The following is a 227326-nucleotide window of genomic DNA, read 5'->3' on the forward strand; positions in this document are numbered from 1 at the left end:
CCCCCCCCCCCCCCCCCCGCTTCTATACAGCTACACCTGCAGGCAATCACTCAGCCTTGAGGGTAACCCGAGCAAACGCCTTCTTGCCCGCCTGGCACACGTGGGTCGCGCCGAGCACAAACATGAAGTCACGGTCGATCACCTCACCATCCACCTTGACCGCGCCAGCGCCGAGCAGATCCCGCGCCTGCGCCGAATTCTTCACCAGGCCAGCCCGGTTCAGCACGGCGGCGATCGGCAGATTTTCAGCAGCGACCACTTCGATCTCCGGCAGGTCTTCTGGCAGCTCGCCTTCCTTCATGCGGTTACCCGCAGCACGGTGCGCATTGGCCGCGGCCTCTTCACCATGGAAACGCGCCACGATTTCCTCGGCCAGCTTGATCTTGATGTCACGCGGGTTGGCACCGTTCTCGACATCCGCCCGGAACTGATCGATCTCTTCCATCGAGCGGAAGCTCAGCAACTCGAAGTAACGCCACATCAAGGTATCGGGAATCGACACAAGCTTGCTGTACATCACCCCAGGGGCTTCCTGGATGCCGACATAATTGCCCAGCGACTTGGACATCTTCTTCACGCCATCCAGTCCTTCAAGCAACGGCATGGTGACGATGTTCTGCGCCTCCTGGCCATAGGCGCGCTGCAGCTCGCGCCCCATCAGCAGGTTGAACTTCTGGTCGGTGCCACCCAGCTCGACATCGGCTTTCAAGGCGACGGAGTCGTAACCCTGCACCAGCGGATAGAGAAACTCATGGATCGCGATTGGCTGGTTGGTGGTGTAGCGCTTGTCGAAGTCATCGCGCTCGAGCATGCGCGCCACGGTGTACTGCGAGGCCAGGCGAATAAAGTCGGCAGGCGTGAGCGTGTCCATCCAGGTGGAGTTGAACGCCACCTCGGTCTTCGCCGGGTCGAGAATCTTGAAGACCTGCTGCTTGTAGGTCTCGGCGTTGTCCAGCACCTGCTCGCGGGTCAGTGGCGGGCGGGTAGCGCTCTTGCCGCTGGGGTCGCCGATCATGCCGGTGAAGTCGCCGATCAGGAAGATGACCTGGTGGCCCAACTCCTGGAACTGACGCAGCTTGTTGATCAGCACCGTGTGCCCCAGGTGCAGGTCGGGCGCGGTTGGGTCGAAGCCCGCCTTGATGCGCAGCGGCTGGCCGCGCTTGAGCTTCTCCACCAGTTCCGACTCGACCAATACCTCTTCCGCACCGCGCTTGATAAGCGCCAGCTGCTCTTCAACCGACTTCATAGACAGACCCGCAACGCTAGGATTCAAGGGGAGCCAACCATACAAGATCGGCCATCAAATACAAGTTTCGCAACGGATTGTGACCCGAACGGCGCACCGCAACGTCTACGCGCCCTTGCGTGAGAATGGATTTGGTTATATTTTATACAGTTATTTCATCTTCATCATGTCATTCATCTTTTCCATTTCACCTTTTTCAAAGTCACCTTACCTATGACCAACGAAACGCCTAAAGCGCCCCCGCTTTATCCGAAAAGCCATCTGTTGGCCGCCAGCGGTATCGCCGCCCTTCTCAGTCTGGCTTTGCTGGTATTCCCGTCCAGCGAAGTGGAAGCCAAGAAAACCACCCTCAGCCTGGAGCTGGAAAGCCCGGCCGAACAGCTCAAGGACGAGGCCAGCGGCGCCCCGCTGGTCCAGGCCGAACAAAACAGCGACTCGCCCTTCGCCCAGATCGAAGGCGCGACGCCCGAAACCGCCAAGGCAGAACCCGCGCCTGCCCCTGTAGCCAAACAAGAGGACAAGGCCCCTGGCCACCGCGAGGTGGTCGTCAGCCGCGGTGATACGCTCTCGACCTTGTTCAACAAGGTTGGCCTGCCTGCCAACGTCGTTCACGACGTGCTGGCCAGCAACAAGCAGGCCAAGCAGTTCAGCCAGCTCAAGCATGGCCAGGTGCTGCAATTCGAGCTGGACAAGGACGGCCAACTGGCAAGCCTGCACAGCAAGGTCAGCAACCTCGAGACCATCCGCCTGAACCGCACCGACAAGGGCTTCGCCTTCGAGCGCGAGGTCAGCAAGCCGGTGGTGCGCACCGCCTACGCCCACGGCGTGATCAAGAGCTCGTTGTCCGCCTCCGCCCAGCGCGCCGGCCTGTCCCACAGCATGACCATGGACATGGCGCGCATCCTCGGCTACGACATTGATTTCGCTCAGGACATCCGCCCGGGCGACGAATTCGACGTGGTCTATGAGCAGAAGATGATGGACGGCAAGGTGGTCGGCACCGGCAACATCCTCTCCGCCCGCTTCACCAACCGCGGCAAGACCTACACCGCCGTGCGCTACACCAACAAGCAGGGCAACACCAACTACTACACCGCCGACGGCAACAGCCTGCGCAAGGCGTTCATCCGCACCCCGGTGGATTTCGCCCGCATCAGCTCGCGGTTCTCCGCCGGCCGCAAGCACCCGATCCTCAACAAGATCCGCGCGCACAAGGGCGTGGACTACGCCGCGCCACGCGGTACGCCGATCAAGGCTGCAGGCGACGGTCGCATCGAGCTCGCGGGCCGCCGTGGCGGCTACGGCAACACCGTGATCATCGCCCACGGCAACTCGTACAAGACGCTCTATGGCCACATGCAGGGCTTCGCCAAGGGCGTCAAGACCGGCTCCAGCGTCAAGCAGGGGCAGATCATCGGGTACATCGGCACCACCGGCCTGTCGACCGGCCCGCACCTGCACTACGAGTTCCAGGTCAATGGCGTGCACGTCGACCCACTGAGCCAGAAGGTGCCGATGGCCGACCCGATCGCCAAGGCCGAGCGCCAGCGCTTCAACCAGCAGAGCCAGCCCCTGATTGCCCGCATGGATCAGGAAAAGGCCACTCTGCTCGCAGCCAACAAGCGCTGAGCCCATGGCGCTCTACCTGGGGGTGATGTCCGGCACCAGCCTCGATGGCCTGGACATCGCCCTGATCGAGCAAGACGAGCAGCTGCGGCTGCTCGCCACCCACTACATCCCCATGCCCGTCGACCTGCGCCAGGACCTGCTCGGCCTCTGCGCCAGCGGCCCCGACGAGATCGCCCGTGCCGCCCTGGCAGAGAACCGCTGGGCCACACTGGCCGCCCAGGGCATCAACCACCTGCTGGACGCCCAAGGCCTGGGCCCCGAGGCCATTCGCGCCATCGGCAGCCACGGCCAGACTGTTCGCCATGAGCCGGCCCGCGGCTTTACCGTGCAGATCGGCAACCCCGCCCTGCTGGCCGAACTCACCGGCATCTGCGTGGTGGGCGACTTCCGCCGCCGCGACGTGGCGGCAGGCGGCCAGGGCGCTCCCCTGGTACCGGCATTTCACGAGGCCTTATTCGGGCATCTCGGCCAGTGCCTGGCGATCCTCAACGTAGGCGGTTTCAGCAACCTCAGCCTGATCGAGCGGGACCAACCGGTACATGGCTTCGACTGCGGGCCGGGCAATGTGTTGCTGGATGCCTGGATCGAGCGCAAGCAAGGCCAGGCTTTTGATGCCAATGGCGCCTGGGCGGCCAGCGGCTGCGTGCAGCACGGCCTGTTGAACGCGCTGCTGAGCGATCCATTCTTCGCCGGCAGCGGCCCGAAGAGCACCGGACGCGAGGTGTTCAACCTGCCATGGCTGGATGCCCACCTGGCCCGGCTACCCGCTTATCGCGACGAAGACGTCCAAGCCACGCTGCTGGAGCTGACGGCCCACACCATCATCGACTCGCTACGCCAGGCTCAGTCAGGGACTGAAGCCCTGCTGGTCTGCGGTGGTGGCGCCCGCAACGGCGTCCTCATGGCTCGCCTGGCCGCCCTGCTGCCTGGGGCGAAGGTTGCCAGCACCGCCGCGCATGGCGTGGACCCCGACTGGGTGGAGGCCATGGCCTTCGCGTGGCTGGCCCATTGCTGCCTGGAAGGCATTCCCGCCAATCGGCCCAGTGTGACCGCCGCCAGAGGCCTGCGTATCCTCGGCGCGATCTACCCCGCCTGAATGCAAAACGCCGCGCGAATGCGCGGCGTTTTTTTGCCCGACCTGATCAGATCGAGAACGACGAACCGCAACCGCAGGTGGTGGTGGCGTTCGGGTTCTTGATCACGAAGCGCGAGCCTTCCAGCCCCTCCTGGTAATCCACCTCGGCGCCGGCCAGGTACTGGTAGCTCATCGGGTCGACGACCAGTGCAACGCCTTCGCGCTCGACGATGGTGTCGTCATCGGCCACGTCCTCATCGAAGGTGAAGCCGTACTGGAAGCCCGAGCAACCGCCGCCGGTCACGAACACACGTAGCTTCAGCCGGTCGTTGCCCTCTTCGCTGACCAAGGTCTTCACCTTGTGCGCAGCCCCGGGGGTGAACTCCAAAGCCGTGGGGGTGAAGGATTCGACGCTCATGTTGATTCTCCCGGCGCAGTGCCGCCATAAAACTCGATGGGGCGTATTATCCGCTTGTCCGAGAAAATCGGTCAAGAATTGTGCGGCTTTAGTCGGCCCCACGAAAAAGGCCCGCACGCGGCGGGCCTTGGCGACGTACGCTGGCTTACGGCAGCAGGCCCGCGTGGGACAGGCCCATGCGTTCATCCAGGCCGAACAGGATGTTGAGGTTCTGCACCGCCTGGCCCGACGCGCCCTTGACCAGGTTGTCGATCACCGACAGCACCACCACCAGGTCACCGCCCTGCGGCCGGTGCACGGCGATGCGGCAGACGTTGGCACCGCGCACGCTGCGGGTTTCCGGGTGGCTGCCGGCGGGCATCACGTCGACGAACGGTTCATTGGCATAGCGCTTCTCGAACAGCGCCTGCAGGTCGACAGACGTGTCGGCGACCGTCGCATAGAGCGTGGCATGGATGCCGCGGATCATCGGCGTCAGGTGCGGCACAAAGGTCAGGCCGATGTCCTTGCCGGCTGCCTGGCGCAGGCCCTGGCTGATCTCCGGCAGATGACGGTGGCCCTTGACCGCATAGGCCTTCATGCTTTCACCAGCCTCGCAGAACAGCGAGCCCACAGCGGCACCACGCCCGGCACCGCTGACGCCCGACTTGCAGTCGGCGATCAGGCGCGACGGATCGGCCAGGCCAGCCTCCAGAAGGGGCAGGAAGCCAAGCTGGGTGGCGGTCGGATAGCAACCCGGCACCGCGATCAGCTGCGCCTGGCGGATCTTCTCGCGATTCACCTCAGGTAAACCGTAGACCGCGTCCTTGAGCAACTCTGGGGCGCCGTGAGGCTGGCCGTACCACTTGCCCCACTCGACAGCGTCCTGCAGACGGAAGTCGGCGGACAGGTCGATGACCTTGGTCCCGGCGGCCAGCAGCTCGCCGGCCAAGGCGTGGGCGACACCATGGGGCGTGGCGAAGAACACCACATCGCAGGCCGCCAGGGTCTTGCTGTCCGGAACGCTGAACGCCAGGCCATCGTAGTGGCCGCGCAGGTTCGGATACATGTCGGCAACCGCCACGCCCGCCTCGGAGCGCGAAGTGATGACCGCCACTTCGGCCTGTGGATGCTGCGCCAGCAGACGCAGCAGTTCGACACCGGTGTAACCCGTGCCGCCGACGATACCGACCTTGATCATGACGCTTGCCCCTTATCAACGAGACCACTGGAAAGCGCACGATAATAGGGGGCCAAGGCGCCTGTAACAACTCTTGGGATGACCCTTCGGCCCCTTGGCCTCTACTATCTGACGACCGTGAAAACCTGAAGGAACTCCCCATGCTCTATCTATGGATCAAGGCGCTGCATATCGTCAGCGTGGTCTGCTGGTTCGCCGGCCTGTTCTACCTGCCACGGCTGTTCGTCTATCACGCCCAGAGCCAGGACAGCATCAGCCTCGAGCGCTTCGTGACCATGGAGCGCAAGCTGTACCGGGGCATCATGAACCCGGCGATGATCGCCACCTATGTGTTCGGCGGCTGGATGCTGTACCTGAACCCCGGCTGGCTGAGCCAGGGCTGGCTGCACGCCAAGCTCACCCTGGTCGCGCTGCTCACCGTCTACCATCACATGTGCGGCGCCCAGCGCAAACGCTTCGCCGCCGGCACCAACACCCGCAGCCACGTGTACTACCGCTGGTTCAACGAAGCACCGGTGCTGATGCTGCTGGGCGTCGTAATTCTCGTGGTGGTCAAACCGTTCTGACGATATCCACCCGCCTACAGGAGTTTCGCCATGTCCCTGCCCGCCTCGCTCGCAAAACACCTGCGCCTGCCTCTGGTCGCGGCGCCGATGTTCCTGATTTCCAACCCCCGGCTTGTGCTGGCCTGCTGCGCCAGTGGCGTGGTGGGCAGCTTCCCGGCGCTGAACCAGCGTGACAGTGCAGGGTTCAAGGCCTGGCTGGAGGAGATCGAAGCAGGGCTGGCCGAACTGCAGGCACCTGCTCCCTATGCGGTCAATCTCATCGTGCACCCGAGCAACCCGCGTCTGCAGGCCGACCTCGCACTGTGCGTCGAGCACCGGGTCCCCATCGTCATCACCAGCCTTGGCGCAGTGAAGGAGGTGGTCGACGCGGTGCACGGCTATGGCGGCCTGGTGTTCCATGACGTGACCACCCGCCGCCACGCCGAGAAGGCCGCAGAGGCAGGTGTCGACGGGCTGATCGCCGTGGCGGCCGGGGCCGGAGGCCATGCCGGCACCTGGAGTCCGTTCGCCCTGGTTGCGGAGATCCGCCAGTTCTTCGACAAGACCCTGCTGCTGGCGGGCTGCCTCAACCATGGCCACGAACTGCTGGCCGCGCAATTGCTGGGGGTGGACCTCGGCTACATGGGCACACGCTTCATCGCCACCCGCGAGAGCCAGGCCCAGGACGCCTACAAACAGATGATCCTGGGCGCAGGTGCGGCCGATATCGTGCATACCCCGGCAGTGTCCGGCATCCCCGCCAGCTTCCTGCGCCAGAGCCTCGAGCAGGCCGGGTACGACCTGGCCGCGCTCAAGAGCAACCACGAGGCCGGTAAGCTCAAGCCGCTGGACGAGGAAGCCAAGGCCTGGAAGACCGTATGGTCGGCCGGCCAGGGTGTCGGCGAAATCCATGACCTGCCCACTGCCGGTGACCTGATCGAGCGCTTGCAGGACGAATACCGAGCGGCCCTCGAACGCAGCCAGCAGCTGCGCAGCAACGCCTTGTAGCAAAACGGCCACGCTGTACACTAGGCGCCCCTTTCGCCCCAGGAGCCTTGCATGACCCGTTACGCCATGATCACTGGTGCTTCCAGCGGCCTGGGCCTGGCCCTGGCGGAGGCTCTGGCGCGGCGCGGGCGCAACCTGATCCTGGTGGCACGCCAGCGCGAAACGCTGGAGCCGGTGGCCATCGAACTCACCCAACGCTTTGGCGTGGAAGTGCTGTTCCGTGCCTGCGACCTCAGCCAACCCTTGCGCCTGTCGGGCTTCGTGCTTGAGCTGGAGGAAGGCGAGCGGCGTATCGACCTTCTGGTCAACTGCGCGGGGCAGCGCACCTACGGGCCATTCCTGGCGCATGAATGGGCCGATGAGCAGGACCTGCTCGAGGTCAACATCCTCGCGCTCAGTCGCCTGTGCCATGCCATCGGCAACCTGATGGCGATCCAAGGTGGCGGGCAGATCCTCAATGTCGCGGGACTTGCCGGCGTCGCCCCCGGGCCGTGGATGGCCGCCTATGCGGCAAGCAAGGCCTATGTGCTGAGTTTTTCCGAGGCGTTGCGCGAAGAGCTGAAACGCACCGGGATCAAGGTGTCGGTGCTGTGCCCCGGACCGGTGCGCTCAGCCAGACGTCGCATTCCCCGGCTGGAAGGCAACACCCGCTGCCTGAGCCCCGAGGAAATCGCCCTGTATGCGGTGCGCGCCCTGGACAAGAACCGCGCTCTGATCCTGCCTGGTCGGCGCAACCGCTGGCTGGCCTTCGCCCCACGCCTGCTGCCGCGCTGGCTGGCGCGCAAGCTGGCCGGCGTTATCCATCGGCGCTACTGCCCGGTCGGCATGGAATAGCCACTGGGCGAGCAGCGTCGGGCTCAGTACACTCAGCCCCGACACTCACCATGGAGCACGTGCTGTGGACGATCTATTCCTCAAAATCATCAACCGGGAAATCCCGGCGGATATCATCTATGAAGATGACCAGATCCTGGCCTTCAAGGACATTGCCCCAGCGGCACCTGTGCATTTTCTGGTCATTCCGAAAAAACACATCCGCACCCTCAACGACCTGACCGAAGAGGACAAGGCCCTGGCCGGCCATATCCTGTTCACCGCCCAGCGTCTGGCCGTCGAGCAGGGCTGCGAGGAAGGCTTCCGCGTCGTCATGAACTGCAACCCGAAAGGCGGCCAGACTGTCTACCACATCCACATGCACGTGCTTGGCCAGCGCCAGATGCACTGGCCACCGGGCTGATCCAAGGCAAGCCCGCCCAAGGGTATTGAGGTAGACTGTCGGGCATCACTTCAGCGGAGGTGCCCGATGGCTACCGAACGTCACTACTCGCCGCTCGACCGCTTGTTGCTGCAGGCCGATACCGCCATGCGCACCTTGCTGCCCTTCAGCGGCCAACCCGCCCGCCCCTCGCCGGCCATCGTCCAGCCGGACGCCGAGCTCGATGAGCAGCAGTCCCGCCATATCGCCGGCCTGATGCGCATCAACCACACCGGCGAAGTCTGCGCCCAGGCGCTGTACCAGGGCCAGGCCCTGACCGCCAAGCTGCCCCAGGTGCGCAAGGCCATGGAGCATGCGGCCGAAGAAGAAATCGACCACCTGGCCTGGTGCGAGCAGCGTATTCGCCAGCTCAACAGCCACCCCAGCGTGCTCAACCCAGTGTTCTACGGCCTGTCGTTCGGCATCGGCGCCCTCGCCGGGCTGGTCAGCGACAAGGTCAGCCTGGGCTTCGTCGCCGCTACCGAGCATCAGGTGTGCAAGCACCTGGACGAACACCTGGAGCAGATCCCCGAGAACGACGGCAAGTCCCGCGCCATCCTCGAACAGATGCGCGTCGACGAGGAACACCATGCCGAGTCCGCGCTGGAAGCCGGCGGCTACCGCTTCCCGGCGCCCGTGCGCTTTGGCATGAGCCTGTTGGCCAAGGTCATGACCAAGAGCACCTACCGTATCTGAGGTTTCCCCGCATGGACCGCTTCGACGCCAGGGACCTGGCTCGCGCCGTGACTGCCGGCATCCTGCAGCCCGGCCAAGACCAGGCCCTGCTGGCGTTCCTGCGCCAGCAACCGCCCAGCCGTGCCAGCTTCCAGCTGGCCCACGTCGCCTTCTACCTGGGCGCGCTGCTGATCATGGGCGCCATGGGCTGGATGCTCACCGAGGCCTGGATGCGCATCGGCGACAGCGCGCTGCTGGCTTTCGCCTTGCTGTATATCGTCGGTATCACCCTGTTCGCCCTCTCCCTGCAGCGTCGCGCCCAACCTATTGCCGCCGGCGTGCTGGCCGCCGTGGCCGTGAGCATCGTGCCGCTGGCGGTGTTCGCCATCGAGCGGTTGGTCGGCTGGTGGCCGCTGAACGACATCAGAGGTGGTTACGACTGGTACTTCACCCATGTACAGGGTGGCTGGGTGGTGATGGAGCTGGCGACGGTACTCGCCGGCCTGCTGATGCTGCGCCTGATTCCCTTCCCGTTCATTGTCATGCCGATTGCCGTGGCGCTGTGGTTCATGTCCATGGACCTCAGCGAATGGTTCCACGGTGAGGTATTCACCTGGGAACAACGGCGCACGGTATCGCTGTGGTTCGGCCTTGGCCTGCTGCTGGTGTTCCTCGTGGTCGACGGGCGCACCAAGCGCGACTATGCATTCTGGGGTTATCTCGCCGGGCTGGCGGCATTCTGGGGCGGGTTGACGCTGATGGACAGCAGCAGTGAATGGGGCAAATTCCTCTACTGCCTGGTCAACCTGGGACTGATGGGCCTGGCGGTGTTGCTGCGCCGACCGGTATTCATGGTCTTCGGCGCGATGGGCGTGGCGGTCTACCTCGGGCATCTTTCCCACGAGGTGTTCGCCGATTCGCTGTTGTTCCCGGTGGTACTCAGCTTGATCGGCCTGGGTGTGATCGCCCTGGGCGTGCTCTACCAGAAACGCCGCGAGGCAATGAGCGAGCAGCTTCGAGCAAGATTACCCGCCGGTCTGTTGCAGTGGCTGCCAGCGCTGCGTCGTTGATCATGCGCTTGGCAATGACCCGATTGCTGCAGAGCCTGGCGCTGCCCCTGGTCGCCTACCTGTTCGTCTGCCTGATGCTCGCCAGCGTCGGGCAAGATCCTTTCAGCCTGGAACTGCCAACGCTCACCGACCCCGGAAGCAACAGCACCGTCGAACTGTTGCTGGGTACATTACCCGGGCAATTGCTGTTCCTGCTGCTCGGTGGCTTTGTTGTCAGCCGCCGGTTGCTGGTCGGCATGTTCGTACTGGCCGGCATCATCACGGCGTGGCTGCAGTGCGCGCTGTTTGCCGAGCACTTCGGCACCACCTGGAGCAACCTTGAAATCCTCATGTTGCTCGGCGTGAATACGCCGTGGCTGTTGCTCGCGCTGGTCCCCGGGGTGATGTTGCTGCTGGGCGCCGAACGCCTGCGCCAGCAAAGCGCCTGACGGTCAGGCGCCAGGGGCTTTCAACCGAGCTCGACGATTTCGTAACCGTGGGTGATCTCCACACCGGCACGCTCGAGCATGATCGACGCCGAGCAGTACTTCTCGGCCGACAGTTCCACTGCGCGCTTGACCTGCGCCTCTTTCAGCCCTCGCCCTTTGACCACGAAGTTCATGTGGATCTTGGTAAACACCTTGGGGTCTTCACCAGCGCGCTCGGCTTCGAGGAAGGCTTCACAGCTTTCCACGGCCTGGCGGGATTTCTTGAGAATGCTGACCACGTCGAAGCTGCTGCAGCCACCCAGGCCAAGCAGGAGCATTTCCATCGGACGCACGCCCAGGTTGCGGCCTCCGGCTTCGGGCGGGCCGTCCATGACCACGACGTGGCCACTCCCCGACTCGCCAAGGAACATCGCTTCACCGGCCCACTGGATGCGTGCCTTCATCTATCCGGACTCCCGATCTCGTAAAAGGGTGTCAGCTTAGACCTTGCGAGGCTGTCGGAAAAGCTCAAGCCGTGGCGCTTTTGTGCCGATTCAAGTTGAAGTGTCTGATAAGCTGGCGCCAAATGACTGGCGCGTGCTGCCAGGCAGCCTCTATAAAAAGCCAATGCGTCGCATCGAACAGGATTTCGTGATGGTCTCCTCAGCCCTGCCACCCAAGATCAAGAACATCGACAAGCTGCTGGCCCACTGCCAACGCCGCCGCTACGCCGCCAAGAGCAACATCATCTGCGCCGGTGACCGGGCCGAGACCTTGTCGTTCATCATCAAGGGTTCGGTGACCATCCTGATCGAGGACGACGACGGCCACGAGATGATCATCGCCTACCTCAACAGCGGTGACTTTTTCGGCGAGCTGGGGCTGTTCGAGCCAGCCGGCCAGGAGCATCAGCGCAGCGCCTGGGTCCGCGCCAAGACCGAGTGCGAAGTGGCCGAGATCGGTTACGACAAGTTCCGGGAGGTGGCGCGCCTGGAGCCGGACATCCTCTATGCCCTGGGCAGCCAAATGGCCCAGCGTCTGCGCAACACCACGCGCAAGGTCGGCGACCTGGCGTTCTTCGACGTCACCGGCCGCGTCGCCCGCTGCCTGCTCGACCTGTGCAAGCAGCCTGATGCCATGACCCACCCCGATGGCATGCAGATCAAGATCACCCGCCAGGAGATCGGTCGTATCGTCGGTTGTTCACGGGAGATGGTCGGCCGCGTCCTCAAGGACCTCGAGGAACGCAGCCTGGTGCAGGTCAAGGGCAAGACCATGGTGGTCTACGGCACCCGCTAGTCCGTCGGCAGCGCCGCGAGCACCTGCGCATAGGCCTGGTTCAGACGCTCGAACCAAGGCGCTGCGGGCGTCACTTCATGCAGGGCGATATGGCTGTCGGCCCGGCAGCGCTGCGCCAGGTCACAGCACTCATTGAAGCGGTTGACCGCCGCGACCATCGATTCGCGTTCGTTGTCCAGCAACAGCGCGCCATGCACCAACACCACAGGACGCTTGCCGCCCAGGCCCTGGCGCCAACGCTGGGCCGTGCCGACCAGCTTGCGGCCATTGAGGTTTACGTTGTAGCGGCCATCACAAAAGGCGCCGTCGATCTCGCCCACCGAGGCTACACCGCCCCATTCGCGCAGGACATCGCACAGCGGCAGGCACAGGCGCTCGTAGGCACTCTCGATACGGCCATGGTCGCCTTCGCTGCGCGGTGCTACGTAGACCAGCGCCACGTTCACGGTTGCATGGGATTGCGGCACAGGCTCGCCACCGGTTTCACGCAGCAGCACCGGCCAACCGGCAATCGCAAGTTCCGCGCAGGCGGCCTCGAAGTTGTCCAGGCGGCTCATGCGTCGGGGCATAACCAGGGCATGGTCGGTCGGGCGCCAGAACAGCACGCCGGATTCGCGCTCGCCGCGGCAGACGGCGGCCAGCAGGTCCTGTTCGGCATGCAGGCCTTGTTCAACGGTGAGGGCCAGGGGTTGATCGGTCATTAATCCACCTTTGCTGAAAGTTATACCGGCCTCGAATACGAAAAAGCCGGCAAAAAATTGCCGGCTTCCCGTTCGATCAGTCCAGTGGCTGAACAGTCTTCTTCACTTACTCGGGGAAGAACAGCCGCTGCAGCTCCGGCCCTGGCTGCTCTGCGCGCATGAACGCCTCGCCGACCAGGAAGGAGTACACCTCGTTGATTTCCATCAGCTCGACATCGGCCCGGTTGAGGATGCCGCTCTCGGTGATGGCCAGGCGATCGCGAGGGATGCGCGGCAGCAGGTCGAGGGTGGTCTCCAGGCTAACCTCGAAGGTATGCAGGTTGCGATTGTTGACCCCGACCAGCGGTGTATCGAGGGTCTTCAGCGCACGCTCCAGTTCATCGCCGTCATGCACTTCGACCAGCACGTCGAGGCCGACGTCCTTGGCCGTGGCCGCCAGCTCCGCCATTTTCACGTCGTCTAGCGCCGACACGATCAACAGCACGCAGTCGGCACCCAAGGCGCGGGCCTCGACGATCTGATAAGGATCGACCATGAAGTCCTTGCGGATCACCGGCAGCGAAACGGCGGCACGCGCCTGCTGCAGGTAGATGTCAGCGCCCTGGAAGTAGTCCACGTCGGTCAGCACCGACAGGCAGGTTGCGCCACCCCTCTCATAGCTAACGGCAATTTCCGCCGGCACGAAGTGTTCGCGGATCACGCCCTTGCTCGGCGAAGCCTTCTTGATTTCGGCGATGACCGCCGGCTGCTTGCGCCTGGCCTGCTCGATCAGGGCATTGGCAAAGCCACGCGGGGCATCGGCCGCCTTGGCCAGGCGCTCGAGCTCACCCAGGCTGACCCGCGCGCTGCGCTCGGCCACTTCCTGGAACTTGCGGGCGATGATCCTTTCCAGCACCGTCGGTACACTCATGCTTCGTTCTCCACCTTGAATACCGCGGTAAAGGCGCCCAGCTCCTGGAGTTTTTCCCAGGCCAAGCCGGTGTGCAGGACATCGTGAGCCAGCTCGACACCCTGGGCCAGGGTCATCGCGTGATCAGCGGCATACAGCGCCGCGCCAGCGTTGAGCACGATCATCTCGGCGGCCTTCTGGCCGTTCTCGGTCTTGCGCCGGCCCAGGGCATCGCGGATCAGTTCCAGCGAGGCCTGCGGGCCCTCGACCGCCAGGCCATGGAGGCTCTGGCTCTTCATGCCGAGGTCTTCCGGCTCAACCCAATACTCGGTGATCTGGTCGTTCTTCAGCTCAGCGACAAAGGTTGGCGCAGCCAGGCTGAACTCGTCCAGGCCATCCTTGGAGTGCACCACCAGCACATGCTTGCTGCCCATGCGCTGCAGCACTTCGGCCAATGGGCGACACAGGGCCTGGGTGAACACGCCGACCACCTGGTGCTTCACACCGGCCGGATTCGTAAGCGGGCCGAGCATGTTGAACAAGGTACGCAGCCCCAGCTCGCGCCGCGGGCCGGCGGCGTGCTTCATCGCGGTATGGTGGGTCTGGGCGAACATGAAGCCGATGCCGAGGCTGTCGATGCAGCGGGCCACCTGCACCGGAGTCAGGTTCAGGTAGATGCCGGCAGCTTCCAGCAGGTCGGCGCTGCCGCTCTTGCCGGAGACGGCGCGGTTGCCGTGCTTGGCCACCGTGCAGCCCGCAGCCGCCAGCACGAAGGCCGAGGCGGTGGACACGTTGAAGATGTTGGCGCCGTCGCCGCCGGTGCCGACGATGTCGACCACGCCGTCGAGGGTCTTGAGCTCGACCTTGTCGGCCAGCTCACGCATCACCGACACCGCGCCGACGATCTCGTCGATGCTCTCGCTCTTCATGCGCATGCCCATGAGGAAGGCGCCGATCTGCGCCTCGCTGCACTGGCCGGTCATGATCTGGCGCATGACGTCGCGCATTTCCTCGGTGGACAGGTCCAGGTGGCCGACAATGCGGCTCAAAGCGGTCTTGATTTCCATGATCGGTCCTTAACGGCGTCCGCCGGTCTGCTTGAGGAAGTTGGCGAACAGCTCGTGTCCCTGCTCGGTGAGGATGGATTCCGGATGGAACTGTACCCCCTCCACGTTCAGGGTTTTATGACGCAGGCCCATGATCTCGTCGACAGAGCCGTCTTCATGAGCGGTCCAGGCGGTCACTTCCAGGCAGTCGGGCAACGTGTCGCGCTTGACCACCAGCGAGTGGTAGCGGGTCACGGTGAGCGGATTGTTCAGGCCAGCGAACACCCCCAGGTCGCGGTGGAACACCGGGCTGGTCTTGCCGTGCATCACCTGGCGGGCACGCACCACGTCACCGCCATAGGCCTGGCCGATGGACTGGTGGCCCAGGCACACGCCGAGGATTGGCAGCTTGCCGGCAAAATGCAGGATGGCCTCGATGGACACACCGGCCTCGCTCGGCGTGCAGGGGCCCGGGGAGACGACGATGCGCTCGGGATTCAGGGCTTCGATCTGGGCGATGGTCATTTCGTCATTGCGAATGACCTTGACCTCGGCACCGAGCTCGCCGAGGTACTGCACGACGTTGTAGGTGAAGGAGTCGTAGTTGTCGATCATCAGTAACATCTGGAACGAACCTCTTGAATACTGACTTTTGATTCGAGCCTTCCCTGCTGCCATGGGCGCGGGAAAATTCCGCGGTGAGCGGCGGTTAAAGCGAAGGGAAGGCAAACAGGAGCGGGCCGGGCATGCCGGCAAGAGATAAAGTCAGGCGCGCCAACGCCAACGGGCGACGGCCTTGATAACGCGCATCAAGAGTTTGCTGACGATCAACACGGGGTAGGTCTCGTTCATACGTCAGGGCACAGTAGCCTACCGGGGCGACGGGCGCAATACGCCCGTAAACACTGGGAAACCAATGCGATGGTGGGCGAAGACCGGCGATTTGCTAAGGTCATGCGGCTTGCTTCGATAAAAACAACGAAAAGGATATTCATGCATGCGCAAGACTCCCTTCCTGTTCTCCGCCCTCGGCATCCTCGCCCTGGCTTGCAGCCAGGCGATGGCCGGCCCCTCCCCTTATTCATCGCTCATCGTCTTTGGCGACAGCCTCAGTGATGCCGGGCAGTTTCCCGACCTGACCGGCGGCACGCCAGGCATGCGTTTCACCAACCGCGATGCCGATGGCAACTACGCGCCCGTCTCGCCGATGATCTTGGGGGGCAGACTGGGCTTTTCGGGAACTGCCCTGGGACCATCGACATCACTCAGCAACCAGCTGCAAGGCACGCCCGACGGCAACAACTGGGCCGTGGGCGGCTATACCACCCAGCAGATCCTCGACTCGATCACCGACACTTCGAAAGCCGTCATCCCGCCCGGGCGCCCTGGCGCGGGGGTGGTCCTGCGCGAGCGTGACGGTTACCTGGCCAACGGCCTGCGCGCCGACCCCAATGCCCTGTACTACCTGACCGGTGGCGGCAACGACTTCCTCCAGGGCCTGGTCAACAGCCCCGCGACCGCAGCCGCAGCAGGTGCCCGCCTGGCGGCCAGCGCCCAGGCGCTGCAACAGGGCGGAGCGCGCTACATCATGGTCTGGCTGCTGCCAGACCTGGGACAGACACCGAACTTCAGCGGCACGCCCCAGCAAGGGCCGCTGTCGCAACTGTCCAGCGTGTTCAACCAGTCGCTGGTCAGCCAGCTCGGGCAGATCGACGCCGAGATCATCCCACTCAACATCCCCACCCTGCTGCAGGAGGCCCTCACCAGCCCCGCCCAGTTCGGCCTGGCCGCCGACCAGAACCTGGTCGGCACCTGCTACAGCGGCGACGGCTGCGTGGGCAACCCGGTCTACGGGCTGAACGGCACTACCCCGGACCCGACCCGGCTGCTGTTCAACGACTCGGTGCACCCGACCATCGCCGGCCAGCAGTTGATCGCCGACTATGCCTATTCGATCCTGGCCGCGCCGTGGGAGCTTACCCTGCTCCCGGAAATCGCCCACGCCAGTATCCGCGCCCACCAGGATGAACTGCGCAACCAGTGGCAGACACCCTGGCAGGCCGTCGGTCAATGGCAGGCCTTCGTCGCCACCGGCGGCCAGGACCTGGACTTCGGCAGCCAGCGCAGCGCCGCCAGTGGTGACGGGCGCGGCTACAACCTGACCCTCGGCGGCAGCTACCGGCTCGACGACGCCTGGCGCGTGGGGCTGGCGGCCGGCGTGTACCGGCAAAAGCTCGAGGCGGGCCAGGATGACTCGGATTACAAGCTCGACAGCTACCTTGCCAGCGCCTTCGCTCAGTTCCGCCAGGATCGCTGGTGGGCTGATGCGGCATTGACCGCCGGTCACCTGGATTACCGCGACCTCAAGCGCACCTTCGCCCTGGGTGTGAACGACCGCAGCGAGAAAGGCGACACCGATGGCGAGGCCTGGGCCGTCACCGGCCGGGTGGGCTACAACCTGGCACCCGATAGCAGCCACTGGCAACTGGCGCCGTTCATCAGTGCCGACTATGCGCGGGTCAAGGTCGATGGCTACGACGAGAAGAGCGGCCGCTCCACGGCGCTCGGTTTCGACGATCAGGAACGTACATCACGCCGGCTCGGAGCCGGCCTGCTGGGTAGCGTGCAACTGCTGCCGACGACAAAGCTGTTTGCCGAGGTGGCCCGCGAGCATGAGTTCGAGGATGACCAGCAGGACCTGCGCATGCACCTGACCAGCCTGCCGGCGAACGACTTCACCCTCACCGGCTATACACCGGACAGCAACCTGACGCGGGCTAGCCTGGGGGTGAGCCATGAACTGGTGCCGGGGGTGAACCTGCGGGGGAACTACAACTGGCGCAAGAGTGATGAGTTGCGCCAGCAGGGCGTGAGCGTGGCATTGAGCCTGGACTTCTGATTTGTCGGGGCCGCGTTGCGGCCCCGATCAACCTACTTGGAGCAGGTCTGCTCGGCCAGCGCCACCGCACGGAACATCGCCCGGCGCTTGTTGATGGTCTCTTCCCATTCCAGCGCCGGCACCGAGTCGGCGACAATGCCGCCGCCGGCCTGCACATGCAGTTCGCCGTCCTTGATCACCGCGGTGCGGATGGCGATGGCGGTATCCATGTTGCCGTTCCAGGCAAAATAACCCACCGCGCCACCGTAGACACCGCGCTTGACCGGCTCGAGCTCGTCGATGATTTCCATCGCGCGAATCTTCGGCGCACCCGACAGGGTGCCGGCCGGCAGGATCGCCCGCAGTGCGTCCATGGCGGTCAGGCCTTCACGCAGTTGGCCGGTGACATTGGACACGATGTGCATGACGTTCGAATAACGCTCGATCACCATCTTCTCGGTCAGGCGAACACTGCCGGTGGCGGACACGCGGCCCACGTCGTTGCGGCCCAGGTCGATAAGCATCAGGTGCTCGGCGATTTCCTTGTCATCCGACAGCAGGTCGTCTTCCAGGGCCCGGTCGGCTTCTTCGGTGGCGCCACGCGGGCGGGTACCGGCGATCGGGCGCACGGTCACCAGGTTGTCTTCGACCCGCACCAGCACTTCCGGCGAGCTGCCCACCACATGGAAGTCGCCGAAATTGAAGAAGTACATGTACGGCGTCGGGTTGAAGCAACGCAGCGCCCGGTAAAGGTCGATGGGCGCGGCCTTGAAGTCGATGGACATGCGCTGGGATGGCACCACCTGCATGCAGTCGCCGGCCAGGATGTATTCCTTGATCCGGCCCACCGCGTTTTCGTAGTCGTCGCGGGTGTAGCTGGAGCGGAACTCGGGTTCGGCTGCCTGTGGCCCGCTCAAGTCCAGGCCGCGGCGTGGGGTGATCGGCTGGCGGAGGGTGTCCAGCAAACCTTGCAGGCGGGCCTGGCCCTGCTCGAACGCTTGTTCTTCGGCGGGATCGACCAGCACGATCGCATGCATCTTGCCGGCCAGGTTGTCGAACACCACCACCGCATCGGAGACCATCAGCAGGATATCCGGCACGCCCAGCGGATCGGGGTTGGGGCTGGCGCCCAGGCGTTTTTCCACATAACGCACGCAGTCGTAGCCGAAGTAACCAACCAGGCCACCATTGAAACGCGGCAAGCCTGGGATGTCAGCGACCTTGTAACGGTCCTTGAACGCCTCGACGAAAGCCAGCGGGTCTTCGACGTCGTGGCTTTCCACCTCGACGCCATCCTGCAGGATGCTCACATGGTAGCCATGCACACGCATGACGGTGCGCGACGGCAGGCCGATCATCGAGTAGCGGCCCCATTTCTCGCCACCTTGCACGGACTCGAGCAGGTAGGAGTTGGGCTGGTCAGCCAGTTTCAGGTAGATCGACAGCGGCGTGTCGAAGTCAGCCAGGGTTTCGCAGGCCAGGGGGATGCGGTTGTAGCCGGCAGCAGCCAGGCGCAGGAATTCTTCGCGGGTCATGTGTAGCCTCGGGGCAAGCAGCAATGGGGTCGGGCAAACGGACGTACCGGCAGGCGCCGGCGGGCGGGAGTCAGGCGCGCCAGCGCCAGCGGGCCAGGGCCTTGATGACTTTCATCCAGAATTTGCCAGTAACCACCACGTCGTTGTCTCTGCTTTGCGGGGCTTGAAGGTCCGCCAACGTTATCCCAGTGTCGGTGACTAAGCAACCGGGCAGCAGCAGGCGCAGGTCGCTGAGCACCAGGCTGGGCGACTCCTCGTCGATGGGGCGGCCATGGTTGTAGCCATAGCTCAGGCCGACGCACTGCACCCCCGCGGCCTTGGCGGCAAGCACATCGCTGCGCGAATCGCCAACGAACAGCGCCTGCTCGGCGCTGACGCCGGCCATTTTCATGACGAACAGCAGTGCTGCCGGATCGGGTTTCTTCTGTGGCAGGGTGTCGCCGCCGATGATCCAGCGGAAGTAGCGCCCGATCTTCATCTGGTCGAGCAAAGGGGCAACGAAACGCTCGGGCTTGTTGGTGATCAGCGCCATTTCCACACCCTGCTTGCGCAACCAGCGCAGGGTGTCGCGCACGCCGGGGTAGACCACGGTGAGTTCATGGTTGTCGGCATAGGCCTCCATGAACAGCGCCAGCGCTTGCTCGGCCAGCGCATCGTCCACCGCGGCGTGATCAATACCGCCGGCCAGGGCCCGGCGCACCAGCACCTGGGCGCCGTTACCCACCCAGTGGCGCACGGCCTCCAGGCCTGCAGGCGGTCGCCCGAGTTTGAGCAGCGTGCGGTCGACGGCTGCGGCCAGGTCGGGTACCGAATCGATCAGGGTGCCATCCAGATCGAACATCACCAGCCTGGGCAGTGTCCCCGGGAACAGCTGCTCGAAGCCGCTCATGCGCGTGCCAGCGCCATTTCGGCACGCATCTTGTCGATGACTTCCTTGTAGTCCGGGGCATTGAAGATTGCCGAGCCGGCGACGAAGGTGTCAGCGCCGGCGGCGGTGATCTCGCGGATGTTGTTGACGTTCACGCCACCGTCGATCTCCAGGCGGATGTCACGACCGCTGGCGTCGATCAGGGCACGGGCTTCGCGCAGCTTGTCGAGGGTGCCGGGGATGAACTTCTGGCCGCCGAAACCTGGGTTGACGCTCATCAGCAGGACCATGTCGATCTTGTCCATCACGTACTTCAGCGCATCCAGGCTGGTAGCCGGGTTGAACACCAGGCCGGCCTTGCAGCCGCCGTCCTTGATCAGTTGCAGGGAACGGTCGATGTGCTGCGTGGCTTCCGGGTGGAAGGTGATGTAGGTGGCGCCGGCCTCGATGAAGTCGCCGATGATGCGGTCGACCGGGCTGACCATCAGGTGCACGTCGATGGGTGCGGTCACGCCGTACTTGCGCAGGGCGCTGCAGACCATCGGGCCGATGGTCAGGTTGGGCACGTAGTGGTTGTCCATGACATCGAAGTGGACGATGTCGGCCCCGGCGGCCAGGACCTTGTCGACGTCCTCGCCCAGGCGGGCGAAGTCGGCGGACAGAATGGAGGGGGCAATAGCGTAGGGCTGCATGGCGCACCTGTTGGGCAGAATCACGGTGGCGCGCATTGTAACTCAGGGAAGCGGATCGGGGCTGATTGGTATCAACGCCGGCGCAGCAGACGGTCGAACGGATGGCGTGGGAGCGGGCTTGCCCCCACGTCACCCGCGTCGAAGATTCAACCTGGCTGCTGGGTCCTCAGTTTCTCACTGCGCCCACGCAACCACTCCAGGGTCAGCAGCAGGATCACCGAGAAGGCGATCAACAAGGTCGCCGCCGCGGCGATGGTCGGGCTCAGGTTTTCGCGGATGCCACTGAACATCTGCCGTGGCAGGGTCGCCTGCTCGGGCCCGGCAAGGAACAGGGTCACCACCACCTCATCGAACGACGTGGCGAAGGCGAACAGCGCGCCGGAGATCACCCCAGGGGCGATCAACGGCAAGGTCACCCGACGGAAGGCCAGCAGAGGCGAGGCCCCAAGGCTCGCCGCCGCGCGCACCAGGTTGTAGTTGAACCCCTGCAGCGTGGCCGACACGGTGATGATCACGAACGGCACACCCAGCACCGCATGCACCAGGATCAGCGAGGTGAAGCTGTTACCCATGCCCAACGGCGCGAAGAACAGGTAGCTGGCCACGCCGATGATCACCACGGGCACCACCATCGGCGAGATTACCAGCGCCATCACCAGCGACTTGCCGGGGAAGTCGCCACGGGTCAGGCCGATGGCCGCAAGGGTGCCGAACACCATGGCCAGCAGCGTGGCTGCCGGGGCAACGATGATGCTGTTCTTCAGGGCGCGCATCCATTCGGCGGAGGCGAAGAAGTCCTGGTACCAGTGCAACGAAAAGCCTTGCAGCGGATAGACCAGGAAGCTCCCGCTGTTGAACGAAAGCGGGATGATCACCAGCACCGGCAACACCAGGAACAGCAGGATCAGGCCGCACAGGATGCGCAGGCTGTAGAACCACACCCGCTCCACGGGCGACATGTAAGGGCTCAGCATGACAAGGCTCCTCAGCTCAGGCGCAGGCGGCTGGCGCCGACCAGCCAGCTATAGATCAGGTACAGCAGCACGGTGGCCAGCAGCAGCAATCCGCCCAGGGCGGTGGCCATGCCCCAGTTGATGCTGGTGTTGGTGTAGAAGGCGACGAAGTAGCTGACCATCTGGTCGTTCGGGCTGCCCAGCAGCGCCGGGGTGATGTAGTAGCCGATGGCGAGGATGAACACCAGCAGGCAGCCAGCGCCGACACCGGCGTAGGTCTGCGGGAAGTACACCCGCCAGAAACTGGCGAACGGATGGCAGCCGAGGGAGATCGCCGCGCGCATGTAGCTGGGCGAGATACCTTTCATCACGCTGTACAGCGGCAGGATCATGAACGGCAACAGGATGTGCACCATGGAGATGTACACGCCGGTACGGTTGAACACCAGCTCCAGCGGCTGATCGATGATGCCCATGGCGATCAGCGCACTGTTGATCAGCCCGCCTGACTGCAACAGCACGATCCAGGCCGCCACCCGCACCAGGATGGAGGTCCAGAACGGCAGCAGCACCAGGATCATCAGCAAGTTGCTCTGCCGGGTCGGCAGGTTGGCCAGCAGGTACGCCAGGGGATAGGCCAGCAACAGGCAGATCACGGTGATCACCACACCCATCCACAGGGTGCGAGCGAAGATGTCCAGGTAGATGGCCTGGTCGGGGGTGGCCTTGGCCAATTCACCCAGGTCGTCGATACGGTGGTCCAGCGCGGCCAGCAGGTAGAACGGCGTGACACTGCTGGTATTGCGACGGATCGCCTGCCAGTAGGCAGGATCGCCCCAACGCTCGTCGAGCGTCTGCAAGGCTTCTTTATAGGAGGCAGGCTCGGCCTTGAACGGCAGCGCCCGCGCGGTCTTGGCCAACAGGCTGCGATAGCCGGCCAACTCCATGTTCAGGCGTTTGGAAAGGTCGCCCAGGGTCTGATTCTTGCGAGACTCGGCCAGGTCCTGACTCAGGGCCTTGTAGACCTCCTCGCCCGGCAGGCTCTTGCCATCCCACTGCGCTACCGCCTCGACGGTGCGCGGCAGGCCGGCGACCACCTCGGGGTTGCCGACGCTCTTGTACAACAGCGCCGCGATCGGCACCAGGAACACCAGCAGGAGAAACAGCGCCAGCGGCGCGATCAACGCCTGGGCCTTCCAGCGGTTGACCCGCTCGGCATGCTTGAGGCGCTGCTTGAGGCTTTTACCCGCGCCTTCGTTGAGGGGCACTGCAATGGCCATGGCGAACTCCGCGATACAGGCTGAAATTGGGGCTGCTGCGCAGCCCATCGCCGGGAAGCCGGCTCCCACAAGTACTGCACAGGTTTTATGGGAGCCGGCTTGCCGGCGATGAAGGCTCCAGATGGTTTACTTCTTCGCCGCCCAGGCGTTGAAGCGTTGCTCCAGCTGTTCGCTGTTGTCGGCCCAGAAGGCCACGTCGATCTGCACCTGGTTGGCGATGTTCTCAGGGGTGGTCGGCATGTCCTTCTTCACCTCGGCCGACAGCAGCTCCACCGCCTTGCTGTTGGCCGGGCCATAGGCGATGTTCTCGGAGTAGGTCTTCTGCTGCTCGGGCTGGACGGTGTAGGCGATGAATTTCTTCGCCTCTTCCACATCCTTGGCACCTTTCGGGATGGCCCAGGCATCGAAGTCGTAGATGCCGCCGTTCCACACCACCTTGAGGTTGCTTTCCTTCTGCACCGCGGCGATACGACCGTTGTAGGCCGAGCTCATGACCACGTCACCCGAGGCCAGGTACTGCGGCGGCTGGGCGCCGGCTTCCCACCACTGGATGCTCGGCTTGAGTTCGTCGAGCTTCTTGAAGGCGCGGTCCTGGCCTTCCTTGGTGGCAAGCACCTTGTACACCTCTTTGGGCGCGACGCCGTCAGCCATCAGGGCGAATTCAAGGGTGTACTTAGCGCCCTTGCGCAGGCCGCGCTTGCCCGGGAATTTCTTGGTATCCCAGAAATCGGCCCAGCTGGCAGGCGCGCTCTTGAGTTTGTCGGCGTTGTAGGCCAGCACCGTGGACCAGACGAAGAAGCCCACGCCGCACGGCTGAATGGCGCCAGGCACGAAGTCGCCTTCATTACCGAACAGTGCGGGATCAAGCTCTTCGAACATGCCTTCATCGCAACCCCGGGCCAACTCCGGCGACTCTACCTCGACCAGGTTCCAGCTGACGCTCTTGGTGTCGACCATGGCTTTGACCTTGGCCATCTCGCCGTTGTACTCACCGGCGACGATCTTGCCCTTGCCCGCCTTTTCCCATGGCTCGTAGAACGCCTTGGTCTGGGCCGCCTTGTTGGCGCCGCCGAAGGAAATCACGGTCAGGTCGGCCGCCATGGCCTGGCCGGCGGCGAACAGGCCAAGGGCCAGGGCGGTCAGTTTCAACTGCTTGCGCATTATTATTCTCTCCACAGTTCAGGGTTGGTGAAGCAAACCATCAATGGGCGTCGGCAATCGGATCGAGCGCGCGGGCGTGCTCCACCTCCCAGCCCAGCGGTACCACGTCGCCCACAGCCAGGGCCGGGTCGAGCTCGGCGATCGGCTGCTTGACGAAGAAATCGGCCTTGCCACAGACCTCCAGGCGCACCCGCACGTGGTCGCCGAGGTAGATGAACTCGGCGACACGACCGGAGAAGCGGTTGACGCAGTTCTCGCTGTGGCCGTTCAGGCGTACCCGCTCGGGGCGGATCGACAGCGTCACCGGGTCACCGGCCTGGCCAACGTTGACCGCCAGCGCATCGACCCGCTCGCCACGGGCCAGTTGCACCTGGCAACGGCTGCCGTCACTGGCCAGCAGGGTGCCGTTGATGCGGTTGTTCTCACCGATGAAGTTGGCGACGAAGGTGTTGCAAGGCTCTTCGTAGAGGGTGCGCGGGTCGGCAATCTGCTGGATCTCGCCCTGGTGGAACACCGCCACCCGGTCGGACATGGTCAGCGCCTCGCCCTGGTCGTGGGTCACGTAGACCACGGTCACGCCCAGGCGCTGGTGGATATGCTTGATCTCCATCTGCATGTGTTCACGCAACTGTTTGTCGAGGGCGCCGAGCGGCTCGTCCATCAGCACCAGCTGTGGCTCGAACACCAGGGCCCGGGCCAGTGCCACGCGCTGCTGCTGGCCACCGGAAAGCTGGCCGGGATAGCGCTTGGCGAAGGCATCCAGCTGGACCATGCCGAGCACGCGCTTGACCCGCTCGCTGACGTCGGTCTTGCTGAGGTTGCGCACGGTCAGCGGGAAAGCCAGGTTCTCGGCCACGGTCATGTGCGGGAACAGTGCGTAATTCTGGAACACCATGCCGATATCGCGCTTGTGCGGCGGCACATTGTTGATCGAGCGCCCGGCCAGCTGGATCTCACCGGCGGTGGGGGTCTCGAAACCTGCCAGCATCATCAGGCTGGTGGTCTTGCCCGAACCGGAAGGGCCGAGCAGGGTCAGGAACTCGCCCTTGCGGATGTCCAGGTTGAGGTCCTTGACGATCAGCGATTCGCCGTCGTAGCTCTTCTGCACACCTCGGAAGCTGACCAGCGTCTCGTTCGAATTCGCCTCGCTCATGCCCTGCACCTTCTTGTTGGAATGACTGCGTAGGCAAAAGCGTAGAAGACGCGCAAAGCCCCGGAAATCGGGGGCGCTGAGAGAATGCCATCATCCGGATGGAAGACTTGTTGTAGGGATCGCCCTACAAGGATGGCGTTTTCAGGTAACTCGAGCTTTGCAGGAGCGGCTTTAGCCGCGAGCACCCGCGAAGCGGGTGTCGGAGACAGCGGCGCTTGCATCGCGGCTAAAGCCGCTCCTACGGTGAGATCGCGTAAAAGCCATTGTCGTAACCAGAACACTCACACCAACTTGTGCTCCATGGCGTATTTCACCAGCTCCGCCAGCGAGTTGACCTTGAGCTTCTGCATCAGCCGCGCCTTGTGGGTGCTGATGGTCTTGCTCGACAGCGCCAGCTGCAGGGCGATGTCGTTGACGTTGGCGCCCTGGGCCAGGCGCTCGAACACCGAGAATTCGCGCTCCGACAGCAGCGTGTGCAGCGGCCGGGTTTCGGTCAGGCCCACTTCGAACACCATGCGGTCGGCCAGGGCCGGGTCGATGTAGCGCCCTCCCCCCGCCACCCGGCGGATGGCCGTGAGCAACAGCGCCGGGTCGCTGTCCTTGGTCGCATAGCCCGCCGCACCGGCCTTGAGCGCCCGCGCCGCCATCTGCGCCTCGTCATGCATCGACAGCATCAGGATCGCTGGCGGATTGTTCAGCGCGCGGATCCGCGGGATCGCCTCCAGGCCATTCACCCCAGGCATGGAGATATCCAGCAGCACCACCTCGCAGGGCGTGTGGCGCAGGGTCTCCAGCAACTGCTCGCCATTGCCCGCCTCGCCTGCCACCTGCATGTCCTTGGCCAGGCCGATCAATTGCTTGATGCCTTCCCGGACGATGGTGTGGTCTTCCGCCACCAGCACTCGAATCACGATTGTTTCTCCTGCGTCAAAGGAATCGCCACGCTCAGGCTGGTGCCCTCGCCCGGCTCGCTGTCTAGGCTCATGCTGCCACCGTGCATCAGCACCCGCTCACGCACACCCACCAGGCCGAACGAAGTCGGCCGTGCCGCCTCCATGGCAAACCCCACGCCGTCGTCTATCACGGTCATGCGCAACTGCCCGGCCTCGTGAACCAGCTCGATCTGCACCGTGTGCGCCTGGGCATGGCGCATGACGTTGGTCAGCGCCTCCTGCAAGATACGGAACAGGCCGATGGCCTTGGCATCGCTCAAGGGGGGCAGATTGTCCGGTACCTGCACCAGGCAGGGGATCTGTGTGCGCGCCTCGAAACGCCGCGCCTGCCACTCGATGGCCGAGGCGATGCCAGCGTCGAGGATCGGCGGGCGCAGGGCTGTTGCCACGTCGCGTACCAGCTGGAACAACTGGGCGATCAGGCGCTTCATGCTGGCCAGGCGCTCGTTGAGGGCGGGGTCCAGCTCGGCGAACGCCAGCTCGCACATCGACACTTCAAGCTTGAGCACCGTGAGCATCTGCCCCAGTTCGTCGTGCACTTCGCGGGCAATCCGCGCCTTCTCCTCTTCGCGCACGCTTTCCAGGTGCGCCGACAACTCGCGCAATTGCTCCTGGGACCCGGCCAACGCCAGCTCGGCCTGCTTGCCCTGGGTGATGTCCCAGACCACGCCGTCCCACACCATGCGCCCATCGGCCAGGCGGCGGGTGGTCGCCTTGATGTCGGCCCAGCGCTGCTCGCCCTGGCGGGTGAGGATACGCCCCTGCCAGGACCAGTCCTGATCGCTGGCCAAGGCCAGGTCCTGGACCCGATGGTAGTCGGCGCGATCCTCCGGGTGGACCAGGTTGCGCAGCCCCATCTGCGGGTGCTGGATCGCCGCCGGGGTGTAGCCGACCAGCGCCTCGCTGCCTTCGCTGATGTAGGGAAATTCCGGGTCGCCTTCGGCCGGATCGCGCTCCAGGCGAAACACCAGCCCCGGCACGTTGCCAGCGATCCCCTTGAGCCGCGCCTCGCTTTCGCGCAGCGCGGCCAGGTCGCGCCGGCGCTCGGTGACGTCGGCGAGGAACACCACCAGGTACTCGGCATCGCGAAAACGCAGGAACGACAGCGACAACTCGACCGGGAACAGGCTGCCGTCGGCGCGCCGACACTGGCTTTCGAATTGCTGCTCGCCGCCATCCCCGGTACGGGCACGCTTCCACAGTTCCAGCCAGCGATCCATCTTCAGGTTCGGCTCGATAACGACCAGCGGCAGCTCCAGCAGCGCCCCCTCGGCAAAGCCCAGCATGCGCTCGGCGGCATGGTTGGCGTAGCGCACATGACTGTCCCAGTTGACCCAGAGGATGCCCACCGTGCTCTGGTCGATGGAAAACTGACTCAGGCGCAAAGCCTCCTCACGCACCTGGCGCTCGACCAGGCTCTCCCGGGCCGCCAGCAACCCGCGCTCCAGGCTGCGCTGCTGACGACGCTGCCAGGCCAGGGTGGCCAAGGCGCACAGCAGCAACAGGCCGAACAGCAAGGCCAGGTTCTGCCAGAACCCGGCGGATTCGGAGAACCGTGGATACCTTGGCTGCAACCAGCGCTGGTGCATCTGTTCCAGGGTCTTGGCCGGCAGGGCCTGCAAGGCACGTTCGAGAATATCGGCCAGCACTGGCCAATCGCGCCGTGAGCCGACCCGCAGCAACTGCGGCAGACCGATATCACCCACCACCGCGAGGTCGGCAAACTCGCCTTCGCGCGACAGCCGGCTAAGCTGCGCCTCGTCCAGCACGGCGAAGCTGGCCTGCCCAGCCAACACCAACTGCAGGGCCTCGCGCTCGTCGGGTACACCCTGCAGGTTCAGATTGCCGTAGTTGCCGCGCAGGTAATCCGCCAAGGTACCGGGCATGCGTACCGCCACGCGGTCATTGGCGTTCAGTTTTTCCAGCTCCACGGCTACCACGCCGCTGCGCATCCCTACCACCAATTGCGGCACACGCATGTAAGGGTCACTGAACAGCCACAGCCGCAGGCTGGTCGGCGTTTGCATAAGGCCTGGGGCGAAATCGATCTCGCCCGCCTGCAAGGCATGCTCAAGGGCGGCCTGGTCGGCAAAGCCGCGCCAGGTCAAATCCAGGCCCAACGCCTGGGACAAGGCGCCGACCAGTTCGACGTTGGCCCCGTAGAACTGCTGCAGGCGCCGGTCGAACTGGGCATAGGGCGCCTGCAGTACCAGGCCGACGCGCAAGCCGCTGTGTTCGTCCAACCATTGCTGCTGGGCTGGATCCAGCATCACGGCAGGCGGCGCCTGCGGCTTGGCCAGGGCGATCAAGGGTAGACACAACCAGCCGATAACCCACAGGCAACGCACTCGCTTCATCTCTACGCTCGTCTTGGCAATGACGGCCACCTGGCGTGGCCGTCGCGGGCAAATACCATTAGGCTGCCGGTATGATTCTGGCCTTGGATTGATCGATGTTCACACTTTATCGCACGACGCTGGCAATGTTCTGCCTGGCTTCGGCCCTGCCGTTCGCGGCTCAGGCCGACGACGCCGAGAAACCCGAAGCGCCCGCCGAGGCGGCCGCGTCCGCTCCCGCTCCGCGCCCACCGCTGCTCGAGCGCAGCCAGGACGATGCCATGGCCCTCGAGCGCCAGGTACCCAAGGCCGAACAACAGACCTTGCAGGCCAATGGTGAAAACTTCCTGGCGCTTTGGAAGCCTGCCAACGACAGCGATCCACAAGGCGCGGTGATCATTGTCCCGGGCGCGGGCGAAAGTGCCGACTGGCCCACCACCGTCGGCCCGCTGCGTCGAGGTTTCCCCGATGTCGGCTGGAGCACCCTGAGCCTGAGCATGCCCGACCTGCTGGCCGAGCGCCCACAGGCGCGGGTCGAGGCCAAGCCTGCGGCCGAACCGAAAAAGCAGGAAGGCGAGTCGGCTCCGGCCAAGGACACGCCCGCCGATGCCAACGCCAACGTTGCCCAGGCGACCGCGCCGGAGGCGGACACCGCAGAGAGCACCGATGCGGTCGAAGCCGACGAACACACCAGCGAGGAGGACGCCGAGCGTATCTTTGCCCGCCTCGACGCCGCCGTGGCCTACGCCCAGCAGCAGAAAGCGCGCAGCATCGTGCTACTGGGCAACGGCAGTGGCGCGTATTGGGCCGCGCGGTACCTCAGCGAGAAACAGCCGCCTCAGGTGCAGAAACTGGTGATGGTCGCCGCGCAGACACCCGCGCGGGTTGAACATGACCTGCTGAGCCTGACCCCGACGCTGAAGGTACCCACCGCCGACCTCTACTATGTCACCCGCACAGCGGATCGGCAGTCGGCCCAGCAGCGCCTGCAGGCCAGCAAGCGGCAGAAGGACAGCCAGTACCGCCAGGTGTCGCTGATGGCCATACCTGGCAACAAAGCGGCGGAACAGGAGCAACTGTTGCGCCGGGTGCGCGGCTGGTTGACGCAGAAGGAAGAGTAACAACAGCCGCTCCTGCCACCTCGGCAGGAGCGGGCTTGCCCGCCGGTGTACTTACAGCCCCCGCCGCTTGCGGATCATGGCATAGGCCTGATGCAACTCACGGGTAAGCTCGGTCGCCTCGCGCACCTTCGCTTCGCTGGCGCCACTGCCCACCAGCTTGTCCGGATGGTGCCGGCTGAGCAGGCGCCGATAGGCCTGTTTGACCTTGTCGGCCTCGGTGTCCGGCTCTACCCCCAGCAATCTCAGCGCCGCCGCATAGGTCATGACGCCGCCTTCGATCGAAGAACGTCGCGGCTCATAATCTAGCGACAAGGCCTGCACCTGGTTGCGACTGAGCCCCAACTGCTGCCCCCAGCCGAGCAACAGGTCACGCTCCTGGCGCCCGGCCTTGCCGTCGGCCCAGACCATGCGCCAACAGGCACGCAAGGTGCCTTCGGCGCCGTGGGGCTGCATCTTTATGCGGCGCAGGTAGTGCCCCAGGCGCTCCTTGCCCGCCTTGCCCCGGTTGAACGCGGCTATCGCACGCATCCGCGCAGGCTCCGCCAGGTCCAGGCGGGTCATTTCCTGGCGCGCCTGCTGGATATGCCCTTCGCCTACCCGGCCATCGCTCTTGGCCAGCCGCCCGAGCAGGACGAACAGCAACTCTTCGTCACGTAGTGCCGGACGCCCGCCCAGGCGCTCGCGCACGTCCTCCCAACCCTGCAGCCGCAGGCGCCGATCCATGGCCTGTCCCAGCAGCGCCCCCAGCAACGCACCGGGGATGCTGGCCACGGCGAAACCAGCACCGGCACCAATCACTGTGCTCGGCCACCACATATCAGGCACGCTCCCCGATCAGGCGCTCTACATCGGCCAGACGCTCGAGGGTGCCGACATCGATCCAGTGCCCGCCATAGTGCTCGCCGCTCACCCGCCCTTCGGCCATGGCGCTGCGCAACAGGGGAGCCAATTTGAATGCACCGGGCTGGCAACCTGCGAACAGCGCCGGGTCCAGCACCGAGATACCACTGAAAGTCAGCGTTCCCGGGGCGTCATCGCCATCGCTCACCTGCCCGTCCGCCAGGCGGAAGTCGCCACGGCCGTGGTGGCCGGGGTTGTCCACCAGCACCAGATGCGCCAGGCCGTGCAACGGCGCATTCAGGCCGGCGAAGTCGTAGTCGGTCCAGACATCGCCGTTGACCAGGATGAACGGCGCATCACCCAGCAGCGACAGCGCCTTGAAGATCCCACCACCGGTCTCCAGCGGCTCGCCCTCCGGCGAATAGCTGATCACCAGGCCGAAGCGGCTGCCATCGCCCAGGTGATCCTCGATCTGCTGGCCAAGCCACGCATGGTTGATGACCACCTCGCGAATACCGGCACTGGCCAGCGCCTCGAGGTGGTACTCGATCAACGGCTTGCCGGCGGCTCGCACCAGCGGCTTGGGCGTGTGCAGGGTCAGCGGGCGCATGCGCTCGCCCTTGCCTGCCGCCAGGATCATCGCCTTCATGAACGCGCCCCGGCATGCAGTTCGGCAATCAGCTGGCCCAGCTCGGCCAACTCAGGCCGGCGGCTGATCACTTCATCTATATAAGCAAAGAACCGCGGCACGTCGGCCAGGTAGCGTGGCTTGCCGTCGCGGTGGCAGATGCGCGCGAAGATACCGATCACCTTGAGGTGGCGTTGCACCCCCATCAGGTCGCTGGCTCGCTGGAAGGCATCGAAGTCCGCCTGTACCGGAATCCCGGCGGCCTGCGCCTTGTGCCAGTAATCACGCAGCCAGCCCTCGACGCGGGCCTGGGGCCAGCTGAGGAAGGCGTCCTTGAACAGGCAGGTGATGTCGTAGGTGACCGGGCCGTAGACCGCGTCCTGGAAATCCAGCACGCCTGGATTGGGCGCGCTGTGCATCAGGTTGCGCGGCATGTAGTCGCGGTGCACCAGCACCTTGGGCTGGGCCAGGGCACTGTCGATCAGCAGCTGGCTGAGCCGCTGCCAGGTGGCCTGCTGCGCGTCGCTGAAGCTCAGGCCAAGCGCGCGGCCCACGTACCACTCGGGGAACAGCTCGACCTCACGGCGCAGCAGGGCGACATCGTAGCTGGGCAGTGGTGCGTCCATCGGCAAGCGCTGGAACGCCAGCAGCGCATCGATGGCGTCGGCGAACAGGGCATCGGCATTGCCCTGATCAATGATGTCCAGGTATGTCTGCCGGCCCAGATCCCCCAGCAGCAGGAAACCGCGCTCCAGGTCCTGGGCATGGATGACCGGCACGTTCACGCCCGCCGTGGCCAGCAGATGGTCGATGTCGACGAACGGGCGGCAGTTCTCCTGGGGCGGCGGCGCATCCATGATCACGAAGCTGTGCCCGGCGCCCTCCCAGCGGAAGTAGCGGCGGAAACTCGCATCGCTGCTGGCGGCGGTCAGGCTGCCGGCGGGCACTTCGCCCCAGGCATTGGTACGGAAGAGGTTCTCCAGCTGCCCGGCAAGCCAGGCGGTCAGTTGTTGCAGGCGTACATCGTGATCGGGCATTACAAGGGTTCTCCGACGGCCCTAGCCGTCAAGCGGGTCATGCTTTATTATCCAGCATCTTTTTCAGACCATCGAGAGGCGTGCGGCCCCCACACGCGGGCAGATGGCACGCAGGAAGCCCGGACTAATAAGATGGCATTGAAATCCCCCGCGTTTCGTAGAAAGTTTCCGTTGCTCGTGACTGGCGGTTTGCTGGCCCTGCAACCCCTGGCCACGTCGTACGTGGTGGCGGCCGAGCAGTTCGACTGCCAAGTGTCCGCTTCCGGTGGCTGGGACTGCAAGCCCAAGACCGCTGCCAACTTGCCTCCGCGCCCGGTACACCCGGGCGCTGCCGCGGCCAGCACGGGTGCCGAGGCACCTGGCGAAGTCGCCGCGACCGAGGCCGACAAGCCGATGCTGGTCACCGAGGCCAAGGGCCGCGGCCTGAAGTCGCGCAGCGAAGACTACAGCCATCTGGACTGGGTCCCGCGCGAGAAGCTCACTGCCGCGCAACTGGCCGAGACCGGCCCGTACTGCGGCGGCGCCTACATCGAGCCGACCCGCCCGGGCATGAACGACTCCACGCCCAAGGACGAGTCGCCGACCTACATCAACGCCAAGGTCTCCAAGTACCAGCAGGAGCAGCAGATTGCCACCCTCGCCGGTGACGTGGTCATGCGCCAGGGCAGCATGCAGGCCGAGGCCGACGAGGCCAACCTGTACCAGGCCGAAAACCGCGGCGAGCTCAAGGGCAACGTCAAGATCCGCGACAACGGCTCGCTGGTGGTTGGCGACGAGGCGCAGATCCAGCTCGATACCGGCGAGGCCCGGGTCGACAACGCCGAATACGTGATGCACAAGTCGCACATCCGCGGCAACGCGCTGTACGCCAAACGTGCGGAAAACGCCATCATCCGCCTCAAGGACGGTACCTATACCACCTGTGAGCCGGGCAGCAACGCATGGCAGCTCAAGGGCAACAACATCACCCTGAACCCGGCCACCGGTTTCGGCACCGCGACCAACGTGACGCTGCGGGTCAAGGATTTCCCGGTGTTCTACACACCGTACATCTATTTCCCGATCGACGACCGTCGCCAGTCCGGCTTCCTGCCGCCATCGTTCAGTTCCAGCAGCGATACCGGCTTCATGCTGGTCACGCCGTACTACTTCAACCTGGCGCCTAACTACGATGCCACGTTGTACCCGCGCTACATGGCCAAGCGCGGCATGTTGATGGAAGGCGAGTTCCGCTACCTGACCAAGTCCAGCGAAGGGCAGTTCGGCGGTGGATTCCTGAACGATCAGGACGACGACCGCGAGAAGCAGACGGACTACAAGAAAGACCGCTGGATGGTCAACTGGCAGCACAAGGGCGGTCTGGACGAGCGCCTGATGGCCGAAGTGGACTACACCGATATCAGTGATCCGTTCTACTTCCAGGATCTGGAGACCGATCAGATTGGTGTGCAGAGCCGTGATTACATCAACCAGCGTGGCACGCTCACTTATCGTGGCGATAACTACACTGCTGGCTTGAATCTGCACGCCTATGAATTGGCAACGATTTCGCAGATCACCCCGTATGACCGTCTACCGCAGCTGACCCTCAACGGCATGCTGCCCTTCCATCCGGGCGGCGTGGACGTCGGTTACGAAGCCGAAGCGGTACGCTTTGATCGGGATCTGAAGAATGATCTAGTGTTCGACAAGGACGGTAACCCTGATGAAACTGCCGGTGTCGAACTTGACCCCATTACCGGCGCTGTCCTCGGAGGACGCCGCCTGGATCAGAACGTCTTCGGCGTAGCCCGCTCCAACGGCAATCGCCTTAACGTCGCGCCATCGATCAGCCTGCCGCTCGAAGCCAGCTATGGCTACATTACGCCCAAGCTGAAGTACGTCTACACGCACTACGACCTCGACCTCGACAGCAAGGGTAAGAAAGACCTCGCCGACAATCCGGGCATGGTTGGCGTATACGGCGACTTCAAGAGCAATCAGAACCGCGATATCCCGGTGTTCAGCGTCGACAGTGGCCTGTACTTCGATCGCAATACCCAGCTGTTCGGGACGAACTACCGCCAGACCCTCGAGCCACGGCTGTTCTACCTCTACGTACCGTACAAGGATCAAACCGACATCCCGCTGTTTGACTCCGGCGAGAGCACCTTCAACTACTCGTCGCTGTTCCGCGACAACCGTTTCAGCGGCATCGACCGCATCGGCGACGAGAACAAGCTGTCGCTGGGCGTGACCAACCGCTGGATCGAAGAGAACGGGTTCCAGCGCCAGCGTTTCAGCATCGGCCAGGCGCTGTACTTCAAAGATCGCAAGGTCCAGCTTCCAGGCATCGACTACCGCACCCGAGTGGACAGCAAATCGGATGTCTCGCCGTATGCGCTCGAATACGAATACGCCTTCAACCGCGACTGGCGCTTCAATTCGGACTACAACTGGGACCCGGACACCCACAGCCCTCGCTCGGGCAGTGCGATGTTCCACTACCAGCCCGAGGACAACCCGAACAAGGTGGTTAACCTCGGTTACCGCTATCGCAACGACCTGATCACTTACGACTCGCAGACCGGCAACTGGAAGGTCGGTGGTGGTGACTACGGTACGCCAGGCACGCCGGGCTATATCAAGGACTACTACAAGATCCAGCAGCACGACTTCTCGGTCATCTGGCCGATCGTGCCGCAATGGAGCGTCATTGCACGCTGGCAGCATGACTACAACCGCAATCGCACGCTGGAAGCGATGGGCGGCTTCGAGTACGACAACTGCTGCTGGAAACTGCGCCTGATCAACCGTTACTGGATGGACTACGACGACTTCAGCCAGGCCATCCCGAACAACGAGAAGGGCGACCACGGCATCTTCCTGCAGATCGTGCTCAAAGGGCTCGGTGGTGTAGTCGGCAACAAGGTCGAATCGTTCCTGGACCAAGGCATTCAAGGTTACCGTACCCGTGAAGAGCAAGCTTATTGATCGTCTGCGCCCACTGATGCTGGGCGCCGCAATGCTGAGTGGCGCGGTGCATGCCGCGGTACAACCCATCGACCGCATCGTGGCCACCGTCGACAACGACGTGGTCATGCAGAGCCAGCTGGACCAGCGCGTTCGCGAAGTGCAGCAGACCATCGCCAAGCGTGGCGGCGGCGTACCACCCACCAGCGCGTTGGAACAGCAAGTGCTGGAACGCCTGATCGTCGAGAACCTGCAACTTCAGATCGGCGAGCGCTCAGGCATCCGCATCACCGACGAAGAGCTGAACCAGGCCGTCGGCACCATTGCCCAGCGCAATGGCATGTCGCTGGAGCAGTTCCGCGCCGCCCTGGCCCATGACGGCCTGTCGTACGACGATGCCCGCGAGCAGATCAAGCGCGAGATGGTCATCAGCCGTGTGCGTCAGCGCCGCGTTGCCGAGCGCATTCAGGTCTCCGAGCAGGAAGTGAAGAACTTCCTCAACTCGGACCTGGGCAAGATGCAGATGTCCGAAGAGTACCGCCTGGCCAACATCCTCATTCCGACCCCGGAAGGTGCCAACTCGGAGGCCATCCAGGCCGCCGCGCGCCAGGTAGGCGATGTCTACCAGCAGCTCAAGCAAGGCGCGGACTTCGGCCAGATGGCCATCGCTCGCTCGCGCAGTGAAAACGCCCTGGAAGGCGGTGAGATGGGCTGGCGCCAGGCAGGCCAGCTACCACCAGACTTCGCCAAGATGCTCAGCAGCATGGCGGTCGGCGACATCACCCAGCCGATCCGCATTCCCAACGGCTTCATCATCCTCAAGCTGGAAGAGAAGCGCGGCGGGAGCCAGAGCGTGCTGCGCGACGAAGTGCACGTACGCCACATCCTGATCAAACCGAGCGAGATCCGCAGCGAAGCCGCCACCGAGCAACTGGCCGAGCGCCTGTACGACCGGATCCAGAACGGTGAAAACTTCGCCGAGCTGGCGAAGAGCTTCTCGGAAGACCCGGGTTCGGCGCTCAACGGCGGCGATCTCAACTGGGTCGACCCGAACAGCCTGGTACCTGAGTTCCGTGAGCAGATGGCCAACGCCGAGCAAGGCGTGGTGACCAAGCCCTTCAAAACCCAGTACGGCTGGCATGTGCTGGAAGTGCTGGGCCGCCGCGCCACCGACAGCACCGAACAGGCTCGCGAGCAGCAGGCCATGAACGTCCTGCGCAACCGCAAGTACGACGAAGAGCTGCAGAACTGGCTGCGCCAGATCCGCGACGAAGCCTACGTTGAAATCAAGCTGCCTGGCGCCGACCAGGTCGCCCAGTGAAACCCCTGCGCTTCGCCGTCACCCCCGGCGAGCCAGCCGGCATCGGTCCCGACCTGTGCCTGCTGCTCGCCGCCGAGGTCCAGCCCCACCCCCTGATCGCCATCACCAGCCGTGACCTGCTCGCCGAGCGGGCCACGCAGCTGGGCCTGGACGTCAAGCTGATCACGGTTGAGCCGAGCGCCTGGCCAGAGCAACCCGCTCCCGCCGGCAGCCTGTATGTCTGGGATACCGCCCTGGCCCACCCGGTGACAGCCGGGCAGCTGGACAAGGCCAACGCCGCATTCGTCCTGGAAACCCTGACCCGTGCCGGGCAAGGCTGCCTGGACGGACACTTCGCCGGGATGATCACCGCGCCGGTGCACAAGGGCGTGATCAACGAAAGCGGTATCGCCTTCTCCGGGCATACCGAATTCCTCGCTGACCTCACCCACACCACACAAGTGGTAATGATGCTGGCCACCCATGGGCTGCGCGTGGCACTGGTGACCACTCACCTGCCCCTGCGGGACATCGCCGAGGCCATCACCGGCGACCGCCTGGAGCGCGTCACCCGCATCCTGCATGCGGACATGCGCGACAAGTTCGGCATTGCCAACCCTCGCATCCTGGTCTGCGGGCTCAACCCGCATGCCGGAGAAGGCGGCCACCTGGGCCGTGAAGAAATCGACATCATCGAGCCGGCGCTGCAGCGCCTGCGTGCCGAAGGCATGGACCTGCGCGGTCCGCTGCCGGCCGATACCCTGTTTACCCCCAAATATCTGGAGCACTGCGACGCGGTGCTGGCGATGTACCACGACCAAGGCCTTCCCGTGCTCAAGTACAAGGGCTTCGGCGCCGCGGTCAATGTGACGCTGGGCCTGCCGATCATCCGCACCTCGGTCGACCACGGCACCGCCCTGGACCTGGCCGGCACCGGTCGAGTCGACACCGGCAGCCTGCGCGTCGCCCTGCAAACCGCCTACCAGATGGCCGAGAACCGACCATGACCGAGCACTACCAACACCGGGCGCGCAAGCGCTTCGGCCAGAACTTCCTGCATGACGCCGGAATCATCGACCGCATCCTGCGGGCGATCAACGCCAAGGCCGGCGAACACCTGCTGGAAATCGGCCCGGGCCAGGGCGCCCTGACCGAGGGCCTGCTGGGCAGTGGCGCTCAGCTGGACGTGGTCGAGCTGGACAAGGACCTGGTGCCGATCCTGCAACACAAGTTCGCCGGGCGCGGTAATTTCCGCCTGCACCAGGGTGATGCCCTGAAGTTCGACTTCAATCAGCTGGGCGTGCCGGAGCGCAGCCTCAAGGTGGTGGGCAACCTGCCCTACAACATCTCCACGCCGCTGATCTTCCACCTCCTGGCCCATGCCAACCTGATCCGCGACATGCATTTCATGCTGCAGAAGGAAGTGGTCGAACGCATGGCCGCGGGCCCTGGCGGCGGCGACTGGGGCCGCCTGTCGATCATGGTGCAGTACCACTGCCGCGTGGAGCACCTGTTCAACGTCGGCCCGGGCGCCTTCAACCCGCCACCAAAGGTGGACTCGGCGATCGTGCGGCTGGTGCCCCACGAGACCCTGCCGCATCCGGCTAAAAATCCAAAGCTGCTGGAACACGTGGTACGCGAAGCCTTCAACCAGCGTCGCAAGACCCTGCGCAACACCCTCAAGGGCCTGCTCGACAGCCAGGCCATCGAGGCCGCTGGCGTGGATGGCAGCCTGCGCCCCGAGCAGCTCGACCTGGCCGCCTTCGTGCGCCTGGCCGACAAGCTGGCCGAACAGCAGGCCTGACCAGGCCTGCGCAGGACAAGCCCGTCCCACCGTGGGAATGGGCTTGCTTGCGCTCAGGCATGACTGGCCTCCACCCCCGCCAATGGCCTAGACTGCATTATTGCGTCAGTTCGCCCAAGGCCCTTGCATGTCCGACCCCCGCTACCAGATCGACGTCAGCGTCGTGACCCGCTACCTCAAAGAACAATCCGATCCCGAAAGCAGCCGTTTCGCCTTCGCCTACACCATCACCGTGCAGAACAACGGTACGGTCAAGGCCAAGCTGATGTCCCGCCACTGGCTGATCACCAACGGTGACGGCGAAGTCGAGGAAGTGCGCGGCGCCGGCGTGATCGGCCAGCAGCCGCTGATCGAGCCCGGCCAGAGCCACACCTACAGCAGCGGCGCCGTGATCAGCACCCGCGTCGGCACCATGCAGGGCAGCTATCAGATGTTCGCCGAAGACGGCAAACGCTTCGATGCCCAGATCGCCCCGTTTCGCCTGGCCGTGCCCGGGGCGCTGCACTGATGGCCACCTATGCCGTCGGGGACCTGCAAGGCTGTCTGCAACCACTCAAGTGCCTGCTCGAACGCGTACGCTTCGACCCGGCCGTCGATCGCCTGTGGCTGGTGGGCGACCTGGTCAACCGTGGCCCAGAGTCCCTCGAGACCTTGCGTTATCTCTACTCGATCCGCCATGCGCTGGTCTGCGTGCTGGGCAACCATGACCTGCACCTGCTGGCCGCCTGGCACAATGTCGAGCGCCTGAAGAAAAGCGACACCCTGCGCGAAGTCATCGAAGCCCCGGACGCCGACCAGCTGTTCGACTGGCTCCGCCAGCAGAAACTGCTGCACTACGACGAAGCCCGCGGCATCGCCATGGCCCATGCCGGCATCCCACCGCAGTGGACCCTGGGCAAGGCGTTGGAGCTGGCCGCGGAGGTCGAGGAAGTGCTGCGCGACGACAGTCGCCTGAAACTGTATCTGGACGGCATGTACGGCAATGAGCCGAACAAGTGGAGCAAGGATCTGGCCGGCGTCGAACGCCTGCGAGTGATCACCAACTACTTCACCCGCATGCGCTTCTGCACCGCCGCCGGCAAGCTCGACCTCAAGACCAAGGAAGGCGCCGACAGCGCGCCCAAAGGCTATAAACCATGGTTCGCTCACCCGGACCGCCGCTCGCGCCATGTGAAGATCATCTTCGGTCACTGGGCCGCCCTCGAAGGCCGGGTCGACGCCCCCGGTGTGATTGCCCTGGATACCGGCTGTGTCTGGGGGGGCGCGATGACCCTGTACAATGTCGACAGCGGCGAATTCCACCGCTGCGACTGCACCCGCGAAGGCACCCCTCGCCCGCCGGCATCACCCAACGATCAGCCATGAAGGAACCGCACCCATGAGCGAATTCAAGCGTATCTCCCCAGAACAAGCCCTCGCCCTGCGTGCCGAAGGTGCGATCGTTGTCGATATCCGCGACCCACAGGCGTTCGCCGCCGGCCATATCGCCGGCGCCACTCATCTGGATAATCACTCGGTAGCCGACTTCATCCGCAGCGCCGACCTGGACGCGCCTACACTGGTAGTCTGCTACCACGGCAATTCCAGCCAGAGTGCCGCCGCCTACCTGGTCGGCCAGGGCTTCTCCAACGTCTACAGCATCGATGGTGGCTTCGAACTGTGGCGTAACACCTACCCGGCGGAAACCGCCCAGGGCAGCGCCGAATAATTTTTTCATTTTTCCTGCAGCCCGCGCTTGGCGCGGGCTAGCGCCCGACCTGACGAACGGTCGTAGGCGTCTTCTCCGCTCCCCGCCCTTGACCTCTCGTATAACCAACTATCCTTAAGCCCAGGCCATCCAAAAAAGGGGAGAGCCGGTACACCGGCGTGCGGGTCATCGGTAGCGTTACAGGGTGTTCTGGGGGGTATACAGCAACCGGCAAAACCGGTTGCATGCCAGCATCGGCTGACTGATCCGGCGTCGTCTCCACGTATCGAGCGAGGTGACGTCATGAGCATTTTTAGCCACTTCCAACAACGTTTCGAGTCCACCCGCCAGGAAGAACTTTCGCTGCAGGAGTACCTCGAGCTGTGCAAAGAGGATCGCAGCGCCTATGCCTCGGCGGCCGAGCGGCTGTTGCTGGCCATCGGTGAACCAGAGCTGATCGACACCTCAAGCAACTCCCGGCTATCGCGGATCTTCTCCAACAAGGTGATCCGCCGCTATCCGGCCTTTGCCGATTTCCATGGCATGGAAGAGTGCATCGACCAGATCGTCTCCTACTTCCGCCACGCCGCCCAGGGCCTGGAAGAGAAGAAGCAGATCCTCTACCTGCTGGGTCCGGTGGGCGGCGGCAAGTCGTCGCTGGCCGAAAAGCTCAAGCAGCTGATGGAAAAGGTGCCGTTCTACGCCATCAAGGGCTCGCCGGTCTTCGAATCGCCACTCGGGCTGTTCAACGCCACCGAGGACGGTGCGATCCTCGAGGAAGAATTCGGCATTTCGCGCCGCTATCTCAATACCATCATGTCGCCCTGGGCCACCAAGCGCCTGCAGGAGTTCGGCGGCGACATCAGCAAGTTCCGGGTGGTCAAGCTCTATCCGTCGATCCTCAACCAGATCGCCATCGCCAAGACCGAGCCGGGTGACGAGAACAACCAGGATATCTCGGCCCTGGTGGGCAAGGTGGATATTCGCAAGCTCGAGGAGTTTCCGCAGAACGACGCCGATGCCTACAGCTACTCGGGCGCGCTGTGCCGGGCCAACCAGGGCCTGATGGAATTCGTCGAGATGTTCAAGGCGCCGATCAAGGTTCTGCACCCGCTGCTCACCGCTACCCAGGAAGGCAACTACAACAGTACCGAAGGCCTGGGGGCGATCCCCTACACCGGTATCCTGTTGGCCCACTCCAACGAATCGGAATGGCACACCTTCCGCAACAACAAGAACAACGAAGCGTTCATCGACCGTATCTACATCGTCAAGGTGCCGTACTGCCTGCGCGTCAGCGACGAGATCAAGATCTACGACAAGCTGCTGATCAACAGCTCGCTGGCCAAGGCCCATTGCGCCCCCGACACACTGAAGATGCTCGCCCAGTTCACCGTGCTTTCACGCCTGAAAGAGCCGGAGAACTCCAACATCTACTCGAAGATGCGCGTCTACGACGGCGAGAACCTCAAGGACACCGACCCGAAGGCCAAGTCGATCCAGGAGTACCGCGACTCCGCGGGCGTCGACGAGGGCATGAACGGCCTGTCGACCCGCTTCGCCTTCAAGATCCTCTCCAAGGTATTCAACTTCGATCCGCATGAGATTGCCGCCAACCCGGTGCACCTGCTGTACGTGCTGGAACAGCAGATCGAGCAGGAGCAGTTCCCTGCCGAAGTACGCGAGCGCTACCTGCGCTACCTCAAGGAGTACCTGGCGCCGCGCTACATCGAGTTCATCGGCAAGGAAATCCAGACCGCTTACCTGGAGTCCTACAGCGAATACGGCCAGAACATCTTCGACCGTTACGTGCTGTATGCCGACTTCTGGATCCAGGACCAGGAATACCGCGACCCGGAGACTGGCGAGATCCTCAACCGCATCGCCCTCAACGAGGAGCTGGAGAAGATCGAGAAGCCGGCCGGCATCAGCAATCCGAAGGACTTCCGCAACGAGATCGTCAACTTCGTGCTGCGCGCCCGCGCCAACAACAATGGCAAGAACCCCAGCTGGCTCAGCTACGAGAAGCTGCGGGTGGTGATCGAGAAGAAAATGTTCTCCAACACCGAAGACCTGCTGCCGGTCATCAGCTTCAACGCCAAGGCCAGCAAGGAAGACCAGCAGAAGCACAACGATTTCGTCACCCGGATGGTGGAGCGTGGCTACACCGACAAACAGGTACGCCTGCTGTCGGAATGGTACCTGCGGGTCAGGAAATCGCAGTAAAAGCGGCACGCCCCGGGCGCTTGGCGGTGTGCCCCGGCACACCGCCGGCCCGTGGCGGCAGCGACTGCTTTTACTTGCAGCTCGTAGCTTGAAGCTTGCAGCTGTACCCAGCTACCGGAGGGCCCATGAGCTACGTTATCGACCGACGCCTGAACGGCAAGAACAAGAGCACGGTCAACCGCCAGCGCTTCTTGCGGCGTTACCGTGAGCACATCAAGAAAGCCGTCGAAGAGGCCGTGAGCCGCCGCTCCATCATGGACATGGAACACGGCGAGCAGATCAGTATCCCGGGGCGTGACATCGACGAACCGGTGCTGCACCACGGCCGCGGCGGCAAGCAGACCATCGTTCACCCAGGTAACAAGGAGTTCACCGCCGGCGAACACATCGCCCGGCCACAAGGTGGCGGCGGTGGCGGCGGGCGCGGCAAGGCCGGCAACTCCGGCGAGGGCATGGACGATTTCGTGTTCCAGATCACCCAGGAAGAATTCCTCGAATTCATGTTCGAAGACCTGGAGCTGCCCAACCTGGTCAAACGCCACCTTACCGGTGCCGATACCTTCAAGACCGTGCGCGCCGGTATTGCCAACGAGGGCAACCCTTCGCGCATCAACATCGTGCGCACCCTGCGCTCGGCCCACGCCCGTCGCATCGCCCTGACCGGCAGCAGCCGCGCGCTGCTGCGCGAGGCGCAAAAGGAGCTGGACCGACTCAAGGTCGAAGAGCCCGACAACTTCACCGACATCCAGGATACCGAGGCCGAGATCGAGCGCCTCAAGGCGCGCATCAATCGCCTGCCCTTCCTCGACACCTTCGACCTCAAGTACAACCTGCTGATCAAGCAGCCCAACCCCAGCTCCAAGGCGGTGATGTTCTGCCTGATGGATGTCTCCGGCTCCATGACACAGGCTACCAAGGACATCGCCAAGCGCTTCTTCATCCTGCTGTACCTGTTCCTCAAGCGTAACTACGACCGCATCGAGGTGGTGTTCATCCGCCACCACACCAGCGCCCGCGAAGTGGACGAGGAAGAATTCTTCTACTCCCGCGAGACCGGCGGCACCATCGTCTCCAGCGCGCTCAAGCTGATGCAGGAAGTCATGGCCGATCGCTACCCGGCCAGCGACTGGAACATCTACGCCGCCCAGGCCTCGGACGGTGACAACTGGAACGACGATTCGCCGATCTGCCGCGACATCCTCGCCAACCAGATCATGCCGCATGTGCAGTACTACACTTACGTCGAGATCACCCCACGCGAACATCAGGCGCTGTGGTACGAGTACGAGCGCATCGGCGAAGCATTTCCCGACACCTTCGCCCAGCAGCAGTTGGTATCGGCCGGCGATATCTACCCGGTCTTCCGTGAACTCTTCCAGCGCAGGTTAGCCACATGACCGCCAGAGAGCAGAGACGCCAACCCATTTCCACCGGCTCCGAATGGACGTTCGAGCTGATCCAGACCTACGACCGCGAGATCAGTCGCCTGGCCGCCCGCTATGCCCTGGATACCTACCCCAACCAGATCGAAGTCATCACCGCCGAACAGATGATGGACGCCTACGCCTCGGTCGGCATGCCGCTGGGCTATCACCACTGGTCCTACGGCAAACAGTTCCTCAGCACCGAGAAGTCCTACAGTCGGGGCCAGATGGGCCTGGCGTACGAGATCGTGATCAACTCCGATCCGTGCATCGCCTACCTGATGGAAGAAAACACCATGTGCATGCAGGCACTGGTGATCGCCCACGCCTGCTATGGCCACAACAGTTTCTTCAAGGGCAACTACCTGTTCCGCACCTGGACCGACGCCAGCTCGATCATCGACTACCTGGTGTTCGCCAAGCAGTACATTGCCCAGTGCGAGGAGCGTCACGGCATCGACGCCGTCGAGGACCTGATCGACTCCTGCCATGCGCTGATGAACTACGGGGTGGATCGCTACAAACGCCCCTACCCCATCTCCGCCGAAGAGGAACGGCGCCGGCAGAAGGAGCGTGAAGAGCACCTGCAACGGCAGATCAACGACCTCTGGCGGACCATTCCCAAGGGCGCCGAGAAGGGTGGCGACAGGGACGATGCGCGCTTCCCGGCCGAACCCCAGGAGAACATTCTCTACTTCATCGAGAAGCACGCCCCGCTGCTCGAGCCCTGGCAGCGCGAGGTGGTGCGCATCGTGCGCAAGATCGCCCAGTACTTCTATCCACAACGCCAGACCCAGGTGATGAACGAAGGTTGGGCGACCTTCTGGCACTATACGCTGATGAACGACCTCTACGACGAGGGCCTGATCACCGAGGGCTTCATGATGGAGTTCCTCCAGTCGCATACCAGCGTGGTGTTCCAGCCAGGCTTCGACAGCCCCTACTACAGCGGCATCAACCCGTATGCCCTGGGCTTTGCGATGTACACCGACATTCGTCGCATGTGCGAATACCCCACCGAGGAAGATCGCCGCTGGTTCCCGGACATCGCCGGCAGTGACTGGCTTTCGACCATCAAGTTCGCCATGAGCAGCTTCAAGGACGAAAGCTTCATCCTGCAGTACCTGTCGCCCAAGGTGATGCGCGACCTCAAGCTGTTCAGCATCCTCGATGATGACCAGCGTGATGACCTGCTGGTCCCGGCGATCCACGACGAGGCCGGCTACCGCACCATCCGCGAGCAACTGGCCGCCCAGTACAACCTGGGCAACCGTGAACCCAACGTACAGATCTGGAGCATCGATCGCCGCGGCGACCGCTCGCTCACCCTGCGCCACCAGCAGCACAACCGCAAACCCCTGGGTGATTCCACCGAAGAGGTGCTCAAGCACCTGCACCGCCTGTGGGGCTTCGATATCCACCTGGAGACCGTTCAGGGCGACCAGGTGATGAAGACCCACCACATGCCGCCACGCGGCGAGCACAGCGAGGCCGGCGACTACGGGCGCATGGACCTGGCCGTGGTGCACCACCTCTAGCCGCAGCCCACCTCCATTGCTGCCGACAAGGTATCCTGTCGCCAGTAATGGAGGTTCCACATGCAGATCTACAAGGTTGGCGGCGCCGTGCGCGACCGCCTGCTCGGCCGTCCGGTCAGCGACATCGACTGGCTGGTGGTCGGCGCCACGGTCGAACAGATGCAGGCCGAGGGCTTTCGCCCGGTCGGTGCCGATTTTCCGGTATTCCTTCACCCCAGGACGGGCGAGGAATATGCCCTGGCCCGTACCGAACGCAAGAGCGGGCGCGGGTATGGCGGTTTCACCTTCCACGCGAGCCCCGAAGTGACCCTCGAGGAGGATCTGGTTCGTCGCGACCTGACCATCAATGCCATGGCCGAGGACGAGCACGGCAACTTGCACGATCCCTACCATGGCAAGGCAGATCTCGAGCAGCGCCTCCTGCGCCATGTTTCCCCGGCATTCGCCGAAGATCCTCTGAGAGTGCTGCGCGTTGCCCGCTTTGCCGCGCGCTATGCGCCGCTGGGCTTTCGTGTCGCCGATGAGACGTTGCAGCTGATGCGCCAGATCGCCGAATCGGGCGAACTGCAGGCGTTGACCGCCGAGCGCAGCTGGAAGGAGATCGAGCGTGCATTGATGGAAAGCGAACCGCAGGTGTTCATTGAGGTGCTGCGCAACTGCGGCGGGTTGAGCGAGCTGATGCCCGAGCTTGAGGGCGCCAGTACACTGGCAGCGCTGCACCAGGCGGCAAGGCACCAGCAGCCACTGGCGGTGCGCTGGGCGTGCCTGCTACGCGGGCTGCCGCCTGCCGCGCTCAAGGCGCTGAACCAGCGCTTCAAGGCCCCGCGTGAATGCCAGGAACTGGCAATGCTGGTGGGGGAGTTTGCCGAGCGCGCAGACCAGGCTGCGCAGCTGGAGCCTGCAAGCCTGCTGGAAATGCTGCAGAAGTTCGACGTGTACCGACGGCCGCAGCGCTTCGAGGACTTCATCGCCGCCTGCGAGATGGCGGCGCTGGGTTCAGGTTATCCACAAGGCGAGTACTTGCGCGGGGCCGCTGAAGCGGCGCGTGCCGTGGATGTGAAGCCGTTGCTGGAAGCCGGACTTGCCGGCCAGGGCCTGGGCGAAGCGCTTAAAGGTGAGCGGCTGAAGGCGCTCGAAGCCTATAAGGCAGCTTGATCTGCCCGGCCTCTTCGCAGGCAGATCCGCGAAGAGGCCGGCGCTGGCTTAAGCGGGGGTCAACTGCAACCCGCGCCATTCGAACGGTACCGGCGCCAGTACCTGCTCGATGCGCGCTTCGCGCCACAACTGCCCCATGGACTTGCCCTCGCCCGGGTGCACCAGCTCCGCAGCCAGCAGCGACAGCGGCCAAAGCACGAAGGCGTTCTTCAGGATCTCCGCGCGCGGCAGCACCAGGCCATCGAAGGTCCCGCACAGGTCATCGAACATCAGTACGTCGATATCCAGCGGCAGCCCCTTGCGGTCCGGCGCGTAGCGGCCATTGTCGGCCTCGATGAACTTGAGCCGGCGATCGAGCTCCAGCAGCGGCAGTTCGGTGCGCCCACGCACCGCCAGGTTGTAGAACGGGCCACTCTTGATCCCCACGGCCTGGCTCTCGAACACCGCGGAACACTGCATGTCTTTGAGGATGCCGGCGAGGGCATCGAGCCCGGCGCACAAATGCCGCTCACGCTCGATGTTGCTGCCCAGCCCAAGGTATACCGTGCTCAGAGACATCCGCGCTCGATCTCCACGCCAACACCACCACGGGCCGCCGGTACCGCGCCCGGCTTGGTGAGTTTCAGGCGCACCCAGGGAATGTTGAATTCCGCCATCAACACCGCGACCAAGCGCTCGGCGAAGGTCTCGACCAGCTCGAAACGGGCCTGTTCGGCGAACGCCTGGATACGTGCCGAGACACTGGCATAGTCCAGTGCCAGCGACAGGTCGTCACCAGCCGCCGCCGGGCGGTTGTCCCAGGCGAAGCTCAGGTCCAGGCGCAGGCACTGGCGAATATCCCGCTCCCAGTCATAGGCGCCGATCACGGTATCGACTTCCAGGCCTTCGATGAACACTCTGTCCAAGCACTTCTCTCCACAGCACGACAAGGGCGACGGGCGCCGTTAGAATCAGGGCGTCCTCGCCCGGAATAGTTAGCATGTTTTGGTCACTGGCGCTGCTTGCCTACCTGCTCGGCTCTCTGTCCTTCGCCATTGTCCTGAGCCGCCTCAGTGGCAGCCCCGACCCGCGCTCCAGCGGTTCCGGCAATGCCGGCGCCACCAACATGCTACGCCTGGCGGGCCGCAAACTGGCGATCCTGACGCTGCTCGGCGACCTGTGCAAGGGCATGTTGCCCGTGCTGCTGGCACGCCTGGCCGGGCTCGACCAGCAAGAGCAGGCCTGGGTAGGCATCTGCGCGGTGCTCGGTCACCTGTTCCCGGTGTACTTCCGCTTCAAGGGCGGCAAAGGCGTGGCTACCGCCGCCGGCATGCTCATGGCCCTGTACTTTCCAGCCGCCCTGTTGGCCATCGGCGCCTGGCTGCTGACCTTCTACCTGACCCGCACCAGCTCGCTCGCGGCGTTGATCGCCACACCGCTGACGCTGCCCTTGCTGGCCTGGCGCGAGCCTGAAGCGCTGCTGCCGATGACCGTGCTGACGGTGCTGATCGTGTGGCGCCACCGCCGCAACCTGCGTGACCTGTTCGCCGGGCGCGAACGCCACTTCTGATGCGCTCGCACAAGCCCGGCTCACCTCATACTGCCGGCAACTGCTCCATCGGCCAGCGCGCCTGCACGCTGATCGCCAGGTCCTGTTGCTGCCCGGCCAACAGACGCTGGCAACCGGCATAGGCAATCATCGCACCGTTGTCGGTGCAGAAGCGTGGGCGGGCGTAGTAGACATTGCCCTTGATGCTGGCCAGCATCTCTTCCAATGAAACACGCAAGGCTTTGTTGGCGCTCACGCCGCCGGCGATGACCAGGCGCTTGAGGCCGGTCTGCTTGAGGGCGCGCTTGCACTTGATGGTCAGAGTCTCCACCACCGCCTGCTGGAACGCCAGCGACACGTCGCAACGGGTTTGCTCGTTGTCGTCCCCGGCATCGCGGCATTGCTGCCAGGTATTCAGGGCAAAGGTCTTCAGGCCACTGAAGCTGAACTGCAGGCCGGGGCGGTCGCACATCGGCCGCGGGAACACGAAGCGCCCAGGCGTGCCTTGTTCGGCCAGGCGGGCGATCTCGGGGCCACCCGGATAATTGAGGCCGATCAGCTTGGCGGTCTTGTCGAACGCCTCGCCAGCCGCGTCGTCCAGGCTCTCGCCCAGCAGTTCGTACTGGCCGATACCATCGACCCGAACCAGTTGGGTATGGCCACCTGAAACCAACAAAGCGACGAACGGAAACTGCGGCGGCTGCTCTTCGAGCATCGGCGCCAGCAGATGGCCCTCCATATGGTGCACGCCAATCGCCGGAATATCCCAGGCGAACGCCAGTGCCTGGGCGCAAGAGGCGCCCACCAACAGCGCGCCGACCAGGCCCGGGCCTGCGGTGTAGGCGATGGCGTCGATCTCGGTAGCGACGCAGTCGGCCTCCTGCAGCACCTGGCGAATCAGGGGCAGCATGCGTTTGACGTGATCGCGCGAGGCAAGCTCGGGCACCACGCCGCCATAGACGCGGTGCAGGTCGATCTGGCTGAACAGCGCGTCGGCCAGCAGGCCGCGCTCACTGTCGTATAATGCGACGCCAGTTTCGTCGCAGGATGTTTCCAATCCCAGTACTAGCATGGGTCCGTGCCTTGTGGAGGCTGAATTCGAAGGCGCGCATGATAGTCCCCGTGCCCGATGCCGACCAGCGGTTTTCGATCAGAGGCTTTGCATTCCGGCCAGCTAAGGGTTAACATCCGCAACCCTTGAAAACCGACGTTCTCCAGCACACCTTATGTTTTGCCAGGAGCACGTCTACCCCGGTAATGAATTAAGGTAGCCCTGGATGCCAGCCGTCAAAGTTAAAGAGAACGAACCCTTCGACGTAGCTCTGCGTCGTTTCAAGCGCTCCTGCGAAAAAGCCGGTGTACTGGCTGAAGTTCGTAGCCGCGAGTTTTACGAGAAGCCGACCGCCGAGCGTAAGCGCAAAGCCGCTGCCGCTGTTAAGCGTCACGCGAAGAAAGTTCAGCGCGAACAGCGCCGCGCCGTTCGTCTGTACTAAGTACAGCCGTTCTACGCAAAGCTTCTGCCATGCCCGGCCTCGTGCCGGGCTTATGGTAGCGGTTGCTTGAAACCCTTGGCCATGCGCCTGGGGCGCCCCGGCAAAAGCCATGGGCAACCTGCCTCAACGCGTCAGAACTGGCCTTTGGCCAGGCGTGCACGTCTTTTCTGACGAGCCCTCACCGGCTACCGACGAGCACACACCTCTTCCTGCGACACCCCACGCCAAACCCGCGCACAAGCGTTTAGACTTGCCAGTTGCCAGATGACGAGGCTGCCATGGCCGGGCTGATTCCCCAGAGCTTTATCGATGACCTTCTCAACCGCACCGACATCGTCGATGTGGTGAGTTCGCGCATCCAGCTGAAAAAAACCGGCAAGAATCTTTCCGCCTGCTGCCCGTTCCACAAGGAAAAGAGCCCCTCCTTTACCGTCAGCCCCGACAAGCAGTTCTACTACTGCTTCGGTTGCGGTGCCGGGGGTAACGCCCTCGGCTTTGTCATGGACCACGACAACCTGGACTTCCCCCAGGCAGTCGAGGAGCTGGCCCGCGCGGCCGGCATGGAAGTCCCTCGCGAGGAAGGCCGCCGCGGGCAGAAGCCACGCCAGCCGACCGACTCGCCGCTGTACCCCTTGCTGGAGGCGGCCAGCGAGTTCTATCGCCAGGCCCTGCGCAGCCACGCCACCCGCAAGGCGGCGGTGGAGTATCTCAAGGGGCGCGGTTTGTCCGGCGAGATCGCCCGCGACTTTAGCCTGGGCTTCGCGCCGCCGGGCTGGGACAACCTGCTCAAGCACCTGGGAGCTGACTCGCTGCAACAGAAGGTGATGATCGACGCCGGCCTGCTGATCGAGAACGCCGAAAGCGGCAAGCGCTATGACCGCTTCCGCGACCGGGTGATGTTCCCGATCCGCGACAGCCGCGGCCGGGTCATAGCCTTCGGCGGCCGGGTGCTGGGCGACGACAAGCCCAAGTACCTGAACTCCCCGGAAACCCCGGTGTTCCACAAGGGCCAGGAGCTGTACGGGCTGTACGAGGCACGCAAGCACAACCGCAACCTTGACGAGATCATCGTCGTCGAAGGCTACATGGACGTGATCGCCCTCGCCCAGCAAGGCTTGCGCAACGCGGTGGCCACCCTTGGCACATCCACCAGCGAGGAACACCTCAAGCGCCTGTTCCGCGTGGTACCCAGCGTGCTGTTCTGCTTCGACGGCGACCAGGCCGGCCGCAAGGCCGCCTGGCGCGCCCTGGAGGCGACCTTGTCGAGCCTGCAGGACGGTCGCCGTGCACGCTTCCTGTTCCTGCCCGAAGGCGAAGACCCGGACAGCCTGGTGCGCGCCGAAGGCACCGATGCCTTCCAGGCCCGCATCAACCAGCACGCCCAGCCACTGGCCGACTATTTCTTCGAGCAGTTGAGCAACGAGGCCGACCCGCGCTCGCTGGAAGGCAAGGCGCACATGGTGACGCTGGCCGCACCGCTGATCGAAAAGGTCCCGGGCGCCAATCTGCGCCAACTGATGCGCAACCGCCTGAAAGACATCACCGGCCTCGACCCGCAGCAGATGGAGCAACTGGCCCAGAGCGCGCCAGCACCCAGCGCGCCGGATTACGACCCCGGCTACGACTACGACGCGATGGCAAGCTACGTGCCTGACCATGGCGACATGCACTACCAGCCCGACTATGCCGCACCACATCAGGAGCAACGCCCCTGGACGCCGAACAAAGGTGGCGGCAAAAAGCAGTGGGACGGCAAGCCCTGGGACAAGAAAGGTGGCAAGCCGTGGCAGCGCGATGGCCAGCGCGGCGAGGCGCCACCACGGGTACCCGCGCCAGTGGAGCCACCGACGCTCTCGGCCCTGCGCACCTTGCTGCATCACCCGCTGCTGGCCGGCAAGGTCGAGGACGCCAGCCACTTCGCCGACGAAGAGCAACTCTACAGCCAGCTGCTGGTGGCCCTGATCGAGGCCGCACAGAAGAATCCTAAGCTAAGCTCAATGCAGCTGATTGCACGCTGGCACGGGACCGAACAGGGTCGCCTGCTGCGCGCCCTGGCGGAAAAGGAATGGTTGATCGATGCCGACAACCTTGAACAACAGTTTTTCGACACTATAACTAGCTTGTCCGCTCGCCAGCGCGAGCGCAGCCTGGAACATCTGCTCAGGAAAGCGCGTCTAAGTGAGTTGAGCGCAGAGGAAAAATCTCAGCTGCTCGTCCTGTTAAGCAGGAATGTTCCCGCACAAACCCCGACCTCATCTGGCGCGTGAGGTCCATGCTCGGGTATAATCCTCGGCTTGTTTTTTGCCCGCCAAGACCTTCAGTGGATAGGGTGTTATGTCCGGAAAAGCGCAACAGCAATCTCGTATCAAAGAGTTGATCACCCGCGGTCGTGAGCAGGGCTACCTGACTTACGCGGAGGTCAACGACCACCTGCCAGAGGATATTTCAGATCCGGAGCAGGTGGAAGACATCATCCGCATGATCAACGACATGGGGATCAACGTATTCGAGAGTGCTCCGGATGCGGATGCCCTGTTGTTGGCGGAAGCCGACACTGATGAGGCCGCAGCCGAAGAGGCCGCCGCCGCATTGGCGGCTGTCGAGACCGATATTGGCCGCACGACCGACCCGGTGCGCATGTACATGCGCGAAATGGGTACCGTCGAGCTGCTGACCCGCGAAGGCGAGATCGAAATCGCCAAGCGTATCGAGGAAGGCATCCGTGAAGTCATGGGCGCCATCGCTCACTTCCCGGGTACTGTCGACTACATCCTCGGCGAATACGACCGTGTCACCTCCGAAGGTGGCCGTCTGTCCGACGTTCTCAGCGGTTACATCGACCCTGACGACAACATCGCCGCACCGACCGAAGAAGTACCGATCCCAGGTGCCAAGGCCGCTGCCGCGAAGGAAGAAAGCGACGACGACGAAGAAGAGAACGCCGACGGCGACGACGAGGAGGAGGCCGAAAGCGGTCCGGATCCGGTCGTTGCCGCCCAGCGTTTCGGTGCGGTCAAGGATCAGCTGGTCGATACCCTCAAAGTGCTGAAGAAGCACGGTCGAGGCCATAAAGACAGCATCGGCGCCATGCAGGCGCTGGCCGACCTGTTCATGCCGATCAAGCTGGTACCGAAACAGTTCGACGTTCTGGTCGAACGCGTACGCGGCGCCCTGGATCGCCTGCGCCAGCAAGAACGCGCCATCATGCAACTGTGCGTGCGTGACGCGCGCATGCCGCGTGCCGACTTCCTGCGCCTGTTCCCGAGCAACGAGACCGACCAGACCTGGTCCGGTGACCTGGCCAAGCGCAACACCAAATGGGCCGCCGCCCTGGGTGAGAAAAACGCCGCCATCGTCGCCTGCCAGCAGAAACTGATCGACCTCGAGACCGAGACCGGCCTGACCGTCGCCGAGATCAAGGACGTCAACCGCCGCATGTCCATCGGCGAGGCCAAGGCTCGTCGCGCCAAGAAGGAAATGGTCGAGGCGAACCTGCGTCTGGTGATTTCGATCGCCAAGAAGTACACCAACCGCGGCCTGCAATTCCTCGACCTGATCCAGGAAGGCAACATCGGCCTGATGAAGGCGGTAGACAAGTTCGAATACCGTCGCGGCTACAAGTTCTCGACCTACGCCACCTGGTGGATCCGCCAGGCGATCACCCGCTCGATCGCCGACCAGGCGCGCACCATCCGTATCCCGGTGCACATGATCGAGACGATCAACAAGCTCAACCGTATTTCCCGCCAGATGCTGCAGGAAATGGGCCGCGAACCGACCCCGGAAGAGCTGGGCGAACGCATGGAAATGCCTGAGGACAAGATCCGCAAGGTACTGAAGATCGCCAAAGAGCCGATCTCCATGGAAACCCCGATCGGTGACGACGAAGATTCGCACCTGGGCGACTTCATCGAGGACTCCACCATGCAGTCCCCGATCGACGTGGCCACGGTCGAAAGCCTCAAGGAAGCAACCCGTGACGTGCTCTCGGGCCTGACCGCACGCGAAGCCAAGGTGCTGCGCATGCGTTTCGGCATCGACATGAACACCGACCACACCCTCGAAGAAGTCGGCAAGCAGTTCGATGTGACCCGCGAGCGGATCCGTCAGATCGAAGCCAAGGCGCTGCGCAAGCTGCGCCACCCGACGCGAAGCGAGCATCTGCGCTCCTTCCTCGACGAGTAAAGACGAACCCCGGCCCAGGCCGGGGTTTTTCTTATGTGACGGAAGGTCGTTACCACTGTCTACCCAGCGGGCGGAATGCCCGTCTACACTCGAATCAGACCCCCTGTTCGAGAGGCCGCTATGCCCATGATGCCGGCCTTCCTGTTGCTGCTCCTGCTCACCTGGAACACAACGGCCGGCGCCCTGACCCTGACCGACGAGGAACAAGCCTGGCTCAGCGCCCACCCGCAGCTGCGCCTGGGCGTCGATGCTTCATGGCCGCCGTTCGAATTCCGCGACCAGGAAGGTCGCTACCAGGGATTGGCCGCCGATTATATCGCCCTGATCCAGGAACGCCTGGGGATCACCCTCAAGCCGATCGAGCCCAGCAGCTGGACCGAAGTCCTGGCACAGGCACGCAGCAACCGGCTCGATCTGCTGCCCGGTATCATGTCCACACCGGAGCGGCAGGGCTACCTGGCCTTCACCCGCCCTTACCTGGACTTCCCGATCGTCATCCTCGCCCACTCCGGCGGCGCGCAACCGCGCAACCTCAAGGACCTTTACAGCCTGAAGATCGCCGTGGTGGAGAACTACGCCCCCCATGAGCTGCTGCGCACCCACCACCCGGACCTCAACCTGGTGGCCATGCCCAATGTCAGTTCCACCTTGCAGGCCTTGGCTACCGACGAGGTGGACGCCGTGGTCGGCGACCTCGCTTCGAGCATCTGGAGCCTGCGCCAGCTCAAGCTCGACGGCTTGTATGTAAGCGGTGAAACGCCGTACCGCTACCAGTTGGCCATGGCCGTGCCGCGGGAACAGAAGATGCTCGTCGGCATCCTCGACAAGGTCATGGCCGACATGAGCAGCAGCGAAGTCAGCCACATTCAGCAGCGCTGGGTGGGCAACGTCGTCGACCAGCGGACTTTCTGGCACGACGTGCTGCTCTACGGCCTGCCAGCCGTGATGGTGCTGATGGCCATCCTGGCGGTGGTGATCCGCATCAACCGCCGGCTGAGTTCGGAGATTTCCCGGCGCATCGCCCTGGAACAGGAACTGCGCAGCAGCGAGTATCATTACCGCGGCCTGGTCGAGAGCCTGTCAGCAGTGGCCTGGGAGGCCGATGCCAACGACTTCAGCTACAGCTATGTGTCGCCGCACGCCGAGGACCTGCTCGGCTACCCGACGGGAGAATGGCTCAAACCGGGCTTCTGGCGCAGCATCCTGCACCCGGAAGATGCCCTGTGGGCGCAGGCCTACTGCGACAGCGAAACAGCCGCCGGGCGCGACCACAGCCTCGACTACCGGGTGATCCGCGCCGACGGCCATACCCTATGGGTGCGCAACATCGTCAGCATGATCGAACATGGCCACAAGTCGCTGATGCGCGGATTGATGATCGACATCAGCGAAACCAAGCACACCGAAGATGCCCTGCGCCTGTCGGAGCAGAAGTTCGCCTCGGTGTTCCAGCAGTGCCCGGACATCCTGATCATCGCCCGGCACAGCGACGGCTGCCTGCTGGAGGTCAACGAAGCCTTCGAGGAACTGATCGGCCTGAGCCCGGCGCAAGTGATCGGCCGCACCGCCACCGAGCTCGGCCTGTGGGGCGTGGCCGGTACCGGCCCGGCCCTGCTCGAGCGCCTGCATCGCGGCGGCATCCGCAACCTGGAGATGACCTTTCGTCGTAACAACGGCGAGTTGTTCACCGGTCTGACTTCGGCCGAGACTTTCGACCTCGACGGCATGCCGGCACTGGTTGTGGCGATCCGCGATATCAGCCAGCTGAAGGAAACCCAGCAGCAACTGCAGACCTCCGAGGAGAAGTTCGCCAAGGCCTTCCACGCCTCACCCGATGGCCTGTTGCTGTCACGCCAGAGCGACGGCCTGCTGCTGGAGGTCAACGAAGGCTTCTGCCGCCTCACCGGCTACGACATCAGCCCAACGGTCGACCAGACCTCGCTGGACCTGGGTATCTGGGTCGACCTCAACGAGCGCCAACGCCTGGTCGATCAACTGCAGCGTGACGGTTTCGTGCGCGATTTCAGCTGCCATATCCGCCGCAGTGACGGACAGATCCGCCTCTGTGAACTGTCCGCCCGGCCACTGCCGATCGGCGGCGTCGACTGTATGCTGACTATCGCCCGCGATATCACCGAACGCCACCTGATGCAGGAAAAGCTGCAACTGGCCGCCACGGTGTTCGAGAACACCGCCGAGGGCGTGCTGATAACCGACACCGACCAGCGCATCAGCGCGGTCAACCGCGCGTTCAGCGAAATCACCGGCTACAGCGAGATCGAAGCCCTCGGCCAGACTCCGCGACTGCTCGCCTCCGGCCAGCACGACAGCGCCTTCTACGTCGCCATGTGGCACCAGTTGACCGCGGAAGGCCACTGGCAGGGCGAGATCTACAACAAACGCAAGAACGGCGAACTCTACCCCGGCTGGCTGACCATCAGCGCCGTGCGCAACCACGAACGCGAGATCACCCACTTCGTCGCCGTTTTCGCCGACATTTCCAGTATCAAGCACGCCCAGGCCAAGCTCGACTACCAAGCCCATCACGACCCGTTGACCGGCCTGCCCAATCGCGCCCTGTTCGAAAGCCGCCTGCAGGCCGCGCTAAGCTGCGCCCAGGTATCCAACCGCCAGGGCGCGGTGCTGTTCCTCGACCTCGACCGCTTCAAGCACATCAACGACAGCCTCGGCCACCCGGTGGGCGACCTGTTGCTCAAGGGCATCGCCCAGCGCCTCAAGGAGCAGGTGCGTGATGTCGACACCGTGGCCCGCCTGGGCGGCGACGAGTTCATCATCCTTTTGCCCGGATTGCACAAGCCCAGCGATGCCAGCGCCATCGCCAACAAGCTGCTGGCCGGCTTCCACGCACCGTTCCAGGCCGGCGAGCACGAGTTCTTCACCAGCGCCAGCATCGGTATCAGCCTTTACCCACAAGACGGCACCGATGTCGCCAACCTGATCCGCAACGCCGACGCCGCCATGTACCGCTCCAAGGCCAAGGGCCGCAATCGCGTCGAGGCCTACACCCGCGAACTGACCACCCAGGCCAGCGAGCGCATCGCCCTGGAACATGAACTGCGCCGCGCCATCGAGCGCAATGAACTGAGCCTGTGCTACCAGCCCAAGTTCAGCCTCAAGACCCAGAGCCTGGTGGGCGCCGAGGCACTGATTCGCTGGACCCACCCAACCTTCGGCGACGTGCCGCCCGAGCAGTTCATTCACCTGGCCGAGGAGAACGGCACCATTCTCCAACTTGGCGACTGGGTACTGGAGCAGGCCTGCCGGCAGATGCACAGCTGGAACAAGACCTACCACGCCTTCGGCCCGCTCTCGATCAACCTCGCCGGCGCCCAGCTGCGCCAACCCAACCTGGCCCGGCGCATCGAGCAACTGTTGCGCAACTACCAGCTCAAGGCGGGCGACCTGCAGCTGGAGATCACCGAAAACTTCATCATGAGCCAGGCCGAGGAGGCGCTGAGCGTACTGCACCAACTCAAACAACTGGGCGTACAGCTGGCCATCGACGACTTCGGCACCGGCTACTCCTCGCTCAGCTACCTCAAACGCCTGCCGCTGGACATCCTCAAGATCGACCAGTCGTTCATTCGCGGCCTGCCCGACGACCCCCACGACGCCGCCATCGCCCGCGCGATCATCGCCCTGGGCCGCAGCATGCAACTGACGATCATTGCCGAAGGCGTGGAGAACCAGGCGCAGCAGCGCTTCCTCGCCGCCGAAGGCTGCGAGCAGATCCAGGGCTACATCGTCAGCCTGCCCCTGCCGCCGGACGAATTCGCGGCGACCTTTCTTCGCATAGCACAAACAGATCTTTCGGATGGCACGCTATCGAAACCCTCGTTATAATCCAGCGCTCCTGCTGAGGGCCTATAGCTCAGTTGGTTAGAGCAGAGGACTCATAATCCTTTGGTCCACGGTTCGAGTCCGTGTGGGCCCACCAGACAAAAAAGCCGCGCATTTGCGCGGCTTTTTACGTACTGCCTCTGAGAGGTGTCAGGCTCGTTTTCTGGGTGGACTTGAAGATGGATCAGCCCCTTTACCCAACTGCTTAATTTTTAACTTGATGGGATTACAGGCTGGCACTGATCCAGCACTGTCCCTTTCAACCTCCAGCCTTTCCCATCCCTTCATGGCAAGTGCGACTGTGCGCGGCACAGGCTTTGCGCCACTACGGTAATAGGCCAGCATCCGCCTGCTCAACCCCAGCTCCTGCGCTGCGCTGTCAAGTGTGAGGCCGTGCTTCGCCATCCAATCGAGGATAACTTCGTGGGAGCATTCGCCAGCTTGCTCCAGAGCGCGCGCGCGCAAATTATCCGACGCCAGTTCAAGGTTATCGTCATCCATCCAGGTAACACTGTCTCTCCACTCTCCGAGTGCCGCAGTGGCAAAAACCTTCGGATCGCTCAGTGCTTGCAAAGTCGGATGCCGAGCGATGATCTCATCGAGATTGACCACCAACTGTTCGCCATCCGCATAACTCAGCAACAAGCTGCTGGGAGCTGCAACGACAACATCGGTCAGCAAAAAATGCTTACTGGTCATGGATTCAACTCCTTCCACTTGGCAAGCAGTTGGACTTTGTTGGCTGATGCCCAGCCAAGCACCTCACTCAAGGCACGTCTGGAAACACGCGCACCGCCTAATCCAGTCAGCGGTACCAGTTCCTCGATGGCGATCACCGCCTGACGGCCGTCACTGAAGCGCACGTGAAAATGAGGGGGCGGATGGTCAGCTGCGTACATGCATATCGAACAATCGGACAGTCTTTGGATGGTAGGCATTGTCGAGTATAGAGTGCAATGGTTGCACCGAACAGTACCACTGCGCCGCACGCTGCTCACCCCAAGAAATGTAAGCGGTGCTTTCTCGAAAAAGGCAGATCTTCCGCAGGCAAGGCAGCGGCAAAGTGCCTTTAGCACACCCGTTCTATTTCGCCATCACGGCCGCGTTTCTAGAATCCTTCCATCGCTTCGGCACCGGGTCGGAGCCCAGTGATCGAGGGAACGTCACATGAACATCCAAGGAACGCTTGGGGCCCTGCTCGTTGTACCGATGCTGGCCACGCTCGCAGGTTGCGTGGCACCCGGCTCCTACAACCAGGGCCAGCAGCCCAGTCAGATGGCCGGCGGCAACGCACCCTGCACGCCCAGTACGACCGACAACCTGATCTCCACCGGCCGCAGCCTGCTCAGCATCGCCAACTCCGTGCTCGAAACCAGGAACAGCATGAATGGCACCTCGGCCACTTATGACCAGCGCATGCAGCTTGCGGAGAACGCGCAGAAGGTCAACAAAGGCAACCAGATGCTCGACAACGTGGAGAGCATGACTGCTGGCCTGAAGTCACCTTGCGCCACGGCGCAGACCAGCGCGTCACGTTGATCAAATCCGATCAGGGCTGCGCAGCAGCCCCGGTCGTAAACGTCTTTCGGCCATTCAAGCCGACGCCAGCACCTTGCAGCCACGCCGCGAAATCTCGATCCTCGCGTAACTTGCCTCACCGAGCCCGCTGATCCGGTCAAGACAGGCGGCAGGGTCGTGCAGCGGCAGCTCCAGCAACTGCCGGGTATCGCGCTCCCACCAGCGCGATGCGAGCAGACGCTCGATCATCTCTTCCGGGTATCGATAACGCACGACCTTGGCTGGAAAGCCCGCCACCACGGCATAGGGCGGCACGTCCCGAGTCACCAGGGCGCGAGTGGCGACAATCGCGCCCGTGCCCACTTCGACGCCCTCCATGATCATCGCGCCTTCGCCGATCCACACGTCATGGCCAATGCGTGCCGGCGTGCTCGATGGCTCGTATTGCCACTGGGTGCCGGTGAACTGGAAAGGGTGGGAACTCAGCCAGTCGGTGGGATGAGCGTATTTTTCCTGGCCGATGACCACCGCGCTGCCGATGGAGCAGTAGCGCCCGATCGATTCGACCACCTGCAGCGAGCCGCCGCTGCGGATATAGGTGTGAGCCCCGATCGAGACATCCAGGGTGGCGGCGCTGACCGCCACATCGCCGATGCGCACCTCGGTCTCGAGCGCCAGCCTGGCGCGCTTGCCGAACTTGGAAATGCCCGTGCTCACCTTGCAACCGTGTTGGCGAATCCATCGCCGCCAGTACCAGTCCTTGAACTTCATGGGTCAATCACTCCTGCCATGGTCCAGGCTGCCGAGCGGCAGCGGCCCGCTATCGTACCGCCTTGCCAACGTAATGCCAGCCCTGGGCGCCTTGCGCGAATCGGTCGCGCTTGCATAGGCTAGCAGCTCGACAAAAGAGACCTACCATGCCGGCCACCTCCTCCATCACCCTCGACGCCATCGATCGCCAGTTGATCTCCCTGTTGCAGATCAACGCCCGCGAAAGCGTCGCCACGCTCGCCCGCCAACTGGGGATCGCCCGTACCACGGTGAACTCGCGCCTCGAACGCCTGGAACGCAACAAGGTGATCACCGGCTATGGCGTGCGCCTGGGGCAGCGCCTGATCGGCGGCGGCCTGCAGGCGTACGTGGGGATCAAGGCGCAGCCGCGCTCGGGCAAGGACATCGTTCGCCACCTGAGCGCCATGGGGCAGGTCCAGCAGTTGTGCGCGGTCAGTGGCGAATTCGACTATGTCGCCTGGCTGCTCAGCGACTCACCGGAGCAGCTGGACCAGTTGCTCGACCTGATCGGCAGCCTCGACGGGGTGGAAAAGACCACCACGTCGATCATCCTCAGCAGCAAGGTGGACCGCGGGCAGCCAGGCTGACTGCGGCAACGGCCCCTCAGGCCTCCATCGCGTCGAGCAGCCCTTCCAGCAGCGCCCGTACCGTTTCCGCCGAATGCAGGATCGACCAGATCATCGCCCGCCCCGCCTCGGGGGCATGGTGCTGGGCGAGGGATGCATCTCGCCTCAGGACTTGGAAACCCGCCAAGTGAAACAACTTGAAAGTAATGCTCTATACGTAAATCACGTATAGAAGTGGCATTATGGTGCACCTGAAAAGCAGGAGCCACCAATGCCACGCAACATCTTCACTGAACTCACCGAAGGTTTCGACGCCCTTGCCGATGAGCGCGCCGGCAAACTGACCCTGCGTTCGCACAAGGTAGCCTTCGAGGAACTGGCCCCACTGGCCCCCAATGAACTGACCGAACTGCGCCAGCGCCTGAACATGTCCCGGGCGGTGTTTGCCGCGTACCTGCGCACCAACGCCCGCACCCTGGAGAGCTGGGAGCAAGGCCGTTCCAAGCCCAACGCCCAGGCCGTGGCACTGATCCGGCTGGTGCAGAAGTACCCTGAAACCGTCGAGCACCTGGCATCATTGAGCTGATTCGTCATTTTTTAATAAATATCAATCATCAAGACGAAAAAAATTACATAACGACGTCAATTTTCACCTTAATAACGAACACCCCACTTCATAAAATGGCCACCCGGCATTCTCTATAATCAGGCTCCGCCCCCTGCGCAGCCCCTGGCAAGGTCATTACATGAACAAGAAAAACCGCCACCCCGCCGACGGCAAGAAACCCATCACCATCTTCGGCCCGGACTTTCCCTTCGCCTTCGACGACTGGCTGGAGCACCCGGCCGGCCTGGGCAGCATTCCCGAGGCGCGCCATGGCGAAGAAGTGGCGATCGTCGGTGGCGGTATTGCTGGGCTGGTGGCGGCCTACGAGTTGATGAAGCTGGGCCTCAAGCCCGTGGTGTACGAAGCTTCCAAACTGGGTGGCAGGCTGCGTTCGCAGGTGTTCAACGGCACCGACGGCATCGTCGCCGAACTGGGCGGCATGCGTTTCCCGGTGTCGTCCACCGCCTTCTACCACTACGTCGACAAGCTGGGCCTGGAGACCAAGCCCTTCCCCAACCCGCTGACGCCGGCCTCAGGGAGTACGGTGATCGACCTGGAAGGCCAAACCTACTACGCCGAGAAGTACGCCGACCTGCCGCAGCTGTTCCACGAAGTGGCCGACGCCTGGGCCGACGCCCTGGAGAGCGGCGCGCAGTTCGCCGACATTCAGCAGGCCATTCGCGACCGCGACGTACCGCGCCTGAAAGACCTGTGGAACAAGCTGGTGCCGCTGTGGGACGACCGCACTTTCTATGACTTCGTCGCCACCTCGCGCTCGTTCGCCAAGCTGAGCTTCCAGCACCGCGAGGTGTTCGGCCAGGTGGGCTTCGGCACCGGCGGCTGGGACTCGGACTTCCCCAACTCGATGCTGGAAATCTTCCGCGTGGTGATGACCAACTGCGACGACCACCAGCATCTGGTGGTCGGCGGCGTCGAGCAGGTGCCACAAGGCATCTGGCGCCATGTACCGGAGCGCTGCGCCCACTGGCCGGCGGGCACCAGCCTCAGTACGCTGCATGGCGGCGCGCCGCGCACCGGGGTCAAGCGCATCGCCCGCGCCAGCGATGGGCGCCTGGCGGTCACCGACAACTACGGTGACGTGCGCCACTACGCTGCTGTGCTCACCACCTGCCAGAGCTGGCTGCTGACCACCCAGATCGACTGCGAAGAGTCGCTGTTCTCGCAGAAAATGTGGATGGCCCTGGACCGCACCCGCTACATGCAGTCGTCGAAGACCTTCGTCATGGTCGATCGCCCGTTCTGGAAGGACAAGGACCCGCAGACCGGTCGCGACCTGATGAGCATGACCCTCACCGACCGCCTGACCCGCGGCACCTACCTGTTCGACAACGGCGACGACAAGCCGGGGGTGATCTGCCTGTCCTACGCCTGGATGAGCGACGCCCTGAAGATGCTGCCGCATCCGACCGAAAAGCGCGTGCAACTGGCTCTCGACGCGCTGAAGAAGATCTACCCCAAGACCGATATCGCCGGGCATATCATCGGCGATCCGATCACCATCTCGTGGGAGGCCGACCCGCACTTCCTCGGTGCCTTCAAGGGCGCGCTGCCGGGCCACTACCGCTACAACCAGCGCATGTACGCGCACTTCATGCAGGCCGACATGCCCGCCGAGCAGCGCGGCATCTTCATCGCCGGTGACGACGTATCGTGGACCCCGGCCTGGGTGGAAGGCGCGGTGCAGACGTCGCTCAATGCCGTGTGGGGTATTATCAACCACTTCGGTGGCCAGACCCACCCGGACAACCCCGGCCCGGGCGATGTGTTCCACGAGATCGGTCCGATCGCCCTGGCCGACTGAGCGAAGGAGTAGCGCCATGCGCATCGCCCTGTACCAGGGCACGCCAAAGCCATTGGACGTGCCCGGCAACCTCGAGCGCCTGCAGCACCAGGCCCAGCTTGCCGCTGCCCGCGGCGCGCAGTTGCTGGTGTGCCCGGAGATGTTCCTCAGCGGCTACAACATCGGCCTGGACCAGGTGGAACGCCTGGCCGAGGCCGAGGACGGCCCCTCGGCGATGAGCGTCGTCGAGATTGCCCAGGCGCACCGCATCGCCATCGTCTATGGCTACCCCGAGCGGGCCGAGGACGGGGCGATCTACAACAGCGTGCAACTGATCGACGCCCATGGCCGCAGCCTGTGCAACTACCGCAAGACCCACCTGTTCGGTGAGCTGGACCGCTCGATGTTCAGCCCGGGCGGCGATCACTTCCCGGTCGTCGAGCTGGAGGGCTGGAAGGTCGGCATGCTGATCTGCTACGACATCGAGTTCCCGGAGAACGCCCGGCGCCTGGCGCTGAAAGGCGCCGAGCTGATCCTGGTGCCGACGGCAAACATGGCGCCCTACGACTTCGTCTGCCAGGTGACCGTGCGCTCGCGGGCGCAGGAGAACCAGTGCTACCTGGTATACGCCAACTACCGCGGCAGAGAGGGCGAGATCCAGTATTGCGGGCAGAGCAGCATCATCGGGCCGGACGGCGATGTACTGGCGATGGCCGACCACGAGGAAGGACTGTTGCTGGCCGATCTGCAACGCGAGCGGGTATTGAAAGGGCGGGAAGCGTTTCCCTACTTGGCGGACCTGCGTCGGGACCTGAATTGACAGCCGCAGGGCCAGAACAGACAACCTCGGCATTGCGCGCTAGCATGGCGTCATGTCCGACACCATTCGCCACCTCACCCTCGCCAACGGCCTGCACCTGACCCTGCGCCACGCGCCACGCCTCAAGCGCGCGGCCGCAGCGCTGCGGGTGCATGCCGGCAGCCACGACGCAGCAGCGCGCTGGCGGGGCCTGGCGCACTTTCTCGAACACCTGTTCTTCCTCGGTAATACGCGTTTTCCGTTGGACGACGGCCTGATGCGCTACGTCCAAAGCCTGGGTGGCCAGGTCAACGCCAGCACCCGCGAGCGCACCACCGACTTCTTCTTCGAAGTGCCGCCCGCGGCGCTGGCCGGCGGGCTGGAGCGCCTGTGCCAGATGCTCGCCGAGCCGGACTTTGCCATCGAGAGCCAGCGCCGCGAACGCGAGGTGATCCATGCCGAGTTCATCGCCTGGTCGCGCAACCCCGAAGCCCAACGCCAGTTCACCCTGTTGCAATCGGTGTCGGCGCGCCATCCGCTGAGCGCTTTCCATGCCGGCAACCGCTATAGCTTGCCGCTGGAAAGCCCCGCCTTCCAACAAGGGCTGAGGCAGTTCCATCAACGCCACTACCAGGGCGGGCAGCTCACCCTGAGCCTGGTCGGCCCGCAACCGCTGGATGAGCTGGCACAACTGGGCAGACGATACGGCGAGCTGTTCACCCAGGGCGCCGGCACCGTCCGGGACCGACCGCCCGCCTTGCTCGAAGCGCCTTTGCGCCAGCCAACCGCATGGGGTGCCCGTCATGACTGGCTGTTCGCCCATGACAGCGTGCCGGAAGGCGCGGAACAGGCGCTTGAATTGTTACTGGCCCAGCTCACCGACAGCCGGCCTGGTGGTTGGCTGGATGCCTTGCGCAAGCGCGGCTGGCTGCAGGACTGCAAGGCGCAACAACTTTACGCCCATGCCGGGCAGCTGCTCTGGCATGTTCAGTTGCAGCTGGCGGACGAAGCCTGCCTGGCCGAGGCCTGGGCGCTGCTGCATGGCTGGCTGGGTTTTCTACGGCAGCAGGATCCTGGGCAGCTGAACCTGCGCTTCACGCAACTGCAGCAACGCCGGGAACAAGCTGGTAGCGCGCTCGAACTGGCCCAGCGCGACAGCGCCGGGCGGCCGTTCAGCGGCCTGTCGGCCCAAGGCCTGGCCGCCTTCGATGCACTGCTGGCCGACCTGCCATCCACGGCGGCAGGAGACTGGCAGCTCCCTCCCGAAGAAGTACTGCTGGCAGACGCACTGCCAATGATCGGCAGCGTATTGCCAGCCGCGCTCGGTATCGGCGACTGCCTGCCGCCAGCACGCCAGTTCGCGGCGCTGGATCTGCGCTGGCAGATTTTGTCACCTCTGCGCCAACGCCTGTGGCCCGTTCTCGAGCACAGCCTTCGACCGTTGCGCGAGCGTGCCACGCAGGCGGCATTGCAACTGGGCTTCGAGGCCTGCGGCGAGTACTGGCAGTTGCGCCTGGCGGGGCATCCCCTGGCCGTGATCAACGCCACGCAGGAGGCGCTTGCGTTGCTGCGTTCGCCCGCCAGGGAGCATTGGCACGCGCCAGCGGCAGCCGAAGCACCCTTGATACCGATCCGCACCCTGCTCAAGGCACTGCCAGACACCTTGCTGATGGGCGCAATACAACCACTGCAGGCCTGCACGCCGGACCAGCCGCAGCTCGATTCACTCTGGCGACAGGCCCGGTGGCAAGGATTGGCGCAAGGATTCGACGCGGCGCAACAGGGGGCGCTGGGAACGGTACTGCAAAGCCTCATGGGCCAACCTGCCGAGCCTTCAGCGCCACGTCCGATCCACGAGCGCCACTGGCGGCAGATCCCGACTACGGGCAGCGAGCACGCACTGTTGCTGTTCTGCCCATTGCCTGCGCGCCTGCACCCTGCCGGCCGCCTGCTCGCCCAGCTGTTGCAGGGCCCGGTCTATCAACGCCTGCGCGTCGAGCTACAACTGGGTTATGCGGTGTTCAGCGCCTTTCGTCAGATCGAAGGCTACGGCGGGCTCCTGTTCGGCGTGCAATCGCCGCACGCCAGCCACGCAGAGATCCTTGGCCACCTGCTGAATCTGCTGCGCCAAGGCGCCACGCTGAACGACGCTGCCCGTACCCAGCTCGCCGATCAATTCGACGAAACCGCGATGAGCAATGCCGATGTCGCGCAATGGGCCTGGCAGGCACATATGGCGACACACAATCCGGACCTGCCCCGCATGCGCCGGTCTATTCTAAATGTCGAGCAAGTTCAGTTGGACGAACTGCTGCAGCAACTCATCGACGCCAGTCACGGTTGGCTGTGCCTGGCCAATGCCGCCGCGCCGGACGCCAAATGGCGGTGACGTCAGCGGTGATTGTTACCGCTGGTGCAAGGGCGCATTTCGAATAATTAACCTTTCGGTACAATTTTTTCTTGTAAGATAGCGCAATCTCGGCCAATGGAACCTCTCGTCCCTGGGAGAACCCAATAATGAACCGACCACCTCAAACCCCATCCGGAAGGAGCAAACCCATGTGGACCAAACCTGCATACACTGACCTGCGTATCGGCTTCGAAGTGACCATGTACTTCGCCAACCGCTAAGCGGCAGTGCGTTACGACGCCTCGGCCCGCCGGGGCGTTGTCGTTTTTTGGATCAGCGTTTACGAGGGCGCGCATGTACATCCAGATTCTCGGTTCCGCCGCCGGTGGCGGCTTCCCCCAGTGGAACTGCAACTGCGTCAACTGCAAGGGCTACCGCGACGGCACCCTGCGCGCCACGGCACGTACCCAGTCGTCCATCGCCCTGTCCGACGACGGCGAGCACTGGATCCTGTGCAACGCCTCGCCGGACATCCGCGCCCAGCTCCAGGCCTTCGCGCCGATGCAGCCGGCCCGGGCCCTGCGTGACACCGGTATCGATGCAATTGTCCTGCTCGACAGCCAGATCGATCACACCACCGGCCTGCTCAGCCTGCGCGAAGGCTGCCCGCACCAGGTGTGGTGCACCGACATGGTCCACCAGGACCTGAGCACCGGCTTCCCGCTGTTCAACATGCTCAGCCACTGGAACGGCGGGCTGGTGTGGAACCGCATCGAGCTTGATGGCAGCTTTGTCATCGATGCCTGTCCGAACCTGCGCTTCACTCCCTTCCCGCTGCGCAGCGCCGCGCCGCCCTACTCGCCGCACCGTTTCGACCCGCACCCCGGCGACAACCTCGGGCTGCTGGTGGAGGACACCCGCACCGGCGGCAAGTTGTTCTACGCGCCGGGCCTGGGCCAGGTCGACGCCAAGCTGCTGGAGATGATGCATGGCGCCGACTGCCTGCTGGTCGACGGCACCCTGTGGGAGGATGATGAAATGCAGCGCCGCGGCGTCGGTACCCGCACCGGCCGCGAGATGGGTCACCTGGCGCAGAATGGCGCGGGCGGCATGCTCGAGGTGCTGGACGGCTTCCCACGTCAGCGCAAGGTGCTTATCCACATCAACAACACCAACCCGATCCTCGACGAAGACTCGCCGGAACGCGCCGAAGTACAGCGCCGGGGCGTGGAAGTCGCCTTTGATGGCATGAGTATCGAGCTGTAAGGAGGCCCTGTGAGCGACGCAACGCCGATGTCCCCTGCCGAGTTCGAGCAGGCCCTGCGCGCCAAGGGCGCCTACTACCACATCCATCACCCCTACCACGTGGCGATGTATGAAGGCCGCGCCAGCCGCGAGCAGATCCAGGGCTGGGTGGCCAACCGCTTCTACTACCAGGTGAACATCCCGATGAAGGATGCGGCGATCCTGGCCAACTGCCCGGACCGCGAAGTGCGCCGCGAGTGGATCCAGCGCCTGCTCGACCACGATGGCGCGCCCGGCGAGGATGGCGGTATCGAAGCCTGGCTGCGCCTGGGCCAGGCCGTGGGCCTGGACCCCGAGCAACTGCGCAGCCAGGAGCTGGTGCTGCCCGGCGTGCGCTTTGCCGTGGACGCCTACGTCAATTTCGCCCGCCGCGCCAGCTGGCAGGAGGCCGCCAGCAGCTCGCTGACCGAGCTGTTCGCCCCGCAGATCCACCAGTCGCGCCTGGACAGCTGGCCGCAGCACTACCCCTGGATCGACCCGGCCGGCTACGAATACTTCCGCACCCGCCTCGGCCAGGCCCGGCGTGACGTGGAGCATGGCCTGGCGATCACCCTGCAGCACTACACCACCCGCGAAGGGCAGGAGCGCATGCTGGAGATCCTGCAATTCAAGCTGGATATCCTGTGGAGCATGCTCGACGCCATGAGCATGGCCTATGAACTGAACCGCCCGCCGTACCACAGCGTCACCGCAGAGCGGGTCTGGCACAAGGGGATCGCCCTATGAGTTTCGACCGTCAACAGGTGCCCGCCTGGCGCCCCGGCTATCGTTTCCAGTACGAGCCCGCGCAAAAGGGCCATGTGCTGCTGTACCCCGAAGGGATGATCAAGCTCAACGACAGCGCCGGCCTGATCGGCGGGCTGATCGATGGCCAGCGCAGCGTCGCCGCGATCATCGGCGAGCTGCAACAGCAATTCCCCGATGTGCCCGAAGTCGCCGACGACATCGAGCAATTCATGGAGGTGGCCCGTGCCGAACACTGGATCACCCTCGCCTGAGGTGCCGGTCGGCCTGCCCTTGTGGCTGCTGGCCGAGCTCACCTACCGCTGCCCTTTGCAGTGCCCGTACTGCTCCAACCCACTGGATTTCGCCGAGCAAGGCAAGGAGCTGAGCACCGAGCAGTGGTTCAAGGTAATGGCCGAAGCCCGCGAGATGGGCGCCGCGCAGATTGGTTTTTCCGGCGGCGAGCCGCTGGTGCGCCAGGACCTTGCCGAACTGATCGCTGAAGCTCGGCGCCTGGGCTACTACACCAACCTGATCACCTCCGGCATCGGCCTGACCGAACAGAAGATCGCCGCCTTCAAACAGGCCGGGCTGGACCATATCCAGATCAGCTTCCAGGCCAGCGACGAGCAGGTAAACAACCTCCTGGCCGGCTCGAAAAAGGCCTTCGCGCAGAAGCTGGAGATGGCCCGGGCGGTGAAGGCCCACGGCTACCCGATGGTGCTCAACTTCGTCACCCATCGGCACAACATCGACCGGATCGACCGCATCATCGAGCTGTGCATCGCCCTTGAGGCCGACTTCGTGGAGCTGGCCACCTGCCAGTTCTACGGCTGGGCGCACCTCAACCGACTTGGCCTGCTGCCGACCCGCGCCCAGCTGGAACGGGCCGAGCGCATCACCAATGAGTACCGCGACAAGCTCAAGGCCGAAGGCAGCCCGTGCAAGCTGATCTTCGTCACCCCCGACTACTACGAAGAGCGCCCCAAGGCCTGCATGAATGGCTGGGGCAGCCTGTTCCTGACCATCACCCCGGACGGCACCGCCCTGCCCTGCCATGGCGCGCGCCAGCTGCCGGTGCAGTTCCCCAATGTGCGCGACCATGACCTGCGCCACATCTGGTACGACTCGTTCGGCTTCAACCGCTTCCGAGGCTATGACTGGATGCCCGAGCCGTGCCGCTCGTGCGACGAAAAGGAAAAGGACTTCGGCGGCTGCCGCTGCCAGGCCTTCATGCTCACTGGCGATGCCAGCAAGGCCGACCCGGTGTGCGCCAAGTCACCGGACCACGGCATCATCCTCAAGGCCCGCGAGGAAGCCGAGCACGCCACGTTGGAGATTGAACAGATGACCTTCCGCAACGAGCGCAACTCCCATGTCATTGCCCGCGGCTGAGTTCAGCGCCACCCAGGCGGTGGCCGCCGGGACCGATTTCGCCGAGCTGAAGGTCGGCGAACAGGGTGTGTTCTGGAACGAGTTCCGGCCCGCCGATGGCGCCTGCCGCATCTGGCATTGGCTCGACCACCAGGCTCGCTGCCTGACTCCGGACGGCTACAGTGTGCGCAGCCGGGTCTATGAATACGGCGGCGGCAGCTTTTGCCTCGGTGGCGACGGGCTGGTGTTCGTCAACGAACAGGACCAGCAGGTCTACACCCAGGGTTTCGACGGCAGCCCCCCGCGTCCGCTCAGCCACGCCGGCGATTGTCGCTACGGCGATGTCCAGTGGCATGCCGGCCAGGTGCTGGCCATCGAGGAACGCCATGCCCAACAGGTCGAGCATCGCCTGGTCAGCCTCGCGGCGGGTCATCGGGAAGTCCTGGCCGAAGGCGCCGACTTCTACGCCTCGCCAACGCTGAGCCAAGATGGCTGCCGCCTGGCCTGGATCGAATGGGACCGCCCGGCGCAACCCTGGACCGTTACCCGGCTGATGTGTCGCGAGCGCGCCCCGTCCGGTGCCTGGGGAACGGCACGCTGCATCGCCGCGCAGGACGAATCGTTGCAGCAGCCGCGCTTCGATGAGCAGGGCCGCTTGCACTGCCTGTCCGACCGCGAGGGTTTCTGGCAGCCTTGGGGCGAACTCGACGGGGGCTGGCAACGCCTCCCCGCAGCGGCCGCCGATCATGCCACCGCGCCCTGGCAACTGGGCGCCAGCACCTGGCTGGCCCTCGGCCCCACCAGCTACCTGGCCAGCTGGTTCGAGAACGGCTTCGGGCAACTGGGGTTGCGCCGTGACACTGGCGAAGTGGAGCGTTATGCCAGTGCTTACACACGGTTCCGTAGCCTGGCCTTGGACAACGAGCGCATCTATGCAGTGGCCGCCTCGCCGATCAGCCCACCGGCGGTGATCGCCATCGACCGGCGCAGCCACGAAGTCGAGATACTGGCAGGCGGCGCCGAGGTGCTGCCGGTGGAATACATCAGCCGCCCGCAGCCGATCCACTATGCCAGTGGCGATGGCTCGGCCCACGGTTTCTTCTATCCGGCCATGCAAGGTACGGCCGGCCTCCCCCCACTGGTTGTGTTCATCCATGGCGGCCCGACCTCGGCCTGCTACCCGGTGCTCGACCCGCGCATCCAGTACTGGACCCAACGCGGCTTCGCCGTGGCCGACCTCAACTACCGAGGCAGCAGCGGCTACGGTCGCGCCTACCGCCAGGCGCTGCACCTGCGTTGGGGCGAATGCGACGTCGAGGACGCTTGCGCTGCGGTCAGGCATCTTGCCGAGCAGGGCTTGATCGACCCGGCCCAGGCCTTCATCCGCGGTGGCAGCGCCGGCGGCTACACCACCCTGTGCGCCTTGGCCTTCCAGGATGTGTTCCGTGGCGGCGCCAGCCTGTACGGCGTCAGCGACCCCGAGGCGCTGGGCCGGGCCACCCACAAGTTCGAAGGCGACTACCTGGGCTGGCTGATCGGCGACCCGCAACGCGATGCCGAGCGATATCGCCAGCGCACACCATTGCTGCACGCCGGGCGGATCAAGGTACCGGTGATTTTCTTCCAGGGTGAGCTGGATGCGGTGGTGGTACCGGAGCAGACACGCTTGATGCTCGAGGCCCTACAGGCCAATGGCATCCAAGCCGAGGGGCATTTTTATGCGGGCGAGCGGCATGGGTTCCGCCAGGCGGCGAATCTGGCGCATGCGCTCGACGAAGAGTGGAAGTTCTACTGCCGGTTGCTAGGCCGGTAACTCACCTGGGGCTGCTACGCAGCCCCAGTATTCAGCGCTTGGCAATGATGTACACCGCGTGCACGATCCCGGGGATGTAACCCAGCAAGGTCAGCAGGATGTTCAGCCAGAACGCGCCACCGAATCCTACCTGGAGGAAAACGCCCAGCGGCGGCAGGAGGATGGCGATGATGATGCGGATGAAGTCCATGCGGTGTGCTCCTTGAAGGTGTATCAACACAGACTAGCCGTACCTGCCGGAGGTTCCACCGGGCAAAAAAACGCCCCTGGCCATGTATTTCAGACCAGAGGCGATGCGCAGGAACGCGAGACGGTTCGTTGAAATTCTGTACGTCGGCTGCCGGGTCAGGCCGGCACTTCACGGCGATTGTGCTGCTGGGCATGCAGCCGGGTGAACGCCCGGGCCAGACGCAAGAGCATCTCGTCGATGTTGCCCTTGCTCACGGTCAATGCCGGCGAGAAGCGCACCACGTCGGCCTGCGGCGCATTGAGCAGCAAGCCTTCCTGCAACGCAGCCTCGACCAGCTGCGCCGCGGCTCCCTCACGTAGTTGCAGCCCCCACAACAGCCCCTGGCCGCGCACTTCGCCCTGGCCGTAGCGACCAGCCAGGCGGCTGAGGCCATCGCGCAGGTGGCGACCACTGTCCATCACCTGCTCGAAGAACCCCGTCTCCAGCACGGCCTGCAGCACAGCCAGCCCGGCAGCGCTCATCAGTGCGTTGCCATGGTGGCTGCCTTCCAGCTCGCCCGGCTCGGCGCAGCAGGCACGCCCGCGGGCCAGCAGCGCGGCCAACGGCACACCGCCGCCCAGGCCTTTGCCGAGGGTGATGATGTCGGCCCGCACGCCGTAGGTTTCTTCTGCCAACAGGGCGCCGCAACGTCCTACACCGGTCTGCACCTCATCGAGGATCAGCAGAATGCCCAGCTCACGGCACAACCGCTCGACACCCTGGAGGTACTCACGGGTGGCCGGGATCACGCCGGCCTCACCCTGTATCGGCTCGAGCATGATCGCCACGGTGCGCGAGTCGACCGCCGCATGCAGCGCCGCCAAGTCGTTGAACGGCACCTTGCTGAAGCCCGGCAAGCCGGGCTCGCAACGGTTGCATGGCAGCGGGTCGGACGCCGACAACGCCCCGAGCGTGCGACCATGGCAGCCTTGGCTCGCGGTAATGATGTGATAGGCGCCGTTGCGGTGCAGCTGGCCCCATTTGCGCGCCAGCTTGATCGCACCCTCGCAGGCCTCGGCGCCACTGTTGAGCAGGTAGGCCTGATCACTGCCGGTGCGCTGGCACAGCAGCTCGACCAGGTTCAGCAGGCCGCGGCTGTGGTAGCCCGCGCCAGGATTGATCAAGGCCTGGGCCTGATCGCCCAGGGCCTTGACCAGCACGCTCGGGCTGTGACCCAGGCTGTTCACCGCGCAACCCTGGGTGAAGTCCAGGTAGGCGTGACCCTCGTCGTCCCACAACCACGACCCCTGGCCTCGCACAAACACGTGCGGCGCACGTTCGATGCTGGGCATCAGCCGCTCGCGGGAGCACTGCGCGGCGGCCGGCACGCTCACCGAGGCACGCTCGGGCTCGGCGACGGCGGGTGCCGAACGGCGCAGGTTGAACAGGTTCATCTGGACTCCGGCCAATCACGGTGGTGGGCGGTCAAGGTTCCGGTCTGGCGCCGGAATTGAATATTCTGCCTTGCCTATCAAAAGTGTTTTTCAGCTGGGGTAACAATCGCCGGGATAAGCGCTGTAACCCGTTGGAATACGGCGATAGACTAGGCTTCTGGTCGTTTCGTGGCCATTTCGTTTTCTCAGCTTTTTCGATAAGTATCACTTATGGATTTTCGCCAACTGCGTTACTTCGTCGCGGTCTATGAAGAAGGCCATGTGGGCCGCGCCGCCGAACGCCTGTCGCTGTCCCAGCCAGCGCTGTCGCAGCAGATTCGCCAGCTGGAGCACAGCCTCGACCTGAGCCTGTTCGAACGCAGCAACAAACGCCTGCTGCCCACACTCGCCGCGCATACCCTGTACAACCACGCCGTACCCTTGCTCGATGGCCTGCAACGGGCCCACGAGGCCATGGGCAATTTCAAGGGCCAGTCGCTGCGCACCCTGGCCATCGGCGTGCTGCAGACCGTACGGCCAAGTCTGGTACCGCAACTCCTGGAGCGGGTGCGCAAAGCCCAACCGCACCTGGTGGTACAGATCTATGAACTGTCGGGGTCGGAGATCGAACGGCGCCTGCTCAACGGTAGCCTGGACATCGGCATCAGCTACCTGCCACCACGCCAGCCAGGGCTGCACGGCTTGCTGCTGTACGAAGATGAACTGCAGTTGGTCATCCCCCGTACCCACCCCTTGAAAGACTTCAAGAAGGTCTCGATCCGTCAGGCGGCCGAGTTGCCGATGTTGATGCTTGGCGAGGAGTTCCAGATCCGCCAGATCTGGAAGGCGCAGCTGGCCAGCCAAGGGCGCAGGCCGCAGGTGCAGGCCGAGATGAACAACATGGCGGGGATCCTCGACAGCCTGGCGCACACGGCGCTGGTGACCATCCTGCCGGGCCGGGCCAAGGATGCCGCGCAGGACGACCAGGAGCTGCTGTGGAAGCCCCTCAGCGAGCCACGTATTCCGCTGAAAGTAGGCTTGGTGTTCCGTGACGCGCAACGTCAACAGGCCTCGGTCGAGCTGCTGCGCAGCTTGCTGGAGGAAGAGGCCGACCCACGCCAACTGGGGATATCGCCGCTGGACGTGCTTGGCTGAAACACGCGCACAAAGAAAACCCCGCCTAAGCGGGGTTTTCCAGACTGTTTCCCTTCGACATCCTTATCACCCCGCCATCCTGGCAGGAAATCCTTCTTGTCCCTGTTCTATCTTTTCGCGCTTCCTGCGCAACTTCCTTGTAAGGCGTCCTGCTCTGTCCATTGCGCGTCCTGCGCTACGTCCATGTAAGAAAGAGTAACCGTGGATCCAATCTTAGGAAAGAGGCGAAACGTCACCACGTCGTGTAAGCCAAAGCTTACAAAAGAGGTCCATTCATAAACATGCGCCGCCGACCAAACAAAAAGGCCGCCCCCGCAGCCGGAAATTTATCCGGTGCGGGGGCGACCTCATACCGCAATAGGGCTGCCAGGCAGCTCGGCGGGATCAGAATTGCGCGGCGTCCAGCAGGTACAGCGACTCGCTACCGGCCTTTACCGACGCTGCCAGCGAATGAACTCGCGGAAGCAGACGGGCAAAGTAGAACCGTGCCGTGCCCAGCTTGGCGCCGTAGAAATCAGTATCCCCTTCGCCGGCCTTGGCGGCACGCGCCATCAGCGCCCACATGTAGGCATAGGCGACATAACCGAATGCGTGCAGGTACTCGACCGAAGCCGCGCCGATCTCATTGGGGTTGCCCTTGGCCTGGTCCAGCACCCAGTTGGTCAGCTCATCGAGCTGGTCCAGGGAGGCTGCCAGGGGCTTGGTGAACTCGCCAAGATCAGCAACATTGGCGGCGATGAACTGGCGGATCTCGTCGGCGAACAGCTTGTAGTAGGCGCCACCGCTGGCCACCACCTTACGGCCGACCAAGTCCAGTGCCTGGATACCGTTGGTGCCTTCGTAGATCTGGGTGATGCGCACATCGCGCACCAGTTGCTCCTGGCCCCATTCGCGGATGTAGCCATGCCCGCCGAAGACCTGCTGGCCATGCACGGTGCACTCCAGGCCCAGGTCGGTGAGGAAGGCCTTGGCCACCGGGGTCAGCAGCGCCACCAGCTCTTCGCTGCGCTTGCGGGTGGTGGGGTCTTCGCTGTACTTGGCGCTGTCGAGCTGCATCGCCACATAGGTGGAGAATGCCCGGCCGCCTTCGGTCAGCGCCTTCATGGTCAGCAACATGCGCCGCACGTCCGGGTGGACGATGATCGGGTCAGCCACCTTGTCCTTGGCCTGCGGACCGGTCGGGGCGCGGCTCTGCAGACGGTCACGGGCGTATTCCACGGCATTCTGGTAGGAACGCTCGGCCGAGGCCAGGCCCTGGATGCCGACACCCAGGCGCTCGTAGTTCATCATGGTGAACATGGCCGCCAGGCCCTTGTTCGGCTCGCCGACGATATAGCCGACCGCTTCGTCGAAGTTCATCACGCAGGTGGCCGAGCCCTGGATGCCCATCTTGTGCTCGATCGAGCCGCAAGTGGCCGGGTTGCGTGCGCCGAGGCTGCCATCTTCGTTGACCAGGAACTTGGGTACCAGGAACAGCGAGATGCCTTTCGGGCCTGCCGGTGCATCCGGCAGCTTGGCCAGTACCAGATGGATGATGTTCTCGGTGAGATCGTGCTCGCCGCCGGTGATGAAGATCTTGGTGCCGCTGACCTTATAGCTGCCATCAGTCTGGGGCTCGGCCTTGGTGCGGATAATACCCAGGTCGGTACCGGCGTGGGGCTCGGTGAGGCACATGGAGCCGGCCCAGACACCCGAGTACATGTTCGGCAGGTACTTTTCCTTGAGCGCTTCACTGGCGTGGGCGTTGATCGACAGGCAGGCGCCGGCGGTCAGCATCGGGTACAGGCCGAAGGCCAGGCTCGAGGCATTGACCATTTCCTCGACCTGGGCCGAGACGACCTTGGGCATGCCCATGCCACCGAAGAGCGGATCTCCGCCAACGCCGACCCAGCCCCCTTCGGCATAAGTGTTGTATGCCTCGATGAAGCCCTCCGGGGTGCGCACCGAGCCGTTGTCCCAGTGGCAGCCCTCTTCATCGGCGGCACGGCTCAGCGGCGCGATGGTCTTGCCGGTGACCTTGCCCGCCTCCTCCAGCACGGCCATCGCCGTGTCGGCATCGACTGCCTCGGCAAGGCCGGGCAGTTGCGACCAGAGCGTGGCCACGTCGAAGACTTCATTGAGGACGAAGCGCATATCGCGCAGGGGCGCTTTATATTCAGCCATGACAACCTCTCGCTATAAGGGTCGGGGCGGCCCGTGAGGGCCGCGGCACTGGGATGAACGCAGTGTAACCGAACAACTTTTACGAGACATAGGGTCATCATGCGACCGAATAGTCAGGCATAGTCACGCCCTAACTCGCCATGCGCACGGCCCCACGCCGCGACTGCTGACCGAACGTCATGACGCAGTTACGCCCCGCGCCCTTGGCGCTGTACAGCGCCTGGTCGGCGGACTTGAGCACTTCCTCGGGGTTGCGGTGCTCGACCTGGCGCTCGGCGACGCCGATGCTGATAGTTACCGATACCGTGGTGTTGGCTCCTCCGCCACGGCGCTGGCGACCGGTGGAGTCATCCTGCGGGCGGCTGTTCTGGTCGCGCAACTGGATCGCATAGTTGGCGATCATCTCGCGCACCGCCTCCAGGTGCGGCAGGCATTCTTCGGCGGTCTTGCCGGCGAACACCAGGGCGAATTCCTCGCCACCGTAACGGTAGGCACGCCCGCCCCCGGTCACCTTGGACAAGCGGCTGGCGACCAGGCGCAACACCTGGTCGCCGACATCGTGACCATGGGTGTCGTTGAATTTCTTGAAGTGGTCAACGTCGGTCATGGCGATCACATAGTTGCGCCCCAGGCGCTGCATGCGCTCGTTCAGGGCGCGCCGCCCCGGCAGGCCGGTCAGCTCGTCGCGGAAGGCCATCTGGTAGGCCTCGTGGGATACCGCGGCGGCGATCATCAGCATCACCTGGCTGCACATGATGTTCAGGGTGAACGGCAGGATGAAGGTCTTGGGCAGCATCCAGAAGATGCCGATAAGGCCAATGATCTGCGCGGCATGCAACGGCCTGGGCTCACGCAGGTACTGCACCACCAGCAGGATGAACACCGCCAGGAACAGCGGATAGGCCAACTGGATGAGGCTCATCCACTGGCCATGCAGCGAGGGCCAGCGGATCTCGGCCAACCAGCCCAGCAGGGCCTCTGGGAAGCTCTGCTCCAGGGCCACCGCCACGCTGCTCACGGCGAACAGCACGGCGAAGCGGGCCAGCAGGTCCTGGGCCAGGTGCGTGCGTTCCTGCCACGCACCGTACAGGCCGAACAGCGCGGGTAGCAGCAGACAGACCAGGTGGAAGATCACCGCGGCATCCTCGCGGACCCGGCCATTGTCGCGATAGAAGTCGGTCTGGGTATCGAGCAGGAAATAGGCGATGTAGACCGTGACCATCAGGAACAGCTCGCGCTGGCGGCGGTATACGGCGCAGTAGGCGCCACCCAGCAAAAGCACCAAGGTGGGTAGAACGTTGAACAGCGATGTGAAGAAGACGCTGAGGTCCCTTACATAGGCTGCCGCAAGCCCTGCCAGCAACAGAATCAGCGAAGGCAGGAAGTGGCTCGCGCGTACAGCGGATAGACGAAACAAGGGTAATCTCCGACCCGGCAGATCAATAATGGCATTGTGCCCCTACTTCATCGGCAGTGCACATGAATAGATGAATACAGATGCCCGCTTTAACGGCAGATCAGGGGCGAAGCTTGAGACTTTCTCGTTACTGGATGCGACACCCGGTAGGATTATTCCTGTTTGTTTACACAAGGCCGCTCCTGCAAGGGCAGGCGTAGACTGCAAAAAAGAGGCAAAAAAAACCGCCTACCGGTAAGGGCAGGCGGTTTTCTTACAACCGGCGAGCTTAGATGGACAGACCGAAGTCTTCTTCCTTCATCGCCATGAGGTTGTCGGCGCCAGACAGAATCGCCGCAACGTGGCTGCGGGTACGCGGCAGGATGCGCTGGAAGTAGAAGCGCGCAGTCTGCAGCTTGGCGGTGTAGAACGCCTCTTCGCTGGTGCCGGCCGCCAGTTTCTCGGCTGCCAGGCGGGCGATGTCGGCCCAGAAGTAGGCCAGGCACGCATAGCCGGAGTACATCAGGTAGTCCACCGAAGCGGCACCCACTTCCTCGCGGTCCTTCATCGCGGCCATGCCGATCTTCATGGTCAGCTCGCCCCACTCCTTGTTGATCGCGGCCAGTGGCTCGACGAACTCCTTGGTGGCGGCGTTGCCTTCCTGGGATTGGCAGAACTTGTGAACGATCTTGGTGAAGCCCTTGAGCGCCTCGCCCTGGGTCATCAGCACCTTGCGGCCGAGCAGGTCGAGCGCCTGGATGCCGGTGGTGCCTTCGTACAGCATGGAAATACGGCTGTCGCGCACGTTCTGCTCCATGCCCCACTCGGCGATGAAGCCGTGGCCGCCGTAGATCTGCACGCCGTGGTTGGCAGACTCGAAACCGACTTCGGTCATGAACGCCTTGGCAATCGGGGTCAGGAAGGCCAGCAGCGCGTCGGCCTTCTTGCGCTCGTCCTCGTCCTGGCTGTACTTGACGATGTCCACCTGCTTGGCGGTGAAGTAGACCATGGCGCGGTTGCCTTCGGCGAAGGCCTTCATGGTCAGCAGCATGCGGCGCACGTCCGGGTGGACGATAATCGGGTCAGCGGCTTTTTCCGGTGCTTTCGGGCCGGTCAGCGAGCGCATCTGCAGGCGATCGCGGGCATATTTCAGGCCGCCCTGGAATGCCACTTCGGCGTGGGCCAGGCCTTGCAGCGCGGTACCCAGGCGAGCAGTGTTCATGAAGGTGAACATGCAGTTCAGGCCCTTGTTGGCGGGGCCGATCAGGTAGCCGGTGGCGCTGTCGAAGTTCATCACGCAGGTGGCGTTGCCGTGGATGCCCATCTTGTGCTCGAGCGAGCCGCAGCTCACGCCGTTGCGCTCGCCCGCGCCACCTTCGGCGTTGGGCAGGAACTTCGGCACGATGAACAGCGAGATGCCCTTGGTGCCGGCCGGTGCGTCGGGCAGGCGGGCCAGGACGATGTGCACGATGTTGTCGGCCATGTCGTGCTCACCGGCCGAGATGAAGATCTTGGTGCCGGACACTTTGTAGCTGCCGTCGGCCTGAGGTTCGGCCTTGGTGCGCAACATGCCCAAGTCGGTGCCGCAGTGCGGTTCGGTCAGGCACATGGTGCCGGTCCATTCGCCGGACACCAGTTTGGTCAGGTAGGTCTCCTGCTGCTCGGGGGTACCGTGCTCGGAGATGGTGTTCATCGCGCCATGGGACAGGCCTGGGTACATGCCCCACGACCAGTTCGACTCACCGACCATTTCGCTCAGGGCCAGGCCCAGCGACTCAGGCAGGCCCTGGCCGCCGTGCTCGGCGTCGTGGGCCAGGCTCGGCCAGCCGCCTTCGACGAACTGCTGGTAGGCTTCCTTGAAGCCGGTCGGGGTCTTCACGCCCGCCTCGCTCCAGGTGCAGCCTTCCAGGTCGCCGACGCGGTTCAGCGGGGCCAGTACCTCTTCACAGAACTTCGCGCCTTCCTGCAGGATCGCGTCGACCATGTCGGGCGTGGCGTCCTGGCAGCCCGGCAGGCTCTGATAATGCGCCTCATAGCCGAGCAGTTCGTCGCGGACGAAGCGGATATCACGCAAGGGGGCTTTGTAATCAGGCATTGCGATGAACCTCTGTGATGAGTTCGGTAGGGAGACCGCGGGTACCGACCAGCTCTTGGCGGCTTTCGGTCAAACAGTTGTTTGAAACTTACGTTTAGGAGGCCTCGCTGTCAAGGTGGGCTAACAATGGCATTTATGCCGCCGAATATGATGATTCAGCCAAGCACCCTCAAACGCATCGCGGGGCAAGCCTGCTCCCACGAATGGAAGCGGGCTTGCCCCGCGAAGTAAGCGAATGGGGTTCAGCGAGTCAGGCGTAGGTGTCGATGAACCGACCGAGCATTTCATCGGAAGCCTTGGCGACTTTGGCACCCAGTTCGACTTCGTGCTTGCCCAGGGCCAGTTGCACGGTGCTGGTGGCCAGATCCATCTGCTGGCTGCGGTCAACGCCGCGCAGGCGCTCGGCCTGGTAGTCGGTGGACTGCCCGCTGGTGCCACGCTCGACGGCGCCGCTGGCGATCTGCTGGGCGGCCTGGTCGACACGGTTCTGGCCGTTCTGGATGGCACCCAGGCCCGCGTAGTAGGCGGAGCTCGCATTGATTTCCATGTCAGGACTCCATGACGCTGGATGATGAACAGGCCTTATTAAAGCAGCAGAACGGGAAAAAGGCCCGTTGAAATCCCTAATAGCCTTGTGCCAGCCGATAGACAGTAGGCCTAATCCAACAGGTCCAGGTGCAAATGCTCGGCCACCGCAGCCGCGCCCGCCACCTTCAACCAGGGCACGCGCCCCAGGCATGGTGCGGGCAGCCGCTCGGCCAGGCTCGACAGGTTCTCCTCCAGACGCGATGTCCGCGGATCGACGATGTTCGCCACCCAACCGGCCAGTTGCAGGCCGTCGCGGGCGATGGCCTCGGCGCTGAGCAAGGCGTGGTTGATGCACCCCAACCGCACCCCTACCACCAGGATTACCGGCAGTTTCAGGGCAATGGCCAGGTCTGACAGGTTGGCATGGTCGGACAACGGCACCCGCCAGCCGCCGGCCCCTTCGATCAAGGTGAAGTCGGCGTGCTGCGCCAGCACCTGCTGCATCGCATCACGCAGCACCGGTACGCTCAACACCACCCCCGCCTCGTGCGCCGCCACGTGTGGAGCGATGGCCGGCTCGAAAGCGAAAGGGTTGACCGATTCATAGGGCAGTTTGACCGAGCTTTCGTCAATCAATGCCAGGGCATCGCTGTTGCGCAACCCTCTGGGCGTCACCATGCACCCGGATGCCACCGGCTTGGCCGCCAACGTGCTCAGCCCCGACTGCATCGCCGCATGCAGCAGACCCGCGGCGATGGTGGTCTTGCCGACATCGGTGTCGGTGCCGGCAATGAAATAGGCCTGGCTCATGTCACTGCTCCCCGGCCAGCGGTTTGCGCAAGACGCCATACACCACCTGATAGGTGGCAGGCAGCCCCTGAGGCTGGCGGAACTGTTCATAGGCCTGCAACAGGCCCTGCATCCGCGCACGTCCGGTCAACCCCGATGGGCGCCCCGGATTGAGGTTGTGCGCACCCAGTGCCTTGAGCTCGTGGGTCAGGCTGCGCACGTCGGGGTAATGCAGTACATGGGGACGTCGCTCCAGGCCGATCAGCTCCAGACCGCTTTCCCCGCATAGACGCTGGTAATCCTCGAAACGCCGGAAGCGATTGACGTGCACCATGCCATCGACGGCTTGCCAGCTGGCACGCAACTCATCAAGGGTGCCCACGCACAAGCTGCTGAATGCCAGCACCCCGCCTGGGCGCAGCACCCGCCGCGCCTCACCCAGCACGCTGGCGAACTGGCCGCACCACTGCACCGCCAGGCTGCTGAACAGCAGATCGACACTGCCATCGCGCAACGGCAGACGCTCGGCGTCACCCGTCACATGGTGCCGGGCGCCGCCTTGCTCACGGGCATGGCGCAACATGCCCTCGGCAATGTCCACCGCCACACCGTCGGCATCGCTGAAGCGCTCGGCCAGGACCCGGCTGAAATGGCCGGTGCCACTGCCCATGTCCAGCCAGCGCGCAGGGACGAGCCCTGCGGGCAGTTTCTCCAACAGCGCCATGCCTACTGCGCGCTGCAAGGCCGCGACACTGTCATAGCTGGCCGCGGCGCGGGAAAACGAAGCCGCCACCTGGCGCTTGTCCGGCAGGGCACCGGGCAAGGTGGGCTGGGAAAGATCAGTCATCGCCACTCTCATGCAGGAAACTCTTGATGCCCGCCGCCAGCTCCTGCGGGTACTCCAGCAGGAAGGCGTGGGAACTGTCTTCGACCAGGCCGACTTCCACGTCGGGCAACAGGTCGCTCAGGGCCTTGGCAGCCTCCACCGGCACCAGCGCATCACTGCCGGCGAACAGGTGCAGCTGCGGGCCGCCGTATTGCTCCAGGGCAGCGCGTGTATCAAGGCTGGCCAGCACCTCCAGACCGGTGGCCAGGTACAGCGGATCGGTGTCGGGCACGCCGACGCCCAGTTGGCGCAGCAAGGTGCGCGGTTGCTGCGCGCCATCGCTGCACAAGGTGCGAAAGCGCTTGAGGGTCACCTGGGTATGGCTGCGGCAGCCATCGAGGAAGGTACCGAAGGTATCCGGTGCCATCCCGTGCGGCCAATCCGGCCGAGCGACAAAGCTGGGATTGCTCGCCAGCGTGAGCAAGCCGCAGCAATGATCGCCGCGCTTGTGGGCCAGGGCGCTGGCGAGCATGCCACCCAGCGACCAGCCGCCAAGCCACACGTCGTTGGGCAGCTTGCGGTCGAGGTAGTCGACCCAGGCCAGCGGGTCGCTGTCGGCCAGGTCCGGCAACGGCATCAGTTCGACCTGCAGGCGCAGGTCCTGGGCACGCAGGCTGGCGGCCAGCGGCTCCAGTGAGGCGGTGCCCAGCCCCCAGCCGGGCAGAAGGATCATTCGGTTACGCATCGGCGGACTCCAGCTGTGGATAACACTCGGCCAATGCATTCAACAATAGCTGCACCTGTGCCTCACTGTGGGCGGCGCTCAGGGTCACCCGCAGACGGGCGCTGCCAGCGGGTACGGTGGGTGGGCGAATCGCCGTGACCAGCAGACCGCGTTCACGCAACAAGCGGGACAATGCCAGCGCCCGCCCCGCATCGCCGATAAGGATCGGCTGGATCGCGGTGTGGCTGTCCATCAGGGTCAGGCCGATCTGCTCGGCGCCTGTGCGGAACTGCTGGATCAGCGCGGCCAGGTGCTCGCGCCGCCAGCGCTCCCGACGCAGCAGCTCCAGCGCCTTGAGTGTGGCGCACGCCAATGCCGGTGGCTGGCTGGTGGTGTAGATGTAGGGCCGGGCGAACTGCACCAGCGCCTCGATCAGATCCTCGCTGCCGGCAACGAAGGCGCCGGCGGTACCACAGGCCTTGCCCAGCGTGCCGATCAGCACCGGCACGTCATCGACACCCAGGCCGAAATGCTCGACCAGGCCGCCGCCGTTGGCGCCCAAGGTCCCAAAGCCATGGGCATCGTCGACCATCAGCCATGCCCCACGGCCGCAGGCGACCTTGGCCAGGGCCGGCAGGTCGGCGCAATCGCCATCCATGCTGAACACGCCATCGGTGACCACCAGGGTATTGCCGGTGGCTTTCTCCAGGCGACTGGCCAGGCTGGCCGGATCGTTGTGCAGATAGCGGCTGAAGCGGGCGCCACTGAGCAGCCCGCCGTCGAGCAGGGAAGCGTGGTTGAGGCGGTCCTGCAAGACTGTGTCGCCCTGCCCCACCAGCGCGGTGATGGCCCCGAGGTTGGCCATGTAGCCAGTGGAAAACAGCAACGCGCGAGGGCGCCCGGTCAACTCGGCCAGTGCTTCTTCAACGTCATGGTGCGGCGTGCTGTGGCCGATCACCAGGTGCGAGGCGCCACCGCCGACACCCCAGCGCTCGGCGCCATCGCGCCAGGCCTTGATCACCTCGGGGTGATTGGCCAGGCCCAGGTAGTCATTGCTGCAGAAGGCCAGCAGCGGCTGGCCATCGACCACCACCTGCGGCACTTGCGGGCTTTCCAGCAGCGGCCGTTGCCGATAGAGGTCCGCGGCACGCCGTTCGGCCAGCCGCGCGGCGAGATCGAAGGCCATGCTCAGGCCGAGGCTGCGTCGTAGAACAGCTCGCTGCTGCGCTGCTCGACCAGCGCCTGTTCGATGGCGGCCTGGTGCACTTCGTCGGCGTGCTCTTCACGGGCTTCCGGCTGGATACCCAGGCGGGCGAACAGCTGCATGTCCTTGTCGGCCTGCGGGTTGGCCGTGGTCAGCAGCTTCTCGCCGTAGAAGATCGAGTTGGCCCCGGCCATGAACGCCAGGGCCTGCATCTGCTCGTTCATCTGCTCACGGCCGGCCGACAGGCGCACGTGGGACTTGGGCATGAGGATCCGGGCCACGGCGAGCATGCGAATGAAGTCGAACGGATCGACGTCTTCCTCGTCGGCCAGCGGCGTGCCGGCAACCTTGACCAGCATGTTGATCGGCACCGACTCCGGGTGCTCGGGGAGGTTGGCCAGCTGGATCAACAGGCCGGCGCGGTCGTCCAGCGACTCGCCCATGCCAAGGATGCCCCCGGAGCAGATCTTCATGCCGGCGTCACGCACGTAGGCCAGGGTCTGCAGGCGTTCGCTGTAGGTGCGGGTGGTGATGATGCTGCCGTAGAACTCCGGCGAGGTGTCGAGGTTGTGGTTGTAGTAGTCCAGGCCGGCTTGGGCCAAGGCCTGGGTCTGCTCCTGGTCGAGCTTGCCGAGGGTCATGCAGGTTTCCAGGCCCATGGCCTTGACCCCTTTGACCATCTCCAGCACGTAGGGCATGTCCTTGGCCGAGGGATGCTTCCACGCCGCGCCCATGCAGAAGCGGGTCGAGCCGATGGCCTTGGCCCGGGCGGCCTCCTCCAGCACCTTCTGCACTTCCATCAGCTTCTGTTTTTCCAGCCCGGTGTTGTAGTGGCCGGACTGCGGACAATATTTGCAATCTTCCGGACAGGCGCCGGTCTTGATCGACAGCAGCGTGGAAACCTGCACGCGGTTGGGGTCGAAATGTGCACGGTGAACGTTCTGGGCCTGGAACAGCAGGTCATTGAACGGCTGCTGGAACAGTGCCTTGACCTCGGCCAGGGACCAGTCGTGACGGGTTGTTGCAATTGCGCTGGCGCTCATCGGCGTTTCCTTATCTATGGTCTGACTGACGCCGGGACAGGGAAACCCACCAGCGCATCACGGATAGCTCGCATAGTCACGGAAGGCCCCATGAACTGTCAACCAATCAAGAACACACTGGTTTACATCTGTACAAATATCGAACAATCCTGTTTGCTTTGCGATGAGCTCGCGGGGCAGCCCTACCCACTGTGCGTCGCCTGCGAGCAGGCGCTGCCCTGGCTGCAGGAGCAATGCCGCCGTTGCGCGCTGCCCCTGGCCCTGGACGACCTTCTCTGCGGCAGTTGCAGCCGCCGCCCACCGGCATTCAAACGAGTGATCGCGCCCTGGCATTACGGCTTTCCCGTCGACACCCTGATAAGCCGCTTCAAGCACAACAGCCAGTGGCCCCTGGGGCGGTTGCTCGCCCAACTGCTCGGCCAGAACCTGAGCCACCACTATCACGAGGGCTTGCCGCAGCCGGATCGCTTGTTGCCCGTTCCCCTGGCCGGGCGTCGACTGCGCCAGCGCGGCTTCAACCAGGCGGCGATGCTCGCCCGCTGGCTCGCCAGGCAATTGCGCCTGCCCTGCGACGAGCACCTGCTCCAGCGGGTACGCGATACACCGGCGCAACAGGCGCTTGGTGCCAAGGCCCGGCAACGCAATCTGCGCCAGGCCTTCGCCCTCACCCCGGGCAGTGAACTGGAGGGCCTGCACCTGGCACTGGTCGACGACGTGCTGACCACCGGGGCGACCGCGCAGACCATCGCCCGGTTGCTGCGCAAAGCCGGAGCCCGGCAGGTGGATATCTACTGCCTGGCGCGCACACCGCGCCCGGGCCAGGCTTGACTTGACCCGGTGACGACGGCAACGTCGCGGAACCTTCACCACGCCTGATGCCCACCCATGTCCCTGCCCGCCTTGCTCACCCAGCACATCGCCCGCCGCCCACAGCGCATCGCCCTGTTGCAACATGTCGCCGAGCAGGGGTCCATCACCCGCGCCGCCAAGGCCGCGGGGATCAGCTACAAGGCCGCCTGGGATGCCATCGACGAACTCAACAACCTGGCGGCGCAGCCCCTGGTGGAACGCAGCACCGGCGGCCGGGGCGGTGGTGGCGCCCGGTTGTCCGCCGAAGGCGAACGGGTATTGCGCCTGTACCAGCGCCTGCAGGCGTTGCAGGCAGAGATCCTGGAGTCCGCCGAGGACAGCAGCGACTTCGCCCTGCTTGGCCGGCTGATGCTGCGCACCAGTGCGCGCAACCAGTTGCAGGGACGCATCAGCGGGCTGCGCCGCGAAGGCCGGCATGACCGTATCAGCCTGGACCTGGGCGGCGGCCTGGAGATCGAGGCCTTGATCACCCGGGGCAGTACCGAACGCCTGGAACTGGCACTTGGGGGCACGGTGGTGGCGCTGCTGAAGGCGGGGTGGGTGCAGTTGCTGGGGCCGGACGAGAAGGCGGAGCAAGGCAGCAATTGCCTGAAGGCCAAGGTCGAGGAGCTTGTCGGTGAGCAGGACGGTCCAGTCGAGGTGCGCCTGGCACTGGGTAACGGGCAGACTTTGTGCGCTTTCGCCGAGGCTGACTGGCTGGCGCAGTATCAAGTCGGGCCACAGAGCATGATGCGGGTGCAGTTCCATCCGTCATTCGTGTTGCTGGGGGTGCCGGTCTAACCGGCTACGACAAGGGCGGGGCCTGCCTTGTGATTGGGGTAACATGCAGCCACGCCGTCCCCGCGCCTGGAGCCTTTCATGTCCCACCCCTTCGACACCCTCACCCCCGACCTCGTGCTGGACGCCGTGGAAAGCCTTGGCTTTCTCAGCGATGCGCGGGTGCTGGCGCTCAACAGCTACGAAAACCGTGTCTATCAGGTGGGCATCGAGGGGGAACAACCGCTGATCGCCAAGTTCTACCGCCCTGGGCGCTGGAGCGATGCGGCAATCCTCGAAGAACATGCCTTCACCGCCGAACTGGCGGAGTGCGAAGTGCCCGTGGTGGCGCCACTGCTGCACGAGGGCCGCTCCCTGTTCGAGCACCAGGGGTTTCGCTTTACCCTGTTCCCGCGCCGTGGCGGCCATGCCCCGGAGCCGGGCAACCTCGACCAGTTGTACCGCCTGGGTCAGTTGCTCGGGCGCTTGCATGCCGTGGCGGCAATCCGGCCATTCGAACACCGTGAGCAACTGGCTGTGGACAACTTTGGCCATGCCTCGCTCAACACCCTGCTGGACGGCGGCTTCGTTCCTCGCGAGCTGCTGCCGGCCTTCGAATCCGTGGCCCGCGACCTGCTCAAGCGGGTCGAGGATATCTACGCCCGCACCCCGCACCAGCGGATCCGCCTGCACGGCGACCTGCACCCCGGCAACCTGATGCACCGCGACGATATCTATCATGTGGTCGACCTCGACGACTGCCGCATGGGCCCCGCGGTGCAGGACCTGTGGATGATGCTTGCCGGCAGCCGCGAAGAGCGCCTTGGCCAGCTCGCCGAGCTGATCGACGGCTACAACGAATTCCACGACTTCGACCCGCGTGAACTGGCCCTGATCGAGCCACTGCGCGCCCTGCGCCAGTTGCACTACAGCGCCTGGCTGGCTCGGCGCTGGGATGACCCGGCGTTCCCCCGCAGCTTCCCGTGGTTCGGCCAACCACGCTACTGGGGGGACCAGATCCTGGCGCTACGTGAGCAAATGGCCGCCCTCGATGAACAACCGCTGAAATTGTTCTAGGTGCACGTCGCGCTCTGTCTACAATAGGCGTCGCTTTATTTAGCTACCTAAGCAAGGATTCTGCATGCACGCCGCAAACCCGCGTCGCGGGTATATTCTGGGCCTCGGCGCCTACATCATCTGGGGCCTGTTCCCCCTGTACTTCAAAGCCATCCAGAGCGTCCCGGCGGTGGAGATCATCGTCCATCGGGTGCTTTGGTCGGCGCTGTTCGGTTCGCTCCTGCTGCTGGTGTGGAAGCACCCCGGCTGGTGGCGCGAACTGCGCGACAACCCCAGGCGCCTGGCCATCCTGGCCCTGAGCGGCACGCTGATCGCCGGCAACTGGCTGACCTATGTATGGGCGGTGAACAACGGGCGCATGCTCGAGGCCAGCCTGGGCTACTACATCAACCCGCTGATCAACGTGCTACTGGGCATGTTGCTGCTCGGTGAGCGCCTGCGCCGCCTGCAATGGCTGGCAGTGGGCCTGGCGGCCCTCGGGGTGGCGCAACAAGTCTGGCAGGTCGGCAGCCTGCCCTGGGTATCGTTGGCGCTGGCACTGTCCTTCGGCTTCTACGGGCTCATCCGCAAGCAGGCGCCGGTCGCGGCACTGCCCGGCCTGGTGGTCGAAACCTGGATGCTGGTACCGCTGGCGATCGGCTGGCTGCTGCTGCACCCAACGGCCAACAGCGCCAGCCTGGAATTTTTCAACAGCAGCGAGGCGCTGTGGCTGATCGCCGCCGGCCCGGTAACCCTGATACCCCTGGTGTGCTTCAACGCTGCCGCGCGCCACCTGCCGTACACCACCCTGGGTTTCCTGCAGTACCTGGCGCCGACCTTGGTGTTGCTGCAAGCGGTGTGGCTGTTCGATGAGCATCTTTCGTCCAGCACACTGATAGCATTTGCGTGTATCTGGGCAGGCCTGGCGGTCTACAGCGTCGATGCCTGGGTGAGTTTGCGCAAGCGCGCCTGATCAATTAATGATCAAATAGCTGCAGACCACGGAGTGCGTGGCCTGCAGCAAGGTCTCCAGAGGTTATCCACACCCTCGTCCCCGTGGTTTGTGCACAAGCGACTGATTACTGGGTGTTTTTTGCTCAATGCTGGCTAACCGGCGTGGTTATTGGGCTGTAGCAGTACGCCCCCAGGTTATCCACAGGGGCGTCCCCGTTAAATCGGGATAACCGTGGGAGCGGCGGTTCGCCGTTGCGACTTGCCCCGCGATTGCCCGCAATCAATCCTCCGGCCGCAGCCGCAACTCCACCATCAGATCATCCGCCAGGCTCTCCAACCTTGCCTGCAAATCATCCAGAGACAAGGTCAAGGGCAGCGCCAGCAGCGCATCGGCCTGGAACAACGGCTCGCTGCTCATGGGTGCCGGGCGCACCTCGGTGCTCAGGCGCTCCACATTCACCCCAAGCTCCGCCAGCAGGCGGGTGATGTCACGGACGATGCCCGGCCTGTCGTTGCCCACCAGCTCCATGGCGATCGGTTTCCAGGTGCAGGACGGCTCGATGCCGCTCTCGGCGATCAACACACGAATGCCGTGGTCGCCCAGTTTCTGCAGCGACTCGACCAGTTCGGCGTAGTTCTCCGCCGGTACCGCCACCCGCAGGATCCCGGCGAACTGGCCGGCCATGCGTGACATGCGGCTTTCCAGCCAGTTGCCATTGTGATCGGCGATGCATTGGGCGATACGCTCTACCTGCCCGGCCTTGTCAGGGGCGATCACGGTCAGTACAAGATGGTCCACGAGGCCACTCCTTCATTCGTCTGCAAGCGCCGCCGCAGATGGGGACGATACGGGGATCGAATCAGTATAGGCAAGGCGCGGCAACCTGCCGCAGGACAGCCAGGCCAACTAATCGTGTACTGTTTCAAGATTTATCTGGAACAATCCACCTGTTTTTTGCGAACATGTCGTCTCCCAGCGTGACCCTATGCGACCAATCGGTCGCAGTGCGACGCTTTTAGTCTGATGTTTACCTGCCTGCTGCTTCATGTAGTATGCATCGGCGCGGACTACAAAAACGTCGTTTCGATGTCTGCCAAGGCGCCTGTGAAAATACGCCAACCGCCCGCCGGCCCGTCTGGCGAGCCGCACCCAGCCGCCCGGGAATGCGCGGGCATGCACTGGTGCCGTGTTTAGAGAAGCGCTACAGGCTTAATACAGAAGAGCGAAAGCGAAATAGCTGAGCAGAGGTGAGGCAAGCAATGACTGGATACGTTCAAGTCGGTGGCCTTCAGGTCGCCAAGGCCCTGTACGACTTCGTCAACGACGAAGCGATTCCTGGAACCGGCATCGAAGCCGACAAGTTCTGGGCCGGGGCGGCAGAGATCATTAAAGACCTCGCTCCCAAGAACAAAGCCCTGCTCGCCAAGCGCGACGAGCTGCAAGCCAGGATCGACGCCTGGCACCAGGCCCGCAAAGGCCAGGCCCATGACGCCGTCGCCTACAAGGCATTCCTCCAGGAGATCGGCTACCTGCTGCCACAAGTCGAGGACTTCCAGGCCACCACCCAGAACGTCGATGACGAGATCGCGGTCATGGCCGGCCCGCAGTTGGTGGTGCCGGTGATGAACGCCCGTTTCGCCCTGAACGCCGCCAATGCCCGCTGGGGCTCGCTGTATGACGCGCTGTACGGCACCGATGTCATCAGCGATGAAGGCGGCGCTGAAAAAGGTCAGGGCTACAACAAGGTCCGTGGCGACAAGGTCATCGCCTTCGGCCGTGCCTTCCTCGACCAGGCCGCGCCGCTGGCCGCAGGCTCCCATGTCGACTCCACCGCCTACCGCATCGACGGCGGCAAGCTGGTGGTCGCCCTCAAGGGCGGCAGCAACAGCGGCCTGCGTGACGACGCCCAACTGATCGGTTTCCACGGCGATGCCACCGCGCCGACTGCCGTGCTGCTCAAGCACAACGGCCTGCACTTCGAGATCCAGGTCGACGCCAGCACCCCGGTCGGCAGCACCGACGCCGCCGGCGTGAAAGACATCCTGATGGAATCGGCACTGACCACCATCATGGACTGCGAAGACTCGGTCGCCGCCGTCGATGCCGACGACAAGGTCATCGTCTACCGCAACTGGCTGGGCCTGATGAAAGGCGACCTGGCCGAAAGCGTGAGCAAGGGCGGCAAGACCTTCACCCGCACCATGAACCCGGACCGCGAGTACGCGGGGCCCAATGGCGGCAGCGTGACCCTGCACGGCCGCTCGTTGCTGTTCGTGCGCAACGTCGGTCACCTGATGACCAACCCGGCGATCCTCGACGCCCAGGGCAACGAAATTCCCGAAGGTATCCAGGACGGCCTGTTCACCAACCTGATCGCCCTGCACAACCTCAACGGCAACACCAGCCGCAAGAACACCCGTACCGGCAGTGTCTACATCGTCAAGCCGAAGATGCACGGCCCTGAAGAGGTGGCGTTCGCCGCCGAGATCTTCAGCCGCGTCGAAGACCTGCTGGGCATGCAGCGCAATACCGTCAAGGTCGGCATCATGGACGAGGAGCGCCGCACCACGGTCAACCTCAAGGCCTGCATCAAGGCTGCGGCCGAGCGCGTGGTGTTCATCAACACCGGCTTCCTCGACCGCACGGGTGACGAGATCCACACCTCCATGGAAGCCGGCGCCGTGGTGCGCAAGGGCGCCATGAAGAACGAGAAGTGGATCGGCGCCTACGAGAACAACAACGTCGACGTCGGCCTGGCCACCGGCCTGCAGGGTCGCGCGCAGATCGGCAAGGGCATGTGGGCCATGCCCGACCTGATGGCCGCCATGCTCGAGCAAAAGATCGCCCACCCGCTGGCCGGGGCCAACACCGCCTGGGTACCGTCGCCGACCGCCGCCACCCTGCACGCCCTGCACTACCACAAGGTCGACGTGCAGGCCCGGCAACGCGAGCTCGCCTCGCGCACCCCGGCTTCGGTCGACGATATCCTGACCATCCCGCTGGCGGCCAACACCAACTGGTCGGACGAGGAAATCCGCAACGAGCTGGACAACAACGCCCAGGGCATCCTCGGCTACGTGGTGCGCTGGATCGACCAGGGCGTGGGCTGTTCGAAGGTACCGGACATCAACGATGTCGGCCTGATGGAAGACCGCGCCACCCTGCGGATTTCCGCCCAACTGCTGGCCAACTGGCTGCGCCATGGCGTGGTCACCCAGGAGCAGGTGCTGGAAAGCCTCAAGCGCATGGCCGCGGTGGTGGACAAGCAGAACGCCGGTGACGCCCTGTACCGCCCGATGGCGCCGAACTTCGATGACAACATCGCGTTCCAGGCGGCGATCGAGCTGGTGATCGAGGGTACCAAGCAACCGAACGGCTACACCGAGCCGGTCCTGCACCGTCGTCGTCGCGAGTTCAAGGCGCGCAACGGGCTGTAGGTCATCAAGGGGCCGCTTTGCGGCCCAATCGCCGGCAAGCCGGCTCCCACAGGTCAACACTATCCTTGTGGGAGCCGGCTTGCCGGCGATTGGGCTGCGAAGCAGACCCAGTACGATTAGTCCATTCTCAGTTCTTTGCGTACCAGCTCCAGCAACTTGCCCAGGTCCACCGGCTTGAGCAAAAAGTCCACCACCCCCAGGTGCATCACGTCCACCGCCTCCTTCACATCGGTGTCGCCCGACACCACGATGATCGACAGCGCCGCCCGCTCGGACTCGCGAATCTGGCGAATCAACTCCAGGCCATCCTTCGGCTCCATGCGCAGGTCGGTGATCATCAGCGCGATCCGCGGTTCGTAATGCAGCTTCAACATCGCTTCCTGCGCGCCGTCAGCCGTCATGCAGGCGATACCTCGGCTCTTCAGGTACAGGCTCAGCGCCTCGCTGTTCACCGGGTTGTCGTCCACCACCAGCACCACGGGACGAGCCGCGACAGGCGCACTCACCCCAGCCAGTGCCTCGCGCTCGGCGTCACTCAGTATGTCGTCATGCTCGGCCATGGCCCATCTCGTCAAAAAAATCTCGTTCACAGCTTAGGACCGCGAAATTTACATAGCCCGGTTCGCCTTTCGTCGGGTCCTTGACAGCCTCGCTCTAGACTTACGTCCAATGGGCACCACAGTACGGCCAGCCGACCATGGAGGCCGAGAACAACAAAGCCGACCCCTATAGATAGATATATATAGTTCGGCGTAGCGATACGGTCAGCTTCATGAGCAAAAAGGACGCCTACACCCAGGCCGGCAGGACAGCGGTACTGCAAAACATCCAGGGCACCCTGCAGTTCCTGCAGCGTTTCCCGCCGTTCAACCAGATGGAACACAGCCACCTGGCCTACCTGGTGGAACAGTGCCAGCTGCGCTTCTACGCGGGCGGCGAAAGCATCATCACGCCGGCCGAGGGCCCGGTCGAGCACTTCTATATCGTCAAGCAGGGGCGCGTGGTCGGCGAACGTCACCATGTCACCAAACCAGGCACCGAGACCACCTTCGAGATCACCAGCGGTGAATGCTTCCCGCTGGCGGCCTTGCTCGGCGAGCGGGCCACCCGCACCGAGCACCTGGCCGGCGAAGACACCTTCTGCCTGCAACTGGACAAGGCCGCGTTCATCCGTGTGTTTTCCATGTCCGAGGTATTCCGCGACTTCGCCTTGCGCGGCGTCAGCAGCCTGCTCGACCAGGTCAACCAGCAAGTGCGCCAGCGCGCCGTGGAGACCCTGGGTACCCAGTACTCACTCAACACACCGCTGGGCGAACTGGCGCTGCGCCACCCGGTTGTGTGCACGCCAGACACGCCACTGCGCGAAGCCGTGCGGCAAATGCACGAACAACAGGTCGGCAGCATCGTGATCATCGATGAGCAGCGCCACCCCATCGGTATCTTCACCCTGCGCGACCTGCGCCAGGTGGTGGCCGACGCCAGCGCCGAACTGACCGCGCCCATCGAGCGCTACATGACCGCCAAACCGTTCTACCTGAGCCCCCAGGCCAGTGCGTTCGACGCCGCCATGGCGATGACCGAACGCCACATTGCCCACGTCTGCCTGGTGGACAACCAGCGCCTGTGCGGGGTGATTTCCGAGCGCGACCTGTTCTCCCTGCAACGCGTCGACCTGGTGCACCTGGCCCGCACCATCCGCCATGCACCGCGGCTGGACAGCCTGGTGGCACTGCGCGGCGAAATCGGTCAACTGGTCGAACGCATGCTCGCCCACGGCGCCTCCTCGACGCAGATCACCCAGATCATCACCCTGCTCAACGACCATACCGTGTGCCGGGTGATCGAGCTGGCCATCGCCGAGCGCGGCGACCCCGGCGTGCCGTTCAGCTGGTTGTGCTTCGGCAGCGAGGGCCGCCGCGAGCAGACCCTGCACACCGACCAGGACAACGGCATTTTATTCGAGGCCCGTGACGGCGCCGAAGCCGAGGCGATCCGCGCACGCTTGCTGCCGTTGGCCCAGCAGATCAACCACAACCTGGCGCAGTGCGGCTTCACCCTGTGCAAAGGCAATGTGATGGCCGGCAATCCCGAGCTGTGCCTGTCGCGTGGCGAATGGGCGCGGCGCTTCGCCGGCTTCGTGCGCGAAGCCAGCCCCGAGAACCTGTTGGGCTCAAGCATCTACTTCGACTTGCGCGTGGTCTGGGGCGACGAGCAGGGCTGCGAGCAACTGCGCCAGGGCCTGCTGGAGCAAGTCGCGGACAACCGCATCTTCCAGCGCATGCTGGCCGACAACGCCCTGCGCCAGCGTCCGCCGGTCGGGCGCCTGCGCGAGTTCGTGCTGACCCGCCAGGGTGACGACAAGGCCGCCACCCTCGACCTCAAGGTGCAGGGCCTGACCCCGTTCGTCGATGGCGCCAGGCTGCTGGCCCTGGCCCACGGCATCACGGCGTGCAATACCCTGGAGCGGCTGCGCCAGCTGATCGCCAAGGGCATCATCGACCCGCTCGACGGCGCCGCCTATGAAGAGGCCTACCACTTCATCCAGCAGACCCGCATGCAGCAGCACCAGCGCCAGAGCCGCGAGAACATGCCTTACTCCAACCGGCTCGACCCCGACAGCCTCAACCACCTGGACCGGCGCATCCTGCGCGAGTCCCTGCGCCAGGCCCAGCGCCTGCAGAGCAGCCTGGCCTTGCGGTACCAGTTGTGAACCTGTTCGCCTGGTTGCGCCCCACAGCCCCCGAACTCGATGCGGCGCTGCAGCGGCGCCTGGCCGCGCTGCCCGGCCCTGCGCCCCTGGGCGTGTGCTCCCTGCGCGAACAGCGCTGGGTGGTGCTGGACCTGGAGACCAGCGGCCTGAATCTCAATCGCGACCAGGTGCTGTCGATCGGCGCGGTGGCCATCGAGGACGGTGCCATCGACCTCGGTCGGCCGTTCGAGCGGACCCTGCGCCGCCCCGAACAGAAAACCAACGCCAGCGTGCTGATCCACGGCCTGGGCCCCAGCGCCCTGGCCGCCGGCTGCGAACCGGCCGAAGCACTGCTCGACCTGATGACGTTCATCGGCGACAGTCCGGTACTGGCGTTCCATGCCCCTTTCGACCAGCGCATGCTGGCCCGGGCGTTGAAGGACAGCCTGGGCCTGCGCCTGCAGCATCCGTTTCTCGACGTGGCGGAGCTGGCGCCGATGCTCAACCCCGACACAGTGCTGCGCGAGGCCGGGCTGGACGACTGGATCGCCCGTTTCGGCCTCGAAGTCCAGGCCCGCCACCATGCCAGCGCCGATGCCCAGGTGACCGCGGAACTTGCGTTGATCCTCTTCAGCCAAGCGCGCCGCCAGCAACTGGACAGCCCGCTGCAGCTGGAGCAGCGGGTGCGCCAGTGGCGACGACGCAAGACGCAGCACCACGGTCTCTGATTTTTATTGCGCTTTCCCCGCCATGCTGGCAATCCGATAAGCGTCAATTGCGCCCTCCCCCCTGCCTCTGCCACAATCGCGAATAATTATCGTTAGTTAACGCATTCTTTCCCGGGGAACGCTTCTTGACGTCTGCGCACAGTCCACATGCCGAACTGGTCGGCGCGCTGTACCGCGACCATCGCACCTGGCTGCTCGCCTGGCTGCAGCGCAGCACCGCCTGCCGCCAGCGTGCCGAGGACCTGAGCCAGGACACCTTCGTGCGCCTGCTCGGCCGCGAGCGTTTGGACGCCCCCCGCGAACCCCGCGCCTTTCTGGTCGCCGTGGCCAAGGGCCTGTTGTTCGACCACTTCCGCCGCGCCGCCCTCGAGCAGGCCTACCTCGCGGAACTGGCGCTGCTGCCCGAAGCCGAGCACCCGTCACCGGAACAGCAACACCTGATCCTCGAAGACCTCAAGGCCATCGACCGCTTGCTGGGCAAGCTCTCGAGCAAGGCCCGGGCAGCCTTCCTGTACAACCGCCTGGATGGCCTGGGGCACGCCGAGATCGCCGAGCGCCTCGGGGTGTCGGTCTCGCGCGTGCGCCAGTACATCGCCCAAGGCCTGCGCCAGTGCTATGTCGCCCTTTACGGGGAGCCGACATGAAGCATGCCCCGGTGTCCAGCAAGGTGCTGGAAGCGGCCATCGCCTGGAAGCTGTGCCTCGACGAAGGTAGCGGTACCCCGGACGAACGCAGCGAGTTTACGCGCTGGCACGCCGCCCACGAGGAGCACGCCCGCGCCTGGTTGCAACTGGGCATGCTCGACCAGCGCGTCAACACTGCCGCCGGGCCGGTACGCCACACTCTATTGCAATCCCGGGCCGGGTTGCGCCAGCGTCTGGGCGGCCTTGCCGGCATGCTGCTGCTCGGCGGCCTGCTGGCCTGGGCCGGCGCACCGTCAGTGTCGCCCACCTACTGGCTGGCCGACCAACGCACCAGTACCGGCGAGCTGCGCACCCTGCGCCTGGAAGACGGCACCCTGCTCAGCCTCAACAGCCAGACCGCGGTGGACATCGACTTCCAGGGCGAACAACGGCTGATCGTCCTGCACCAGGGCGAAATCTCGGTGGAAACCGGCCACAAGGACAGCCGCCCATTGCTGGTGCGCACCGAGGAGGGCCGCCTGCGCCCACTGGGTACCCGCTTCCTGGTCAAGCGCGAGGAGGCCGGCACACGCCTGGAGGTGCTGCAGGCATCGGTAGCTGCCAAACCCCAGCACAGCGGCGATGAACAGGTGCTGCGCGAAGGCCAGCAAGTGCTGATGAGCGCCGACGGCCTGGGCAGTGTCACCCCCGTGGCGGTCGGCAGCGACGCCTGGACCCGCGGCATGCTGGTGGTGGACAACGTGCGCCTGGCCGACCTGGTGGCCACCCTCGGCCAGTACCGCAGCGGCCATCTGGGTGTCAGCGACGCAGTGGCCGAGCTGCGCGTGAGCGGCAGTTTCCCGCTGACCGACACCGACCTGGCCCTGGCCTCGCTGCAACCGGTGCTGCCGGTGAAGATCGAGCGGCATACGCCGTGGTGGGTCACCGTTACCGCCAAATAGCCCCAGCCAGACCGCCCTTTGGGAGCCGGCTTGCCGCCTCCCAAAGGTTTTTGCAAATCAGTCGTATTTTTTTTCACACCCCCCTGTCACTTTCCCACTCTCGCTCGGCAAGGAAGCAGTCAGCACTATTTCGTCGAGGAGCCGCTGAATGTCCCGTGCCGTTGATGCTTTGCTTCGCCCCAGCCTGATGGCCCTGGCCATCGGCCTGGCCACCCCGTTGGCCAGCACCGCCCTGTTCGCCGCCGAACAGTCCGCCATGCGGGCCTACAACCTGCCCAGCGCACCGCTGGCCAGCACTTTGAACCAGATCGCCAGCCAGGCCGGTATCGCCCTGGCGCTGGATCCGGCGCTGGTCAGTGGGCGTAATTCGGCGCCGGTCAGCGGCCAGTACAACGGTATTGGCGCGCTACAGGCGGCCCTGCGTGGTACCGGCCTGCAGTTGCAGCAAAGCAGTGCCGGCAGCTACAGCCTGGTGGCGGAAGGCAGCCTGGCGCTGCCGGAGACCAACATCGACGCCAACAGCAGTTTTGAAAGTGCCTGGGGCCCGGTGGAGGGCTACACCGCCAAGCGCACCGCCGCCGGCACCAAGACCGACACCGCGCTGGTCGAAGTCCCACGCTCCATTTCCGTCGCCACCCGCCAGCAGATGAGCGACCGTGGCGTGCAGAGCCTGGATGATGCGGTGAAGTACATGCCAGGCATCGTCTCGGCCAGTTTCGGCAGCGACACCCGCTATGACTGGATGCGCGTGCGCGGCTTCGAGCCGACCCAGTTCCTCGACGGCCTGCCTCTGCCCCGCGGCGTGTACGCCAACCCGAAAGCCGAAACCTGGAACCTCGACCGTCTTGCGCTGCTGCGTGGCCCGGCCTCGTCGGTGTATGGCCAGACCCCGCCCGGCGGCCTGCTGGACATGGTCAGCCGCCGCCCCCAGGCCGAGAGCAGCCACGAGATCCAGCTGCAGTACGGTAGCGACAACCACCGCCAGATCAACTTCGCCAGCACCGGCAAGCTCGATGAGCAGGGCCAGTTCCTCTATGGCGTCAGCGGCGTGGTGCGCGACAGCGGCACGCAGATCGACCATATCGACAACAAGCGCTACAACATCGCCCCAAGCCTGACCTGGAACATCGACGACGACACCTCGCTGACCTTCCTCAGCCAGTTCACCCGCGACGATACCGGCGCCACCAGCCAGTTCTACCCGCTCCAAGGCACCAAGATCGACATGCCGTTCGGCAAGGTCTCCCGCCACAAGAACCTGGGCGACCCGGATTACGATTACTACGACCGCACCTACTACGCACTGGGCTATGCCTTCGAGCACCGTTTCAACGATGTCTGGCAGTTCCGCCAGAACCTGCGTTACACCAAGTCGGAGCTTTCGTTCCAGACCATCACGGTCAGCAGCTACAACAAAGACTTCCCCCCGGTCACCGATGACGGCATTGCCAACCGCATGTCCACCAACACCGAGGAAAATATCGGCCAGTTCGCGGTCGACAACAACTTCCAGGCCGACTTCTCCACCGGAGCCCTGAGCCATACCGTGTTGATTGGACTGGACCACCAGCGCACCAATCACGATTACCTGGCGATCTATGGTTTCAATGTGCCATCGATCGACGTCAACAACCCGGCCCATGGCCTGCCGATTTCCCGCCCCGATCGTTCCTCGGCCTATTACGATTACAACCAGAAGACCGTGCAGACCGGTCTCTATGTCCAGGACCAGATGGCACTCGACAAATGGCGCCTGACCCTGGGCGGGCGTGAAGACTGGGTGCATACCGGCACCACGTTCCTCAACAAGGGTAATGCCACCAACACCCAGCGCGATAGCAAGTTCAGTGGCAACGCGGCGATCAGCTACGTCTTCGACTCCGGCCTGGTGCCCTACCTGTCCTATGCAGAATCCTTCCAGCCGGCCAGCAGCGCAGATGCGGACCCGCAGAAGACGTTCAAGCCGACCGAGGGCGAGCAATGGGAACTGGGTATCAAGTACCAGCCTCCGGGCTCCAATACCCTGCTCTCTGCTGCGGTGTACGACCTGACCCAGAAGAACGTCCAGGTCACCAACAACATCGGTGGCACACCGGTCACCAGCCAGACTGGAGAAGTGAAAGTCCACGGCCTGGAGCTGGAAGCCGTCTCCGACGTCACCGACAACCTGAAGGTGATCGCCGCCTATACCCTGGCCAAGTCTGAAGTCCAGAAAGGGCAGTACAAAGGCAACCGCCTGCAACAGATGCCCAACCAGCAGGCCTCCTTGTGGGCCGACTACACCTGGCATACCGGTGTGCTTGACGGCTTCGGCATTGGCCTTGGCGCACGCTACACCGGCAACCGCTACGGTGACGAAGCCAACACCTGGCTCGGCAAGAGCAAGGCCTACACTGTGTTCGACGCTGCGGTGCACTACGACCTCGGCCGCCTGGACAGCAGCCTCAAGGGGGCCTCGGTGGCGGTCAACGCCAGCAACCTGCTGAACAAGGACTACCTCTCGACCTGCGACGGCTACTACTGCTATTACGGCGACCAGCGCAGCGTCGTCGCCAGCGCGACCTACAAGTTCTGAGTGACCGAAGCCATCGCGGGGCCAGCCCGCTCCCACGGTCAGTGGGGGCGGGCTGGCCCCGCGATGCGTAAGGAGCCGTGATGAAAAGCCAAACCATCCGCCGCTGGTCAGCGATCCACACCTGGAGCAGCCTGGTGTGCACGCTGTTCCTGCTGCTGCTGGCCCTCACCGGCCTGCCGCTGATCTTCCACCACGAGCTGGAACACCTGCTGGGCGATGCCCCCGAACTGCGCGAGATGCCCGCCGGCACCCCGCACCTGGACCTGCAGCAACTGGTGCTCAAGGCCGAGCAACACCGCCCTGGCGAAGTCATGCAGTACTTCGGCTACGAAGAGGACGAACCCAACGGCGTGGTGGCGATAATGGCCGCCACCGCCGGCACCCACCCGGACCAATCGCACACCTTCATGCTCGATGCCCGCACCGGCGAGGCCGTGGCCATGCCGGCGGCCAATGGCGGTTTCATGATGCTGATGCTGCGTCTGCACGTGGACATGTTCGCCGGGCTGCCCGGCAAACTGTTGCTGGCGTTCATGGGGGTGCTGTTCATTGTCGCAATCGTCTCCGGCACCGTGCTCTACGCGCCGTTCATGCGTCGTCTGCGCTTCGCCACGGTCCGCCACGACAAGTCGCGGCGCCTGCGCTGGCTCGACCTGCACAACCTGATCGGCGTGGTCACCCTGACCTGGGCCCTGGTGGTCGGCGTCACCGGGGTAATCAGCGCCCTGTCCGACCTGGTGATCGCCGCATGGCGCAACGACAGCCTGGCGGCCATGGTCGCGCCCTACCGCGATGCACCCCCGCTCACCGAGCGCGCCCCGGCCACGCAGCTGCTGAAGATCGCCGAACAGGCCGCGCCCGGCATGCGTCCGGACTTCATCGCCTTCCCCGGCACCCGCTTCTCCAGCGAGCACCATTACGCGGTGTTCATGAACGGCGCCACGCACCTGACCTCGCACCTGTTCACTCCGGTGCTGATCGACGCCCGCACCCTCGAAGTGACCGCGGTCGGCGACCGGCCCTGGTACATGGACGCCATGGGTCTGTCCCAGCCCCTGCATTTTGGTGACTACGGTGGCCGCCCCATGCAGATTCTCTGGGCGCTGCTGGACGTGCTGACCATCGTCGTGCTCGGCAGCGGCCTGTACCTGTGGTGGGGCAGGCAACGCAAAGCCAGGGAGGCACACGCATGAGCCACAAGTCACAGCCAACCCTGCGGATTTTCGCCTGGCCCCTGCTTATCGGTTTGCTGGGCGCCGCCGGGCTGTTCGCCGCGCTGCTGGGTGATGGCGCCTGGGACGCGCTGGCCTGGCTGGGCCTGGGCGTGCCCGCCGTGCTCGGCGTGCGCGGCCTGTGCGGTCGATAGCCGGGTACCACAGGCCGGCCGCACGGGCCGAGTAGCGTGGACGCTCCCCTCAGCAAGGAGCGCCCATGCGACCCCTGGAACGTATTGAATTCATCGACCAACAGATTCTCACGCTGCTCGCCGCAATGCCTGTACCCGGCCGACACGCGCAAGCGCGGACCCAGCTGCACCATGAGGTCGCCAGCTTCTGGGCGGCGACCGACCCCCAGGGGCGCTCACGCCGCCTGCGGCTGGTGGACCTGCGCAGGGCCTTGATGCAGGCCGAGCTCAGCTTGCGCGTCCACGACCAGACACTGAGCGAGCAGCAGGCGCAGCTCATCAGTACCTGCCTCGACCTGCCCAGCGCCTGGCAACGCCACCGCCAACCCGTGGCGCAACGCGTACAGGTATACCGGCCGGTCCTGAGCCGCGACCGCCCCCAATGGCGAGCCGCGGTGCCCGGCATCTTTGTGCTCGTGGCCGGCACCTCGGAAGGCGCAAGCCTCGATCCGGCGCAAACACACGGGCCGGCGTACCTCTTCGGCCTGGCCCAGGGCATCGAGGCATACACGTCACTGGCCGACCTGCATCAGGAACTGTGCGAGCGATTCGACGACCCTATCCAGGGCATGCCACTTCTGCAACTGCTGGTCGAACCCGAACGTATCGCCAGCGCCCGCCTCGCCGACCGCCTGCGCTACCAATGGTATGCGGACGACCCCATCGAGGCTCAGGTGGACAGCCTGATCGAGGCGCAACGACGGCGCATCAACGCCGCCTGGGCGGCCGATGCGCACTGCGATATCGGCAAGGCCGTCGACCTGGGCGACGAGTGTGGCAAGCGCCCGCTGCTCGACACCCGCTATGCCCTGTTGCTGGAGAAGCACCTGCCCAACTGGCTGCGCCAGGCAGGCCCGCAAGCCCTTGCGCATATCATGCAGACCCTGCAAGTGCTCGTGGCCACCGGTGAGCAGGTCGCCGCGCCAGGAATTCTCACCCTGCGCCAGTTCCAGGAGCAGAGCAGCCTCGAGGGCTGGGCGCGCCAGCGCGTGGAACAACACCTGCGCAACGACTTGGGGCTGACCATTGCGCCGGCGGATATCGTGGTCCACGTCACCCATACCCGGCAGATCGGACCACATCTGAATCCATTCAACCCATCGAGCTACATCACCTGGCACGGACTGAAAAAGGTCGGCGGCGAGTTGGTCGAGCAGGTCCGCGAAAGCCTCGCACTTGATCAACTGGCGCTACGCAATGTGGCCTGGTTCGATTTCGACTACTGGCTCACCGCCCGCGTCGCCCATCGCCTTGGCAAGCCATTGCCGGCCGAGCTGTCACCGGGCTACATCAAGCGCATGGTGCGGCACCTCAGCGTCGGGGGCAGCTATGTTCAGTACCTGAGGGCGCAACTGATCGACTCGCCTGTGGGCGTCTGGCGCCTGCATGCCCATTGCCGGGTCAACCGTGCACGGATGCGCGCCGAAGCGGCCAAGGCGCGCTATGCCGGGCATCTTGTCGATGGCGATGGCGAGCGTAGCTATGCATGGGTACGGCAGGTGCTGGACTACCCTCACAACGCCCTGCGCCCCCTGGTAGAAGGCGACCGAATCACCGTGCGGCAATTGTTGATCGGTGGTCATACTTTGCAGGGCGTATTGCTGATCAACTGCAGCACGCCACGGGTCGGCCTGTTCGTGCTGTACACCCCCGACGCGCCTGACCGCAGGGCCTGGCGCACATTCGCCAGCACGCGTGACCTGTTACGGCTGCTCAGGAGCAAACCCGACTTGCGTGATTACGCGGCCACCCGTCTGGCGCAACGGCCCAAGGCCACTACCGAAAGGTTGCTGGTCAAGGGTCGCCTGGGCCCGGTGCTGAGCACGCCCTCGATTCCCGACGATCTGTTCTTCACCTACTACATGGCCGAAGTCCGCGGCCTGCTGGCGATCGCCGATGCCAACAGCCGCACCACGGCTGAAGCAGACGTGCAACAAGCCGTCGCCGTGACTTGGCGCGTGCTCGACCTGATCAGTCTGGTACTGCCGTCACGCTTGCTGATACCACTTTCGCTGGGGCGCATGGTGATCGAGATCTGGGGCAGCGTGGACGCCTACCGCGCCGAAGACCTCAACGGCGTGCTGCGGCATGCGTACAGCGTACTGGGCCACCTCAACGATGCCACCACCAGCCTTGCTACCACCGGGCTGATGCGCCGCCTGCTACGTGGCATGCCAGCGCAGCCGCCGCTGCCGATGCCCAGCCACTACAGTGTCGCGACGCCGGTCGAGCACCTGCGTTATCGGATCGATGGCATCTATGGCGAGGGTGTCTTTGAGAAGGCTTCGGAGTTCGAAGGCCTGAGCCACTACTTCATCCAGGACGCACAGCAGCGCCACTACCGGGTGGCCTTCGATGGCCAGCGCTGGCGCGTGGTCGACCCCGCTCAACCGGATGCCTACCAGCGACAGCCGCTCAAGCGCCTGGCCGATGGCCGTTGGGTGATCGACTCACCGCTGCTCTGGCATGACGGCCTGCCGGACTTGGAGCAGCTGTTCAATGACTGTCGCCTGCCCGCCGAGCTCGACGGGACAGCAGTCGGCGACATTGACGGGCTTTGCCAGGCCCATGAACAGCTGTACCTGCAAACCCGGGGCGGCCAGTTGGCGCTGCGCCGCCATCTGCTCCCGGGCCGCTATCACCTGCCGATCCCGGCTGCCCGCGGCGCCGGCGTGGAGCCTTGGGCGGTGTTGCGCTGGCAGGACCGCCAGTGGCGCATCCAGGTACGCCAGGCCGGGCGCAGCAGTGCCTGGCTGGTGCTGCCGCAGGCTTACTCGGTCAGCCGTGGCAGCACAGCGTCGAGACGCTGATGCAAGGCGCTGCCGCTCGGCCAGTTGCGCAGCAACCGTGCCCGGTCACGGGCAAACGCCGGGGCGAAGCTGAGCTGAGTGGCGTGCTGACACATGGCGTCGAGGTCGATCAGCGACCACTGGCCGGCCTGCCAGAACAGGTTATGGCCTTTGAAGTCGCCATGGCTGATGCGCTCGCGGATCAGCTGCTGCATCACCCGCACCAGGGCCTCGACCTGCTCGTCGGGCGCCTCGCCGCTTTCCACATAGGGCGCGAAGCATTCGATCAGGTCCGGCCCGTCGGCGTACTCGGTTACCAGGTAGGCCGTGCTGCGCAGCCCCATCACCCGCTGCTCCAGCACCGCCAATGGCCGTGGCGTGGCAATGTCGAGAAACTCAAGGCGATGCCCTTCGATCCACGAATGCCAGGCCCGGCTCGGGCGCCAGAAGCGCTTGAACCAGTGCGCGGTGTTCTTGATGTTGTAGCGCTTGAGCACCAGCGTGCGGCCACCCACCTCGATACGCGCCACGCTGGCCGCGCCACCGGTCTTGTACAGGTGGCCCTGGTCAATCAACGCATCGGCCTGCTCGAGCACCGGCAGCAGCGCCTCGACCTCGCCGCGGCGGATGGCGCGCAGGCCCGACAGGTTGCGCGCAACGCTGAACAGCGTGCATTCACGCCCGGCCTTGTCCAGGTAGTCCTTCAGGCGCCAGTTGCGCACCTTGTCCACCTGCTTCTGCAACGCCTCAAGCGGCAACGCATGCTCGGCGTTGGCCAGGATGTAATGCACCAGTGCCTCTTCGATGTACGGCTCCAGGCGCTTGGGCAACTGGGCGAAGAACACCCCGAGGTTTTCCAGCACGCGCTGACGCGACAGCTGCTGGCCGGGCGTTTCGGCCTTGATGCCGGCGCCGTCGATCAGGTACAGCTGACCGTCCTGGCGCAGCAGGTTGTCCAGGTGCAGGTCTTCCTGCCACAAACCCTTGGCATGCAAGTGTGCGATGGCGGTCAACGCCTCGCCCAGCACCAGGTGCTGCTCGTCGGCGAGCATCGGCAATGATTGCACCTTGGCCCAGGCGTCACCCAGGCTTTGGGCGTGATCAAGGTATTCGAACAGCAGCCAGCCACCTTCGCCTTCCTTGAGGCCGTCGACCAGCAGGCGCGGCGTGGTCAGGCCCTGATCGGCCATCAGCCGGGCGCCATCGCGTTCGCGCTGGAAGTGGCGGGCGGCATTGCCGCCGACCAGCAACTTGGCCAGGACCTTGGTGCCACGCCAGATGCCGGCGCCGACATAGCGCTGGCCCGGCAGCACGCGCAGCAGACTGAGCAGTTGCAGGTCGGCGCTGCCTGCGGCGTCGGCGAGGGTGATGGTCAGGGGCAGGCTCGGGCTGCGCCCGGCCTCCTTCAGTTCGGACAGGCGCATCAGCGGGCCTCTTTGTGACGGCGACGTTGGGTCAGGCGTTGCAGCCAGGTGGAAACCAGGGCGCTGTCCGCCGGTTGCTCCAGGTAGGCGGCCAGCAGCACGCGCACGTCGCCCTCACCCCAGGCCCGGGCACGCCGTAGCAGCGGCTCGAGGTCCTTGACCCGGTCACGCATGCCGAACAGCAGCGGGCGGGTCTTCTCCAGGTCGATCAACTGTGCCTGCCAGCCTTCGCGGCGCTCACGCAGGAAAATGTGCTTGGGGTAGAAGCAACCGTGCATCTGCCCGGCGCCGTGCAGTGTGCGCGCCAGCTGGCCACAGGCCTGGAGGATGCCCTGGCGTTGCGGCGCGGATGTCTGCGGCCAATGGCCGAGCAAATGCTCAAGGTCGGTCCATTCGTCCAGCGCCCGGGTCATGAGGATCGCCCGGTGTTGGCCGGCCTGTTTGCGCTCCCCATAGAAAACCGCCTGCAAGGCCGGGATATCGAGCTTCTGGTAACGGCTGATGTTGCGAAACTCACGGGCGAAGGTCGGCTCGCCGAACGGCCGGTGCAGGCTGCGAGTCAGGTAGTCGCTCTGGCGCTTGAGGTAGTACCCCTTGCCCTCGAGCTCGAGGCGGAACACGCTGCTCCAGCCGCCGCGGCCGGTGTTGGGTTCGTCCACGGCGTCAAGTTGCAGGGCCCAGAGCGCCTCGAAGTCGCCCAGTCCGTGCCGTTGCAGCAGTGCCTGGTCGGCACTGGCCAGGTAGTCGGTCATTCCCTTCCCTCGAAAAAGCTCAGCACCTGACGGATGCGCTTTTTGTCGCGCGCATGCAGGCGCGCATGCCCCCGGTACTGCAGGTAGAAGCGCAGGCGCTGGGTCGCCGACAGGTGATACTTGGCGACCTTGTCCAGGCAGGCCAAGTCCTTGATCAACCGGTGGCGCAGCATGAAACCACGCCAGAAGTCGCCCGTCGGGCAATCGATGAAGAACAGCGTGCCCTGGTCATCGACCAGCAGGTTGCGCCATTTGAGATCGTTGTGGGCGAAATGGTGATCGTGCATTACCCGGGTGTGCCGCGCCAGCTGACGGCTGACATGATCGACCCAGGCCGCGTCACGCAGGCGCGGGTCATTGCGCTCGGCCAACGCCGAGAGGTCCTCGGTGCGTGGCAGTTCGCGAGTGATCATCGCCCCACGGCCAAACGCCAGGCCCTGGCGCTCGAGGCCCCAGGCGACCACGTCGGCGGTGGGGATGCCCCATTTGGCGAACTGCTTGAGGTTCTGCCACTCAGCCTTGACTCGCGGGCGCCCCAGGTAGCGGCGCATGTGCTTGCCGGCGCCGGTGTAGCGTTTGACGTAGTAGTTGACCCCGTCCCGTTCGATGCGGATGACCTCGCTCAACGGGTCGCGGGTCAGACGCTCGCCCTTGATGGCGAACACCGCGTCGATACTGCCGAAATCGGCCGCCAGGTGCGCATACTCAGGCGCCAGGTTCCAGCTCGCCATCAGAGTGCGTCCCCGTAACGTTGCTTGCGGTCGTAGAGCTTCTGCGCCTTGCGCTCCAGCCAGGCGAGCAGTGCAGCCTCGTCCTTGAGCACCTGGCGCAACGGGCGCTGGAAGTAGCCGCGCAAAAAGCGCAGCTTGTCGCGACGGGTCAGACCGATGTCCAGGGCCGAGAAATACAGGGCCGCCAGGTCCTTGTCGCGCCAGCGGCGGCTGACCGTCGCCCGGGTCTGGGCACGGTGCAGGTCGATCACCGACAGCCGGAAGTCGTCGGCCGTCACCGGGCGATCGGTGTGCAGCAGGAAGTGGCAGATGTAGCAGTCGCGGTGGTTGACCCCGGCGCGGTGCATGCCGCCGGTCATCTTCGCCACCTCGGCGATCAGCGCGCGCTTCAGGCGGGGCGCTGGCGGCTGCTTCACCCAGTCGATGCTGAAGTCTTCCAGGCTGACCGTCGGCGCCAGCTCCTGGGTGACGATGAACGAATGCTGGGTGGCCGGGTTGCCACCCCGCTCGCCGTAGGCGACCGCGGTCATGGTCGGCACGCCGACTTCATGCAAGCGCTGGATAGCACGCCACTCCTGGCCGGCGCCAAGCACCGGCAGCTTGGCGCTGAACAGGTTCTTGAAGATTTCACCCCAGCCGATGCCACGGTGGATCTTGACGAAGAAACCCGCGCCATCGACCTCGGTACGCAGGGTGCGACGGCCTTCCAGCTCGCGGTACACCTCGCCCTGCAGGGCTTCGACGGCGTCGAAGGGGTCACGCCCGGTCCACAGGCGCTTGAACGGTTCGGCCAGTATCAGCTTCATGCGGTTTCCTGCCCAAGGATCACGTCGGCGGCATGCTGCGGCATGCTGTACAGGTCGGCGGTGGCGGCGAATGCCACGCCGTTGCTCGACCAGGCTGCACGGGCCGCGGCGTCCTCGAGCATGCGTTGCAAGTAGGCGTTGAGCTGGTCCTGCTCGAACGGCTCGTCCAGCACCAGGCCGCTGTCGGCCTCGGCGATGTAGTGGGCGTAGCCGCACACCTGCGACACCAGCACCGGCAGGCCGGCGACCAGCGCCTCGAGCAATACGGTACCGGTGTTTTCGTTGTAGGCAGGGTGGATCAGCAGATCGGCGCCGAGCAGGAAGCGTGGGATATCGCTGCGCCCCTTGAGGAACTGCACCTGTTCACCCAGGCCGAGCGCAGTACTCTGCACCTGGAACAGCTTGGGGTCGTCCTGGCCGATGACCATCAGTTTCGTGCGTTTGCGCAGGCTCGACGGCAGCGCCGCGAGGGCCTTGAGGCTGCGGTCAACGCCCTTGGTCTTGAAGCCCGAGCCAATCTGTACCAGCAGCAGCTCGTCGTCGGCCAGGCCGAACTCCTGACGGAAGGCGGCGCGGATGGCCTCGGCGTCGGCCGGGCGCCGGCGGTCCTGGGAAATGCCCGGCGGCAGCAGGTGGAAACGCGCCTCGGGAGTGCCGTAGTGCTTGATGAACAGCGGCTGCTGCACCTCGGAGATCATCAGGATCTCGGTACGTGCGTCCTTGGCGAACACCGCCCGCTCGTATTCGGCGAAGTGGCGATAGCGGCCCCAGCGGCGGTAGAGGCCGCCGCGCAGGGTCTGGGCCTTGTCTTCGAAGCAGCCGTCAGCGGCGTAGTAGACGTCCAGACCAGGCATCTTGTTGAAGCCGATCAGGCGATCGACCGGGCGCTTGGCCAAGTCTGCGGCCATCCAGGCGCTGAGCTTCTCGTTGCGCCGGTGGTTGAACAGCGCCTTGACCGGCGCCACCAGCACCTCGAAGCCCGGCGGAATGTCACCTTCCCAGATCAGCGTGTACACACGGATCTGGTGGCCACGCTTCTGGCATTCGAGGGCGATGCGCATGAAGTCACGCTGCAGCCCGCCAAAGGGGAAATATTTGTAGAGCACAAAAGCCAGTTGCATCAACGAACATCCTCAGCCAGCAGCAGCGCGCTCAAGCGGCCCGCCACATGCTCGGGATTCAGGCGAGTGAAGCACAGCGGCCACTCGCGTTTGAGATCGAACCGGCGCAGGTCCTCGGCGCTCGGTTTGTAGGTGCACTTCTTCTGCAGGCACGGGGCGCAGGGGAAGTCGCTCGCCTGGTGGATCTGGGCGCGTCCGTAGGCACCGGTCAGACCAGGGTTGGTGGGGCCGAACAGGGAGATGGTCGGCACATCCAGGGCGGCGGCAAGGTGGCCCAGGCCGGTGTCGACCGCCACGCAGGCCTTGGCGGCGGCCAGCACACGGGCCACGCCCGCCAGGTTCAATTTGGGCAGCACCTGGCAATTGTTCAAGCCCTGGGCAATACGCTCGGCGCGGGCTTTTTCCGCAGGGTTACCCCATGGCAGCATCACCTGCAGCTTGCGCCGGCCCATGCGCTCGGCCAGCTCGCGCCAGTAAGCCTCGGGCCAGTGTTTGGTGGCCCAGGTTGTGCCATGCAGGAACACCACGTAGGGCGCGGCGGGTGGCAGTTGCAGGCGATTGAGGTCAAGGCCGTAGTTGCCCAGCCCTTCCGGCAGGTCATAGGCCAGGGCCAGAGCGAACAGTTGCCGCACGCGCTCAACGGCATGCTGGCCGACAGCGACCGACAGCCGCCGGTCGTAGAAGCGGCTGGCCCATCCCTCACGGGCCGAGTAACGGTCCAGGCCGGCTACCGGCGCTTTCACGTAACGGGTCAGCCAGGCCGACTTGACCAGGCCCTGGGCATCGATCACCAGGTCGTACTTGTGCTCGCGCAGGCGCTGTTTGAAAGCCTTCCATTCGCCGCTCTTGAGCGTCTGCCAGATATTCTTGCGCCAGCGGCGGATCGCCACCGGGATCACCTGGTCGACCGCCGGGTGCCAGCTGGGGATCTCGGCGAAACCTTCCTCCACCACCCAGTCGAAACGGATGCCGGGGATGGCGTGGGCGGCGTCGGTAAGCGCTGGCAAGGTATGGATGACGTCACCCAGCGACGACGTCTTGATGATCAGGACCCGCACTCAGTCGACCTCGGCCACGGTATCGATCAGGTCGGAGCCACCCAGGCTGTGCAGGGCGGCGATCACTTTCGCCGGCTCCAGCAGCCGCAGGCAGTTGTAGTGGCCGAAGCGGCACGTGCGGTCGAAGCAGGGGCTGCATTCGATACCGGTGCGCACCACTTCCACCTGGTCGGCCAGCGGTGGGGTGAAACCCGGCGAGGTCGAGCCATAAACCGCCACCAGGGGGCGGTTGAGGGCGGCGGCCACGTGCATCAGCCCGGAGTCATTGGACACCACGGCGCTGGCGCAGGACATCAGGTCGATGGCCTCGGCCAGCGAGGTCTCGCCGGCCAAATTGCAAGATTCTTCGCGCAGGCCCGGGATCAGCCGATCACGGATCTGCTCGCCCACCGGATGGTCGTTCTTCGAACCGAACAACCACACCTGCCAGCCCTGGCGGATCATCGCCTCGGCCACCTCGGCGTAATGCTCGGCCGGCCAGCGCTTGGCCTCGCCGAACTCGGCGCCGGGGCACAGGGCGAGCACCGGGCGGTCCAGCTCCAGGCCGAACTTGCCCAGGGCGGCCTCGCGGCTGGCGGCCTCGATTTGCAGGGCCGGCCGCGGATACGGCTTGGGCAGTTCGGTACCGGGGGCGTAGGCCAGGGCCATGAAGCGCTCGATCATCAGCGGATAGCGCGCCTTGTCCAGCTTGCGCACATCGTTGAGCAGCAGGTAGCGCATCTCGCCGCGCCAGCCGGTGCGCTTGGGAATGCCGGCGAAATACGGCACCAGCGCCGACTTGAGCGAATTGGGCAACAGGATCGCCTGGTCGTACTGGCCGGCCAGCGACTTGCCGATGCGCCGCCGCGTGGCCAGCTCCAGCGCGCCGTGGCCGAGCGGGAAGCTCAAGGCCTGGCGCACCTCGGGCATGCGTTCGAGGATGGGCCGGCTCCACTCGGGTGCCAGCACGTCGATCACGCAGTCGGGGTGCTGCTGTTTGAGGCTCTGGAACAGGGTCTGCGCCATCACCATGTCGCCGACCCAGCTGGGGCCAATGATCAGTATTCTCATGCTTTATCCAGAAACATTCGGGGAGGCTGCAGGCTGCGCTACAACCTGGCCTCCCCTCTTTATATTCAGGCTATGTGGCGGACAGTGTACCACCGAGGGCGCGCTGCGCCCTTTTCGCCGGCAAGCCGGCTCCCACATGGAGCGCATTCACCTGTGGGAGCCGGCTTGTCGTGGCGACGAACCGCGACGAAAAGCCCGCAAAGCGGCCCCGACAATCTCAGCTCAAACCCAACTGCCCCCAGATCCGCCTTACCTCACGGCGCTCCTCGGCGAACTGCGCCGCGTCGATCACCCCGGCCTGCTTCTGCAAGGCTTGGCGGTGCGAGGCCGAGCGGAACGCCTTGTACAGCTCGCGCAGCAGCACGGCGTCGGCGGCGGGCATCAACCCGGCCTGTTCGAGCTCTTCGAGGATGCGGATGTTGTCGGTCCAGCGCAGTATGGCCGGATGGTCGTGGGACCAGGCCAAAGCGGCGTATTGCACCATAAATTCGATATCCACGATACCGCCGGCATCCTGCTTGATATCGAAGGGCTGGCCGGCATCGAAGGCATTGCCCGCCGTGCCTGCGCCGGTGGCCTTGGTGCCCAGGTTGTCGCGCATCTTGGCGCGCATCTCGCTCACTTCGGCGCGTAGCTTGTCCAGGTCACGGGGCTGGCCGAGCACCTTGGCCCGCACACCCTCGAACGCACTCGCCACCTGTGGACAACCCACCAGCACCCGGGCCCGTACCAGGGCCTGGTGCTCCCAGGTCCAGGCCTCGTTCTGCTGGTAGCGCTCGAAGGCGCCCAACGAGCTCACCAGCAACCCCGAGGCGCCGGACGGGCGCAAGCGCATGTCCACGTCGTAGAGCTGGCCGGAGTTGGTCTGGGTGGTCAACAGGTGGATGATGCGCTGGCCCAGGCGGGTATAGAACTGCGCGCTGTCGATCGGCTTGGCGCCGTCGGTCTCGGCGTTGGGGTCACCATCGTGGATGAACACCAGGTCCAGGTCCGAACCGTGGCCCAGCTCGAGGCCGCCGACCTTGCCGTAGCCGACGATGATGAAGCCAGGGTCGCACAGGCTGCCGTCGCTGCGCTTGGGCTGGCCATGGCGCGCCACGGTCTGGCGCCAGGCCAGGGCCAGCACCTGGTCGAGAATGGCCTCGGCCAGCCAGGTCAGGTAGTCGCTGACCTTCATCAGGGGCAGGTTGCCGCTGATCTCCGAGGCGGCCACGCGCAGGCTGTGGGCCAGCTTGAAGTGGCGCAGCGCCTCCATCTGCTGCTCAAGGTCATCCTCGGGGATGCGGGTGAGCCGCTCACGCAGCTCGGCAGCCAGCTCCGGGGCCAGCGGCGGGCTGAACAGCCGACCTTCATTGAGCAGCTCGTCAAGCAGCAGCGGGTAACGGGCAATCTGCTCGGCAATCCACGGGCTGGCTGCGCACAGGGTCAGCAGACGGCGCAGCGCGCCGGGATTTTCGGTGAGCAGCACCAGGTAGGCCGAGCGGCGCGCGACCGCCTCGACCAGGGGCAGCACCCGCTCCAGCACCAGGTCAGGGTTGTCGTGCTCGACCGCCTGGGCCAGCAGACGCGGGATGAAGGCATCCAGGCGTTCACGACCAATGCGCTGCATCGAGCGCAGCGTCGGGCTGACACGCAAGGCGTTGAGCCGGCGCAGCGCCTCGGCAGGCTGGTGGAAACCGGCTTCCTGCAACTGGCGCCCGGCGGCTTCTTCATCCTGGGCCTGCTCCCACAGTGGCGACCATTCGCCACCGACTACGAGTTCGCCCTCGGCCTCATCCTCATCCGGATCGGCGATCACCTGACGGAAATGCCAGTCGATCCGCCCACGCCAGTGCATCAGTTGGGCATGGAAGCCATCCCAATCGGCAAAGCCCAGCATGTAGGCGATGCGCGCGCGGTCGGTCGGGTCATCCGGGAGCATCTGGGTCTGGCGGTCGGCGATGGCCTGGATCGCGTGCTCGGTGTAACGCAGGAACTCATAGCCGTCGCGCAGCTCGGCGACCACCGCTGGCGGCAGGTAGCCCTGGCCCTCCAGGGTGGTCAGCACCTTCAGCAGCGGCCGCTGCTGCAGGCTCAGGTCGCGGCCGCCATGGATCAGCTGGAATGCCTGGGCGATGAACTCGACTTCGCGGATGCCGCCGGCCCCCAGCTTGATATTGTCGGCCATGCCCTTGCGCCGCACCTCCTGCTGGATCAGCTGCTTCATGGTGCGCAGCGCTTCGATCGCGGAGAAGTCCAGGTAGCGCCTATAGACGAAAGGCCGCAGCATTTCCTGCAGCTGCGCGCCGGCCGCCTGGTCGCCGGCCACCACCCGCGCCTTGATCATGGCGTAGCGTTCCCAGTCGCGCCCCTGATCCTGGTAGTACTGCTCCAGGGCATTGAAGCTGAGCACCAGCGCGCCGGCCGAACCGTACGGGCGCAGGCGCATGTCGACACGGAACACGAAGCCATCGACGGTGACCGGGTCGAGCGCCTTGATCAGGCGCTGGCCGAGGCGGGTGAAGAACTCCTGGTTGTCCAGCGAGCGCTTCACGCCTTCGGTTTCACCGCCCTCGGGGAAGGCGAAGATCAGGTCGATGTCCGACGACAGGTTCAGTTCCACCGCGCCCAGCTTGCCCATGCCCAGCACCACCAGGTGCTGGGGCTGGCCGCTGCGGTTGCCGATGGGTGTGCCGAACTGCTGGCAATGGCGCGGGTACAGCCACTGATAGGCCTCGTCGATGCTGGCGTCGGCCAGGTCGGACAGGTCGCGGCAGGTTTCGGCCAACGCTGCCTGGCGGCTCAGGTCGCGCCAGATGATGCGCAACTGCTGGCGATTGCGCTCGCGGCGCAGGTTGCGCGCCAGTTCGTCCTCGCTTTGCGCAGCCTGGGCGACGACGTGGATGTGAGCACGCAGTTGGCCCGGGGTGTATGCCCGGTCCATCGAGCCACTGGCCAGCAGCTCGAACAGCACCGCCGGATCGCGCTGGGCCTGCGCCAGGACGAAGTCGCTGGCGGCGGCAACCTGGTCGAACTGGCGCCGATGCTCGGCGCCCAGGCTGTCCAGGTGCAGATCAGCATGACCGGCCAAGGCATCGCGGAGAAATTGCTGGTTGCGAGCGACCAGTGGTTGGAGAGCGGCAGGCAGATCGAGCGGCAAAGGCAGGCGCATGGTCTATCCTTGATCGGCGTGAAAGAGAGCGGTTGGGGAGGTCAAACGGGGGTTGGACCACGGTTGGACTGTCGTACAAAAGTTGGAAATAGCTGATAAAGCCGAAAAATTGGCAAAACCCATCAAGATTCACCTGCTCGCGACACACCGCCAACCAACATGAACGTTTTTCCTCACAACCCGGGATGCGACCAAACGTCGCATTTGTGTAGTTTTACTACTACGCCCAACGTGCAAAAGCATGAAATGCGAAAGCATTTGTAGTAAAACTACACCGCGCCGGATGACTGTCCGGTAATCCAAGAATTCACGACGTCTGCCCATAAGGCCAGTCGCAAACTCAGGCCATCGATTCTGGTGGCCTTTCCGCCCTGGAGCAAGCCATGCAAGACCTCGATCCAATCGAAACCCAGGAATGGCTGGATGCCCTGGAGTCGGTCCTCGACAAAGAAGGCGAAGACCGCGCTCATTACCTGATGACCCGTATGGGCGAGCTGGCCACCCGCAGTGGCTCCCAGCTGCCATATGCCATCACCACGCCGTATCGCAACACCATCCCTGTCACCCACGAAGCACGCATGCCCGGCGACCTGTTCATGGAACGCCGCATTCGCTCGATGGTGCGTTGGAACGCCCTGGCCATGGTCATGCGCACCAACCTGAAAGACTCGGACCTGGGCGGACACATCTCCAGCTTCGCCTCCAGCGCCACCTTGTATGACATCGGCTTCAACTACTTCTTCCAGGCCCCGACCGACGAACACGGCGGCGACCTGATCTTCTTCCAGGGCCACGCATCCCCTGGCGTCTACGCCCGCGCCTTCATGGAAGGCCGCATCAACGAAGAGCAGATGAACAACTTCCGCCAGGAAGTGGACGGCAACGGCCTGTCTTCGTACCCGCACCCATGGCTGATGCCTGACTTCTGGCAGTTCCCGACCGTTTCGATGGGCTTGGGCCCGATCCAGGCGATCTACCAGGCGCGCTTCATGAAGTACCTGGAAGCCCGTGGCTTCATCCCGGCCGGCAAGCAGAAGGTCTGGTGCTTCATGGGCGACGGCGAGTGCGACGAGCCGGAATCCCTGGGCGCGATCGCCCTGGCCGGCCGCGAGAAGCTGGACAACCTGATCTTCGTCATCAACTGCAACCTGCAGCGCCTCGACGGCCCGGTTCGCGGCAACGGCAAGATCATCCAGGAACTCGAAGGCGTGTTCCGTGGCGGTGGCTGGAACGTCAACAAAGTCGTCTGGGGCCGCTTCTGGGACCCGCTGCTGGCCAAGGACACCAACGGTGCCCTGCAGCGCCGCATGGACGAAGTCATCGACGGCGAGTACCAGAACTACAAGGCCAAGGACGGCGCGTACGTCCGTGAGAACTTCTTCAACACCCCAGAGCTCAAGGCCATGGTCGAAGACCTGTCCGACGAGGAGATCTGGAAGCTCAACCGTGGCGGCCACGACCCGTACAAGGTCTACGCGGCCTACCACCAGGCCGTGAACCACAAAGAGCAGCCAACCGTCATCCTGGCCAAGACCATCAAGGGTTACGGTACCGGTGCCGGCGAAGCCAAGAACACCGCGCACAACACCAAGAAGGTCGACGTCGACAGCCTGCGTCACTTCCGTGACCGCTTCGACATCCCGGTCAAGGATGCCGACCTCGAGAACCTGCCATTCTTCAAGCCCGAAGAAGGTTCCGCCGAAGCCAAGTACCTGGCCGAACGCCGTGCTGCCCTGGGCGGTTTCGTGCCGCAGCGCCGCGCCAAGAGCTTCAGCGTGCCGACCCCGCCACTGGAAACGCTGAAAGCGATCCTCGACGGCTCGGGCGACCGCGAAATCTCCACCACCATGGCCTTCGTGCGCATCCTGGCGCAGCTGGTCAAGGACAAGGACATCGGCCAGCGCATCGTCCCGATCATCCCGGACGAAGCCCGTACCTTCGGTATGGAAGGCATGTTCCGCCAGCTGGGCATCTACTCGTCGGTCGGTCAGCTCTACGAGCCAGTCGACAAAGACCAGGTGATGTTCTACCGCGAAGACAAGAAGGGCCAGATCCTCGAGGAAGGCATCAACGAAGCCGGCGCCATGTCGTCGTTCATCGCTGCCGGTACCTCGTACAGCTGCCACAACCAGCCGATGCTGCCGTTCTACATCTTCTACTCGATGTTCGGCTTCCAGCGTATCGGCGACCTGGCCTGGGCTGCTGGCGACAGCCGCACCCGTGGTTTCCTGATCGGCGGTACCGCCGGCCGTACCACCCTCAACGGTGAAGGCCTGCAGCACGAAGACGGTCACAGCCACATGATGGCGGGCACCATCCCGAACTGCCGCACCTACGATCCGACCTACGGCTACGAGCTGGCGGTGATCATCCAGGACGGCATGAAGAAGATGACCGAAGAGCAGCAGGACATCTTCTACTACATCACCGTGATGAACGAATCCTACCAGCAGCCAGCCATGCCGGCCGGCGCCCCGGAAGGCATCATCAAGGGCATGTACCTGCTCGAAGAAGACACCCGCGAAGCCGCGCACCACGTTCAGCTGATGGGCTCCGGCACCATCCTGCGCGAAGTCCGGGAAGCTGCGAAGATCCTGCGTGAAGAGTTCAACGTCGGCGCCGACGTGTGGAGCGTCACCAGCTTCAACGAACTGCGTCGCGACGGCCTGGCCGTGGAACGCGCCAACCGCCTCAAGCCTGGCCAGAAGCCTCAGCAGACCTACGTCGAAGAGTGCCTGGCCGGTCGCAAGGGCCCGGTCATCGCCTCCACCGACTACATGAAGCTGTTCGCCGAGCAGATTCGCCAGTGGGTGCCGAGCAAAGAGTTCAAAGTCCTGGGTACCGACGGTTACGGTCGCAGCGACAGCCGCAAGAAGCTGCGTCACTTCTTCGAAGTCGACCGCCACTTCGTGGTGCTGGCTGCCCTGGAAGCCCTGGCTGACCGTGGCGAGATCGAACCCAAGGTTGTGGCTGACGCCATCGTCAAGTTCGGCATCGACCCGGACAAGCGCAACCCACTGGACTGCTGAGGAGTATTTTTAAGTGAGCGAACTCATTCGCGTACCTGACATCGGCAGCGGTGAAGGTGAAATCATCGAGCTGTTCGTCAAGGTCGGTGACCGTATCGAGGCCGACCAGAGCCTGCTGACCCTGGAGTCCGACAAGGCCTCCATGGAGATTCCGGCCCCCAAGGCCGGCGTGGTCAAGGAACTGAAGGTCAAGCTGGGCGACCGCCTGAAAGAAGGCGACGAGCTGCTGGTCCTGGAAGTCGAGGGTGCCGCTGCCGCGGCACCTGAGGCGCCTGCTTCTGAACAGAAGCCCGCTGCCGCGCCTGCCCAGGCTGCTGCCCCAGCGCCTGCCGCCGAAGCCGCCCCTGCTCCGGCCGCAGCCCCGGCTGCCGCCAGCGTGCAGGATATCCACGTGCCGGACATCGGCTCGTCGGGCAAGGCCAAGATCATCGAAGTGCTGGTCAAGGTTGGCGACACCGTCGAAGCCGACCAGTCGCTGATCACCCTGGAGTCCGACAAGGCCTCCATGGAGATCCCGTCGCCTGCCGCTGGCGTGATCGAAGCCGTGCTGTGCAAGCTGGAAGACGAAGTCGGCACCGGCGACCTGATCTTCAAGATCAAAGCCGCTGGCGCTGCTCCTGCTGCTGCTCCGGCACCAGCCGCCGCTCCGGCCAAGGCTGAGGTTGCTCCGGCCACAGCGCCTGCCGCTGCTGCTCCGGCTGCCGCCCCTGCACCGGTCGCCACCGCGCCGGCCGCCGGCAGCAACGCCAAGGTCCATGCCGGCCCTGCCGTTCGCCAGCTGGCCCGTGAATTCGGCGTCGACCTGGGCTCGGTCGCGGCCACTGGCCCGCACGGCCGTATCCTCAAGGAAGACGTGCAGGTCTACGTCAAGGCGATGATGCAGAAGGCCAAGGAAGCCCCGGCTGCCGGCGCCACTGGTGGTGCTGGCATCCCGCCGATCCCGGCCGTCGACTTCAGCAAATTCGGTGAAGTCGAAGAAGTCGCCCTGACCCGCCTGATGCAGGTCGGTGCCGCCAACCTGCACCGCAGCTGGCTGAACGTGCCGCACGTGACCCAGTTCGACTCCGCCGACATCACCGAGCTGGAAGCCTTCCGCGTCGCGCAGAAGGCCGTGGCCGAGAAGGCTGGCGTCAAGCTGACCGTGCTGCCACTGCTGCTCAAGGCCTGCGCCTTCCTGCTCAAGGAACTGCCAGACTTCAACAGCTCGCTGGCGCCAAGCGGCAAGGCGATCATCCGCAAGAAGTACGTGCACATCGGCTTCGCCGTGGACACCCCGGACGGCCTGCTGGTCCCTGTGATCAAGAACGTCGACCAGAAGAGCCTGCTGCAACTGGCTGCCGAAGCCGCCGCACTGGCAGAGAAGGCCCGCACCAAGAAGCTCTCGGCCGACGACATGCAAGGCGCCTGCTTCACCATCTCCAGCCTCGGTCACATTGGCGGCACCGGCTTCACGCCGATCGTCAACGCGCCGGAAGTGGCGATCCTCGGTGTGTCCAAGGCGACCATGCAGCCAGTCTGGGATGGCAAGGCCTTCCAGCCGAAACTGATGCTGCCGCTGTCGCTGTCCTACGATCACCGTGTGATCAACGGCGCCGCCGCCGCGCGCTTCACCAAGCGCCTGGGCGACGTGCTGGGCGATATCCGCACCATGCTGCTGTAATAGCTGCACGCTGCCCCTCACTTGAGGGGCAGCACCGTTTTCGAGCTGCCACGCTCGTACCTCAACCCCGCCAATTGGCGGGGCTTTTTTTTATTGGGCCCGCTCCCACCAAGGACCTCGCTTCAGATTTCATCCTGTTGGCCGACAACCTGTTCACAGCATCCCGCATGGCCGCTTGCCAGCCCACGGGACATGATGCAACCTTGCCCGATACGCCGTGCCTCAGGCCGCGCCCCAGTTCAAGCGAGTCTTCGATGAAAAGCCAACCCGATGCCGCCAGCCGTGTGGCGGCCGAGGTCGTGACGCAGCTCCCCGTGCCCTCGCGGCTCGGCATGCTGCGTTTCGAACGGCTGAACGAAGCCAGTTGGGCGATGCTTTACCTCGATCCGGCCTGCGACCGCCAGTTCGGCCTGCCCGCCGCCGAGCTCTGCGCCCTGATCGGCTCGCCCTATGCCAGCCTCATGGAGCCGGAGGCGCGCTACAAGCTGCACGACGAGATCCAGTTGCAACTGGCCCAGCGCGGCTATTACCGGGTGTGCTACACCCTGCACGCCAGCCCCGCGCCACTGCGCCTGCTGGAGGTCGGCGAAAGCTACAAGCAGCACAACCGCCAATTGTTGCGTGGCTACCTGACGGCCTTCGATGACCACCAGCAGGACGCCCCCGACCTCGACGCAAACGACCTGGAATCGCGCAACAACCGCCTGCAGCTGGCCCTGCAGCTGAACCAGCGCGCCCAACAGGAGCAGCTTGAGCACCTGGACCGGGTACGCGCCCAGCAGGACCTGATCCTGCGCCTGGCGCGACAACGCTACAGCGTCGGCAACTCGCTGCTCGAAGCCGCCGAGCTGATCACTCGCAGCGCCTGCGAGATCTACCGGGTCGACTGCGCCAGCATCTGGTACCTGAACGACCAGCGCCTGGAGCCGATCAGCGCCTGGTACCGCCGCGAACAGCAGCACCGCATGCCCGAGGCGATCGACGCCAGCCGCTTCCCCGACTACCTCGAGGCCCTGCACGCCAGCCGCGCCATCGACGCCCACAACGCCAGCCACGACCCGCGTACCCGTGAAATGGCCGAGTCGCTGTACAGCACCGGCGACAACGCCATGCTCGATGCCAGCATCCGCATCGATGGCCAGGTAGTCGGCGTGCTGTGCCTGGAGCAGACCGGCCAGCCGCGTGCCTGGCAGTCGGACGAGATCGCCTTTGCTGGCGAGCTGGCCGACCAGTTCGCCCAGGTCATCAACAACCACAACCGACGCACCGCCGCCAGCGCCCTGCACCTGTTCCAGCGGGCCGTGGAGCAAAGCGCCAGCGCCTTCCTGCTGGTCAACCGCGACGGCGTGGTGGAGTACGTCAACCCCAGCTTCACGGCGATCACCCAGTACAGCACCGAGGAAGTCCAAGGCCACCACCTGGCCGAACTGCCAGCGCTAGAAAACCTCAGCGAACTGCTGTTCGACTCGCCGTCGAGCCTGGCCATGGGCAACAGCTGGCAGGGCGAGTTCAAGAGCCGGCGCAAGAACCTCGAGCCCTACTGGGGACAACTGTCGATCTCCAAGGTGTACGGCGACAATCGCGAGCTGACCCACTACATCGGCATCTACGAAGACGTCACCCAGAGCAAGCTGGCCCAGCAGCGCATCGAGCGCCTGGCCTACACCGACAACCTGACCAACCTGGGCAACCGCCCGGCGTTCATCCGCAACCTCGACGAGCGCTTCGCCCGCGACAGCAACAGCCCGATCTGCCTGCTGCTGGTGGACATCGACAACTTCAAGCGGATCAACGACAGCCTTGGCCACCAGACCGGCGACAAGCTGTTGATCAGCCTGGCCCGGCGCCTGCGCAACAGCCTGAGCAACGGCGGCAGCCTGGCGCGCTTCGCCAGCAACGAGTTCGCCGTGCTGCTCGACGACACCAGCCTCGATGACGGCCAGGGCGTGGCCCACCAGCTGCTGCGCACCCTCGACAAGCCGATGTTCGTCGACAACCAGTTGATCAACGTCACCGCCTCCGTGGGCCTGGCCTGCGCGCCAGTGCACGGCAGCGACCCGGCCACGCTGATGAAAAACGCAGGCCTGGCCCTGCACAAGGCCAAGGCCAACGGCAAGCACCAGGTCCAGGTGTTCACCGAAGTGCTCAACGCCGAGGCCAGCTACAAGCTGTTCGTCGAGAACAACCTGCGCCGCGCCCTGACCCAGAACGAACTGGAAGTGTTCTACCAGCCCAAGCTGTGCCTGCGCAGCGGTCGCCTGCTGGGCCTGGAGGCGCTGCTGCGCTGGAACCACCCCGAGCGCGGCATGATCCGCCCCGACCAGTTCATCAGCGTGGCCGAGGAAACCGGCCTGATCATCCCCATCGGCAAGTGGGTGGTGCGCCAGGCCTGCCGCATGAGCCAGCAGCTGCGCGAGGCAGGTCTTGGCAACCTGCACGTGGCCATCAACCTGTCGCCCAAGCAGTTCTCAGACCCGGAGCTGGTCGGCTCGATAGCCGGCATCCTCAAAGAGGAAGCCCTGCCGCCGCACCTGCTGGAACTGGAGCTGACCGAAGGCCTGCTGCTCGAAGCCACCGAAGACACCCACCGCCAGCTCGACGAGCTCAAGGCCCTGGGCCTGACCCTGGCCATGGACGACTTCGGTACCGGTTACTCGTCGCTGAGCTACCTGAAGAAGTTCCCGATCGACATCATCAAGATCGACCGCAGCTTCATCAACGAGATCCCCGACAACCAGGACGACATGGAGATCACCTCGGCGGTGGTAGCCATGGCCCACAACCTCAAGCTCAAAGTGGTCGCAGAAGGGATCGAGACGCCCGAGCAGCTGGCGTTCCTGCGCCGGCACCGCTGCGACGTCGGCCAGGGCTACCTGTTCGACCGCCCTATTCCGGGGCGAGAACTGAGCGAAAAACTGCGCCGCTATCCGCGTGGGCCGGTGGACTGACAGCAGCGTAAAGCTCGGGCACTATAGAAGCCATTCGGTCCCCATCGCGGGGCAAGTCGCATCGGCGCACCGCGATGGGTCCAACACCTATCCAACTGAAAAGACACAGAGGAACGGCCATGGTCCTGCGTTCGGAAATCCTGGTGAACAAAAACGTCCTGCCCACCGCGGAACAGGCCCTGCCTGGCCGTGAAACCCCGATGACCCTGCCCGAGTTCCACTACGTGTTCGAAGGCACCCCGCTGCTCGGCCCGTTCTTCGAAGGCGACATCGACTTCGCCATCTTCGGCCTGGGTTGCTTCTGGGGCGCCGAACGGCGCTTCTGGCAGCGCGAAGGCGTGGTCAGCACCGTGGTCGGCTATGCCGGCGGTTTCACCCCCAACCCGACCTATGAAGAAGTCTGCTCGGGCCTGACCGGCCACACCGAAGTGGTGCTGGTGGTGTTCGACAAGAACAAGGTCAGCTACCGCGAACTGCTGGCGATGTTCTGGGAGCTGCACAACCCGACCCAAGGCATGCGCCAGGGCAACGATGTCGGCACCCAGTACCGCTCGGCGATCTACTGCACCTCGCCGCAGCAGCTCGAGGAAGCCCAGGCCAGCCAGGCCGCCTACCAGGCCGAGCTGAGCAAGGCAGGCTTCGGCGAGATCACCACCGAGATTGCCCAGGCGCCGACCGTGTACTTTGCCGAAGCCTATCACCAGCAGTACCTGGCCAAGAACCCGGACGGCTACTGCGGCATCGGTGGCACCGGTGTGTGCCTGCCGCCCAGCCTGCAGGGCAACTGAGCCATGATCCTGTTCCATTCGCCGTTGTCGCCCTTCGTACGCAAGGTGATGATCGTCTTGCACGAGACCGGCCAGCTGGAGCGCGTCACCGTGCAGGGCGTGAACATCAGCCCGGTGAACGGCGACGAGCAGCTCAACCGGGGCAACCCGATCGGCAAGATTCCGGCCCTGCGCCTGGACGATGGCAGTGTGCTGCACGACAGCCGGGTTATCTGCGAGTACCTCGACAGCCAGCATGTAGGCCTGCCGTTGATCCCCCGCGAGGGTTCGGCGCGCTGGCGGCGCCTGACCCTGGTCTCCCAGGCCGATGCGATCATGGATGCTGCGGTGGCTACCCGCTATGAAACCTTCCTGCGCCCGGCGGACAAGCAGTGGACGGGTTGGGTCGAGGCCCAGGGCGAGAAGATCCGTCGCAGCCTGGCCAACCTGGAGCAGGAACACCTGGCGGAGCTGGCCTCGGGGTTTGATTTGGCCGCGATTGGCGTGGCCTGTGCGCTGGGGTACCTGGACCTGCGCCAGCCTGAGTTCGGCTGGCGTGAAAGGCAGCCAGGGCTGGCGGCGTGGTATGCCGAGGTGTCGAAGCGGCCGTCGATGGTGGCTACAGCTCCTGTAGCCTGATCCACCGCAATCGCCGCGGTTCGTCGCCACGACAAGCCGGCTCCCACAGAGTTCAGCGCAATCCTTGTGGGAGCCGGCTTGCCGGCGATTGGGCTGCACAGCAGCCCCAGCATCAACGCCGTATCACAGGAAACAACTGCCCAATCCTCTGCGCCAACCAGCGCCCGATCTCTCTATCCTCCCTCATACGCCCCTCCCCACCCGCGACCAGTCCAGCCGGCGGGTCAGCACCATGAACACACCCAGCAGGCCGAAGCACAGCAACGAGCCCATCAGCAATGCGTAGTCCTCGGCGCTGAGCAGCCCGTAGAGCATGCCGTACAACGCCGCCAACCCCGCCGCAAAGCCCACCCCCCGCCCAAGGCTGCGCAGCACGTGCACCAGATAGAAGCCGATCAGCAGCACACAGCCCGACGCCGACAGCCCATAGGCCAAGCCGAACCCCAGGTGCTCCGACAACGACAGCAGTAACAGGTAGAAGAACGCCAGGGCCACGCCCACCAGGATGTACTGCACCGGGTGCACGCTGAGGTTCTTCAGCACTTCGAACAGGAAGAAGCCGGCGAAGGTCAGGGCGATGAACAGCAGCGCGTACTTGATCGCCCGCTCGCTCTTGAGGTACTGGTCCACCGGGTCGACGAAGCTGACGCCAAACGCCCGGTCGGTGAAGTCAGCGCACTTCTGCGCCGTGGCGCACAGGCGCACCGCCTCTTCCAGGTTGGTGGCGAAGAACGTGGTCTGCCAGTGAGCGCTGAAGCCTTTCTCGTCGATGGCGCGGCGGCTAGGCAGGAAGTTGCCGATGAAGCTCGGGTGCGGCCAGTTGGCGCGCATGTCCACGGTACTGCTGCGCCCGACCGGCAGCACGGTCAGTTGCCCGGTGCCCAGCAGGTCCAGGTCGAAGGCATAGGTGAACTCCCGGGCCTGCGGCTCGCTGAACTGCGGCAGGTCCACATGCACGCCGCCAGGCAACCAGTCGACACCGTTGCCGGGCTGGAACGGCAGGCGCTGGTCGTCCAACTTCAGTTCAAGGCTGTTCTCGATACCGCGGATATCACTGATGCCGACCATCAGCCGCGGCTTGTCGAAGCGATAGTCGTCGTAGTCCTTCTCGATCCCCCAGCGCTCGGGCAGCTTGAAGCGGCCGCTGATCCTGCTCTTGGCATGGAACAGGCGCGCCTGGTAGATGCCCCGGGCACGCAGCTCGGTATCGACGCCCACATCCATTTCGAAGGTTTCCGGCAGGAAGTACAGCTGGCCGTGGACCGTGCTGGTTTCCTGGACGCTCTTGCCGTCCTTGTCGATCCAGCGGCGCTCGTACTTGCGATAGGGCACCACCACCACCGGGCCGCTGACCAGCTGGTCGAAGCTGGAGCTCGCGGCGATCTCGCCGAGCACGTTGTTGCGCAGTTGCTGACGTTCGTCGATCAAGCCGCCGATCATCAGCAGGGGAATCAGCAGCAGCAGGATCAGCACGGCGATCAGGCCGAGCTTGAAACCTAGGGTCTTGTTCATGGGGTTGGGCTCCGTTTGCGATGCGGGCAGTGTCTGCCCGCTGCGTGGAGCCCTTGGGGAGGGAATGTGGAGATTGTGTGGAGATTCGGGCTACCCGCGCGCATGCCATGCGCAAATCCCTGTGGGAGCCGGCTCGCCGGCGAAAGGGCCGCAAAGCGGCCCCCGGCAATTCAACTGACGCGCCGCGCCGGCAGCCACAACCTCACCCGCACGCCCCCCTCGACGTTGTCCACCGCCAACGCCCCGCCATGCAACTGCATCACCTCGGCCACGAAGTTCAGCCCCAGCCCGGTGCTCTTGCGCCCGGTGCCGGGCCTTGGCAGCGAATAGAAGCGCTCGCTGACCCGGCCCAGGGCATATTCGGGGATCGCCTGCCCCTGGTTGAACAGGCTCAAGGCTACCCGCTCGCCATCGCGCTCCAGCTCGAAGGCCAATGCGCCTTGCTGCGGGGTGAAGTCCAGCGCGTTGTCCAGCAGGTTGGCCAGCGCCTGGCGCATCAGGAACGGATCGCACAGCAGCCTGAGGCCCGCCGGAATGCGCTGGCGCACCTGCAACCCGGCACCGTCGATCCTCGTGCCATGGGCCAGCAGCAGCTCGTCGATCAACGCCGCCACCGCCACCTGCTGCTCGTCCTCCAGGGCCTGCATCTGTTCGACCCGGGCCAGGTTGAGCAGCCGCTCGATCATCTGCTGCAAGCGGTCGCTCTCGCGCTCGATATTGCCGGCAAAGCGCGCCCGCTGCTCTTGCGGCATGTCACCCTGCAGCAGTTCCGAGGCGCCACGGATCGCCGCCAGCGGGCTCTTGAGTTCATGGGTGAGTGTGTGCACATAGCGTTCGACGTAGGCCTTGCCTTCCAGCTGGGTACGCATGCGCTCCACCGCCGTGGCCAGTTGCAGCAGCTCGCCGCCCTTGTAGTGCGGCAGCGCGGCACGCTGGCCCTCGCTGACCGCCTGGGCGTAATGAGTGAGGCGGCGCAGCGAGCGAGTCAGCCACCACGACAGCGCCGCCCCCACCAACAGGCCGAGCACGATCAGCCCGAGGCCGAGGATCAGCAGGCGCCGCTCGGAGCGGTCGATGTACGGCTGCAGCGAGCTGTTGGGCTTGGCCACGGTGACCACGCCGATGATCTGGCCGCCGTCGAGGATCGGCGCCGCCACATGCATCACCGAGGTGCTTTCATCATCCGGGTCGCTGCGGGTCGAACGTGCGCCGTACTGGCCACGCAGGGTCAGGTAGACGTCGTTCCAGCGCGAATAATCCTTGCCCACGGCCTGGCCGCTGGAGTCGAGCAGGACGATGCCCTTGGCATCGGTCACGTAGATCCGGTGGCTGACCTGGTTTTTCGCCAATCCCCAGATCTGCGCGCTCGGGCGCCGCTCGCCATAGGAAGCCAGCACCTGCGACAGGCGGCTCTGGGTCAGGGTGCCGTTCTTCACATCGTCATGAAGGATCTCGGCCAGCAGGTTGGCGGTGTCCACCAGGGTTTCTTCCGATGACTGACGCACCACCGGGCGGATCTGCTCGCGCACCGTGTTGAGCAGGAAGTAGCCCGCCAGGCCGACGAACAGGAAGTACACCAGGAAAATTCGAATCCCCAGGCGCATCAGGCATGCTCCGGGCTGTAGCTGTAGCCCAGGCCGCGGTGCGTCTGGATTGCCTCGGCGTCAGGCGCGACCTGGCGCAGCTTGGCGCGCAGGCTCTTGATATGGCTGTCGATGGTGCGCTCATAGCCTACGTCCGAAGCCACGCCCAGGCCATCGAGCAATTGCTCGCGGCTGAACACCCGGCGCGGTTGCTCGAGCAGGCTTTGCAACAGGCGGAACTCGTGGCGGGTGAGCGCCAGCGCCTGGCCCCGGTAGCTGATGCGCATCGCCAGGGTATCGAGCTGGAACGGTGTGCTGTCGCTGGCCACTTCAACCCTCGGCGTCATGCGCTTGAGGATCGCCCGCACCCGCGCCGCCACCTCGCGGGGGCTGAACGGCTTGACCACGTAGTCGTCGGCGCCGATCTCCAGGCCCAGCACGCGATCGATCTCGGCGTCGCGGGCGCTGAGAAACATTACCGGCACCTCGCTGAAACGGCGCAACTGGCGGCAGGTTTCGAAACCGCTGATGTCAGGCAGGCCGATGTCGAGGATCACCAGGTCGGCCGGGCGCAGACGCTGTTGCTCGACGGCGGCGCTGCCGAGGGTCACCCACTCGGTGCTGTGGCCGTCGGCCTGCAGGGCGTAGATGAGGGTGTCGGCGATGGCGGATTCGTCTTCGACGATGAGGATGTGGGGCATCTGAGCGGCAAGCCTCGAGCTGCAAGCTTCAAGTGAAAGCGGATCGCGGCAACTTACACCGATCCGCCGTTTCTTGCAGCTTGTCGCTCGATGCTTGCAGCTTCTGCATCAGCAGCCCGGATTGCCTGCCGTGAACTTCTCGCGCGGATCCACTGCTGCCTTGAACTTGCGCAGGGCCTTGGAGCCGATCAACAGCGGATAACGGAAATTGCTGCGGTCAACCAGGTTGACCTCCACGGTGCGTTTCACATCGCCCAGGCACATTTCCAGGTCGATCACCGGGCGATGCGAGAGCGCTGGCGACTCCTCCTCGTCATCTTCCTCGGCGCGGTTCTTGATCTTGCTGATACGCGACACTTCATGTTCGTAGAGCTTGTCGCTGGCACCCTCGGTCGCCAGGCGGAAGCGCACCCACTCGTTGCCATCACGGGTGAACATCTCGATGTCCTTGGCCGACAGCGAAGCGGTCCAGGCACCGGTATCCATCTTGGCTTTGAGGGTCTGGCCGATCTCCGGCAGCTTGATGTTCTCGTAACGGCCATAGAGCGTCGGTTCGGCGGCCATCACCGGCAGCGCCAGAAGGGACAGCAGGGCAAGCAAGGGTTTCACAGGGCAGGCTTCCTTGAGAGGGGTCAGTGCTTAGACTGTGCGGGCAGGATAGGTTCGTCGCCACAGGTTAAACAACATAATGTGAAACATTTGTCCCAGTTAATGGACGTACGACGTTTGGCTAAGGGCCATACCCTGCTTATCATTGCCAACCGTTCACCTCACACAACAAGAGTCCCCTTATGCGTCGCCTGCTGACCGGCATCCTCACCCTCACCCTGCTGCTGCTCAACACCCTGGTGCTGATCGGCCCGCTGCTGGTCTTCGCCCTGCTCAAGCTGGTGCTGCCGGGTCGTGGCCGCGACTACGCGTCGGCCGCGGTGATGTGGATCGCCGAAACCTGGTCGGAAATCGACAAGGCCATCTTCGCCCTGTGCATCCCCACCCAGTGGGACATCCGCGGCGTCGACACGCTGCGCCAGGACACCTCGTACCTGTGCGTGAGCAATCACCAGACCTGGGTGGATATCCCGGCGCTGATCGAGAGCCTCAACCGTCGCGTGCCGTTCTTCAAGTTCTTCCTCAAGAAAGAGCTGATCTGGGTACCGCTGCTGGGCCTGGCCTGGTGGGGGCTGGATTACCCGTTCATGAAGCGCTACAGCAAGGCCTTCCTCGACAAGCACCCCGAACTCAAGGGCAAGGACCTGGAGATCACCAAGGCCGCCTGCGAGCTGTTCAAGCGCCAGCCGGTGACCGTGGTCAACTACCTCGAAGGCACCCGCTTCACCGAGGCCAAGCGCGCCGAGCAGCAATCGCCCTACCGCCACCTGCTCAAGCCCAAGGCCGGCGGCGTTGCCTTCGTGCTGGCGGCGCTGGGCGAACAGCTGGATGCGCTGCTCGATGTGACCATCGTCTACCCGGGCGACAAGGCGCCGGGGTTCTGGGACCTGCTCAACGGCAGCATCAGCCGGGTGATCATCGACATCCGCGTGCGCGAGCTGGACCCGGCGCTGTGCGAGGGCGATTACGAGAACGACCCGGCGTTCCGCCAGACCGTGCAGGCCTGGGTCAACCAGCTGTGGCTGGACAAGGACCAGCGGATCGCGCTGTTGCGCGCGGAGATGCGCTGAAACCAATGGCCCTGTCGCGCTCTTGCCCGCGATAGGGCCTACAACTACCTCACCAAACCCCGATTAAAATCCAGATTTATAATCGACATAAGGAACTCTTTGTTTGTCACCACCCACCTGAGTGGATAAAAATCGATCAACCACAACTACAAGAAAAGCCAGGATCGATCGATGGCCAACCCTCCCTGCTCCGCCCCCGCGCAACTGCGCCGCGTCCTGGGCCTGCCCGCCCTGGTGTTCTTCGGCCTGGTGTACATGGTCCCGCTGACCATCTTCACCACCTACGGCATCGTCACCGAACTCAGCGGTGGCCGCACCGCCGGTGCCTACCTGGTCACCCTGCTGGCCATGCTGTTCACCGCCACCTCCTACAGCTTCATGGTCAAGCGCTTCCCGGTCGCGGGCTCGGCGTACTCCTACACCAACATGGCGTTCGGCCCCAACGTGGGTTTCCTGGCGGGCTGGTCGCTGCTGCTCGACTACCTGTTCATCCCGATGATCAATTACCTGCTGATCGGGCTGTTCCTCAACATCGCGTTCCCGGCCATCCCGGCCTGGACCATCGTGCTGACGGCCATCGCCGTGGTGACCGTGCTCAACGTGGTCGGCATCCACTCGGTGGCCAAGACCAGCAACCTGATCGTCGGCGCGCAGATCGTCTTTATCGGCGTGTTCGTCGCCTTGTCCTGGCAGGGCCTGGCCGGGCAGCCGGTGGACCTGCTGGCGCCGCTGCGCGGTGATGGCAGCGCGCCGGGCTTCGGTGCCTTGATGGCGGGGGCGGCGGTGCTGTGCCTGTCGTTCCTCGGCTTCGATGCCGTGTCGACCCTGGCCGAGGAATGCAAGGACGCCCGCCGCGACGTGCCGCGGGCGATCATCCTCACCACCCTCGGCGCCGGGCTGCTGTTCACCGTGCTGGCCTATGTCAGCCAGCTGGTGCTGCCGGGCAGCACCTTCGCCAACACCGATGCCGCGGCCAACGAAGTGATGATGAAGGCCGGTGGGCAGTTCCTCGCCAACTTCTTCACCGCTGCCTTTGTTGCCGGCAGCCTGGGCTCGGCGCTGGCCTCGCAGGCGGCGGTGTCACGCATCCTGTTTACCATGGGCCGCGACCGCGTGCTGCCGCAGCGCAGCTTCGGCTACCTGTCGCCGCGCTTCGGCACGCCGGTGTTCGCCACCCTGCTGGTGTCGGCGTTCTCGCTGCTGGCACTGGTGATCGACCTGGCCACCCTCGCCTCGCTGATCAGTTTTGGCGCGCTGGTGGCGTTCTCGGCGGTGAACCTGGCGGTGGTGAAGACGCACCTGATGGATGACGCCGGACAGCGCACGCCGCTGGGCCTGTTGCGCTACGGCGCGGTACCGCTGGTGGGGTTGAGCCTGACCTTGTGGCTGTGGACCAGCCTGTCGGCGCTGACGCTGGTGATCGGCTTGTGCTGGTTTGCCCTGGGGCTGGCGTACCTGGCGGTGCTGACGGCCGGTTTCCGTCGACCGGTGCGGTTGGTGGATTTCTCCGAGACCGCATAGTCCCACACATTTCCTGTAGGAGCGGGCTTGTCCCGCTCCTGCAAAATCTTGGATCAAACCGACGGGGTGGCTACCGCTGGGCTACCCCACAAACTCCCCAGGTTCTGCAGCAACGACCCGGCAATCCCCTGCTGCCCCAGGTACTGCAGGATCAACGGCGCGAACTGGCCGATCATCCCGGTATCCATGCCCAGCGCCTTGAAGGCGTTGTCCAGGTCATTGCGGTTCTCGACTTCACCGCCCAGCGCATTGCTCAGGGCCGAGCTGTTCTTGTCATTGCCCAGCAACTGCCCCAGCCCGTTCAGCCCACCCAGCGCATTGTTGCCCGACAGCAGGTCGAGCCCCGGCACAGCCTTGGTCAACTGCCCGTAGTCATCGCCGCTGAGGTTGTTGCGCGCCAGGCCCAACATGGCCCCGGCGCCGCCGATGGCCTGCTCGGGGGTGATTTTCAACTCGCTGCCCAGCGTATTGAGCAGGTTGGCCTGGGCGGCTGGCGCTTGCCCCTGGGCCTGCTGGTTCTGGTTCTGCATGGCCGAAACGGCATTGGCCGCGTCGCTCAGGTTGAAGGCGAACACCGGGCTTGCGGCCAGGGTCATCAAGGTTGCCAGGGTGAATGCTTTCATCGGGAGGGACCTCGTCGGCCGGAATGGCCGGGAAACGAGGGGTTGGACTGGGGTGCCGGGGGTTTGTTCCGGGCCGGCCATCGGTGTTCATCCCAGGGCCAATCGCTGGCGAGCCAGCTCCCACAGTGGATTGCGCAATAGTCTGAGCCCTGCGCTGTCCCTGTGGGAGCCGGCTTGTCGTGGCGACGAACCGCGGCGATGGGGCCGCACAGCGGCCCCGGCTATCTCAACCCGGCTGATAAAAGCCCGAGGCAGACACCTGCTTCAACGCCCCCACCAGCGCATCGACCTGGCCCCACGCGACGGTCAGGTGCTGCAGGCTGGAGCTGGAGCTGCCTCAAATCGCCCTCGGTCGCCAGTTCCTGGGCGTGGTAGCCATCGGTGTAGGCGTATTTCCTTCACCCCATCCAGTCAGTGAGATACGTCCTGTGAGCAAGTAGGACCCATCTGCGTAACTGACATTTTTGCCAGTTGCTAGCTCCGTCCCTCCGTCGCAGAGTCATGCAAAGTCGAGCGAACGCCAGGGGTGTGCCATGAGACAGGGATTCAAAAAAAGCTCAGAAACAGTGTTTTTGGCAACAGACAGACAGGGATCTGTATTGCACCGGCATAAGCCGCAGGAGCAACAATCCTGCCCCTATACAGCATTTGGCTTCGGCCCTTTCAATGGCATGACCCGCTTGCTGGGTTTCACCGGCATACACCGTGAAAAAAACGATATCTACCTATTAGGCAATGGTTACCGCGGTTACAAAACCGCATTAATGCGTTTCAACTCGCCCGACAGCTGGTCCCCATTTGAGCGCGGAGGCCTGAATAGCTATGCATACTGCCAAGGCGACCCTGTTAATATGGCAGATAGGTCCGGACACGCTCCCGGCCTTCCTGGCAGAACAAACACTGCATGGTATATTGATAAGTCAATCGGTTGGCCCGCACTTCTGCTCAAAGACACCGTAGTCGAAGGAATTACAAAACACCTGCCTAGCACCGAAGCGAAGAACTTAAAAGCACTTGCAAAAAACACCCAAATTGTCGCCACCAAAACATCAAACAAAGCCGCTTTCGAAAACATAACGGTTGATAACTACAGTGACATTAGCGATGCGATTAATGAAGGCACATTTCACATCAAGGGTGTTTCAGTCGAAGCGGCAGAGCACCGTACATATGAACTCACCATGCAACATTTGAAAAGCCTCTGGGGTAATGCTGGGCTCCCCCCTCGCGGTCGAGACGGACGCCGCCGCGCAGAAGGGCGGCCGTCCATCGAGCATCGCGAAGATAGCCTAGACAGGCTAGCCGATCACAATGAACGCGTTCAAGGCATCCGGAACCGACGCAACAAGCGATAACTATATACAAGACGGCATGCCAACAGGTCAATTACACGGGACGCATTATGAATGCCCGAAACCAAGGCAGCCTCAATATTCAAGGTATTTGACATGGATAAAAGATACCCTCCCTCGCATGTCGAGAGACAGGCCGAAATCTAGATTCAAAGGCACGGGGCTAGAAGACACCTTCTCCTGACGTTCGCCGAACAGATATTTCCTGCACCCTCACGAATGCACTGAGAAACAACCTGAGAATGAGTAAGAGATTTCCACTGACCTGATATTTTTGCCAGTTGTCACTCGGCTACCCCTCGTCGCAGAGTGGAGCAAAACCTGCTTCCAGACGGAGTTCACATGGCACAACAATACAAGCTCAAGTCAGGCACCAGCTTGCTGGCTTCAGACATGCAAGGGTCCATTCTGCTCCACCGCCAACCGCCGGACGAACTTAGATTATCGTATGCGCCTTACGGAGGCTTCTCCGCAGTATTAACCAAGCCCCTCGCCTTAGGTTTCAACGCTCAACTACGTGAACACACTGGCCACTACATGCTGGGTAACGGATATCGAGTATTCAACCCACAATTAATGCGTTTCATCTCGGCGGACAACCTAAGTCCATTTGGTGGTGGCGGCATCAATAGCTACATGTACTGCTCAGGCGACCCCATCAACAACATTGACCCTAGCGGTCACGCTGGTATTAAAAGGCCCCTTGGGCATTTACTGGACCCCATCGGAGTTAATGGCGGAAAGCTGTACGAGTCCTTTATGGACAATGGAAAACGCATGCTTGACCCGAACAAGCCAGCCAAACTAGGAACAGATTACAAAGAAGCCATATCCAAAGGAATTGACGAGTCGAATGTACTAATCGAAAAATTCAAGCGATACAACGCTAGAGAACAAGTTCAACAGTACATCGTAAATGAGAAAAAAGTAGAAGCCGCTCAAAAAACCATGGCGAGAGGTACCGGCTCGGACAGGGGCGAAAAAGCGCATTACAAACAGGCCAGTGAAGACGAAACAATGGCCCGTTCAAAAATGAAATTCTTGCGAACGCAATACAGCTTCGTAGGTGACTGGCTAGAGTTAAGAACTATTCTGCCATCACTCCAGAGCGATATTTCAAAAGCAAACCAAGTGCTGAGATTGGGGGTTTCTTGAATGACGCTACCACAAGCCCTGTATAACCGCACGTTAAACATCTGAAAACCAATGCCCCGAAACGGGGCATTGGTGCAATCTGTCAAGCCGCGCTAAATGTTTTATGCGGATCAATCACAAACTTCTTCGGCACCCCCGCATCAAACTCGCCATATCCCTCCGGCGCTTGATCCAGGCTGATCACCTGCACCCCCACCACTTCGGCGATATTGATGCGATCCCACATGATCGCCTGCATCAGCTGGCGGTTGTACTTCATGGTCGGGGTCTGCCCGGTGTGGAAGCTATGGGACTTGGCCCAACCCAGGCCGAAGCGGATACTCAGCGCGCCAATCTTGGCGGCGGCATCCACCGCGCCCGGGTCTTCGGTCACGTACAGGCCCGGAATGCCGATGTTGCCGGCAACGCGGGTCACTTGCATCAGCGAGTTGAGTACGGTGGCCGGGGCTTCGTGCTTGGCGCCTTCATGGCCATGGCCACGGGCTTCGAAGCCCACGGCATCCACCGCGCAGTCCACTTCCGGCTCGCCGAGGATATCGACAATCTGCTCGTGCAACGGGGTGTCCTTGGACAGGTCGACCACCTCGAAGCCCTGGGATTTGGCGTGGGCCAGGCGCAGCGGATTGAGGTCGCCGACGATCACGCAGGCAGCACCCAGCAGGCGGGCGGACGCTGCGGCGGCCAGGCCGACCGGGCCAGCACCGGCGACATACACTGTGCTGCCCGGGCCAACGCCTGCGGTGACGGCGCCGTGGTAGCCGGTCGGGAGAATGTCGGACAGGCAGGTCAGGTCGCGGATCTTCTCCATGGCCTTGTCGCGGTCCGGCAGTTTCAGCAGGTTGAAGTCGGCGTACGGCACCAGCACGTATTCGGCCTGACCGCCGGTCCAGTCGCCCATGTCCACATAGCCGTATGCGCCGCCAGCGCGGGCCGGGTTCACGGTCAGGCAGACGCCGGTGTGCATCTCTTTGCACGAACGGCAACGGCCGCAGGCGACGTTGAACGGCACCGACACCAGGTCGCCGATCTTCAGGCGCTCGACGTCACGCCCCATCTCGACGATTTCACCGGTGATTTCGTGGCCCAGTACCAGGCCGACCTGGGCGGTGGTGCGGCCGCGGACCATGTGCTGGTCGGAGCCGCAGATGTTGGTGGAGACCACCTTGAGGATGACACCGTGCTCGATCTTCTTGCCGCGCGGGTCCTGCATCTTGGGGTAGTCGATCTTCTGCACCTCGACCTTGCCCGCGCCGAGATACACCACTCCACGGTTACCAGACATGCTTCTTACCTCGCTTGATTTGTATTTATGCAGCGGTGGTGGAAAGCGCCGCCTTTCCGTGGGCGGCCTGTGTTACTGGAATGAAGGGATTGTGGGCTTGATGGGGGATGGGGCGGTGACTGGATGCGACAGGGGGATGCCTGTTTGCGGCGCAAAAACCTGGGGCCGCTTTGCGGCCCTTTCGCTGGCAAGCCAGCTCCCACAGTGTCCGCGCAGAACCTGTGGGAGCTGGCTTGCCAGCGAAAGGGCTGCGCAGCAGCCCCGGCGATCTATCAGAGCACGACCGTGCGATTGGCGTTGAGGAACACCCGCCGCTCAATGTGATACCCCACCGCCCGCGCCAGGGTCAGGCATTCGATGTCCCGCCCCTTGGCGATCAGGTCTTCCGGGTAGTGGCTGTGATCCACCACCTCCACGCCCTGGGCGATGATCGGCCCTTCGTCCAGGTCGTTGTTGATGTAGTGCGCGGTGGCACCGACCATCTTCACACCCTTGTTATAGGCCTGGTGATACGGCTTGGCGCCCTTGAAGCCAGGCAGCAACGAGTGGTGGATGTTGATCGCCCAGCCATCCAGCCGGCGGCACAGCTCCGGCGACAGCACTTGCATGTAACGGGCAAGAATGACCAGTTCGGCGCCGCTCTCCTCGATCACCTGCAGCACCTTGCGCTCCTGCGCCGGCTTGTCGTTGGGGTCGAGGGCGAAGTGGTAGTAGGGGATCTTGTGCCAATGCGCCAGGGGCTCCAGGTCGGGGTGGTTGGACACCACCGCGACCACATCCATGGCCAGCTGGCCGATGCGCTGGCGGTACAGCAGGTCGTTCAGGCAATGGTCGGCCTTGGACACCATGATCACCACCTTGGGGCGGTGGTTCGGCGCGGTCAGCTCAAAGGCCATGCCGAAGGCTTCGCTGCGTTCGGCGAGGCCGGCGCGGAAGCCCTCCTCGTCGAAGCCGTCCGCGGCGCGGAACTCCACACGTATGAAGAACCGCCCCGACAGCCGGTCATCGAAGGAATGGTGCTCGGTGACGTAGCAGCGCTGCTCGTAGAGATGACGCGTCACCACATCGACCGTGCCGAGCATGCTCGGGCAGTCGGCGGTGAGAATCCAGGTGTCCGGTGCCCGACTCATGGTGCTGCTCCTTAGGCTTCGATGGCCAGGCCGTACTCGGCCGATGCGTCCTGCAGCCACAGCCACCAGTAGTCGGAGAAGCTGCGGCGAATCACCAACTCCCAGGTGTCCTCGGCGGTACGGCGGATCACCAGTTGCGACTTGGCGAACACGGTACCGACGGCCTTGCCAACCGGGAAGTTGTTCGGGTGTACATCATAGCTGGTGGATTTCATCAGCACGTCGCGCACGTTGGGGCCACGGAGTTCAAGCAGGGTCTGCCCGCCGGTGACGTTGACCACCTGGATGTGCTGGCCGTCGAGGGCGTCGCGCAGCTTCTGCTCGACGGCGAACTCCTGGCCGCCGGGGACGATCAGCAGCCATTCGTCCGGGCCCACCCACTGCAGCGACATCTCGCTGTTGGCGACCACGGTCAAGGCCACCGGCAGCTCCAGGCCCAGGGCCTTGTGCACGCCGCCAGCGAAGGCCTGGTCATGGCCGTCGCCACGCAGGGTCAGGTGGCCGAGGAATTTCTTTTCGCGCAGGGTCACGCCTGCGTTCTTGCGGCCCTTGCCGACCAGGCTGGCCAGGTCGGCGTGGTGCAGTGGCGACTGGGCCTTGGCGTCAGGGCCTGGGTTTTGCTGGAAGACGTTGATAGCGCTCATTTCTTACCTGCCTTGAATTCGTGTTCGTCGAAGCGATGCAGCAACTGGATGGATGCGCTGGCCCCATCGCTGGCAAGCCAGCTCCCACAGGGACCGCATCGACCTCAGGAGCTGCATCGAACCTGTGGGAGCCGGCTTGCCGGCGAAGGGCCTGGCCTGCCCCACAGGGCCCGGAATCAAACGTTCTGCCGCTCACCCTTCGGATCGAAGAACACCGAAGACACGATCTCGGCCTCGATCACGCTGCCATCGGCCTGCGGCGAATAGACCCGCTCGCCCAGGCGCTTGAGGCCGCCCTTGACCACGCCCATGGCGAACGAATAGCCCAGAGAGTTGGCCGCGTAGCTGGAGGTGACGTGGCCGACCATGTCCATCGGGATCGGCTGCTTGGGGTCGAACACCAGTTGGGCGCCCTCGGGCAGCCAAACGTTCGGGTCCACGGGCTTGAGGCCCACCAGTTGCTTGCGATTGTCGCGGGTGGTGTCCTCGCGGTTCATGCCGCGCAGGCCGATCCACGAGAAGGCCTTGTTGCGGCCCACGCACCAGCTCATGTTGAGGTCGTCCGGGGTCATCGAGCCGTCGGTGTCCTGGCCGACGATGATGAAGCCCTTCTCGGCGCGCAGCACGTGCATGGTCTCGGTGCCGTACGGGGTCAGGTTGTACTTTTTGCCCGCCTCGACGATCTGTTCCAACACGCCCATGGCGTAGTTGGCCTGCACGTTGATCTCGTACGACAGCTCGCCGGTGAACGAGATGCGGAACACCCGCGCCGGCACGCCGCCGACCAGGCCTTCCTTCCAGCTCATGAACGGGAAGCCGTCCTTGTCCAGGTCGATGTCGCTGACGTCGGCCAGCAGCTTGCGGCTGTTGGGCCCGGACAGGGTCATGGTCGCCCAGTGGTCGGTGACCGAGGTGAAGAACACCTTCATTTCCGGCCATTCGGTCTGGTGGTACAGCTCCAGCCACTGCAGCACGCGAGCGGCGCCGCCGGTGGTGGTGGTCATGATGAAGTGGTTGTCGCCGACGCAGGCGGTCACGCCGTCGTCGAAGACCATGCCGTCTTCCTTGCACATCAGGCCGTAGCGGGCCTTGCCCACGTCGAGCTTGGTCCAGGCGTTGGTGTAGATGCGGTTGAGGAACTCGCGGGCGTCAGGGCCCTGGATGTCGATCTTGCCCAGGGTCGAGGCGTCCAGCAGGCCGACGCTGTCACGCACGGCCTTGCACTCGCGGGCCACCGCGGTGTGGATATCTTCGCCGGGCTTGGGGAAGTACCACGGGCGCTTCCATTGGCCGACGTCCTCGAACTCGGCGCCGTTCTTGATGTGCCAGGCATGCAGGGCGGTGAAGCGCACCGGCTCGAACAGGTGGCCGCAGTGCCGGCCTGCTACCGCGCCGAAGGTCACCGGCGTGTAGTTGGGGCGGAACATGGTGGTGCCCATTTCCGGGATGCCGATCCCGAGCGAGCGGGCGGCGATGGCCAGGCCGTTGATGTTGCCCAGCTTGCCCTGGTCGGTGCCGAAGCCCAGGGCGGTGTAGCGCTTGACGTGCTCGACCGACTCGAAGCCTTCGCGGGTGGCCAGCTCGATGGCCGCGGCGGTGACGTCGTTCTGTTGGTCGACGAACTGCTTCGGCGCACGGGCGGTGCTTTTGTCGTGGGGCACTTGGAACAGGGCCACGGTGGCCTCTTCCTTGCGCGCCAGGGTTTTCGGCAGGGTGCCGACACTGGCCTTGAAGCCGGCCTCGGTGGCAGCGCGAACACCGCCTTCGAAACCGTCGGCGATCACGTCACCAAGGGCATAGACGCCGTTCACGCCACCGACGCACACGCGTTTCTGCGGGGCATCGCCCGGCACGAAGCCGAGGATGTCTTCACGCCACACCGGGCGACCGCCCAGGTGCGAGGCCAGGTGCACCACCGGGCTGTAGCCGCCGGAGGTGGCGATCAGGTCGCAGTCGAGGGTTTCACCAGGGCTGGTGACCTTGTGCGCCTGGACATCGATGGCGGCCACGCGGGCGCCGGTGACGTGCTTGCTGCCCTTGGCCTCGATCACGGCGCTGGAGGTGAGGATGCGAATACCTTTGGCGCGAGCCTCTTCGACCAGCGAGCCACGCGGGTTGTGGCGGGCGTCGGCGATGGCGACCACTTGCAGGCCGGCATCGTGCCAGTCCAACGCGGCACGGTAGGCGTGGTCGTTGTTGGTCGACAGCACCAGCTTGCGGCCCGGGGCCACGCCATAGCGGCGCACGTAGGTGGATACGGCGCCAGCCAGCATGTTGCCCGGCAGGTCGTTGTTGCCGTACACCAATGGACGCTCATGGGCGCCAGCAGCCAGCACTACACGATTGGCACGTACACGGTGCACGCGCTGGCGCACCTGGCCGATCGGGGCGCGGTCACCAAGGTGGTCGGTAAGACGCTCGTGGATGGTCAGGAAGTTGTGGTCGTGATAGCCATTGACCGTGCTGCGTGGCAACAGGGTGACTTCCGGCAGCGACTCCAGTTCGGCGACAACGGCATTGACCCAATCGGAGGCTGGTTTGCCATCGAGGGTTTCGCGGCTGTCGAGCAAGGTGCCGCCGAACTCTTCCTGCTCGTCCGCCAGGATCACCCGGGCACCGCTACGGGCAGCAGCCAGCGCGGCGGCCAGGCCGGCAGGGCCGGCGCCGACGATCAGCACGTCGCAGTGCTGGTTCATGTAGTCGTAGCTGTCCGGATCATTCTGCAGCGGCGCGCGGCCGAGGCCCGCCGCCTTGCGGATGTACTTCTCGTAGGTCATCCAGAACGACTTGGGGTACATGAAGGTCTTGTAGTAGAACCCGGGCGGCATCATGCTGCCGCCGACCTTGCCGATGATGCCCATCATGTCGTTGTTGACGTTCGGCCAGCCGTTGGTGCTGGTGGCCACCAGGCCTGCGTACAGGGCCTGCTGGGTGGCGCGCACGTTGGGGATCTGGGTAGCTTCGCTGGCGCCGATCTGCAGGATCGCATTCGGCTCTTCGGTACCGGCGGCGATGATCCCGCGGGGGCGCGAGTACTTGAAGCTGCGCCCGACGATGTCGACGCCGTTGGCCAGCAGCGCGGCGGCCAGAGTGTCGCCGGCATAGCCCTGATAGGTCTTGCCGTTGAAGGTGAAATTCAGCACCTTGCTGCGGTCGATACGGCCGCCGCTGGCGAGGCGATAGGTCTGGCTCATACTTTTTCCCCTTGGCCCTTGGCGGTCGCTGGCGCGCTGCTCTGTTTCGAGGCGGCGGTGACCTGAGGCTTCTCGCCGATCTTGTAGGTTTCCAGAATCTCGTAGGTCACGGTGTCGCGGGTGACGTTGAAGTACTGGCGGCAGCCGGCAACGTGGTCCCACAGCTCGTGGTGGATGCCACGCGGGTTGTCGCGGAAGAACATGTAGGTGCCCCACTCCTCGTCGGAGCAGGCGTTCGGGTCCAACGGGCGGGCGATATGCGCCTGGCCGGACGCGTGGAATTCTTCCTCGGAGCGCAGCTCGCCGCAGTGGGGACAGAAGATGTGCAACATGACGGTTGTCTCCGGGGTCAGTGGGCGACGGCAGCGGCGCCGTGTTCGTCGATCAGCGCGCCGTTGTAGAAACGGTCGATGGAGAAAGGCGCGGCCAGCGGGTGCATCTCGCCCTTGGCCAGGCTGGCGGCAAACACGTTGCCCGAGCCCGGGGTGGCCTTGAAGCCGCCCGTGCCCCAGCCGCAGTTGAAGAACATGTTCTTCACCGGGGTCTTGGAGATGATCGGGCAGGCGTCGGGGGTGGTGTCGACGATGCCGCCCCACTGGCGGTTCATGCGCACGCGCGAGAGGATCGGGAACATCTCGACGATCGCCTGCAGGGTGTGCTCGATGACCGGGTACGAACCGCGCTGGCCGTAGCCGACCCAACCGTCGATACCGGCGCCGATCACCAGGTCGCCCTTGTCGGACTGGCTGATGTAGCCGTGCACGGCGTTGGACATGATCACGCTGTCGATGATCGGCTTGATCGGCTCCGATACCAGCGCCTGCAACGGGTGCGACTCCAGCGGCAGGCGGAAGCCGGCGAGCTTGGCCATGTGCCCGGAGTTACCGGCGGTGACCACGCCGACGCGCTTGGCGCCGATGAAGCCCTTGTTGGTCTCGACGCCGATCACCGCGCCGTTTTCTTTACGGAAGCCTATTACCTCGGTCTGCTGGATCAGGTCCACGCCCAGGGCGTCGGCGGCACGGGCGAAGCCCCAGGCCACGGCATCGTGGCGGGCCACGCCGCCACGGCGCTGCACGGTGGCACCGAGGATCGGGTAGCGGGTGTTCTTCGAGCAGTCGAGATATGGGATCTCGGCCGCCACCTGTTCGGTGCGGATCAGCTCGCCGTCGACGCCGTTGAGGCGGTTGGCGTTGACCCGGCGCTCGGAGTCACGGATGTCCTGCAGGGTGTGGCACAGGTTGTAGACGCCGCGCTGGGAGAACATCACGTTGTAGTTGATGTCCTGCGAAAGGCCTTCCCACAGCTTCATTGCGTGCTCGTACAAGTGCGCCGACTCATCCCACAGGTAGTTGGAACGCACGATGGTGGTGTTACGGGCAGTGTTGCCGCCGCCCAGGTAGCCCTTCTCGATCACCGCGACGTTGGTGATGCCGTGCTCCTTGGCCAGGTAGTAGGCGGTGGCCAGGCCATGGCCGCCACCGCCGACGATGACCACGTCGTAGACCTTCTTCGGCGTCGGCGTGCGCCACATGCGCTGCCAGTTCTCGTGGTGGCTGAGGGAGTGCTTGAAGAGGCCGAAGCCCGAATAACGTTGCATGGTGTTCTGCTCCACTCAGCGGTAGACCGGGAAGTCGGCGCACAGCGCGGCGACGTTCTTGGCCACATCGGCCTCGACATCGGCGTCGCCCAGGTTGTCCAGCACATCGCAGATCCAGCCGGCCAGCGCAGTGCACTGGGCAACCTTGAAGCCACGGGTGGTGACGGCCGGGGTACCGATGCGCAGGCCCGAGGTGACGAACGGCGACTGCGGGTCGTTGGGCACGGCGTTCTTGTTGACGGTGATATGGGCGCGGCCGAGGGCTGCGTCAGCGTCCTTGCCGGTCAGGCCCTGGCGGATCAGGCTGACCAGGAACAGGTGGTTGTCGGTACCGCCGGACACCACGTCGTAGCCGCGCTCGATGAATACCTGGGCCATGGCCTGGGCGTTTTCGATGACTTGTTTCTGGTAGGCCTTGAATTCGGGCTCCAGCGCCTCCTTGAAGCACACCGCCTTGGCGGCGATCACATGCATCAGCGGGCCGCCCTGGGCGCCGGGGAACACGGCGGCGTTGAGCTTTTTCTCGATCTCTTCGTTGGACTTGGCCAGGATCAGGCCGCCACGCGGCCCGCGCAGGGTCTTGTGGGTGGTGGTGGTGACCACGTCGGCGAACGGGATCGGGTTCGGGTACAGCCCCGCGGCGACCAGCCCGGCGACGTGGGCCATGTCGACGAACAGCAGCGCGCCGACTTTATCGGCGATCTGGCGGAAACGCGGGAAGTCCAGGGTCTTGGAGTAGGCCGAGAAGCCGGCGACGATCATCTTCGGCTTGTGTTCCACCGCCAGGCGCTCGACTTCGTCGTAGTCGATCAAGCCGGTTGCGGTGTCGATCCCGTATTGAACGGCGTTGTACAGCTTGCCCGAGGACGACACCTTGGCGCCGTGGGTCAGGTGGCCGCCGTGGGCCAGGCTCATGCCCAGGATGGTGTCGCCAGCCTGCAGCAGGGCCAGGTACACAGCGCCGTTGGCCGAGGAGCCGGAGTGCGGCTGGACGTTGGCGTAATCGGCGCCGAACAGCTGCTTGGCGCGCTCGATGGCCAGCGCCTCAACTTTGTCCACATGCTCGCAGCCACCGTAGTAGCGCTTGCCCGGGTAGCCTTCGGCGTATTTGTTGGTGAGACCGCTGCCCTGGGCCTGCATCACGCGCTTGCTGGTGTAGTTCTCCGAGGCGATCAGCTCGATGTGATCTTCCTGGCGCTGCTCCTCGGCATTCATCGCCGCCAGCAGTGCGTCGTCGTAACCCTGGATCTGGTCTTGCTTGCTGAACATCGTGTATCTCCCGGCAGCGATCGTTTCTTGTCTGGTGAGGGTTTTCCCACCCTTTGCAACGATGGTATGACCGGGCACGGCGGTACAGATGCCTGCGCGCGCCTTGCAATGGCGCGTTTACGACATTGCTACCCCAAGCGCCACACAGCCCTGTGGGAGCCGGCTTGCCGGCGATGGGGCCAGACGCAGAACCATCGCTGGTTGAGCGGACGCTATCGCCGGCAAGCCGGCTCCCACAGGGAGAGCGTTGGCCTGTATAGGCAACCGCCGAATCGATGGTTTAGAGTGCGTGCCTGCGTCGTAAAAAGGACAGGCGTCATGACCAATAACAACCAGCAATTCGCCAGCGACAACTATTCCGGCATCTGCCCCGAAGCCTGGGCCGCGATGGAAAAGGCCAACCAGGGTCACGAACGCGCCTACGGCGACGACCAGTGGACCGAACGCGCCTCGGAGTACTTCCGCAAGTTGTTCGAGACCGACTGCGAAGTGTTCTTCGCCTTCAACGGCACCGCCGCCAACTCCCTGGCCCTGGCCTCGCTGTGCCAGAGCTACCACAGCGTGATCTGTTCCGAGACCGCCCACGTCGAGACCGACGAATGCGGCGCGCCGGAGTTCTTCTCCAACGGCTCCAAGCTGCTCACCGCGCCTAGCGTCAACGGCAAGCTCACCCCCGAGTCGATCCGCGAAGTGGCACTCAAGCGCCAGGACATCCACTACCCCAAGCCGCGGGTGGTGACCCTCACCCAGGCCACCGAAGTGGGCACCGTCTACCGCCCCGACGAGCTCAAGGCAATCAGCGCCACCTGCAAGGAACTGGGCCTGAACCTGCACATGGACGGCGCGCGCTTCACCAATGCCTGCGCGTTCCTCGGCTGTTCGCCGGCCGAGCTGACCTGGAAGTCTGGCGTGGATGTGCTGTGTTTTGGTGGCACCAAGAACGGCATGGCGGTGGGCGAGGCGATCCTGTTCTTCAACCGCGACCTGGCCGAAGACTTCGACTACCGCTGCAAGCAGGCCGGGCAGCTGGCGTCGAAGATGCGCTTCTTGTCCGCACCGTGGGTCGGGCTGCTCGAAGACGGCGCGTGGATGCGCCATGGCCAGCACGCCAACCACTGCGCGCAGTTGCTCGCATCGCTGGTGAGTGACCTGCCGGGGGTGGAGCTGATGTTCCCGGTTGAGGCCAACGGGGTGTTCCTGCAGATGCCGGAACCTGCGCTGGAGGCGCTGCGCAACAAAGGCTGGCGTTTCTATACCTTCATCGGTAGCGGTGGTGCGCGGTTCATGTGCTCGTGGGATACCCAGGAATCTCGCGTGCGGGAGTTGGCGGCGGATATCCGCGGTATCTTCAACGCCTGACAGGTCTCCATCGCCGGCAAGCCGGCTCCCACAGGGTTACGCGATCACCTGTGGGAGCCGGCGAAACGAGCGCAAAGCGCTCGCCTGCGATTCAAAGGCGGAACCCACCCATCTGCCGCGCCAGGTCATCGGCCAGCCGACGCAGCGCCTGGCACTCCTCTCGGCAATCCTGCACCTCGGCGGCCGTCTGCCGCGCCAGGTCGGAAATGCCCTGGACCGTCCGGTTGATCTCCTCGGTCACCGCCGACTGTTCCTCGGTGGCGGTGGCCACCTGCTCGTTCATGCCGCTGATGCGCTCGACCTGATCGGTGATCGCGCCGAGCGAGGTCCCGGTGCGCTGGCTCGACTCGACACCGTTGCCGGTGGCCGTTTGCCCGGCCTGCATCGACGCCACCGCCGTGCCGGCGCCGTGCTTGAGGCGCTGGATCATCTGCTGCACTTCGTCGGTGGACACCTGGGTGCGCCGCGCCAAGGTGCGCACTTCATCGGCGACAACCGCGAAGCCTCGCCCCATCTCGCCGGCCCGCGCCGCCTCGATGGCGGCGTTGAGCGCCAGCAGGTTGGTCTGCTCGGAGATGCTGCGGATCACCGCCAGCACTTCATCGATCGAGGCAACCTCGTCGGCCAGCTGGGTCACGGCCTCGGCAGCGCGGCCAATCTCCCCGGACATGCCCTCGATGTTGTGGATGGAGCGGCGCACCACTTCCCGCGCCTGCAAGGCCTCGTCCCGCGCCGACTGCGAGGCGTGGGCGGCGGAGCCGGCGTTCTGGGCGATGTCCTGCACGGTAAGGCCCATCTCGTGCACGGCGGTGGCGACCATCTCGGTCATTTCCTGCTGGCGGCCCGAGCGCTCGGCGGTGTTGTCCACCACCTGGGTCACCTGCTCCACCGACTGGTGCAGACGTTCGGTGGTGCGCAGCACCTCGCCGATCAGACTGCGCTGGCTGTCGAGGAAACGGTTGAAACCCCGGGCCAGGTCACCCAGTTCGTCCTGGCGCGCATCGTCCAGGCGATGGCTGAGGTCGCCCGCGCCGCCGCCGATCTGCACCAGCGCCGCGGTGACCTGGCGGATCGGCCGCACCAACCCGCGCGCCAGCAGCACCACCAGCAACAACGAGATCAGCGCCACGCCGCCGCCAATCAGGCAGGTCTGCCAGATGGCCTGGCGCGCCTGGGCGTAGATCTCGGCTTCCGGCACTTCGGCCACCAGCGTCCAGTTCAGGTCGCGCAAGGGCAAGCCCAAGGCCAGGTAGTCCTCGCCATCACGTTGGAAACGGCTGCTGCGCAGGCCCTCGCCGCCCACCAGCACAGCCTTCGCCGACTCGACGTCCAGTTGCTCGGCAAGTTGACGCTTGCCGCTGAACTGCTGGTCGGGATGGACCTGGATCAGCCCGTCGTTGCGCACCAGGAACACCTTGCCGTGCTCGCCGAAGCTGAAGTCGTGGATCAGCTTGGACAGCTCGGTCATGCGCAGGCCCATGCCTGCCACGCCCACCAGCTGGCCGGCCTTTTCCACGCGATAGTCGATGAACAGCGCCAGCTCCCCCGTGGAGCCATCGATGTCGATGTTCAGCATGCGTTCGGCGCCGCTGTCGATGTAGCCGTAGAACCAGTTGTCCTTGGGGTTGGCGCGGCTGAGGGTGCGGTCCAGGCCTTTTTCGTTGTAGTAGTTGCCGCTCACCGTGGAGGCGAACAGGGTGGTAAAGGCGTGGTTGCGCTGCTTGGCGGCGTCGAGGTACTCGATGAACGCCGGCAAAGCGGCGGGGTCTTCACCGGCAGCCAGCCAGTCACGCAGGAGGGTGTTGCCGGCAATATCCGCGGCCGCCACCAGCGGGCGGCCGAGCATGCGCTCGATATCGTTGCGGATGGCCTCGATACTGGCCGGCAAGGCCGTATCCACCAGGTAGCGCTCGGTAAGGCGGTTGAGCGCCACCGTGTAGATCGCCACCACCACCAGGATACTCGCCAACAGGGCGGCGCCCATGCTCGCGATCAATTGCCATTGGATGCTCCGCCGCCAGATGCGCATGTGCCACTCCCCGATAATTATTGTTTTTCGGGAAGTGTATACACTTAAGTATCCAGTTGCTCCAGTGATCTGCGACAAGCTGGACGCCTTCATCGCGGGGCAAGCCGGATCGCCGCATCGCCGCTCCCACGAAGCCGCACGATGGCGTCAGTCAGACGTCGGAGACGGCCTTGCTGATGGCATCGACCGTGGCATCGATCTGCGCCTGGGTGCGCTCGAGGGTGCGGTCGTGCTCGCGCTGCAGTTCGATCTGCTTGGAGCACAGGTTCAGGGCGGCCAGCACCAGCAGCTTGTCGCCGATCAGGGTCGGGTAGCTGCGCTTGGTCTCGGCCAGGGCGACATTGAGCATGCGCACGGCCTGGTTCAGGGTTTCTTCCTGGCCCTCGGGGGCCTTCAGCGAATAGTCGTTGCCCAGGATCGACACGACGTTGACCGGCTGCGCTTGCAGTCTCATGCGTTCACGACACCTGCGCTGGCGCGCTCGACCAAGGCCTGGATGCGCGCGGCGGTGGCGCCGTGCTTCTCTTCCTGCTCCATGAGCGACAACTGCAGGCTGTCGTTCTCTTCCTTGGCCTGGGCCAGTTCCTGGCTGAGGCTGGTGTTCTGTTCGGCCAGCTGTGCGTTCTTGTGCATCAGGTCGCTGACCAGTTGCTCGAGTTGATTCAGGGAAGTTTCCAACATGCGTCTATCTCGGTTGTTGCAAAGGGCGCACACGATAAGGAAAAACCTGCGCCCCCGCCATTAAATATCGGATTCAAAAGGTGTTTGCCGGGTTCAGGTTGACCCAGGATCACCGCCCTTGTTCCGACCTGGGTCAACCGCTGGTCAGGAAAATAGTTAGCTACCTCACAATTTCATCAAGTCGGCCTAAAGACTGGTCGGTCGCGACCGATAGGCAGGCAGGTCTTCTTCCGTCGCATGGATCGCGGCACCTCTTCTGCCTTGGAAACCGCCTCCATGTCCTTACGCAATATGAATATCGCGCCCCGCGCGTTGCTCGGGTTCGCCGTGATCGGTGTGCTGATGCTCGGCCTGGGTATCTTCTCGCTGATCCAGATGGGCAACATCCGCCAGGCCGGCGTGACCATCGAAGAAGTCAGCGTGCCCAGCATCAAGACCCTCGACGAGCTGACCGCGCTGAACCTGCGCCTGCGCACCCTCTCCTACCGCCTGCTGCTCAACCGCGAGCCAGCCACCCAGCAAGACACCCTGCGCCTGCTGGACGAGCGCAACGCGCAGATCGACAAGGCGCGCCGCGCCTACGAGCCGCTGGTGACCGCCGCCGACGAGAAGGCCGCCTTCGACCAGTACGGCCTGCTGCTCAACCAGTACCGCCAGCTCGAGGCGCGCATGCGCAGCCTGAGCCAGGCCGGCGACCTCGATGCCCTGCGTGACCTGCTCAACCGCGACCTGCTGGACAACTCCGAGCAGATCAACAAAGTCATGGACGCGCTGGTGCGCATCAACACCGACCAGACCAGCGCCACCAACGCCCAGGCGGCCGAGCAGTACAGCGGCGCCTTCGCCCTGGTCATCAGCCTGCTGGTGGCGGCCACGGTGCTGACTTTGCTGTTCGCCTTCCTCCTCACCCGCAGCATCGTCAAGCCCATCGACGAGGCGCTCAAGGCCGCCGAGCAGATCGCCGAAGGCGACCTGACCCACAGCATTCACGCCGACGGCACCGATGAGGCCGCGCGCCTGCTCAAGGCCATGGCCAAGATGCAGGACAAGCTGCGCGACACCCTGCAGCTGATCGCCGGCTCCGCCACCCAGCTGGCCTCCGCCGCAGAAGAGCTGAACAGCGTGACCGACGAAAGCGCCCGTGGCCTGCAGCAGCAGAACAACGAGATCGAGCAGGCCGCCACCGCCGTTACCGAGATGACCAGTGCCGTCGAAGAAGTCGCACGCAACGCGGTCAGCACTTCGGAAGCCTCCAGCGAAGCCAGCCGTTCGGCCGGCGATGGCCGCGACCTGGTACTGGAGACCGTGGGCGCCATCGAGCGCATGAGCGGCGATGTGCAGGCCACCGCCAAGCTGATCGCACACCTCGCCGAGCAGTCCCGTGATATCGGCAAGGTGCTCGACGTGATCCGTGGCCTGGCCGACCAGACCAACCTGCTGGCGCTCAACGCCGCCATCGAGGCCGCCCGCGCCGGCGAGGCAGGCCGTGGTTTTGCCGTGGTTGCCGACGAAGTGCGCGCCCTGGCCCACCGCACCCAGCAGTCCACCAGCGAGATCGAGCGGATGATCGGCAGCATCCAGGGTGGCACCGAGCAGGCCGTGGACTCGATGCGCACCAGCACCGAGCGCGCCGAATCGACCCTGAACATCGCCCGTGGCGCGGGCCTGGCGCTGGACACCATCGCCGGCGCGGTGGCGCAGATCAACGAGCGTAACCTGGTGATCGCCAGCGCCGCCGAGGAGCAGGCCCAGGTGGCCCGCGAGGTGGACCGCAACCTGGTGAACATCAACGACCTGTCGGTGCAGAGCGCCACCGGGGCGCACCAGACCAGCGCGGCGAGTGCCGAGCTGTCCCGTCTGGCAGTGGATCTGAACGGGTTGGTGGCGCGGTTCCGCACCTGATCCTCAAACGCATCGCGGGGCAAGCCCGCTCCCACCAGCCTCACTGCGTGGGAGCGGGCTTGCTCCGCGATCGCCTCCGATTGAGGATCAATACTCGATCCGCACATCCCCCTTCGGCACGCTGCAGCACGACAGGATGTAGCCCTCGGCCTCATCCTCCTCGGTGATCCCGCCGTTGTGCTCCATCTCCACCTCGCCGCCGAGCTTGAGTACCTTGCAGGTGCCGCAGATACCCATGCCGCAGGCCTTGGGGATCATCAGCCCGACCTTGGCCGCCGCCGCATGCACGGTCTCGCCCGGGGCCACGCGGATGCTCTTGTCGCTGCCGACGAACTCCACCAGATTCAGATCTGCCACATCCACTTCCGGCGCATCGGCCGCCGCTTCGGCGTGCTCCACCGCGTCGGCCTTGGCTTCAGGCGGCGTCGCGCCGAACGATTCCTCGTGGTAGTTCTTCATATCGAAGCCGACCGCTTCGAGCATGCGCTTGACCGCGCTCATGTAGGGCGTGGGGCCGCAGCAGAATATGGTGCGCTCGAGGTAGTCCGGGGCGATCAGCTCCATCAACCGCTGGTTCAAGTAGCCGCGATAACCCGCCCACGGCTCGCCCAGCCCATGCTTCTCGCAAATGATATGCAGGCTGAAGTTGGGGATGCGCGAGGCCATCTGCTCCAGCTCACGGTGGTAGATGATGTCTTTTGGCGAGCGGGCGCTGTGCACGAAGACCATGTCGACATTGGCATTGGTGTCGTAGAACCAGCGGGCCATGGACATCACCGGGGTGATGCCGACGCCGCCGGACAGGTACAGCGTCTTGCCGGCCGGGAAGTCGATGGCGTTGAACAGCCCCACCGGCCCGTGCACCGGTAGCTCGGCGCCTTCGTGCATGGTGTCGTGGAGGAAGTTGGAGACCAGCCCGCCCGGCACGCGCTTGACGGTGATCGAGAAGCTGTAGGGCACTGACGGCGAGCTGGAGATGGTGTACGAACGCATCACCGGCTTGCCTTCGATCTCCAGCTCCAGGGTGACGAACTGCCCGGGCTTGAAGAAGAACATGATCGGCTGGTCAGCCATGAAGCAGAAGGTGCGCACGTCCCAGGTTTCCTGGATGACCTTGACACAACGCACGATGTGGCGGCCATTGGCCCAGGTCTGGGTGGTAACCGGATTGAGGAAGGTATCGGACATGTTCATCTCCAGCAGCCGACTGTCGGCCTTTCTTATGGCTCCGATAATGCGCATAGCGCCGTGTACGTACATTCCCATCCGCGACATCGGCGTACTTATCGCGACCAGCCCCGCGCTACAAGGGCTGGCGCGTCGGAATTCGATGCGGCCATGTCGCCCGTGGATATGGTCCTTTCCCTGCCCGGACGCACACTCCTCGGCAAAACAACACGCTGTTTATCCCGAAGAACAGCCTTGCGGCACTACAACAACGATTAGCCACTTCAGCCGGCCGCACGCGGCCACGAGGACCACACGATGGACGTCACCGCAACCCTGAGCCTGGGCGATCCACTGGAACCTGCACGCAAGGCCACTGCCGAGATGCTGCAGACCCGCGAGCGCACCTACTCGCTGCCGCAACCGTTCTACTGCGACGAGCGCCTGTTCCAGATCGACATGCAGGAGATATTCCACAAGGAGTGGCTGATCGCCGGCATGGTTTGCGAGATCCCGACCAAGGGCAACTACATCACCCTGCAGATCGGCAAGAACCCGATCATCGTGATACGCGGTGCCGAAGGTAAGGTGCATGCCTTCCACAACGTCTGCCGCCACCGCGGCTCGCGCCTGTGCGTCAGCGACAAAGGCAAGGTGGCCAAGCTGGTCTGCCACTATCACCAGTGGACCTACGAACTCGATGGCCGCCTGCTGTTCGCCGGCACCGAGATGGGCGCCGACTTCGACATGAACCAGTACGGCCTCAAGCCTGTGAACGTGAAAGTGGCCGGTGGCTACATTTTCATCAGCCTGGCCGAGAATCCGCCGGCCATCGACGAGTTCCTCGCCACCCTCGACCACTACATGGAACCCTACGACATGGAGAACACGAAGGTGGCGGTGCAGACCACCTTGATGGAGAAGGCCAACTGGAAGCTGGTGCTGGAGAACAACCGCGAGTGCTACCACTGCAGCGGCTCGCACCCGGAGCTGTTGAAGACGCTGCTGGAGTGGGACGACACCAACGACCCCCGCGCCAGCCAGGAATTCAAGGACCACGTCGCCGCCTCGGCCGCTGCCTGGGACGCCGAGAAGATCCCCTACCTGCACAAGAGTCATGGCCTGCGTAATCGCATCGTGCGCATGCCGCTGCTCAAGGGCACCGTGTCGATGACCATGGACGGCAAGGTGGCGTGCAAGAAGCTGATGGGCCGCATCAAGAATCCGGATCTGGGCTCGATGCGCATCCTGCATCTGCCGCATTCGTGGAACCACTGCATGGGCGACCACATGATCGTGTTCACCGTGTGGCCGATCAGTGCGCAGGAAACCATGGTCACCACCAAGTGGCTGGTGCACAAGGATGCGGTAGAGGGGGTGGATTACAACCCAGAGGAGATGCGCAAGGTGTGGGATGCCACCAATGACCAGGATCGGCGGTTGGCGGAGGAGAACCAGCGGGGGATCAATTCCACGGCCTACCAGCCGGGGCCTTACTCGAAGACCTATGAGTTTGGGGTGGTGAATTTTATTGACTGGTATAGCCAGCGGCTGCTGAACAATCTGGGGGCGGAGCCAGCGGCTTATTTGAGAGAAGTACAGGCTCAATAAGGTAGCAGAAGGGTACAATCGGCTACTTGTCTCAAAGGGTTGCGTTGCAGCCCTTTGAATGGCGCTCGTTTACGCTTGGTTACGTCATATCAATAGCTTAGATCGCGTGTTTCATGTATTTTCCTTTGAGGGATTCTAGGTGGGGACGGTCTATCCCGGCCTCCTCCAGACACATGGCCTAGCTAACCGTCTTCGCCCATGCAGCCTAAAATAAATCAAGATACCATTCGGAAATCACTGCCGAAGCTTGGCCATCTCGGATGAAGGCCAAGTGCCTAATCGACGACGTTCATCAGCCATTAAATAATTAACATCACCGTGTTCGGACCTTGATTCAATTGGAATCATACCACTACTTTGCAGAGGTTCTTCGAACCTCTCACCCTCAATCCTGCCAATAAAACCAGTAAGCTTTTTGATACCGCCTTCAACCCTAGACTTTTTTCTTTCAACTTTCTCTTGACCCAACACTAATTGCGGAAGCTGCCGTAAAAGCTCAAGATGCTCAGCTTGATATGGCTTCCCATCCCTCCTGGCTATATCAAGAAAATATTCAGCATCCCCAACTCTAGCTTTCACATTTAGTTGATGGCGGTTTAATGAATCCCGAAAGGACTTGGCGTAAGAATGAACTTTTCGCAGCGCACTAACAAAAACATCCAATGAATCAAATGACTTACTCAGGTTAATCATAGATGCCGATCTACCTTTTTGACTCCCAGAATGGTCCTGCCAGTTAACAGGGTCCCCCTCACAGTATGCATAGGCGTTGATCCCACCTCGTCCAAACGGGCTTACACGATCTGGGGAGTTAAAGCGCATCAGCCATGGGCTATACACTCGATAACCATTACCCAGCAAATACCCTTCCAAGTAACCATCAAAGTATTGCCCTGTAAAGCCAATAATCGCCGCGCTACCCTGTGACCGGTTACAGCCATAGGGCGTATAAGGTACATTTTTCAACGTCCCTTGGCTGAGGGCTATCATTTTACTCCATTGATGGTCGCTCCCCAAGATGATCGATGTCCGCATGCTATACCTCCAGATACAAAGCAACAGACCGCCTGCAATGCTTTGCAGGCGGCCAAACTCCTAACCCCTGATTGAAGCCTGTAACGATTGAGGATCGCTAGCATTTAACGGCTCAATAGAGCCTGGCTCAGGGAACTGGAAGTAACTAATCTCCTCTCCATCTTGCTGTGAAAGCAACTGCCTATTAAGCTCCACAGCCTCTTGAACCGTTTTCGCCCTATGCTCTGCGTTATTTGGAATCCGTACATTTGCCCCACTGGCTATTACCGTACTTGGGGACCCGGGTGGCGTTTTAAAACGAGCCGTTGTACGGTTTTTCGCCAGGTTAATAATATTCCCCAAAAATCGATAAAGCTCATCACCGAAAGCCAGTGCCGGGGCTAAAACCGTGGTCACATCCGCGACGACACTTCCTTCGTCGCCATTATTAAACTGATGAATTCCAGCGGAGAAACCCCACGCTGCAATGGCCATCGTTACACCCGACCGGGCACCGGTTTCGTATTTTATTTTTCCTGTCTCCATCCGCTGGTTAGCAAGCGCCAGCGCCGCCTGGGCAAAAGAAATACCATTTGCAGCCATTGTGATCTGGTGCGTAGCCCAGTAACCGTATTGGCCAGTAGGGTCTATCTTGTTGATAGGGTCACCGTGACAGTAGGTATAGCAATTCACTCCGCCTTTCCCAAACGGACTCAACACATCAGCAGAAAGAAACCGCATCAATGACGGGCTGAAAACGCGATAGCCATTACCCAGCAGGTAACAGTCCAACCCCACCTCTTGCAGCTGGCCAGCGAACCCCGTCATCGAGGCCCCATTCTGCGCAGGACGCCAGCCATAGGGTGTGTAGGCGAATGGTGTCCGGCCTGACGAAGTCATTCTTGAATATGGGCTTTTCAGCCTGTCTACACCAAGCAAATTTTTCCTGGCCATATGCTTGTTCTCATGGGGTTGATTGGCGCCAAGCTAGCATTGCCGTTGTGCTTCTAAAACTGACAAAAATGCCAGGTATCCCTGTGGGAAAGCGCCTAATCGAAGGGCTTTATCCACAGCCCCTGATGGAGACTGGACGACAAAGTTTGTATGACAGGGTCTTTTGAATTGATCGAAAAACAACCAAACTTCTACAAGCCTCTGAAATCGAGGGGTTGAGAAAAAGCCAAACACGTTATCCACAGGGCCACCAACAGCGATTGTGAGCAACTTCGCTGATACCTTTCACTATGGTTGGATTGTGCCTCTCATCGAACTGATCATTTTTTAATCTACCCACTGCAGGCCTTTAATTTCAATGGCTCTGGCAATGCACGAACATTTTATACACAGCATGGCAAACAGATTCAGTGGGCAAGTGATGAGCGGGTTCGAGTCGATGTCAATTCGGCAAGATCTTGAGGATAGTTATGCACAGTGATCAGCACGGCTACGATGGGCTACAAACAGCGGTCCCTAGGGAACTGGCCTAATGATTCAGAACACCTTCATCGGCGTTTTGAGCGTGTGAATAGTGCTTACCGCATTGTCAGCGCAGAACGCCCTCCTCCACCAGCAGCTTGAGGATCGCTTCGGCACCCTCTTGGGGAGACACATCATTGAGCACCTTCCCGCCTCCGCCACTGGCCTTGGCCGTGGCCGCCTTCATGCGGTCAGCACCGCTCTTGGCCTTGATCACCTTGAGACGCTTGGGTCGTGGCCTGGCGAGTTGCAGGGCATCCTCGGCCAGCAGCGGATCCTCGATCACCGCCACATTGCGCGCCTCCAGTACACCACGACGGGCCGGGCCGAAGGCTGATTGCCGTGGCTTGGGCGCGGCGTTATCCACAGTCGCCAACAACGGCAGGCGCACTTTCAGGCGGCGCCGCTGGCCACGTGGCAGCGCTTGCAGCACTTGGGCGGTGCCATTCTCGATCGATTCCACCTCGGCCAACCCCACCACCAGCGGCCAGCCCAGTTTCTCGGCCAGCAGGAACGGCAGCATGCCCGAACCCTCGCCGGTTTCCGCCTGGCTGCCGGTCAGCACCAGCTGGGCACCCGCGTCGCGCAGATAGTCGCCGAGCACGCCCAATACATCGGCGCCGACGGGCTGTTCCAGCACATCCAGGTGGTCCAGCCCCATGCCCAGATAGGCACGCAGCGCCTCTTCACGAGGATCGCCGGCGTGCACCACCTGCAAGTTGTCCCCAGCCAGTTGCAAGCCCAGTTCCACGGCACGGGCATCCTGCTCGGCGCGGCGCGCGCGGCCGGAGCTGGGGTGGGCGCCGATCGAGACCAGGCTGATGACTTTCGTACTCATGCTCGCTGCCCCTATGCCGCGTCGCGCTGGCCGCCGCTGCGGAAGTTGTCCACAGCCTCGATCAGAGCCTGGAGAATTGCCGAGCTGTCGCCAATCACCGACAGGTCAGCCCGTTTGATCATGTCGCAGCCCGGGTCCATGTTGATTGCCACCACCTTGTCGCAGGCGCCGATGCCCTGCAGGTGCTGGATGGCGCCGGAGATACCCACAGCCACGTAGACCCGCGCCGTAACCCAGGTGCCGGTGGCGCCGACCTGGCGGTTGCGCGGCATGAAGCCATCGTCCACTGCCACCCGCGAGGCACCCTCTGTAGCGCCAAGCGCCGCCGTGGCCCGATGGTATAGGTCCCAGTCCTTGACACCGTTGCCGCCGGAGACGATGAACTCGGCCTCGGCCATGGCGATGGCGGCCGGGTCCACGGCCACCGAGCCAAGGTCTTCGATGCGCGACAAGCTGCGTGCCACGCCTGTGGACAACTCCACCGGCAGGGCTTCATGGCGAGTCTCGCTTACCGGCTCGGCGCATTCGGCGGCGGCCAGGATCAAGCGTGGCGTGGCGCGCTGGATATCCTGCTGGCCTGCGCCAGCACGGCCGATGCACTGGCCATCCTTGACCTGCCACACCCGCGTCGCCGGGCGTTCGCCCAGGGCCGCGCCAAAGCGTCGGCCCAGTTCGCCGCCACCGCTTCGGCTGTCAGGCAACAACCAGTGGCGTGGAGTGAACTGGTTATCCACAGCCCGTAGGCCCTGGACCAGCTGTTCCGGTGCATAACCCTCGAAGGCCTCACCCTCGATGACCAGCAGGCGGTCGACGCCGGCTGTGGAAAAGTTGCTTTCCTTGTGCTCACCGAACACCACGGCCAGCACCGCACCGTCGCTACCGGCCAGGCTGTGGGCCAGGCCGAGCAGGTCACGGTCGTGGCTGCCGAGACGGCCACCGACCATGTCCGGGACCACGGCGATATAGAACGCGGGCGCGGCAACCTGGTGCAGCGGCAGCTGCACCTCGGCGGCGGCTGTGCGCCGCCCACCCACACCAGTGCCCTGCTGTGCGCCGCTGCGGTCGATGCGCTTGAGGCCGTTGGGACCGATGAAACCGGCAGCAATCGCGTGGGGGTTCTTGCGCATCAGCCCATTGGGGCCCATCCAGCTGGTTTGTTGCGTCTGCATGGCCGCATGCAGCGGGTGCAGGCGGTTACGGGCGATCCACTCGGCGCGTGGGTCGCGGCGGATGATGTCGCTCATCAGTGCACCTCCGCAGGTTCACGTTTGGCCGCTGGCGACTTTGCGCTGGCGGGGGCCTCATCTTCGATCAGTACATCGGCGACCAGCTCGGCCAGGTCCTTGATCTGTGGGCGCGGTTCGACCACGCCTTCGAGCATCGCCGTGCACTGCGGGCAGCCCACGGCCACCAGCTCCGCTTCGGTTTCGCGGATATCGTCCATGCGCATGTCGGGGATACGCTGCTTGCCGGGGATATCGGTGATCGGCGCACCGCCGCCTCCGCCACAGCAGCGGGAACGGAAGCCCGAGCGCTGCATTTCGCGTACCTCGATACCGAGGGCCTTGAGCACGTCGCGCGGGGCTTGGTACTCGCCGTTGTAGCGGCCCAGGTAGCAAGGATCGTGATAGGTCACGCTACCGCCCTTGTGCTGGCCGAGGTTGAGCTTGCCGGCGGCGATCAGTTCGGCGATGTAGGTGCTGTGGTGCTGCACCTGGTACTCGCCGCCAAGGGCGCCGTATTCGTTCTTGAGTACATGGAAACTGTGTGGGTCGCAGGTGACGATGCGCTGGAACTGGTATTTGGCCAGGGTCTGGATATTGCGCTTGGCCAGCTGCTGGAAGGTTGCCTCGTCGCCCAGGCGGCGCGCCACGTCACCGCTGTCTCGCTCTTCCAGGCCGAGCACGGCGAAGTCGACGCCGGATGCTTTGAGCACTTTGACGAAGGCGCGCAGGGTGCGCTGGTTGCGCATGTCGAAGGCGCCATCGCCCACCCAGAACAGTACCTCGGTGGTTTTCACCTCTGAGAGCAGCTGCAGGTTGAGGTCGGCCGCCCAGTTCATCCGCCCGCCGGGGGCGAAGCCGCCGGGGTTGTCGGTGGCGATCAGGTTGTCCAGCACCTCGGCGCCCTTGTTCGGCGTGGCGCCCTTTTCCAGGGTCAGATGGCGGCGCATGTCGACGATGGCATCGACGTGCTCGATCATCATCGGGCATTCCTCGACGCAGGCGCGGCAAGTCGTGCACGACCACAGCGTCTCGGCATCCACCAGGCCGTTGACGATCGGCTGGTGCGGGTGGCCGCCATGCTCGCCGATCGGCTTGCCCGGGTACGGGCTGCCGGCGAACCGCGCGTCGGTGCCACCGGCAAGGCCGATGACCATGTCCTGGATCAGTTTCTTCGGGTTCAGCGGCTGGCCAGCGGCGAACGCCGGGCACATGGCCTCGCATTTGCCGCACTGCACGCAGGCGTCGAAACCGAGCAACTGGTTCCAGGTGAAATCCACCGGCTTTTCCACGCCCAGCGGCGCATTCGGGTCTTCCAGGTCCAGCGGCTTGAGGCCCGTGGAGCGGCCACCGCCAAAGCGCTCGGCGCGGCGGTGCCAGGCCAGGTGCAGGGCGCCGGCGAAGGCGTGCTTCATCGGCCCGCCCCAGGTCATGCCGAAAAACAGCTCGGACACGCCCCACAGCACGCCGACACCCAGCAGTGCGACCAGTACCCAGCCGCCCGTGCCTTCAGGCAGGATCCCCGCCACCGGCAAGGTGGCAATGAAGAAGCTCGCCGCGAACATCAGCAGGCTCTTGGGCAGGCGCATCCACGGGCCCTTGGACAGCCGGGAGGGCGGGTTCAGCCGGCGTTTGAAGACAAACAGGGCGCCACTGAACATGATCACCGTGGCCACCAGCAAGGCGTAACCGAGGATCTTGCTGTGCAGGCCAAAGCCATGCACCAGGATCGCCAGCACGGCCGAGAGCACGAAGCCGCCAGCGGTGGCCACGTGGGTCTTGGACATGTACTTGTCGCGCTCGACCACATGGTGCAGATCCACCAGGTAGCGCCGTGGCATGGCCAGCAGGCCACCAAGCAGGTCAACCTTGCTCGGCCGCCCGCGCCGCCACATGCGCACCCGGCGCAGGGCGCCGAGCACCGCCAGGGCGAGGGCGGTGAACAGCAGGATGGGTAGAAGGGTGTTCAACATGGCACGCACCTTTGAGCTGCAAGCTGCAAGCCACAAGCTGCAAGAAGAAGCGGCGTCGCTTCTGTTGCCTGCTTGTACCTTGCAGTCCAGCGCCGCGTTACAGAGTCATTACCGAGCAACCCTCAAGACCTAAGCTGCAAGCGAAGTCGACGTTGACCGCCTTCTCTTGCAGCTTGCAACTTGAAGCTTGCCGCTGCCGTCAGAAGTCCTTGCACAGCCGCAAGGCGTCGTAGATCGCCGCATGCACGTTGCGCTGGGCCACGCAGTCACCGATGCGGTACAGCAGGTAGCCCTCGCCCGGCTGGCTGAGGATCGGCTGCGGCTTGATGGCGAACAGCGCCTCCACGTCGATCTGGCCCTTGTTGCGCGAGCCTTCCTTGAGCGCGTAGTACAGCTGCTCGTCGGGACGCACACCGTTCTCCACCACCACCTGGTCGACCACCCGTTCTTCCTTGGCGCCGGTGTACTCGTTCTCGAGCACCGCCACCAGCTTGTCGCCCTCGCGGTAGACCTTTTCCAGCATCATGTCGCCGGTCATGATCACTTCTTTCGGGTACATGCTGCGGTAGTAGGTCGGGAAGGTGGTGCCGCCCATGGCCACGCCCGGCTTGATGTCGTCGGTGACGATCTCGACCTGGCTGCCCTTGTCGGCAATGAAGTCGGCCACCGACATGCCGGTGAATTCGCAGATGGTGTCGTACACCAGCACGTTCTTGCCCGGCGCGACCTTGCCGTCGAGCACGTCCCAGCTGCTGACCACCAGGCCTTCGGCAGCGCCCCAGTGCTCGTTCTGTTCAAGGAACGAGTGCCCGCCCACCGCCAGCACGATCACATCCGGGCGCAGGTCCTGGATGGTCGCCACGTCGGCCGCAGTGCCCAGGCGCAGGTCGACCTTCAAACGCGCCAGCTCCAGCTGGTACCAGCGGGTGATACCGGCAATCTGGTCACGCTGCGGGGCCTTGGCGGCGATGGTGATCTGCCCGCCAATCTGCTCCTTCTTCTCGAACAGGGTCACGTCGTGACCACGTTCGGCTGCCACGCGGGCCGCTTCCATACCGGCGGGGCCGGCGCCAACCACCACCACCTTGCGCTTGACCCCGGTGGTCTTCTCGATGATGTGCGGCACGCCCAGGTATTCACGGGAGGTGGCGGCGTTCTGGATGCACAGCACATCCAGGCCCTGGTACTGGCGGTCGATGCAGTAGTTGGCACCGACGCACTGCTTGATCTGGTCGATCTGGCCCATCTTGATCTTGGCGATCAGGTGCGGGTCGGCCATGTGCGCGCGGGTCATGCCGACCATGTCCACGTAGCCGCCTTCGAGAATGCGCGTGGCCTGGTTCGGGTCCTTGATGTTCTGCGCGTGCAGCACCGGGACCTTGACCACTTCCTTGATGCCGGCCGCCAGGTGCAGGAACGGCTCCGGCGGGTAGCTCATGTTGGGGATGACGTTGGCCAGGGTGTTGTGGGTGTCGCAGCCCGAGCCGACCACGCCGATGAAATCGAGCATGCCGGTGGCGTCGTAGTACGCGGCGATCTGCTTCATGTCCTCGTGGCTGAGGCCATCGGGGTGGAACTCGTCACCGCAGATGCGCATGCCCACGCAGAAGTCGTCGCCGACTTCCTTGCGCACGGCCTTGAGCACTTCCAGGCCGAACTTCATGCGCCCTTCGAAGGTGCCGCCCCATTCGTCTGTACGCTTGTTGACCCGTGGGCTCCAGAACTGGTCGATCATGTGCTGGTGCACGGCCGACAGCTCGACGCCGTCCAGGCCGCCCTCCTTGGCCCGACGCGCAGCCTGGGCGTAGTTGCCGATCACCCGCCAGATCTCTTCCACCTCGATGGTCTTGCAGGTGGCGCGGTGCACCGGTTCACGAATGCCCGATGGCGACATCAGCGTGGGCCAGTTGAAGCCGTCCCAGCGCGAGCGCCGGCCCATGTGGGTAATCTGGATCATGATCTTGGCGCCATGCTTGTGCATGGCGTCGGCGAGGTTCTGGAAGTGCGGGATGATGCGGTCGGTGGACAGGTTGACCGAGGCCCACCACTCCTGCGGGCTGTCGATGGCCACCACCGACGAGCCGCCGCAGATCGCCAGGCCGATGCCGCCCTTGGCCTTCTCTTCGTAGTACTTCACATAGCGGTCGGTGGTCATGCCGCCGTCGGTGGCATATACCTCGGCGTGCGCGGTGCTGAGCACGCGGTTGCGGATGGTCAGCTTGCCGATCTGGATCGGCTGAAACATTGCTTCGAAGGCCATGACGCTATCTCCGGCTTACAACGGCTTTGTAACGAACAGGCCATCTTCGTGACCTTCTTCCGACCCGCCGTAGACCTGTTCGGCCACGGTGCGGATCGAGCTGCCGCGAGCGGCGAGAATCTGGTCCATGGCGCCGGCGAACCAGCCGGTGAACATGTAGTCGACCTTGCGGCCGCACTTGCCGTACACGTACACGAACGCCGAGTGCTTGAGCTTGACGCTGCAGGTGCCTTTATCCAGGTCGATGTCCTGGATCTCGAACAGGCCCCAGCCACGCTGGCTCAGGCGCTTCATGTAGTGCTCGAACACCGCCACCCCTTCCAGGCCATGGCACTCGGCCTCTTTCTCGCACCAGTGCCAGGCGGACTTGTAGCCGGCCTTGTAGAGGATCTCGGCGTAGGCGTCGGCGCCCAGCACTTCCTCGATGCCCATGTGGTTGTTGACGAAGAAATGCCGTGGCACATACAGCATCGGCAGGGCGTCACTGGTCCAGACACCGGTCTCACTGTCGACTTCGATTGGCAATTGCGGGGCGATCTTGGCCATGGAAACTCAACTCCATACAAATTTTTATTGGTGTGCCCCGGCGTTGCTGGCAGGGGCTTTCAGGCTTGGAGAGCGGCTTACTCGCCCCAGACGTCTTTCAACACGTTGACCCAGTTTTCGCCCATGATCTTGCGCACCACGCGCTCGCTGTGGCCGCGCTTGAGCAGCGTCTCGGTCAGGTTGGGGAACTCGCCGACGGTGCGGATGCCCAGCGGGTTGATGATCTTGCCGAAGTTGGTCAGGCGCCGGGCGTAACCCTTGTCGTGCGTGAGGTACTCGAAGAAGTCCTGGCCATGGCCCTGGGTGAAGTCGGTACCGATACCGATGGCGTCTTCACCGACGATGTTCATGGTGTACTCGATGGCTTCGGCGTAGTCGTCGATGGTCGAGTCGATGCCCTTGGCCAGGAACGGCGCGAACATGGTCACGCCGACGAAGCCGCCGTGGTCGGCGATGAACTTCAGCTCTGCATCGGACTTGTTGCGCGGATGTTCCTTGAGGCCCGAGGGCAGGCAGTGGGAATAGCAGACCGGCTTCTTCGATTCGAGGATGACCTCCTCGGAGGTTTTCGAGCCGACATGGGACAGGTCGCACATGATGCCGACGCGGTTCATCTCGGCGACGATCTCGCGGCCGAAGCCCGACAGCCCGCCGTCACGCTCGTAGCAGCCGGTGCCGACCAGGTTCTGGGTGTTGTAGCACATCTGCACGATGCCTACGCCCAGTTGCTTGAACACGTCGACGTAGGCGATCTGGTCCTCGAACGCGTGGGCGTTCTGGAAGCCGAAGAGGATGCCGGTCTTGCCCAGTTCCTTGGCCTTGCGGATGTCGGCGGTAGTACGCACCGGCATCACCAGGTCGCTGTTTTCGCGGATCAGCTTCTGGCTGGAAGCGATGTTGTCGACGGTGGCCTTGAAGCCCTCCCACACCGACACCGTGCAGTTGGCCGCGGTCAGCCCGCCCTTGCGCATGTCCTCGAACAGCTCGCGGTTCCATTTGGCAATGATCAGGCCGTCGATGACGATGCTGTCGGCGTGAAGTTCGGCTGGGCTCATCAGGCTGTCCCCTTTTATAGAAGTTTGCTGGCGCCGAACCTTGTGCCGACGCTTTGGGGCCAGCATATGCCTGCGGCCCGAGGCGCCCCGATGCAAAAACGACAGGGGGTTTGCCGAAAGCGTCAATGGCCGACCTGACAGGCTCTGGCGCGCCCCTCGGCAATGAGAGCGAGTCTCGACAACGCTGTTTCATGAACATTTTCCCCGGGAGCTATCGCCCGGGCCTGGGCTGAGCGAGAATCCAGCGCATCGTCAGCCTCTTCAGGAGAAACCCGATGAAATCAATGGCATGGCTGGTCTTGCTGGCAGTGGCTTGCGGCGCGCACGCCGCCGAAGAGGAGAGCACCCCCTGCGACAACGTCGAGACCGACCAGCAGGGCTATGCCTGCGCCGCCTACAACAAGCAGACCGCCGAACGCGAGCTGAAGGCGGCCTATGACGACCTCATGCAGCGCATTCGCGACCAGTACGCGGATGAAAGCGACAAGGCCGCGGCGCTGAGCGGCAAGATGGAAGCCGCCGAGAAACTCTGGACGCAGCTGCGTGACGCCGACTGCAAGGTCGAGACCTGGGCCGAGAAACCCGGGAGCAAGGCGTTCGAGGCAGCGTGGGACACCTGCGTGGCGCAACGTAGCGATGAGCGGTCGGAGTACCTGCAGGGCATCGGCCAGCAATGACCTTTGGCCCGCGACGGGCCGCCAAGCGGCCCCCGGGAGTTCCCGCGCCGGGCGCTAGCGCCTGAAGTCCGGCCGCAGCTCCTGGCCATCGATGCTCAGCGTCTTGTAACGCGGCGCCACCAGTTTCACCGCCCCCTCGCGAATACCGTTGGCCAGGCTTTCGAGGTTTTCCATGTTGCCGCTCAGGCTGCCCACCTCGCGCCACTCCCGGTCTTCCCAGGTGAACACGAACAGCTGCGATGCATAGGTGTGCCGGGGGATCATCAGCACTTCGTTGTGCCCGTCGCCATCCAGGTCGACTGCCCACAGGTAGCAGCCCTTGCCACCGCACTGGCTTTGCGCAAGCGTCGCGTCGGCCAATGATTCGCTACTCGATTGCACCGGCCCGAGCCACTCGAACTTCGGGCCATGGTCTTCGGCCACTGTCGGTTGACGCACCTGGGCCATCAGCACCAACAACTGCTGGCGGCGGCCCGCATCGAACAGTTCATCCGTCTGCAGCCGCTGCTCGAGCTGCTCGAAGGCTTCACGCCCCGGCTGGCCGAGGTCGCGATACAAGGTCTCGGCGTCGAACTCGGTGATCGGCGTGTACCCGTTGACCAGGCGCTGGACCTGGTTCCTCGCACTCAATGCCTGCGGATCGAGCAGCGGCGTGTAGAACACCACCACCAGCAGCGCACTGAGCAAAGCGATCCATGGATTGCTCAGGCGCAGGCTGTGCAGCCAGGCCTGGCGCGAGGCCAGCACCGCCCAGACGGCCGCCAGGCCATGCGCCAGCATCACGCCCACCAGCATCGACGCCATGATCCGTGTCGGTGTCAGCCCGTACTGGTCGATACGCAGCCAGCTCGCATAGGCCGCCAGGCCCACCAGCACCGGCAGGCACAGCAGGCTGGCCTCCACCAGGCGCTTGAGCGGCGCGGGGTAGACGCTACCTTGCCGGCCATCCTGGAACACGCCGTTGACCAGGAACAGGTTGATGCCCGCCAGTACCAGCAGAAGGGTGGTCGAATAGCCGGTGTTCCATACCGGTTGCAGGCCGGAGAATGGCAATGTCAGGCTGAACAGCACGGCGATCAGCGCGCTGAGCGGCAACAGGAAGCGGCACAGCGTCAGCAGGATGCCGCGCAGCAGGCCGATGATCTTCTCGTTTTCCCGCCCCATGCGCATGCCCAGCGAAAACACCACCGGCAACACCAGCCAGAGAAACACCGGTGACTCCACCGCGTCCTTGACCTGCGGGATACCCAGCATGCTGAACAGCAGCGCGCACAACCACAGCAGTTGCCAGAACAGGCCGGTCAGCAGCTGTGCCAAGAACACGATGAACACGTTGTTCCAGGCATGCCGGAACAGGTCTTCGTAGCGCAGGCGCAGCCCTTCGCCGGTCGGCCAGGCGAGAATGAACGCGGTACCGATATAGGCCAGCACGACGGCGGCCAGGCACCAGGTCTGCTGCAGCCAGCCCATATGCCCGGTATCGAGGAGCCAGGCACTGATCCCGCTGAGCAGCACGGTCAGGCCCAGTACCAACCAGCCGGTGCCACGCTGCAGCACCGCGCTGCCAAGCAGTTGCAGGTTCACGCCCGCTACCGCCACCGCGACGCACAGGGCTACCGACAGGCTGAAACCCAGCAGCTGACTCTCCCCCTTCACGGTGGTGAGCCACACCACGCCCTGAATCAGGCCGATGACGACGTAGAACAATAAGGAGCGACTTGGCGCTGGCATTGCAAATCCTTTTGGCCAGAGGAGTAGAAGGCGCGCAAGTCTACCGAAACCGGCCCCCTCCACACCAAGGCCTTTACCTTGCGGGCTGGCGGCAGCCAATTATCACAACGCCATTCCCTCACGAGCGCGGCGGTGTAGAATCGGGCTATTCATCGCCAGACACCCCCGGCGGGTTTATGAGCTCTGGTCGAGCCTGCGGCGATCCCGCGCGGTCCTTCGACCCCCATCCGTGCCTGTGGCAACCGGCCTTCGGCGTATTAGGACAAGAGAAGCTCACTCCCTGTTTGGGTTTGCGGAAAAGCACTTTTCTCGCAAAGCCAGTGACCTGATTAAGCCGCCAGGAGCGCTCCATGCCTGATTATCGTTCCAAGACCTCCACCCATGGCCGCAACATGGCCGGCGCCCGTGCCCTGTGGCGCGCCACCGGGATGAAGGACGAAGACTTCAAGAAACCGATCATCGCCATCGCCAACTCGTTCACCCAGTTCGTCCCGGGCCACGTGCACCTGAAGGACCTGGGCCAGCTGGTCGCCCGCGAGATCGAACGCGCCGGTGGCGTGGCCAAGGAATTCAACACCATCGCCGTCGATGACGGCATCGCCATGGGCCACGACGGCATGCTGTACTCGCTGCCCAGCCGCGAGATCATCGCCGACGCCGTCGAGTACATGGTCAACGCCCACTGCGCCGACGCCATCGTCTGCATCTCCAACTGCGACAAGATCACCCCCGGCATGCTGATGGCCGCGCTGCGCCTGAACATCCCGGTGATCTTCGTCTCCGGCGGCCCGATGGAAGCCGGCAAGACCAAGCTGGCCAGCCACGGCCTGGACCTGGTCGACGCCATGGTCATCGCCGCCGACTCCACCGCCTCCGACGAAAAAGTCGCCGAGTATGAGCGCAGCGCCTGCCCGACCTGCGGTTCGTGCTCCGGCATGTTCACCGCCAACTCGATGAACTGCCTGACCGAGGCCCTGGGCCTGGCCCTGCCGGGCAACGGCTCCACGCTGGCGACCCACTCCGACCGCGAGCAGCTGTTCCTTACCGCTGGCCGCACCATCGTCGAACTGTGCAAGCGCTACTACGGCGAGGGCGACGCGTCCGTGCTGCCGCGCAGCATCGCCAACTTCAAGGCGTTCGAGAACGCCATGATGCTCGACATCGCCATGGGCGGCTCGACCAACACCATCCTGCACCTGCTGGCCGCGGCCCAGGAAGGCGAGGTGGACTTCGACCTGCGCGACATCGATCGCCTGTCGCGCAAGGTGCCGCAGCTGTGCAAAGTGGCGCCTAACATCCAGAAGTACCACATGGAAGACGTGCATCGCGCCGGCGGCATCTTCAGCATTCTCGGCTCGCTGGCCCGTGGCGGCCTGCTGCACACCGACCTGCCGACCGTGCACAGCGCCAGCATGGAGGAAGCCATCGCCAAGTGGGACATCACCCAGACCGATGACGAAGCGGTGCACACCTTCTTCAAGGCAGGCCCGGCCGGTATCCCCACGCAAACCGCCTTCAGCCAGTCGACCCGCTGGGAAACCCTGGACGACGACCGCGAAAACGGCTGCATCCGCAGCTTCGAGCACGCCTACTCGCAAGAGGGCGGCCTGGCCGTGCTGTACGGCAACATCGCCCTGGACGGCTGCGTGGTGAAGACCGCCGGCGTGGATGAGTCGATCCACGTGTTCGAAGGCAACGCGAAGATCTTCGAAAGCCAGGACAGCGCGGTACGCGGCATCCTCGCCGACGAGGTGAAGGCCGGCGATATCGTTATCATCCGCTACGAAGGCCCGAAAGGCGGCCCGGGCATGCAGGAGATGCTCTACCCGACCTCGTACTTGAAATCCAAGGGCCTGGGCAAGGCGTGCGCGCTGCTCACCGATGGCCGCTTCTCCGGCGGCACCTCGGGCCTGTCCATCGGCCATGCCTCGCCGGAAGCCGCCGCAGGCGGCGCCATTGGCCTGGTGCGCGATGGCGACAAAGTGCTGATCGACATCCCCAACCGTTCGATCAACCTGCTGGTCAGCGACGAAGAGCTGGCCGCGCGCCGTGTCGAGCAGGACAAGAAGGGCTGGAAGCCGGCGGAAGTGCGACCACGTAAAGTGACCACTGCGCTGAAGGCCTACGCCCTGCTGGCCACCAGTGCCGACAAGGGTGCGGTGCGTAACAAGGCAATGCTCGAAGGGCTGTGAGGCTCTGAAGGCAATAAGAACCGGCGCCTGGTGCGCCGGTTTTTTTATGCCTGAGAAGGCCTCATCGCCGGCAAGCCGGCTCCCACAATGTAATCGCAGGCCTTGGCATTGCACCTGTGGGAGCTGGCTTGCCAGCGATTGGGCCGGAACAGGTTATGCGTATTTCACTGAATCTGCTCCGGCGTCACGATCACCCAGTTCTTGTCCGCCGTCACCGGCAAGCCTTCCTTGGCCTGGGCCGCTGCATTCTTCGCGATCATGCCATTGATCTGATCCATGTACTTGGCCTTGCGGTTTATCCACAGGTGAATGCCGCCTTTGTTCACATCGACGCCGTGGAACTGCATGTAGCCATCGCTGGTTGGGGTATCGCCCCCCACCAGCACCGGCTTCTTCCATTCGTCGATGTAGGTGAGGATGGCCGCCTGCTTGCCCGCCATCCAGGTGGCCGGCGTCCACAGGTACGGGGTCAGCTCCAGGCCTTCGTTGGCCTTGGAATCGTACTGCCCGGCGCTGATCTGCTTGCGCGCCGTGGTCAGCTGGCCACTGGCGCGATCCTTGAGCAGCAGGCTCACACCGATCACGTTCTGTGGTTTGACGTTGTAGCCGTACTTTGGATCTGAGGCGACCATGCGTACCAGCTCTTCGGACGCCGCCGAGATCACATAGACCTCGATGCCGTTCTCCATCAGCTTGTTGTACAGCTCGGCCTGGCCCGTGAACACCTTCGGCGGCTGCACCTCGATACTCTTGACCTGGTCGCCCTCGAAGTAGGTGCTGGGGATCGGCTTGCCCGAGGCCATCAGCTCGTCGACCTGCTGCTTCAGTTCCTTGAGAGTGAAGCCCGAGAACACCTGGGCCACCCAGGGGTAGCAGACCATGTCGTCGAGTTCGCACAGGCGGTAGTAGTAACTGAACAGGCTTTCCTTATGCTCCGCTGTGTCCTTGAATGGGATCAGCTTGAGCGAGGGGTCGAGCTTGTCGCGGGTCAGCAGGCCCTTGTTCTCCATGAACGGCAGCAGTGCCTCTTCGAGGTCGAAGCGGTAGCTGGTGTTGTCCATGTCGAACACCGCGTAGTTACCCTTGTTGGCGTTGGCGGCAATCATCGCGTCGAGCTTCTGCGCGGCTTCGGCCGGCCAGTGCTTGAGCTCGGTGGCCGCCCAACTGCTGGCACTGAGCAACAGGGCAAGGCCGCCGGCAAGGATTTTCGGAGCTGACATCATGTGCGGTTCTCCCAAAGACGTGGCCGCTCAACCCTAGACCTGATTTGTGACAGGCAGGCATGCGCCACCGACCTCGAAGCAACCGCAAACGCCATGTGTATTGCCAAAAACGACCAGGCGTTATTCCATAAACGACTATGTAAATTCCTTTTAGGTATAAATTCGTTTGTTTTCAGGCTGTTAGCATTTCCGTTCGTAATCGCTCACAGAGGCGATGCCTCTTTTGCCTTTTTCCGGAGCTTCAATGAACCTGCCGCTGTCACTCAACCTGCTGGCGTTCCTGGCCCTGCTGCTGGGCCTGGCGCAAACCCACCGCACCGACTGGAGCCTGGCCAAGAAGGTGCTGCTGGGCCTGGCCCTCGGCGTCGGCTTCGGCCTGGTGCTGCACACGATCTACGGTGCCGGGCACCCGGTGCTCAAGGCCACCATCGGCTGGCTCGACCTGGTCGGCAATGGCTACGTCGGTTTGCTGCAGATGATCGTCATGCCGCTGATCTTCGCCTCGATCCTCAGCGCCGTGGCGCGCCTGCACAACGCCTCGGCGCTGGGCCGCATCAGCGTGCTGAGCATCGGCACCCTGTTGCTGACCACCGCGATCGCCGCGCTGATCGGCATCGCCCTGACCAACCTGTTCGGCCTGAGCGCCGAAGGGCTGGTGGCTGGTGCCCAGGAAAGCGCCCGCCTGCAGGCCATCCACAGCGACTACGCGGGCAAGGTCGCCGACCTCAACATCCCGCAACTGCTGCTGTCGTTCATCCCGACCAACCCGGTGGGCGACCTGGCGCGGGCCAAGCCGACCTCGATCATCAGCGTGGTGATCTTCGCCGTGTTCCTGGGCCTCGCCGCTTTGCAACTGATCAAGGACGACAAGGACAAGGGCGAGCGCGCCCTGTCGGCCATCGACGTGTTGCAGGCCTGGGTCATGCGCCTGGTGCGCCTGGTGATGAAGCTCACCCCCTACGGCGTGTTGGCCTTGATGACCAAGGTAGTGGCCAGCTCCAATCTCGAGGACATCCTCAAGCTGGGCAGCTTCGTGGTGGTGTCGTACATTGGCCTGGGCCTGATGTTCGTGGTCCATGGGGTGATCCTGGCGCTGACCGGTGTCAGCCCGCTGCGCTTCTTCCGTAAAGTCTGGCCGGTGCTGACCTTCGCCTTCACCAGCCGCTCCAGCGCCGCCAGCATCCCGCTGAACATCGAGGCGCAGACCCTGCGCCTGGGCGTGCCGCAGTCGATCGCCAGCTTCAGCGCGTCGTTTGGCGCCACCATTGGCCAAAACGGCTGCGCCGGCCTGTACCCGGCGATGCTGGCGGTAATGGTCGCCCCGGCGGTGGGCATCGATACCTTCGACCCGCTGTGGATCGCCACCCTGGTGGCCATCGTCACCCTCAGCTCGGCAGGCGTTGCCGGCGTCGGCGGCGGCGCGACCTTCGCCGCGCTGATCGTGCTGCCGGCCATGGGCCTGCCGGTGGAACTGGTGGCGCTGCTGATCTCGGTGGAACCGCTGATCGACATGGGCCGCACGGCATTGAACGTGAACGGTTCGATGACGGCTGGCGTGGTCACCAGCCAGCTATTGAAGCAGACCGACCAGCAAGTGCTGAGTGGGGATGAACATGCTGAGTTGAGTCACTCCTGAGACATTGCCGGGGCTGCTGAGCAGCCCCAGGCTTTCAGACCTTGTCCCAGACTTCGAAGTCATACGACGGCCCATCCCCTTCAGCAGGTTGTGGATTATTCGAAGCAAGTTGCCACTGTCCGCGATCGAACTCGGGGAACCAGGCATCACCCTGCGGCGACAGCGCCACCCGGGTGAGGTACATCCGGCTTACCAGCCCTTTCTCCAACGCCTGCCCATACAGTTGCGCACCGCCGATCAGCATCAATTCCCCGACGCCCTGCTCCCGCGCCCACTGCTCGGCGCGCACCAGCGCCGCCTCCAGCGAGGCGAACACCTCGGCACCGGCCAGTTGCAGTCCAGGCTGACGGCTGACGACGATGTTCAGCCGCCCCGGCAATGGCCGGCCCAGCGAATCCCAGGTCTTGCGCCCCATGATGATCGGCTTGCCCAGTGTGGTGGCCTTGAAGTACTTGAAGTCCCCCGGCAGGTGCCAGGGCATGGTGTTGTCGATGCCGATCACACGGTTCTCGGCGAGCGCCGCGATCAGGCTGAGGGGGAGTGATGTCTTCATGCCGGCGAGGATAGCACCGGGCGCGTGGGTTATGCTTGCGGCCAGACCTGTGCAATGGAAGAGCTTGTGACTGCACCCACTCCACTCGACAAGCGCTGGCTCACCGAAGCGGTACGCCTGCGCGAGGAACACGCCGGTCCCCTGGAGGACCAGGAGGCCAACCGCCGCGCCCGCCAGCAGGGCGGCGACCTGGCCACGCGCATCGAGGCCCGCGCTCTGTGGCTGGCCGAGCGCGACGGCATGGACACGGCGCTGCGCCACTGGAAGCAGGGCGCACGGCTGGCATTGCTGAGCTTGATGGTCCTGGCTCTGTTCAGTGGCGCCGGCCTGGGGCTGGCGGCCCTGGGCGACGGCCAGCGGCCGGTGAACGTGTTCTGGGCCCTGGGCAGCCTGCTCGGGCTGAATCTCGTGCTGCTGCTTGGCTGGGCCGTGGGTTTCTTCTTCGCCGGTGAGCATGGCGCGGCGCTGGGCCGCCTGTGGCTGTGGCTAAGCGAGCGTTTTGCCCGTGACGCCAAGGCCGCGCAACTGGCTCCCGCGCTGCTGGTGCTGTTGCAGCGCCAGCGCCTGAACCGCTGGCTGCTCGGCCTGCTGGTGCATGGCCTGTGGTCGCTGGCAATGCTCGCGGCGCTGGGCATGCTCCTGGCGCTGCTGGCGACGCGACGCTACGGCTTCGTCTGGGAAACCACGCTGCTTGCCGCCGAACCTTTCATCACGCTGACCCAGGCCCTTGGCGCCCTGCCCTCGCTACTCGGTTTCGCCGTCCCCGACGAGGCGATGATTCGCGCCAGCGGCGACACCCTGCCTGCACTCGATCTGGCGCGCCAGGCCTGGGCCAGCTGGCTGCTCGGCGTGGTGCTGGTCTATGGCCTGCTGCCCCGCCTGCTGCTGGCCGCGCTGTGCCTGTGGCGCTGGCGCCAGGGCCGCGAGCGCCTGGCGCTGGACCTCAATCTGCCCGGCTACGCGCAACTGCGCGAAGCCCTGATGCCGCGCAGCGAACGCCTCGGCGTGCAGGATGCAGCCCCCGACACCCTGCCCCGCTTCGAGGCCGGCCAGCTGGAGCGCGACAGCGGCGGTGCCCTGCTGGTCGGCCTGGAACTGGACGACCAGCGCCCCTGGCCACCCGCACTGCCTCGTTCGGTCACCCATGCGGGCGTGCTCGACAGCCGCGAATCGCGCAACAAGCTGCTCGAGCAACTCAGCCGTTTCCCCCCGGCGCGCCTGGCCATTGCCTGCGACCCGCGTCGCTCGCCCGACCGTGGCAGCCTGGCCTTGCTCGCTGAGCTGGCGCGCAACGCCGGCGCCACGCGTATCTGGCTGCTGCAGGCGCAGCCCGGCCAGGCCCTGGACGCGGCACGCCTGGGCGATTGGCACGAGGCCCTCGACCGCCTGGGCCTGCCCCATGCCGACACCTCGCCCCTGACCTGGCTGGAGCATGGCCATGACTGAGCCGCTGAAACTGGCCGTGGTCGGCCACACCAACGTCGGCAAGACCTCGCTGCTGCGCACCCTCACCCGCGACGTCGGCTTCGGCGAGGTCTCGCACCGCCCCAGCACCACCCGCCATGTCGAAGGCGCCCGCCTGTCGGTGGACGGCGAACCGTTGCTCGAGCTCTACGACACCCCCGGCCTGGAGGACGCCATTGCCCTGCTCGACTACCTGGAGCGCCTCGAACGCCCGGGCGAGCGCCTGGACGGCCCCGCTCGCCTTGAGCGTTTCCTCCAGGGCAGCGAGGCGCGCCAGCGTTTCGAGCAGGAAGCCAAGGTGCTGCGCCAGCTGCTGGCGAGCCATGCCGGTCTGTATGTGATCGACGCCCGCGAACCGGTGCTGGCCAAGTACCGCGACGAGCTTGAGGTGCTGGCCAGCTGCGGCAAGCCGCTGTTGCCGGTGCTCAACTTCGTTGCCAGCAACCAGCACCGCGAGCCCGAATGGCGCGAGGCCTTGGCGCGCCTGGGCCTGCATGCGCTGGTGCGTTTCGACAGCGTGGCCCCGCCCGAGGATGGCGAGCGCCGCCTCTACGAAAGCCTGGCGCTGCTGCTGGAAGAGGCCCGCCCTGCCCTGCAACGGCTGATCGATGACCAGCAGGCCCAGCGCGAAGCCCGTCGCCACAGCGGCAAGCGTTTGGTCGCCGAGCTGCTGCTCGACTGCGCTGCCTGCCGGCGCAGCGTAGAGGCCGAGCCCGCCGCCGAGGCGCAGGCCATCGAAGCGCTGCGCCAGGCGGTGCGTGAGCGCGAGCAACGCTGTGTCGAGGCGCTGCTCAAGCTGTATGCGTTCCGTCGCGAGGACGCCAATGCCGGCGACTTGCCGCTGCTCGATGGGCGCTGGGGCGACGACCTGTTCAATCCGGAGACCCTGAAGCTGCTCGGTGTGCGCCTGGGCAGCGGCGTGGCGGCGGGCGCGGCGGCAGGTGCCGGCGTCGACCTGCTGGTCGGCGGCCTGACCCTGGGCGCCGCCGCGCTTGCCGGGGCCATTGCCGGCGGCGCGCTGCAGACCGCGCGCAACTATGGCTCGCGCCTGATGGGCAAGCTCAAGGGCCAGCGCGAGCTGACGGTGGATGACGCCGTGCTGCGCCTGCTGGCGCTGCGTCAGCAACAGTTGATACTGGCCCTGGAGGCACGCGGGCACGCGGCGCAGGACAGCATCCGCCTCGCGGCGCCGGAGGACAAAGGCTGGCGCGAAGGCAAGCTGCCCGAGGCCTTGCGCAAGGCGCGGGCGCATCCACAGTGGTCGACGCTCAATCCCGGGGCGCGGGTCAACCAGGCCGAACGGCAGGAGCAACTGGAAGCCCTGGTGGCGGAACTGTAGCTCCGTGCGCGGCGATGAATACTCCCAAGTAACGCTTCAGCAAAGGCTTGAGCGTCATTGCGCTAAGGCCGCATCTTGCGCAGCTCCACCAACCGCCGCCGCATCTCTCGATGCCGCTGGCTGTTGAATACCAGCAGCGCGAGCAATGGCAGCGCCAGCAGGATTGCCAGCAACACGGCATTCACTCCACTACCGAGCAGGCTCAACGCCATCAGCAAGGCCACAGTCGGTACAGGGAGCACCACCCATACTGCCCATGTGAAGCCCCGGACCATCGCGAAATGCCCGGAACACAGCAGCAAGACCAGCACCGCGCTGGACATCATGGTGAACAAGGGGTTATCCGGGTGATTGCGCCAGTGACTGTCGATCCACAGAGTCGCTGACAACGCCGCCGACAGGAGGCAAATGAAAAACCCCAGCAAGAACGTCGGGAAGTAACGGCGCATGAAAGTCTGGAATTGCGCAGGCTTCATCATCACTCGATCTCTTCGTATAGCCCTACGGCTATGCTCTGCACCGTGGCACTCCCGGCCAACCCGAAGGTGGCGCCGAGCGAGTCGCGCATCAGGGTCTGCGTGGCGTGGCTGATCTCGGTCGGGGTGTAGCGCTTGGTCATGGTCCCTGCCGCCTGCTGCAACTTGATCTGCCTGGCCGTCAGGCTCGGGTGCTTGATCGACAGCAGCTCGTCGGTCAGCGCCTTGCGCTGCTGGCGGCTGAGGCTCTTGGACAACTCCAGCCAGCTGCGACCCGTGGCGGCCTTGTGTACTTGCAGGTACTTCAACGTGCTCAGGCCCGACGCGCCGACACCCAGCAACGAGACGCCATCGAGCACCATCGAGGCGGCCTGGTACCACTGGTTCTCATCGAGGGCATCGTTAGCCGCTGGGTTGGTCACCTCACGCACCGTGCGCATTACACCGATGCCGCACTGGATGCTGCTGGCGGTGGCGGCGGCGCCACCGACATAGGTCAGTACCAGGCTGGTACCGCCGGAAAAGGGCGCGGCAATGGTGCCACTGAACACCACGAACCAGCCGATCACAGCGCCCGCACAGGAAAGGGTCGTGTTGACCGCCTCCTTGACCACCCGCGACTCGCGCGGATTGTGCTGCAACTGCTGGGTGTACTGGTCAGGTGTCTGGTACTTCTTGATCTCGCGCAGGATCACGCGTTTGGGGCGGATGCTGCAGATCGGTTGAAACTCTCGCAGGGTGACAATGTTGTATTCAGCGTCGATGTACACCACACCGGCACCGACGATACGCGGGTCGGCGTCGATGGCGGCGAACATCTGCGGCAGGTTGATCCGCGCCTGGATACGCTGACGGGCAAGAAACTGGGAGTTGTTGGCCAGGGAATTGACCAGAAGATCTGTCACGAATAGGTTTCCTTGCACAAAGCCTGGCCAAGTCGCATGACCTGCAGGCGTGGGCTTGCCCCGCGCCTACAGGTCATGCAAGCAGCCTCAACGGATCACACGTTCGGGCACGGCACCGGCGCCCAGTCACCCATGTCCGGGTTGCGGCACATGGCGTTGACCTGGTCGGCGCCCGCCTTGGCCACCTGCTGGGCCTCGGCTTTCTTGCCGTTGGCGTTCTGCAGGGTCTTCTCGGTGGCCACCGCTTCCTGTGGCACCTTGGTGTTGGTCTTGGCCGGCTGGACCTTCTTCACATCCTTCTTCTTGCCGGTGGTTGCCACCTTCGGCGGCTCGGCCACTGCGACCACTTCGGTGCGCTGCACGCCCACCTGCTTGAGGTCCTGCTCGTAGGCCTGGGTGTAGTTGTTGAGGTTCTCACCCAGACGCCCGTTCACGGTGGTCAGCAGGTTGTTCGACTCCTGCAGGCCGGCGACGATCTCGGCCAGGCGCTTGCGGCCCTCGGTGTCGTTGATGCGGCCAGCCTTGCGGTTCTGGATCAGGCTGGCGAACTCGCGCTGGTAGCAGCTCTGCGACGACTTGGCGTAGGCCGTGGTGCGGTCCATGTCGGCCGCGCTCTTGTCGATGTCGGTGGCGTACGAGGCGATGCGCTGCTTGTCGTCGCTGATCTGTTTCTGGCGCTCGGTGTAGTAACCGGCCGCGCCGCCAACCAACGCGCCGCCAGCGGCACCGATGGCGGCATTGCGGCCGCGGTTTTCCTTGTCGACCAGGGCACCGGTGAGGGCACCGCCGACCGCGCCGAGCAGCGCGCCGGTGGCGACCGAGCGGGTCATGTCACCGTCGGTGGAGCGCAGGTGCTGCACCGGCTCGTAGCAGTTGGGGTAGTACTCGACCTTGGTCGTGGCGCCAACCTTGGACGCCGGCGAGCTGGCGCAACCGCTCAACAGCACGGTGCTGAAACCGGCTGCCAGCAGCAGTGCGGTACGGGCCTGGGATGCGGTGATCAGGGGTTTGCGGGTGAACATGGTCTGGTTTCTCTTCTTGGGTTTCTGGGTGACCGGGGGCTTCGTGCCACCCGGGAGTCCTTTCTGTCGAAGCTGTCCTTAGGGTCGCGGGGCGGCCGATGCCAGCAGCTCCTTGAGGATCGTCGCCGGATCGGCCCGCCGGTTCTGGCGGTACTCCCCGACGTGGCGGACGAACAGGGTGGCGCGGGTGACCAGGCTGTTGCCCAGCACCGGCTTGCGATTGAGCTCTTCCTTGACCCGCTGGAACTGCGCCTGGATCACCGCGTCGGTGTAGCGCGTGCCACTGGCCAGGTTGTCGATGTAGATCGCCACGGCGCCGTCGAGGGCGGCGCGGCCATTGGCGATGGCGGCGCCGTACATGCGCGCGCTGGTCTGGTCGCCGGAAGCCTCGGCCTTGGCCTGGGTGTTCTGCAGGTTGGTCAGGCGGATGTTGTAGTTGTTGACGGTTTCGGCCACCAGGGCGGCGGACTGGATCAGGTTGCCGGCCGCTTCCTCGCGCTGGCGGGCGATCAACGACACGTTGCGCTTGAGCTCTTCGTTGACCAGCCCCAGCTCAGCCTGCTGGCGCGGGTCGGTGGCGGCGGCGATGATGCTGTCCAGGCGCTTGGTCGGGTCCTGGGCGGCGTCGATGTCGTCGGTCAGGCCGGCCAGGCGACCTTCCTTCTGCCACTGCTCGAACAGCTCCTGGTAACGCGAGCGCGGCGCCGACAAGGCGCCGATGGCCACGCGCAAACCAGTGGTCTCGTTGCGCTGCTCGGTGCCGTCTACGCCGAACAGCGGGTACTCGCGGCGCATGCCGGTGAACAAGGTGCCCTCGCCTTCTAGGTAGTTGCCGCCCTTGACCACGAAGCCGCCGTAGGCGCCCTGCAGGCGCCCGGCGTTGACCAGCTGGAACGACTCCTGGACCATCTCGGCGGCGTTGCCGATCACGTCGAACAAGCCCAGCGGATTGGGTTGTTTGGTGCCGATCGGCATCAGCCGCGCCGCCTGCCCGGTACCACCGGCGACCTGGTTGAACACCGCGAAGTCGCCCAGCGGCCCTTCGCTGTCGGCGCCTTCGACCTTACGCGGGAACAACCGCCCTTCCAGCTCCTGGCGGCTGACCGCCGAACCGCCACGGGCGGCGAACTCCCATTCCACCTCGGTGGGCAGGCGCACGAAGCCCACGCCACCATCCTCGGCCTTGCTGCCTCGGCCGCTGACCGGCAGCAGGTCGCGGTGGTGCTTCATCAGCCAGGCGCTGTAGACGGCGGCGAAGCGTTCGGCCTCGAAGCGCGACAGTTTTACCTTGGGCAGGCGCCCCGCCGCGTCGTTGTTCGCCTCGCAGGCCGGTGCCGCGTCGCCGCCGGCCAGCGACGGCGCCTGGGCCATCACCTGGGCGTATTGGCGGGCGGTCACTTCGTACTTGCCGATGAAGTACATCATCGGCGTGAGCGGGCTGCCTTTCTCGACCTTGGGCAGGCTCGGGCCGACGGCCTTCTGCCACTGTGGCGCCAGGTCCTGCAGGCTGAACTGGCCATTGATGAAGTCGCGCCGGTAACCGGAGATGAACGACTGCTTGTAGCCGGCCTCGCCTTCGCTGAACGGGTAGCCGAGGTTGACCTCGCGGTCGTCGAGGCTGCCCTGGGCCAGCACATAGACACTGCGCAGCACCAGCTCACCGCCACAGGGCAGCGGCAGGCTGACATCGCCCGGCAACGGCTTGGGGTTGTCGAACTTGCTTTCAGTCCCCGGCTGCGCCTGGGCAACTGGCTTGGCCTTGTCGTCGCCATCGGCCGGGGAACAGGCGCCCAGGCTCAAAGCGGTCAGGAGCAGGGCGGCAGCCCCGAGGCGGCGATCAGACATCACGTATTCCTTGGCAAGCCTCGATGCGCGCCACCCGCCAGCCGCCCAGGGCGGCGGCGGCGGTGCTGGCCAGCAGCACGGCACACAACGCAACGAGGTAGTGCATGGGCAGCAGGTGGCTGGCGAACTCGCCGGGCACCTGCATGAAAAGTCGGTTCAGGCCGTGTTCGGCGAGCAGGTACAACAGCCCTGCCACGGCGGCGGCCAGCAGCCCGCTGTAGAGCGCCTGGAGCACCACGAACAACAGCAGCGCAGCAGTGCCGAAGCCCAGCAGACGCAGCACTGCCAGCTCGCGCTGCTTGCGCTCGACCGCCGCGACTGCGCCTGCGGCGATGGCCGCTACGGCGCCGGCCACAGCCAGGCTGGCGATGATCCAGAACACCAGGTCGAGATTGCGGCTGAGCGATTGCACCTGGGCGATCTGCGCGGCCTGGGTCGAGACCAGCAGCTTGCGTTCGACGAAGAACTGGCGCAGCGGCTCGACATCGCTCAGTTCGCGGGCATACAGGCGGAAGGCCGGGTACACCCGCTGCGCCGCGCTGCCTTGCGCCTCCCCCTGCCAGCCCAGCGCAGCCACGGCGCGGCCATCGCGGTAATCCTCGACGGCTTCTAGCAGTTGCAGCGAAGCAAACAGGCCATCGCGCTCGAACGCTGCCAGAGGCAGCACGCTGCTGACCTGCAGGCGCGTGCGTCGCCATTGCATCTGCCCGGCCTGCTGGCGGCTGAAGCTGGCCTGCAGTTCGTCCCCGGCCCTGGCACCGAGTTTTTCCGCAGCGGTAAAGCTCAGCACCACCTGTTGCAGGCCATCCGGGGGAGCGACCTGCGCCAGCAAGGGGTCGCCCTCGGCAGTGGGCAGCATCTCCACTGTCAGGCCACGTCCATGGGCTGGCAGCAACAGCTCGGCGGTGGCAGCGATCTGCCGGGTGCGCGGGATGGCAAAGGCCACTCGCGGGTGCTGGGCCAGTTCCTCGATGAACTCGGCGCGAAAGCGCCCACCGCCCAGGGGAATGATCTCGCGCACACCCGGGTCGCGCTGCAGGCGCTCGGTCAGGCTGCCGACCAGTCCGAACTTCAGCCCGAACAGCACCAGCAACGGCGCGATCACCGCTACCAGCGCGAGCACGGCGCACGCCGACAGACGCGCATCGTTGCGGTAGTCCTGCCAGGCCAGCCCGGCGATCAGCAGCGGGCGCATCAGGCGGCCCTCTCCAGGCTCGCCGTGACGCCGCCGTCGGCGTCGCGCCGGCAGGCCATGCGCAGCACCGTCAGCCCGGCCTGGCGGGCCAGGGCTTCGTCATGGGTGGCGACCACGCAGGTCACCTGGCGCGCCTCGGCCTCGCGCAACAGCAATTGCATCACCCGCTCGGCGTTGACCGGGTCGAGCGCGGCGGTCGGTTCGTCGGCCAGCAACAGCGTCGGGCCATGGGCCAACGCACGGGCACAGCTGACCCGCTGCCGCTGGCCGATGGACAGGGTCGCGGGCTTCTTGCCCAGCTGGTCGTGCACATCCAGCGCTTCGGCCAGACGCTCGACGCTGCCGTCATCGCCGAGCCCCAGCAACTGGCGTGGCAGGCGGATATTGCCGCGCACATCGAGAAAACCCAGCAACCCACCGGCCTGCAGCACATAGCCCAGGTGACGGCTGCGCCAGCTGGCCAGGCGGTCGAGCTGCCGGGCACGCCACAGCCCGGCGACATCCTCGCCGCCCAGGGCGAAGCCCTGCGCCGCATCCGGCGCCAGCACCAGCGCCAGCAGGTCGAGCAAGGTGCTCTTGCCGCAGCCGCTGGGCCCGACCAGCGCCACCCGCTCGCCCGCCGCAAGGTGCAACCGGTCGATCTCCAGGCTGTAACGCTGGGCACTCTGCCCGCGTGTCTTGCGCACCGAGTCCAGGCGGATCATCACGGCAGCGTCGACAGCGGGACACGGTACAGGGCGTCGCCCGGCTCGGCCTTGCCGAAGCGCACCCAGTTGGCCATGTCGTTGTGGAAGGTTTCGTACAGGCGGATCTTCGAGTCCAGCTCGTCGATGAAGTCTTCCTGCTCGGCAACCGACAGCGACAGCCACAGGTCCTGGGTCATGCTCAGGGACTTGCTGCGGTACGGCAGGCCATCGAGGTATTCGCCGAGCACGCCGCCCTGGGCCAGGTTGGCGCCCTTGCGCAACGCGCCGGGGTCGCGGCTCATGTAGGCACTGGCGCTGGCAATTTCGTTGAAGAAGTCGCCCGGCGAGCTGCGGGTCTTGCGCGCGGCATCGACGATCAGCTTGAGCGACTGCTGCAAGTCGTTGAGCTGCAGCTTGGTCAGCATCACGCACACCTGCAGGGTCGGCAGCATCGGGTTGGTCAGGTCGCGGTCGGCGGTCCAGGCGCTGACCAGTTGCGGCGCCTGGCTGGCGCCGTGGCGGCCAAGGAAGTCCATGTGCATGGCGTAGCCGATGGCCTGCGACTTGGCCGCCAGGCTCGAGGCCGAGGTCAGCAGCGGCACGGGTTGCGGTTGCTGGTTGCGCACCTGGTGCACCAGGTCGGCAAAGGTCGAGCCGATCTCGCGCACGCGGTCGCCGAAGGCACCGACTTCACCGCCCGGCACGCTGACGTAGAGGTCGCCGATCTGCGGGTTGCTGTCGGCGGTGAGCACACGGTACTGGGTCTCGGCCGCGCCGTGGTTCTTGAGCCCGGCGGGGGTGCGCAGGTGCAGGGCGTAGATCTTGATCTGCTTGCTCAGGGCGGCCTGGCGCACTTCGGCTTCGTTCATCTGGGTGCTGCTGAACGGGTCGTTCTTGCGCAGCGCGCCGGCATCGCTGACCAGCAGGATCAGACGCCCGCCGTAGCCGGACCAGTCCATGCCCTCGACCGCCTGCATCACGCCGGCGAAGGCGTCCTCGTTGAACGAGTGGCTGGAGACGCTGGTGGCCTTGACCTGCGAGGCGGCCTTGAGGAAACGCGCCGGATCGCGGCCCTGCTCCAGGCTGACCAGGGTCTTGCTCAGGTACTCCAGGCCCGGGGTGCGCTTGACGCTGTTGCGAAAGCCGACCAAGCCGAAGCTGACGCTGTCCAGCTCGCCACGGGCCGCCAGTTGCTGTTGCAGCTCGCTGACCACCTGGCGCACCCGATCGATGTACGGCTGCATGGACACCGAAGTGTCCACCACCAGGACGATGCCGGTACGGAAGCTGTTGTCGCCGACCGCCGCGACGCCGGCCGCCTTGGGCGCGCTGTCGCGGGCGCTGGCACCGGGGTCGATGGAGGCGATGTTAAGCAGTTGCACCGGCTGGCCGCCGGCGTCGAAGCTTTCGCGGTAGTCGAAGATTGGCATCAGGTAGAACTGGTTCTGCGGCACGGCGCTGGCCGCCGGTTCCAGGGCCATCACCTGGGGCACCTGGTCGGGGTTGTTCTGCGCCTTGAGCAGGCTGTCGCGAGCCAGCGGGGTGTCGTCGAGCAGATGCTGCACATCGTCCACCTGGCGCATGAACATCACCGGCGAGCGGCCCGAGCGTTCGGTGAACTTGAGCACCAGGCTCTGTTTCCAGTCGCTGGTCTGCGCAGCCGGCAGCCAACCCTCGCGCTGGCCGTCGCTGGCGGCGCCGACCTGGACCCAGGCCTGGCCGCCGACGTCCTTGCGCTGGTAGACATAGAGCACGGAGAAAGCTGGCAGTGTCTCGCCCGAGGCATCGCCAGGCTGGGTCACCAGCTGGGCATCAGGCTTGGTCAGCACACGCTGGAACAGGGTCTTCTTGCCGGGCATCAGCAGTGGACGACCGTCGTCCGAGGCGGCCACCGGTGTGACTTTGGGTTCGGTGGGGGCCACGCTGTCGGCGGGCGCCTGCACCACCGGCGTTTCAGGCGCGGGCGCGTCATTGCCACCGAGCAACCAGAAGAACGCGCCGCCCAGCCCCAGCGCCGCCGCGATCGCCACCGCCAGCACGGCCTTGGCCGGCTTGTTCGAGGCGGGCTTCACAGCGGGCGCTGGCTTGGGTTCGGACCGCCGGGCAGGCTCGCTCACGGGAGCGGCAACGGCTTGCGGAATATTAATGGACACCGGCTGCGGGATGGCTGGTGGCGGGATCGGCAGCGGACGGACCAGGGTGCTGTCGTTTTCCTCGACCGGCGCCTGGACCGTCAGGCGATCCAGCGCGGCCAGCAACGCCGCCGCGTCGGCGAAGCGCTCGCTGGGATCCTTGGCCAGCAGACCGCGCAGGATGTCCTGGTAGCGGCCATGTTCGATGGGCAGTTCCGGCAGCGGCTCGGTCAGGTGCGCCAGCGCCGTGGACAGCGCATCGGTGCCGGTGTACGGCAGCTTGCCGACGAGGATTTCGTACAGCACCACACCCAGTGCATACAGGTCGGCGCGCCCGTCGATGTCCATGCCGCGCGCCTGTTCCGGGCTCATGTAGCTCGGCGTGCCGACGGCGAAACCGGCCTGGGTGAACTGGGTGCGGTCATCCAGCGACTTGGCGATGCCGAAGTCCGATAGCACCGCGGTGCCATCGGCGCGGAACAGGATGTTGGCGGGCTTGACGTCGCGGTGCACCAGGCCCTGGGCGTGGGCATAACCCAACGCCTGGGCGATCTGGCGCACGTAGACGAGGCCCTGCTCGGGCGTCAGCCCCGCGGCGATCCGCTCCTTCAGCGTGCCGCTGGGCAGGTACTCCATGGCCATGTAGTACAGCTCGCCGACGTTGCCGATGTCGTGGATGGTGGCGATGTTCGGGTGCGCCAGCCGCGCCAGGGTTCGGCCCTCGCGCAGGAAGCGCTCGCAGAAGGTCGGGTCGGCGGCCAGGCTCGCCGCCATGATCTTCAGCGCCACCTTGCGCTCCAGGGAGCGCTGGGTGGCGAGGTACACGCTGGCCATGGCGCCCTGGCCAAGCTCGCTGTCGATGTCGAATCCGGGAATCTGCATGTCCATGGTGTCTTCAGCTGGCCTTCACGACGACGGCGGTGATGTTGTCGGGGGCGCCACGGGTCAGCCCCAGGTGTACGAGACTGCGCACTACCTCATAAGGGTCGGCGTGGCCGAGCACCTCGGCGATCTCGTGGTCCTCGGCGGTTTTGTTCAGGCCGTCGCTGCACAGCAGGTAGGTGTCGCCGGGCTGCACCTGCAAGGCAACGGCCTGCAGCTCGAGGTGGTCCTCGACGCCGATGGCGCGGGTGACGATATTGCCGCGAGGGTGCACACGGGCTTCGGCTTCGTTGAGCAGGCCGCTGTCCTGCAGCTCCTGGACATAGCTGTGGTCGTGGCTCAGGCGCTCGATGCGGCCGTCGCGCAGGCGGTACAGGCGGCTGTCGCCGGCCCACAGGCCAATCGCCTGGTCGCCACGCGCCGCCAGCACCACCACCGTGCTGCCCATCATCGCCACGCCACGGCGCACGGTTTCCTCGCGCACGATGCCGTTGACCCAGGCCAGGCCGTCGCGCACCTCGCCGCTGAAGTCGTCGAGCGAGTCGAGCATCGGCAAGCTGCGCAGGCTGTCCATGGCCAGGCTGCTGACATAATCGCCCGCCGCATGGCCGCCCATGCCGTCGGCCACCGCCCACAGGCCTGCCCAGGTCAACTCCAGGCAGGCGTCCTCGTTGATCTTGCGCACCATGCCGACATGGCTGTAGCTGGCCGCTGTGTACTGCATGCCGGTCATCCGATCCGCGCCTCGCTACCCAATAGAAAACCGGCGAAATCCTCGCTGCGCGGCAAGCCCGCGCAGCGCATCAACCCCGGGGCGATCCGTTCGGAACCCTTGCCCCACCAAAGGCTCATGCCTTCGCAGGCGCATTCGGCCAAGGCCAGTGCGCGCCCCTGCGGCGTGGTCGCATCCAACCGCTGCAACCCGCCCACCGTCACACGCGGTTCTTGCACAAGCGGCCTCGCGAAGCGAAACGGCTGCAAAGCGGCCTCGAACGCCTCGAAGACGGCACCCGGCTCAAGCGTCGCCAGCAAGGTTTCCTCGACCGCCTCGAACCATTCCTCGGCCCCGGCCACCACAGGCGCCAGCGGCTCCCCCGGCTCCAGCACCTGGGCCACGGTCAGCGGGAAGTACCGCCCCACCCGGTCGATGCTCGGCATCAGCACCCCGACCACCCCCTCGGGCCCGCAAAGCCCCGGCGCCAGGGCGAAACGCCACAAGGGGCTCACCAGATAGGCCTCGAGCCAGCGCTCGCCCAGGGCCTGCTGGCTCGCCTGGATCCCCGCCGCCAGCCACTGGTCCCAGGGCTGGATGAAACCGTGCGGCAGGCCGCGGCTGACAAAGTCGCCGCGCCAGGCCAGCTTTCCGTAGAAACCCACGTCGTTCACAGATGCTCCGGCAGGCTGAAACCGCTGAGCACTCGGCTGCGGAACGGGTTGAAGGCGCTGCTGGCACGCAGCTCGTAGGACACGCTGGCGCCGTCGACGCGCAGGCGCAGGTTGAAGCGCTCCGGCGAGCCGCCGGCCACCAGGTCGGACTGGTCAAGCAGGCGGAACCAGGCCCACGGCCCTTCCACGGTCAGCCCCGAACGGCCGGAGGCCGACGGTGGCGAGATCGACAGGCGCACCACGCCGATGCTGTTGGGGTTCGGCCACTGCAACGCCACCGGCCGGCTCGGGCCGTGGTCGTAGCTCACCTGCTGGCCGTCGAGGTCGAGCAGGAACTGGGTGATGGTCGCGTCCATCGCCACCGGCTTGAGCTCGAAGCGCACCCCCGGCTGCACGCCGTTGCTGTTGCGGAAGAACGCGTCGCGGATGCTCGCCGCGCGCTGGAAGGTGTACAGCACGTTGCTGTTGATCCCCAGCTTCTGCGCCGCGCCGGGCTGCCAGCTCCAGGGCGTGCTCGACGTGTTGACGTAGGGTTGCAGGTACTTGCGGAAGTAGTTGTCCATGACCCCGCCGACGCCGAAGAACAGGCCGAAGTCTTCCAGGGTCGCATCCCGCGAACTGCCGGCCACCAACGGGTAGCGGCCGCTGAGGGACTGACGGTAGACATTGACCACTTCGCTGGTCCAGGCGGCGTTGAGCTGGTTGCGCACCCCACCCATGACCAGGTTGTGGGTCGAGCCAAGCACCGAGCTCACCAGGTTCTGCACCACCTTCGGCTGACGCGCGGCCCCCAGGGCAACACGCTGCGCCGCGGCCTGGGCCTGGTTCTTGGCCTCGCCCAGCAGCGCGTCGCCGCTGGCGCCGACCATGGCGCTGACCTGCACGTACAGGGCGTTGAGGTCGGTAAGCAGGCCATCGATGGCCGCAGGCTGGCCTTCGCCGGTTTCCACCAGGCCGGCCAGCTCGGCGAAGTGCGCGGTGACCGGGTCCACCTCACGGGCGGCCGGGTTGTCGCTGGGCAGCGGCGCATCGCCGAGCAGGCCGCCCAAGCGTTGGCGCAGTTGATCGACACCGGCCTGCTCGGCTTTGGCCTGGACCTTGTCGAGGGTGGTCGGCTGAGCCAGGTTGGTCTCCTTGGCGACCGCCTGCAGCAGCTTCTTCATCGGCGATGTCGGCCCGGACAGCACCCGCAGCACATCGGCGGCCTGGCCGACACTGGTGATCGGCACGAAGTCCAGGTCGGCCAGCAAGGCATCCCAATGGCGGATGTAGTCCTGGTAGTACAGCTGCAGCACATCGTCGGCCAGGCGCTTGGCATCGGCCGACTCGCTGGCCTCGCGGCCCAGCACCCAGCGCTCCTCGGCCAGGGTCTCGCTGTGGGCCAGGCTGGCGGCGAGGAAGGCCTTGCGGTAACCCTCGACGGTGAAGATACCCGGCAGCGGCTCGCTCAATGGCTTGCCGTCCTTGAAGCGGAACACCAGCGCGGCGTCACGCCCGGCGGCATCGCTGACCCGGAAGTCGCTGACCCCGGCGGGCAGCTTCTGGCGCTTGACCCGGTCGTAGACCCGTTGGGCCACCGGCAGTTGCTGCAGCTGGCGACGGGTGTCGTCGATCAGGCGCTGGTCCAGGCGGGCGTTCGGCGGACGCTTGTCGAACAGCGCCGCCAGGTGCTGCTCCAGGGCCTGGCGCAGGTCCGGCGCCAGGTCGCGCGGCAGGCTGCGCTCCCAGTCCAGGGTGACCCAGGCCTTGATGAACTCGGCATCGTAGTGTTCGCCGTCGGCCAGCATCAGGTAGGCCTTGAGCCCCTCGTAGAGGTAGTCGGACGGACCACCGCCGTACAGCTGCTCCTCGATGCGGGTGACCAGGCGCGGGGCGAAGATGGCGATCAGCAGCTTGCGGTAGACGCTGTCCGACTCGCCTTCGAGCATGTCGCCCTGGTACAATCCCAGGCCCTCGGCCCAGCCGGGCGGATCTTCGGCCAGGCGGCGCACGCCATTGAGCAGCGGCAGCACTTCGACCACGTTGCGCTGCGCCGGGCTCAGCTCCTGCACGCTCTTGCCCAGTGGTTTGAGGCGGCTGTCGACCTCGGCAATGTATTGCTGGTTGGCGCGGTAGCTCAGGGTCCACAGGGTACCGACCACCAGCACCAGGGCCACGCTCAGGGCCAGGGCGCCACGGGCGATCCACTTGCGCCGCTGCTCGACCTTCGGGTTGCTGCCGACCAGGCCGCGCTCGGCGAAGGCCACGGCGCTGAACAGCTTCTCGATGAAGTAGCTGCGCCCGGTGCCGTTCTGTCGCGCCAGGTGGGCACGGTCCAGGCCCATGCTCTGGGCCATGCTGCCGATCAGGCGGTCGATGGGGCTGCCTTCCTGGGTACCGCTGGTGAAGTACACACCGCGCAGCAGGGCGCGCTCTTCGAAGGCGTTGGGTTTGAAGATGCCGTCGAGGAAGGTTTTCAGGTTGCCGCGCAAGGCGGCGAACTGCTGGACGAAGCCGTAGACCAGGTCGCGCCGCGCCGGATCGCGCTCCTGCTGCAGGCGCTCGACCAGGCGTTGGTTCAGGCGCTGCTCCAGCAAGGCGAATTCATTGCCGAACTGCGCCAGCGGTCCGTCGCCCTGCTGGCCATCGTCGAGCGGGAAGGTCATGCCCCACACCTGGGCGCGCTCCTCCTTGCTCAGGGTGTCGAAGAACTCCATGAACCCCGGCACCAGGTCTAGCTTGGTCAGCATCAGGTAGATCGGGAAGCGCACGCCCAGCTGGCTGTACAGTTCCTGGATGCGGGTACGGATCGCCGCCGCATGGGCGGCGCGCTCGGCGTCGCTGCCCAGCAGCAGGTCGGACAGGCTGATGGCGATGAACGCGCCGTCGATGGGGCGGCGTGAGCGTTGGCTCTTGAGCAGGTCGAGGAAGCCCAGCCAGGCCGCCTTGTCCACCTGGGCATGGCTGTCCTGGGTGGTGTAGCGGCCGGCGGTGTCCAGCAGCACGGCCTGGTCGGTGAACCACCAGTCGCAGTTGCGCGTCCCGCCAACACCACGGATGGCGCCTTCGCCCAGCTGCGCCGCCAGCGGGAAGTGCAGGCCGGAATTGACCAACGCAGTGGTCTTGCCCGATCCGGGCGGGCCGATGATCACGTACCACGGCAGTTCATACAGGTTGCGTCGCTCGTCGCCGCCCAGGCGTGCCTTCTTCAGCAGCACCAGGGCTTCGTCCATGCGCTGGCGCAGGGTCGCCAGTTCTTCGGCGGTGGCCACGCTGGCGGGGTCCGGCGCGGTCTCCGCAGCCAGGCTCTGCATGACCTTGGCCGCCTGACGGCGGGCCTGGACGATGCGCCACACGCGGTAGGCGATCCACACCGTGAACAACAGGCCGATCAGCACCAGGCGCGGAGCGGCAGGCACCAGCATGTCCAGCAACGGGCCGAGGAACCAGATGATCAGGCTCAGGGCCAGCAGGCCCAGCAGCGGAATCACCCAGCGAATGACAAAACTGAAAAACGCCTTCACTCGACGCCCTCCGCCAGAACGGTGATTTCAACCCGGCGATTCTTCGCCCGGCCTTGCGCGCTGTCGTTCGACGCCAGCGGTTCGGTGTCGCTCAGGCCCTGCGCGGTAAAGCGCTCGGGCTGGCCGGTGCGGGCGGCGAGGAGGTTCTTCACCTCTTCGGCGCGGGCCTGGGACAACGCCCAGTTGGACGGGAAGCGCAGCGTGGCGATGCGCTGGTTGTCGCTGTGGCCGGTGACTTTCACGTTGCCTTTCACTTTCGCCACGGCTTCGGCGATGCGCAGCATCAACGGCTCGAAGTCGCCCTTGATGCTGGCGCTGGCCGAGGCGAACAGTTCGTCGCCACGGATGGTCACCACCGAACGGTCCACCGCGTCCTGCACGGCGACCCGCCCGGCCTTGATGTCTTCGGCAAGGAAACCGGCCAGGCGCGGACGCTCCACGGGCTTGGGCTGCACCACCGGACGATCCATGGCCTGCACCGGGATCTCGCCCAGGGCATGAATGCCGCGGAACACCGGCTCGGCGTCGGCCGCCAGCTTCAGGCGCAGGCCGAACAGCACCAGCAGCAGCAACGCCAGGGCCACCGCCAGGCCGACCCAGGGCGGCACGAACTGCGCCAGGCGATCGCGGGCCACGGTGACACCGCGCCAGTGCGGCGACAGCTCGCGCTCGAACTCGCCACGGGCGCTGCGGATAGTCGCGGCAGTGCGCTCGCGCAGGGCCTCGAGCTGGGCGCGGCCACCGTTCATCACCCGGTAGCGGCCTTCGAAGCCGAGGCTGGTGCACAGGTACAGCAACTCCAGCAGATGCAGGCGTTCACGCGGGCTCTGCAGGCAATGTTCCATCAGCTGGAACACCTTCTCGCCGCCCCAGGCCTCGTTGTGCACGGTGATCAGCAGGCTCTGCTTGCCCCAGTCGCTGGCGCTGCCCCAGGGCGTGCTCAGCACCGCCTCGTCGAGCGCGGTGCACAAGGCATAGCGCGCCAGCAGCACCTCGTTGCGCGGCACCCCGGCGGCCTCGGCGCGCTCCTCGAACTGGCGCAGGTAGGCCAGCAGTTGCGCACGCAGACTGGCCGGGGCCGGATGGGCGATGGTGTTGCGCAGGCGCGTGAGCAGCGCCAGCAATGGACCGGCCGCTTGCTCCAGCGGGTTCAGGCCCGCCGCCTGCCCAGGCGCCAGCGGTTCGGCCGGCACGTTCAGGGGTGGCGGCGGCGCAGCTTGCGCAGGCCCCGGCGCGGCCGGTTGCGGGCCACGGCCACCGGGGCGCGGCATGAACTGGGTGCGGTCGTTGGCGAGCGGATCGTCCGATTGCATCGCGGCTTATCCTCGAATGGCCCAGAAGGCCAGGTTCAGGCCGGGGAACTCGCCGGCGACGTAGAAGGCAAAACCACCGGAATGCTGCAGCTGCTTCCAGTGTTCGCTGCCCCGGTCGAGCTCGAAGTAGGTGGAACCGGCATGGAACGGAATCTGCCGTGGCGCCACCGGCAGCGGCAGCAGGCCGATGCCCGGCAGTTGCAGGTTGACCAGGTCGCGGATGTGCTCCACCGCGCCGATCTTGCTCTGTTGGCCAAAGCGGCTGCGCAGGGTTTCGCTGGGCACGTCGGCGCGCACCACCAGGATGAAGCTGGCGCTGTCGAGCAGGCTGCGGTCGGCGAGCATGCCGACGTGGATGCCGTAGGCCTTCTCGACCAGTGGGATGGCCACGGCCTTGCTGTCGATCAGCATCGACAGCGCCTCGCGCAGCGCGGCCATTACCGGGGCAAAGGTCGCCGCCAGGTCGTCGTGCTGGTACACCGGGTAGCTGTCCGGACGGCGGCCATCGCGGGTGAAGGTGGCGAACTCGCCGGCCAAAGCCACCAGCTCGCTGTACAGCCGCTCGGGGTGCAGCGGCGTCAGCTGGTTGAGGTGCTCGACCAGTGGCTGGGCGCGGTTGACCAATTGCAGCAGCATGAAGTCGGCGATCTCCGAGGCGCCGCCATTGGCCGAGGCGACCACGCGCCCGGCCAGGGCTTCGCCGCGCTGGTGCAGCAAGCCCAGCAGCTCGCCACGAAAGCCTGAGAGCGGGTTGCTGGCGGCCACGTCAAGCAGTGGCGGGATGTAGCTGTCATCCAGCACCAGTGCGCGGTCGGCACGTTTCTCGCGGATACGCACCACGCCCAGCGCGGCATAGTCGCTCAAGCCATCCTCGGCGCGCAGCAGGCGCAGTGCACGGCTGCCCAGGGCAAGCGGCGCGCGGTTCTCGAACGGGGCGTTGTCGTCGCGCACTTCGCTGACACGGCTGACGTAGCGCGCGCCGTCAGGCACCTCGCCATCGTCGACGGTATCGCGGGCGCCGGCACGCTTGAGCGGCAGGCCGAGGTGGATCACACCGTTGCGCAGGTCGTCGGGAATCTCCAGCGGCGCGGGCGGCAGGTCGTCACGGGGAATATCGAACGGCGTGCCATCCGGCAGCAGGCCACGGGCGCTGAGGATCGCCAGCTTGCCTTGGGCCAGCAGGCCCTGATCGATCAGCAGTTCGGAAAACCCCCAGGCGGCGGCGCTGAGCGGCCGACTGCGGGCATCGACGAAGTTTTCCAGGTAGCGGTCGTGCTGCTGGAAGTGCTGGGTGGTGATGAACATCCCTTCCGACCAGACCACGCGATTGTTCCAGGACATGCTTTCTCCGATTGCCTAGCGGGCAGGCTCAGGTTGTGGGGCGGCCACGGCGCTGCGCACGGCGCGCACATCGAGGCTGATCTGATAGTCACGGGGCGGTACCGGCAGCACGCTGCGCCACTGGGCGCGATCGACCTCGCGGTAACCAACCACCAGGCCGATCTGGCGCGTGGCCGGGTCGAGCGGGCGCTCCAGGCGCAGCTGCTCGCCGGGCTGGAGCAGGACTTCGTCCTGGTCGATCAGGTCGGCGGCCAAGGTGGCCTGGGCGCGTTCGGCCAAGGCGAAATAGTCGGCGCGGGCGAAGGCGGCGCTGTTCTTCAGCTCGTAGATGCGCACCCGTACCGGCGCGGGCATGCCGCCGGCACCGGGGTTGAGCCCGGCGGCGGCGCTGAAGTACAGGGTGACCCCCGTGGCGGGCGCCGCCTCGGGGGCTGGCTCGCTCGGCGTGTCCTTGCTGCAGGCACTGAGCAGCACCATGGCCAGGGCTGCGATCAGTCTTGTTGCACTCATCCTCGTCCTCATGACGTCTTGTGTTCTTCCTGTGTCCCGGGCATTGGCCTCAGGAACGTTGAATGCGTTGGCTGTGGGCCTCGTAGGCGCGGCTGAACTCGCGGCCGAACAGGTCCTGGAAGTCGTCTTCGGCTTCCCGGGAAATCTGGCTGTAGAGCTCGGTGAACTGCTGCCAGCAATGGGCCTGGCGTGAACCGCCGAACAGCTTGGCCAGCCCGGCCGCTGGCGCCAGGCGTTCCTCCAGGCGGGCGGGTTCGAAGCGTTTGAGCAGGTGCTTGAGCGCCGCCTCGATACCCGCCATCACCGCCAGTTGGTGGGCGCGCAGGTCGTCGAAGCTGTCGCGTACCGCCTGGTCGGGGGCCATGAACGCCTGGTTGCCCTCGCGCAGCAGCAACAACAGCGCTTCGTCGGCATTGGGGGCGAACTTCAGCGGGTTGTTCTGTACCGGGGCGATGGTGGTCTGCTGCATGCGGAACTCGCCTTTGAGGCTGCTGCGCGCGCGCAACACATCGATCAGGCCCTCGACCATGAGCCGGTAGCTGCGGCCAATGGCCTCCATCTGCGCGGCGGCATCGACGGCGTCGATGCGCAGGTGCTCGATGCCTGCGCCACGCAGGAAAGCCTGGAGCAGCGCATCGCTGTCAGCAGGCGCGGCAACCGTCACGACGGGTTGCGGCTGAACAACAGGCTCGCTCGGGGTCAGTGGCTCCGGCAGCGGCGGTGGCGGTGCTGGCGCCAGTACAGGGGCGGGCTGGATAACAGGTGCCGGGGTTTCATCGAACAGATTCCAGTCATCCGGGATCACGCCCGGCGCGCCGGGCATGGCTACCGGTAAAGGCGCGGGCGGCGGCGCCACCGGAGTGGGCGGTCGAAAATCATGCTGCTGCGCGGGGACATGATCCGGCTGGCTGACAGGCGGCACGCTGGAAGGGCCGAGAAAATCGAACAGATCCGGCAAGGTGTCGTGGCTCGACGCCCCCTGCAGGAAGGCGGCGGGTGCACCGGCGATGGGCGCGCTCGGAGTGGCCACCTGGTTGGCCATCAAGGCCTCGAAACTATGGGCCTCGGACTGCCCGGCAATCGGGATCGACAAGCCGGAATCAATACGTGCCTGGATCTCGTAATCGCCAATTCGAATAACTTCGCCGTCCATCAACGGCTCACTGTTACCGCGACGCAGGCGAATGCCGGCATGCACCAATTCCACGCCATTGGTGCTGTTATCGGTCAAATAGTAGCGACCATCCTTGAACTGGATCACACAATGTTTCGAAGAAACAAGGCGTTCCGGATCGGGAAGTACCCAATCATTATCCGCGGCCCGACCGACGCTGATGGCACCGTTTTCCAGCAACTTCTCCGGGCACTGCCCCGGGGTGATCTTGTGATAACTGGTAATGGTCAGGCAAAGTGCCATCATGCCTCCTTGCATATATATGAAACACTCATCCATCCATTTGAGTGGATAAACGAGCCCGACCTGGCATTTCGACCAAGCCCTTTGAAATCAAGGGCTGGATGCCAAAACACGCTTCCCGGAAGGCCGTATTAAACCCTATCGGCAAGGCACTTTGATGGCACCTGACCAATGGACGCCAAGGGTTGCCAACTGGTTCACAGTCGCCTTGCGCGGCGCGTAGCTTACCTTGACAGCAATTTGGAAATAAACCATAAATGCGCAACTTAAGAGTGCCAAAGTGATATCACCGTGATATCAACTTCGCATTCTTTGACAAGTTTGTGCGCCAATTCACATTTGCAACTTGGCGCATACGAAGCCCTCGCCAAGGGCCGATATGGAGATCGATTTCTGGTGAACTCACCGCAGCTGCTCGCCGCTGTTTCCGCAGACTTCCCGTGCGGCGATGACCTCGAATACGACGCCGATTTCCTGCAACTGGAACGCGATGCCCAGGGCCGCCCCGAGCGCGTGATGGGCGATGCCGTGCAAGCAGCCGAACCGCCGCAGTGGCGCGCCATCGAACAGTCCTGCACCGACCTGCTGCAACGCAGCAAGGACCTGCGCATCACCCACTTTTTGGTCCAGGCCAACCTGGCCCTGCACGGCCTGCCGGGACTGGCCGCCAGCCTCGAGCTGATCCGCGACTTGCTCGGCGAATACTGGCTGCACCTGCACCCGCAGCTGGATGCCGCCGACGACAACGACCCTACCGTTCGCATCAACGCCCTGGCCGGCCTTACCTGCGACACCAACATCGGCCTGCTGCGCGACGCCGTGCTGGTGCGCTCCCGGGCGTTTGGCCCGGTGACCCTGCGCGCCGCCCTGCATGCAGCCGGTGTGCAGCACTTCGCCAGCGAGCAGCTGAGCGCAGAGGAACTGGCCGCCGCCCTGCGCGATGCCGACCCCGAGCAGCTCGAACAGTGCCGCCAGGCGCTGCAACTGGCCCGCGACGCCCTTGACGTCATCGAGAGCCGGGTCAATGACCAGGTCGGCTCGTCCAGCGGCGTCGATCTGTCCGCGTTGCGCCAGCCGCTGCGCCAGGTCCAGCAGGTGCTGGCCGACTACAGCCCGGAAGGCGCAGCGCCGCCTTCGAGCAGCAGCGAAGACCAACCCGCCAGCAGCAGCCATGACGACCGGCAACCCGTTGCCAGCGCCGCCGCGCCACGCCCGACGGCGCGGCCCGGCGAAGTGAACAGCCGCGACGACGTGCTGCAGAGCCTCGAACGCCTGCTGCAGTACTACGCCCGCCACGAGCCATCGAGCCCGTTGCCGGTGCTGCTGCGCCGGGCGAAGAACCTGGTCAACGCCGATTTCGCGACCATCGTCCGCGACCTGATCCCCGAGGGTCTGTCGCAATTCGAGAACCTGCGCGGCCCCGAAGGCGACTGACGCCTCGACACCGCATCAACACCGACGCCTGCAACAAGCAACGCCGCCTTACCGGCGACCAGGAGGAACAACGTGGCGAAAGACAGCTCCCAGAAGTTCATCGCGCGCAACCGTGCGCCGCGGGTGCAGATCGAATATGACGTCGAGCTGTACGGCGCCGAGAAGAAGGTCCAGCTGCCCTTTGTCATGGGCGTGCTCTCGGACCTCGCCGGCAAGCCCGCCGAGCCACTGCCGGCGGTGGCCGACCGCAAGTTCCTGGAGATCGACGTCGACAATTTCGACTCGCGCCTCAAGGCCATGAAGCCCCGCGTGGCGTTCAACGTGCCCAACGAGCTGACCGGTGAAGGCAACCTGAGCCTGGACATCACCTTCGAGAGCATGGACGACTTCAGCCCCGCCGCCGTGGCACGCAAGGTCGACGCGCTGAACCAGCTGCTCGAGGCCCGCACCCAGCTGGCCAACCTGCTGACCTACATGGACGGCAAGACCGGTGCCGAGGACATCATCCTCAAGGCCATCAAGGACCCGGCCCTGCTGCAGGCCCTGGCCAGCGCGCCGAAACCCGCCGACACCGAGCCGAAGGCCTGAGGAGACCGACCATGAACGATCCGTTGCGCGACAGCCAGGCCCCGCAGGCGGCCACCCAGGACCCGAGCGAGTTCGCCAGCCTCCTGCTGCAGGAATTCAAGCCCAAGACCGAGCGGGCCAAGGAAGCCGTCGAGAGCGCCGTGCGCACCCTCGCCGAGCAGGCCCTGGCGCAGACCAGCCTGGTGTCCAACGATGCCATCGGCTCGATCGAGCAGATCATCGCCGCCATCGACGCCAAGCTCACCGCCCAGGTCAACCAGATCATCCACCACGATGACTTCCAGAAACTGGAAAGCGCCTGGCGTGGCCTGCACTACCTGGTCAACAACACCGAGAGCGACGAGCAGCTGAAGATCCGCGTGCTCAACATCTCGAAGAACGACCTGCACAAGACCCTGAAGAAGTTCAAGGGCACCGCCTGGGACCAGAGCCCGGTGTTCAAGAAGCTCTACGAAGAGGAATACGGCCAGTTCGGCGGCGAGCCGTACGGCTGCCTGGTGGGCGACTACTACTTCGACCAGTCGCCGCCGGACGTCGAGCTGCTCGGCGAGGTGTCGAAGGTTTGCGCCTCTATGCACGCGCCGTTCATCTCCGCCGCCTCGCCGACGGTGATGGGCATGGGCTCGTGGCAGGAGCTGAGCAACCCCCGTGACCTGACCAAGATCTTCACCACTCCGGAATACGCCGGCTGGCGCTCGCTGCGCGAATCGGAAGACTCGCGCTACATCGGCCTGACCATGCCGCGCTTCCTGGCGCGCCTGCCCTACGGCGCCAAGACCGATCCGGTGGAGGCCTTCGCCTTCGAGGAAGACACCGACGGCGCCGACAGCAGCAAGTACACCTGGGCCAACGCCGCCTACGCCATGGCGGTGAACATCAACCGCTCGTTCAAGCACTACGGCTGGTGCTCGCGCATCCGCGGCGTGGAATCGGGTGGCGAAGTCGAAGGCCTGCCAGCGCACACCTTCCCCACCGACGAAGGTGGCGTGGACATGAAGTGCCCGACCGAGATCGCCATTTCCGACCGCCGCGAAGCGGAGCTGGCCAAGAACGGCTTCATGCCGCTGCTGCACAAGAAGAACACCGACTTCGCCGCCTTCATCGGCGCCCAGTCGCTGCAGAAACCGGCCGAGTACGACGACCCGGACGCCACCGCCAACGCCAACCTGGCCGCGCGCCTGCCGTACCTGTTCGCCACCTGCCGCTTCGCCCATTACCTGAAGTGCATCGTTCGCGACAAGATCGGCTCGTTCAAGGAAAAGGACGAGATGCAGCGCTGGCTGCAGGACTGGATCCTCAACTACGTCGACGGCGACCCGGCGCACTCCACCGAGACCACCAAGGCCCAGCACCCGCTGGCGGCCGCCGAAGTGGTGGTCGAGGAAGTCGAAGGCAACCCGGGTTACTACAACTCGCGCTTCTACCTGCGCCCGCACTACCAGCTCGAAGGGCTGACCGTGTCGCTGCGCCTGGTGTCGAAGCTGCCTTCGGCCAAAGGGGCCTGATCATCGCGGGCCAGCCCGCTCCCACGCTGGGGGCGGGCTGCCCGCGATTAGCCACTCAACGCTAACCGACGCGAAATCCCGAGGACATCATGGCTGTAGATATTTTCATCAAGATCGGCGACATCAAGGGCGAGTCCCACGACAAGGCCCACAAGGACGAAATCGACGTGCTGAACTGGAGCTGGGGCATGTCCCAGTCCGGCAACATGCACCTGGGCAGCGGTGGCGGCTCGGGCAAGGTCAACATCCAGGACCTGTCCATCACCAAGTACATCGACAAGTCCAGCCCCAACCTGATGGCCCACTGCTCCAGCGGCAAGCACATCGACAAGGTCAAGCTGACGGTGCGCAAGGCCGGCGGTGAAAGCCAGGTCGAGTACCTGATCATCAACCTCGAAGAGGTGATCATCAGCTCGCTGAGCACCGGCGGTTCGGGCAGCGACGACCGCCTGACCGAGAACGTGACCCTGAACTTCGCCAAGGTCACCGTCGACTACCAGCCACAGAAAGCCGACGGCACCAAGGAAGGCGGCCCGATCAAGTACGGCTGGAACATCCGCTCGAACGTCAAGATCTGATAGACCGCGCCCGTGCCGCGCCACCGTGCGGCGCGGGTGCACCTCCCCACGCGTCACCCGCTCACGGTGAACATCATGGCCAAGCCTTCTTTCATCAACCTGTGGAATGCCTACCCCAGCGTGTCATCGCCCTGCGACGGTGGGTGGGACAACCAGTGCGCCATCCGCATGAGCATCGCGCTCAACGGCGAGATGAGCCTCAAGGTCAACAAATCGACCTATACCGAACCCAAGTGCGCCCACGACCATGCCCGTGGCGCCGAATCCCTGGCCAACTGGCTGGAGACACGATTGTTCTACCCGCTGAAGATTGCCGGTACCGCCAAGGCCCGCGACGCGCTCAAGGGCAAGACCGGGATCATCTTCTACAAGGACTGCTTCGCCCGCAACGGGCAAAGCCAGGAGAACCGCACGGGCGACCATATCGACCTGTGGAACCGCGGCCTGACCAAAGGTTTCTCCGACCACAACTACCAGTCGAAGCAAGTCTGGTTCTGGGAGCTCACATGACCCGCGCTGTCCTGGCCGGTGCCCTGCTGCTGGCCCTGAGCGCTTGCGCCGACGCCGAACTGCTGAACGAGGCGAACCTGGGCGGGCAGGCCGTGAAGCTGAGCGAGAATGCCGGCCAGTGTGTGCTTGATCGCGGCGAACAGCGCCTGGCGCTGGACATGCAATGGCCCTGCGGCCTGAGCCCGGACCGCGCCGGCAAGGCCCGGGTCGAGCAGTTCAATGGCACGCCGGTGGTGCTGGTGACCCATGTGCAGCCGCACCCGACGCTCAAGGGTGAATGCCTGAAGACCTCGCGCGCCGTGCGCCTGACCCAGGCCGGCCTGGAAGCCTCCACGCCCGCGCCGAGCGCCTCCTGCGACACCGGCTTCGAAGACCAGAAAATGTTCACAGGGATGTTCCAGTGGTAGCCGAAATCGCCACCCGCGACCGCCTGCAGCCTTCGCTGCTGGATCGCCTGACCGACGATGACCCGGGCAACCCACAGGAAGCCCCCGACAAGCGCGTGCTCAGCCTGCAGCAGCTCAAGGCCTCGGTACTGCGCGACCTGGCCTGGCTGCTCAACACCACGTCGCTGCTCGACACCGGCGCCACGCTGAACTCCCCGGCCGGCGCCTCGGTGATCAACTATGGGCTGCCGGCATTGGCCGGCAACAGCGCGTCGAACATCGACCTCAACGCGCTCGAACGCATCATCCACCAGGCCATCGCCACCTACGAGCCGCGCATCCTCGCCCATACCCTGAAGGTACGGGCCCAGGCCGCGCCCGGCGAGATGAACGCCAACGCCCTGAGCTTCGAGATCGAAGGCGACCTGTGGGCCCAGCCGGCGGCCCTGCCGCTGCTGCTGCAGACCGACGTCGACCTAGAATCCGGGCACGTGCGCGTGGCCCCCGCCGACCGCCGGAGGCGCGCATGAACCCGCGCCTGCTCGAGCTGTACAACCAGGAACTGCAGCACATCCGCGAGGGTGCCGCGGAGTTCGCCAAGGAATACCCGAAGATCGCCGGGCGCCTGACGCTGTCCGGGATCGAGTGCGCCGACCCTTACGTCGAGCGCTTGCTTGAAGGCTTCGCGTACCTCACCGCGCGGGTGCAGCTCAAGCTCGACGCCGAATACCCGACCTTCACCCACAACCTGCTGGAGATCGCCTACCCGCACTACCTGGCGCCGACCCCGTCGATGACCGTGGTGCAACTGCAGACCGATCCCGACGAAGGCTCGCTGGCCGCCGGGTTCCAGCTACCCCGCGACAGCGTCCTGCGCGCCAATCTCGGGCGCAATTCGCAGACGCCCTGCGAATTTCGCAGCACCCAGGACGTCACCCTGTGGCCGTTGCAAGTGGCCCGGGCCGAGTATTTCGGCAACCCCGGCGCCGTGCTCGGGCGCCTGGCCGCCAGCGAACCGAAAGCCCGCGCCGGGCTGCGCCTGACCCTGCGCAGCGGCGCCGAGATTCCGTTCTCCAGCCTGCCGCTGACGCACTTGCCGCTGTACCTCAACGGTGCCGACGAAACCCCGTTCCGCCTGTACGAACAACTGCTCGGCAGCGCCTGCGCGGTGTTCGCGCGCCAGCCGGGCGCCGACTGGGTCGAACGCATCCCGGTCGAGGACGCCTTGCTGCCCTGTGGCTTCGATGACCGCGAAGCGGCGTTGCCGGTGGTGCCGCAGGCCTTCCAGGGCTACCGCCTGCTGCAGGAGTACTTCGCCCTGCCCCAGCGCTACCTGTTCGTCGACTTCGCCGGGCTCGAGCGCGCGGTCAAGCGCTGCGACGGCCAGGAGCTGGAGCTGCTGGTGCTGTTCGAGCGCATCGATACCGCGCTGGAAAGCAGCGTGGGCCCTGCCCAGTTCGTGCCGTTCTGCACCCCGGCGATCAACCTGTTTCCGCGCCGGGTGGATCGCATCCACCTGACCGACAGGGTCCACGAGCACCATGTGATCGCCGACCGTACCCGGCCCACTGATTTCGAGATCCACTCGTTGCAGCGGGTCACCGGCCACGGTACCGGGCCGGACCAGGAATTCCTGCCGTTCTACGCGGTACGCGACCCGTCGCGCTATGGCCGTGACCAGGCGTATTACCTGGTGCGCCGCGAACCGCGCGTGCTCTCCAGCGAGCAGCGGCGCAACGGTACGCGCTCCAGCTACATGGGCAGCGAGACCTTCGTCAGCCTGGTCGATGGCAACCAGGCGCCGTACCGTCATGACCTGCGCCAACTGGGCATCAGCGCGCTGTGCAGCAACCGCGACCTGCCGCTGTTCATGAATGTCGGCGACGGGCGCAGCGACTTCAGCCTGGCCGACAGCGCCCCGGTATCCGCCGTGCGCTGCCTGGCCGGCCCCAGCCGACCGAAGGCCAGCCATGCCCACGATAACAGGGCCTGGCGCCTGATCAGCCAACTGTCGCTGAACTACCTTTCGCTGGCCGAACAGGGCCAGGGCGCCGCCGCCCTGCGCGAACTGCTGCGCCTGTACGGTGACCAGCAGGACAGCGCCCTGCAGCTGCAGATCGACGGCCTGCGCGAAGTCAGCTGCAAACCCTGCACGCGGCGCCTGCCGATGCCCGGGCCGATCGTCTTCGGCCGTGGTCTGGAGATAACCCTGACGTTCGACGAGAACGCCTTCCGCGGCACGGGCGTGTTCCTGCTGGGCGCGGTGTTCGAGCGCTTCCTGACCCGTTACGTGTCGATCAACAGCTTCACCGAAACCGTGCTGCGCACCAGCGAACGAGGCGAGATCATGCGCTGGAAAGCCAAGCCCGGGCGCAGGCCGAACCTGTGAACACGCTACAGGCCATGCAGGCTGAGCCCTGGGAGTACGACTTCTTCCAGGCGCTGCGCCGTCTCGAGGCGGAGAACCCCGAGCTGCCCCGCTTCGGCCACTCGCTGCGCCTGGCTGACGAACCGGTGCGCCTGGGCCAGCGCCTGGACTGCGGCTTCGCCCCGGCGACCCTGGCCTCGGTCACGGCCAACGACGACCAGCCAGCGCGCCTGGAGCAGTTTTTCTTCGGCCTCGGCGGCCCCAACGGCCCCCTGCCGCTGCACCTGACCGAGTACATGCGCGAGCGCCAGCGCAACCACGCCGACCCAACCAGCAAGCGCTTTCTCGATGTCTTCCACCACCGCTTGCTGAGCCTGTTCTATCGCGCCTGGGCCGAGGCCCGTCCAACCGTCAGCCATGACCGCCCGGGCGACGATTACTGGGCCGCGCGCCTGGCCGCCCTCAGCGGCCGCGGTCAACCGGAGCTGCAAGGCCAGGGGCCGCTGGCCGATACCGCCAAGCTGCACTGGTCCGGTCACCTGGCCGCGCAGACCCGCTACCCGGATGGCCTGTGCAGCATCCTGGCCAGCTACTTCGGCGTGCCGGTGAAGCTGGAGGAATACGTCGGCCAGTGGCTGGAGCTGCCTGAACGCAGCCAGCTCGGCGTGCGCGCCAACCGCCTGGGCGTCGACCTGTGCCTGGGCCGCTACGTCTGGGACCGCCAGCACAAGTTCCGCCTGTGCCTGGGCCCGCTCACCCTTGACCAGTACCACGCCCTGCTCCCCGGCGGTCAGGCGTTCGTCGAGCTGGCTGCGTGGGTCGCCGAGTACCTGGGCCAGGAGCTGGACTGGGACCTCAACCTCATCCTCGCGCAGGGCCAGGTGCCCGCGCTGCAACTCAATGCCGGCCAACGCCTGGGGTTCGACACCTGGCTCGGCCGGCCGTCGCACGATGCCAACGACCTGAAGCTCGCCCGGTACTACGCCGAGCGGCCGGTCAACGCCCCGCCAACAAGGAGTCAGGACCATGGGTGAAATCAGCCGCGCCGCGCTGTTCGGCAAACTCAACAGCGTCGCCTACAAGGCCATCGAGGCCGCCACGGTGTTCTGCAAGCTGCGGGGCAACCCCTATGTCGAGCTGGCGCACTGGCTGCACCAGTTGCTTCAACTGCAGGACAGCGACCTGCATCGCATCATCCGTCAGTTCAACATCGAGCCGGCGCGCCTGGCCCGCGACCTGACGGACGCCCTGGACCGCCTGCCGCGGGGCTCGACGTCGATCACCGACCTGTCCTCCCAGGTCGAGGAAGCCGTTGAGCGCGGCTGGGTGTACGGCAGCCTGATGTTCGGTGAAAGCCAAGTGCGCACCGGCTACCTGCTGGTTGGCATCCTCAAGACCCCGAGCCTGCGCAACGCCCTGCTGGGGCTGTCCAGCGAGTTCGCCAAGCTGAAGGTCGAGGCCCTGAGCGAACGCTTCGACGAGTACGTCGGCGATTCGCCGGAAAACAACCTGGCCGCCAGCGATGGTTTCAGCGCCGCCGCCCCCGGCGAGGCCAGCGGTGCCGTGGCGCCGGCGGCGATGGGCAAGCAGGAGGCGCTCAAGCGCTTCACCGTCGATCTCACCGAGCAGGCGCGCAGCGGCAAGCTCGACCCCATCGTCGGCCGTGACGAGGAAATCCGCCAGCTGGTGGACATCCTCATGCGCCGCCGCCAGAACAACCCGATCCTTACCGGCGAGGCCGGCGTCGGCAAGACAGCCGTGGTCGAAGGCTTCGCCCTGCGCATCGTCGCCGGCGACGTGCCGCCGGCCCTGAAAGACGTCGAGCTGCGCAGCCTGGACGTCGGCCTGCTGCAGGCCGGCGCCAGCATGAAGGGCGAGTTCGAGCAGCGCCTGCGCCAGGTCATCGAAGACGTGCAGGCCTCGCCCAAGCCGATCATCCTGTTCATCGACGAAGCCCACACCCTGGTCGGCGCCGGTGGCGCGGCCGGCACGGGCGATGCCGCCAACCTGCTCAAACCGGCCCTTGCCCGTGGCAGCCTGCGCACCGTGGCGGCGACTACCTGGGCCGAGTACAAGAAGCATATCGAGAAGGACCCGGCGCTGACCCGGCGCTTCCAAGTGGTCCAAGTCGACGAGCCGAGCGAGGCCAAGGCGCTGCTGATGATGCGCGGCGTGGCCTCGACCATGGAGAAGCACCACCAGGTGCAGATCCTCGACGAAGCGCTGGAAGCCGCCGTGAAGCTGTCGCACCGCTACATTCCGGCGCGCCAGTTGCCCGACAAGTCGGTGAGCCTGCTCGACACCGCCTGCGCCCGCGTGGCCATCAGCCTGCACGCGGTGCCGGCCGAGGTGGACGACAGCCGTCGGCGCATCGAGGCGCTGGAAGTCGAGCTGCAGATCATCGCCCGCGAGGCCGCCATCGGTGTGAACACCGGGCAACGTCAGCCCCAGGCCGACAGCCTGCTGGCCGAAGAGCGCGAGCGCCTGGCCGCCCTGGAAAGCCGTTGGGCCGAGGAGAAAGCCCTGGTCGACGAGCTGCTGGCCACCCGCGCGCAACTGCGTGAACAGGTCGGTGTGGTCGATCAGGAAGTGGACGTACAGGGCAGCCATGAGCTGCGCGAAAAACTCATCGACCTGCAGCAGCGCCTGAGCCAGCTGCAAGGCGAGAGCCCGCTGATCCTGCCAACCGTGGATTACCAGGCGGTGGCCTCGGTGGTCGCCGACTGGACCGGTATCCCGGTGGGGCGCATGGCGCGCAACGAGATCGAGACCGTGCTCAACCTCGACTCGCATTTGGCCAAGCGCATCATCGGCCAGGATCACGCGCTGAAGATGATCGCCAAGCGCATCCAGACCTCCCGCGCAGGCCTCGACAACCCGAACAAGCCGATCGGTGTGTTCATGCTCGCCGGCACCTCCGGCGTGGGCAAGACCGAGACCGCCCTGGCCCTGGCCGAGGCCATGTATGGCGGTGAACAGAACCTGATCACCATCAACATGAGCGAATTCCAGGAAGCCCATACCGTCTCGACCCTCAAGGGCGCGCCACCCGGCTACGTCGGCTACGGCGAAGGCGGCGTGCTGACCGAAGCGGTGCGCCGCCGCCCGTACAGCGTGGTGCTGCTGGACGAGGTGGAAAAAGCCCACCCCGACGTGCATGAAATCTTCTTCCAGGTGTTCGACAAGGGCGTGATGGAAGACGGCGAAGGCCGCCAGATCGACTTCCGCAATACCCTGATCCTGCTCACCACCAACGCCGGCACCGAGCTGATCGCCAACACCTGCAAGGACCCGCAGGCCCTGCCCGACCCCGAGGCCGTGGCCACTTCGCTGCGCAAGCCGCTGCTGGAGATCTTCCCGCCGGCGCTGCTCGGTCGCCTGGTGACCATCCCCTACTACCCGCTCAGCGACACCATGCTCAAGGCCATCACCCGCCTGCAGCTGGAGCGCATTCGCAAGCGTGTGGAAGGCACCCACAAGGTCGGCTTCGCCTACGACGACGAGGTGGTCGAGCTGATCGTCTCGCGCTGCACCGAAACCGAAAGCGGTGGCCGCATGATCGACGCCATCCTCACCAACGGCCTGCTGCCGGATATGAGCCGCGAGTTCCTCACCCGCCTGCTCGAGGGCAAGCCGCTGGCCAGCGTCAGCATCAGCCGTCGCGACAGCGACTTGCACTATGACTTCGGCGCCGCCGACTGACAGGACCGACCATGCTGTTCAAGCAGTTCACGCGCCTGGCGCAAATCAACAGCCCCCTGGGGCCGGACAAGCTGATCCTTGCCGAGATGGGCGGCAGCGAGGAGCTTGGCCGCCTGTTCGACTACGAGCTGCAGCTGACCAGCGACGATCCGGCCATCGACCTCAACCAGCTGCTGGGCAAGCCCATGAGCCTGAGCGTGCAGCAGAGCCTCGGCACATCGCGGCACTTCCACGGCATCGTCGCCCGTTGCAGCCAGTCGGTGGATCAGGGCCAGTTCGCCAGCTACCGCGTCACCCTGCGCCCTTGGCTGTGGTTGCTGACGCGCACCAGCGACTGCCGGATCTTCCAGCACCTGAGCGCGCCGCAGATCATCAAGCAAGTGTTCCGCGACCTGGGTTTCTCGGATTTCGAGGACCTGCTCAGCCGCAACTACCGCGAGCGCGAGTACTGCGTGCAGTACCGCGAGACCAGCTTCGACTTCGTCAGCCGGCTGATGGAGGAGGAAGGCATCTACTACTTCTTCCGCCACGAGCAGGAACGCCACGTGCTGGTGCTCGCCGACGCCTATGGCGCGCACCAGAAAGCCCCCGGCTACGAGACCGTGCCCTACTACCCGCCGGACGGCCAGCACCGCGAGCGCGACCACATCAACGACTGGCACCTGGCTCAGGAAGTCCAGCCCGGCTCTCTGGAGCTAAACGACTACGACTTCCAGCGCCCCAGCGCGCGCATCGACGTGCGCTCGGCCATGCCCCGGCCGCACCAGGCCGGCGACTACCCGCTGTACGACTACCCCGGCGCCTACGAGCAGACCCAGGACGGCGAGCACTATGCCCGCACCCGCCTGGAGTCGCTGCAAAGCCTGCACGAGCGTGTCGAGCTGCGCGGCAACGCCCGGGGCCTGGGCAGCGGCCATCTGTTCAGCCTGAGCAACTTCAGCCGCCAGGACCAGAACCGCGAGTACCTGATCGTCGCCGCCCGCTACTACGTGCATCAGGAACGCCTGGAAAGCGGTGGCGGCAGCGGCGCGGCGCAGTTCGAGAGCAACCTGAGCTGCATCGACGCGCAGCAGAGCTATCGCCCGGTGAGCAGTTCGCTGCGCCCGATCGTCAAGGGGCCGCAGACCGCCGTGGTGGTCGGCCCGGCTGGCGAGGAGATCTGGACCGACCAGTTCGGCCGGGTCAAGGTGCACTTCCACTGGGACCGCCACGACCAGTCCAACGAGAACAGCTCGTGCTGGATCCGCGTATCCCAGGCCACGGCCGGCAAGAACTGGGGCTCGATCCAGGTCCCGCGCATCGGCCAGGAAGTCATCGTCAGCTTCCTCGAAGGCGACCCCGATCGGCCGATCATCACCGGGCGGGTGTACAACGCCGAACAGACCGTGCCCTACGACCTGCCCGGCGGCGCCACCCAGAGCGGCATGAAGAGCCGTTCGAGCAAGGGCGGCAGCCCGGCCAACTTCAACGAAATCCGCATGGAGGACAAGAAGGGCGCCGAGCAACTGTACATGCATGCCGAACGCAACATGGACACCGTGGTCGAGCAGAGCGAGACGCTGTCGGTGGGCATCAACCGCACCCAGACCGTCGGCATGCTCGAGACCATCACCATCGGCCAGGACCGCATCCGCGCCGTGCGCCGCGACGACATGCTGCTGGTCGGCGCGAGCAAGACCGACAGTGTCAGCACCAGCTACCTGATCGAAGTCGGTGAGAACCTGCGCCTGGTCTGCGGCAAGAGCGTGATCGAGCTCAACGCCAGCGGGCAGATCAACATCAGCTGCGAGCAGTTCAGCTTCCACGCCAACGCCGACGCCGAGATCAACACCGGCGGCACCCTTGACCTGAACGTGGGCAGCGGCGCGCAGACCGACCCGAACAACCAGGGCGTGAAAACGGCCATCGACGGCGCGGTGAAGGCCCTCTTTCCCGGCGCCGGCAAGTAACGAGAACAAACCATGAGCTACCGCGTCAACGAATTCCGCTTCGCCCTGCCCGATGCGCAGGTACGCGACACCAGCATCAACATCCTGCGCTTCGAAGCCCTGGGCACCTCGCTGATCGTCAGCCGCAGCCTGCTCGAAGAGGGCGAGACCCTGCAGAGCAACTTCGACGGCCAGTTGCAGCGCCTGCAGCAACAGGTCAAGGACCTGCAGTTCCAGCCGGCCCGCGCCACCCAGGTGGGCGCGGCGCAGCCGATCGAGGCGATCGAGCTGAGCAGCCAGTTCAGCAAGGGCCAGGAAAAGGTCTACCAGTACCAGCTGGCGCTGGTGCTGCCGGGCACGCGCAAGATGTTCGCCCTGAGCTACGTCAAACCCACTCCCCTGGGCGAGGCCGAGGCGACGCACTGGGCGGCGCTCAAGCAGTCCCTCGACTTCGACAACCTGGGCTGACCCCGCACCATGTCCGACGCTCTCTGGGCCGCCCGCGAAGGCGATGCGCTGCTGCACACCTCGGTGATGGCCGACATCATCGGCGGCGTGCTGGAGGTCGCCGCCAACGTCGCCATCGGCGCTCTGGCAACCGCTGCGGTGGCCGCGGCACTGGGCCTGACAGTGGTCACCGGCGGCCTGGGCTGCTTCGTGCTGGGCGCGGTGGTGGGCTTGGTGGTCGGCGTGGTCATGGCCAAGACCGGCGCGGACACCGGGCTCAGTCGATTATGCGAGGGCATCGGCAACGCCCTGTTCCCGCCGACCGTGCAAGCCACCATCGCCAGCGGCTCGCCCAACACCAAGACCAACGGCAAGCGCGCCGCGCGCGCGGCCGGCGTGGTCACCGCGCCCTCGGCACCGGCCAGTGGCGAGGGCGGTGGCGCGCAGGCCGAGGAACAGGAAGAGACCTTCCTCGACATGGCCAAGGGCTTCTTCTCACAGATGTGGCGGCCGACCGTCGCCAGCCCTGCGGCCAACACCCAGGAAGCCCCCGACGACAAGGTGCTGTGCACCAAGCACCCGCCGATGCCACCGCAGTACCTGGCCGAGGGCTCGAGCAAGGTATTGATCAACGGCCACCCGGCCTGTCGCAGCGGCGATCGCAGCACCTGCGAGGCGGTGATCGTCGATGGCGGGCTGGTGTCGAACAACGTGCGCATCGGCGGCGGGCCGATCGTGGTGCGCGAGATACGCAGCGGCAAGACACCGGGGATCGGCCTGGCGATCACGGCGTTGATGATGTTGCGGGGGCGGGGGGGGAAGTTTTATAGCAAGTTTGGGTGCATGCTCGTCGGAGGCGTGGTCAGTTTTGCCAGCAGCCAGGTGACCGCCGCCCTGACTTCGGCCATCGTCGGCTCGCCAAACCCTGTCCACGCGCCTACTGGCGCGAAGATCCTGAGCGACGAACACGACCTCGACTTCACCCTCCAGGCCATGATCCCACTGGACTGGCAACGCTACTACAACAGTCGCGATGAACGCCGCGAGGGTCTGTTCGGTGCCGGTTGGAGCGTCCCCTATGAAGTGTCTGTAAGGGTCGAGCACGACCGTCTGCTGTATACAGACGAGCAAGCTCGTGTCATCGACATGGGAATGATCGCCCTCGGCGACGCCGTCTTCAGCGCTGGCGAAGGCATCAGCGTGCGACGCGCCCTTGATGGCGAGCTGCTGATCGAAGACATCAGCAGCGGCCTCTATCGTTTGTTCGAACCCAGTCCACAGGACGCCAACCACCTCCGTCTGGCGAAACTGGGGGATCGCAACGACAACCGCATCCACCTGGACTATGACGATCTCGGGCGCCTGATGTGGCTGCGCGACACCTTTGACCGCGTGCGGATCAAGCTGCACTACAGCGGCGCTTGGCCACGTCGAGTCAGCCATATCGAACGGGTGTTCGTCGATGACGATGCTGAAACGCTCGCCAGCTATCGCTACGACGCCGCTGGCGATCTGGCCGAGGTCCACGATGCACTGGGGCAATTGCAGCGTCGATTCATGTATGACGAAGGTCGGCGCATGGTCGGGCATCAAACAGCCAATGGCCTGCTTTGCCATTACCAGTGGCAGAAACTGGACGACTGGCGGGTGATCCGGCACTGGACCAACGCCGGCGACGAGTATCACTTCGAATACGATATCGAGGCTGGCATCACCTGCATCACCGACCCGCTGCTACGCACCAGTGTGCGGCGCTGGAACGCGCAGTTCCAGATCATCGAGTCGAGCAACGCGCTGGGCCAGACCTGGCGCTTCCACTGGAACGATGAACGTCAGCTGCTTGCCGCCACCGATCCTGAAGGCGGTGAGTGGCGCTTCAGCTACGACGAATCCGGCAACCTGTGCGAAACCATCGATCCGTTGGGACGCAGTGAATCGACCCAGTGGCTCGAGCATTGGGCGTTGCCTCGCAGTGAAACCAATGCCGCCGGGGCAACCTGGACCTATCGCTACGACCAGCACGGCAACTGTATTCGCGAAACCGACCCCTTGGGCGAGGTGACGCGCTACCGCCATGACGAACATGGCCTACCGCTGGAAACCATCGACGCCACGGGCAAGCGCCAACGTCAGCGCTGGAACGAACAAGGTCTGCTGATCGAGCAGGTGGACTGCTCAGGCTACGCCACACGGTTGCGCTACGACCGGCGCGGCCATTTGCAGAGTCTGACCAACGCCCTCGGCCAGACCAGCCACTTCCAACACGATGCCTTGGGACATCGGATACGCCAGGAGCTGGCGGATGGGCGCATTGTCCAGTACCGGTACACCGCCTCGGGCCTGCTCGAATGCTTCATCGATCCGCTCGGCAACACCGAGCATTTTCGCTATGACCTGAATGGCCAGATCATCGAGCAGCGGGACAACCTTGGCCGTCCGACACTGTTTACCTATGACCGTTGCACACGGCTGGTGGCACTCACCAACAGCAACGGTGAGTCCTATCGTTTCACTTGGGATGAGGCGAACCGCCTAGCCGTGCATGAAAATCTGGATGGCAGTCGCAAGGCCTATCAGTACGATGGACTCGGCCAGATCATCGCCATGGACTTCATTCCGGCGCCGGGCGCCGGAGAGGCGCCGATCCATCACCGCCTTCGACGTGACGCCGCCGGCAGGCTGGTTGCGTTGCTTACCGAGGACGACAGCACTACCTACAGTCTCGATCCGATGGACCGGTTGATGGAGGTGATCAGCGAGGATCGTCAGGGGAATGTGCAACGCGTCGCGTTCGAGCATGATGCCTGCGGACGCCGCACTGCCGAAAGCAACAGTGCCGGAAGGCTGGAGCACACCTACGACGCACTGGACAATCGCTTGCAGACGCGGCTGCCCGATGGCCGCCAACTGAACCGCCTGGTGTATGGCTCGGGACACCTCCATCAGATCAACATCGACGGGCAGGTGATCAGCGATTTCGAGCGCGATCGCCTGCACCGTGAGGTCTCGCGAACCCAGGGACGGCTGCTGACCCGTAACCAATACGACCTCAGTGGCCGACCGAGCGCCCGTCTGCGCTGGGACACCGACCACAACGAACACCTGCCCGCGCCCTGGCAGCAGCGCTTCGACTTCGATGATCGCGACAATCTGGTGCGCTACCTGCGCCAGCAACCCGATCATCAGCATCAGCTGCTGATGCATTACGACGCAACGGATCGCCTGCTCGCCAACCAGGGACCGTTGCCAGGCCAAAACGAACAATACCTCTATGACGCTGCGGCAAACCGTGTGCCCGGTGCTGGGCAAGTCGCCCGCCATGACCAGTTGCTCCAACTGGAAGATCGCCACTACCGCTATGACGGTTTCGGGCGCCTTTCGGAAAAACGTAGCACGCTGTATGGCGAACAGCATATGAGCTACGACCAGCATCATCGCCTTGTTCAAGTGCGCTCTATACGCGGCGGACGCGAGCGCATCGTCAAGCTGCACTACGACCCTCTCGGACGCCGCATCGGCAAGACCGACCACGACGATCAGGGTAATCTGCTGGGCAGCACCGACTTTGGCTGGGACGGTCTCAAGCTGCTGCAAGAACGCTGCAACGGCCACCTCACCCTATATGTCTATGAGCCGGGCTATAGAGTCCTGGCACGTGTCGACGGTCAAGGCGCGCATCAACGCACGTTCCATTACCACAACGCCCTCAACGGTCTGCCCGAGCAACTGACCGACAGTGACGGTACGTTGTCCTGGGAGGGCGAATGCTCCGCCTGGGGCATGACCTTACGCGAGTGGCGGGCTGACGACTTCATCGAACAGCAGAACCTGCGCTTTCAAGGTCAGTACCTGGACCGTGAGACAGGCCTGCACTACAACCTGTTCCGCTACTATGACCCACAGAGCGGCCGCTTCACTCAGCCCGACCCTATTGGCCTGGAAGGCGGCATCAACCTATACCGCTATGCGCCGAACCCTGTCGGCGGGATAGATCCGCACGGGTTGGACTGGAGCTATTTCCTTTCCGACGAGAAAGGCAACCCGTATTACAACGGGCGAGCCTCGGACAACGATACGCTCGAAGGCGTGGTACGCCGACATATGGAGACCAAGGGCGCAGACGGCCCACGCCTCAAGGAAGGTGACCGCATCAACCGCGTGACACCGATTGGTACCGACTACGACACGATACGCGGCATTGAGGATTCGGGGATCCGCGAGCGAGAAGTGCTCGGCAGGAAGAACCCGAACGTGCGAGGCAACAAGATCTATGGCATCTCCGACGCCAAGGCGAAAAAAGACCCTGGCCTCGAGCGGATAGCGCTCGCCAACGACTTCCTGAAGGCACGCGGTGTCAGCAAAGTCACGCAACTGCCCGTGCTCGACAGCCGTGGCGCCCTGCCCCCCAAGGCCAACAAAAGCTCCTGCGGGAAATGAACATGACTGCAACTCCGGAACAACTTTGCAAGATCCTCAAGGCCCAGCATCCCAGCGAGCCACCAAGCTCGGCGCTGGTAGCCACAGGCCTGGCGACCGAGACCCGCAGGATGAGCCATGACCAGGTGCTTACCTGGCTGTTCAAGGAGCGAGAGACCGTGGTGAAGAAAGAGGTGGTCGCCAACTTTCTCACCGGTGTCGAGCGCAACCAGGCCTACCTGCGCGCGGCTCTGTCGGCCTATGCTTGCGCGACACACCTGCCGCAACACGCTTTCACGGCGCAGGACCAACCGAACTGTCAGGTCTGCAGTTTCTTCAAGGAGCGCGAAGTCAACTTCATTGCCCTCAACAGGGTGCGTTTTCTGATCGGCGCAGCGCTTTTCGGCAGCCCCTCCCACATCGCGTTCCAGTTGCAGGAACATAGCGCCGGGCCGAAAGAACGGCCGGGTAACCTGGACCTAATGGTGTCGATTCTGGACCTGATCCGTAACGTGCCTGCCGTGACCAAACCCAAGGACCTGCTCAAGCTACTGCGTAAACTACCCGGCATCAAGATGAGCGAAGAAGAAGGCCGGGGTTTCCTCGACCTGCTTGGACACTGCGGGATACTGCAGACCCCGGAGCACCCTGGCCTGCTGTACCGCTATACCAACCTCGGCCTGGCACCACGCAGCGCACGCTCGTCGGACTGGAGTTACCCGATGGACTTCTGGCGCGGTGAGCATGGCCTCAACCAGGACGCCCTGCGCTATTGGTTCAGCGACTATCCCGAGTTGCTCAAGGCGTAGGCCATTGGCAGGCAGATCACAGCAACAGCCACGACCATTGCGGAACTGCACAATCAGACTCGCCAAAAGCAAAGGATGCTATCGACCATGAGCTCGCAAAAAATCGTGCTTTCCGACCAAGATCACGGTCTGGGCCAGATCGGCGGCGGTGCCCGCCTCAAGGATGCCTCGCTGTGGCCAAGAAGCCCGGATGCCGGTGAGCCGATGACCCCACTGCTGACATTGAGCGAACGCTTCCTGCCCGTCACCTTCATTCCACCCGGCATGGCAATCACGGTGTTCATCACTGCGCGTCAGCATGACGGCGCCTTCAGTCGTTCCACCCAGCGCCATTACACCGTCAACCAGCAGAGTGAGCTCGACGAAAAACGCCCCAAAGGTTTTGCCCGGGTCATTCTGCATGAGCTGGCCGACCAGTCGATCGCGCCGCCCACCGCAGCCCTCCTGCTGGAACGTGCCTACATCCAGTTCGAACCGTTCAACGATGAAGAGGAAGAGCAGGAACTGGAGGACGAGGACAGCGGTATCGACCTGAGCAAGCCCGTCGGGCGGCCTTGCTGGCTGCAGGATCCGATCTACGAACCCCAGCGCTTCCTGTTCCTGATGCAACTGCTCGACAGTGATGTGGCCAGCGCCAGCCCGCAGCATGTGGGATTGTTCTCGGACGGTATCGGCTACCTGTATATCGACAGGCAGGCTCGGCGCGGCAAGCAAGGCGATGAAGCCGGCTTCTTCTTCATCCAGTTCACCTGATCGGATACCGCGACCTTGGCTCCCATCGAAACTGGCCGTAGCTACCGCCCCAGGCAATTCCGCGTCGAGTAACAGTCTTTTACCGAAACCCCAGGTTTTCCCTGCGCAGCCTTTGCCTATCCTAGGCCGGGTCATCCCGCCTGCGATGGACCCATGAAAGACTCGCTCCCCAGCCGCTATGCCTGCCTGTTCCTGTGTCTGGTCTTCACGATTGCCAGTGCCCCTTTCCTGCTTGCCCACACCTGGCTCTGGCCCTTCAACGTCGTCAGCGCCCTGCTCAGCCTGGTCGGCCTCAACGACCTGCGCCAACGCCACCACGCCGTGCGCCGCAACTATCCGATCCTGGGCAATATCCGCTACCTGATCGAGACCATCCGCCCGGAGATCCGCCAGTACCTGATCGAGGGCGACGACGACAAGCTGCCGTTCTCCCGCGCCCAGCGTTCACTGGTCTACGCCAGGGCCAAGAACGAGAGTGCCGAGAAAGCCTTCGGCACGCTCAACGATGCCTACAAGCCGGGCTTCGAGTTCATCAGCCACTCGATGCTGCCGGTGCCGATGCCCGACCCTGCGTCGTTCCGCATTCGCATCGGCGGCCCACAGTGCCGCCAACCGTACTCGGCGTCGATCTTCAACATCTCGGCCATGAGCTTCGGCGCCCTCAGCGCCAATGCCATCGCCGCGCTGAACAAGGGCGCGCGCCTGGGCCGCTTCGCCCATGACACCGGCGAGGGCAGCATCAGCCCCTACCACCGCGAACACGGCGGCGACCTGATCTGGGAAATCGGTAGCGGCTATTTCGGCTGCCGCAGCGAAGACGGCCAGTTCGACCCCGAGCGCTTCGCCGAGCAGGCCCGCGCCGCCCAGGTGAAGATGATCGAGATCAAGCTCAGCCAGGGCGCCAAGCCGGGCCATGGCGGGATCCTGCCGGGGCACAAGGTCAGCGCCGAGATCGCCGCCACCCGAGGCGTGCGCGAGGGCGAGGACTGCATCTCGCCGGCCGCTCACAGTGCCTTCGCCACACCGCGGGAGCTGCTGCAGTTCGTCGCCCGGCTGCGCGAGCTGTCCGGCGGCAAGCCGGTGGGTTTCAAGTTCTGCTTGGGCCACCCGTGGGAGTTCATGGGCATCGCCAAGGCCATGCTGGCCACCGGCATCACCCCGGACTTCATCGTCGTCGACGGCAAGGAAGGCGGTACCGGCGCAGCGCCCCGGGAGTTCTCCGACAACATGGGCGTGCCGCTGCGCGAGGGCCTGATGTTCGTGCACAACACCCTGGTGGGGCTGAACCTGCGCGAGCGCATCCGCATCGGCGCGGCGGGCAAGCTGGTCAGCGCCTTCGACATCGCCAGCGTGCTGGCCATCGGCGCGGACTGGGTCAACTCGGCACGGGGCTTCATGTTCGCCATCGGCTGCATCCAGTCGCAAAGCTGCCACACCAACAAGTGCCCAACCGGCGTGGCCACCCAGGATGCGTTGCGCCAGCGCGCGCTGGTGGTGCCGGAGAAGGCCGAGCGGGTCGCCAGCTTTCACCGCAATACCCTGCACGCCCTGGCCGAGATGCTTGCCGCCGCCGGTCTGGACCATCCTTCTGAACTCAAGCCCAAGCACCTGGCGCGGCGTACCAGCGCCAGCGAGATTGGCCTGTTCTCGCAACTGCACACCTTCCTCAAGCCAGGCGAGCTGCTCAGCGGTGCGATCGACAGCGAGTTCTATGCACGGATGTGGCGGATGGCGCGCAGTGACAGCTTTGCGCCGGAGACGGGGGAGATCGAGGTGGCGCCGATGACGGCCAGCGTGCTGCGGAAAGAAACAGCCCCGGCATAGGCCGGGGCTGCGGGTGACGCGGGATCAGGATCAGAAGATGCTGATCGGGTACTCGACGAATACGCGGACTTCGTTGCCGTCGTCGTTGTATTCGTTCTGGCGAACAGCCGTGTTGGTGCGCAGGAACGAACCACGCAGCTTGACCGACAGGTCCTTGGCCGGGCCTTCCTGGACGACGTAGCGGATCTGGCTGAACAGTTCACGTTCTTTGCCTTCACCATAGCCTTCTGGCTTGTCCAGGGTACGGGTATTGATGTTGTCACCCACGACGTAGGCAATTTTGTAGGTCAGGCCCGGTACGCCGAATGCGCCAAAGTCCAGGCCGTAGCCCAGCTGCCAGGAACGCTCGTCCTCGGCGTTGAAGTCGGACCAGTAGGAGTTGGCCAGGTAGATGGTCGAACCACCGTCGCCGATGCCGCCGCCTTTCTGGTAGCCGCCGTAGTTGTAGCCGGTATCGCCCGTGCTGCGCTGGTAGGCCAGGGTGAACGAGTGCGGTCCGTAGGCGTAGGTGGCTGCCAGGCTCCAGATGGTGTTGGAGTCGCCGGTCAGGCGGCCTTCGACGTACTTCTTGTCGATGTCCGACTTGTAACCGTTGAAGTCCAGGGTCAGGGACTGGTCAGCCGCGATTGGGAAGACGTAGTTCATGCCCAGGTAGTGCTTCTTCATCACGTCTTCGTTGTCGGCGGTGTACAGCGACGCGGTGAAGTTGTCGGTGAACTTGTAGCTGCCGCCCAGGACGTTGATCGACTTCAGGCGACCGCTGTCATGGCCTTGGGCGCTCTTCTGCACTTCGCTGGTGAAGCGACCGGCATTCAGCTCCAGGCCCTTGATCTCCTTGGAGGTGATCAGGGTACCGCTGAAGCTCTCTGGCAGCAGGCGCGAATCGTCGTACTGCAGCACAGGCAGGGCTGGCATCTGGTCGCCGTACTTGAGCACGGTGTTGGAGACACGGAACTTGATCGCGGCACCTGCACGCGCCAGGTCGTCCGCTGCATCGCTACGCTTGCGCTCGTTGACGGTGTTCTCACGCTTGAAGAAGTCGATACCGCCACCGCCGTTACGGCCCTTGCCGCCATCAAGGCGCAAGGCGTACAGGCCGAACGCGTCGACACCTACACCGACGGTGCCCTGGGTGAAGCCGGAGGAGAAGTTGGCGATGACGCCCTGGCCCCACTGGGACTGGTCGTTGACGTGGTGCTTCTTGTCACGGTTGATGAAGGCGTTGCGCAGAAGGACGTTGGCGTGGCTGTCCTCGATGAAGCCCTTGCTCTCGGCCTGGTCATTGGCCTGTGCCTGGGTCGCGGCGATCATCGCCAGGGCGACCAGGCTGATCCTGGTTTTCAACATGTTATTTTCCTTATTTCGTATTCAAAAACGCTCTGCATCAGAACGCCAGGAACCAACGCCCCTTCGTAGGTTCGACGCTATGCGGATCCAAGCCGAAGGCCCGCCAATGGTCTGCAACGGGCCTTGCAGCCGCATGGCCAGAGAATGGCCAGCAGGCGTAGAGCCCGAATCCTAGCCCTGCCTGCTTATACATGTCAAAAAAACGTGAAATGCAGGTTGATATAACCAAAAACAAGGTCAGCGCTGGTGCATTTCCATGCATATCTGCCGTGGGTCAGCGCAAATCTGTCTCTTTTGTGGAAAGCGGTCGAAATCCATAAAACCGTCATACGTCCATGTTCCCGCAGGCCTTCCGAAAGCCTGTTTGAACTGCCCTGCTCTTCCCACTGCGCGGTCACGCAGAGAGCAACGTTGCACGCACCGCCGCTTCCACAAGCCATTCCGAAGCGCATCCTTGTGAATGCCAAGACAATTTCAAATCAATCCAAACGAATAGCAACATCTTGAAACATATGTAAAGACAACCCTTTACAAATGTCGATGCAACAGTAAATAGCAAGCATTACCATTCGCGCCCAATTTCTCACTCCCTCCCTTGGACGCCTTCGATGCCTGCCCCCTGCCGCCTTTCACCCTTGACCCTGGGCCTGTCGCTGCTGTTCAGCGCCGGCCTGGCCAGTGCCGCCACCACGACCTTGCCGGAAACCTCGGTGACCGCCGACAGCACCCGCGAAGAGGACAACCCGCGAGTCAAAGACGTGACCACCGCGACCCGCACCTCGACCCCCGCGCGCTACGTGCCACAGGCCATCGATTCGGTGAAGACCCGCAACGTGCTGGACTACGGCAGCAGCAACCTGGGCAAGGCGCTGGAAGGCATCCCCAACGTCAGCAGCGGCGCCGACACCCGTTTCGACAGCCTGCGTATTCGCGGCTTCGACGCCAGCAACGACTTCTACCTGGACGGTGTCCGCGACGACAGCCAGTACACCCGCGATCTGCACAACATCGAGCGGGTCGAGGTGCTCAAGGGCCCGGCCGCGGTGCTTTATGGCCGTGGCAGCCAGGGCGGCATCGTCAACCGGGTGAGCAAGGCGCCGGAGCACGGCCGCCGCTCGACCATCGAGGCACAAGGTGGCAGCCAGGACCTGCGCAGCCTGTACGCCGACCTCAGCGCCGACCCCAGCGACACCCTCAGCCTGCGCCTGAACCTGGGCAACGAGGACAAGAACAGCTTCCGCGACGGCATCGACGGCAACCACCGCCAGCTGTTCGCGCCGTCGATGAGCTGGCAGATCACCCCCGAGCTGAACTGGCTGGTGCAGTACGAGTACAGCCGCTACGACCGTACCCCTGACCGTGGCATCCCCGGTAACCCGCTCACCGGGCGCCCGGCCGATGTCAGCCGCAAGACCACCTACGGCGACACCCAGCGCGACTACATCAACGACCGCGCCGAGTCGCTGCGCTCGCGTCTGAACTACGAGCTGAACGATCAGTGGCAACTGCGCCACACCTTCAGCCTGTTCACCCTGGAGAGCGACTTCGACAACACCTACCAGACCGCCTACCGCCCCGTTGCCGGTCTGGTGGACCGCCAGCGCTGGCAGCAGGACCTGAGCACCCGCAATCTCTACAACACCATCGAACTCGAAGGTCATGTAGAAACCTTCGGTCTGGAGCACACGCTGCTGGTGGGCCTAGAAATGGGCGAACAGCGCCGCAACTCGCTGCTGAGCCAAGGCGTAGGCGTGCCCTCGGTACCGCTGCAGGGGGCCACGGCCAGCCAGCAGCACAACGGCATCATGCGGGTGTCCAGCAACAACCACACCGACGTCGAGAGCCGAGGGATCTACCTGCAAGACCAGATCCGCCTCAACGACCAGTGGCAGCTGCTGGCCGGCGTGCGCTTCGACCAGTTCGAGGTGGACACCACCAACAAACTGCGCAACATCTCGGAAAAGCAGAAGGACAACAGTTTCAGTCCGCGTATCGGCGTGGTGTACACCCCCTGGCAGGACCACTCCTTCTATGCCTCCTGGAGCAAGACCTACTCTCCGGTCGGTGGCGGCCTGATCGGCATCACCCCCGGCGCGGCCGGCAACGCCAACCAGACCGACCCGGAACAGACCCGGCAGAAGGAGATCGGGGTCAAGAGCGAATGGTTCGACGAGCGCCTGAGCACCACCCTGGCGATCTACGAACTGGAACTGTACAACCGCCGTACCCGCGACCCGATCAACCCGGAACTGATCCAGCTCAGCGGCCTGCAGCGTTCACGCGGCATCGAGCTGACCGCCACCGGCAACGTGGTGGGCAACTGGTACGTGCGCGGCGGCATCGGCCTGCAGGACGCGACCATCGTCAAGGACAACAACGGCCAGCAGGGCAACCGCATCAACGACGTGGCCAAGCGAAACGCCAGCCTGTTCGTGACCTGGAAGCCGGAGCTGGGCTGGTACGCCGAAACCGGCCTGACCCTGGTCGGCGACCGCTACGCCGACAACCAGAACACCGTGATCCTGCCGGGCTACGGCCGTTGGGACGCGCTGGCGGGCTATCGCACCCACGACTGGGATGTACGCGCGGCCTTGAGCAACATCACCGACAAGACCTACTACAGCTCGGCAACCAGCGCGGCGCAGATCCAGGTGGGCGATCCGCGCAGCCTGGTGGTGACCGGAACCTACAGCTTCTGAGTTGTGACAGCAGCGAGCATCAAGGACGGGCCGCCCAAACGAAAACGCCACCGCAATTGCGGTGGCGTTTTTTTCTGCGGCGGGATCCTTCCCGATCAATGCCAGATAGCCAGCAGAGCTTCGAGCTCTTCCTCGCTGATCAGGCCTTGGGGGTATCGCCCATCCAGCAGGCGTCGTGGGTCGGTCGTCCTGACCCGATCGTCTCCATGACGTTTCAACCACTGAGCCAGGATTCTGAGCGATTGGTGACTGGCCGCCGTTGAGGGCAAAGCCGACTCACTTGCTGCGTTCATTTCCTCACGTACTCCCTGGGCCGAGTGAGCGGCTAAGTTACTTCAGATGCATTACAGAATGGCGTAGGCCCATTCGTCTGAAGTACGAGGAAAAATCAATACAATTGCTGTGCCATGCCGCCCGACCGACTATCGCGAGCATAAAAAAACCCGCCTTTCGACGGGTTTTTCACTCATTGGCCGATCAACGTTTTACCGGTGCCGGTTGCTGCTGGGTCAGGCAGTGGATGTTGCCACCGCCTAACAGCAGTTCACGCCCCGGGATCATCACCACTTCGTGATCCGGGAAGACCTTGGCCAGGATAGCTCTGGCTTGCGCATCAGCAGGGTCGTCGAAGCTCGGCGCGATGATGCCACCATTGACGATCAGGAAGTTCACATAGGACCCGGCCAGGCGTACCGAAGGGTCACGCTCTTGGCTGCCCACCACATGATCGACGCCATCGCATTCGGCCTGGGTGGCGTAAAGCGGCCCCGGAATCGGCATCTTGTGCACCACGAACTCGCGCCCTTTGGCGTCGCGGGTGTTTTTCAGCACCTCGTAGGCGGCGTGGCAGCGCGCGTAGTTGGGGTCATTGGAATCATCGGTCCAGGCCAGTAACACTTCGCCTGGGCTGACGTAACAGCAGAAGTTGTCGACGTGGCCATCGGTCTCGTCGTTGTACAAGCCGTCCGGCAGCCAGACGATGGTCTCGACCGCCAGGTGCTCGCGCAGGATCTCCTCGATCTGTTCGCGGTCCAGGTGCGGGTTGCGGTTGCGGTTGAGCAGGCATTCTTCGGTGGTGATCAGGGTGCCTTCGCCATCGACGTGGATCGAACCGCCTTCGAGCACGAAGCCTTCGGTGTGGTAGCGCTGCACGCGCTCCATCTCCATGACCTTGGCGGCCAGCTCCTCGTCGCGGTTCCAGGGCGCGTACAAGCCGCCGTCGAAGCCGCCCCAGGCGTTGAAGCCCCAGTCCACGCCGCGTACCTCGCCGTGGTCGTTGATGACGAAGGTCGGGCCGGTGTCACGCACCCAGGCGTCGTCATTGCTGATCTCGACCACGCGGATGTTGGGCAGGTCGAGCTGGCGACGGGCGTTCTCGTACTGGCCGGCGGACACCGCCACGGTGACCGGCTCGAAGCGGGCGATGGCCTTGGCCAGGGTCACGTGCGCGGCCTGCGCCGGCTTGCCGCCCAAGCGCCAGTTGTCCGGGCGCTCCGGCCAGACCATCCACACCTGGGTCTGCGCAGCCCATTCGGCGGGCATGTGGAAACCGTCGGCGCGGGGGGTCGAGTTGAGGGTCTTCATGGGTAACCTCTGCGAAGGCCCGGGGCCAGTGGCGCCAGGTCAGTGATCGAAAAAGATGCAGGCTCGCCAGTATAGGCAGCGTAATGTTCAGCCGATATTACAACCGATAAATATCGACTTTAAATAGATAATCACAAAATATTTAGGCATAAAAAAGCCTGGCGAACCGATAACAATCGACTTGCCAGGCCTGCATGCCGTGATTCAGAGCCCTTCGCCGAGGACCCGCTCCACGCTGTCGACGAAGTAATCCACGCTGGCCCGCGTGGTGCACATCGGCGGCTTGATCTTGAGGATGTTCAGGTAGTCGCCGGTCGGCTGCATGAAGATCCCCAGATCGCGCAGGCGATCGCACAGGATCATGGTCTCCTCGGTCGCCGGTTCCAGCGTCTGGCGATCGCGTACCAGCTCCAGCCCCAGGTAGAACCCGGAACCATGGGCGGCGCCGGCAAGCGGATATTTATCGACCAATGCCTGCAGGCGTGCCTTGAAGTAACGGCCCACGTCACGGGCGTTGCCCCACAATCCTTCGTCACGCATTACGTCCAGCACCGCCATGCCGATGCGGCAACTGACCGGGCTGCCCCCGGCCGAGGAGAAGAAGTAGCCCTCGGCCTCCAGCGCCTCGGCGATCTCGCGCCGGGTGATCACCGCGCCCAGCGGCTGGCCGTTGCCCATGCCCTTGGCCATGGTGATGATATCCGGCACCACACCCTGCTCCTCGAAGCCCCAGAAGTACTCGCCCAGGCGCCCGTAACCGACCTGCACCTCGTCGGCGATGCACACCCCGCCGCGCTGGCGCACCTTGGCGTAGGCCTCGCGCAGGTAGCCCGGCGGCAGCGAGATGCCCCCGGCGTTTCCGTACACCGGTTCGCAGATCATCCCGGCCAGCTGGCGACCACGGGCGTCGAGGTCGGCCAGCTTGGCATCGACATCGCGCAGGTAGTCGGCGGCGCTGTCGGCGCCCCGGTAGCGCCCGCGGAAGGTATTTGGCGCCTCCACCGGATGCACCCAGTCCGGCCGGGTCTCCAAGGCCTGGGGGTTGTCGGCGATGGAGGTGGAGATCGCGTCAGTGGCAACCGACCAGCCGTGGTAGGCCTCCAGCACGCTGAGCAGGTCGCGCCCACCGCTGTAGGCCCAGGCCAGACGGATCGCCAGGTCATTGGCCTCGGTGCCGCTGTTGACCAGGAACACCCTGTCGAAGCCCTCGGGCGCCACCTCCAGCAGACGCTCGGAAAACTCGGCAATGGCTGCGTAGTGAAAGCGCGAGTTGGTGTTGACCAACGACCACTGGCGCGCCGACTCAGCGGCCATGCGCGGATGACCATGGCCGAGCACCGCGACGTTGTTGAGCATGTCCAGGTACGAACGGCCCTGCATGTCGATCAGGTAGTTGCGCCAACCGCGCTCGATATGCGGAGGCTGGGCGTAGTAATGCTTCTGCGAGCGCGCGAAGCTGGCATCGCGACGCGCCAGCAGCGCCTGCGGGTCGGCCAGCGGCTCGGCATCGCAGGCAAAGCCCAGCAAGGCTTGCGGTGACGGGCATAGGGCCAGCCAGGCGGCAGCGTGGGAGGGCATGGCAAAGAAGGGTGGACGGGTATCGGTATCCACGCACAGTTGCACGCGGAGGAACCCACAGGTCGAGCCGATGACCTGGCCTTTGAGCAGCGCCTGGCCATCGGTCGGCGCCTCTTCCAGGCCATCGAGCCACAGGTTCCAGTGCGCGGTGCGCAGGCAGCCACGACCATCGCCGATGCATTGCCATACCCCAGCTTCGGGCGCTTGCAACGCGGTGCCGGGCGACAGGTTCAGCTCTACGCCCAGGGCACAGGTGGCCGGTTCTTCAGGTCGGTCGATGTGGGTTTGCGACAGGCGGTACTGCCCATGCAGGCTACACGCCGGCCCCGGCTGGATAGCGAGCAGACGCTGGTCAAAGCCGGGCTGCTCCCAGTTGCCTGCCTCGCAGTGAGGGCTGAGCACGCCCAGGTCGACGCGGATCACCGACTGGCCGTTGAGTCCTGGCAGCAACACGGCGCAATCACCAAGGTCGATGCTGGCCGGCTTGCGCCCAGCCGCCTGAAGAATTGCCGCCTCCATCAAAGCTACGGGCACGGCGCAGGCGGTATCGAAGATCTCCCATTCATGGGCGATGTTGTCGCGGGTGTACTGGTTGTCCGGATCGACAGCCAGTTGCTGCTCGCTGCTGAGCACCAGCACGGCGGCGCGGTTCAGCACCAGCGGCCAGAGGGCGCGCAACTCGGCATCCTGCAGGGGATTCACGGCATGGTAGGCGCTGACCGCCGGCAAGATCCGCAGCGGATCGCCCTCGGCGTGATGCAGCAAGGCCGCGCAGGTCACCGACAGATCGGCGATACGCCAGGTACGCACCAGGTCACCAAAGTCGATGACACCTTGTACCTGCCACTGCCGCTCGGCATCCCGGGCCCAGACCACGTTGTCGTCGGTGATGTCCAGGTGCACGGCCTGGATCGGCAACTGTTCGACCAGCGGCTGCAATCGTGCGCTTGCCGCCTTGGCCACGCTCTCCACCCGCGCCCGGCGCTGTGCATCCCGCAACACCGGCAGCAGATGCTGGATCAGGGCCTGGGCATGGCGCGGATCCCACTGCAAGGTGCGCTCAAGGCCGGGATGGTCGAAGTTGGCCAGGCCCCTGTCGACGCGGGCGCAAAGCGCGCCGAGTTCCACCATCACCCGCGCCGGTAGGTGGCCCAGGCGGGTCAACGGCCGCCCGTCGATGTAGTCGAGCAGGCGCACGCGCAAGGTCTGGCCGTCAACATCCAGCGCCAACAGGTCCTGCCCGTTGCTGGCCAGGCGTACCGCAGGTACCGGCAGGCCGCAGTCACGCAAATGAGTCAGCGCGGCATGCTGTGCTTCCAACTCCTGCCGGGCGTAGTTGGCGTGGCAGATCTTGAGCACATAGCACTCATCGCTGCCGTTGACCTGGAAGTTCAGGTCCTGCTGGCTACCCAAAGGCTGCAAACCACCGGCCAGATCGTAATGCGCCCGCAGCAAGGCATGGGCCTGCGCCTCGCTCAGTGAGGGGACGGGCAAACTGGAACGCTGGATCAGGATGGAAAGCGGCATGGCGGAAGCTCTCGTTTTTTTCGTATATCGCCATCAGGCAGGCAAATTGGCAAGCCGGCAGCGTACAATTGGCGTTTCGTCGCACAGGCCTTGCAGCCCAGCGCATTCAACTTGCCTATAGCCTTGTCAGCCGACAAGCTGTGAGCCCGCTAGCCACCGTCATTATTGGAAGGAAAGGGAATCCGACATGCGTATTCTCATTACCGGGGGAGCCGGTTTCATCGGATCGGCCCTGGTACGCCACCTCATCAGCAATACCGAGCATGAAGTCCTTAATCTCGACAAGCTGACCTATGCAGGCAACCTGGAATCACTGTCGAGCATCGCCAGCAATTCGCGCTATGAGTTCGCCCAGGTCGATATCGTCGACCAGGCCTCCGTCAGTGCAGTGCTCGCCCGGTTCCAGCCACACGCCATCATGCACCTGGCAGCGGAATCGCATGTGGATCGCTCCATCGACGGCCCTTCGGACTTCATCCAGACCAACATCGTCGGTACCTACAGTCTGCTGGAGGCCACTCGGGGTTACTGGAACACACTGGGCGAGGAGGAGCGCAAGTCTTTCCGCTTCCATCACATTTCCACCGACGAGGTCTACGGTGACCTTCACGGGGTCGACGACCTGTTCACCGAAACCACGCCCTACGCCCCCAGTTCGCCCTATTCGGCGAGCAAAGCGGCCTCCGACCACCTGGTCCGCGCCTGGCACCGTACCTATGGATTGCCGGTGCTGCTGACCAACTGCTCCAACAATTATGGGCCGTTCCACTTCCCCGAGAAGCTCATTCCACTGGTCATTCTCAACGCCCTCGAAGGCAAACCGCTGCCGGTCTATGGCGATGGCCTGCAAGTGCGTGACTGGCTGTTCGTCGAGGATCACGCCCGCGCGCTGTTCAAGGTGGTTAGCGAAGGGGAGGTAGGTGAAACCTACAATATCGGTGGCCACAACGAGCAGAAGAACATCGATGTGGTGCGCGGCATCTGTGCCCTGCTCGAGGAACTGGCCCCGCAACACCCTGCAGGAATTGCCAACTACGCTGAGCTGATCACCTTCGTCAAGGATCGCCCGGGCCACGACCAGCGCTATGCCATCGACGCCAGCAAGATCGAGCGCGAGCTGGGCTGGGTTCCCGAGGAAACCTTCGAGACAGGCCTGCGCAAGACTGTCCAATGGTACCTGGACAACCTTGAATGGTGCCGCCATGTCCAGGATGGCAGCTATCAACGTGAACGACTGGGTAACAACGATTACAAGGACTCGATCGCATGACCAAGGGCATCATCCTCGCCGGCGGCTCCGGCACTCGCCTGCACCCGATCACACTGGCCACCTCCAAGCAGCTGCTGCCCATCTACGACAAGCCGATGATCTACTATCCGGTCTCTGTCCTGATGCTGGCGGGTATCCGCGATATCCTCCTGATCTCCACGCCCGCCGACCTCCCGCAGTACCGCCAGCTGTTCGGTGACGGCAGCCAGTTCGGCATCAACCTCAGCTATGCCGAGCAACCGTCGCCCGACGGCCTGGCCCAGGCCTTCCTGATTGGCGAGGAGTTCATCGGCAACGACTCGGTATGCCTGATCCTGGGCGACAACATCTTCCATGGCCAAGGCTTCAGCGAACAGCTCCAGCGCGCGGTCAAGCACCAGGCCGGCGCCACGGTGTTCGGCTACTGGGTCAAGGACCCCGAGCGCTTCGGCGTGGTCGAGTTCGACGGCAATGGCCGGGCCTTGTCGATCGAAGAAAAGCCAGCCAAGCCAAGGTCCAGCTACGCGGTTACCGGCCTGTACTTCTATGACAACGATGTGGTGAAGATTGCCAAGGGGGTCAAGCCCTCCCCACGCGGCGAACTGGAGATCACCGACATCAACAACGCCTACCTGGAGCGTGGCGACCTGCGCGTGGAGCGCTTGGGGCGCGGCCTTGCATGGCTCGACACCGGCACCCACGACAGTCTCCTGGAAGCGTCCCAGTATGTGCGGACCATCGAACACCTGCAGGGACTGAAAATCGCTTGCCTGGAAGAGATCGCTTATCAGAAAGGCTGGATCAGCCGTCAAGAATTACAGAGGAAGGCCGAAGAACTTAAGAAGACGGGGTACGGACAGTACCTCAGTAAATTGATAGAAGAGACCCCATGAATATCATCGCCACGGCCATCCCGGATGTTCTGATCATCGAACCGAAGATTTTTGGTGATAGCCGTGGTTTCTTCTTCGAAAGCTTCAACGCACGGGACTTTGCCGACAAGGCTGGCGTTGATGTGAACTTCGTGCAGGACAACCACTCACGCTCGCAAAAGGGCGTGCTGCGCGGCTTGCACTACCAGATCGACAATCCCCAGGGGAAACTGGTGCGGGTCATGCAGGGCGAGGTCCTCGACGTCGCCGTGGACCTGCGCCAGAGTTCACCTACCTGTGGACAGTGGGTCGCGACGCGGCTGAGCGCCGTGGACCACCGGCAATTCTGGATACCACCAGGATTCGCCCATGGCTTCCTGGTGCTGAGCGAGTCGGCCGACTTTCTCTACAAGACCACCGATTACTACACCCCGAGCGCCGAACGCTGCATCCGCTGGGATGATCCACAGCTGGCGATCGACTGGGGCATGCAGGAAGCACCGATCCTGTCCGCCAAGGACCAGGCCGGCAGATTGTTCAAGGATGCGGAGCTGTTCCCGTGAAAATCCTTGTCTGCGGCCACAATGGCCAGGTTGCCCAGGCGTTGCAGGGCGCCCTGGCCGGATTGGGCGAGGTGTGCCTGGTTGGCCGCGACCAGTTCGACATGGCCCGACCGGAACAGCTGCGCGAACCACTGCGCCGACAGGCTCCAGATCTGATCATCAATGCGGCGGCACACACTGCGGTGGATCAGGCCGAGAACGAGCCGGAACAGTCCTTCGCCATCAATGCCGAGGCGCCGGGAATATTAGCCGAAGAAGCCGCACGCCTCGGCGTTCCACTGATCCACTACTCCACCGACTATGTCTTCGACGGCAGCAAGGCCACGCCATACGACGAGGACGACGCGCCCAATCCCCTGGGAATCTACGGTCGCAGCAAGCTGGCCGGAGAACAGGCGATCCGCGCTACAGGCGCAGAACACCTGATCCTGCGCACCAGCTGGGTATATTCACTGCATGGGCGCAATTTCCTGCTGACCATGCAGCGCGTGCTTCAGGAACGTCCACAGCTGAAAGTCGTCAACGACCAGATCGGCGCCCCGACCTGGGCGGGCACCCTCGCCGCCAATACCCGCGCGCTGATCGAGCGCTGGCGCAACGGTCAGGCCGGTGCCTGGGGCACCTACCACCTGACCGCCCAGGGCGAGACCTCCTGGTTCGGCTTTGCCCAGGCCATCGGCGAACAGCTCAAGGCGCGCGGACTGTCCTGTGCCGAGCTGCTGCCGATCCCTTCCAGCGAGTACCCGACACCGGCCAGACGACCGCTCAACTCGCGCCTGGACTGTTCGCGCCTTGCCCGTGAATGGCAGGTCGTCCAGCCGCACTGGCACGATGCACTCATCGACTGCCTCAAGTAGCGCATAATTGCGCCAGACCTTTCTGGCGCAATAAACCGCGATGATCCCAAGACCCACGCCTCCCCGCCGACCCCGCTGGCGCAGCCTGGCCCTGCTGGCGCTGTGCCTGGCCCCGCTGCTGTGGCCGCTGCACCACCTGGCCGAGCGCTACTACCAGGATGAGCTGGCTTCACAGAACCGCCAGACCCTAGACCTCTACGTCGCCAACCTGCTGGGCACCCTGCACCGCTACGAAACCCTGCCGCAGATCCTCGGCGACCTGCCGGCGCTGCGCGGCGTGCTGGCCGACCCGCTGCGCCTCGAGGCGGTAACCAACGCCAACCGGTTGCTCAAGGGCATCACCCAGCAGACCGGTGCCGAGGTGATGTACCTGATGGATGTCAGCGGCAACACCCTGGCCGCGTCCAACTGGGACAAGCAGGACAGCTTCGTCGGCCGCAACTTCTCGTTCCGCCCGTACTTCATCGAGGCGATGGAGGGGCGGCTGGGACGGTTCTTCGGCCAGGGCACCACTTCGGCCAAGCGCGGCTACTTCTTCGCCGCCGCCGTGCACGACCGCGACAAGGTAATCGGCGTGCTGGTGGTCAAGGTCGACCTCGACCACACCGAAACCCTGTGGGGCCGCACGCCGGAACAACTGCTGCTGACCGACCAGAACGGCGTGGTGGTGCTCACCTCTCGCCCGGACTGGCGTTTCCGCGCCACCCGCGAATTGACCGCGGCCGAGCGCCAGGCCATCGTCGCCATCCAGCCCTACCCGACCCAGGCCCCGCAGCCGTTGAGCCTCAACCGCGACGCCTGGCTGGTCCAGACCCGCGACATCAAGGAAACCGGCTGGCAAGTGAACATCCTCGCCCCGCGCCTGCTGGTCGACCGCTCGGTGCAAACGGTCATGGCCATCGGCGGTGGCGCGCTGCTGGTGACCATGCTCCTGGCTGGCCTGGTCATGCAGCGCCGACGCCACTACATCGACCGCATCGACTTCGAGGCCCTTGCCCGGCAAGAGCTGGAAAAGCGCGTGATCGAGCGCACCGCCGACCTCGAAGGCCTCAACACCCGGCTCAAGAGCGCGGTACTGGAGCGCGAGAGCGCCCAGCAGGAGCTGGTGCGCGCCCAGGATGAACTGGTCCAGGCCGGCAAACTGTCGGTACTGGGCACCATGTCGGCAAGCATCAGCCATGAACTCAATCAGCCGCTGGCGGCGATTCGCTCCTATGCCGAGAACGCCGAGATTCTCCTCGACCATCAGCGCACCGAGGACGTGCGCGGCAATCTCAAGCTGATTGGCGAACTGACCGGGCGCATGGCCTCGATCATCGCCCACCTGCGCGCCTTCGCCCGCCGCGACCAGCACGCCCCGGAGAGCGTTGCCCTGCAACCGGCCCTGGATGATGCCCTGGCGCTGCTGGCCAAGCGTCGCCGGGCCATGGCCGTGGAACTGGTGCGCGACCTGCCCGAGGCCACGCTGTGGGTACAGGCCGGCGAGACCCGCCTGCGCCAAGTGCTGGGCAACCTGCTGGCCAACGCCCTCGATGCCCTGACCGAAAAAGCCAACCCGCGCAGGCTGTGGCTGAGTGCCGAGCGCCAGGACGGCTGCGTCTACCTGTACATCCGCGACAATGGCCCAGGCTTCAGCCGCCAGGCGCTGGAGCACGCCAAGGAGCCGTTCTTCACCACCAAGACCCGCACCCAGGGCCTCGGCTTGGGGCTGGCCATCTGCGAAAGCCTGATGCACGCGCTGGGCGGCGAGCTACTGCTGGGCAACCACCCGGAAGGCGGCGCACTGCTGACCCTGAAACTGCGCGTGGCCAAGCCCGGCGCCAACCTGCAATCTTCGGAGGACACCTCGGCATGAGCACCGAGACACCGATCGACAGCCGTGCCCAGGTGATCCTGGTCGATGATGACCCGCACCTGCGCCAAGCCCTGAGCCAGACCCTGGACCTGGCCGGGCTCAAGGTGGTGGCCTTGGCCGACGCCCAGGGCTTGGCCGAACGCCTGGAGGAGGACTGGCCGGGCGTGGTGGTCAGCGATATCCGCATGCCCGGCATCGATGGCCTGCAACTGCTGGAGCAACTGCACGCCCGTGACAGCGAACTGCCGGTGCTGCTGATTACCGGCCACGGCGATGTGCCACTGGCAGTGCAGGCCATGCGCGCCGGGGCATATGACTTCCTGGAGAAACCCTTCGCCAGCGACGCCCTGCTCGACAGCGTGCGCCGCGCCCTGGCCCTGCGCCGCCTGGTGCTGGACAATCGTAGCCTGCGCCTGGCCCTGAGCGATCGCCAGCAGTTGGCCACGCGCCTGGTCGGGCAATCCCCCGGCATGCAGCGCCTGCGCGAGCAGATCGGCGCCCTGGCCGGCACTCGCGCCGACGTGCTGATCCTTGGCGAGACCGGCGCCGGCAAGGAGGTGGTGGCGCGTGCCCTGCACGACCTGTCGAGCCGGCGCGACGGCCCGTTCGTGGCGATCAATGCCGGCGCCCTGGCCGAGTCGGTGGTCGAGAGCGAACTGTTCGGCCATGAGCCGGGCGCTTTCACCGGTGCGCAGAAGCGCCGCATCGGCAAGTTCGAATTCGCCAATGGCGGCACGCTGTTCCTCGACGAAATCGAAAGCATGAGCCTGGATGTTCAGGTCAAGCTGCTGCGCCTGCTGCAGGAGCGGGTGGTCGAGCGCCTGGGCGGCAACCAGCTGATCCCGCTGGATATCCGTATCATCGCCGCCACCAAGGAAGACCTGCGCCAAGCCGCCGACCAAGGGCGTTTCCGTGCAGACCTGTACTACCGCCTGAACGTCGCACCGCTGCGTATCCCCGCGCTGCGTGAGCGCGGCGACGACATCCTGGTGCTGTTCCAGCACTTCGCCGACGCCGCCAGCGAACGCCATGGCCTGCCGCCCCACAACCTGCAACCGGCGCAGCGTGCCCTGCTGCTGCGCCACGACTGGCCGGGCAATGTACGCGAGCTACAGAATGCCGCCGAACGCTTCGCCCTTGGCCTGGAGCTGGCCCTTGATGGCCAGGCGCCTGCGGCGGCCAACGATATCCATGTCCCGGTGCCGGCCGGTAACCTCAGCGAGCAGGTCGAGCAGTTCGAGCGCTCGCTGATCGCCGCCGAGCTGATGCAGCCGCACAGCTCCATGCGCAGCCTCGCCGAGGCCCTCGGCATCCCACGCAAGACCCTGCACGACAAGCTGCGCAAGCACAGCCTGAGCTTTGGCGGGCACGACGACCAGGAGGACAACCGTCAATGAGCAACGACAGCCAGTACCTGCAGTCCGTACTGCACGGCGACATCCCGCTGACCCGCGAAATGGGCATGGAAGTCATCGATTGGCAGGCGCACACCTTGCGCCTGAAGCTGCCATTGGCGCCCAACGTCAACCACAAGAGCACCATGTTCGGCGGCAGCCTGTACTGCGGCGCGGTGCTGGTGGGCTGGGGCTGGCTGCACCTGCGTCTGCGCGAGCTGGGGATCGATGACGGGCATATCGTCATCCAGGAAGGGCAGATCAGCTACCCGCTGCCAGTCACCGGGGCCGCCGTGGCACGTTGCCCGGCGCCGGACGAGAAGACCTGGGAGCGGTTTCTGACGATGTATCAACGTCGTGGACGGGCACGACTGACGCTGGAGACGGTGGTGAGCAACGAGGGTAGTGACGAGCCTGCGGTGACGTTCAGCGGGCAGTACGTGCTGCATCGCTGAAAGCTGGGGGTGCTTCGCCCCCCTTTCGTCGCGGTTCGTCGCCACGACAAGCCGGCTCCCACACCGACCGCGCTGACCTGAAACCCTGCGCTATCCTGTGGGAGCT

At 64.4% G+C, this 227326-nt stretch carries 187 protein-coding genes, 1 tRNA gene and 3 pseudogenes; 97 read left to right on the forward strand and 94 right to left on the reverse strand.

The features are described 5' to 3' along the window. Nucleotides 1-46 precede the first annotated feature (46 nt). On the reverse strand, nt 47-1246 hold the full coding sequence (gene tyrS / locus AC3WL2_RS06180) for a tyrosine--tRNA ligase (protein ID WP_102685223.1): 1200 nt from the start codon (nt 1244-1246) through the stop codon (nt 47-49). 213 nt (nt 1247-1459) lie between these two features. Between tyrS and AC3WL2_RS06185 the strand changes: the two genes are divergently transcribed. Both AC3WL2_RS06185 and AC3WL2_RS06190 read left to right on the forward strand, forming a co-directional pair. Further along, nucleotides 1460-2875, forward strand: a complete 1416-nt coding sequence (locus AC3WL2_RS06185) for a peptidoglycan DD-metalloendopeptidase family protein (protein WP_102685222.1) — start codon at nt 1460-1462, stop codon at nt 2873-2875. 4 nt (nt 2876-2879) lie between these two features. Next, a complete protein-coding gene (locus AC3WL2_RS06190) occupies nt 2880-3971 on the forward strand; it encodes an anhydro-N-acetylmuramic acid kinase (RefSeq protein ID WP_102685221.1) in 1092 nt (363 codons plus the stop codon). 46 nt (nt 3972-4017) lie between these two features. On the opposite strand, the gene erpA is transcribed toward AC3WL2_RS06190, so the two are convergent. After that, the gene (gene erpA / locus AC3WL2_RS06195; protein ID WP_023629312.1) at nt 4018-4368 is read right to left on the reverse strand and encodes an iron-sulfur cluster insertion protein ErpA; all 351 of its coding nucleotides are present in this window, start codon (nt 4366-4368) and stop codon (nt 4018-4020) included. A 145-nt stretch (nt 4369-4513) separates the two neighbouring features. Beyond that, the gene (argC, locus tag AC3WL2_RS06200; RefSeq protein ID WP_023629311.1) at nt 4514-5548 is read right to left on the reverse strand and encodes an N-acetyl-gamma-glutamyl-phosphate reductase; all 1035 of its coding nucleotides are present in this window, start codon (nt 5546-5548) and stop codon (nt 4514-4516) included. A gap of 140 nt (nt 5549-5688) precedes the next feature. Between argC and hemJ the strand changes: the two genes are divergently transcribed. The 7 genes from hemJ (at nt 5689) to AC3WL2_RS06235 (ending at nt 10529) form a co-directional block, all read left to right on the forward strand. Then, nucleotides 5689-6114, forward strand: coding sequence for a protoporphyrinogen oxidase HemJ (gene hemJ / locus AC3WL2_RS06205; protein ID WP_023629310.1), 426 nt, complete (start codon nt 5689-5691; stop codon nt 6112-6114). A 30-nt stretch (nt 6115-6144) separates the two neighbouring features. Continuing rightward, entirely contained in the window at nt 6145-7101 is a 957-nt protein-coding gene (locus tag AC3WL2_RS06210; protein ID WP_102685220.1) for an NAD(P)H-dependent flavin oxidoreductase, read from the forward strand. Nucleotides 7102-7152: 51 nt separating this feature from the next. Continuing rightward, entirely contained in the window at nt 7153-7935 is a 783-nt protein-coding gene (locus AC3WL2_RS06215; protein WP_023629308.1) for an SDR family NAD(P)-dependent oxidoreductase, read from the forward strand. Nucleotides 7936-7999: 64 nt separating this feature from the next. Further along, nucleotides 8000-8338, forward strand: a complete 339-nt coding sequence (locus tag AC3WL2_RS06220) for a histidine triad nucleotide-binding protein (protein ID WP_011531867.1) — start codon at nt 8000-8002, stop codon at nt 8336-8338. Nucleotides 8339-8404: 66 nt separating this feature from the next. Beyond that, nucleotides 8405-9052, forward strand: a complete 648-nt coding sequence (coq7, locus tag AC3WL2_RS06225) for a 2-polyprenyl-3-methyl-6-methoxy-1,4-benzoquinone monooxygenase (RefSeq protein ID WP_023629307.1) — start codon at nt 8405-8407, stop codon at nt 9050-9052. 11 nt (nt 9053-9063) lie between these two features. Next, a complete protein-coding gene (locus AC3WL2_RS06230) occupies nt 9064-10101 on the forward strand; it encodes a DUF2157 domain-containing protein (protein ID WP_102685219.1) in 1038 nt (345 codons plus the stop codon). A gap of 14 nt (nt 10102-10115) precedes the next feature. After that, nucleotides 10116-10529: a hypothetical protein gene (locus AC3WL2_RS06235; RefSeq protein WP_256582521.1), complete on the forward strand. Its 414-nt coding sequence runs from the start codon at nt 10116-10118 to the stop codon at nt 10527-10529. 20 nt (nt 10530-10549) lie between these two features. Here the strand turns inward: AC3WL2_RS06235 and AC3WL2_RS06240 are convergent, their stop codons facing one another. After that, entirely contained in the window at nt 10550-10972 is a 423-nt protein-coding gene (locus AC3WL2_RS06240) for an OsmC family protein (RefSeq protein ID WP_023532673.1), read from the reverse strand. Nucleotides 10973-11162: 190 nt separating this feature from the next. On the opposite strand from AC3WL2_RS06240, the gene crp reads away from it, so the two are divergent. Then, entirely contained in the window at nt 11163-11807 is a 645-nt protein-coding gene (gene crp / locus AC3WL2_RS06245) for a cAMP-activated global transcriptional regulator CRP (protein ID WP_102685225.1), read from the forward strand. On the opposite strand, the gene AC3WL2_RS06250 is transcribed toward crp, so the two are convergent. The 4 genes from AC3WL2_RS06250 to AC3WL2_RS06265 form a co-directional block, all read right to left on the reverse strand. Beyond that, nucleotides 11804-12508, reverse strand: coding sequence for a lipoate--protein ligase family protein (locus AC3WL2_RS06250; protein WP_102685218.1), 705 nt, complete (start codon nt 12506-12508; stop codon nt 11804-11806). The two genes, crp and AC3WL2_RS06250, sit on opposite strands and share 4 nt — an antisense overlap. Before the next feature lie 106 nt (nt 12509-12614). After that, nucleotides 12615-13418 (reverse strand): indole-3-glycerol phosphate synthase TrpC, encoded by an 804-nt coding sequence (gene trpC, locus AC3WL2_RS06255; protein ID WP_102685217.1) that lies wholly within the window; start codon nt 13416-13418, stop codon nt 12615-12617. Beyond that, entirely contained in the window at nt 13415-14464 is a 1050-nt protein-coding gene (gene trpD / locus AC3WL2_RS06260; protein WP_102685216.1) for an anthranilate phosphoribosyltransferase, read from the reverse strand. Before trpD ends, trpC begins: the two co-directional genes overlap by 4 nt. A 9-nt stretch (nt 14465-14473) precedes the next feature. Next, nucleotides 14474-15067: an aminodeoxychorismate/anthranilate synthase component II gene (locus AC3WL2_RS06265; protein WP_046857364.1), complete on the reverse strand. Its 594-nt coding sequence runs from the start codon at nt 15065-15067 to the stop codon at nt 14474-14476. A gap of 373 nt (nt 15068-15440) precedes the next feature. On the opposite strand from AC3WL2_RS06265, the gene estP reads away from it, so the two are divergent. After that, entirely contained in the window at nt 15441-17342 is a 1902-nt protein-coding gene (estP, locus tag AC3WL2_RS06270) for an esterase EstP (RefSeq protein WP_102685215.1), read from the forward strand. 32 nt (nt 17343-17374) lie between these two features. Here estP and trpE read toward each other — a convergent pair whose 3' ends face one another. From trpE to AC3WL2_RS06315, 9 genes are all read right to left on the reverse strand, one after another. After that, complete coding sequence (gene trpE / locus AC3WL2_RS06275) at nt 17375-18856, reverse strand: anthranilate synthase component I (RefSeq protein WP_102685214.1); 1482 nt, start codon at nt 18854-18856, stop codon at nt 17375-17377. 70 nt (nt 18857-18926) lie between these two features. After that, nucleotides 18927-19745 carry a phosphoglycolate phosphatase gene (locus tag AC3WL2_RS06280; protein WP_102685213.1) on the reverse strand — a complete coding sequence of 273 codons (819 nt, stop codon included), beginning with the start codon at nt 19743-19745 and terminating at the stop codon, nt 18927-18929. After that, nucleotides 19742-20416, reverse strand: a complete 675-nt coding sequence (gene rpe, locus AC3WL2_RS06285) for a ribulose-phosphate 3-epimerase (RefSeq protein WP_102685224.1) — start codon at nt 20414-20416, stop codon at nt 19742-19744. Before rpe ends, AC3WL2_RS06280 begins: the two co-directional genes overlap by 4 nt. A gap of 146 nt (nt 20417-20562) precedes the next feature. Further along, nucleotides 20563-21390, reverse strand: coding sequence for an ABC transporter permease (locus tag AC3WL2_RS06290; protein WP_023630658.1), 828 nt, complete (start codon nt 21388-21390; stop codon nt 20563-20565). Between the two features lie 11 nt (nt 21391-21401). Further along, nucleotides 21402-22649 (reverse strand): ABC transporter permease, encoded by a 1248-nt coding sequence (locus AC3WL2_RS06295; protein ID WP_102685212.1) that lies wholly within the window; start codon nt 22647-22649, stop codon nt 21402-21404. A gap of 126 nt (nt 22650-22775) precedes the next feature. Then, complete coding sequence (locus tag AC3WL2_RS06300) at nt 22776-23810, reverse strand: ABC transporter substrate-binding protein (protein ID WP_102681939.1); 1035 nt, start codon at nt 23808-23810, stop codon at nt 22776-22778. A 40-nt stretch (nt 23811-23850) separates the two neighbouring features. Continuing rightward, a complete protein-coding gene (locus AC3WL2_RS06305) occupies nt 23851-24963 on the reverse strand; it encodes an ABC transporter ATP-binding protein (RefSeq protein WP_102681938.1) in 1113 nt (370 codons plus the stop codon). Between the two features lie 281 nt (nt 24964-25244). Continuing rightward, complete coding sequence (locus AC3WL2_RS06310) at nt 25245-25877, reverse strand: response regulator (RefSeq protein ID WP_172670942.1); 633 nt, start codon at nt 25875-25877, stop codon at nt 25245-25247. After that, nucleotides 25871-28273 carry a PAS domain-containing sensor histidine kinase gene (locus tag AC3WL2_RS06315; protein ID WP_102681936.1) on the reverse strand — a complete coding sequence of 801 codons (2403 nt, stop codon included), beginning with the start codon at nt 28271-28273 and terminating at the stop codon, nt 25871-25873. Before AC3WL2_RS06315 ends, AC3WL2_RS06310 begins: the two co-directional genes overlap by 7 nt. 95 nt (nt 28274-28368) lie before the next feature. Between AC3WL2_RS06315 and AC3WL2_RS06320 the strand changes: the two genes are divergently transcribed. Continuing rightward, on the forward strand, nt 28369-29373 hold the full coding sequence (locus tag AC3WL2_RS06320; RefSeq protein WP_102681935.1) for an alpha/beta hydrolase family protein: 1005 nt from the start codon (nt 28369-28371) through the stop codon (nt 29371-29373). 51 nt (nt 29374-29424) lie between these two features. Here the strand turns inward: AC3WL2_RS06320 and AC3WL2_RS06325 are convergent, their stop codons facing one another. Genes AC3WL2_RS06325 through AC3WL2_RS06335 form a run of 3 tightly spaced genes read right to left on the reverse strand, consistent with a single transcriptional unit; the run spans nt 29425 to nt 31878 of the window. Further along, nucleotides 29425-30189: a TerB family tellurite resistance protein gene (locus AC3WL2_RS06325; protein ID WP_102681934.1), complete on the reverse strand. Its 765-nt coding sequence runs from the start codon at nt 30187-30189 to the stop codon at nt 29425-29427. A gap of 1 nt (nt 30190) precedes the next feature. Continuing rightward, on the reverse strand, nt 30191-30862 hold the full coding sequence (gene murU, locus AC3WL2_RS06330; RefSeq protein ID WP_102681933.1) for an N-acetylmuramate alpha-1-phosphate uridylyltransferase MurU: 672 nt from the start codon (nt 30860-30862) through the stop codon (nt 30191-30193). Next, complete coding sequence (locus tag AC3WL2_RS06335) at nt 30859-31878, reverse strand: aminoglycoside phosphotransferase family protein (protein ID WP_102681932.1); 1020 nt, start codon at nt 31876-31878, stop codon at nt 30859-30861. The genes murU and AC3WL2_RS06335 overlap by 4 nt, the downstream gene beginning before the upstream one ends. Nucleotides 31879-32010: 132 nt before the next feature. Here AC3WL2_RS06335 and AC3WL2_RS06340 point away from each other — a divergent pair, with 132 nt between their 5' ends. From AC3WL2_RS06340 to AC3WL2_RS06390, 11 genes are all read left to right on the forward strand, one after another. Then, nucleotides 32011-34851, forward strand: coding sequence for an LPS-assembly protein LptD (locus AC3WL2_RS06340; protein ID WP_102681931.1), 2841 nt, complete (start codon nt 32011-32013; stop codon nt 34849-34851). Beyond that, nucleotides 34832-36151 (forward strand): peptidylprolyl isomerase, encoded by a 1320-nt coding sequence (locus tag AC3WL2_RS06345; protein WP_102681930.1) that lies wholly within the window; start codon nt 34832-34834, stop codon nt 36149-36151. The genes AC3WL2_RS06340 and AC3WL2_RS06345 overlap by 20 nt, the downstream gene beginning before the upstream one ends. Then, entirely contained in the window at nt 36148-37137 is a 990-nt protein-coding gene (gene pdxA / locus AC3WL2_RS06350; protein ID WP_102681929.1) for a 4-hydroxythreonine-4-phosphate dehydrogenase PdxA, read from the forward strand. The genes AC3WL2_RS06345 and pdxA overlap by 4 nt, the downstream gene beginning before the upstream one ends. Beyond that, nucleotides 37134-37934 carry a 16S rRNA (adenine(1518)-N(6)/adenine(1519)-N(6))-dimethyltransferase RsmA gene (gene rsmA, locus AC3WL2_RS06355; RefSeq protein WP_102681928.1) on the forward strand — a complete coding sequence of 267 codons (801 nt, stop codon included), beginning with the start codon at nt 37134-37136 and terminating at the stop codon, nt 37932-37934. The genes pdxA and rsmA overlap by 4 nt, the downstream gene beginning before the upstream one ends. A gap of 127 nt (nt 37935-38061) precedes the next feature. Beyond that, nucleotides 38062-38442 carry a Co2+/Mg2+ efflux protein ApaG gene (apaG, locus tag AC3WL2_RS06360; RefSeq protein WP_046857379.1) on the forward strand — a complete coding sequence of 127 codons (381 nt, stop codon included), beginning with the start codon at nt 38062-38064 and terminating at the stop codon, nt 38440-38442. Further along, complete coding sequence (locus AC3WL2_RS06365) at nt 38442-39299, forward strand: symmetrical bis(5'-nucleosyl)-tetraphosphatase (RefSeq protein ID WP_102681927.1); 858 nt, start codon at nt 38442-38444, stop codon at nt 39297-39299. Before apaG ends, AC3WL2_RS06365 begins: the two co-directional genes overlap by 1 nt. Nucleotides 39300-39312: 13 nt before the next feature. Next, a complete protein-coding gene (gene glpE, locus AC3WL2_RS06370; protein ID WP_046857381.1) occupies nt 39313-39642 on the forward strand; it encodes a thiosulfate sulfurtransferase GlpE in 330 nt (109 codons plus the stop codon). Between the two features lie 282 nt (nt 39643-39924). Further along, nucleotides 39925-41847, forward strand: a complete 1923-nt coding sequence (locus AC3WL2_RS06375; protein ID WP_023629260.1) for a PrkA family serine protein kinase — start codon at nt 39925-39927, stop codon at nt 41845-41847. 125 nt (nt 41848-41972) lie between these two features. Next, nucleotides 41973-43244 (forward strand): YeaH/YhbH family protein, encoded by a 1272-nt coding sequence (locus tag AC3WL2_RS06380; RefSeq protein ID WP_102681926.1) that lies wholly within the window; start codon nt 41973-41975, stop codon nt 43242-43244. Further along, nucleotides 43241-44809 (forward strand): SpoVR family protein, encoded by a 1569-nt coding sequence (locus AC3WL2_RS06385; protein WP_102681925.1) that lies wholly within the window; start codon nt 43241-43243, stop codon nt 44807-44809. The genes AC3WL2_RS06380 and AC3WL2_RS06385 overlap by 4 nt, the downstream gene beginning before the upstream one ends. Nucleotides 44810-44869: 60 nt before the next feature. Beyond that, nucleotides 44870-45964, forward strand: coding sequence for a multifunctional CCA addition/repair protein (locus tag AC3WL2_RS06390; RefSeq protein WP_102681924.1), 1095 nt, complete (start codon nt 44870-44872; stop codon nt 45962-45964). Nucleotides 45965-46012: 48 nt separating this feature from the next. Here the strand turns inward: AC3WL2_RS06390 and folK are convergent, their stop codons facing one another. Together folK and folB are read right to left on the reverse strand one after the other, a co-directional pair. Continuing rightward, nucleotides 46013-46522 (reverse strand): 2-amino-4-hydroxy-6-hydroxymethyldihydropteridine diphosphokinase, encoded by a 510-nt coding sequence (folK, locus tag AC3WL2_RS06395; RefSeq protein ID WP_102681923.1) that lies wholly within the window; start codon nt 46520-46522, stop codon nt 46013-46015. Beyond that, complete coding sequence (gene folB, locus AC3WL2_RS06400; RefSeq protein WP_046857386.1) at nt 46513-46869, reverse strand: dihydroneopterin aldolase; 357 nt, start codon at nt 46867-46869, stop codon at nt 46513-46515. The genes folK and folB overlap by 10 nt, the downstream gene beginning before the upstream one ends. 74 nt (nt 46870-46943) lie before the next feature. Between folB and plsY the strand changes: the two genes are divergently transcribed. Further along, nucleotides 46944-47513, forward strand: a complete 570-nt coding sequence (plsY, locus tag AC3WL2_RS06405) for a glycerol-3-phosphate 1-O-acyltransferase PlsY (RefSeq protein ID WP_046857387.1) — start codon at nt 46944-46946, stop codon at nt 47511-47513. A gap of 25 nt (nt 47514-47538) precedes the next feature. Here the strand turns inward: plsY and tsaD are convergent, their stop codons facing one another. Then, nucleotides 47539-48564, reverse strand: coding sequence for a tRNA (adenosine(37)-N6)-threonylcarbamoyltransferase complex transferase subunit TsaD (gene tsaD / locus AC3WL2_RS06410; RefSeq protein WP_046857388.1), 1026 nt, complete (start codon nt 48562-48564; stop codon nt 47539-47541). A 205-nt stretch (nt 48565-48769) separates the two neighbouring features. Between tsaD and rpsU the strand changes: the two genes are divergently transcribed. The 5 genes from rpsU to AC3WL2_RS06435 all read left to right on the forward strand — a co-directional run bounded on the left by rpsU (nt 48770) and on the right by AC3WL2_RS06435 (nt 57128). After that, the gene (gene rpsU / locus AC3WL2_RS06415) at nt 48770-48985 is read left to right on the forward strand and encodes a 30S ribosomal protein S21 (RefSeq protein WP_003255575.1); all 216 of its coding nucleotides are present in this window, start codon (nt 48770-48772) and stop codon (nt 48983-48985) included. A 278-nt stretch (nt 48986-49263) separates the two neighbouring features. Beyond that, complete coding sequence (gene dnaG, locus AC3WL2_RS06420) at nt 49264-51252, forward strand: DNA primase (protein ID WP_102681922.1); 1989 nt, start codon at nt 49264-49266, stop codon at nt 51250-51252. A gap of 67 nt (nt 51253-51319) precedes the next feature. Then, the gene (rpoD, locus tag AC3WL2_RS06425; RefSeq protein ID WP_102681921.1) at nt 51320-53170 is read left to right on the forward strand and encodes an RNA polymerase sigma factor RpoD; all 1851 of its coding nucleotides are present in this window, start codon (nt 51320-51322) and stop codon (nt 53168-53170) included. A 120-nt stretch (nt 53171-53290) separates the two neighbouring features. After that, nucleotides 53291-57034, forward strand: coding sequence for an EAL domain-containing protein (locus tag AC3WL2_RS06430; protein ID WP_102681920.1), 3744 nt, complete (start codon nt 53291-53293; stop codon nt 57032-57034). A 17-nt stretch (nt 57035-57051) separates the two neighbouring features. Then, nucleotides 57052-57128 (forward strand) — tRNA-Ile (locus AC3WL2_RS06435). Between the two features lie 53 nt (nt 57129-57181). On the opposite strand, the gene AC3WL2_RS06440 is transcribed toward AC3WL2_RS06435, so the two are convergent. Together AC3WL2_RS06440 and AC3WL2_RS06445 are read right to left on the reverse strand one after the other, a co-directional pair. Further along, on the reverse strand, nt 57182-57730 hold the full coding sequence (locus AC3WL2_RS06440; protein ID WP_173862412.1) for a DUF2442 domain-containing protein: 549 nt from the start codon (nt 57728-57730) through the stop codon (nt 57182-57184). Beyond that, entirely contained in the window at nt 57727-57969 is a 243-nt protein-coding gene (locus AC3WL2_RS06445; RefSeq protein WP_102681918.1) for a DUF4160 domain-containing protein, read from the reverse strand. The genes AC3WL2_RS06440 and AC3WL2_RS06445 overlap by 4 nt, the downstream gene beginning before the upstream one ends. A 229-nt stretch (nt 57970-58198) precedes the next feature. On the opposite strand from AC3WL2_RS06445, the gene AC3WL2_RS06450 reads away from it, so the two are divergent. Continuing rightward, nucleotides 58199-58570 (forward strand): hypothetical protein, encoded by a 372-nt coding sequence (locus AC3WL2_RS06450; protein WP_102681917.1) that lies wholly within the window; start codon nt 58199-58201, stop codon nt 58568-58570. A 54-nt stretch (nt 58571-58624) separates the two neighbouring features. Here the strand turns inward: AC3WL2_RS06450 and AC3WL2_RS06455 are convergent, their stop codons facing one another. Continuing rightward, nucleotides 58625-59320 carry a CatB-related O-acetyltransferase gene (locus AC3WL2_RS06455; protein ID WP_102681916.1) on the reverse strand — a complete coding sequence of 232 codons (696 nt, stop codon included), beginning with the start codon at nt 59318-59320 and terminating at the stop codon, nt 58625-58627. A gap of 146 nt (nt 59321-59466) precedes the next feature. Between AC3WL2_RS06455 and AC3WL2_RS06460 the strand changes: the two genes are divergently transcribed. Further along, nucleotides 59467-59928, forward strand: a complete 462-nt coding sequence (locus AC3WL2_RS06460) for an Lrp/AsnC family transcriptional regulator (RefSeq protein WP_094011516.1) — start codon at nt 59467-59469, stop codon at nt 59926-59928. A gap of 16 nt (nt 59929-59944) precedes the next feature. Here AC3WL2_RS06460 and AC3WL2_RS06465 read toward each other — a convergent pair whose 3' ends face one another. Further along, nucleotides 59945-60094 carry a hypothetical protein gene (locus tag AC3WL2_RS06465; protein ID WP_158247492.1) on the reverse strand — a complete coding sequence of 50 codons (150 nt, stop codon included), beginning with the start codon at nt 60092-60094 and terminating at the stop codon, nt 59945-59947. 84 nt (nt 60095-60178) lie between these two features. Between AC3WL2_RS06465 and AC3WL2_RS06470 the strand changes: the two genes are divergently transcribed. From AC3WL2_RS06470 to AC3WL2_RS06515, 10 genes are all read left to right on the forward strand, one after another. Then, entirely contained in the window at nt 60179-60493 is a 315-nt protein-coding gene (locus AC3WL2_RS06470) for a helix-turn-helix domain-containing protein (protein WP_023630006.1), read from the forward strand. Nucleotides 60494-60653: 160 nt separating this feature from the next. After that, nucleotides 60654-62336, forward strand: coding sequence for a flavin monoamine oxidase family protein (locus AC3WL2_RS06475; RefSeq protein ID WP_102681915.1), 1683 nt, complete (start codon nt 60654-60656; stop codon nt 62334-62336). A gap of 16 nt (nt 62337-62352) precedes the next feature. Next, nucleotides 62353-63135, forward strand: a complete 783-nt coding sequence (locus AC3WL2_RS06480; protein ID WP_102681914.1) for a carbon-nitrogen hydrolase family protein — start codon at nt 62353-62355, stop codon at nt 63133-63135. A gap of 52 nt (nt 63136-63187) precedes the next feature. After that, nucleotides 63188-65503 (forward strand): pyrroloquinoline quinone biosynthesis protein PqqF, encoded by a 2316-nt coding sequence (gene pqqF / locus AC3WL2_RS06485; RefSeq protein WP_102681913.1) that lies wholly within the window; start codon nt 63188-63190, stop codon nt 65501-65503. A 170-nt stretch (nt 65504-65673) separates the two neighbouring features. Continuing rightward, a complete protein-coding gene (gene pqqA, locus AC3WL2_RS06490) occupies nt 65674-65745 on the forward strand; it encodes a pyrroloquinoline quinone precursor peptide PqqA (RefSeq protein ID WP_003243383.1) in 72 nt (23 codons plus the stop codon). A 73-nt stretch (nt 65746-65818) separates the two neighbouring features. Next, a complete protein-coding gene (gene pqqB / locus AC3WL2_RS06495) occupies nt 65819-66730 on the forward strand; it encodes a pyrroloquinoline quinone biosynthesis protein PqqB (RefSeq protein WP_102681912.1) in 912 nt (303 codons plus the stop codon). A 27-nt stretch (nt 66731-66757) separates the two neighbouring features. Then, nucleotides 66758-67495 carry a pyrroloquinoline-quinone synthase PqqC gene (pqqC, locus tag AC3WL2_RS06500; RefSeq protein ID WP_173862413.1) on the forward strand — a complete coding sequence of 246 codons (738 nt, stop codon included), beginning with the start codon at nt 66758-66760 and terminating at the stop codon, nt 67493-67495. Beyond that, entirely contained in the window at nt 67492-67767 is a 276-nt protein-coding gene (gene pqqD, locus AC3WL2_RS06505) for a pyrroloquinoline quinone biosynthesis peptide chaperone PqqD (protein ID WP_102681910.1), read from the forward strand. The genes pqqC and pqqD overlap by 4 nt, the downstream gene beginning before the upstream one ends. Further along, nucleotides 67739-68887, forward strand: coding sequence for a pyrroloquinoline quinone biosynthesis protein PqqE (gene pqqE, locus AC3WL2_RS06510; protein ID WP_102681909.1), 1149 nt, complete (start codon nt 67739-67741; stop codon nt 68885-68887). The genes pqqD and pqqE overlap by 29 nt, the downstream gene beginning before the upstream one ends. Beyond that, nucleotides 68868-70679 (forward strand): S9 family peptidase, encoded by a 1812-nt coding sequence (locus AC3WL2_RS06515; RefSeq protein ID WP_102681908.1) that lies wholly within the window; start codon nt 68868-68870, stop codon nt 70677-70679. The genes pqqE and AC3WL2_RS06515 overlap by 20 nt, the downstream gene beginning before the upstream one ends. Before the next feature lie 31 nt (nt 70680-70710). Here the strand turns inward: AC3WL2_RS06515 and AC3WL2_RS06520 are convergent, their stop codons facing one another. Next, nucleotides 70711-70869 carry a YqaE/Pmp3 family membrane protein gene (locus AC3WL2_RS06520; protein WP_003177654.1) on the reverse strand — a complete coding sequence of 53 codons (159 nt, stop codon included), beginning with the start codon at nt 70867-70869 and terminating at the stop codon, nt 70711-70713. A gap of 155 nt (nt 70870-71024) precedes the next feature. Next, on the reverse strand, nt 71025-72302 hold the full coding sequence (locus tag AC3WL2_RS06525) for an aspartate aminotransferase family protein (RefSeq protein WP_102681907.1): 1278 nt from the start codon (nt 72300-72302) through the stop codon (nt 71025-71027). 210 nt (nt 72303-72512) lie between these two features. On the opposite strand from AC3WL2_RS06525, the gene AC3WL2_RS06530 reads away from it, so the two are divergent. Beyond that, nucleotides 72513-73436 (forward strand): LysR family transcriptional regulator, encoded by a 924-nt coding sequence (locus AC3WL2_RS06530; RefSeq protein ID WP_102681906.1) that lies wholly within the window; start codon nt 72513-72515, stop codon nt 73434-73436. A 384-nt stretch (nt 73437-73820) separates the two neighbouring features. Here the strand turns inward: AC3WL2_RS06530 and AC3WL2_RS06535 are convergent, their stop codons facing one another. From AC3WL2_RS06535 to bioB, 9 genes are all read right to left on the reverse strand, one after another. Further along, nucleotides 73821-75599 (reverse strand): acyl-CoA dehydrogenase C-terminal domain-containing protein, encoded by a 1779-nt coding sequence (locus tag AC3WL2_RS06535; protein WP_102681905.1) that lies wholly within the window; start codon nt 75597-75599, stop codon nt 73821-73823. Between the two features lie 130 nt (nt 75600-75729). Continuing rightward, nucleotides 75730-77016: a GGDEF domain-containing protein gene (locus AC3WL2_RS06540; protein ID WP_102681904.1), complete on the reverse strand. Its 1287-nt coding sequence runs from the start codon at nt 77014-77016 to the stop codon at nt 75730-75732. 268 nt (nt 77017-77284) lie between these two features. Beyond that, nucleotides 77285-79090, reverse strand: a complete 1806-nt coding sequence (locus AC3WL2_RS06545; protein ID WP_102681903.1) for a phenylacyl-CoA dehydrogenase — start codon at nt 79088-79090, stop codon at nt 77285-77287. 250 nt (nt 79091-79340) lie between these two features. After that, nucleotides 79341-79637: a pyrroloquinoline quinone biosynthesis protein PqqE gene (locus tag AC3WL2_RS06550; RefSeq protein WP_102681902.1), complete on the reverse strand. Its 297-nt coding sequence runs from the start codon at nt 79635-79637 to the stop codon at nt 79341-79343. Between the two features lie 110 nt (nt 79638-79747). After that, nucleotides 79748-80428: a dethiobiotin synthase gene (gene bioD / locus AC3WL2_RS06555; protein ID WP_102681901.1), complete on the reverse strand. Its 681-nt coding sequence runs from the start codon at nt 80426-80428 to the stop codon at nt 79748-79750. 1 nt (nt 80429) lies between these two features. Next, entirely contained in the window at nt 80430-81254 is an 825-nt protein-coding gene (gene bioC / locus AC3WL2_RS06560; protein ID WP_102681900.1) for a malonyl-ACP O-methyltransferase BioC, read from the reverse strand. Then, nucleotides 81247-81978 (reverse strand): alpha/beta fold hydrolase, encoded by a 732-nt coding sequence (locus AC3WL2_RS06565; protein ID WP_102681899.1) that lies wholly within the window; start codon nt 81976-81978, stop codon nt 81247-81249. Before AC3WL2_RS06565 ends, bioC begins: the two co-directional genes overlap by 8 nt. Next, nucleotides 81971-83143 (reverse strand): 8-amino-7-oxononanoate synthase, encoded by a 1173-nt coding sequence (gene bioF / locus AC3WL2_RS06570; protein ID WP_102681898.1) that lies wholly within the window; start codon nt 83141-83143, stop codon nt 81971-81973. Before bioF ends, AC3WL2_RS06565 begins: the two co-directional genes overlap by 8 nt. Before the next feature lie 2 nt (nt 83144-83145). Next, nucleotides 83146-84204: a biotin synthase BioB gene (bioB, locus tag AC3WL2_RS06575; RefSeq protein ID WP_102681897.1), complete on the reverse strand. Its 1059-nt coding sequence runs from the start codon at nt 84202-84204 to the stop codon at nt 83146-83148. Between the two features lie 90 nt (nt 84205-84294). Here bioB and AC3WL2_RS06580 point away from each other — a divergent pair, with 90 nt between their 5' ends. The 4 genes from AC3WL2_RS06580 to rarD all read left to right on the forward strand — a co-directional run bounded on the left by AC3WL2_RS06580 (nt 84295) and on the right by rarD (nt 87859). Then, entirely contained in the window at nt 84295-85032 is a 738-nt protein-coding gene (locus tag AC3WL2_RS06580; RefSeq protein ID WP_102681896.1) for a ComF family protein, read from the forward strand. A 57-nt stretch (nt 85033-85089) separates the two neighbouring features. Next, nucleotides 85090-85854 carry a TOBE domain-containing protein gene (locus AC3WL2_RS06585; protein WP_102681895.1) on the forward strand — a complete coding sequence of 255 codons (765 nt, stop codon included), beginning with the start codon at nt 85090-85092 and terminating at the stop codon, nt 85852-85854. 78 nt (nt 85855-85932) lie between these two features. Beyond that, nucleotides 85933-86907, forward strand: a complete 975-nt coding sequence (locus AC3WL2_RS06590) for a serine/threonine protein kinase (protein ID WP_102681894.1) — start codon at nt 85933-85935, stop codon at nt 86905-86907. Between the two features lie 64 nt (nt 86908-86971). After that, nucleotides 86972-87859: an EamA family transporter RarD gene (gene rarD / locus AC3WL2_RS06595; RefSeq protein ID WP_102681893.1), complete on the forward strand. Its 888-nt coding sequence runs from the start codon at nt 86972-86974 to the stop codon at nt 87857-87859. A 261-nt stretch (nt 87860-88120) separates the two neighbouring features. Here the strand turns inward: rarD and AC3WL2_RS06600 are convergent, their stop codons facing one another. Further along, a complete protein-coding gene (locus AC3WL2_RS06600) occupies nt 88121-88639 on the reverse strand; it encodes a glycine cleavage system transcriptional repressor (RefSeq protein WP_046857418.1) in 519 nt (172 codons plus the stop codon). 461 nt (nt 88640-89100) lie between these two features. Here AC3WL2_RS06600 and AC3WL2_RS06605 point away from each other — a divergent pair, with 461 nt between their 5' ends. Further along, the gene (locus AC3WL2_RS06605; RefSeq protein ID WP_102681892.1) at nt 89101-91278 is read left to right on the forward strand and encodes a malate synthase G; all 2178 of its coding nucleotides are present in this window, start codon (nt 89101-89103) and stop codon (nt 91276-91278) included. A 116-nt stretch (nt 91279-91394) separates the two neighbouring features. Here AC3WL2_RS06605 and AC3WL2_RS06610 read toward each other — a convergent pair. After that, nucleotides 91395-91845: pseudogene (locus AC3WL2_RS06610) on the reverse strand (response regulator). 205 nt (nt 91846-92050) lie between these two features. Here AC3WL2_RS06610 and AC3WL2_RS06615 point away from each other — a divergent pair. From AC3WL2_RS06615 to AC3WL2_RS06650, 8 genes are all read left to right on the forward strand, one after another. Then, nucleotides 92051-93988, forward strand: a complete 1938-nt coding sequence (locus AC3WL2_RS06615; protein WP_102681890.1) for a putative nucleotidyltransferase substrate binding domain-containing protein — start codon at nt 92051-92053, stop codon at nt 93986-93988. Continuing rightward, entirely contained in the window at nt 93985-94695 is a 711-nt protein-coding gene (locus AC3WL2_RS06620) for a 3'-5' exonuclease (protein ID WP_102681889.1), read from the forward strand. Before AC3WL2_RS06615 ends, AC3WL2_RS06620 begins: the two co-directional genes overlap by 4 nt. A gap of 125 nt (nt 94696-94820) precedes the next feature. Continuing rightward, on the forward strand, nt 94821-95339 hold the full coding sequence (locus tag AC3WL2_RS06625; RefSeq protein WP_038707220.1) for an RNA polymerase sigma factor: 519 nt from the start codon (nt 94821-94823) through the stop codon (nt 95337-95339). Further along, the gene (locus AC3WL2_RS06630) at nt 95336-96280 is read left to right on the forward strand and encodes a FecR domain-containing protein (protein ID WP_102681888.1); all 945 of its coding nucleotides are present in this window, start codon (nt 95336-95338) and stop codon (nt 96278-96280) included. The genes AC3WL2_RS06625 and AC3WL2_RS06630 overlap by 4 nt, the downstream gene beginning before the upstream one ends. Before the next feature lie 148 nt (nt 96281-96428). After that, the gene (locus tag AC3WL2_RS06635; RefSeq protein WP_102681887.1) at nt 96429-98855 is read left to right on the forward strand and encodes a TonB-dependent siderophore receptor; all 2427 of its coding nucleotides are present in this window, start codon (nt 96429-96431) and stop codon (nt 98853-98855) included. Nucleotides 98856-98935: 80 nt separating this feature from the next. Then, nucleotides 98936-100048 (forward strand): PepSY-associated TM helix domain-containing protein, encoded by a 1113-nt coding sequence (locus tag AC3WL2_RS06640; RefSeq protein WP_102681886.1) that lies wholly within the window; start codon nt 98936-98938, stop codon nt 100046-100048. Continuing rightward, nucleotides 100045-100221: a hypothetical protein gene (locus AC3WL2_RS06645; RefSeq protein ID WP_173862410.1), complete on the forward strand. Its 177-nt coding sequence runs from the start codon at nt 100045-100047 to the stop codon at nt 100219-100221. Before AC3WL2_RS06640 ends, AC3WL2_RS06645 begins: the two co-directional genes overlap by 4 nt. Before the next feature lie 65 nt (nt 100222-100286). Further along, nucleotides 100287-103070, forward strand: coding sequence for a dermonecrotic toxin domain-containing protein (locus AC3WL2_RS06650; protein WP_102681885.1), 2784 nt, complete (start codon nt 100287-100289; stop codon nt 103068-103070). Here the strand turns inward: AC3WL2_RS06650 and AC3WL2_RS06655 are convergent. From AC3WL2_RS06655 to glnE, 8 genes are all read right to left on the reverse strand, one after another. Next, nucleotides 103031-104473, reverse strand: a complete 1443-nt coding sequence (locus tag AC3WL2_RS06655) for a lipopolysaccharide kinase InaA family protein (protein WP_102681884.1) — start codon at nt 104471-104473, stop codon at nt 103031-103033. The genes AC3WL2_RS06650 and AC3WL2_RS06655 overlap by 40 nt on opposite strands. Next, nucleotides 104473-105225: a lipopolysaccharide kinase InaA family protein gene (locus AC3WL2_RS06660; RefSeq protein ID WP_102681883.1), complete on the reverse strand. Its 753-nt coding sequence runs from the start codon at nt 105223-105225 to the stop codon at nt 104473-104475. The genes AC3WL2_RS06655 and AC3WL2_RS06660 overlap by 1 nt, the downstream gene beginning before the upstream one ends. Then, the gene (locus AC3WL2_RS06665) at nt 105222-105956 is read right to left on the reverse strand and encodes a lipopolysaccharide kinase InaA family protein (RefSeq protein ID WP_102681882.1); all 735 of its coding nucleotides are present in this window, start codon (nt 105954-105956) and stop codon (nt 105222-105224) included. Before AC3WL2_RS06665 ends, AC3WL2_RS06660 begins: the two co-directional genes overlap by 4 nt. Then, nucleotides 105956-106762 carry a lipopolysaccharide core heptose(I) kinase RfaP gene (gene rfaP / locus AC3WL2_RS06670; RefSeq protein WP_102681881.1) on the reverse strand — a complete coding sequence of 269 codons (807 nt, stop codon included), beginning with the start codon at nt 106760-106762 and terminating at the stop codon, nt 105956-105958. The genes AC3WL2_RS06665 and rfaP overlap by 1 nt, the downstream gene beginning before the upstream one ends. Then, a complete protein-coding gene (locus AC3WL2_RS06675; protein ID WP_102681880.1) occupies nt 106759-107883 on the reverse strand; it encodes a glycosyltransferase family 4 protein in 1125 nt (374 codons plus the stop codon). The genes rfaP and AC3WL2_RS06675 overlap by 4 nt, the downstream gene beginning before the upstream one ends. Continuing rightward, complete coding sequence (waaC, locus tag AC3WL2_RS06680; protein WP_102681879.1) at nt 107883-108941, reverse strand: lipopolysaccharide heptosyltransferase I; 1059 nt, start codon at nt 108939-108941, stop codon at nt 107883-107885. Before waaC ends, AC3WL2_RS06675 begins: the two co-directional genes overlap by 1 nt. Continuing rightward, nucleotides 108942-109991: a lipopolysaccharide heptosyltransferase II gene (gene waaF / locus AC3WL2_RS06685; protein WP_102681878.1), complete on the reverse strand. Its 1050-nt coding sequence runs from the start codon at nt 109989-109991 to the stop codon at nt 108942-108944. 217 nt (nt 109992-110208) lie between these two features. Then, on the reverse strand, nt 110209-113142 hold the full coding sequence (glnE, locus tag AC3WL2_RS06690) for a bifunctional [glutamate--ammonia ligase]-adenylyl-L-tyrosine phosphorylase/[glutamate--ammonia-ligase] adenylyltransferase (RefSeq protein ID WP_102681877.1): 2934 nt from the start codon (nt 113140-113142) through the stop codon (nt 110209-110211). Nucleotides 113143-113525: 383 nt separating this feature from the next. On the opposite strand from glnE, the gene aceE reads away from it, so the two are divergent. The 5 genes from aceE to AC3WL2_RS06715 all read left to right on the forward strand — a co-directional run bounded on the left by aceE (nt 113526) and on the right by AC3WL2_RS06715 (nt 122185). Beyond that, nucleotides 113526-116171, forward strand: a complete 2646-nt coding sequence (gene aceE, locus AC3WL2_RS06695) for a pyruvate dehydrogenase (acetyl-transferring), homodimeric type (protein WP_102681876.1) — start codon at nt 113526-113528, stop codon at nt 116169-116171. Between the two features lie 13 nt (nt 116172-116184). Then, entirely contained in the window at nt 116185-117831 is a 1647-nt protein-coding gene (aceF, locus tag AC3WL2_RS06700; protein ID WP_102681875.1) for a dihydrolipoyllysine-residue acetyltransferase, read from the forward strand. 254 nt (nt 117832-118085) lie between these two features. Further along, entirely contained in the window at nt 118086-120779 is a 2694-nt protein-coding gene (locus tag AC3WL2_RS06705; RefSeq protein WP_102681874.1) for a putative bifunctional diguanylate cyclase/phosphodiesterase, read from the forward strand. 119 nt (nt 120780-120898) lie between these two features. Beyond that, complete coding sequence (msrA, locus tag AC3WL2_RS06710) at nt 120899-121567, forward strand: peptide-methionine (S)-S-oxide reductase MsrA (RefSeq protein ID WP_102681873.1); 669 nt, start codon at nt 120899-120901, stop codon at nt 121565-121567. A gap of 3 nt (nt 121568-121570) precedes the next feature. Further along, nucleotides 121571-122185: a glutathione S-transferase gene (locus AC3WL2_RS06715; protein WP_102681872.1), complete on the forward strand. Its 615-nt coding sequence runs from the start codon at nt 121571-121573 to the stop codon at nt 122183-122185. A 183-nt stretch (nt 122186-122368) separates the two neighbouring features. On the opposite strand, the gene creD is transcribed toward AC3WL2_RS06715, so the two are convergent. From creD to rloA2, 4 genes are all read right to left on the reverse strand, one after another. After that, nucleotides 122369-123697 (reverse strand): cell envelope integrity protein CreD, encoded by a 1329-nt coding sequence (creD, locus tag AC3WL2_RS06720; protein WP_102719446.1) that lies wholly within the window; start codon nt 123695-123697, stop codon nt 122369-122371. Between the two features lie 170 nt (nt 123698-123867). After that, entirely contained in the window at nt 123868-125301 is a 1434-nt protein-coding gene (gene creC / locus AC3WL2_RS06725) for a two-component system sensor histidine kinase CreC (protein WP_102681870.1), read from the reverse strand. Further along, nucleotides 125301-125981 carry a two-component system response regulator CreB gene (creB, locus tag AC3WL2_RS06730; RefSeq protein ID WP_102681869.1) on the reverse strand — a complete coding sequence of 227 codons (681 nt, stop codon included), beginning with the start codon at nt 125979-125981 and terminating at the stop codon, nt 125301-125303. The genes creC and creB overlap by 1 nt, the downstream gene beginning before the upstream one ends. A 108-nt stretch (nt 125982-126089) precedes the next feature. After that, a complete protein-coding gene (gene rloA2 / locus AC3WL2_RS06735; RefSeq protein ID WP_094011550.1) occupies nt 126090-126590 on the reverse strand; it encodes a retropepsin-like aspartic peptidase RloA2 in 501 nt (166 codons plus the stop codon). Between the two features lie 182 nt (nt 126591-126772). On the opposite strand from rloA2, the gene yihG reads away from it, so the two are divergent. Together yihG and AC3WL2_RS06745 are read left to right on the forward strand one after the other, a co-directional pair. Continuing rightward, nucleotides 126773-127660 carry a 1-acylglycerol-3-phosphate O-acyltransferase, YihG family gene (gene yihG / locus AC3WL2_RS06740; RefSeq protein WP_102681868.1) on the forward strand — a complete coding sequence of 296 codons (888 nt, stop codon included), beginning with the start codon at nt 126773-126775 and terminating at the stop codon, nt 127658-127660. Nucleotides 127661-127831: 171 nt separating this feature from the next. After that, nucleotides 127832-129181, forward strand: coding sequence for an APC family permease (locus AC3WL2_RS06745; RefSeq protein WP_102681867.1), 1350 nt, complete (start codon nt 127832-127834; stop codon nt 129179-129181). Nucleotides 129182-129234: 53 nt separating this feature from the next. On the opposite strand, the gene AC3WL2_RS06750 is transcribed toward AC3WL2_RS06745, so the two are convergent. Next, nucleotides 129235-129804 carry a DUF2780 domain-containing protein gene (locus AC3WL2_RS06750; protein WP_102681866.1) on the reverse strand — a complete coding sequence of 190 codons (570 nt, stop codon included), beginning with the start codon at nt 129802-129804 and terminating at the stop codon, nt 129235-129237. A 533-nt stretch (nt 129805-130337) separates the two neighbouring features. On the opposite strand from AC3WL2_RS06750, the gene AC3WL2_RS06755 reads away from it, so the two are divergent. Together AC3WL2_RS06755 and AC3WL2_RS06760 are read left to right on the forward strand one after the other, a co-directional pair. Then, entirely contained in the window at nt 130338-131159 is an 822-nt protein-coding gene (locus tag AC3WL2_RS06755; RefSeq protein ID WP_102681865.1) for an RHS repeat-associated core domain-containing protein, read from the forward strand. A 339-nt stretch (nt 131160-131498) separates the two neighbouring features. Then, nucleotides 131499-132311, forward strand: a complete 813-nt coding sequence (locus tag AC3WL2_RS06760) for an RHS repeat-associated core domain-containing protein (protein ID WP_102681864.1) — start codon at nt 131499-131501, stop codon at nt 132309-132311. An 82-nt stretch (nt 132312-132393) separates the two neighbouring features. Here AC3WL2_RS06760 and fdhA read toward each other — a convergent pair whose 3' ends face one another. The 7 genes from fdhA to AC3WL2_RS06795 form a co-directional block, all read right to left on the reverse strand. Beyond that, the gene (gene fdhA, locus AC3WL2_RS06765; protein WP_046787516.1) at nt 132394-133593 is read right to left on the reverse strand and encodes a formaldehyde dehydrogenase, glutathione-independent; all 1200 of its coding nucleotides are present in this window, start codon (nt 133591-133593) and stop codon (nt 132394-132396) included. A gap of 272 nt (nt 133594-133865) precedes the next feature. Beyond that, on the reverse strand, nt 133866-134723 hold the full coding sequence (gene purU, locus AC3WL2_RS06770; protein ID WP_023631289.1) for a formyltetrahydrofolate deformylase: 858 nt from the start codon (nt 134721-134723) through the stop codon (nt 133866-133868). Between the two features lie 11 nt (nt 134724-134734). Further along, a complete protein-coding gene (locus AC3WL2_RS06775; RefSeq protein WP_102681863.1) occupies nt 134735-135367 on the reverse strand; it encodes a sarcosine oxidase subunit gamma in 633 nt (210 codons plus the stop codon). A gap of 176 nt (nt 135368-135543) precedes the next feature. Further along, nucleotides 135544-138561, reverse strand: coding sequence for a sarcosine oxidase subunit alpha (locus AC3WL2_RS06780; protein ID WP_102681862.1), 3018 nt, complete (start codon nt 138559-138561; stop codon nt 135544-135546). Beyond that, complete coding sequence (locus tag AC3WL2_RS06785; protein WP_023631299.1) at nt 138558-138893, reverse strand: sarcosine oxidase subunit delta; 336 nt, start codon at nt 138891-138893, stop codon at nt 138558-138560. Before AC3WL2_RS06785 ends, AC3WL2_RS06780 begins: the two co-directional genes overlap by 4 nt. 17 nt (nt 138894-138910) lie before the next feature. After that, nucleotides 138911-140161, reverse strand: a complete 1251-nt coding sequence (locus tag AC3WL2_RS06790) for a sarcosine oxidase subunit beta family protein (protein WP_046857448.1) — start codon at nt 140159-140161, stop codon at nt 138911-138913. A 15-nt stretch (nt 140162-140176) separates the two neighbouring features. Beyond that, the gene (locus AC3WL2_RS06795) at nt 140177-141430 is read right to left on the reverse strand and encodes a serine hydroxymethyltransferase (RefSeq protein ID WP_102681861.1); all 1254 of its coding nucleotides are present in this window, start codon (nt 141428-141430) and stop codon (nt 140177-140179) included. A gap of 318 nt (nt 141431-141748) precedes the next feature. Between AC3WL2_RS06795 and AC3WL2_RS06800 the strand changes: the two genes are divergently transcribed. Continuing rightward, on the forward strand, nt 141749-142789 hold the full coding sequence (locus tag AC3WL2_RS06800) for a threonine aldolase family protein (RefSeq protein ID WP_046857450.1): 1041 nt from the start codon (nt 141749-141751) through the stop codon (nt 142787-142789). A gap of 91 nt (nt 142790-142880) precedes the next feature. Here AC3WL2_RS06800 and AC3WL2_RS06805 read toward each other — a convergent pair whose 3' ends face one another. The 4 genes and pseudogenes from AC3WL2_RS06805 to AC3WL2_RS06820 form a co-directional block, all read right to left on the reverse strand. Further along, nucleotides 142881-143618 carry a methyl-accepting chemotaxis protein gene (locus AC3WL2_RS06805; RefSeq protein ID WP_371919245.1) on the reverse strand — a complete coding sequence of 246 codons (738 nt, stop codon included), beginning with the start codon at nt 143616-143618 and terminating at the stop codon, nt 142881-142883. A 126-nt stretch (nt 143619-143744) separates the two neighbouring features. Continuing rightward, nucleotides 143745-144911: pseudogene (locus tag AC3WL2_RS06810) on the reverse strand (cache domain-containing protein); the annotation flags it as partial. 58 nt (nt 144912-144969) lie between these two features. Beyond that, on the reverse strand, nt 144970-145272 hold the full coding sequence (locus AC3WL2_RS06815; protein ID WP_023630184.1) for a cell division protein ZapA: 303 nt from the start codon (nt 145270-145272) through the stop codon (nt 144970-144972). Then, nucleotides 145269-145499 carry a hypothetical protein gene (locus tag AC3WL2_RS06820; protein ID WP_102681859.1) on the reverse strand — a complete coding sequence of 77 codons (231 nt, stop codon included), beginning with the start codon at nt 145497-145499 and terminating at the stop codon, nt 145269-145271. The genes AC3WL2_RS06815 and AC3WL2_RS06820 overlap by 4 nt, the downstream gene beginning before the upstream one ends. A gap of 291 nt (nt 145500-145790) precedes the next feature. Between AC3WL2_RS06820 and AC3WL2_RS06825 the strand changes: the two are divergent. Both AC3WL2_RS06825 and AC3WL2_RS06830 read left to right on the forward strand, forming a co-directional pair. Continuing rightward, nucleotides 145791-146546, forward strand: a pseudogene (locus tag AC3WL2_RS06825) (MCP four helix bundle domain-containing protein); the annotation flags it as partial. Beyond that, entirely contained in the window at nt 146538-147401 is an 864-nt protein-coding gene (locus tag AC3WL2_RS06830; protein WP_371920989.1) for a methyl-accepting chemotaxis protein, read from the forward strand. The pseudogene AC3WL2_RS06825 and the gene AC3WL2_RS06830, both read left to right, overlap by 9 nt. Nucleotides 147402-147488: 87 nt before the next feature. Here AC3WL2_RS06830 and gbcB read toward each other — a convergent pair whose 3' ends face one another. Then, the gene (gene gbcB / locus AC3WL2_RS06835) at nt 147489-148589 is read right to left on the reverse strand and encodes a glycine betaine monooxygenase reductase subunit (protein WP_046857453.1); all 1101 of its coding nucleotides are present in this window, start codon (nt 148587-148589) and stop codon (nt 147489-147491) included. A gap of 297 nt (nt 148590-148886) precedes the next feature. Here gbcB and gbca point away from each other — a divergent pair, with 297 nt between their 5' ends. After that, the gene (gene gbca, locus AC3WL2_RS06840; protein ID WP_102681858.1) at nt 148887-150179 is read left to right on the forward strand and encodes a glycine betaine monooxygenase oxygenase subunit; all 1293 of its coding nucleotides are present in this window, start codon (nt 148887-148889) and stop codon (nt 150177-150179) included. A gap of 234 nt (nt 150180-150413) precedes the next feature. Here the strand turns inward: gbca and AC3WL2_RS06845 are convergent, their stop codons facing one another. The 8 genes from AC3WL2_RS06845 to AC3WL2_RS06880 form a co-directional block, all read right to left on the reverse strand. Then, on the reverse strand, nt 150414-151214 hold the full coding sequence (locus tag AC3WL2_RS06845) for an RHS repeat-associated core domain-containing protein (RefSeq protein WP_102681857.1): 801 nt from the start codon (nt 151212-151214) through the stop codon (nt 150414-150416). Nucleotides 151215-151274: 60 nt separating this feature from the next. After that, nucleotides 151275-152147, reverse strand: a complete 873-nt coding sequence (locus AC3WL2_RS06850; RefSeq protein ID WP_102681856.1) for an RHS repeat-associated core domain-containing protein — start codon at nt 152145-152147, stop codon at nt 151275-151277. 589 nt (nt 152148-152736) lie between these two features. After that, nucleotides 152737-153507, reverse strand: a complete 771-nt coding sequence (gene etfB, locus AC3WL2_RS06855; RefSeq protein ID WP_102681855.1) for an electron transfer flavoprotein subunit beta — start codon at nt 153505-153507, stop codon at nt 152737-152739. Between the two features lie 11 nt (nt 153508-153518). Then, nucleotides 153519-154751 carry an electron transfer flavoprotein subunit alpha gene (gene etfA, locus AC3WL2_RS06860; protein ID WP_102681854.1) on the reverse strand — a complete coding sequence of 411 codons (1233 nt, stop codon included), beginning with the start codon at nt 154749-154751 and terminating at the stop codon, nt 153519-153521. After that, complete coding sequence (dgcB, locus tag AC3WL2_RS06865) at nt 154751-156703, reverse strand: dimethylglycine demethylation protein DgcB (RefSeq protein WP_102681853.1); 1953 nt, start codon at nt 156701-156703, stop codon at nt 154751-154753. Before dgcB ends, etfA begins: the two co-directional genes overlap by 1 nt. A gap of 199 nt (nt 156704-156902) precedes the next feature. After that, nucleotides 156903-158963, reverse strand: a complete 2061-nt coding sequence (gene dgcA, locus AC3WL2_RS06870) for a dimethylglycine demethylation protein DgcA (RefSeq protein WP_102681852.1) — start codon at nt 158961-158963, stop codon at nt 156903-156905. Between the two features lie 15 nt (nt 158964-158978). Then, complete coding sequence (locus AC3WL2_RS06875) at nt 158979-159509, reverse strand: DUF5943 domain-containing protein (RefSeq protein WP_012316656.1); 531 nt, start codon at nt 159507-159509, stop codon at nt 158979-158981. Between the two features lie 77 nt (nt 159510-159586). Continuing rightward, the gene (locus AC3WL2_RS06880; protein WP_011536164.1) at nt 159587-160564 is read right to left on the reverse strand and encodes a dipeptidase; all 978 of its coding nucleotides are present in this window, start codon (nt 160562-160564) and stop codon (nt 159587-159589) included. A 275-nt stretch (nt 160565-160839) separates the two neighbouring features. On the opposite strand from AC3WL2_RS06880, the gene AC3WL2_RS06885 reads away from it, so the two are divergent. After that, nucleotides 160840-161241, forward strand: a complete 402-nt coding sequence (locus AC3WL2_RS06885; protein ID WP_102681851.1) for a lysozyme inhibitor LprI family protein — start codon at nt 160840-160842, stop codon at nt 161239-161241. A 54-nt stretch (nt 161242-161295) separates the two neighbouring features. Here the strand turns inward: AC3WL2_RS06885 and AC3WL2_RS06890 are convergent, their stop codons facing one another. Next, the gene (locus AC3WL2_RS06890; protein ID WP_102681850.1) at nt 161296-162972 is read right to left on the reverse strand and encodes a DUF4153 domain-containing protein; all 1677 of its coding nucleotides are present in this window, start codon (nt 162970-162972) and stop codon (nt 161296-161298) included. A gap of 350 nt (nt 162973-163322) precedes the next feature. Here AC3WL2_RS06890 and ilvD point away from each other — a divergent pair, with 350 nt between their 5' ends. Continuing rightward, the gene (ilvD, locus tag AC3WL2_RS06895) at nt 163323-165164 is read left to right on the forward strand and encodes a dihydroxy-acid dehydratase (protein WP_102681849.1); all 1842 of its coding nucleotides are present in this window, start codon (nt 163323-163325) and stop codon (nt 165162-165164) included. 164 nt (nt 165165-165328) lie between these two features. Here the strand turns inward: ilvD and AC3WL2_RS06900 are convergent, their stop codons facing one another. Beyond that, nucleotides 165329-166384: an HAD family hydrolase gene (locus AC3WL2_RS06900; protein WP_207238325.1), complete on the reverse strand. Its 1056-nt coding sequence runs from the start codon at nt 166382-166384 to the stop codon at nt 165329-165331. Between the two features lie 247 nt (nt 166385-166631). Here AC3WL2_RS06900 and AC3WL2_RS06905 point away from each other — a divergent pair, with 247 nt between their 5' ends. Further along, nucleotides 166632-168023: an L-cystine transporter gene (locus tag AC3WL2_RS06905; protein ID WP_102681847.1), complete on the forward strand. Its 1392-nt coding sequence runs from the start codon at nt 166632-166634 to the stop codon at nt 168021-168023. A gap of 34 nt (nt 168024-168057) precedes the next feature. Here AC3WL2_RS06905 and AC3WL2_RS06910 read toward each other — a convergent pair whose 3' ends face one another. After that, entirely contained in the window at nt 168058-168576 is a 519-nt protein-coding gene (locus AC3WL2_RS06910; RefSeq protein ID WP_102681846.1) for a dihydrofolate reductase, read from the reverse strand. A 54-nt stretch (nt 168577-168630) separates the two neighbouring features. Between AC3WL2_RS06910 and AC3WL2_RS06915 the strand changes: the two genes are divergently transcribed. Both AC3WL2_RS06915 and AC3WL2_RS06920 read left to right on the forward strand, forming a co-directional pair. Then, on the forward strand, nt 168631-170022 hold the full coding sequence (locus tag AC3WL2_RS06915; protein ID WP_102681845.1) for a DUF2868 domain-containing protein: 1392 nt from the start codon (nt 168631-168633) through the stop codon (nt 170020-170022). Beyond that, nucleotides 170015-171379, forward strand: coding sequence for a GTPase/DUF3482 domain-containing protein (locus AC3WL2_RS06920; RefSeq protein ID WP_102681844.1), 1365 nt, complete (start codon nt 170015-170017; stop codon nt 171377-171379). Before AC3WL2_RS06915 ends, AC3WL2_RS06920 begins: the two co-directional genes overlap by 8 nt. Nucleotides 171380-171441: 62 nt before the next feature. On the opposite strand, the gene AC3WL2_RS06925 is transcribed toward AC3WL2_RS06920, so the two are convergent. The 14 genes from AC3WL2_RS06925 to tagH form a co-directional block, all read right to left on the reverse strand. Further along, nucleotides 171442-171858, reverse strand: a complete 417-nt coding sequence (locus AC3WL2_RS06925) for a hypothetical protein (protein ID WP_102681843.1) — start codon at nt 171856-171858, stop codon at nt 171442-171444. Beyond that, nucleotides 171858-172760: an Ssp4 family T6SS effector gene (gene ssp4, locus AC3WL2_RS06930; RefSeq protein ID WP_046857471.1), complete on the reverse strand. Its 903-nt coding sequence runs from the start codon at nt 172758-172760 to the stop codon at nt 171858-171860. The genes AC3WL2_RS06925 and ssp4 overlap by 1 nt, the downstream gene beginning before the upstream one ends. 95 nt (nt 172761-172855) lie before the next feature. Further along, on the reverse strand, nt 172856-173782 hold the full coding sequence (gene tagQ, locus AC3WL2_RS06935; protein ID WP_102681842.1) for a type VI secretion system-associated lipoprotein TagQ: 927 nt from the start codon (nt 173780-173782) through the stop codon (nt 172856-172858). 78 nt (nt 173783-173860) lie between these two features. Further along, complete coding sequence (locus tag AC3WL2_RS06940) at nt 173861-175627, reverse strand: formylglycine-generating enzyme family protein (protein ID WP_102681841.1); 1767 nt, start codon at nt 175625-175627, stop codon at nt 173861-173863. After that, nucleotides 175620-176822, reverse strand: coding sequence for an FtsX-like permease family protein (locus AC3WL2_RS06945; RefSeq protein ID WP_102681840.1), 1203 nt, complete (start codon nt 176820-176822; stop codon nt 175620-175622). Before AC3WL2_RS06945 ends, AC3WL2_RS06940 begins: the two co-directional genes overlap by 8 nt. Further along, a complete protein-coding gene (locus AC3WL2_RS06950) occupies nt 176822-177526 on the reverse strand; it encodes an ABC transporter ATP-binding protein (RefSeq protein ID WP_102681839.1) in 705 nt (234 codons plus the stop codon). The genes AC3WL2_RS06945 and AC3WL2_RS06950 overlap by 1 nt, the downstream gene beginning before the upstream one ends. Then, nucleotides 177526-180528, reverse strand: coding sequence for a serine/threonine-protein kinase (locus tag AC3WL2_RS06955; protein WP_102681838.1), 3003 nt, complete (start codon nt 180526-180528; stop codon nt 177526-177528). The genes AC3WL2_RS06950 and AC3WL2_RS06955 overlap by 1 nt, the downstream gene beginning before the upstream one ends. A gap of 7 nt (nt 180529-180535) precedes the next feature. Continuing rightward, complete coding sequence (locus AC3WL2_RS06960; protein WP_102681837.1) at nt 180536-181255, reverse strand: PP2C family protein-serine/threonine phosphatase; 720 nt, start codon at nt 181253-181255, stop codon at nt 180536-180538. Then, nucleotides 181252-181908 carry a type VI secretion system-associated protein TagF gene (tagF, locus tag AC3WL2_RS06965; RefSeq protein WP_102719664.1) on the reverse strand — a complete coding sequence of 219 codons (657 nt, stop codon included), beginning with the start codon at nt 181906-181908 and terminating at the stop codon, nt 181252-181254. The genes AC3WL2_RS06960 and tagF overlap by 4 nt, the downstream gene beginning before the upstream one ends. Continuing rightward, nucleotides 181905-185411, reverse strand: a complete 3507-nt coding sequence (gene tssM / locus AC3WL2_RS06970; RefSeq protein ID WP_102683420.1) for a type VI secretion system membrane subunit TssM — start codon at nt 185409-185411, stop codon at nt 181905-181907. Before tssM ends, tagF begins: the two co-directional genes overlap by 4 nt. Beyond that, nucleotides 185408-186724, reverse strand: coding sequence for a DotU family type VI secretion system protein (locus tag AC3WL2_RS06975; protein ID WP_038707182.1), 1317 nt, complete (start codon nt 186722-186724; stop codon nt 185408-185410). Before AC3WL2_RS06975 ends, tssM begins: the two co-directional genes overlap by 4 nt. A 6-nt stretch (nt 186725-186730) precedes the next feature. Then, on the reverse strand, nt 186731-188065 hold the full coding sequence (gene tssK / locus AC3WL2_RS06980; RefSeq protein ID WP_102683421.1) for a type VI secretion system baseplate subunit TssK: 1335 nt from the start codon (nt 188063-188065) through the stop codon (nt 186731-186733). A gap of 15 nt (nt 188066-188080) precedes the next feature. After that, nucleotides 188081-188575: a type VI secretion system lipoprotein TssJ gene (gene tssJ, locus AC3WL2_RS06985; RefSeq protein ID WP_102683422.1), complete on the reverse strand. Its 495-nt coding sequence runs from the start codon at nt 188573-188575 to the stop codon at nt 188081-188083. A gap of 49 nt (nt 188576-188624) precedes the next feature. After that, nucleotides 188625-189992, reverse strand: a complete 1368-nt coding sequence (gene tagH, locus AC3WL2_RS06990; RefSeq protein ID WP_102683423.1) for a type VI secretion system-associated FHA domain protein TagH — start codon at nt 189990-189992, stop codon at nt 188625-188627. A 396-nt stretch (nt 189993-190388) separates the two neighbouring features. Here tagH and tssA point away from each other — a divergent pair, with 396 nt between their 5' ends. From tssA to AC3WL2_RS07070, 16 genes are all read left to right on the forward strand, one after another. Continuing rightward, nucleotides 190389-191426 (forward strand): type VI secretion system protein TssA, encoded by a 1038-nt coding sequence (tssA, locus tag AC3WL2_RS06995; RefSeq protein WP_102683424.1) that lies wholly within the window; start codon nt 190389-190391, stop codon nt 191424-191426. Nucleotides 191427-191498: 72 nt separating this feature from the next. Then, nucleotides 191499-192014: a type VI secretion system contractile sheath small subunit gene (gene tssB, locus AC3WL2_RS07000; protein ID WP_023632506.1), complete on the forward strand. Its 516-nt coding sequence runs from the start codon at nt 191499-191501 to the stop codon at nt 192012-192014. An 11-nt stretch (nt 192015-192025) separates the two neighbouring features. After that, complete coding sequence (tssC, locus tag AC3WL2_RS07005) at nt 192026-193519, forward strand: type VI secretion system contractile sheath large subunit (RefSeq protein WP_102683425.1); 1494 nt, start codon at nt 192026-192028, stop codon at nt 193517-193519. A gap of 89 nt (nt 193520-193608) precedes the next feature. Beyond that, nucleotides 193609-194097, forward strand: a complete 489-nt coding sequence (locus tag AC3WL2_RS07010; protein ID WP_023632508.1) for an Hcp family type VI secretion system effector — start codon at nt 193609-193611, stop codon at nt 194095-194097. A gap of 75 nt (nt 194098-194172) precedes the next feature. Then, nucleotides 194173-194607 carry a type VI secretion system amidase effector protein Tae4 gene (locus AC3WL2_RS07015; protein WP_102683426.1) on the forward strand — a complete coding sequence of 145 codons (435 nt, stop codon included), beginning with the start codon at nt 194173-194175 and terminating at the stop codon, nt 194605-194607. Then, nucleotides 194604-195014 carry a hypothetical protein gene (locus AC3WL2_RS07020; RefSeq protein ID WP_102683427.1) on the forward strand — a complete coding sequence of 137 codons (411 nt, stop codon included), beginning with the start codon at nt 194604-194606 and terminating at the stop codon, nt 195012-195014. Before AC3WL2_RS07015 ends, AC3WL2_RS07020 begins: the two co-directional genes overlap by 4 nt. Then, nucleotides 195008-195523, forward strand: coding sequence for a type VI secretion system baseplate subunit TssE (gene tssE, locus AC3WL2_RS07025; RefSeq protein ID WP_038707176.1), 516 nt, complete (start codon nt 195008-195010; stop codon nt 195521-195523). Before AC3WL2_RS07020 ends, tssE begins: the two co-directional genes overlap by 7 nt. Then, nucleotides 195520-197382 carry a type VI secretion system baseplate subunit TssF gene (tssF, locus tag AC3WL2_RS07030; protein WP_102683428.1) on the forward strand — a complete coding sequence of 621 codons (1863 nt, stop codon included), beginning with the start codon at nt 195520-195522 and terminating at the stop codon, nt 197380-197382. Before tssE ends, tssF begins: the two co-directional genes overlap by 4 nt. Beyond that, on the forward strand, nt 197346-198395 hold the full coding sequence (tssG, locus tag AC3WL2_RS07035) for a type VI secretion system baseplate subunit TssG (protein WP_038707645.1): 1050 nt from the start codon (nt 197346-197348) through the stop codon (nt 198393-198395). The genes tssF and tssG overlap by 37 nt, the downstream gene beginning before the upstream one ends. Beyond that, entirely contained in the window at nt 198388-201063 is a 2676-nt protein-coding gene (gene tssH / locus AC3WL2_RS07040; RefSeq protein WP_102683429.1) for a type VI secretion system ATPase TssH, read from the forward strand. The genes tssG and tssH overlap by 8 nt, the downstream gene beginning before the upstream one ends. Before the next feature lie 11 nt (nt 201064-201074). Further along, complete coding sequence (locus AC3WL2_RS07045) at nt 201075-203012, forward strand: type VI secretion system Vgr family protein (protein ID WP_102683430.1); 1938 nt, start codon at nt 201075-201077, stop codon at nt 203010-203012. Nucleotides 203013-203024: 12 nt separating this feature from the next. Further along, the gene (locus tag AC3WL2_RS07050) at nt 203025-203459 is read left to right on the forward strand and encodes a DcrB-related protein (RefSeq protein WP_102683431.1); all 435 of its coding nucleotides are present in this window, start codon (nt 203025-203027) and stop codon (nt 203457-203459) included. 9 nt (nt 203460-203468) lie between these two features. Further along, a complete protein-coding gene (locus tag AC3WL2_RS07055; RefSeq protein ID WP_102683432.1) occupies nt 203469-207875 on the forward strand; it encodes an RHS repeat-associated core domain-containing protein in 4407 nt (1468 codons plus the stop codon). Between the two features lie 2 nt (nt 207876-207877). Further along, on the forward strand, nt 207878-208663 hold the full coding sequence (locus tag AC3WL2_RS07060; RefSeq protein ID WP_102683433.1) for a hypothetical protein: 786 nt from the start codon (nt 207878-207880) through the stop codon (nt 208661-208663). A gap of 87 nt (nt 208664-208750) precedes the next feature. After that, on the forward strand, nt 208751-209416 hold the full coding sequence (locus AC3WL2_RS07065; protein WP_102683434.1) for a hypothetical protein: 666 nt from the start codon (nt 208751-208753) through the stop codon (nt 209414-209416). Nucleotides 209417-209569: 153 nt separating this feature from the next. Then, nucleotides 209570-211240, forward strand: a complete 1671-nt coding sequence (locus tag AC3WL2_RS07070) for an FMN-binding glutamate synthase family protein (protein ID WP_102683435.1) — start codon at nt 209570-209572, stop codon at nt 211238-211240. Nucleotides 211241-211270: 30 nt separating this feature from the next. On the opposite strand, the gene AC3WL2_RS07075 is transcribed toward AC3WL2_RS07070, so the two are convergent. Next, complete coding sequence (locus AC3WL2_RS07075; protein ID WP_102683436.1) at nt 211271-212587, reverse strand: OprD family porin; 1317 nt, start codon at nt 212585-212587, stop codon at nt 211271-211273. A gap of 194 nt (nt 212588-212781) precedes the next feature. Then, entirely contained in the window at nt 212782-213027 is a 246-nt protein-coding gene (locus AC3WL2_RS07080) for a hypothetical protein (protein ID WP_146022580.1), read from the reverse strand. Nucleotides 213028-213195: 168 nt separating this feature from the next. On the opposite strand from AC3WL2_RS07080, the gene AC3WL2_RS07085 reads away from it, so the two are divergent. Next, nucleotides 213196-215286, forward strand: coding sequence for a TonB-dependent receptor (locus AC3WL2_RS07085; protein WP_102683437.1), 2091 nt, complete (start codon nt 213196-213198; stop codon nt 215284-215286). Nucleotides 215287-215763: 477 nt separating this feature from the next. Here the strand turns inward: AC3WL2_RS07085 and aguA are convergent, their stop codons facing one another. Beyond that, nucleotides 215764-216870: an agmatine deiminase gene (aguA, locus tag AC3WL2_RS07090; protein WP_102683439.1), complete on the reverse strand. Its 1107-nt coding sequence runs from the start codon at nt 216868-216870 to the stop codon at nt 215764-215766. Nucleotides 216871-217074: 204 nt separating this feature from the next. Beyond that, the gene (locus AC3WL2_RS07095; RefSeq protein WP_102683440.1) at nt 217075-219975 is read right to left on the reverse strand and encodes an aminotransferase; all 2901 of its coding nucleotides are present in this window, start codon (nt 219973-219975) and stop codon (nt 217075-217077) included. Nucleotides 219976-220162: 187 nt separating this feature from the next. Between AC3WL2_RS07095 and rfbB the strand changes: the two genes are divergently transcribed. The 7 genes from rfbB to AC3WL2_RS07130 are packed head-to-tail and all read left to right on the forward strand — an operon-like array spanning nt 220163 to nt 227220. Continuing rightward, nucleotides 220163-221245: a dTDP-glucose 4,6-dehydratase gene (gene rfbB / locus AC3WL2_RS07100; protein ID WP_102683441.1), complete on the forward strand. Its 1083-nt coding sequence runs from the start codon at nt 220163-220165 to the stop codon at nt 221243-221245. Then, nucleotides 221242-222117, forward strand: a complete 876-nt coding sequence (rfbA, locus tag AC3WL2_RS07105; RefSeq protein WP_102683442.1) for a glucose-1-phosphate thymidylyltransferase RfbA — start codon at nt 221242-221244, stop codon at nt 222115-222117. The genes rfbB and rfbA overlap by 4 nt, the downstream gene beginning before the upstream one ends. Beyond that, entirely contained in the window at nt 222114-222659 is a 546-nt protein-coding gene (rfbC, locus tag AC3WL2_RS07110; RefSeq protein WP_102683443.1) for a dTDP-4-dehydrorhamnose 3,5-epimerase, read from the forward strand. The genes rfbA and rfbC overlap by 4 nt, the downstream gene beginning before the upstream one ends. Further along, nucleotides 222656-223516 carry a dTDP-4-dehydrorhamnose reductase gene (gene rfbD / locus AC3WL2_RS07115; protein WP_102683444.1) on the forward strand — a complete coding sequence of 287 codons (861 nt, stop codon included), beginning with the start codon at nt 222656-222658 and terminating at the stop codon, nt 223514-223516. The genes rfbC and rfbD overlap by 4 nt, the downstream gene beginning before the upstream one ends. Before the next feature lie 40 nt (nt 223517-223556). After that, nucleotides 223557-225371 (forward strand): sensor histidine kinase, encoded by a 1815-nt coding sequence (locus AC3WL2_RS07120; protein WP_102683445.1) that lies wholly within the window; start codon nt 223557-223559, stop codon nt 225369-225371. Continuing rightward, the gene (locus AC3WL2_RS07125; RefSeq protein ID WP_102683446.1) at nt 225368-226768 is read left to right on the forward strand and encodes a sigma-54-dependent transcriptional regulator; all 1401 of its coding nucleotides are present in this window, start codon (nt 225368-225370) and stop codon (nt 226766-226768) included. Before AC3WL2_RS07120 ends, AC3WL2_RS07125 begins: the two co-directional genes overlap by 4 nt. Beyond that, a complete protein-coding gene (locus AC3WL2_RS07130; protein WP_102683447.1) occupies nt 226765-227220 on the forward strand; it encodes a thioesterase domain-containing protein in 456 nt (151 codons plus the stop codon). Before AC3WL2_RS07125 ends, AC3WL2_RS07130 begins: the two co-directional genes overlap by 4 nt. Nucleotides 227221-227326: the final 106 nt, after the last annotated feature.

It is taken from the genome of Pseudomonas sp. FW305-96 (assembly GCF_058783825.1).

Excerpts from the sequence above, each read along its gene's own strand:
- tyrS (WP_102685223.1), bottom strand. The coding sequence starts at position 1,246 with ATGAAGTCGGTTGAAGAGCAGCTGGCGCTTATCAAGCGCGGTGCGGAA.
- AC3WL2_RS06185 (WP_102685222.1), top strand. The coding sequence starts at position 1,460 with ATGACCAACGAAACGCCTAAAGCGCCCCCGCTTTATCCGAAAAGCCAT.
- AC3WL2_RS06190 (WP_102685221.1), top strand. The coding sequence starts at position 2,880 with ATGGCGCTCTACCTGGGGGTGATGTCCGGCACCAGCCTCGATGGCCTG.
- erpA (WP_023629312.1), bottom strand. The coding sequence starts at position 4,368 with ATGAGCGTCGAATCCTTCACCCCCACGGCTTTGGAGTTCACCCCCGGG.
- argC (WP_023629311.1), bottom strand. The coding sequence starts at position 5,548 with ATGATCAAGGTCGGTATCGTCGGCGGCACGGGTTACACCGGTGTCGAA.
- hemJ (WP_023629310.1), top strand. The coding sequence starts at position 5,689 with ATGCTCTATCTATGGATCAAGGCGCTGCATATCGTCAGCGTGGTCTGC.
- AC3WL2_RS06210 (WP_102685220.1), top strand. The coding sequence starts at position 6,145 with ATGTCCCTGCCCGCCTCGCTCGCAAAACACCTGCGCCTGCCTCTGGTC.
- AC3WL2_RS06215 (WP_023629308.1), top strand. The coding sequence starts at position 7,153 with ATGACCCGTTACGCCATGATCACTGGTGCTTCCAGCGGCCTGGGCCTG.
- coq7 (WP_023629307.1), top strand. The coding sequence starts at position 8,405 with ATGGCTACCGAACGTCACTACTCGCCGCTCGACCGCTTGTTGCTGCAG.
- AC3WL2_RS06230 (WP_102685219.1), top strand. The coding sequence starts at position 9,064 with ATGGACCGCTTCGACGCCAGGGACCTGGCTCGCGCCGTGACTGCCGGC.
- AC3WL2_RS06235 (WP_256582521.1), top strand. The coding sequence starts at position 10,116 with ATGACCCGATTGCTGCAGAGCCTGGCGCTGCCCCTGGTCGCCTACCTG.
- AC3WL2_RS06240 (WP_023532673.1), bottom strand. The coding sequence starts at position 10,972 with ATGAAGGCACGCATCCAGTGGGCCGGTGAAGCGATGTTCCTTGGCGAG.
- crp (WP_102685225.1), top strand. The coding sequence starts at position 11,163 with ATGGTCTCCTCAGCCCTGCCACCCAAGATCAAGAACATCGACAAGCTG.
- AC3WL2_RS06250 (WP_102685218.1), bottom strand. The coding sequence starts at position 12,508 with ATGACCGATCAACCCCTGGCCCTCACCGTTGAACAAGGCCTGCATGCC.
- trpC (WP_102685217.1), bottom strand. The coding sequence starts at position 13,418 with ATGAGTGTACCGACGGTGCTGGAAAGGATCATCGCCCGCAAGTTCCAG.
- trpD (WP_102685216.1), bottom strand. The coding sequence starts at position 14,464 with ATGGAAATCAAGACCGCTTTGAGCCGCATTGTCGGCCACCTGGACCTG.
- AC3WL2_RS06265 (WP_046857364.1), bottom strand. The coding sequence starts at position 15,067 with ATGTTACTGATGATCGACAACTACGACTCCTTCACCTACAACGTCGTG.
- estP (WP_102685215.1), top strand. The coding sequence starts at position 15,441 with ATGCGCAAGACTCCCTTCCTGTTCTCCGCCCTCGGCATCCTCGCCCTG.
- trpE (WP_102685214.1), bottom strand. The coding sequence starts at position 18,856 with ATGACCCGCGAAGAATTCCTGCGCCTGGCTGCTGCCGGCTACAACCGC.
- AC3WL2_RS06280 (WP_102685213.1), bottom strand. The coding sequence starts at position 19,745 with ATGAGCGGCTTCGAGCAGCTGTTCCCGGGGACACTGCCCAGGCTGGTG.
- rpe (WP_102685224.1), bottom strand. The coding sequence starts at position 20,416 with ATGCAGCCCTACGCTATTGCCCCCTCCATTCTGTCCGCCGACTTCGCC.
- AC3WL2_RS06290 (WP_023630658.1), bottom strand. The coding sequence starts at position 21,390 with ATGCTGAGCCCTTACATGTCGCCCGTGGAGCGGGTGTGGTTCTACAGC.
- AC3WL2_RS06295 (WP_102685212.1), bottom strand. The coding sequence starts at position 22,649 with ATGGCCATTGCAGTGCCCCTCAACGAAGGCGCGGGTAAAAGCCTCAAG.
- AC3WL2_RS06300 (WP_102681939.1), bottom strand. The coding sequence starts at position 23,810 with ATGCGCAAGCAGTTGAAACTGACCGCCCTGGCCCTTGGCCTGTTCGCC.
- AC3WL2_RS06305 (WP_102681938.1), bottom strand. The coding sequence starts at position 24,963 with ATGAGCGAGGCGAATTCGAACGAGACGCTGGTCAGCTTCCGAGGTGTG.
- AC3WL2_RS06315 (WP_102681936.1), bottom strand. The coding sequence starts at position 28,273 with ATGAAGCGAGTGCGTTGCCTGTGGGTTATCGGCTGGTTGTGTCTACCC.
- AC3WL2_RS06320 (WP_102681935.1), top strand. The coding sequence starts at position 28,369 with ATGTTCACACTTTATCGCACGACGCTGGCAATGTTCTGCCTGGCTTCG.
- AC3WL2_RS06325 (WP_102681934.1), bottom strand. The coding sequence starts at position 30,189 with ATGTGGTGGCCGAGCACAGTGATTGGTGCCGGTGCTGGTTTCGCCGTG.
- murU (WP_102681933.1), bottom strand. The coding sequence starts at position 30,862 with ATGAAGGCGATGATCCTGGCGGCAGGCAAGGGCGAGCGCATGCGCCCG.
- AC3WL2_RS06335 (WP_102681932.1), bottom strand. The coding sequence starts at position 31,878 with ATGCCCGATCACGATGTACGCCTGCAACAACTGACCGCCTGGCTTGCC.
- AC3WL2_RS06340 (WP_102681931.1), top strand. The coding sequence starts at position 32,011 with ATGGCATTGAAATCCCCCGCGTTTCGTAGAAAGTTTCCGTTGCTCGTG.
- rsmA (WP_102681928.1), top strand. The coding sequence starts at position 37,134 with ATGACCGAGCACTACCAACACCGGGCGCGCAAGCGCTTCGGCCAGAAC.
- apaG (WP_046857379.1), top strand. The coding sequence starts at position 38,062 with ATGTCCGACCCCCGCTACCAGATCGACGTCAGCGTCGTGACCCGCTAC.
- AC3WL2_RS06365 (WP_102681927.1), top strand. The coding sequence starts at position 38,442 with ATGGCCACCTATGCCGTCGGGGACCTGCAAGGCTGTCTGCAACCACTC.
- glpE (WP_046857381.1), top strand. The coding sequence starts at position 39,313 with ATGAGCGAATTCAAGCGTATCTCCCCAGAACAAGCCCTCGCCCTGCGT.
- AC3WL2_RS06375 (WP_023629260.1), top strand. The coding sequence starts at position 39,925 with ATGAGCATTTTTAGCCACTTCCAACAACGTTTCGAGTCCACCCGCCAG.
- AC3WL2_RS06380 (WP_102681926.1), top strand. The coding sequence starts at position 41,973 with ATGAGCTACGTTATCGACCGACGCCTGAACGGCAAGAACAAGAGCACG.
- AC3WL2_RS06385 (WP_102681925.1), top strand. The coding sequence starts at position 43,241 with ATGACCGCCAGAGAGCAGAGACGCCAACCCATTTCCACCGGCTCCGAA.
- AC3WL2_RS06390 (WP_102681924.1), top strand. The coding sequence starts at position 44,870 with ATGCAGATCTACAAGGTTGGCGGCGCCGTGCGCGACCGCCTGCTCGGC.
- folK (WP_102681923.1), bottom strand. The coding sequence starts at position 46,522 with ATGTCTCTGAGCACGGTATACCTTGGGCTGGGCAGCAACATCGAGCGT.
- plsY (WP_046857387.1), top strand. The coding sequence starts at position 46,944 with ATGTTTTGGTCACTGGCGCTGCTTGCCTACCTGCTCGGCTCTCTGTCC.
- tsaD (WP_046857388.1), bottom strand. The coding sequence starts at position 48,564 with ATGCTAGTACTGGGATTGGAAACATCCTGCGACGAAACTGGCGTCGCA.
- rpsU (WP_003255575.1), top strand. The coding sequence starts at position 48,770 with ATGCCAGCCGTCAAAGTTAAAGAGAACGAACCCTTCGACGTAGCTCTG.
- dnaG (WP_102681922.1), top strand. The coding sequence starts at position 49,264 with ATGGCCGGGCTGATTCCCCAGAGCTTTATCGATGACCTTCTCAACCGC.
- rpoD (WP_102681921.1), top strand. The coding sequence starts at position 51,320 with ATGTCCGGAAAAGCGCAACAGCAATCTCGTATCAAAGAGTTGATCACC.
- AC3WL2_RS06430 (WP_102681920.1), top strand. The coding sequence starts at position 53,291 with ATGCCCATGATGCCGGCCTTCCTGTTGCTGCTCCTGCTCACCTGGAAC.
- AC3WL2_RS06440 (WP_173862412.1), bottom strand. The coding sequence starts at position 57,730 with ATGACCAGTAAGCATTTTTTGCTGACCGATGTTGTCGTTGCAGCTCCC.
- AC3WL2_RS06445 (WP_102681918.1), bottom strand. The coding sequence starts at position 57,969 with ATGCCTACCATCCAAAGACTGTCCGATTGTTCGATATGCATGTACGCA.
- AC3WL2_RS06450 (WP_102681917.1), top strand. The coding sequence starts at position 58,199 with ATGAACATCCAAGGAACGCTTGGGGCCCTGCTCGTTGTACCGATGCTG.
- AC3WL2_RS06455 (WP_102681916.1), bottom strand. The coding sequence starts at position 59,320 with ATGAAGTTCAAGGACTGGTACTGGCGGCGATGGATTCGCCAACACGGT.
- AC3WL2_RS06460 (WP_094011516.1), top strand. The coding sequence starts at position 59,467 with ATGCCGGCCACCTCCTCCATCACCCTCGACGCCATCGATCGCCAGTTG.
- AC3WL2_RS06470 (WP_023630006.1), top strand. The coding sequence starts at position 60,179 with ATGCCACGCAACATCTTCACTGAACTCACCGAAGGTTTCGACGCCCTT.
- AC3WL2_RS06475 (WP_102681915.1), top strand. The coding sequence starts at position 60,654 with ATGAACAAGAAAAACCGCCACCCCGCCGACGGCAAGAAACCCATCACC.
- AC3WL2_RS06480 (WP_102681914.1), top strand. The coding sequence starts at position 62,353 with ATGCGCATCGCCCTGTACCAGGGCACGCCAAAGCCATTGGACGTGCCC.
- pqqF (WP_102681913.1), top strand. The coding sequence starts at position 63,188 with ATGTCCGACACCATTCGCCACCTCACCCTCGCCAACGGCCTGCACCTG.
- pqqB (WP_102681912.1), top strand. The coding sequence starts at position 65,819 with ATGTACATCCAGATTCTCGGTTCCGCCGCCGGTGGCGGCTTCCCCCAG.
- pqqC (WP_173862413.1), top strand. The coding sequence starts at position 66,758 with ATGTCCCCTGCCGAGTTCGAGCAGGCCCTGCGCGCCAAGGGCGCCTAC.
- pqqD (WP_102681910.1), top strand. The coding sequence starts at position 67,492 with ATGAGTTTCGACCGTCAACAGGTGCCCGCCTGGCGCCCCGGCTATCGT.
- AC3WL2_RS06515 (WP_102681908.1), top strand. The coding sequence starts at position 68,868 with ATGTCATTGCCCGCGGCTGAGTTCAGCGCCACCCAGGCGGTGGCCGCC.
- AC3WL2_RS06520 (WP_003177654.1), bottom strand. The coding sequence starts at position 70,869 with ATGGACTTCATCCGCATCATCATCGCCATCCTCCTGCCGCCGCTGGGC.
- AC3WL2_RS06525 (WP_102681907.1), bottom strand. The coding sequence starts at position 72,302 with ATGAACCTGTTCAACCTGCGCCGTTCGGCACCCGCCGTCGCCGAGCCC.
- AC3WL2_RS06530 (WP_102681906.1), top strand. The coding sequence starts at position 72,513 with ATGGATTTTCGCCAACTGCGTTACTTCGTCGCGGTCTATGAAGAAGGC.
- AC3WL2_RS06535 (WP_102681905.1), bottom strand. The coding sequence starts at position 75,599 with ATGGCTGAATATAAAGCGCCCCTGCGCGATATGCGCTTCGTCCTCAAT.
- AC3WL2_RS06545 (WP_102681903.1), bottom strand. The coding sequence starts at position 79,090 with ATGCCTGATTACAAAGCCCCCTTGCGTGATATCCGCTTCGTCCGCGAC.
- AC3WL2_RS06550 (WP_102681902.1), bottom strand. The coding sequence starts at position 79,637 with ATGGAAATCAATGCGAGCTCCGCCTACTACGCGGGCCTGGGTGCCATC.
- bioD (WP_102681901.1), bottom strand. The coding sequence starts at position 80,428 with ATGAGCCAGGCCTATTTCATTGCCGGCACCGACACCGATGTCGGCAAG.
- bioC (WP_102681900.1), bottom strand. The coding sequence starts at position 81,254 with ATGACTGATCTTTCCCAGCCCACCTTGCCCGGTGCCCTGCCGGACAAG.
- AC3WL2_RS06565 (WP_102681899.1), bottom strand. The coding sequence starts at position 81,978 with ATGCGTAACCGAATGATCCTTCTGCCCGGCTGGGGGCTGGGCACCGCC.
- bioF (WP_102681898.1), bottom strand. The coding sequence starts at position 83,143 with ATGGCCTTCGATCTCGCCGCGCGGCTGGCCGAACGGCGTGCCGCGGAC.
- bioB (WP_102681897.1), bottom strand. The coding sequence starts at position 84,204 with ATGAGCGCCAGCGCAATTGCAACAACCCGTCACGACTGGTCCCTGGCC.
- AC3WL2_RS06580 (WP_102681896.1), top strand. The coding sequence starts at position 84,295 with ATGAACTGTCAACCAATCAAGAACACACTGGTTTACATCTGTACAAAT.
- AC3WL2_RS06585 (WP_102681895.1), top strand. The coding sequence starts at position 85,090 with ATGTCCCTGCCCGCCTTGCTCACCCAGCACATCGCCCGCCGCCCACAG.
- AC3WL2_RS06590 (WP_102681894.1), top strand. The coding sequence starts at position 85,933 with ATGTCCCACCCCTTCGACACCCTCACCCCCGACCTCGTGCTGGACGCC.
- rarD (WP_102681893.1), top strand. The coding sequence starts at position 86,972 with ATGCACGCCGCAAACCCGCGTCGCGGGTATATTCTGGGCCTCGGCGCC.
- AC3WL2_RS06605 (WP_102681892.1), top strand. The coding sequence starts at position 89,101 with ATGACTGGATACGTTCAAGTCGGTGGCCTTCAGGTCGCCAAGGCCCTG.
- AC3WL2_RS06615 (WP_102681890.1), top strand. The coding sequence starts at position 92,051 with ATGAGCAAAAAGGACGCCTACACCCAGGCCGGCAGGACAGCGGTACTG.
- AC3WL2_RS06630 (WP_102681888.1), top strand. The coding sequence starts at position 95,336 with ATGAAGCATGCCCCGGTGTCCAGCAAGGTGCTGGAAGCGGCCATCGCC.
- AC3WL2_RS06635 (WP_102681887.1), top strand. The coding sequence starts at position 96,429 with ATGTCCCGTGCCGTTGATGCTTTGCTTCGCCCCAGCCTGATGGCCCTG.
- AC3WL2_RS06640 (WP_102681886.1), top strand. The coding sequence starts at position 98,936 with ATGAAAAGCCAAACCATCCGCCGCTGGTCAGCGATCCACACCTGGAGC.
- AC3WL2_RS06645 (WP_173862410.1), top strand. The coding sequence starts at position 100,045 with ATGAGCCACAAGTCACAGCCAACCCTGCGGATTTTCGCCTGGCCCCTG.
- AC3WL2_RS06650 (WP_102681885.1), top strand. The coding sequence starts at position 100,287 with ATGCGACCCCTGGAACGTATTGAATTCATCGACCAACAGATTCTCACG.
- AC3WL2_RS06655 (WP_102681884.1), bottom strand. The coding sequence starts at position 104,473 with ATGCGCCTGTCCGAACTGAAGGAGGCCGGGCGCAGCCCGAGCCTGCCC.
- AC3WL2_RS06660 (WP_102681883.1), bottom strand. The coding sequence starts at position 105,225 with ATGACCGACTACCTGGCCAGTGCCGACCAGGCACTGCTGCAACGGCAC.
- AC3WL2_RS06665 (WP_102681882.1), bottom strand. The coding sequence starts at position 105,956 with ATGGCGAGCTGGAACCTGGCGCCTGAGTATGCGCACCTGGCGGCCGAT.
- rfaP (WP_102681881.1), bottom strand. The coding sequence starts at position 106,762 with ATGAAGCTGATACTGGCCGAACCGTTCAAGCGCCTGTGGACCGGGCGT.
- AC3WL2_RS06675 (WP_102681880.1), bottom strand. The coding sequence starts at position 107,883 with ATGCAACTGGCTTTTGTGCTCTACAAATATTTCCCCTTTGGCGGGCTG.
- waaF (WP_102681878.1), bottom strand. The coding sequence starts at position 109,991 with ATGAGAATACTGATCATTGGCCCCAGCTGGGTCGGCGACATGGTGATG.
- glnE (WP_102681877.1), bottom strand. The coding sequence starts at position 113,142 with ATGCGCCTGCCTTTGCCGCTCGATCTGCCTGCCGCTCTCCAACCACTG.
- aceE (WP_102681876.1), top strand. The coding sequence starts at position 113,526 with ATGCAAGACCTCGATCCAATCGAAACCCAGGAATGGCTGGATGCCCTG.
- AC3WL2_RS06705 (WP_102681874.1), top strand. The coding sequence starts at position 118,086 with ATGAAAAGCCAACCCGATGCCGCCAGCCGTGTGGCGGCCGAGGTCGTG.
- msrA (WP_102681873.1), top strand. The coding sequence starts at position 120,899 with ATGGTCCTGCGTTCGGAAATCCTGGTGAACAAAAACGTCCTGCCCACC.
- AC3WL2_RS06715 (WP_102681872.1), top strand. The coding sequence starts at position 121,571 with ATGATCCTGTTCCATTCGCCGTTGTCGCCCTTCGTACGCAAGGTGATG.
- creD (WP_102719446.1), bottom strand. The coding sequence starts at position 123,697 with ATGAACAAGACCCTAGGTTTCAAGCTCGGCCTGATCGCCGTGCTGATC.
- creC (WP_102681870.1), bottom strand. The coding sequence starts at position 125,301 with ATGCGCCTGGGGATTCGAATTTTCCTGGTGTACTTCCTGTTCGTCGGC.
- creB (WP_102681869.1), bottom strand. The coding sequence starts at position 125,981 with ATGCCCCACATCCTCATCGTCGAAGACGAATCCGCCATCGCCGACACC.
- yihG (WP_102681868.1), top strand. The coding sequence starts at position 126,773 with ATGCGTCGCCTGCTGACCGGCATCCTCACCCTCACCCTGCTGCTGCTC.
- AC3WL2_RS06745 (WP_102681867.1), top strand. The coding sequence starts at position 127,832 with ATGGCCAACCCTCCCTGCTCCGCCCCCGCGCAACTGCGCCGCGTCCTG.
- AC3WL2_RS06750 (WP_102681866.1), bottom strand. The coding sequence starts at position 129,804 with ATGAAAGCATTCACCCTGGCAACCTTGATGACCCTGGCCGCAAGCCCG.
- AC3WL2_RS06755 (WP_102681865.1), top strand. The coding sequence starts at position 130,338 with ATGAGACAGGGATTCAAAAAAAGCTCAGAAACAGTGTTTTTGGCAACA.
- AC3WL2_RS06760 (WP_102681864.1), top strand. The coding sequence starts at position 131,499 with ATGGCACAACAATACAAGCTCAAGTCAGGCACCAGCTTGCTGGCTTCA.
- fdhA (WP_046787516.1), bottom strand. The coding sequence starts at position 133,593 with ATGTCTGGTAACCGTGGAGTGGTGTATCTCGGCGCGGGCAAGGTCGAG.
- purU (WP_023631289.1), bottom strand. The coding sequence starts at position 134,723 with ATGAGTCGGGCACCGGACACCTGGATTCTCACCGCCGACTGCCCGAGC.
- AC3WL2_RS06775 (WP_102681863.1), bottom strand. The coding sequence starts at position 135,367 with ATGAGCGCTATCAACGTCTTCCAGCAAAACCCAGGCCCTGACGCCAAG.
- AC3WL2_RS06780 (WP_102681862.1), bottom strand. The coding sequence starts at position 138,561 with ATGAGCCAGACCTATCGCCTCGCCAGCGGCGGCCGTATCGACCGCAGC.
- AC3WL2_RS06785 (WP_023631299.1), bottom strand. The coding sequence starts at position 138,893 with ATGTTGCACATCTTCTGTCCCCACTGCGGCGAGCTGCGCTCCGAGGAA.
- AC3WL2_RS06790 (WP_046857448.1), bottom strand. The coding sequence starts at position 140,161 with ATGCAACGTTATTCGGGCTTCGGCCTCTTCAAGCACTCCCTCAGCCAC.
- AC3WL2_RS06795 (WP_102681861.1), bottom strand. The coding sequence starts at position 141,430 with ATGTTCAGCAAGCAAGACCAGATCCAGGGTTACGACGACGCACTGCTG.
- AC3WL2_RS06800 (WP_046857450.1), top strand. The coding sequence starts at position 141,749 with ATGACCAATAACAACCAGCAATTCGCCAGCGACAACTATTCCGGCATC.
- AC3WL2_RS06805 (WP_371919245.1), bottom strand. The coding sequence starts at position 143,618 with ATGACCGAGATGGTCGCCACCGCCGTGCACGAGATGGGCCTTACCGTG.
- AC3WL2_RS06815 (WP_023630184.1), bottom strand. The coding sequence starts at position 145,272 with ATGAGACTGCAAGCGCAGCCGGTCAACGTCGTGTCGATCCTGGGCAAC.
- AC3WL2_RS06820 (WP_102681859.1), bottom strand. The coding sequence starts at position 145,499 with ATGTTGGAAACTTCCCTGAATCAACTCGAGCAACTGGTCAGCGACCTG.
- AC3WL2_RS06830 (WP_371920989.1), top strand. The coding sequence starts at position 146,538 with ATGCAGGACAAGCTGCGCGACACCCTGCAGCTGATCGCCGGCTCCGCC.
- gbcB (WP_046857453.1), bottom strand. The coding sequence starts at position 148,589 with ATGTCCGATACCTTCCTCAATCCGGTTACCACCCAGACCTGGGCCAAT.
- gbca (WP_102681858.1), top strand. The coding sequence starts at position 148,887 with ATGGACGTCACCGCAACCCTGAGCCTGGGCGATCCACTGGAACCTGCA.
- AC3WL2_RS06845 (WP_102681857.1), bottom strand. The coding sequence starts at position 151,214 with ATGCGGACATCGATCATCTTGGGGAGCGACCATCAATGGAGTAAAATG.
- AC3WL2_RS06850 (WP_102681856.1), bottom strand. The coding sequence starts at position 152,147 with ATGGCCAGGAAAAATTTGCTTGGTGTAGACAGGCTGAAAAGCCCATAT.
- etfB (WP_102681855.1), bottom strand. The coding sequence starts at position 153,507 with ATGAGTACGAAAGTCATCAGCCTGGTCTCGATCGGCGCCCACCCCAGC.
- etfA (WP_102681854.1), bottom strand. The coding sequence starts at position 154,751 with ATGAGCGACATCATCCGCCGCGACCCACGCGCCGAGTGGATCGCCCGT.
- dgcB (WP_102681853.1), bottom strand. The coding sequence starts at position 156,703 with ATGTTGAACACCCTTCTACCCATCCTGCTGTTCACCGCCCTCGCCCTG.
- dgcA (WP_102681852.1), bottom strand. The coding sequence starts at position 158,963 with ATGGCCTTCGAAGCAATGTTTCAGCCGATCCAGATCGGCAAGCTGACC.
- AC3WL2_RS06875 (WP_012316656.1), bottom strand. The coding sequence starts at position 159,509 with ATGGCCAAGATCGCCCCGCAATTGCCAATCGAAGTCGACAGTGAGACC.
- AC3WL2_RS06880 (WP_011536164.1), bottom strand. The coding sequence starts at position 160,564 with ATGAGCCCAGCCGAACTTCACGCCGACAGCATCGTCATCGACGGCCTG.
- AC3WL2_RS06885 (WP_102681851.1), top strand. The coding sequence starts at position 160,840 with ATGAAATCAATGGCATGGCTGGTCTTGCTGGCAGTGGCTTGCGGCGCG.
- AC3WL2_RS06890 (WP_102681850.1), bottom strand. The coding sequence starts at position 162,972 with ATGCCAGCGCCAAGTCGCTCCTTATTGTTCTACGTCGTCATCGGCCTG.
- ilvD (WP_102681849.1), top strand. The coding sequence starts at position 163,323 with ATGCCTGATTATCGTTCCAAGACCTCCACCCATGGCCGCAACATGGCC.
- AC3WL2_RS06900 (WP_207238325.1), bottom strand. The coding sequence starts at position 166,384 with ATGTCAGCTCCGAAAATCCTTGCCGGCGGCCTTGCCCTGTTGCTCAGT.
- AC3WL2_RS06905 (WP_102681847.1), top strand. The coding sequence starts at position 166,632 with ATGAACCTGCCGCTGTCACTCAACCTGCTGGCGTTCCTGGCCCTGCTG.
- AC3WL2_RS06910 (WP_102681846.1), bottom strand. The coding sequence starts at position 168,576 with ATGAAGACATCACTCCCCCTCAGCCTGATCGCGGCGCTCGCCGAGAAC.
- AC3WL2_RS06915 (WP_102681845.1), top strand. The coding sequence starts at position 168,631 with ATGGAAGAGCTTGTGACTGCACCCACTCCACTCGACAAGCGCTGGCTC.
- AC3WL2_RS06920 (WP_102681844.1), top strand. The coding sequence starts at position 170,015 with ATGACTGAGCCGCTGAAACTGGCCGTGGTCGGCCACACCAACGTCGGC.
- AC3WL2_RS06925 (WP_102681843.1), bottom strand. The coding sequence starts at position 171,858 with ATGATGAAGCCTGCGCAATTCCAGACTTTCATGCGCCGTTACTTCCCG.
- tagQ (WP_102681842.1), bottom strand. The coding sequence starts at position 173,782 with ATGTTCACCCGCAAACCCCTGATCACCGCATCCCAGGCCCGTACCGCA.
- AC3WL2_RS06940 (WP_102681841.1), bottom strand. The coding sequence starts at position 175,627 with ATGTCTGATCGCCGCCTCGGGGCTGCCGCCCTGCTCCTGACCGCTTTG.
- AC3WL2_RS06945 (WP_102681840.1), bottom strand. The coding sequence starts at position 176,822 with ATGCGCCCGCTGCTGATCGCCGGGCTGGCCTGGCAGGACTACCGCAAC.
- AC3WL2_RS06950 (WP_102681839.1), bottom strand. The coding sequence starts at position 177,526 with ATGATCCGCCTGGACTCGGTGCGCAAGACACGCGGGCAGAGTGCCCAG.
- AC3WL2_RS06955 (WP_102681838.1), bottom strand. The coding sequence starts at position 180,528 with ATGGACATGCAGATTCCCGGATTCGACATCGACAGCGAGCTTGGCCAG.
- AC3WL2_RS06960 (WP_102681837.1), bottom strand. The coding sequence starts at position 181,255 with ATGACCGGCATGCAGTACACAGCGGCCAGCTACAGCCATGTCGGCATG.
- AC3WL2_RS06975 (WP_038707182.1), bottom strand. The coding sequence starts at position 186,724 with ATGCAATCGGACGATCCGCTCGCCAACGACCGCACCCAGTTCATGCCG.
- tssK (WP_102683421.1), bottom strand. The coding sequence starts at position 188,065 with ATGTCCTGGAACAATCGCGTGGTCTGGTCGGAAGGGATGTTCATCACC.
- tssJ (WP_102683422.1), bottom strand. The coding sequence starts at position 188,575 with ATGAGTGCAACAAGACTGATCGCAGCCCTGGCCATGGTGCTGCTCAGT.
- tagH (WP_102683423.1), bottom strand. The coding sequence starts at position 189,992 with ATGGCACTTTGCCTGACCATTACCAGTTATCACAAGATCACCCCGGGG.
- tssC (WP_102683425.1), top strand. The coding sequence starts at position 192,026 with ATGAACGATCCGTTGCGCGACAGCCAGGCCCCGCAGGCGGCCACCCAG.
- AC3WL2_RS07010 (WP_023632508.1), top strand. The coding sequence starts at position 193,609 with ATGGCTGTAGATATTTTCATCAAGATCGGCGACATCAAGGGCGAGTCC.
- AC3WL2_RS07015 (WP_102683426.1), top strand. The coding sequence starts at position 194,173 with ATGGCCAAGCCTTCTTTCATCAACCTGTGGAATGCCTACCCCAGCGTG.
- AC3WL2_RS07020 (WP_102683427.1), top strand. The coding sequence starts at position 194,604 with ATGACCCGCGCTGTCCTGGCCGGTGCCCTGCTGCTGGCCCTGAGCGCT.
- tssF (WP_102683428.1), top strand. The coding sequence starts at position 195,520 with ATGAACCCGCGCCTGCTCGAGCTGTACAACCAGGAACTGCAGCACATC.
- tssH (WP_102683429.1), top strand. The coding sequence starts at position 198,388 with ATGGGTGAAATCAGCCGCGCCGCGCTGTTCGGCAAACTCAACAGCGTC.
- AC3WL2_RS07045 (WP_102683430.1), top strand. The coding sequence starts at position 201,075 with ATGCTGTTCAAGCAGTTCACGCGCCTGGCGCAAATCAACAGCCCCCTG.
- AC3WL2_RS07050 (WP_102683431.1), top strand. The coding sequence starts at position 203,025 with ATGAGCTACCGCGTCAACGAATTCCGCTTCGCCCTGCCCGATGCGCAG.
- AC3WL2_RS07055 (WP_102683432.1), top strand. The coding sequence starts at position 203,469 with ATGTCCGACGCTCTCTGGGCCGCCCGCGAAGGCGATGCGCTGCTGCAC.
- AC3WL2_RS07060 (WP_102683433.1), top strand. The coding sequence starts at position 207,878 with ATGACTGCAACTCCGGAACAACTTTGCAAGATCCTCAAGGCCCAGCAT.
- AC3WL2_RS07065 (WP_102683434.1), top strand. The coding sequence starts at position 208,751 with ATGAGCTCGCAAAAAATCGTGCTTTCCGACCAAGATCACGGTCTGGGC.
- AC3WL2_RS07070 (WP_102683435.1), top strand. The coding sequence starts at position 209,570 with ATGAAAGACTCGCTCCCCAGCCGCTATGCCTGCCTGTTCCTGTGTCTG.
- AC3WL2_RS07075 (WP_102683436.1), bottom strand. The coding sequence starts at position 212,587 with ATGTTGAAAACCAGGATCAGCCTGGTCGCCCTGGCGATGATCGCCGCG.
- AC3WL2_RS07080 (WP_146022580.1), bottom strand. The coding sequence starts at position 213,027 with ATGGCTTGTGGAAGCGGCGGTGCGTGCAACGTTGCTCTCTGCGTGACC.
- AC3WL2_RS07085 (WP_102683437.1), top strand. The coding sequence starts at position 213,196 with ATGCCTGCCCCCTGCCGCCTTTCACCCTTGACCCTGGGCCTGTCGCTG.
- aguA (WP_102683439.1), bottom strand. The coding sequence starts at position 216,870 with ATGAAGACCCTCAACTCGACCCCCCGCGCCGACGGTTTCCACATGCCC.
- AC3WL2_RS07095 (WP_102683440.1), bottom strand. The coding sequence starts at position 219,975 with ATGCCGCTTTCCATCCTGATCCAGCGTTCCAGTTTGCCCGTCCCCTCA.
- rfbB (WP_102683441.1), top strand. The coding sequence starts at position 220,163 with ATGCGTATTCTCATTACCGGGGGAGCCGGTTTCATCGGATCGGCCCTG.
- rfbA (WP_102683442.1), top strand. The coding sequence starts at position 221,242 with ATGACCAAGGGCATCATCCTCGCCGGCGGCTCCGGCACTCGCCTGCAC.
- rfbC (WP_102683443.1), top strand. The coding sequence starts at position 222,114 with ATGAATATCATCGCCACGGCCATCCCGGATGTTCTGATCATCGAACCG.
- AC3WL2_RS07120 (WP_102683445.1), top strand. The coding sequence starts at position 223,557 with ATGATCCCAAGACCCACGCCTCCCCGCCGACCCCGCTGGCGCAGCCTG.
- AC3WL2_RS07125 (WP_102683446.1), top strand. The coding sequence starts at position 225,368 with ATGAGCACCGAGACACCGATCGACAGCCGTGCCCAGGTGATCCTGGTC.
- AC3WL2_RS07130 (WP_102683447.1), top strand. The coding sequence starts at position 226,765 with ATGAGCAACGACAGCCAGTACCTGCAGTCCGTACTGCACGGCGACATC.